The organism is Streptomyces sp. NPDC051578 (assembly GCF_044454045.1).
In the GTDB taxonomy this organism is placed as follows: domain Bacteria; phylum Actinomycetota; class Actinomycetes; order Streptomycetales; family Streptomycetaceae; genus Streptomyces.
In genome coordinates this window covers 514,625-742,818 of the sequence record NZ_JBITDH010000001.1, presented here as the reverse complement: position 1 = coordinate 742,818, position 228,194 = coordinate 514,625, and the positions used below count along the sequence as shown (strand labels likewise).

The following is a 228,194-nucleotide window of genomic DNA, read 5'->3' as shown; positions in this document are numbered from 1 at the left end:
AAGTCCTCCTGCGCCTGGCCAGGACCGGCCAGGTCTACGTCCCCGGCTTCTACGACGTCGACTACCTGCCGGACGGCCGCATCGCACGCGTCGCCCCGAACCGGTCGGGCGTCCCGTACCGGGTCTCCAAGCACACGGTCATGGACCTCGACGAGTGGCCGTACCCCAAGCAGCCGCTGGTCCCGCTCGCCGAGACCGTCCACGAGCGGATGTCCGTCGAGATCTTCCGCGGCTGCACCCGCGGCTGCCGTTTCTGCCAGGCCGGCATGATCACGCGCCCCGTGCGGGAGCGAAGCATCACCGGCATCGGCGAGATGGTCGAGAAGGGTCTCAAGGCCACCGGCTTCGAGGAGGTCGGCCTCCTGTCGCTGTCCTCCGCGGACCACACCGAGATCGCGGACATCGCCAAGGGCCTGGCCGACCGCTACTCGGACGACAAGGTGGGCCTGTCCCTCCCGTCGACCCGCGTGGACGCGTTCAACGTGGACCTGGCCAACGAGCTCACCCGCAACGGCCGCCGCTCCGGCCTGACCTTCGCCCCCGAGGGCGGCTCCGAGCGGATGCGCAAGGTCATCAACAAGATGGTCTCGGAAGAGGACCTCATCCGCACCGTCGCCACCGCGTACGGCAACGGCTGGCGCCAGGTGAAGCTGTACTTCATGTGCGGCCTGCCGACGGAGACCGACGAGGACGTCCTGCAGATCGGCGACATGGCGGTCAACGTCATCGCCAAGGGACGCGAGGTCTCCGGCCAGAACGACATCCGCTGCACCGTGTCGATCGGCGGGTTCGTGCCGAAGCCGCACACCCCCTTCCAGTGGGCCCCGCAGTTGTCGGCGGAGGAGACGGACGCCCGCCTGGCGAAGCTGCGCGACAAGATCCGCGGCGACAAGAAGTACGGCCGCTCCATCGGCTTCCGCTACCACGACGGCAAGCCCGGCATCGTGGAAGGCCTCCTCTCGCGCGGTGACCGCCGCATCGGCGACGTGATCCGCGCGGTCTACGAGTCCGGCGGCCGCTTCGACGGCTGGCGCGAGCACTTCTCCTACGACCGCTGGATGCAGGCGGCGGAGAAGACCCTGCCCGCCTACGGCGTGGACGTGGCCTGGTACACCACCCGCGAGCGCACCTACGAAGAGGTCCTCCCCTGGGACCACCTCGACTCGGGCCTCGACAAGGACTGGCTCTGGGAGGACTGGCAGGACGCCCTCGACGAGACCGAGGTCGACGACTGCCGCTGGACCCCGTGCTTCGACTGCGGCGTGTGTCCGCAGATGGACACCCAGATCCAGATCGGCCCGACGGGCAAGAAGCTGCTGCCGCTGTCGGTCGTGAAGTGATCTGAGCCCGCGCTCCGTGACGTGCCCCCTGCCGGGATCCGGCGGGGGGCACGGTCGTTCGAGGGGTGGGGAATGAGCCTCCCGCGGCAGCGGGCTCCGGAGCGACTCCGGCGAGGGGCGGCCCCGGTGCAACGGGTGGCCGGTTCCGTGCGTCCCCGACGGTATGGAACGAGAAGTGCGGCAGGGGGGCGGGTGCCTGGTGGTGCCCGTGAAGATCGTGGCGGTGCTCGTCGTACTGCCCGTACGGGTGGTGTGGGAGCTGCTGGCGGGCGCCGCGCGGGCCCTGGACCGGTACCTGCTGGGGCCCCTGTACACCTACGTGCTCGGGCCCGTGCTGCGCGGGCTCGGACGGGTGGTCTCCTTCCTGCTCGAACTGGTCTTCGTCTGGCCCTGGACGGCGCTGTGGCGGTACCTGCTCGGACCGCTCGTGCGCGCGCTGTACGCGTACCTGATCGCGCCGCTGGCATCGGCGCTGTACCGGTACCTGCTGCGGCCCCTGGGGCTCGCCGCCTGGTGGGCGGCCGACCTGCTCTGGCGGTACGTGCTCGTGCCCGTCTCCCGGTGGGCGTACCGGTACGTGCTGCGGCCGGTCGGAATGGTGCTCGCCTGGGCGTGGGGCGTGGCGGGTCGCATGCTGCGCCGGGCGGGGTGGGTGCTCATCGGGTGGCCGCTCTCGCAGGTGTACCGGTACGTGCTGACGCCGGTGGGGCACGTCGTGCGAGCGGTGTGGCGCACCGCCCGCGACGCGGTGCGCGAGGCCGGGGCCGAGGTGCGGCGGATGCTGTTCGGTACTCCGGCCGGGGAACGGGCGAGGTCACGGGCGCGTACTCTGAGTAGTACGACAGCTGCCGCCGACGCGGCGACCGCCGCCGAGTTCTCCCCGCCCCGATGAGCGGGGGTGAGCCGCGGCGGGTCGACGGACCTCAGGGCGACGCGCGAGCCGCGGAGCCCCGCACAAGGAGAAGAACCACTGGGCAAGCGACAGCCCGAAGGCCCGCCCCCCGCACCGGTGGTGCAGCGCATCCGACTGCGCTACACCAAGCGCGGACGCCTCCGGTTCACCAGCCACCGGGATTTCCAGCGCGCCTTCGAGCGGGCCCTGCGCCGCTCCGAGGTGCCCATGGCGTACTCGGCGGGCTTCACCCCCCACCCCCGGGTCTCGTACGCGAACGCCGCGCCCACCGGCACCGGCAGTGAGGCCGAGTACCTGGAGATCGCCCTCGCCGAGCCCCGCGACCCCGCGATGCTCCGCGAGCTGCTCGACGAGTCGATGCCGGTCGGGCTCGACATCGTCGACGCCGTCGAGGCCCGGACCTCCGGGCTGGCCGAACGGCTCACGGCCTCCGTGTGGGAGCTGCGCCTCGACGGCGTCGCCCTCGCGGACGCCGAGCGGGCCGTGACCGCCTTCCTCGACGCCGAGACCGTCGAGGTCCAGCGCCGCACCAAGAACGGCATGCGGACCTTCGACACCCGAAGTGCGGTGGTCAGCCTCGAAGCGCATCCCGCTCCGGGTGATAGGCCACTGGACAATGCCTGTGCGATACTGCGGCTGGTTGTTCGGCATCTGACACCTGCCGTGCGACCCGACGACGTCCTGTCCGGTCTCCACGCTGTGGCCGACCTGGCGCCGCCGGTCCCCGCAGCGGTGACCAGGCTGGCGCAGGGGCTCTTCGACGAGGAGTCCGGCACGGTGACCGACCCGCTCGCGCCCGACCGCGAGGCTGTCACGGCCGCCCCACCCACGGCCGCCGTAGCAGCCGACGCGAAGGCGCCGGAAGGTCCCGCCGCGTAAGGAACGTCATCGTCGCGCCGCCCTGGCACCCGGGAGCCAACCGGGTCGGGCAGCGCACAGACCTGAAGACTTCCGCCAGGCCGTACCGACAACGCGTACGGAACCGGCGGCCACGAACTGAGCTCCCGTGTGGCGAACGCGCCCCGGAGGCCGGCTCCGCGCCCAGCGCGTGGAGCCGTGCCGGACCGGATGTCAGCCGCGGCGCCCGGGAGCGTGACGGGAGAACCGCCCGCATGCTCGACAACGAAACCGAGAACACCAATCCCACCGCCGCCGGCAACGCCGACAGCGGGACCCCGAGTGACAGCCTGCCGCCGCGCAGGCGCCGCCGTGCCGCGTCCAGGCCCGCCGGGCCGCCCGGTGGCGCTGCCGCCGAGACCGCTCCGGCCACCGCCGCCGCGCCCGTCGCGGCTCCCGCCGAGGAGGCCGCTCCGGTCGCGGCCCCGGCCCGTGCCCGCCGCCGCGCGACCCGCGCCGTGGCCGCTCCGGCCGCCGACACCGTGGCCGAGGTGGTGGTCGAGGCTCCGGCCGCGGCCCCCGCTCCCGCGGCCGAGGAAGCGGTGCCCGCCGTGGAGGAGCCCGCTGCTGCGGCCCCGCGTGCCCGTCGTCGTGCGACCCGCGCCGTGACCGCCCCGGAGGCCCCGGCGGCCGAGGAAGCCGTGCCCGCCGTGGAGGAGCCGGTCGCCGCCAAGGCCACCGTCACCGTCGCCGACGCCGTCGACTCCCCGAAGCGCGGCGGCCGCCGCCGCGCTACCCGTTCCGCCTCCCCGGCCGCCTCCGCGCAGGCCGCACCGGCCGCCCCCGCCGCCGAGCCCGAGGCGCCCGCCGCCCCGGCCCCGGCGTCCCGTGGCGCCCGCCGCGCCGCGCGCCCCGCCGTGGCCGTGTTCCAGGCCCCGGTGTTCGCCGAGCCGATGTTCCAGACCCCGGAGACCGCAGCCATGGCCGCCGCGGCCGCTGCCGCCGCCTCCCGGGCCGAGGAAGCCGAAGAGGAGGAGGAGCCCGAGGCCGAGGTCGAAGCCGCCGCTGCTCCCGCCCCGCAGCCGGCCGGCCGTCGCCGCCGCCGTGGCCGTGGCGCCGTCGAGGCCGCCCCGGCCGCCGAGTCGGCGCCCGTCTCGCTGGCCGACGTAGAACTGCACGAGGCCGAGGACGCCGAGGCGGAGGCCGAGGCCGCCGACCTCGACGACGAGGACACCGACGGCGAGCGTCCGTCGCGTCGCCGCCGTCGCGGTGGCCGCCGCCGTCGCCGCGGTGAGGCCGCCGACCTGGACGAGTCCGCCGAGGACGAGGCCGGCACCGAGGCCGCCGAGCACGAGGCGGAAGAGGACGAGGACTCCGCCGAGGGCGAGGAGGAGGAGGGCGGCGCCCTGGGTTCCAGTTCCAGCCGTCGCCGTCGTCGCCGCCGCCGTCGCAGCGGTGACAGCGGCACGGACGTCGAGGCGGCCGAGGAGGACGGGGTCCGTACCGTCGTCAAGGTCCGCGAGCCGCGTCCGGCCCGCGAGAAGGCCGAGCCGTCCGACGAGGTGCAGTCCATCAAGGGCTCGACCCGTCTGGAGGCGAAGAAGCAGCGCCGTCGCGAGGGCCGCGAACAGGGCCGCCGCCGCGTCCCGATCATCACCGAGGCCGAGTTCCTGGCGCGCCGTGAGGCCGTCGAGCGCGTGATGGTCGTCCGCCAGTCGGGCGAGCGCACCCAGATCGGCGTCCTCGAGGACAACGTGCTCGTCGAGCACTACGTCAACAAGGAGGAAGCCACCTCGTACGTCGGCAACGTCTACCTGGGCAAGGTCCAGAACGTGCTGCCGTCGATGGAGGCCGCCTTCATCGACATCGGCAAGGGCCGCAACGCCGTCCTGTACGCCGGTGAGGTCAACTTCGAGGCGCTGGGCATGGCCAACGGCCCGCGCCGCATCGAGTCCGCCCTCAAGTCGGGCCAGTCGGTCCTGGTGCAGGTCACCAAGGACCCGATCGGTCACAAGGGCGCCCGCCTGACCAGCCAGGTCTCGCTGCCCGGCCGGTACCTTGTCTACGTGCCCGAGGGCTCGATGACCGGCATCAGCCGCAAGCTGCCCGACACCGAGCGCGCCCGCCTCAAGACCATCCTCAAGAAGATCGTCCCCGAGGACGCGGGCGTCATCGTGCGCACCGCCGCCGAGGGTGCGAGCGAGGACGAGCTGCGCCGTGACGTCGAGCGTCTGCAGGCCCAGTGGGAGGACATCCAGAAGAAGTCGAAGCAGATCACGACGTCTTCGCCGAGCCTGCTGTACGGCGAACCGGACATGACCGTCCGCGTCGTGCGCGACATCTTCAACGAGGACTTCTCGAAGGTCATCGTCAGCGGTGACCAGGCGTGGGAGACCATCCACGGCTACGTGTCCCACGTGGCGCCGGACCTCGCGGACCGGCTGTCGCGCTGGACCTCCGAGGTGGACGTCTTCGCGACGTACCGGATCGACGAGCAGCTCGCCAAGGCGCTCGACCGCAAGGTGTGGCTGCCCTCGGGCGGCTCCCTCGTGATCGACAAGACCGAGGCGATGATCGTCATCGACGTCAACACCGGCAAGTTCACCGGTCAGGGCGGCAACCTGGAGGAGACCGTCACCAGGAACAACCTGGAGGCGGCCGAGGAGATCGTGCGCCAGCTGCGGCTGCGCGACCTGGGCGGCATCGTCGTCATCGACTTCATCGACATGGTGCTGGAGTCGAACCGGGACCTGGTGCTGCGCCGCATGCTGGAGTGCCTGGGCCGTGACCGGACCAAGCACCAGGTGGCCGAGGTCACCTCGCTGGGTCTGGTGCAGATGACCCGCAAGCGGGTGGGCCAGGGTCTGCTGGAGTCCTTCTCCGAGACCTGTGTCCACTGCAACGGCCGCGGTGTGATCGTGCACATGGACGTCCCGACCTCGGCGGGCGGCGGCGGCAACGGCAAGCGCGCCAAGCGTCGTGGTGGCCGCGGTCACGAGCACGACCACGAGGTCGAGGCCGTCGGCACGGAGCTGACGATCGACGCCGACGAGTACGAGGCCGAGACGGAGGCGGAGGTCGCGGCCGAGGTCGCGGCTCCGCGCGCGCTGCCCGAGCCGGAGTTCGTCGCGGGCGAGGAGCTGTACAGCAGCCCGGCCGAGGCGGAGGCCGCCGCGGGCATCAGCGGCCGGCGCAACCGTCGCCGTGCCACCCGCAAGGCGACCGCTCCGGCGGGCGCCCCGCGCGGTGCGGCCGCCGTTCCGGCGCAGGCTCCGGCCGAGGTGGCCGCCCCGGTGACCCCGGTCATCGAGGACGAGCCGGCGCTGGAGCCGGCCGACACCGTCCTGGAGCCGGCCGCCGAGGTCGTCGCGGAGGCCGTGGAGGCCTCCGAGACGGTCGTGGCCGCGCCGGTGGAGGAGGCTCCGAAGGGCCGCACGCGTCGCCGTGCGACCCGCAAGGCCACCGCTCCGGCGGGTGCCCCGGCGGCTTCGGCCGAGCCGGAGGTCGTGGTCGAGGCCGTGGCCGAGCCCGAGCCCGCCCCCGTGGCGGAGCCGGTCGTCGAGCCCGGGTCCGCGCCGGCGCCGGTCGTCGCGCAGGCCCCGGCGGAGCCCGCGGCCGAGGCCGCTCCGGCCCGTCCGCGTCGCCGTGCGACCCGCAAGGCCACCGCCCCGGCCGGTTCCCCGGCGGGCGCGGCCGAGGCGGCCGTCCTGGTCGTGGAGACGCCGTCGGCGGAGCCGCAGGCCCCGGCCGAGGCGCCGGTGGAGGCGGAGCCGGCCGAGGAAGCCGCTCCGGTCGCCAAGAAGGCCGTCCGCAAGACGGCCGCCAAGAAGGCGACCACCACCGCGGCGAAGAAGGCCCCGGCGAAGAAGGCTCCGGCCAAGAAGGCGGCGGCCACCAAGACCGCCACCGCGAAGAAGACGGCCGCCAAGAAGGCCACCACGGCCACCACGGCGGCCAAGAAGGCCCCGGCCAAGCGGGCGACGAAGAAGACCGCGGCTGCCGAGCAGCAGACGCCGCCGTCGGTCTCGGCCCCCGCCGAAGCCTGATCGCCGTAAGCCCGGGGTCCCGCCGCTCGGCGGGGCCCGAGGCCTTGCGGGGCCGGTTTGACCCCCCGGAACCTGCCCCGTAACCTAGACCGTCGGCATGTCCTAGACGATTTGACGTCTAGTGCGCGTCGCGCTCCTGAGCACCTTCCTCCGGCCGGGCACCGCCCGCTGGAGAGGCCGCTCGTCCATTCCGGATCACCGTGGGCCCCGGCCCATGTGAGCGGCTGGCTTCAGGAGCATCCGTCCCGAGTGAGAGAGAGATCCGCGTGTACGCCATCGTGCGCAGCGGTGGTCGCCAGCACAAGGTTGCTGTTGGTGACATCGTTGAGGTTGACAAGATTTCCACTGCCAAGGTTGGCGACACGGTCGAGCTCTCGACCCTGCTCGTTGTCGACGGCGACGCCGTGACCAGCGACCCGTGGGTGCTGGCCGGGATCAAGGTCCAGGCCGAGATCGTGGACCACCACAAGGGCGCCAAGATCGACATCCTGCGCTACAAGAACAAGACCGGCTACCGCCGTCGCCAGGGTCACCGTCAGCAGTACACGGCGATCAAGGTCACCGGTATCCCCACGGCTGCGAAGTAAGAGGGACTGAGACATGGCACACAAGAAGGGCGCATCGTCCACCCGGAACGGGCGCGACTCCAATGCCCAGCGGCTCGGCGTGAAGCGCTTCGGCGGTCAGGTCGTTTCCGCCGGCGAGATCCTCGTCCGCCAGCGCGGCACCCACTTCCACCCGGGTTCGGGTGTGGGCCGTGGTGGCGACGACACGCTGTTCGCGCTGCAGGCCGGTTCGGTCGAGTTCGGCACGCACCGTGGCCGCAAGGTCGTCAACATCGTTCCGGCTGCCTGATCCAGCTCCTGCTGATCAGCGGTACGTAACTTCCCGAGGGCGGATCTCAGCTCTTCCCGGCGCGAGCCGGGAAGAGAGGTCCGCCCTCGGCGCGTTGGTCATATAGACCACGTTTAATGGGCAGTGGTAGCAATACGGACTGCCCGGGACATTTCCCGTATGTATCTGGAGGAACACCCATGACCACCTTCGTGGACCGCGTCGAGCTGCACGTCGCCGCGGGTAACGGGGGCCACGGCTGCGCCTCCGTTCACCGGGAGAAGTTCAAGCCGCTCGGCGGCCCCGACGGCGGCAACGGCGGCCGTGGCGGAGACGTCATCCTCGTGGTCGAGCAGGCGGTCACGACCCTGCTCGACTACCACCACAGCCCCCACCGCAAGGCCACCAACGGCAAGCCCGGCGAGGGCGGCAACCGCTCCGGCAAGGACGGCCAGGACCTGGTCCTGCCCGTGCCGGACGGCACCGTCGTCCTCGACAAGCAGGGCAACGTCCTCGCCGACCTCGTCGGCCAGGGCACCACGTACGTCGCCGCCGAGGGCGGCCGCGGCGGTCTCGGCAACGCCGCGCTGGCCTCCGCGCGCCGCAAGGCGCCCGGCTTCGCGCTCCTCGGCGTCCCCGGCACCACCGGCGACATCGTCCTGGAGCTCAAGACCGTCGCCGACGTGGCCCTCGTCGGCTTCCCGAGCGCCGGCAAGTCCTCGCTGATCTCGGTGCTCTCCGCCGCCAAGCCGAAGATCGCGGACTACCCCTTCACCACCCTCGTCCCGAACCTGGGCGTGGTCACGGCCGGCTCGACCGTCTACACCATCGCCGACGTCCCGGGTCTGATCCCCGGCGCCAGCCAGGGCAAGGGTCTGGGCCTGGAGTTCCTGCGCCACGTCGAGCGCTGCTCGGTGCTGGTGCACGTACTGGACACCGCCACCCTGGAGTCCGACCGCGACCCGGTGGCCGACCTCGACGTCATCGAGGAAGAGCTCAAGATCTACGGCGGCGGCCTGGAGAAGCGCCCGCGGCTCGTCGTCCTCAACAAGGTCGACATCCCCGACGGCCAGGACCTCGCGGACATGGTCCGCCCCGACCTGGAAGCCCGCGGCTACAAGGTCTTCGAGGTCTCCGCCGTCGCCCGTACGGGTCTCAAGGAGCTCTCCTACTTCCTCGCCGAGGTCGTGGCGAAGGCGCGCGCCCGCAAGCCGAAGGAGGAGGCGACCCGTATCGTCATCCGCCCGAAGGCCGTGGACGACTCCGGCTTCACCGTCAGCTACGACGAGGCCGAGGACGTCTACAACGTGCGCGGCGAGAAGCCCGAACGCTGGGTCCGCCAGACCGACTTCAACAACGACGAGGCCGTCGGCTACCTCGCCGACCGCCTCAACCGCCTCGGTGTCGAGGACGCCCTCAAGAAGGCCGGCGCCCGCGCCGGTGACGGCGTGGCCATCGGCTCCGACGAGAACGCCGTCGTCTTCGACTGGGAGCCGACGATGATGGCCGGCGCCGAGATGCTGGGCCGCCGTGGCGAGGACCACCGCATGGAGGCCCCGCGCCCGGCCACGCAGCGCCGCAAGGAGCGTGACGCCAAGCGCGGCGACTCCGCGCAGCAGGAGTACGACGAATTCCGTCCCTTCTGACCTGCCGGTGACCGGTCCTGTTGAAGTGGCCTTTACCCGGGTCGCCTAGGATCCACTGGGTGACCAGCACCAATGCCGCCACCGTTTCCGTCGTGGTGATCGCGTACAACGACGCCGGGCTCGTGGGCGAGGCCGTTACCTCGGCTCTCGCCCAGGGCCCGGTGGTCGCCGAGGTCGTCGCGGTGAACGACGCCTCCTCCGACGACACCGCCAGGGTGCTGGACGAGCTGGCCGCCCTGCACCCCCGGGTGAGGGTCCTGCACCGCACCGAGAACAGCGGCGGCTGCGGGACGCCGCGCAACGACGGGATCGCGGCCGCGACCGCCCCGTACCTCCTGTTCCTCGACAGCGACGACGTCCTGCCGCCGGGCGCGGCCGACGCCCTCGTCAGCGCCGCGCGGGAACACAAGACGCCCGTGACCGTGGGCGCGTGTGTGCGGCGCGAGCTGCCGCAGCACCACGACGTGCCGTGGGTGCCGGACCTGTACACCCCCGGCGATGTGATCGAGCGGCCCGCACAGCGGACCGAGCTGGTCCGCGACACCCTGTGCGTCAACAAGCTCTACGAGCGCGCCTTCCTGGACGAGCACGCCATCCGGTTCCCCGACGGCCGCTTCCGCTACGAGGACTTCGTCTTCACCGCCCGCGTGCTGGCCGCGGAGCCGCGCGTCGCGGTGATCGGCGACCTCGTCTACGTCTGGCACGTGCGCCGCGGCGCCGCGCAGGTGTCGATCTCCCTCGACCGCAAGGACGTCGGCAACTGGGCTTCGCGGATCGAGGCCCACCGCACCGCCTCCCGGATCCTCGCCGAATCCTCACCGGAGCTGGGCCGCGCCTGCCAGGTCAAGTTCCTGGAGTACGACCTGCGCATGTACCTGCGCGAGATCGGCCCGGACCCCGAGTACCGGGCCGCCTGGTGGACCATGACGCGGGAGTACCTGGCCGGCTTCGCCGACGCCGACATCGAGGCCGCCGGGGCGCACGCCCGCTGGATCGTACGGGTGCTGCGCGCCACCGCGACCCCGCCCGCAGACCTGGCCCGGCTCGCCCGCTTCGCCGCCGAACCCCCGCGCCTGGAGCCCCCGTACGCGACCTCCGCCGACGGGATGCCGGTGTGGAGCGAGGAACTGCCCGTCGAACTGGACCGCCTGGCGGACCTGCCGACCGGGGCGCTGCCCGTCACCGTCGACGCCCGGGCGGCCGGCGCCTCGGGGCTCCGCCTGCGGGTGCACGACCTGTACGGGCGCCTCGCCGCCGCCGGGCCGCGCACCGCCCGGCCGGTGTTCCTGCCGCGCTCGGGCGGGGAACCCGTGCGGGGGGCCGCGGTGGAGCTGCGCCCGGCCGAGGACGGCGACGGCTGGGTCTGCGACGTACCGTTCCGCCTCACCCCGCTGGCGGACGCCGGGCGGCGCCAGGGACAGCGCGGGATGCAGGCCTGGGGCGTGCAGATCGGCGTGGAATGTGCCGACGGGAGCTCCCTGAGCACCTCCCCGCGCCCCCTCGACGGCCTCCTTCGCCGACGCGCGCTGCCCAGCAGCCGGTACGGTGTTCTGCTGGCGCAGCCGTACCGCACGGCCGGCGGCTCGCTGGCGGTCCGGCTCGCGCCGGGCGCGGCGGGTGCGCTGAGCTTCGTACGCAACCGGCTCGGCAGGGCCACGGCCAGGGCGAAGGCCAAGGCCGGGCCGACGCCGGGCTGACCGGCGCGGCCGGCACGGGCGCAGGACGCGGTCCGCTCGGGCAGGGCCGGCACGGCAAGACCACAGGACAGACAGGACTCGGGAGACTAGGCATGACATTTCTGATCACCGGTGGCGCCGGATACATCGGCGCGCACGTCGTCCGCGCGATGCTGCTCGCGGGAGAGAAGGTCGTCGTCATCGACGACCTCTCCACGGGCGACGAAAGCCGTGTGCCGGAGGGCGTGCCGCTGGTGATCGGCTCGGTCCTGGACCGGCTGACGCTCGACGAGACCATCGCGCAGCACAAGATCACCGGCGTGGTGCACCTCGCGGGCAAGAAGCAGGTCGGCGAGTCCGTCGAGAAGCCGCTGTACTACTACAACGAGAACGTGCAGGGCCTGACGGTCCTGCTCCAGGCCGTGGCCGCCGCGGGGATCCGCAACTTCCTCTTCTCCTCCTCCGCCTCCGTCTACGGCATGCCGGACGTCGACCTGGTCACCGAGGACACCCCCTGCCTGCCGCTGAGCCCGTACGGCGAGACCAAGCTGGCCGGCGAATGGCTGGTCCGCGCCGCCGGGAAGGCCCATGGCATCTCCACGGCCTGCCTGCGCTACTTCAACGTGGCGGGCGCCGCGACGCCCGAGCTCGCCGACACCGGCGTCTTCAACCTCGTGCCGATGGTCTTCGAGCGCTACAGCGCCGGTGAGGGCGCGCGGATCTTCGGCGACGACTACCCGACCCCGGACGGCACCTGCATCCGCGACTACATCCACGTCGAGGACCTGGCGGACGCCCACGTAGTAGCCGCCCGCAAGCTCGCCGAGTGGGGCGCGCAGGGCCAGTACCAGGACCTCACCGTCAACATCGGCCGCGGCGAAGGCGTCTCCGTCCGCGAGATGGTCGAGCTGATGAACGCCCACACCGGGCACGACCTCGCCCCCGTGGTCACCCCGCGCCGCCCCGGAGACCCGGCGAAGGTCGTGGCCTCGGCCGACAAGATCGCCGCCGAGCTGGGCTGGAAGGCCAAGCACGACGTCCGCGAGATGATCACCTCCGCCTGGGCCGGCTGGGAGGCCAACCGCGAGGGCGCCCTCGACCACGCCGGCCGCTAGGACCCGCCCGCGTACAACGAAGCCGCCCGCCCCGGATCCGGGGCGGGCGGCTTCGTTGTACGCGGGTGAGGGGTCAGCGCTCCAGGAAGGAGAACAGCGCCTCCCAGCGGTCGGTGATCTCGGCACTGGAGTACCGGCGGACGTCGTGGAACGCGGTGTCGCCCAGCCGGTCGCGCAGGGCGCCGTCACTCATCAGCACGTCCAGGTGCCCGGCCAGCTCCATCGTGTTGCCGAGCCTGGCGAGCAGCCCGTCCTCACCGTGCCGCACGATCTCCCGCACGCCCGGCGCGCAGTCGAACGCGATGACCGGCAGGCCCGTGGCCATCGCCTCCAGCAGCGTGATGGGGAACCCCTCGGCCCGCGAGGCCTGCGCGAAGACCGAAGCCCCGCGCAGCGCGCCCAGCACGTCGTCGGTGCTGCCCATCCACCGCACGGACTCCTCGATGCCGAGTTCGGCGGCGTGCGCCCGCAGCTTCGGCTCCTCCACGCCCGCCCCGTAGATCCGCAGGACCCAGTCGGGGTGGCGCGGCGCGGCGTCCGCCCAGGCGTCGAGCAGCAGGTCCACGCCCTTCTCGAACGCGAGGCGGCCGACGCTCGCGACGACCTTCTCCGTGCGCGGCGCGGGGGAGTCCGGCATGAACGGCAGCGGGTTCGGCATGCTGTCCACGTTCTGCACGCCCGCCCGGATCCAGAGGTCCGCGTCCTCGGGCGTCAGCACGAGCAGCCGGTCGACGTCCTTGAAGAAGCGGCGCACCCGGTCGCCCCGCGAGGACTTCTGGCTCGCCTCGAAGGACTCGTGGCTCATCCCGATGACGGTGAGCCCCTTGGTGTCGGCGAGCGCCACCCACTCCATCGCCCACACCTGCGTGACGATGACCACGGCGCCCGGGCGGGCGGCGCGGAACAGGGAGTTCAGCGTCTCGGCCTTCGCCCGCATCCCCGCGCGGCGCGCGGCCTGGCGACGCCGCTCGGGGGCGTTGAGCCGGCCCTTGAGGCCGGTCAGCCGGCGCGCGGACGGGGGACGGGTCGCGTACAGCGTCGTCGTCTCGTACGGGAGGTCCGGCGGGAACTTCTGCCGCAGCTCCTCCTCGATCGGCGCGATGCCGATGACGTGCACCCGGTGGCCGCGGTCGGTGAACAGCCGGGCCATCTGGTGCGACCAGGTGGTCACACCGCCGAGCTCGTCCACGCTGTTGGAGACGAGGAAGATGTCACGGCCGTCCGGCGCGGGCGCCTCGGACGGTCCGGCGGCGGTCTGCTGGCTCACTTGCCGCTCCTGGTGAAGAACTTCTCGATGATCCGGCGGGCGGCGTCCCCGCGGTCGTACTCGCCGAACTCGGTGAGGAAGCGCTGGCGCGCCTCCGCGTACTTGGCGTCGGCCTCGTCGAAGGCGGAGACGGCCTGCATCAGCTCGTCGGCGGTGGCGACGACCGGCCCGGGAGCCTTCTCCTTGAGGTCGAAGTAGGTGCCGCGGATGTCCGTCGAGTACGCCTCGTAGTCGTAGGCGAAGAACAGCATCGGCCGGTCCAGCACCGCGTAGTCGAACATCACCGACGAATAGTCGGTGATCAGGCCGTCGGCGAGCGCCAGCAGCGGGGTGATGTCGTGGTGCCGGGAGACGTCGATCACCCGGCCCGCGACCGACGGCGGCAGCGAGACGCTGTTGAGGTAGTGCGTCCGAACCAGCAGGACGAAACGCTCGCCCAGCCGGTCCGCGAACTCCTCCACGTCGAAGGGGAAGGTGAAGTTCTCCACCGAGCCGTCGACGCCCGCCCGGAAGGTCGGCGCGTACAGCAGCACCCGCTTGTCCGGGTCGATGCCCAGCTCGGCGGCGAGCGGCCCGCGCACCCGCTCCCCGCTCTGCACCTCGGCGCGGTGCGCCTCAACCAGGGCGTCGTTGCGCGGGTAACCGGTGCGTTCCAGCACCTCGTCGCGCAGCCGGAAGCCCTTGGCGAGGGTCCGGGCGTCGTGCTCGGAGCGGATCAGGAAGTGGTCGAATCGGTCCACGGCCGCCTGGAAGCGGTCCTGTCCGGCCTTCCCCTGGGCCTTGGTGCGGGGCTCGTGGAAGCCCATCCGCTTGAGCGCGGAGCCGTGCCAGGTCTGGATGTACGTGGTGCCCGAGCGCTTGGTCAGCGCCAGCGGGAAGCCCTGGTTGTCGACCCAGAACTCGGCCTGCGCCAGCGCCCGCAGGTACGGCCAGCTCCAGCGGCGGACCAAGGTGGCCTCCTTGGGGAAGCCGGTCGGTTTGGCGCCCGCGTACGACCAGATCGCCTCGAACGGCACGCCCTGGCGCACCATCTCCTCGTAGATCGCCTTCGGGCTGTCGCTGTACTGCTTGCCCATGTGGCTCTCGAAGACGACGGTGCCCTTCTTGAGCGGCAGCTTCGAGAAGACCTCGTGGTAGACCTTCACCTTCTGCTCGCCCGAGCCGATGTTGCGGCGGGCCCGCAGCGCCTTGCGCAGGCCGCGCTTGACCACGCCCGCGGCCTTGCCGTGCATGGCGCTGTCGATCAGCGTCCGGGTGCGCTGCGCGGCGGCGCCCTCGGCGGTCAGGACGTAGGAGAGGTTGCCCTTCTTGGTCACCTCCGGCTCGAAGCGGTCGGAGACCAGCCGGGTCAGCCGGGGCCGCACGCGCAGCCGGGCCGCCGACTCCAGGTCGACCCCGCCGACCGAGACGCGGGTGGTCATCCGGTCGCCGCCGGCCGTCAGCCTGAGCCGGACGTCCCAGACGGCGTCGATGATGCCGAGCGGGCGGACGGTGCCCGCGACATCGGCGGTCGCGGTCCACTCGATCGTGTCACCGGCGTGGCGCACGGTTGTCGCCGGGAAGCTGAACGAGCGCACCCCGATCTGGCGCCGCGCGCGGAATTCGAGCGTGGCCTTGAGCTCCTGCCCCTCCGCGATGCGGCCGAGCGGGTTGACGACGCTGCCGGACAGCGTGACCGTGCCGCGCCCGTCGTCCTCGTAGGAGGTGAGGCGGTTGCCCAGGGACAGCGAGGAGAGCGGGGTCGTGTGGAAGCCCTGCTCGGTGACGTCCAGTATCCGGCGGCCCTCGGCGTCGTCGAGGTGCCGGGCACACCAGTAGACGCGGCCGTCGCGCTCGGCCAGCGGGGACGTGAGGCGGCCCTTGTTGGTCATCGCGTCGGCGGCCGGGAGCAGGTTGTCCCAGTCCTCCTTGCCGAGCAGGTAGGCGCAGATGGCCTGGAGGTGGTTGACGCTGTCGTACGCGGCCGGGTCGATGCCGGCCAGGTAGCCGTTGGCCAGGCGGGCGAACTCCTGGCGGTACGCGTCGCCCAGGAGGGGCAGGTCACGCAGGTGCAGCACCAGGTCGTGCTTGAGGAACTTGGCGTCCTTGGCGGTCTTGATGTCGGTGTGGCCCTTGGCGGCCAGCAGCTCGTCGACGCGGCGGTGGATCTCCATCCGGTGGACGAAGTTCGCGATCTCGTGGCGCCGGTTGCTGATCGACTTCGCCGCCGCCTTCTCCACCACGTTCCAGAAGTAGACGTGGTTGGGGATCAGCGTGATGCGGCGCGCGGCGACGTACGCCTGCGCGGAGAACAGCAGGTCCTCGTAGTGGATGCCGACCGGGAACTCCAGGCCCTGTTCCAGCAGGAACGCGCGCCGGTAGCACTTGTTCGTGGAGAGGGTGTCGTAGACCAGCAGGTCCGGGTACTCGGTGATCGACTCCAGCGTGCGGGTGCGCGAGTAGATCCAGGGGTACCACTCGGTGGTCTTGCCCCACCGGTTGTCCAGGTGCACGCGGACGCACATGCCCGAGACCAGGTCGGAGTCGGTCCGCTCGGCTGCGGCCACCATGTTGCGGCAGGCGTTGCGTTCCAGTACGTCGTCGCTGTCCAGGAACATGACGTAGGTGCCGGTGGCCTGCCGGACGCCGTGGTTGCGGGGCGCGCCGCAGCCGCCGCTGTTCTCCGGCAGGCGGAAGGCGCGGACCCTGCCCGGGTGCGCGGCCTCCAGTTCCTGGGCGACCGCGTAGGACCGGTCCTTGCTGCAGTCGTCCACGATCACGACTTCGACCCCGTGAAGGGTCTGGTCCAAAACCGACTGGACGGCTGTCGACAGACGCTCTGCGTCGTTATAGACGATGACGACCACGGAGACGTCAGGCACGTGCACCTCGATCCCTTTGTTCCATTCCGCCCCCGGACTCCGTCCGGGGGGACCCCCCGCCCGTCAAAGCTACCGTGTGTCACGCCCGACTCCGGCAGGCCGCCCCAGCCGTGCATACTTCTGAGGAAGAGGTGTGTGGCGGGTCCGGTCGCCGACAATCACCCGTTCGGACCCAGCAGGAAGTGTTCATGACCAAGCTGTCGGTAGTTGTCCCTTGCTACAACGAAGAAGCCGTCATCGACAGCTTCGACGCCGAGATCCGCAGGGTCCTGGACGCACTCCCCGTCACCTACGAGGTCTGTTACGTCGACGACGGCAGCCGCGACGGCACCCTGGAGAAGCTCCGCAAGATCGCCGCGGAGCACGGGGAGCAGACGCGCTACGTCTCGTTCAGCCGGAACTTCGGCAAGGAGGCCGGCATGCTCGCCGGCCTGCGCGAGGCCACCGGTGACGCTGTGGTGATCATGGACGCCGATCTCCAGCACCCGCCCGAGCTGATCGCCACCATGCTCGACTACCACCGGGCGGGGCACGACCAGATCATCGCCCGGCGCACCCGCGAGGGGGACAAGAAGGTCCGCTCCGCGCTCAGCCGGCTCTACTACCGCGGCGTCAACCGCTGGGTCGACGTCGAGCTCACCGACGGTGTCGGCGACTTCCGGCTGCTCTCCCGCCAGGCCGTGGACGCGCTGCTGTCGCTGCCGGAGTACAACCGCTTCTCCAAGGGGCTCTTCTCCTGGATCGGCTTCGACACCGTCCACTTCGACTACCGCAACGCCCAACGCGAGGCCGGCGAGACGAAGTGGAAGTTCGGCTCGCTGCTGAACTACGCCATGGACGGCCTGATCTCCTTCAACAACCGGCCGCTGCGGATCGGGATCTGGCTCGGCGTGTCGCTCGTGGGCCTCACCGGGCTCTACGCGCTGTGGATCACGGTGATGGCGATGACCCACGGGGTCGACTCACCCGGCTACGTCACCCTGGTCGCGCTCATCACCGGCCTCGGCGGCGTACAGATGATCATGCTGGGGCTGATCGGCGAGTACATCGGCCGCATCTACTACGAGACCAAGCGCAGGCCCCACTTCCTGGTCAAGGAGGCGCACGGCGCGGGGCGGGCGCGGACCGAGCGCGGGGGCGCCGCCTCCGAGGCCGTGATCGTCGAGCGCAGTCGCGGATGACGGCCGACGAAACCCCGGGCACCGGCGGCCCCGGCCCCGGCCCGGACCGCAGCACGCGCCGCGAGCAGCTCGGCCAGGTCCTGCGCTTCGGCCTCGTGGGCGGGGTGAACACCGGCACCTTCTTCGGCATCTACCTGCTCCTGCACCCGTGGATGCCGTACTTCGCCGCCTACACCCTGGCCTTCCTGCTCTCGATGGTCGGCTCGTTCTTCATGAACACCTACTTCACCTACCGGACCCGGCCGACCTGGAAGAAGTTCGCGCTCTTCCCGCTCACCAACGTCACCAACTACGTGATCCAGTCGGCCGGGCTCTACGCCCTCGTCACCTGGGCCGGGATGGACACCCGGATCGCGCCGCTGGTCGCGGCCGTCGTGGCGATCCCGTTCACCTTCCTGCTCTCCCGCAAGATCCTCGTCCCCGGCGCGGTCCGCGCGGCCGGGCAGCAGCCCGCGCGGAGCCGGTCCACGCTCTGAAACCGCCGCGCGGCCCGGTCCGGCCACCCCGTAGATTGAGGATGCAAGGATCAGGTGGGCAAGGGGCAAGGGGAAGACGTGTCAGCGGCTAGGCAGAGCGTCGTGGACGCGCGCAGGATCGTGGTCAAGGTCGGCTCCTCCTCGCTGACCACCGCGGCGGGCGGCCTCGACGCCGACCGGGTGGACGCGCTGGTCGACGTACTGGCCAAGGCCCGCAGCGGCGGCGAGAAGGAGATAGTGCTCGTCTCCTCCGGTGCCATCGCCGCCGGACTCTCCCCCCTCGGGCTGCGCCGCCGCCCCAAGGACCTGGCCCGCCAGCAGGCCGCCGCGAGCGTCGGTCAGGGCCTGCTCGTCGCCCGGTACACCGCCTCCTTCGCCCGCTATGGCATCCGCGTCGGCCAAGTACTGCTCACCAGCGACGACACCAGCCGGCGGGCGCACTACCGCAACGCCTACCGGACCCTGGACCAGCTCCTGGTGATGGGGGCGCTGCCCGTCGTCAACGAGAACGACACCGTGGCCACGGACGAGATCCGCTTCGGCGACAACGACCGGCTGGCGGCCCTCGTCGCCCACCTCGTCCGTGCCGACCTGCTGGTCCTGCTGTCCGACGTCGACGGCCTCTACGACGGGGACCCGTCCCTGCCCGGCACCACCCGCGTCGAGGAAGTGCGCGGCCCCGAGGACATCGCCCACGTCTCGATCGGCAGCGCCGGCAAGGCGGGCGTCGGCACCGGCGGCATGGTCACCAAGGTCGAGGCCGCCCGGATCGCGGCGGCGGCCGGGATCCCGGTCGTCCTGACCTCCGCCAGCCAGGCGGCGGACGCCCTCGCCGGGCGCGGCACGGGCACCCTCTTCCACGCGACGGGCCGCCGCTCGGCGGACCGGCTGCTGTGGCTCCAGCACGCCTCGACCCCGCAGGGGCACCTCGTACTCGACGACGGGGCGGTGCGCGCGGTCACCGAGCGCGGCAGCTCCCTGCTGCCCGCCGGAATCGCGGCGGTGGAAGGGGAGTTCGTCGCGGGGGACCCCGTGGAGCTGCGTTCCGCGGACGGCCGGGCGGTGGCGAGGGGCCTGGTCAACTTCGACGCCAAGGAACTCCCGAGGCTGCTGGGACGATCCACCCGCGAGCTCGCGCGAGAGCTCGGACCCGCGTACGAGCGGGAGGTCGTCCACCGGGACGATCTGGTGCTGCTGGAGGGCTGAGGTTCGGTAAAACCGCCGCACGGCTGGCCAAGGACTGGTCAACTGTGAGAGGCAGACGGACCCGCGGGGTGTGGCGCAGCAGACAGGAGGCGGCTGGTGAGACGAGCGCTGACCAGCGTCGGCACCGGGGACGGTGACGGCGGCGGAGGCGGGGACCAGGGCGACACCTCCCGTCTCTGGCACGTGACCCTGAGCGTCTCCGGCAAGCCGGCCCCGCTGTGCGAGGTGCGGCGCGGGCTGGAACAGCTCGCTCATGATCACCCGTTTCTGCTGACCAGCCGGTATGCGGATGACCACGCGGAGATCCGGTACTGGGAGGAGGCGCGCGACCTCCACGACGCGGCGGCCGTCGCCCTGCGGCTGTGGGGCGAGCACCGCTCGTCGGCGCGGCTGCCCCCGTGGGAGATCGTCGGCCTGGAGGTCATCGACCGCTCGACCTACCACCAGCGCGTCGCGGAGGGCTACGGCCCACCCCCGGCCCACCCGGTCGGCGTCCACCCTTACTAGCCGCGCCGCCGTTCGCGTCCGCCGGGGCCTTTCCAGCCCCGCGGGCGTTCGTGTCCGGCGGGGCAGTTCCAGCTCGCCGGCGTTTGAGGCGCGGGTCGGGCGGAGCCCGGGTAACGGCCGGGCGGTTCCAGCCTCGCCGGCGTGTGAGGCGCGGGTCCGGGCGGAGTCCGGGAAACGGTGAAAGGGCGGGGCGGGGAGAAGGCCCGCGCAGCGGCCCCGGCCGCCGGAACGGGGCCGGGGGCCCAGGCCGCCCCCAAGGGCCGCGCTCAGCCCCCGGCTACGGCCCCCGCCCGGCCGGCGTTGCCGCGCGCTACAGAGAGGGCGGCGGCGCCCCGCGGCGGGCGCGTCTCGGGGGGTGGAATCCCGGCGGGCGCCGATCGGCCGGGGATTACCCTGGGCCGCATGACCTCGTACGACGCCCTCAGCCCCGTCACCGCCACCGCGCAGGCCGCCAAGGCTGCCGCCGCAGTCATCGCCCCGCTCCCGCGGTCCGCCAAGGACGCCGCCCTCCTGGCCATCGCGGACGCGCTGGAGGCCCGTACGGCCGAGATCGTCGAGGCCAACGCAGTCGACACCGCCAAGGCCGCCGCGGCCGGCACCAGCGAGACCGTCGTCGACCGCCTCACCCTCACCCCCGAGCGCGTCCGCGCCATCGCCTCCGACGTGCGCGACGTCGCCGCCCTCCCCGACCCCGTCGGCGAGGTCGTCCGCGGCTCGACCCTCCCCAACGGCATCGACCTGCGCCAGATCCGCGTCCCGCTCGGCGTCGTCGGCATCATCTACGAGGCCCGCCCCAACGTCACCGTCGACGCCGCCGCCCTCTGCCTCAAGTCCGGCAACGCCGTTCTCCTGCGCGGCAGTTCCTCCGCCTACGCCTCGAACTCCGCCCTCGTGGGGATCCTTTGCGACGCCATCGTCTCCGCCGGCCTGCCCGCGGACGCGATCCAGCTCGTGCCCGGCGAGTCCCGCGACTCCGTCCGCGAGCTGATGCGCGCCCGCGGCCTCGTCGACGTCCTCATCCCGCGCGGCGGCGCCTCCCTCATCAAGACCGTGGTCGAGGAGTCCACCGTCCCGGTCATCGAGACCGGTACCGGCAACTGCCACGTCTACGTCGACGCCCAGGCCGACCTCGCCATGGCGGTGGACATCCTCGTCAACTCCAAGGCCCAGCGGCCCTCCGTCTGCAACTCCGCCGAGACGCTCCTGGTCCACCGGGACATCGCCGCCGCCTTCCTGCCCCTGGCCTTGGACGCCCTCGCGGACGCCGGCGTCACCGTCCACGGGGACGGCGAGGTGCTCTCGTACGCCGAAGGCACCAAGGTGACCGCGCTGCCCGCCACCGACGAGGACTGGGCCGCCGAGTACTTGTCGTACGACATCGCGGCCGCCGTCGTGGACTCCCTCGACGAGGCCGTCACCCACATCCGCCGCTGGACCTCCGGGCACACCGAGGCGATCGTCACCACCTCCCAGGCCGCCGCCCGCCGCTTCACCCAGCTGGTCGACTCGACCACGGTCGCCGTGAACGCCTCCACCCGGTTCACCGACGGTGGTCAGTTCGGCTTCGGTGCGGAGATCGGCATCTCCACCCAGAAGCTGCACGCCCGCGGCCCGATGGGCCTTCCCGAGCTGACCTCCACCAAGTACATCGTCACCGGCGACGGTCACGTCCGGTAGCCGACCGGGCCACGCGGTGTGGCCGGATTTCCGCTCACACCCTGCCCAAAGCAGCCCCCCAGGTCTACGCTGGTCCCGTGCCGGACGACGTGGGGGGCAAGCCGTTCCCGGACGACGGTGAGCCCGACGACGACCGCGGAGGCGCGGATCAGGACTTCGCCTCCGTGGTGTTCGACGAGGCCTTCGTCCGGGACGCCGAGATTCACGAACCGAGCGCGGCCGAGCGCCAGCGAGCCGCCGACCGGGCCCGCGCCGAGGCCGCGGAGGCCGCGCGCGTGGCCGGCGGCCGCACCGGCGATGACGACTACGAGGGTTACGACGGGTACGGGTACGGCCCTCCCGGCGCCTACGGCCTCGATGAGCCCGGCTGGGAGTACGGCGGCTACGGCCACGGTTACCCGGACGGCCCCTACGGCGTCTACGGAGGCCGCCTGCGGCCCTACCGCGGACGCTCGCCCTGGCTCCGTCCGGTCGCCTGGATGCTCGCCGTCGTCATGGGACTCGGCATGGTCGCCCTGGCATTCAGCGCGGTGTACCGGAGCGCCGAAGCCGACTCGGACCCCGCCCCGGCCCCGGCCAGTACCCCGCTGCGCGAAGTCACCGGCGCGGGTGCGTTTACGTACCCCGTCGGCCGCCAACCCTGAAAGTACGACCCCTTGAGCACGACCCCACTCGCGTGACCGGAGCCGGGGGCTTCTCTACAGCGGGGACAGCGGGGAGAAGCGATGGCCGTTCCAGGAGATCCACCCAACGGCACCCCCGACGGCATCGGCGGGGGCGATGACGACTTCCGGGCGGACGAGTACCGCTCCGTCGTGTTCGACGAGGACTTCGTGCGCGCCGCCCGGCTCCAGGAGTACTCCGCCGAGGAACGCATGGGCGAGCACGCCCGGGCCGTACGCAGTCGCTCCCTCTGGTCGGCCGGCGGCCCCGGGCACCGCACCGGCACCCCCGGCAGGGGCGCCCGGCAGGGCATGCTGCTCGTCCTGCTCATCGCCACGGCCTTCGCGGCCGCCGTGTACATGGGTCTGCGCAACCCGTACGTCCCCACGCCGCAGGGCGACGCCCAGCCGCTCGGCAGCGTCGTCGTCCCGCTCGCGCCGAGCGCCCCCGTGCCCGGCGGACGCCCCGCCGACCTGTACGCGAACAGCCCGGCGGCGCAGTACGCCGTCGGGGCGGCCGGGATCAGCCTGCCCGCCGTGCGGCGCACCCCGCATTTCAGCGACAGCCAGATCGTCGCGGCGCTGTCCATCGCGAAGGACTACCTGGTGCAGTCCTCGCTGGACCCGGACGTCCTGGCCGGCACCGCCTCCCGGTCCGTACGGGTCCTGCTCGACCCGGCCCAGCAGTCCCAGTTCGACCAGAGCATGACCTCGCCCTCCGGGGACGGCCGGCACGCCGCCACCGGGTGGCTGGTCCGCTTCGACCCCGCCACCGCCGCCCTCGCCGATTCACGCGTGCGGGTGAACGGCACCCTCGGCTTCGAGGAGGTCGCCCCCGACGCGCTGGAGGTGACCAGCGACCACACCTTCGTCTACGCGGTCCGTCCCGCCACCGGTTCCCCGGCCGCCGCTGACGGGGCGTCGCTCTTCACCGTCCGGCGCGAGCTGCGGCTGCGCTTCGACCGGGCGGACCTCACGGCCCGGCGCGCGGAGCTGGTCTCGGCGTACGTGATGGCCGGGCCGGAGGACTGTGCCACCGACCCGGCGGGCGGCTTCCGCCCGCTGCTCGCGGGAGCCGAGCCCACCACCGTCGGCCCGCCGGCCAGCGACCCGTACGCCAGCGGCCACCCGAGGCGCACGGCGGGGCTGTGCGGCGTAATGGCGACGCCCCCACCCCCGGACGCCTCGGGCGCGACTGCGCCGTAAGGCGGACCCCAGGCGACAGCCAGGCCCGGCCGCCGCGGCTACTGCTCCGTAGCCCCGCCCCTGCCGTCCCCGTCGCCCTGCGCACCCTTCTGGTCCCGGCCGGCACCGCCCGCCGCCGTACCGCCGCCCGCGCCGGAACCCGAGCCGGTGAACACGTCGCGGAGCTTGCCGCCGAGGTCGCCCGCACCGCCGGCTATGTCGCCGACCAGCTTCATCAGCGGATCCTTGCTGCTGCGCACGGAGTCCGCGTAGTGCGAGGCGGACTCCCGGAAGGAGTCGCCCACCGAGGTGTCCTTGTCCTCGTCCCGCCGCGGGTAGTGGCCGTCCATGATCCGCTGGTAGTCCCGGCTCTGCGACCACTTCTTGAGCTCCGCCGCCCGCACCGTCGTGAAGGGATGTGTACGCGGCAGCACGTTGAGGATCTTCAGCACGGAGTCGCGCAGGTCGCCGCTCTCCTCGTACTCCTCGGCCTGCGCCAGGAAGGCGTCCACGTTCATCTCGTGCAGGTGGTGGCCGCCGGCCAGCTTCATCAGCCCGCGCATGGAGGCGTGCACGTCCTGCCCCGCCAGCAGCCCGGCCCGGTCTGCCGACAGCTCCGACTTGCGGAACCACTCCCGCAGCGCGGTGACGATCGCCATGATCGCCACATTGCCCAGCGGGATCCAGGCCACCTTGAGCGCCAGGTTCGTCAGGAACAGCAGGACCGTGCGGTACACGGCGTGCCCGGACAGCGCGTGGCCCACCTCGTGGCCGACGACCGCCCGCATCTCCTCCTCGTCGAGCAGCTCGACCAGGCCCGTCGTCACCACGATGATCGGCTCGTCCAGCCCGATGCACATCGCGTTCGGCTTCGGGTCCTGCTGCACGTACATCTGCGGGACCTGCTCCAGGTCCAGGACGTAGCAGGCGTCGAGCAGCATCCCGTGCAGGTGGGGGAACTGCGTCTCGCCCACCCGGACCGAATCCGACAGGAACAGCAGCCGCAGGCTCCGCTCCGGCAGCAGCCCGCTGAGGGCCTTGAACACCGTGTCGAACCCGCTGAGCTTGCGCAGCGCGACCAGCGCCGAGCGGTCCGCCGGATGCTCGTACGCCCGCGACGAGATGCCGGGGAACCTCCTGCGGTTCCGGGCCGGTACCTTCTCGGATCCGGTGTTCGTCATGACGTCCTCCCCCTGGATAGACCTGCTGTGCTCGCGTCCATCCTCTCCAACGCCTGAGTCGGCGTGAGGGTGCCCGGGGCCCCCGCATACGATGTGAGGGAAGTCTCCGCTCCCTCCCGACTCGATAGGTACCTGCCTGATGAGCCTCTCCACCACCACCCACAACCTGGTCGTTCTCGCCTCGGAGGGTGCCGAGCAGCACGGCGGCAACCACGACAGCCTGAGCCCCTACCTGACCGGTGGCGGCGCCTTCTTCGTGCTGCTGCTCCTGCTGTGGGTGACCACGCGCCTCAACCGCGACCGCTAGACCCGTTGTCCGAGCGCACCGCCCGGCCGCCCGAGCCCCCGTGCGCACGCTCGGACGCGGGTCCGGGACGCGCCGCCGGGCCAGTAGGCTCTGCGCTCATGGGAGAGCAGGGAACGCCTACCGGCCCGGTCAAGCGCCGCCTCGGCGTGATGGGCGGGACATTCGATCCGATCCACCACGGACACCTGGTGGCCGCCAGCGAGGTGGCCGCCCTCTTCCACCTCGACGAGGTGGTGTTCGTACCGACCGGCCAGCCGTGGCAGAAGTCGCACAGCGTCGTGTCCCCGGCCGAGGACCGCTACCTCATGACGGTCATCGCGACGGCCTCGAACCCGCAGTTCTCGGTGAGCCGTATCGACATCGACCGCGGCGGGCCGACGTACACCATCGACACGCTGCGGGACCTGAGCGCCCTCAACCAGGACTCGGACCTGTTCTTCATCACCGGTGCCGATGCCCTCGCCCAGATCCTGACCTGGCGCAACGCCGAGGAGCTGTTCTCCCTCGCGCACTTCATCGGAGTGACCCGGCCGGGCCACGTGCTGACCGACGACGGGCTGCCCGAGGGCGGTGTCTCCCTCGTCGAGGTGCCCGCGCTGGCGATCTCGTCCACCGACTGCCGGGCGCGCGTCGCGCAGGGCGACCCCGTCTGGTATCTGGTGCCGGACGGTGTCGTGCGCTACATCGACAAGCGTGAGCTGTACCGGGGAGTCTGAGCTTCCGGTTCAGCAGGAGAGGGGCCCGCGGTGAACGACCGACAGGATCCGTACGACCCGTACGCCGCCCAGGAGCAGCAGCTCATCGGCTACGACCCGTACGGTCGGCCGGTGTACGGGCCTGCGCCCGCCCAGGCCCCCGCTCCCGCGTACGAACAGCCGTACGGCTACGACCATCAGGGCTACGCACCCCAGCCCTACCCGCAGCAGCCGTCCGCCGCCCAGGACCACGCCGCCCAGGGCGGGACGTACGGCCAGGAGCAGTACGCCCCCGGCTACGGGTACGACACGCAGCAGGCCCAGCAGTGGATCCCCCAGCAGCAGGCCCCGCAGGGTCCGGCGCCCCAGCAGCAGGTGCCCGCGCAGCAGGCCGCACGGCAGCCGGCCCCGGACCCGCGGCCGGCCCCCCAGGTCCCCGAACCGCGACGGGCCGCCCCCGAGGCCGAGACCGGGGCCGAGACCGGGGTCGGCCGGGACTACCGCACCGAGATGTTCGCCTTCATCGACCAGCCGGACGAGGAGTCCGAGGACGTCATCGACTGGCTCGCCTTCACCGAGAGCCGCACCGAGCGCCGCGAAGAGGCACGCCGCCGCGGCCGCAACCGGATCGTCGCGCTGATCGCCGTCCTCGCCCTGTTCGTCGTCGGCGGCGCCGGCTACCTCTGGTACGCCGGCGAGCTCCCCTTCCTCGACGGGCCCGGCGGTCAGAAGAAGTCCGCGGCCGCCACCGGGGCCCAGAAGCGCGACATGATCGTCGTCCACGTGCTCAACACGAAGAAGGGCGGCTCCTCCACGCTGCTGCTCGTCGACAACGTGACCACGAAGCAGGGCGCCACCGTCCTGCTGCCGAACACCCTGAACGTCCCCAAGGAGGACGGGACCGCCCAGCCCCTGTCCAAGGCGGTCGAGGACGGCGGGATCGGCACCCGCGAGTCACTCGACTCCGTCCTCGGCACCCGCATCGGCGGCACCTGGCGCCTGGACACCCCCTTCCTTGAGAGGCTCGTCGAGCTGGTCGGCGGCATCGAGGTCGACACCGACACCGCCGTCCCGGCCGACGAGCAGGCCAAGACCCCGGCCGTGTCCCAGGGCGCCAAGCAGAGCCTGACGGGTGCGATGGCCGTCGCCTACGCCACCCACCGCGCCCAGGGCGAGCCGGAGACCAAGCAGTTGGAGCGGCTCGGCAAGGTGCTGTACGCCGTGCTGCGCAAGATCCCCGCCGACCCGAAGGCGGCGGCGGTGACCGTCGAGAGCATGGGCCAGATCCTGGACCCGGCGCTGAACGCGCAGAACCTGGGCGCCCTGCTGTCGCGGATCGGGGAGCACGCCAAGGTGGGCGCGTACCGCACCGTGGTGCTCCCCGTGAAGCCGGACGGCGGCCTCGGCGACGACGCCGGCAAGAAGGCGGTCGACGAGATCCTCGGCGGCTCCGCCGCGGCGGTCCCCGGCGCAGCTCCCCGGATCGGTCTCAAGGACGCCACCGGGGACGAGAAGGCGCAGCTCGCGGCGAAGGCGGCACTGCTGAACGGCGGCTACACGCTCGTCGAGGGCGGCAAGGCCGACAAGAGCGCGGCGCTCTCGCAGATCACCTACCAGGACGAGGCGCAGCGGGCCAAGGCGATCGAGGTGGCCAAGACGCTGGGGCTGCCGGAGACGGCGGTCAAGAAGGCCGACAGCGCGGTGAACGCGGACGTCGTGGTGGTGCTGGGCAAGGACTACAAGGCGTCCTGAGCCGCTGCGGGCCGGTCCCGCCCGGCCCCTGAGCTGTGATTTCGCCCGCGCGGAACGTTCCGCGCGGGCGGTGTCGGCGGTACATGAGACCCTTGAGAGGATCTGCCCGCCAACCCGAAAGCATGGCCAGTGACCGCCACGGACCGCTCCATCGAGCTCATCACCGCCGCCGCCCAGGCCGCGGCCGACCGGCTCGCGCACGACATCATCGCGTACGACGTCAGCGACGTGCTGTCGATCACCGACGCCTTCCTCCTCGCCTCCGCGCCCAACGACCGCCAGGTCAAGTCGATCGTGGACGAGATCGAAGAGCGCCTGCTCAAGGAACTCGGCGCCAAGCCGGTGCGCCGCGAGGGCGACCGCGACGCCCGCTGGATCCTGCTCGACTACGTCGACATCGTCGTGCACGTCCAGCACAGCGAGGAGCGGGTCTTCTACGCGCTGGAGCGCCTGTGGAAGGACTGCCCCGAGATCGAGCTCCCCGAGGACGCCAAGCTCACCATCGGCAAGGCCGAGGAGCACGCGAAGCTGCGCGAGGCGCAGGGCGACGACGAACTGGACGGTGATCTGTTCTGAGCACGACCGACACGGGCACGACCGGTACGGCCGCCTCGACCGCACCGGCCGCCGCTTCGGACGGCAACGGCGGTCGCACCGGCCGGAAGATCGTCCTTTGGCGGCACGGACAGACCTCATGGAACCTGGAGCGCCGCTTCCAGGGCTCCACGGACATAGAGCTGACCGAGACCGGTGTGGCGCAGGCGCGCCGCGCCGCCCGGCTGCTCGCGTCGATGAAGCCGGACGCCATCGTCGCCTCCGACCTGCGGCGCGCCGCCGACACGGCCGCCGAGCTGGCCACCGTCACCGGCCTCGCGGTGGAGCACGACGAGGCGCTGCGCGAGACGTACGCGGGGGAGTGGCAGGGGCTCACGCACGAGGAGATCCTCCACAAGTACGGCGAGCAGTACGCGGCGTGGAAGCGCGGCGAGCCCGTACGGCGCGGTGGCGGCGAGCTGGAGACCGAGGTGGCCGACCGGGCCGCGCCGGTGGTGCTGCGCCACGCCGACCTGCTGCCCGAGGGCGGCACGCTGGTGGTGGTCAGCCACGGCGGGACGATCCGTACGACCATCGGCCGTCTGCTGGGGCTGGACCCGTCCTCCTGGGAGAGCCTCGGCGGGCTCACCAACTGCTGCTGGTCCGTCCTCGGCGAGGGCGCGCGCGGCTGGCGCCTCATGGAGCACAACGCCGGCACGCTGCCGGAGCCGGTGCTCGGCGACGACGACTGAGCAGGTCGGTGCGGGCCGCGGCGCACGTCGGCGCGGGCGCACCGGGCACGTCGGTGCGGGCCCACGGCCGGATTTCACTTTCCGGCTGGTCACAGGCTAGAGTTCTTCTTGTTCGCAGCGCGGAACGCCGGAAACGGGGGAGCGCGGCGCAGAGCGGGGCTATAGCTCAGTTGGTAGAGCGCCTGCATGGCATGCAGGAGGTCAGGAGTTCAATTCTCCTTAGCTCCACAATCGGTATCCCGTCCCCAACAGGGGGCGGGATACTTGCGTTTGTTCCTTTTGTGCTTGCTGACCCGGCCCGTACCGGCATGGCAGAATCGGACGGCCGGAGGGGACACGACGGCCCGACGCGGGAGGGAGTCGCTGACGGATGGGTGCACACCGGCGGCGGTGCGACTGGTGCAACAACGGCACGCCGATCGTGCGGGACATGGAGCCGGTCAACCCCGACTACCAGTACTGGTGCGAGGAATGCGCGCGGGCGCTGATCATAAAAGGCGACCCCATCGAGACGTACCGCGAGCTGGAGGGCGAGCCGATCTACGGCCGGCTGCTCGACGAGCACTGCACGCTCAAGCGGTTCTACCAGTTCGCGAAGGCGTGAGGAAACGGACGTAGCGGTACATTTCGGCCACGGCTCCGGTGGGGCGGAAACCGATTTTTGGACCAGGGCCATGACCGTGTAATGTTTGGGACGTCGCCAAGGGGAACCGGCAAGGGAAACCGAAACGGCAAGCGGTACCAAGCAGTACGAGGGGCTATAGCTCAGTTGGTAGAGCGCCTGCATGGCATGCAGGAGGTCAGGAGTTCAATTCTCCTTAGCTCCACAGTGAAGAAGCGGGCCACCCGGATCGGGTGGCCCGCTTCTCGTTGTGCGGAACGCCCGAGCGGGTGTCGGGGCCGCTGCGGTACCCTGACGCCATGCGTGCCGTACGCCTTCTGCTTACCGAGCCGCGCTGATCAGTACCGACCCTTCCAGACGGTCGGCATCGGCGCGGCGTCCCCTCCTGTGCGAGGGGTTTTTTCGTTTGGGCAGGCAGAGACGGCAGAGACGATCGATGGAGCTTCAGAAATCATGAGCGAGACGAACACCCCGGCCCCCGAGGCGGCCGAGGCGCACCGCTACACGGCTGCCATGGCCGCCGACATCGAGGCACGCTGGCAGGACGTATGGGACGCGGAGGGCACCTACGAGGCCCCGAACCCCACCGGTGACCTGGCCGGGACCGACTCCGCCGAGACGGCGGCGCTCGTCGCGCGGCCCAGCAAGTTCATCATGGACATGTTCCCGTACCCCTCGGGTGCGGGCCTGCACGTCGGCCACCCGCTCGGGTACATCGCCACGGACGTCTTCGCCCGCCACCAGCGGATGACCGGCCACAACGTCCTGCACACCCTGGGCTTCGACGCCTTCGGCCTGCCGGCCGAGCAGTACGCCGTGCAGACCGGCACGCACCCGCGCGTGTCCACCGAGGCCAACATCGAGAACATGAAGGTCCAGCTGCGTCGGCTGGGGCTCGGTCACGACAAGCGCCGCTCGTTCGCGACGATCGACCCGGACTACTACAAGTGGACGCAGTGGATCTTCCTGCAGATCTACAACTCCTGGTACGACGCCGACGCGAAGAAGGGCCGCCCGATCGCCGAGCTGGTCGCCGCCTTCGAGGACGGCTCCCGCGAGGTCCCCGGCGGCCGTGCCTGGGCGGAGCTGGACGCGGGCGAGCGGGCCGGCGTGCTGAACGAGTACCGGCTGGCCTACGCCTCGGACGCGCCCGTGAACTGGTGCCCGGGGCTGGGCACCGTACTCGCCAACGAGGAGGTCACCGCCGACGGCCGTTCCGAGCGCGGCAACTTCCCCGTCTTCAAGGCCAAGCTCAGCCAGTGGAACATGCGGATCACGGCCTACGCCGACCGCCTGCTGGACGACCTGGACGCGCTGGACTGGCCCGAGGCCATCAAGCTCCAGCAGCGCAACTGGATCGGCCGCAGCGAAGGCGCCCGCGTGGACTTCCCCGTCGGCGCCGACGCGATCACCGTCTTCACCACCCGCCCCGACACCCTCTTCGGCGCCACCTACATGGTGCTGGCGCCCGAGCACGAGCTGGTCGAGAAGATCGTCCCGGCCGCGTGGCCCGAGGGCACCCACCAGGTGTGGACCGGCGGCGCCGCGACCCCGCGCGAGGCCGTGGACGCGTACCGCAAGCAGGCCGCGGCCAAGTCGGACGTCGAGCGGCAGGCCGAGGCCAAGGACAAGACCGGCGTCTTCACCGGCGCGTACGCCACCAACCCGGTCAGCGGCGCCCAGGTCCCCGTCTTCATCGCCGACTACGTCCTGATGGGCTACGGCACCGGCGCGATCATGGCCGTCCCGGCGCACGACAGCCGTGACTTCGCGTTCGCCCGCGCCTTCGAACTGCCGATGCGCTGCGTCGTGGAGCCCTCCGACGACCGCGACGCCGACCCGGCCGAGTGGGACGACGCGTTCTCCTCCTACGACGGCACGATCGTCAACTCCACCGGCGAGGGCATCTCGCTGGACGGCCTGGGCGTCGTCGACGCGAAGGCCCGCATCACCGACTGGCTGGCCGAGCGCGGCATCGGCGAAGGCACCGTCAACTTCCGCCTGCGCGACTGGCTGTTCAGCCGCCAGCGCTACTGGGGCGAGCCCTTCCCGATCGTCTACGACGAGGACGGCGTCGCGCACCCGCTGCCCGAGTCGATGCTGCCGCTGGAGCTGCCGGAGGTCGAGGACTACTCGCCGCGCACCTTCGAGCCCGACGACGCCGCGTCGAAGCCCGAGACCCCCCTCTCGCGCAACGAGGAATGGGTCTACGTAGAGCTGGACCTGGGCCGCGGCGAGGGCGTCAAGCGCTACCGCCGCGAGACCAACACCATGCCGAACTGGGCCGGCTCCTGCTGGTACGAGCTGCGCTACCTCGACCCGCACAACGAATCGGCGCTGGTCGACCCGGCGATCGAGCAGTACTGGATGGGCCCGCGCGAAGGCGCCCCGCACGGCGGCGTCGACCTGTACGTGGGCGGCGCCGAGCACGCGGTGCTGCACCTGCTGTACGCGCGCTTCTGGTCCAAGGTGCTGTTCGACCTGGGTCACGTCTCGTCCGCCGAGCCGTTCCACAAGCTGTTCAACCAGGGCATGATCCAGGCCTACGCGTACACCGACGCGCGCGGCGTGTACGTGCCCGCGGCCGAGGTCGAGGAGCGTGACGGCGGCTACTTCTACCAGGGCGAGCCGGTCAAGCGCGAGCACGGCAAGATGGGCAAGTCCCTCAAGAACGCCGTCACGCCGGACGAGATCTGCGAGGAGTACGGCGCCGACACGCTGCGCCTGTACGAGATGGCGATGGGTCCGCTGGACGTGTCGCGTCCGTGGGACACGCGGGCCGTGGTCGGCCAGTACCGGCTGCTCCAGCGCCTGTGGCGCAACATCGTGGACGAGGAGACGGGCGCGGTGACGGTCGTCGACGCCGAGCCCGCCGAGGACACGCTGCGCGCGCTGCACAAGGCCATCGACGGGGCCGGCGCGGACCTGGCGGGGCTGCGCTTCAACACCGCCATCGCGAAGATCACCGAGCTGAACAACTTCCTGACGAAGGCCGGCCGGCCGCTGGAGCGCTCGGTCGCCGAGCGGCTGGTGCTGCTGGTCGCGCCGCTGGCGCCGCACATCGCGGAGGAGCTGTGGCACCGGCTGGGCCACAGCGACTCGGTGGTCCACCAGGACTTCCCCGTCGCGGACCCGGCGTACGTGGTGGACGAGAGCGTGACGTGCGTCGTCCAGGTCAAGGGCAAGGTCAAGGCCCGCCTGGAGGTTCCGCCCACGGTCTCCGAGGGCGACCTGGAGCAGCTGGCGCTGGCCGACGAGGCGGTCGTGGCGGCGCTGGGCGGGGCGGAGATCCGCAAGGTGATCGTGCGCGCGCCGAAGCTGGTGAACATCGTCATCTGAGGGTCGTGACCCGGGTGTAGGGGTCTTCCCGTACGGGCAGGTTGGGGGTTCGAATGGAACCCCCGGCCTGCCCGTTGCGTTTACGGTGGAAGGGACGGAATAGGCAGGGGAAGGGAGCCTCATGGAGGCGGGCGCGTTGGTCATCTTTGCCCTGGTGGTGCTGTTCGCGGTCCTGGGGCTGGGGGTGTGGGCCACCGTGAAGGCGGTCGGCGCGGCGAAGCGCGGCGTGGACCGGACGATCACGCAGGCCCGGCGGACGGTGGAGGACACGACCCTCAGGGCAAGGAGCCTCGGTCAGGTGGGTGTCACCGCGGGGCTGGCGCAGCTGAGGCTCGACCTGCGGACTTCGATGCGGGCGACGCAGCAGGCGCTGTACCAGGGCGTACAGACGGACGCCTCGCTGAGGGAGTCGATCGGCCTCTTCGAGCGGCTGAGCGAACACGGGCACGACCTGGACGCCGAGCTCAAGCGGCTGGAGCAGGAGCCGGACCGCAAGCGGATCGCCGCGAGCCTGCCCGACCTGCGGGAGCGCACGCGCAAGATCACGGAGTCGGCGGACTCCCTGCGGTGGGCGGCGCGGGAACGCGCGCGGCGCTTCGCGGAGGACGACCTCTCGGTGCTGTCGGCGCAGATCGAGGTGGAGTCGGGCGCGCTGAGCGACTGGTCGCGGCAGTCGGTGGACGACCTGGCGGCGGGCGCCGCGCCCTGGGGCGCGGCGACCGGGCCGGAGGGCCGTTCCGACGGCCTCCAGGAGCCGGGGCCGGCCGCCCTGAACCGGGCCTCCCGGCCTCAGCGCCAGCCCTGGGAGAAGGCGCCGAGAAAGACGCCGAGGCCGGAGACGACGGCCTGAGGGTGGCTGGGGGCGGCTGGGGGGCGGGGGCGGAATGACGGGCGGTCGGTGGGCCGGTGCCGCGCGTCGTGACGCTGCTCGGGCGCGAGGTTTGTCGGCCGGGCAGGGCCGGGCAGGGCCGGGATGGGGGCTGGGTCGGGGCGGGGGCTGGGCCGGGAGCGGCAGTGCGGCGCGCCGGGCGCCGCGCGCCGGACGCCGGTTGACGTCTGTGTAGTCCGCCCGGGACGGGTCCGACGCGGGTGCAGTGCGGCAGGGCGGTGGCGCCGGGTATCGCGCGCCCGAGGCGTGGGGCGAAGTGTGTGAAGTCCGCCCGGGACGGGCCGGCGGCTGCGTGCGAAAGGGCTCGGTGAGGGGCTCGTGCTGCCGGAGGGGGGTCGCTGGCGGTAACCTCCCGCTCATGTCCCGCCATGTCGCGATCGTCACCGATTCCACGGCCTACCTGCCCCAACCGGCGATGGCGCGGCATCGGATCACCGCCGTCCCCCTGACCGTGGTGCTCGGCGACGAGGCGCTCGAAGAAGGCACCGAGATCTCGGCCCGCAGCCTCGCCCTCGCCCTCCAGAAGCGCCGCTCGGTCACCACCTCCCGCCCGAGCCCGGAGGACTTCGCCCGGGCCTACCGGGCCGCCGCCGACGCCGGCGCGACCGGCATCGTCAGCCTCCACCTCTCCGCCGAGTTCTCCGGCACCTGGGACGCCGCCGTGGTCGCCGCGAAGACCGCCCCGGTCCCGGTCCGGGTCGTGGACACCGGCATGGTGGCCATGGCCCTCGGCTTCTGCGCGCTCGCCGCCGCCGAGGTGGTGGAGACCGGCGGTTCGGTGGACGAGGCCGTGGCCGCCGCGGAGAAGCGGGCCGCCGACATGTCGGCGTACTTCTACGTCGACACCCTCGACTACCTCCGACGCGGGGGCCGGATCGGGGCCGCGCAGGCCCTCCTCGGCTCGGCGCTCGCCGTCAAGCCGCTGCTCACGCTCGACGGCGGGCGGATCGAGATGCTGGAGAAGGTGCGCACGGCGTCCAAGGCCATCGCCCGCCTCGAAGAACTTGCCGTCGAACGCGCCGGCTCGGGCAGTGTCGACATCGCGGTGCACCACCTCGCGGCCCCGGAGCGGGCCGAGAACCTCGCCCAACGGCTCCGGGAGCGGGTGCCCGGGCTGGTCGAGCTGCACGTCAGCGAGGTCGGCGCGGTCATCGGCGCGCACACCGGGCCGGGTCTGCTGGCGGCCGTCGTCTCGCCGCGCTGACGGTTGCCGGGGTTCGCCCGGCCCGGTCGGTCGGGGCGGCGTCCGGCGGCCCGGAATGGCCCTGAGGGTCACCGGAACGGGTGACCGGGTTATCCACAACGGCCCGGTCATCCACCGGAATTGAAGCCTCCGAACGAGGATCGGGAGAGGTCCCTAACGTCGAGGCATGACTCCACGAACGCACACCTCGTCCCCCTCCCGAGCCGGCGACACCAGTGGCCCCGGTCGTCCCCGCCGGTCCGACGGACGCTTCCGCGACCGCCGACGGCAGCCGTACCCCGATCCCGCGACCGTGCGGCGCCGGGCCGAAGCCATCCTGACGGCGCCGCCGCCCGACCCCGTGCCGGACGCCGTTCCTGACCCCGTGCCCCAGCGCGTTCCCGACCCTGTGCCCGAGCCCGTTCCTGACCGTGTGCCCGACCCCGTTCCTGACCGTGTGCCCGACCCCGTTCCTGACCCCGTGCCCGAGGGCCGGGGCCGCGTGCCCGCCGCCGTGCCCGACCCTGTGCCCGAGGTCCGGGGCCGCGTGCCCGGCGTCGTGGCCGGCCCCGAGGCGGTGGCCGGGGCGGTAGCGGCCCCGATGGAGGGGCGGGGCGCGCGGTGGCTCGCGGTGCGGGAGCGGCTGCCGGTGTGGGTCCAGGCGCGGTGCGGGGTGGAGCCGCGGACGGTGGCGGCGCTCGCGGTGGTGCTGGTCGCGGGGGTGGGTTTCGCCGCCCAGCAGTACTGGTCGGCGCGGCCGGGGCCGGTGACCGCCCCGGCGGTGGTCGCCCCTGCTTCGGTACCCGCCCCGGCCCCGGGGCCGCCGGCCACGGCCCCCACGGGAGGCAACCGGGTCGTGGTGGACGTCAGCGGCAAGGTCCGGGAGCCGGGGGTGCGGACACTGCCCGCCGGTGCGCGGGTGGAGGACGCCCTGGCCGCCGCCGGGGGAGTGCGGCCGGGCACCGACACGACCGGGCTGAACCGGGCCCGGGTGCTGGTGGACGGCGAACAGGTGGTGGTGGGCGCACCCGCGCAGCCCCCGGCGGGGGGCGGCGGCGGTCCGGGGCCCGGGTCCGGCGGCGGCCCGCTGAGCCTCGGCAGCGCCACCGTCGCGCAGCTCGACGGGTTGCCCGGGGTGGGCCCGGTGCTCGCGCAGCACATCGTCGACTTCCGGACGGCGCGGGGCGGGTTCCGTTCCGTGGAGGAACTCCGGCAGGTCAACGGCATCGGCGAACGCCGGTTCTCCGACCTGCGCAAGCTGGTGCGGCCATGAACCGCCCCGAGGGGCCCGGGGCGATGGACCTGCGGCTCGCCGGACCGGCGCTGGCCGCGTGGGCGGCGGCCGCCGTCTGCCTCGACGTGCCAGCCGCCTGGACCGGCGCCGGGGTGGTCCTGGCGGTGGCCGCGGCGGGGCTGTTGCTGCTGGTCGGCCGCCGCAGACCCGGTCCGCTGTGGGGGGTGGCCGCGGCTGCTGCCGCCGGGTTGCTCTGCGCGGGCGCCGGCGCGGGGGTGGCCGGGCTCCAGCGGGCCGAGGCGCGGGCCGGTCCCGTTCTCGCACTGGCCGGGGAGCACGCCCGGGTCTTGGCGGAGGTCGCCGTCGGTTCCGACCCCCGCAGCGTCGGACGCGGGAGCGGGCCGCCGATGGTGACGCTGGAGGCGGTGGTGACCCGGGTGACCGGCCCCGACGGGGCGCGGACCGCGGTCCGGACTCCGGTGCGGGTGCTGGCCGGGCACCCGGCCTGGGCGGGGCTGCAGCCTTCGACACGGGTCGAGGTGGTGGGGCGGCTGTCCCCGGGCCGGGGCGGGGAGCGGGCGGTGGCGTTGCTCCGCCCGGCCGGGAACGCGCCGCCGCGGGTGATCCGTGGCCCGGACGGGGTGCAGCGCCTCGCCGGAACCCTGCGGGCCGGGCTGCGGGAGGCGACGCGGGGGCTGCCGGCCGACGCCCGGGCGCTGCTGCCGGGCCTGGTCGTCGGCGACGTGTCCCGGGTGCCGCCCGATCTGCACGACGCGTTCCGTGCCACCGACTTGCTGCACCTGCTGGCCGTGTCCGGCTCCAACCTCACCGTGGTGCTGTTCCTGCTCATCGGACCTCCGGCGGCCGCGCAGCACGCCGAGCGACGCGGCCTGGCCCCGCGCCTGGGGCTTTCGCTGCGGGCGACTGCTCTGTGCGGGGCGGCGCTGACGCTGGCCTTCGTGGTGGTGTGCCGGCCCGAACCGAGTGTGCTGCGGGCCGCCGCCTGCGGGGCGATCACCCTGCTGGCCCTGGCCACCGGTCGGCGCAGGTCCCTGGTCCCCGCCCTGGCCGCGGCCGTTCTGCTGCTGGTGCTGTACGACCCGTGGCTGGCCCGCAGTACCGGGTTCCTGCTGTCCGTGCTGGCAACCGGGGCGCTGCTCATGCTGGCGCCGCGGTGGGGCGAGGCCCTGCGACGACGGGGCGTGCGGCCGGGGCTCGCCGATGCGCTGGGGGCCGCCGCGGCCGCCCAGGTGGTGTGCGCCCCGGTGGTCGCGGTGCTCTCCGCCCGGGTCAGCCTGGTGGCGGTGCCGTGCAACCTGCTGGCCGAACTGGCGGCGGGTCCCGCCACGGTGCTCGGCTTCGCGACGCTCGCCGTGGCTCCGCTGTGCATGCCGGCGGCGGAGCTCCTCGCCTGGTGCGCGGGGGTGCCGGCCGGGTGGATCGCCGGGGTGGCGCGCGCCGGGGCGGGACTGCCCGGGGCGGAGCTGGCGTGGCCCGACGGGTGGGCGGGCGGTGCGCTGTTGGCCGCCGCCACGGTCGGCGTAGCCGGCCTGTGCGCCCGATGGGGGCGCAGGTGGTGGTTCTGCTCCGCCTTGGCCGTGGCGCTGCTCGCCGCCGTACTCAGGCCGCCACTGCTCGTTCGTACATTCAAAGGATGGCCGCCGCCCGGCTGGAGTTACGTCCAGTGCGCGGTGGGGCAGGGGGACGCGGCCGTGCTCGCCGTGGGACCGGGCACGGCGGTGGTCGTGGACGCGGGGCCCGAGGCCGGGCCGGTGGACGCGTGTCTGCGGAGCCTGGGGGTGCGCAGGATCCCGTTGCTCGTGCTGACGCACTTCCACGCCGATCACGTGGGCGGGCTCGCCGGGGTGCTGCGGGGCCGGACCGTGGGCGCGATCCAGACGACGACACTGGAGGAGCCGTCGGGCCAGGCCGAGTTCGTCCGGCGCACGGCCGCCGGCGCCGGGGTGCCCGTCATGCCCGCCGTCTCCGGCGAGCGGCGCCGGACCGGGCCGCTGGAGTGGCGGGTGCTGTGGCCGCCGCCCGCGGGCCTGCCGACGCAGGGACCGAACGACGCGAGCGTCGCCCTGCTGGTGCGAACGTCCGGACTGACCCTGCTCCTCCTCGGTGACCTCGAACCACTCGCCCAGCAAGCCCTGTTGAGGGATCACCCGGAACTGGGGCCCGTGGACGTGCTGAAAGTCGCCCACCACGGCTCCGTGCACCAGGACCCCACGCTCCAGGCCCGGGTCCGACCACGGATCGCGCTCGTCCCGGTCGGCGCCGGAAACCGGTACGGACATCCCGCACCCGCTACGCTCGCCAGGCTGCGGGCGATGGGCACGGTCGTCCTGCGCACCGACACCGACGGCAGCGTGGCCGTCGCGGGAAGCGGCCCCGGGCTACGGGCGTTTCCGGCCGGGCGGCGGCGCGAACGGCGCGGGCATACCGGGCTCGACCCCTCTGTTTGCCCACAACCCGACAGCATGATCGAATGCGTTTTCGCCAACACGGTCAAAGTCCACACTGCACGGGGGTGCATCAACCATGTTCGGACGCCGACGGGGGACGGAGGCGGGCGGCAGCGCCGCCTCCCATACGGCAGCGACACTGACGCTGCCGCCAACGGCCCGGTTGCTCAGTTGCCGGGTGCTCGACACGGTCCACCAGCCGGTGCGCCAGGCGAAGTTCGAAGTCACCGATCCGATAGGCCGCAGGGTCGTCAGCGGGGAGACCGACCCGTACGGCGGCTTCAACGCGGCCGTACCGGAGGGGGAGTACCGGCTCTCCGTCACCGCCGAGGGCTACGCACCCTTCCACGGGGCGACGCTGGTCGGGGACCCGGCGCAGCACGGCACCGCGGAGATAGTCCTCGACGCGGTGGAGCCGCCGCGGCTGCCGGCGCCCGGACACTGGGAACTCGACCCGACGCACTCCTCGATCGGCTTCACCGCACGGCACATCGGCTTCGCCCGGATCCACGGACGGTTCACCACCTTCGCCGGCGCGGTACGGATTGCCGAGCGCATGGAGGACTCCTCCATGCGTGTGATCATCGACGCGGGGAGCATCGACACCGGGCTGCGGATGCGGGACGACCACCTGCGCTCCGCCGACTTCCTGGACGCGGCGCGCCATCCCACGGTCGAGTTCTACAGCGAGCGCTTCATCCACCGCAGTGGCAGCCGCTGGGCCGTCGCGGGTGCCCTCACCCTCCACGGCGTCAGCCGCTCCGTGACCCTGGACACCCAGTACCTGGGCAACGGCACCGGCCTCCAGGGCGAGCCCCGGGCCGCTTGCCGTGCGACTGCCGCACTGAACCGCGAGGACTTCGCGCTCAACTGGCAGTCGGTGCTGGCGCACGGGGTCGCGGCGATCGGTGCGAGCGTGGAGGTCGAGCTGGACGTCCAGATCGTCCACAAGGCCTGAGGGGGCAGGGGCGGGGCTCAGGGAGCCTCCAACCACCCGTCGTAGGTGGCGGCGAGGTCGTCCAGCGAAGCGGAATCGAGCTTCTCCTGCGGGTCCTCGATGACGACCAGCCACTGGGCGTCCTCCGCGTCGTCCTCGCCGGCGAGGGCGTCGCGGACCAATTGGGGCTCCTCGGGCAGGCCGAAGCGGTCGACGACCTCGGTCGCCACCTCCTCGGCGGCGTCGCGGTCGGGCAGGACCAGTACATGTCGCACGTTCACCCGGCCATTCTCCGGGACGGGGTCGTGGCCGGGGATCGGGGGAGGGGGACTGTCGGTGGGGCGTGGGATGCTGGAGGCGATGGCCACCAGGAAGAACCCCAACGACGATCCGCTCGCCCCGCTCACCCTCGCGGTGGGGCAGGAGGACCTGCTGCTCGACCGCGCCGTACGGGAAGTGGTGACGGCGGCGCGGGCCGCCGATGCCGACACCGACGTACGGGACCTCGCCTCCGAGCAGCTCCAGCCCGGCACGCTGGCCGAGCTGACCAGCCCCTCGCTCTTCTCGGAGCGCAAGGTCCTGATCGTGCGCAACGCGCAGGACCTATCCGCCGATTCGGTGAAGGAGGTCAAGGCGTACCTCGCGGCGCCGTACGAGGAGATCATCCTCGTCCTCCTGCACGCGGGCGGCGTCAAGGGCAAGGGCCTGCTGGACGCGGCGCGCAAGGCCGGCGCCCGGGAGGTCGCCTGCCCGAAGATGACGAAGGCCGCGGACCGGCTGTCGTTCGTGCGGGGGGAGTTCCGGACGCTGGGTCGTTCGGCCACCCCCGAGGCCTGCCAGAGCCTGGTCGACGCGATCGGCAGCGACCTGCGGGAGCTGGCGAGCGCGGCGGCGCAGCTGTGCGCGGATGTCGAGGGCACCATCGACGAGGCCGTGGTCGGGCGCTACTACACGGGCCGGGCGGAAGCCTCCAGCTTCACCGTCGCGGACCGGGCGGTCGAGGGGCGGGCGGCGGAGGCCCTCGAAGCGCTGCGCTGGTCGCTGTCCACCGGTGTGGCCCCGGTGCTGATCACGAGTGCCCTGGCCCAGGCCGTCCGGGCCATCGGGAAACTGGCCTCCGCCCCGCGCGGGGCCCGTCCGGGCGACCTCGCGCGGGATCTGGGGATGCCGCCGTGGAAGATCGACCGGGTCCGGCAGCAGATGCGGGGCTGGTCGGCGGACGGCGTCTCGGAGGCGTTGCGTGCGGTGGCGCTGGCCGACGCGGGGGTGAAGGGCGGCGGCGACGACCCGGAGTACGCCCTGGAGAAGGCGGTGGTAGCGGTCGCCCGCGCAGCCCGCCCCCACCACCGCTAGGTCCCCTTCCGGATCCCGCCGGTCGGCGCGGGCCATCGCCGGTGGGCCGCCCGGAGGCGGTGCCGGGGCCGACTCCGTCGCGGGAGCCGCCTCCCAGGTGCCGGTGGCCGGTGTGGCCGTCTCCGCCGCGTGGGGTCAGGCTCGGCGGTCGGCCGGCCCGCTTCGGTGCGCGGTACGTCGGGCGTCGGCGGTCGGGCCTGGCCGACGAGCCGGCAGCGGCAGCGCACCCGACCGCCCTGACCGGCCACCGCTCGGCCGGGTGGGCGTGCCGTCCCCGTTGTCGCCGTCGATGTGCCGGTGCGAGGGGCGTGGCGGCCTCGGTCCCGCCACCGACCGGGTTCCTTCGTCGGCTCGTCCCCGCCCCTGCGAGGGGCTCTTCCGGCTCGCCTCCTGCCGCCGGGTCCGTCGCCTCGGCCCCGCCGTCGATACGGCCCGTACGTCGGCCCCGCCGCTGAGTGGGGCTCGTATGCCGGCCCCGCCGCTTACGGCGCCCCGAAGACGGCTCCGCCGTCGGTGTGGCTGGGGCATCGGCCCCGCCGCTTGCCCGGCCTCGTAGGCCGGCCCCGCCGCTGGGGGGCTCGTACGTCGGTCCGCCGGGCCGGGCTCGCACCTCGACTCCGCCGTCGGTATGGCCGGTACGTCGGCCCGGCCGCTGCTGGGGCTCGTAGGCCGGCTCGCCGTCGGTGTGGCCCGCACGTCGGCCCGGCCGCTTACAGGGGCTCGTATGCCGGCTCCGCCGTAGATGCGGCCCGGGCGTCGGTCCCGCCGGGACCGGGCTCGGACCTCGGCTCCGCGTAGATGTGGCCGGTACGTCGGCTTCGCCAAGACCGGGCTCGTAGGCCGGCCCCGCCGCTGACCGGCTCGGGCGTCGGTCCCGCCGCTGAGCGGGGCTCGTAGGCCGGCCCCGCCGTCGGGGGCTCGTACGTCGGACCCGCCGGGCCGGGCTCGGACCTCGGCTCCGCCGGAGATGCGGCCCGGACGTCCGCCCCGCCGGGCCGGGCTCGGACCTCGGCTCCGCCGGAGATGCGGCCCGGACGTCCGCCCCGCCGGACCGGGCTCGTAGGTCGGCCCCGCCGCTGACCGGGCCGGTACCCGGGCCCCGCCGCTGACCGGCTCGGGCGTCGGGCCCGTGCGCGGGGGCAACGCGAAGGCCCCGGCCGGCCCTGGGGAAGGGTGGCGGTCGGGGCCTTCGGTACTTCTGGGTGCGCCGCACCCGCGTGGCGAACGCTTCGCGTGCGGCGCGGTTGCCGGTCAGGAGCGGGAGAGAGGGCCCGCTGGGTCCCTACCCGGCGATCACATCAGGAGCTCAGCCCTGGAGGGTGGCAACCTTGGTGGCCAGCGCCGACTTCTTGTTGGCGGCGGCGTTCTTGTGGATGACACCCTTCGAGACAGCCTTGTCGAGCGCACGCGCGGCGGCGCGGGAAGCCACGGTGGCCTTCTCGACGTCACCGGCGGCCACGGCCTCACGGGCCTTGCGGATCGCGGTCTTGAGCGAAGACTTGACGGCCTTGTTGCGCAGGCGCGCCTTCTCGTTCGTCTTGTTCCGCTTGATCTGGGACTTGATGTTCGCCACGAAAGAGCCTTTTCAGGTTCAGAGTTTGATCTTCGGATTGTGTCCCGGACGGTGAGAGGCCATACGAGACACAGCTGCCCAGGCTACCAGGCACGCTCCGAACGGCCCAAACCGAGCGCACTGCGCCGTCCATGGGACCATGGGACTCTGCATCTACGAGATATACGACCCGAGAATCAGGACACTGCGTGCCCGCGATCCCCAGCCACGTGCCCGAGCCGAGCCGTACCGACCCGGCGCTGATCCGCAATTTCTGCATCATCGCGCACATCGACCACGGCAAGTCGACCCTCGCCGACCGGATGCTCCAGCTGACCGGCGTCGTCGACCAGCGGCAGATGCGCGCCCAGTACCTCGACCGCATGGACATCGAGCGTGAGCGCGGCATCACGATCAAGTCGCAGGCGGTCCGTCTGCCCTGGGCGCCCACCGAGGGCCCGGGCAAGGGTGACACGCACATCCTGAACATGATCGACACCCCCGGTCACGTCGACTTCACGTACGAGGTCTCGCGCTCCCTCGCGGCGTGCGAGGGCACGATCCTGCTCGTCGACGCCGCCCAGGGAATCGAGGCGCAGACCCTCGCCAACCTGTACCTGGCGATGGAGAACGACCTCGCGATCGTCCCGGTCCTCAACAAGATCGACCTGCCGGCCGCCCAGCCGGAGAAGTTCGCCGAGGAGCTCGCGAACCTGGTCGGCTGCCAGCCCGAGGACGTGCTGCGCGTCTCGGCGAAGACCGGCCTGGGCGTGGACGCGCTGCTGGACAAGGTCGTCGCCACCGTCCCGGCGCCGGTCGGCGTCAAGGATGCGCCCGCCCGCGCGATGATCTTCGACTCGGTCTACGACTCGTACCGCGGCGTGGTGACCTACGTCCGCGTCGTCGACGGCCAGCTCAACAAGCGCGAGCGCATCCGGATGATGTCCACCGGCGCCACGCACGAGCTGCTGGAGATCGGCGTCTCCTCCCCGGAGATGACCCCGGCCGACGGCATCGGCGTCGGCGAGGTGGGCTACATCATCACCGGCGTGAAGGACGTCCGCCAGTCCAAGGTCGGTGACACGATCACCAGCCTGCACAACGGCGCGACCGAGGCCCTCGGCGGTTACAAGGACCCGAAGCCGATGGTCTTCTCGGGCCTGTACCCGCTCGACGGTTCGGACTACCCGGACCTGCGCGAGGCCCTGGACAAGCTCCAGCTCAACGACGCAGCGCTCGTGTACGAGCCGGAGACCTCGGCGGCGCTCGGCTTCGGCTTCCGCGTCGGCTTCCTCGGGCTGCTGCACCTGGACGTGGTCCGCGAGCGCCTGGAGCGCGAGTTCGGCCTCGACCTGATCGCCACCGCGCCGAACGTGGTCTACCGCGTCGTCATGGAGGACGGCAAGGAAGTCACCGTCACCAACCCGAGCGAGTTCCCCGAGGGCAAGATCTCGGACGTGTTCGAGCCGGTCGTGCGGGCCACGATCCTCGCCCCGAGCGAGTTCATCGGCGCGATCATGGAGCTCTGCCAGACCCGTCGCGGCACGCTGCTCGGCATGGACTACCTCTCCGAGGACCGGGTCGAGATCCGCTACACGCTCCCTCTCGCGGAGATCGTGTTCGACTTCTTCGACCAGTTGAAGTCCAAGACGCGCGGTTACGCCTCCCTCGACTACGAGCCCACCGGCGAGCAGTCCTCCAGCCTGGTCAAGGTCGACATCCTGCTGCACGGCGACAAGGTCGACGCCTTCTCCGCCGTCTGCCACAAGGACGCCGCCTACGCCTACGGCGTGCGGCTCGTCGCCAAGCTGCGCGAGCTCATCCCGCGCCAGGCCTTCGAGGTGCCGATCCAGGCGGCCGTCGGCTCGCGCGTCATCGCCCGCGAGACCATCCGCGCCATCCGCAAGGACGTCCTCGCGAAGTGCTACGGCGGTGACATCTCCCGTAAGCGGAAGCTGCTGGAGAAGCAGAAGGAAGGCAAGAAGCGGATGAAGATGGTCGGCTCCGTGGAGGTCCCGCAGGAGGCCTTCATCGCCGTCCTCTCCAGCGACGAGTCCGGCGGCAAGAAGAAGTAGCCGACGGACGACCCCCGTCGTGACAAACGGGCCCACATGTGGACGCATGTGGGCCCGTTTCGTTATGAACCGGCCGCTCGCCGCCCCTTACGCGCGGGCCGGGCGGCCTTTAGTCTGATCACTGCTCGATGGTTACTCGCCAGTCACAAACTCGCCAACAGCACGTGCGCAGGTCCCCACCCCGCCAGCCCCAAGCGCCCCACGCCCACGCTGCCGCGTGGACCGGTCCGGAGGATGTCGTGAGCGACACACAGACCTTGATCGAGAACCGCCCGCCCACCGTGGCGGCCCTCTTCCTTGAGCGTGTCGCCGCCACGCCGGACGGGGAGGCCTACCGCTACCCGGTCCCCTCGGCGAACGGCGGGCCCGACGACTGGAAGTCGCTCAGCTGGGGCCAGGCCGCCGACCGGGTGTTCGCCATCGCCGCCGGCCTCCTCGACCTCGGCCTTGGCGCCGAGGACCGGGTGGCGCTCGCCTCCAACACGCGGGTCGAGTGGATCCTCGCCGACCTCGGCGTGATGTGCGCCGGCGCCGCGACCACCACCATCTACCCCAGCACCAACGCGGAGGAGTCGGCGTTCATCCTCGCCGACTCCGAGAGCCGGGTCCTGATCGCCGAGGACGCGAAGCAGCTGGCCAAAGCCCGCGCGCACCGCGCCGACCTGCCCGGCCTCGCCCACGTCGTCGTCCTGGACGCCGGGGACGCGCTGGAAGCGGAAGGGGACCCCGACGGCTGGGTGCTCTCCCTCGACGCCCTGGAGGCGCGCGGCAAGGAGTACCTCGCCAAGCACCCCGAGGCGGTCAAGGAGCGGATCGCGTCCATCGGCGCGGACCAGCTCGCCACGCTGATCTACACCTCCGGCACCACCGGCCGCCCCAAGGGCGTGCGCCTGCCGCACGACAACTGGTCGTACATGGCCAAGGCGACCGTGGCCACCGGCATGATCCACGCGGACGACGTCCAGTACCTGTGGCTGCCGCTGGCCCACGTCTTCGGCAAGGTGCTCACCTCCGGCCAGATCGAGGTCGGGCACGTCACCGCGGTCGACGGCCGCATCGACAAGATCATCGAGAACCTGCCGGTGGTGCAGCCGACCTACATGGCGGCGGTCCCGCGCATCTTCGAGAAGGTCTACAACGGCGCCGCCGGCAAGGCCCGGGCCGCGGGCGGGGCCAAGTACAAGATCTTCAAGTGGGCCGCCGGGGTGGCGCGCGAGTACGCGAAGACCCGCCAGGACAACTACCGGCGCACCGGCAGCATGAAGGTCCCCGCCGGACTCGCCGCCAAGCACAAGATCGCCGACGCGCTCGTCTACTCCAAGCTGCGCGAGGCGTTCGGCGGCAAGCTGCGCGCCGCCGTCTCCGGCTCCGCCGCGCTCGCGCCCGAGATCGGCTACTTCTTCGCGGGCGCCGGCATCCACATCCTGGAGGGCTACGGGCTCACCGAGTCCAGCGCCGCCTCCTTCGTCAACCCCGGCGAGGCCTACCGCACCGGCACCGTCGGCAAGCCGCTCCCCGGCACCGAGGTCCGCATCGCCGACGACGGCGAGATCCTGCTGCGCAGCCCCGGCATCATGCAGGGCTACCACCGGCTGCCCGACAAGACCGCCGAGGTGCTGGAAGCGGACGGCTGGCTGCACACGGGCGACATCGGCGAACTCTCGCCCGACGGCTACCTGCGCATCACCGACCGCAAGAAGGACCTGATCAAGACGTCGGGCGGCAAGTACGTGGCCCCGGCTGAGGTCGAGGGCCAGTTCAAGGCGATCTGCCCGTACGTCTCCAGCATCGTCGTGCACGGCGCGGACCGGAACTTCTGCTCGGCGCTGATCGCGCTCGACGGCCCGGCGATCCTGACCTGGGCGGCGGAGCACGGCCTGGAGGGCAAGACGTACGCCGAGGTCGCGGCCGCGCCCGAGACCAACCGGCTGATCGAGACGTACGTACAGACCCTCAACGAGGGTCTCCAGCGCTGGCAGACGATCAAGCAGTTCCGGCTGCTGCCGCGCGACCTGGACGTCGAGCACGGCGACCTCACGCCCAGCCTGAAGCTGAAGCGGCCGGTCGTCGAGCGCGAGTTCAAGCACCTCATCGACGAGATGTACGCCGGGGCCAACGAGGCGTAAACGACCTTGGGGCAGTGCGGGACAATGGGCACATGCCTTCCGCACTGCCCGACGGTGAACCCATGCCCGAAGACGGCTCGCTGCCGTCGCACGCCCTGGCGGGTGCCGGCGACCGGCCGCTCGGGTTCTACCTGCACGTCCCGTACTGCGCCACGCGCTGCGGCTACTGCGACTTCAACACCTACACGGCGACCGAGCTGCGGGGTACCGGAGGCGTGCTCGCCTCCCGGGAGAACTACGCCGACACCCTGATCGACGAGGTCCGCCTGGCCCGCAAGGTGCTCGGGGACGACCCCAGGGCCGTGCGGACCGTGTTCGTGGGCGGCGGCACGCCGACCCTGCTGCCGGCCGCCGACCTCGTACGGATGCTCGCGGCGATCCGGGACGAGTTCGGTCTGGCACCCGACGCGGAGATCACCACGGAGGCCAACCCGGAGTCCGTGGACCCGGAGTACCTCGCGGAGCTGCGGGCGGGCGGGTTCAACCGGATCTCCTTCGGCATGCAGAGCGCGAAGCAGCACGTCCTCAAGGTGCTGGACCGTACGCACACCCCGGGGCGGCCTGAGGCGTGCGTCGCCGAGGCGCGGGCGGCGGGCTTCGAGCACGTGAACCTGGACCTGATCTACGGCACGCCCGGGGAGACGGACGAGGACTGGCGGGCGTCGCTGTCCGCGGCGCTCGGGGCGGGCCCCGACCACATCAGCGCCTACGCGCTGATCGTGGAGGAAGGCACGCAGCTGGCTCGCCGGATCCGGCGCGGCGAGGTCCCGATGACGGACGACGACGTGCACGCCGACCGGTACCTGATCGCCGACGCGGTGATGGCGGAGGCGGGGTACCACTGGTACGAGGTGTCCAACTGGGCCACCTCGGAGGCCGGGCGGTGCCTGCACAACGAGCTGTACTGGCGCGGCGCGGACTGGTGGGGCGCGGGGCCGGGCGCGCACTCGCACGTGGGCGGGGTGCGGTGGTGGAACGTGAAGCACCCGGGCGCGTACGCGGCCGCCCTGGCGCAGGGGCGGTCGCCCGGGGCGGGGCGGGAGCTGCTGTCGCCGCAGGACCGGCGGGTGGAGCGGATCCTGCTGGAGCTGAGGCTGGTGGACGGCGTGCCGTTGTCGCTGCTCGCGGAGGCGGGGTGGGAGGCGTCCCGGCGGGCCCTGGCGGACGGGCTGCTGGAGCCGGGGCCGTACGAGGCCGGGCGGGCCGTGCTGACGCTGCGCGGGCGGCTCCTGGCCGACGCGGTGGTCCGGGACCTGGTCGACTGACGCGGGGCGGCTGACGCTGGGCGGCGGGGTGCGGGGTCGCCCGGCGGGCTTGCCGGGTGCGGCGCCCTCGCGCTGCGCGGCCCCGGCTGCGCCGGGCTTTCCGGGACTCCGCCCCGGACCCCGCGCTTCAAACGCCGGCGGGGCTGGTTGTGCCCGGCCCGCGCCTCGCGTCGGCGGGGCTGGTTGTGCCCGGCCCGCGCCTCGCGTCGGCGGGGCTGGTTGTGCCCGGCCTGCGCCTCACGTCGGCGGGGCTGGATTGCCCGGCCTGCGCCTCACGTCGGCGGGGCTGGATTGCCCGGCCTGCGCCTCGCGTCGGCGGGGCTGGGTTTGCCCGGCCCGCGCATCAAGCGCCGGCCGGGGCCGTGACGTGGTCGATGAGGTGTTCCACCGCGCCCAGGAGGGTGGGGTCGAGGTCCTTGTAGGACGTGACGCGGGACAGGATGTGCTGCCAGGCCGCGCCCGTGTTCGGGGGCCAGCCGAGCGCGCGGCAGATGCCCGTCTTCCAGTCCTGGCCCGGCGGGATCACCGGCCAGGCCGGGATGCCCAGGGCCGACGGCTTCACCGCCTGCCAGACGTCCACGTACGGGTGGCCCACCACCAGCACGTGCGGGGACGTCACCGACGCCGCGATGCGGGACTCCTTCGTACCCGGCACCAGGTGGTCGACCAGCACGCCCAGGCGGGCGTCCGGCGCCGGGGCGAAGTCCGCCACGATGGCGGGGAGGTCGTCGATGCCCTCCAGGTACTCCACGACCACCCCCTCGATCCGCAGGTCGTCGCCCCAGACCCGCTCCACCAGCTCCGCGTCGTGGCGGCCCTCGACGTAGATCCGCCCCGCCCGCGCCACCCGGGCCCGCGCCCCGGGGACGGCCACCGAGCCCGACGCCGTCCGCGTGGGCACCGCCGCCGCGCGGGCCGGGCGGGTCAGGGTGACCACCGCGCCGTCCAGGAGGAACCCGCGCGGCTCCAGCGGGAACGCGCGGCGCTTGCCGAAGCGGTCCTCCAGGGTCACCGTGCCCGCCTCGCAGCCCACCACCGCGCCGCAGAAGTCGGTGCCCGCCACCTCCACCACCAGGCCGGGGTCGGCCGCCACCTGGGGCACGGCCTTGGCGCGTTTCCACTGCGGGGTCAGATCGGGGGAGTACTCACGCATCCGGCCGACGGTACGCAAGAGCCCGCGCTCACGCGTCCGACACGCCGAACCGGCCCGCCAGTGTGGCGCGTTGCCCACGCACGAAGCCCGCGTCCACCACCGCTCCGTGACCCGGCACGTACAGCGCGTCGTCCCCGCCGAGCGAGAGCAGCCGGTCCAGCGCCGCAGGCCACCGCGCCGGCACCGCGTCCGGGCCCGCCTGGGGTTCGCCCGACTCCTCCACGAGGTCGCCGCAGAAGACGACCTCGCGCTCGCCGGGCACGAAGACCGCCAGGTCGTGCCGGGTGTGCCCCGGCCCGACGTTCGCCAGCAGCACCTGCACCCCGCCCAGCTCCAGCGTCCATTCGCCCGACACCAGGTGCCGGGGCAGCGGTAGCGCCCGTGCCGCTTCGGCGGCCTCCACCGGCTCCAGTCCCTGCCGGACCGCGTCCTGCCGCAGCTCGTCGCGGTCCAGCGCGAGGTGCGTGTCCAGGCCGACCGCGCCGTAGAACTCCGCCTCCGGGAAGGCGGAGCCGCCGAGGACGTGGTCGAAATGTCCGTGCGTGAATGCGATATGGGTCACGTGGCGACCGGTCAGCCGCTCCGCCTCCGCCCGCAGCGCCGTGCCTTCGCGGACGCAGGAGCCGGGGTCGACCAGAAGCACCGACTCATCGCCCACCACCAGCCCCACCGTGCAGTCCCACACCGGCAGTCGGCGCCTTCCGGACCGCCCGGTCAGCCGTTCCCAGCCCGCCTCTTCCCAACGTACGTCCATGCGGGGACGCTACCCTGGCGGGCCGCCCTTGCCCGCGGCGTACTACCCGGCCGTACACTGGCCGGGGGATGTCTGGCACTCGGAAGCGCAGAGTGCCAGCGGCCCGTCCCGGGCCGGCCGAAAAACGACCGCAGCGACGACCCACCGCACTGGAGGTGTGCACGAGTGCTCAGCGAACGCAGGCTCGAAGTATTGCGCGCCATCGTCCAGGACTACGTGGGGACGGAGGAGCCGGTCGGCTCCAAGGCGCTCACCGAGCGCCACCGGCTCGGCGTCTCCCCGGCGACGGTACGCAACGACATGGCCCTGCTGGAGGAAGAGGGCTACATCGCCCAGCCCCACACCAGCGCCGGCCGCATCCCCACCGACAAGGGCTACCGGCTCTTCGTCGACAAGCTGGCGGGGGTCAAACCGCTGTCGACGCCCGAGCGCCGGGCCATCCAGAACTTCCTCGACGGCGCCGTCGACCTCGACGACGTCGTGGGGCGCACCGTACGGCTGCTCGCGCAGCTCACCCGGCAGGTCGCCGTCGTCCAGTACCCGAGCCTGACCCGCTCCACCGTCCGGCACGTGGAGCTGCTCTCCCTGGCGCCCGCGCGCCTGATGCTCGTACTGATCACCGACACCGGGCGGGTCGAGCAGCGGCTCGTCGACTGCCAGACCCCGTTCGCGGAGACCTCGCTCGCCGACTTGCGGGCGCGCCTGAACAGCCGGGTCGTCGGCCGTCGGTTCACCGACGTACCGCCGCTCGTGCAAGACCTCCCGGAGTCCTTCGAGGCCGAGGACCGGGCGACGGTCAAGGCCGTCCTCGCGACCTTGAGGGAGACGCTGGTGGAGGAGGCGGAGGAACGGCTGATGATCGGCGGTACCGCCAACCTCACGCGCTTCGGACATGACTTCCCCCTGACGATCAGGCCGGTGCTGGAAGCGCTGGAGGAGCAGGTCGTGCTCCTCAAGCTGCTGGGCGAGGCCAGTGAGTCGGGGGTCGCCGTGAAGATCGGGCATGAGAATGCCTACGAGGGACTGAACTCCACGTCCGTCGTCTCGGTCGGTTACGGTTCGGGCGGCGAAACAGTCGCCAAACTCGGCGTGGTCGGACCGACCCGCATGGACTACCCCGGAACGATGGGAGCGGTACGCGCAGTGGCACGTTACGTCGGACAGATCCTGGCGGAGTCGTAAGTGGCCACGGACTACTACGCCGTTCTCGGCGTGCGCCGCGACGCATCGCAGGACGAGATCAAGAAGGCTTTCCGTCGCCTGGCGCGTGAACTCCACCCGGATGTGAATCCGGACCCGAAGACGCAGGAGCGCTTCAAGGAGATCAACGCGGCCTACGAGGTCCTCTCGGACCCGCAGAAGAAGCAGGTCTACGACCTCGGCGGCGACCCGCTGTCCTCCTCGGGCGGTGGCGGCGGCGCGGGCGGCTTCGGGGCGGGCGGCTTCGGCAACTTCTCCGACATCATGGACGCCTTCTTCGGCCAGGCCTCGCAGCGCGGACCGCGCTCGCGCACGCGCCGCGGCCAGGACGCCATGATCCGCCTGGACCTGGAGCTGGACGAGGCGGCCTTCGGGACGACCAAGGAGATCCAGGTCGACACGGCCGTCGTCTGCACCACCTGCTCCGGTGAGGGCGCCGCCCCCGGCACCTCCGCGCAGACGTGTGACATGTGCCGCGGCCGCGGCGAGGTCTCGCAGGTCACCCGGTCCTTCCTGGGCCAGGTCATGACCTCGCGGCCCTGCCCGCAGTGCCAGGGCTTCGGCACCGTCGTCCCGACCCCGTGCCCCGAGTGCGCGGGCGACGGCCGGGTGCGCTCCCGCCGCAGCCTCACCGTCAAGATCCCGGCCGGTGTCGAGAACGGCACCCGGATCCAGCTGGCCGGGGAGGGTGAGGTCGGCCCCGGCGGCGGCCCCGCCGGCGACCTGTACGTGGAGATCCACGAGCTGGCGCACCCGACCTTCCAGCGGCGCGGGGACGACCTGCACTGCACGGTCACCATCCCCATGACGGCGGCGGCCCTGGGCACCAAGTGCCCGCTGGAGACGCTGGACGGGCTGGAGGAGATCGACATCCGGCCCGGCACCGGATCCGGTCAGGCCATCCCGCTGCACGGCCGCGGCGTCACGCACCTGCGCGGCGGCGGCCGGGGCGACCTGATCGTCCACGTCGAGGTCACCACCCCGGGCAAGCTGGACGCCCAGCAGGAGGAGCTGCTGCGCCAGCTGGCGAAGCTGCGTGGCGAGGAGCGGCCGATGGGCCAGTTCGCGCCGGGCCAGCAGGGTCTGTTCAGCCGCCTCAAGGACGCGTTCAACGGCCGCTGACCGGCCCGCCGCACCGCGTACGAGCCCGGCCCGGGGAACACCCCGGCCGGGCTCGCGGCCTTCCCGGGCCCGCGCCGGGAAGCGGACTATGCCAGGCGAATGCGGTGATTCGGCCCGGTGCGCCGGACGTGGCACGATGCAGGGCATGTCCACCGCGCCGAACGGTCTCTCCCCCTACCCGATCGTGCAGGCCCCCATGGCGGGCGGTGCCTCCTGTCCGCCGCTCGCCGCCGCCGTGTGCGAGGCGGGCGGGCTCGGTTTCCTGGCCGGCGGCTACAAGACCGCCGACGGGATGTACCAGGAGATCAAGCGGCTGCGCGCGCTCACCCGGCGCCCCTTCGGCGTCAACCTGCTCATGCCGCAGACCGGCTACGTCGACCCGGCGGCCGTCGAGACGTACCGGGGGCAGCTGGCCGGCGAGGCGACCTGGTACGAGGTGTCCCTGGCGGCGGACGACATCGTCGGCAGCTGCGACGACGGCTACGACGCCAAACTCGCCATCCTGCTCGAAGACCCCGTCCCGGTGGTGTCCTTCACCTTCGGCTGCCCCCCGGCCGCGGTCCTCACCCGGCTGCGGGAGGCGGGGACGTACACCGTCGTCACCGTGACCGGCGTCGAGGAGGCCCGCACCGCCGAGGCCGCGGGCGCCGACGCGGTCTGCGTCCAGGGCGTCGAAGCGGGCGGCCACCAGGGCACCCACCGTGACGACCCGGAGGTCGACGGCACGGCGGGCGTAGGCCTGCTGGTCCTCGTCGCGGCGGTACGGGAAGCGGTGGCCCTGCCGATCGTCGCGGCGGGCGGGGTGATGCGCGGCGCGCAGATCGCGGCGCTGCTCGCGGCGGGCGCCGCGGCCGTCCAGCTCGGCACGGCCTTCCTGCCCTGCCCGGAGTCCGGCGCCGACCCCCTGCACAAGAGGGCGCTGACCAACCCGCTGTTCCCGCACACGGAACTCACCCGGGCCTTCTCCGGCAGGCCCGCCCGGGGTCTGGTCAACCGCTTCATGCGCGAGCACGGCCCGTACGCCCCGGCGGCCTACCCGCAGGTCCACCACCTGACCTCGGGACTGCGCAAGGCGGCGGCCGCCGCCGGGGATCCGCAGGGCATGGCGCTGTGGGCGGGGCAGGGCCACCGGCTGGCGCGGCCGCTGCCGGCGGGGGAACTGGTGGAGGTGCTGGCGGCGGAACTCGTCGAGGCACAGAGTGCGTTGAAGGTCATGCAGATGAGGAGAGCGTCATGACGGCCCCGGTGTTCGTGGTCGACAAGGTCCCCGCGGGGCCGGAGTTCGTGCTGGACGGCCCGGAGGGCCGTCACGCGGTCTCCGTGAAAAGGCTGAACCCCGGTGAGGACGTGGTCCTCACCGACGGGCGCGGCCACTGGTCGGAGGGCGTCGTCAAGGCCACCGAGGGCAAGGACCGCCTCGTCGTCATGGACCTGGAGTCCGTCCAGGAGGAGCCCGAACCGGCCGTCCGGATCACCGTCGTGCAGGCCCTGCCCAAGGGCGACCGCGGCGAGCTCGCCGTCGAGACCATGACGGAGACCGGCGTGGACGCCATCGTCCCCTGGCAGGCCTCGCGCTGCATCACCCAGTGGCGCGGCGAACGGGGCGCCAAATCCCTGGCCAAGTGGCGCGCCACCGCCCGGGAGGCGGGCAAGCAGTCCCGCCGGGTGCGGTTCCCGGAGGTCGCGGAAGCCCTGTCCACGAAGCAGGTGGCGGCGCTGCTCGCCGAAGCCGACCTGGCCGTGGTCCTGCACGAGGACCGCGACACCCCTTCGGGCGCGCTGGCCACGGCCGAGCTGCCCACCGAGGGCTCCATCGTCCTGGTGGTCGGCCCCGAGGGCGGGGTCTCGCCGGAGGAACTCGCCGCCTTCGCGGCGGCCGGGGCCCACCCGTACCGCCTGGGCGCCTCGGTGCTGCGCACCTCCACCGCCGGTACGGCCGCGACGGCGGTCCTGCTGGCCCGCACGGGCCGCTGGTCCTGAGGCCGCCCGCCCGGAGGCGGTCGAGCAGGTCATGAGCCGGGGGATCACGACGCCGGTTACGATGCCCCGACCGATCAACGTCACGAGAGGCGCAGCAATGGCCGGGGAACCGCAGGCGGACTGCCTGTTCTGCAAGATCGTGGAGGGGAAGATCCCGGCGACGATCGTCCGCGAGTCCGAGACGACCGTCGCCTTCCGGGACATAAACCCGCAGGCGCCCACGCACGTCCTCGTGATCCCCAAGGCGCACTACCCCGACGCCGCCTCGCTCGCCGCCGCCGAGCCGGAGACCGCCGCCGACGTGCTCCGTGAGGCCGGGCAGATCGCCGCCGACGAGAAGGTCGCCGACCACGGCTACCGGATCGTGTTCAACACCGGCGCCGGGGCGGGCCAGACCGTCTGGCACGCCCACGCGCACGTCCTCGGCGGCCGCGGCCTCCAGTGGCCCCCCGGATAACCGGTGTCCGTACGCGAGTTCGTGGTCCTGGGGACCGCCAGCCAGGTCCCCACCCGGGCCCGTAACCACAACGGCTACCTGCTGCGCTGGGACGGCGAGGGCATCCTCTTCGACCCGGGCGAGGGCACCCAGCGCCAGATGCTGCGCGCCGGGGTCGCCGCGCACGACATCAACCGGATCTGCGTCACCCACTTTCACGGTGACCACAGCCTCGGTCTCGCCGGGGTGATCCAGCGGATCAACCTCGACCAGGTCCCGCACCCCGTCACCGCGCACTACCCGGCCTCCGGGCAGAAGTTCTTCGACCGGCTCCGCTACGCCACCGCCTACCGGGAGACCGTGGCGCTGCGCGAGGAGCCGGTGGCGGGGGACGGGACGCTGGCGCAGGGGCCCCCGTACACGCTGGAGGCCCGGCGGCTCTCGCACCCGGTGGAGTCGTTCGGCTACCGGATCACCGAGCCCGACGGGCGCCGGATGGTGCCGCAGCTGCTGGCGCGGCACGGGATCAAGGGGCCGGACGTGGGCCGGCTCCAGCGCGAGGGGAGCCTGGGCGGCGTCACGCTGGACGAGGTCAGCGAGCACCGGCGGGGACAGCGTTTCGCCTTCGTGATGGACACCCGGCTGTGCGCGGGCGTGGACGCGCTCGCCGAGGACTGCGACATGCTGGTGATCGAGTCGACGTTCCTGGACGAGGACGTGGCGCTGGCCACCGACCACGGCCACCTCACCGCCGGACAGGCGGCCCGGGTGGCCAGGGACGCGGGGGTCCGGCACCTGGTGCTGACGCACTTCTCGCAGCGCTACTCCGACCCCGCCGAGTTCGAGCGGCAGGCGCGCGCGGCCGGGTTCGAGGGCGAGCTGACGATCGCCGCGGACCTCGTACGGGTCGCCCTGCCCAGGCGCGCCTAGGGCCTGTCGAGCCCGCTCGGCTACGGCCGGATCCGAGCGCTCATGTGGTGACGTACGTCACACTGGGTTCTGGTTCGTCCGCGCTCGGGCACCGACGACGACTGTCCGCCGCAGGCCCGGGCGCGAGCCGTCCACATCGCGGCCGCACACGCACGGAAGGGGAGCGCATCGTGACCAATCGGGAAAGCCGTACCAGCCCCGAAGCGAGACTGGACCCGCTCGGCCCGGTGCGCGATCCCCAAGAACCGGGCTGCGACGTCTTCCTCACCGGCACGGTCTTCCTCGACATCATCTTCACCGGCCTGGACTCGGCCCCCGTCCGCGGCACGGAGTCCTGGGCCCGCGGCATGGGCTCCAGTCCCGGCGGGGTCGCCAACATGGCCGCGGCACTGGCCCGGCTCGGCCTGCGCACCTCGCTCGCCGCGGCCTTCGGCGACGACCACTACGGCGAGTACTGCTGGGACGCGCTGGAGCAGGGCGAGGGCATCGACCTGTCGATGTCCCGCAGGATCCCCGGCTGGCACAGCCCCGTCACCGTCTCCATGGCGTACGAGGGCGAGCGCACGATGGTCTCCCACGGCCACGAGGCCCCCCTCCCGACGGGACCCGGCCGCTTCCCCCAGTGCCCGCCGCGCACCCGGGCCGCCGTGGCCTCGCTGGGCCCGGGCGGCGGCGAGGAGTGGATCGCCCAGGCCGCCCAGCAGGGTTCGCGGGTCTTCGCGGACGTGGGGTGGGACGAGAGCGGCCGCTGGGACCTCGGGGCCCTGGCGGACCTGGAGCACTGCGAGGCCTTCCTGCCGAACGCGGGCGAAGCCATGCGCTACACCCGGACCGAATGCCCCCGCGCGGCGGCCCGGGCCCTGGCGGAGAAGGTGCCGGTGGCGGTGGTGACCATGGGTGCGGACGGCTCCTGCGCGGTGGACGGCCGCACGGGGGAGACGGCGGAGGTCCCCGGGATCATGGTGGACGCCCTGGACCCCACCGGAGCCGGCGACGTGTTCGTGGCCGGCTTCGTGACGGGCACCCTGGCGGGCTGGCCGCTGGCGGACCGGCTGGCCTTCGCCGGGCTCACGGCCGCCCTGTCGGTGCAGGAGTTCGGCGGCTCCCTGTCGGCCCCGGGCTGGCCGGAGGTCTCCCACTGGTGGCGCGCGGCCCCGGCGGACCTGCGGGAGCGGTACGCCTTCCTGGACGCCCTGGTCCCCCCGGGCGCGCCGCCGGGCCCCCGCCGCCGCGCCGTCCCCACCATCGGCTTCCGGCCCACCGTGTAGCCGCCGGCCGGGGAGACGCTCGTACGGCCCGGAAAAGCCCTCGGGGATGGCGCCGGGGAGTCGTACCCTTGGTAGTCCGGAGGTCGACGATCGGCGCGACCCCTCAGTGGGAGGTATGCGCAGGCCACAGTGCCGGCCCATGACTCAGACACCGACAGCCCGTACCCCAGCGCCGGGGCAGGCGCGAGCCCACTTCACCGTACCGGCCACGCACCCGATGGTGACCGTGCTGGGCTCTGGTGACGCCTTGCTGCGCGTCATCGAGAACGCCTTCCCGAAGGCCGACATCCATGTTCGGGGCAATCAGGTCAGCGCGATCGGCGACGCGGTGGAAGTCGCCCTGATCCAGCGCCTGTTCGACGAGATGATGCTGGTGCTCCGCACCGGGCAGTCGATGACGGAGGACGCAGTGGAACGCTCGATCGCCATGCTCAAGGCGAACGGCAAGGGCAACGGCGGCGAGAGCGGCCACGACGAGACCCCCGCGGAGGTGCTCACCCAGAACATCCTCTCCAGCCGCGGCCGGACCATCCGTCCCAAGACGCTCAACCAGAAGCGCTACGTCGACGCCATCGACAAGAACACCATCGTCTTCGGCATCGGCCCCGCCGGTACCGGCAAGACCTACCTCGCCATGGCCAAGGCGGTCCAGGCCCTGCAGTCCAAGCAGGTCAGCCGGATCATCCTGACCCGCCCCGCCGTCGAAGCGGGCGAGCGCCTCGGCTTCCTGCCGGGCACCCTGTTCGACAAGATCGACCCGTACCTGCGCCCGCTGTACGACGCCCTGCACGACATGCTCGACCCGGACTCGATCCCCCGCCTGATGGCGGCGGGCACCATCGAGGTCGCGCCGCTGGCGTACATGCGCGGCCGCACCCTCAACGACGCCTTCGTCGTGCTGGACGAGGCGCAGAACACGACCGCCGAGCAGATGAAGATGTTCCTGACCCGCCTCGGCTTCGATTCGAAGATCGTGGTCACCGGGGACATCACGCAGATCGACCTGCCGGGCGGCGCCAAGAGCGGCCTGCGCCAGGTGCAGGAGATCCTGGACGGGGTGCCGGACATCCACTTCTCGCGGCTCACCTCCGAGGATGTCGTCCGGCACAAGCTGGTCGGCCGTATCGTCGACGCGTACGAGAAGTACGACGACAGCCAGGACTCCCCGCAGTCCCGGAACGGCTACCAGCGGAAGTAGAACTCAGCGCACCATGTCGATCGACGTCAACAACGAGTCCGGGATCGAGGTCGACGAGCAGGCGGTCCTCGACATCGCCCGCTACGCGCTCACCCGGATGCGGATCCACCCGTTGTCCGAGCTGTCCGTCATCGTCGTCGACGAGGAGGCGATGGAGCAGCTCCACATCCAGTGGATGGACCTGCCCGGTCCCACTGACGTCATGTCCTTCCCGATGGACGAGCTGCGCCCCCCGGCGAAGGACGACGAGGAGCCCCCGCAGGGGCTCCTCGGCGACATCGTGCTCTGCCCCGAGGTGGCGAAGCGGCAGGGCGAGGAAGCCCCGACGCAGCACTCCATGGACGAGGAGCTCCAGCTCCTGACCGTCCACGGGGTGCTGCACCTGCTCGGGTACGACCACGAGGAGCCGGACGAGAAGGCCGAGATGTTCGGCCTCCAGGCGGCCATCGTCGACGGCTGGCGCGGTGAGCGCGGCCTGACCGGCCCGTCCCCCGCCCCCACCGTCTCGTGACCGGCGCCCCGCAGCTGATCAGCGGCGCGGTGCTGCTGGTCGTCGTGGCGTGGTTCGCGGCCTGCGCGGAGTCCGGGATCGCCCGCGTCTCCAGCTTCCGCGCCGAGCAGGCCGTACGGGAGGGCCGGCGCGGCAGCGCCAAGCTGGCGCAGGTCACCGGGGACCCCACCCGCTACGTGAACGTGGCGCTGCTGGTCCGCGTCACCTGCGAGATGGCGGCGGGCGTCCTCGTCACCTACGTGTGCCTGAACGAGTTCGGCGAGAACTGGACCGCGCTGCTCGTGGCCATCGCCGTGATGGTGCTGGTGTCGTACGTGGCGGTCGGGGTGTCCCCGCGCACCATCGGCCGCCAGCACCCGCTGAACACGGCGACCGCGGCCGCGTACGTACTCGTCCCGCTCGCACGGGTCATGGGCCCGGTCCCGCAGCTGCTGATCCTCCTCGGCAACGCGCTCACCCCCGGCAAGGGCTTCCGCAAAGGGCCGTTCGCCTCCGAGGCGGAGCTGCGGGCGATGGTGGACCTGGCGGAGAAGGAGTCGCTGATCGAGGACGACGAGCGCCGGATGGTGCACCAGGTCTTCGAACTCGGCGACACCCTCGTGCGCGAGGTGATGGTGCCCCGTACCGACCTGGTGTGCATCGAGCGGTACAAGACCGTCCGCCAGGCGACGACGCTCGCGCTGCGCTCCGGCTTCTCGCGCATCCCCGTGACCGGGGAGAACGAGGACGACATCGTCGGGATCGTCTACTTGAAGGACCTCGTCCGCAAGACGCACATCAGCCGGGAGGCGGAGTCCGACCTCGTCTCGACGGCGATACGGCCGGCCGTCTTCGTGCCCGACACCAAGAACGCGGGTGACCTGCTCCGCGAGATGCAGTCCGTGCGCAACCACGTGGCCGTCGTCATCGACGAGTACGGCGGCACGGCGGGCATCGTGACGATCGAGGACATCCTGGAGGAGATCGTCGGCGAGATCACGGACGAGTACGACCGCGAGCTGCCGCCGGTCGAGGAGCTGGGCGACGACCGCTACCGGGTCACCGCGCGCCTGGACATCACCGACCTCGGGGAACTGTTCAAGGTCGAGGCCTTCGACGACGAGGACGTCGAGACGGTCGGTGGACTGCTCGCCAAGGCGCTGGGCCGGGTCCCGATCGCGGGTGCGTCCGCGGTGGTGGAGCTGCCCGACGGGCGGCCGCTGCGGCTGACGGCCGAATCCCCGGCCGGACGCCGGAACAAGATCGTGACGGTGCTGGTGGAGCCGGTGCTGGAGGAGTCCGACGAGGACGGGGAGGTGGCGCCGTGACGCCGGCCGAGCTGCGCGCGTTCTGCCTGGGCTTCAACGCGGCGGTGGAGGAGTTCCCGTTCACGCCCGAGACGTCGGTGTTCAAGGTGCTGGGGAAGGTGTTCGCGCTGACGGCGCTGGACGCCGAGCCGTTGAAGGTCAACCTCAAGTGCGAGCCGGAAGCGGCGCTGCGGCTGCGGGCGGAGCACGAGGCGATCGTACCGGGCTGGCACATGAACAAGCGGCACTGGAACACGGTGACGGTCGGCGGGCTGCCGGACGAGCTGGTGCGGGAGCTGGTGGAGGACTCGTACGACCTCGTCGTCGCCGGGCTGCCGAGGGCGGAGCGGCTGCGGCTGGACCGGCCCTGAGGGTGGGTGCGGGCGGCCGGGCGGGGCGCGGTCCCTATGCTTTCGACCATGAGCGAGAACACCGGGATCGACCCCGAGGACAGCAAGATCATCACGCTGGCGCGCAGCGCCCGGGCCCGTAACGGGGTGCCGGAGGGAGCGGCGGTGCGTGACGAGACGGGCCGCACGTACGTGGCCGGGACGGTGGAGCTGGACTCCCTCAAGCTCAGCGCCCTCCAGACGGCGGTCGCGATGGCGGTGGCGAGCGGGGCCCGGTCCCTGGAGGCGGCCGCCGTGGTGAGCGCGGCCGACGCCCCGGCCGACGCCGACCGCGCGGCGGTCCGGGACCTCGGCGGCCCGGGCACCCCGGTGCTCCTGGCCGCCCCGGACGGCACCCTCAAGTCCACCACCCCGGCGGGCTGACGCCTCCCGCCGTCCGGGCGGATCGGGCGGACCGGCAGCTCCGGGTGCACCGTCCCGGCGGGCCGGGCCCTGCCCCGGCCTCTGCCGTGCGGTGCGGGCCGGGCGGCCCGGCAGCTCCAAGCGCACGAACCCCGCGGGCCGGCGCTGCCCGGCGGCCCGGGCCGCAGGGACGGGGCGCCGGAGCAGCCGCCGGGGAAACCCCTGGCCCAGGGGCGGGACCGGAGCGTGAGCCACCGAGGGCCGCATCGGCGCGGTCGCGATGGCGCCGATGCGGCAGGCCGCTCGGGATGGAGGCGGGGGCGACCTCGACGGCCCGCAGGGTGGCGCCAGTGACCGGCCGCTGCACGGTCCCGCTGGTGCCGGCTGGTGCCAGGACGGGCGGCCCCGCCGACGCACGGGGCGGGCGGTGGAGCGCGGCGGCGCAGATGGCGACGTCGTCAAGGCCCGCGTCGCCCCGGCCGCCCGGGTGGCGGCCGGGGCGAGCCGGCGTCCGGCAGGCCGGCGCGGGTCTAACGGGTGCCGGGGCCCTGGGGGCCTGCGTAGGGGACCCGTCGGCGTCCGGGCCGTGCGCGGCAGCCCCGTCAGGCCGCGGCCGCGGACGCGGCCGGGGCCGGGGCACCGGACCGGCGGCGGATGACCATCGCCATCAGGGCGGCCATCGCACACAGGGCGCCCGCCGCGTACCAGACGGGGTCGTACGAGCCGAAGGCGTCGCGTGCAAGGCCGGACAAGAAGGCCACCAGGGCCGCGCCGACCTGGTGCGAGGCCAGCACCCAGCCGAAGACGATGGCGCTGTCCTCCCCGTACTGCTCCCGGCACAGCGCGATGGTGGGCGGCACGGTCGCGACCCAGTCCAGGCCGTAGAAGACGATGAAGAACACCATCGGCGGGTGCACGGACGGCGCCAGCAGCATCGGCAGGAACAGGAGCGAGACCCCGCGCAGGGCGTAGTACACGGCCAGCAGCCGGCGCGGCTCGAAGCGGTCCGTGAACCAGCCGGAGGCGATGGTGCCGACCACGTCGAACACGCCGACCACCGCGAGCAGCCCGGCCGCCGCCGTCACCGGCATGCCGTGGTCATGGGCCGCGGGCACGAAGTGGGTGCGGACCAGCCCGTTCGTCGTGGCGCCGCAGATCGCGAAGGTGCCGGCCAGGAGCCAGAACGGTCCCGTCCGGACCGCCTTGAACAGCACCGACACCGCTCGTCCCGCCGCGCCCCTGACCGGCTCGGGCTTGGCCGCGAACGTGCCTCCGTACGGCGCGAGCCCCACATCGGCGGGGTGGTCGCGCAGCAGCAGCCACACGAACGGCACGACGACCACCGCGGCCAGTGAGACGGTCACCGCGGCCGGCCGCCATCCGTGCTGTTCCACGAGCCAGGACAGCAGCGGAAGGAAGAGCAGCTGCCCGGAGGCCCCGGCCGCCGTCAGGATCCCGGTGACGAGCCCCCGGCGGGCGGTGAACCAGCGGTTGGTCACGGTCGCGGCGAACGCCATGGCCATCGAGCCGCTGCCCAGGCCGACCAGCACGCCCCACAGCAGGACCAGTTGCCAGGCGGCGGTCATCCAGACCGTGGCGAGCGCCCCGCCGGATATGACGAGCAGGGCCAGCGCCACGACCCGGCGGATGCCGAAACGGTCCATCAGCGCGGCGGCGAACGGTGCGGTCAGCCCGTACAGGGCGAGGTTGACGGAGACGGCGAAGCCGATGGTGCCGCGCGACCAGTGGAACTCCTCGTGCAGCGGCTCGATGAGCAGCCCGGGCAGCGACGCGAACGCGGCGGAACCGACGATCGTCACGAAGGCGACGGCCGCCGCGAACCAGGCGCGGTGGATGCGTCCGGGCCGGCGGGGGGCGGGAAGGGGGCCGGCGGTGGGGGCGGGTACGGGTGCTGTCTGGGTCACGAGGACAGCTTCCGGCCACGGGGAACTCCACGACAGTGGCCTGAACGACATGCTTCGCTACGATCGGGCCATGGAGCCCCGTACGCACCGCGTCGTCGTCCTCGCCCTCGCCGGACTGCTGCCCTTCGAGCTCGGCATCCCGCACCGGATCTTCGGCCGCGCCAAGGGTCCGGCCGGCCGCCCGCTGTACGAGATCCTCACCTGCGGCCTGTCCGAGGGACCGGTCCCCACCGACGCCGACTTCGCGATCGACGTCGAGCACGGACCGGAGCTGCTCGCCACGGCCGACACGGTCGTGGTGCCGGCTTCGTACGAGCTCGGGCCGGTGTACGAGCACGGCAGGCTGACGGACGAACTCGCCGCCGCCCTGACCCACATCAGGCCCGGCACCCGGCTCGTCTCCATCTGCACGGGCGGCTACGTGCTGGCCGCCGCCGGGTACCTCGACGGCCGCCGCGCCACGACGCACTGGGCCTCCGCCACGCACTTCCAGGGGCTGTTCCCCCGGGTGCTCGTCGACCCGGACGTGCTCTACACCGACGAGGGTGACGTCCTCACCTCCGCCGGGGTCGCCGCCGGCATCGACCTGTGCCTGCACATCGTGCGCCGCGACCACGGCGCCGCCGTCGCCAACGAGGTGGCCCGGCGGACGGTGGTGCCGCCCCACCGGGACGGCGGGCAGGCCCAGTTCACGGAGCGCCCGGTGCCCGAGCCGCAGTTGGCCAGCACCACCTCCGCGCGAGCCTGGGTGCTGGAGCGGCTGCACGAGCCGATCCGGTTGAGCGACCTGGCCCGGCAGGCGGCCGTGTCGGTACGGACGTTCACCCGCCGGTTCCGCGAGGAGGCCGGGGTGAGCCCCGGCGAATGGATCGTCGCGCAACGGGTCGAGCGGGCCCGCAGGTTGTTGGAGCGGACGGAGCTGCCGATGGAACAGGTGGCGCGGGAGACGGGGTTCGGGACGGCGCAGTCGCTGCGCAAGCACGTACGGGCGGCGCTGGGGGTCAGCCCGACGGCGTACCGCAGGACGTTCCGGGCGGGCACGGACTCCGGATCGCCGCCACCCTCTGACGGTCCATCAGCCGGTGGGGCATCCGCACATTGACTTCTCCCGCCTCCCGCCCCTGAACGGCCCCGGGCGCGCGCCCGTATCGGAGCGCCTACCGCCACCCCGCTGCCGACGGCGAACCTGCGCACCCTGGCGCGGGGCTCCGCCGACGGGAAACCCAGCGCGGCGGTCGAAGTCACGGGTGCGGGCTTCGCCCCGGGCGCGGCCGGCACCGTGGCGGGCCGCGCCAGGGCCGCCGACCGGGTGGCCACCACGGCCGACGGGCGGGCACGGTCCGGGCGGAGCTGCCCGTCCGGGAAAGGGCAACGACGAGCGTGTGGCGTACGAGGGCACCGGGTGGTCGGCGCAGCGGGGCTCGGGCGTCGCGGCGTACACGGTCATCGCCGTCGTCGCCGTTCCGCCCGGAGCGCAGAAGGTGACGGCGGTGGTGGAGCCGGGCCTGCTGGCTATGACGCAGGCCGGAGATTCCGTGACCCTGGGCGGCGTCCCGTACGGCGACGGGGGCGCGGCTCCCGGCCGGATCGGCACCGTCACCGTCAAGGACGCCCGGGGCGGCCCCGCGGGATGGTCCCTGGTCGGCGGGGTCACCGACTTCACGGGGCCGGGCGGCGTACGCATCCCGGGGGCGTCCCTGTCGTGGACGCTGGCCTGCGCGGCGGCTCCGGGTAGCCCCAGCCGGTGCACGCCCGGCAGCCCCGGGGTGGTGGGCGCGGAGGGCGCCGTCCTCGCCTCGGCCCCCGACGCGGCGGTGGTGGGCGGCACGTTGACCGTCGACGCGGGCGTGGAGCTGCGGGTACCGCCGTACACCCCGCCCGGGGCGTACACGGCGGTGCTGACGCTGACCCTGTCGTGACCGGCGCCGCCGCGCGGTGGGTGCCGGACGCCCCAGCCCTGCTCGGCGCGCTGCTGCCGGGCGCCGCCGGGACGGCCCGGGGCGCCGGCAACGGGGAGTGGTCCGATGCCCGCCGACCACGCCGTCGGGCAGCGCCCGTACCGCTACCTCGCCGCCGCCCCCGGAGCGGCCGTCCGGGACGGCGTCACCGTCACCCACCGCACCGACCGGCCACGCACCTTCCGCCTCTACGCCGCCGACGCCCACAGCACCGCCCGCGACGGCGGCTTCGCAGTGCGCCGCCCCGACGAGCCGCGCCGCGCCACCGGCGCCTGGACCGGACCGGACCGGGTGACCGTCCCGGCCACGGGCTCGGCCGACGTCGCCCTGACCGTCACCGTCACCGTCACCGTCCCCGGCCGGGCCGAGGCCGGGGACCACCCCGGTGCCGTCGTCGCCCTGGACGACGAGCCCGCCCCCGGCATCGGGGTGCGGCGGGCCGTCGCCGTCCGCTCTACCCCCGGGCCCCCGGACCCACCGCCCCCGCGCTCGCCGTCCGGGACGTCCGGCTCCGCGCCGACGGCAACGGGACGCAGATCACGTACACCCTGCGCAACCTCGGCAACGTCACCCTCAGGCCCCGAGCCGTCCTCACCGCCACCGGCACGGCCGGCCGGACCCTGGCGGCCCGCCGACGGAGCTGTGCCCGGCCAGGAGGTGCGCCCGAGCGGCCGGTGGGCCGATCCGCCCGCCCTGGAGTGGGCCAGGCGGAGCGAGCGCCGAAGGCACCGCCGACGACGCGCGGCACCCCCGGCTCGCGACCGCTCCGGCCGCCGCTCCGGCCCTCGCGGCCGTGGCCTGGTCGGCGCTGGGAGCGGCATCGGGGAGAATGGCCCGTATGAGCGATCGTTCCCCCGAGCCCACCGCCCCGCACCGCGCGGGCTTCGCCTGCTTCGTCGGCCGCCCCAACGCGGGGAAGTCGACCCTGACCAACGCGCTCGTGGGCACCAAGGTCGCGATCACCTCGAACCGGCCGCAGACCACCCGCCACACCGTTCGCGGCATCGTGCACCGCCCCGACGCCCAGCTGGTGCTGGTGGACACCCCCGGCCTGCACAAGCCGCGCACCCTGCTCGGCGAGCGCCTCAACGACGTCGTACGGACCACCTGGGCCGAGGTCGACGTCATCGGCTTCTGCCTGCCGGCCGACCAGAAGCTGGGCCCCGGCGACAAGTTCATCGCGAAGGAACTCGCGGGGATCAAGAAGACCCCCAAGATCGCCATCGTGACCAAGACCGACCTGGTCGAGTCCAAGCAGCTGGCCGAGCAGCTCCTGGCGATCCACCAGCTCGGCGCCGAGCTCGGCTTCGAATGGGCCGAGATCGTCCCCGTGTCGGCGGTCGGCGGAAGCCAGGTCCAGCTGCTGGCGGACCTCATCGCGCCGCTGCTGCCGGAGAGCCCGCCGCTGTACCCCGAGGGCGACCTCACCGACGAACCCGAGATGGTGATGGTCGCGGAACTCATCCGCGAGGCCGCGCTGGAGGGCGTGCGCGACGAGCTCCCGCACTCGATCGCGGTGGTCGTGGAGGAGATGATCCCCCGGGAGAACCGTCCGGCGGACCGCCCGCTGCTCGACATCCACGCGAACGTCTACATCGAGCGGCCCAGCCAGAAGGGCATCATCATCGGCCCGAAGGGCTCCCGCCTCAAGGAGGTCGGGATGAAGTCGCGCAAGCACATCGAGGCGCTGCTCGGCACGCCGGTCTTCCTCGACCTTCACGTGAAGGTGGCGAAGGACTGGCAGCGGGACCCCAAGCAGCTGCGCAAGCTGGGCTTCTGATCTTCGACGGACCGCGTCCGTCGGCCGGCCGGCGGGAGACCCGCCGGCCGCAGCACGTCCATGCGCCGGGCGGGCGACCCGCCGGCCGCAGCACGTCGATCCGCGCAGCCGCTGCGGGTCTGCGCGCCTACGGCAGTCGCCGGACCTTCACCGCGTTGTCGATCCGTGCTCCGGGGCGGCCGTCGGGGCGGGTCTGGACGCGTTCGTGTTCCTCCGCGAGCAGCACCTCCCACCGGCCCTCCGGCAGCTCCAGCGAGGTCACCACCTCGTCCGGGGTCGGGAAGTGCACGCCGTGGTCGGGGTGCTCGTGCCAGGCCGGCCAGCCCGCGTGGCCGGCGATCAGCAGGACGCCGCCCGGGGCGACGGCCGCGGCGGCCCTGCGCAGGATCCGCTCGCGCGGGAAGTCCCCGTAGGAGTGCAGGAAGCAGGCGCAGACGAGGTCGAACTCTCCGTCCGGGAACGACACGGCGAAGTCGTGGCGCTGCCAGTCGACCCGGTCGCCGACGCCGGCCTCCTTCGCGTGGGCCCGCGCCCGCTCCAGGGCGACGCCGGAGATGTCGGTCGCGGTGACCCGCCAGCCCTGCCGGGCCAGCCACACCGCGTCGGCGCCCTCGCCGCAGCCGAGGTCCAGGGCGCGGCCGGGGGTGAGCCCCTCGGTCTCCCGGACCAGGACGGCGTTGGCGTTGCCGCTCCACACGCGGTCGCTCTCGCGGTAGCGGGAGTCCCAGTACTCCTCGCCGCCCTCGGCGACGGGGTGAGCGGTGTCTCCGGCGGGTGCGGGTGCGGGGCGGTCCGCGGGTGCCGGGTGTTCGGCGTGCGCGGGGCGCTCGGCGGGTGCGGAGTGTGCGGCGGGTGCGGAGTGCTCGGCTTCTGCGGGCATCGGCGTCTTCCTTCCGGTGGTACGCGGATACGTGCGATCGCGCTACGCCGATGGTCCGCCCGGCCGCCGAGGCCGGGCAAACATCCTTGCCGTTCCGGCAAAAGCCCCGCCCCCGCTCAGCTGCCGTCGGCCGCCGGGGGTTCCGCGATCAGGGCCGTCGCCACCCGGCGGAAGCCGGCCCGCCCGTAGATCCGGGCCACGTCCTCGTCGCCCGCCGACAGGAACACCGTCCGGATGCCCCGCGCGAGCGCCTCCGTGACCAGCGCCGCCGTCACCGCGAGGGCCAGCCCCTGGCGGCGGGCCGCCGGGAGGGTGCCGACGCCGACGATCTCGGCCACCTCGCCGACCGGGTTGTACTGGCCCGAGCACAGCACCACCCCGTCCCGTTCGGCTGCTGCCATCACGGTGCGGCCCGACGCGATCATCGCCGCGATCGAGGCCCGGCGTACCTCCACCGCCGGATCCGCGGTCGCCGCGGCGAGTTCCGCCGGACCGGCCTCGCCGACCGCCGTCCCCCGTGCCGCGAAGGCGAGCATCGGCACCGTCAGGGCCGCCGCCAGCCGGGGGTCGTCCGCGTCGAGCACCTCGGCCGCCCCCGGCTGCGGCGGGAGCGGTTCGGCCGTGTCCAGCACCATGAGGGGGTGGGCGTGGACGTGGAGCCCCGCGGCCTCCACCGACGCGCGCAGGGAGGGGCTGTTTTCGGCCACCCATTCGAAGGCCTCGGGCACCTTGAGCTCCCGCTGTCGGGCCAGGACCCGCTCGACGTCCGCGACCGAGACCTCGGCGCCGCCGAGCGTGGGCCGCGCGTAGTACGCCCAGCCGTCGCCCTCCTGGACGAAGAGGGTCAGGGGCCCGAAGTCCTCCGCCCGGGCGCCGCCCGCGCGCGGCACCGCGTCGTAGTACTGCTCCAGCGAAGTCAAGATCGTTTGAGTGGTCATCGGGCCATCCAAACAAAGCCGCGGGTGCCGGTCATCCGATTTCCGGACCGGCGCCGCTACGCGCCCTCCTTGAGCACCCGCATGATCAGGCTCCGCTGGGCCTCCGAGAGGTACGGCTCCGCGCAGGACACGGTCCGCCCGTCCACCGTGATCCGGTACGAGAACCTGTCCCGCACACGGTCCGGCCCGTGCCCCGGCGGACCGGGCCGCAGCGCCAGCAGCGCCAGGGCCTGCCACTCGTTCTCGTCCGGCCGGCCCGAGGTGTCCACCTCGGCCCGGCGCTCGATGCCCGCGAAGCCGCCCGTCCGTACCACCAGAATCCGCATGTCGGGCCTCTTACCCCAAGCCGACCGCCGACCACGCCTTCTGCATCGCCTGGTGTTCCGCGCCGCCCTCGCCGTACCGGGCGACCGCCGCCGCCGTGGAGAGCCGGGCGAAGCCGGCGAAGTCGGCGTCCGGGGCCAGTTCGCCGCCGGTCAGCGTGTCGTACCAGATCCGTCCGGCCCGCTCCCAGGCCTTGCCGCCCAGCTCGCTCGCCACGATGTAGAACGCGTGGTTGGGAATGCCGGAGTTGATGTGCACGCCGCCGTTGTCGCTGTGCGTGGTGACGTAGCCGTCCATCGTCGCGGGCTGCGGGTCCTTGCCGAGCTCGTCGTCGTCGTACGCGGTCCCCGGTGCCTTCATCGAGCGCAGCGCCACCCCGGTGACGGCCGGTCCGAGCAGGCCGGCGCCGATCAGCCAGTCCGCCTGGTCGGCCGTCTGCCCCAGCGAGTACTGCTTGATCAGGGAGCCGAACACGTCCGACATCGACTCGTTCAGCGCGCCCGACTGGCCCCGGTATTCGAGGTTGGCCGTGTACTGGGTGACGCCGTGGGTCAGCTCGTGCCCGATCACGTCCACCGACACCGTGAAGTCGAGGAAGAGGTCGCCGTCCCCGTCGCCGAAGACCATCTGGCGGCCGTCCCAGAAGGCGTTGTCGTAGTCCTCGCCGTAGTGGACGCTCGCGTCCAGCGGCAGGCCGGCGTCGTCGATCGAGTGGCGCCCGAAACCCTTGAGGAAGAGTTCGTACGTGGCTCCCAGCCCCGCGTACGCGCGGTTGACGCTCGCGTCGCCGGTCGCCTCCTCGCCCTCGCCGCGCACCTTCGTGCCCGGCAGCCGGGTGCGGTGCCCGGCGTCGTACACCGTCCGCTCCGGCTCGTCGGACACGGGCGCGGCGGGGGCCGGGGCGATGCCCCGGACGGTGGTGATCCGGCGGCGGGTGCGCAGGGCGGCGTCGTGTTCGAGGGTCCGCTGGGCGGTGTCGGCGCGGCGGAGGTGCCCGGAGCGGGCGATCCGGTCGAGGAGGTGGGGAGGCACGACCGTGCAGAAGGCCGGGTGTGAGGGGCGAAGAGTGGCATCCATGTGCGCAATGTGGCAGTGCGTGACGGGGCTGTCACTAATCGCGACCATGATTCATTCGGTTGTCTGAAAGCCGTCGCACCGCGTTGACGGATCGACCGGACATTCCGTGACTGTGCCGGTGTAGAGGGAGTCTTAACTCACAAAGGGGTACAAAACGGACCGAGAGGTCTTGCATACTGAAACAGGTCCTCGCGTTACGGCGCGGCTCGGCTAGGCTCGGCCCATCATGCGTTTCGGGCTGCTTCTCCTTAGCTGCCGCGGCGAGGGTCTGTAGTCGTAGGCCGGCCCCCTCCCCGCGGAGTTTGGTGTTGCGGATTTACGACCGCCGTCGGCCGTCCCAGCGAACTACACGCGGACACGCGAGGAGCCCCACGCCATGAGTCAGCACACTTTCGCAGGTCGCCCCACGCCCATCACGAACGCGACCCATACGCAGAAGCCCTCCGGGATGCCGGTCCACAAGTACGGCTTCTACGAGCAGGTGGACATCCCGGACCGCACCTGGCCGGACGCCCGCATCAAAAAGGCCCCCCGCTGGCTGTCCACCGACCTGCGCGACGGCAACCAGTCGCTGATCGACCCGATGACCCCCGCCCGCAAGCGCGAGATGTTCGACCTGCTGGTGCGCATGGGCTACAAGGAGATCGAGGTCGGCTTCCCCTCCTCCGGTGAGACGGACTTCGCCTTCGTCCGCTCCATCATCGAAGAGGGCGCGATCCCGGACGACGTCACCATCTCCGTACTGACGCAGGCCCGCGAGGACCTGATCGAGCGGACCGTCGAGTCGCTGGTCGGCGCCAAGCGCGCCACCGTGCACCTGTACAACGCGACCGCCCCGACCTTCCGGCGGGTCGTCTTCCGCGGCTCCAAGGAGCAGATCAAGCAGATCGCCGTCGACGGCACCCGCCTGGTCATGGAGTACGCGGAGAAGCTGCTGGGCCCGGAGACCACCTTCGGCTACCAGTACAGCCCGGAGATCTTCACCGACACCGAACTGGACTTCGCCCTGGAGGTCTGCGAGGCCGTCTGCGACGTCTGGCAGCCGGCCGAGGGCCGCGAGATCATCCTGAACCTGCCCGCCACCGTGGAGCGTTCGACGCCCTCCACCCACGCGGACCGCTTCGAGTGGATGGCCCGCCACCTGACCCGCCGCGAGCACATCTGCATCTCCGTACACCCCCACAACGACCGCGGCACCGCCGTGGCGGCCGCCGAGCTGGCCCTGATGGCCGGCGCCGACCGCATCGAGGGCTGCCTGTTCGGGCAGGGCGAGCGCACCGGCAACGTCGACCTGATCACCCTGGGGATGAACCTGTTCTCCCAGGGCATCGACCCGCAGATCGACTTCTCGCAGATCGACGAGATCCGCCGCACCAGCGAGTACTGCAACCAGATGGAGGTCCACCCGCGCCACCCCTACGCGGGCGACCTGGTCTACACCGCCTTCTCCGGCTCCCACCAGGACGCCATCAAGAAGGGCTTCGACGCCATGGAGGCCGACGCGGCCGCCGCCGGCAAGACCGTGGACGAGATCGAGTGGGCCGTGCCGTACCTGCCCATCGACCCGAAGGACGTCGGCCGCTCGTACGAGGCCGTCATCCGCGTCAACTCGCAGTCGGGCAAGGGCGGCATCGCCTACGTCCTCAAGAACGACCACAAGCTGGACCTGCCGCGCCGCATGCAGATCGAGTTCTCGCGGATCATCCAGGCCAAGACCGACGCCGAGGGCGGAGAGGTCACGCCGAAGGCGATCTGGTCGGTCTTCCAGGACGAGTACCTGCCCAACCCCGAGAACCCGTGGGGCCGCATCCAGCTGCGCTCCGGCTCGACGGCGACCGACAAGGACGGCATCGACACGCTGACCGTCGAGGCGGTGGTCGACGGCGTCGAGACCGTCCTGACCGGCACCGGCAACGGTCCCATCTCGGCCTTCTTCGACGCGCTGGCTGGCATCGGCGTCGACGCCCGCCTGCTGGACTACACCGAGCACACGATGAGCGAGGGCGCCTCCGCCGTGGCCGCCTCGTACATCGAGTGCGCGATCGACGGCCGCGTCCTGTGGGGCATCGGCATCGACGCCAACACCACCCGCGCCTCCCTGAAGGCGGTCATCTCCGCCGTCAACCGCGCGGGCCGCTGATCCCACCCGGTCCCACCGGCTCCGCCGGCGAACCCCGCACCTCCCCACGGAGGCGCGGGGTTCCGCTTTTCCCGGGCGCCGCGGCACCTCGCGGCAGGGGCGCAGACCGGCCAACTCCGGTTCCGGGGCCAGGTTGTCTTGTCACACGCCTGACACACACTCACGGATGTGGCTAACATCACGCCCACCCGGCGATGGTGCCGTGGGGTCCGCATACGGAGGTGCGACGTGCTGCCAGTTCGGGGTGGGGACGGCCGGAAACTGACCGTATGGGGCATCCGTACCACCTGGAGCACCGTGGCCGACGGGGAGTTCTTCTGCCCCGGCTGCGGCGGTGACCGCAACTACCGCAGGCGCACCGGCCGCCGCCGCTTCGCCGTCCTCGGCGTGCCGCTGCTGCCGCGCGGATCCGCCGGGCCGGTGGTCGAGTGCCAGGCCTGCAAGGAGCGCTTCGGCACCGACGTGCTGGACCACCTGACCACCACCCGCTTCTCGGCGATGCTGCGCGACGCCGTGCACACCGTGACGCTGGCCGTCCTCGCCGCCGGCGGGACCACATCGCGCAGCGCCCTGGAGGCGGCCGTGGCGGCCGTACGGGGCGCCGGGTTCCAGGACTGCACCCAGGAGCAGCTGGAGTCCGTGGTGGACGCCCTGGCGACCGACGAGGGGCGGCTCGGGCTGTACGACGGACCGGAGTGCTGCGGGGCCGCGCTGTCGATAGAACTCCACGAGGCGCTGGAACCCCTCGCGCCGCACCTGGCCGGACCGGGGCGGGCCTCGCTCCTGCTCCAGGGCGCCCGGATCGCCCTCGCGGACGGGCCGTACATCCCGGCCGAGCGCGAGGTGCTGGCGACCGTGGGCGCGGCGCTGCGGATGGGCGCCGACGAGGTCTCCCGGCTGCTGTCGGCGGTCCGCGCCCCGTAGCGGCCGCCGCACGGCGGGTCCCTGCGCGACGGCTTCGCCGCACGACGGCCCCGCGCGGGTCCCTGCGCGACGGCTTCGCCGCACGACGGCCCCGCGCGGGTCCCCGCGCAGGGGACAATGGGCCCATGAGTCTGTTCCGCGACGACGGCATCGTGCTGCGCACCCAGAAGCTGGGTGAGGCGGACCGCATCATCACGCTCCTCACCCGGGGTCACGGCCGGGTACGGGCCGTCGCGCGCGGGGTACGGCGTACGAAGTCCAAGTTCGGCGCCCGGCTGGAGCCCTTCTCCCACGCCGACGTGCAGTTCTTCGCGCGCGGCAGCGAGCTGGTCGGCCGCAGCCTGCCGCTGTGCACCCAGACCGAGATCATCGCCCCGTACGGCAACGGCATCGTCACCGACTACGCCCGCTACACCGCCGGCACCGCGATGCTGGAGACCGCCGAACGCTTCACCGAGAACGAGGGCGAACCGGCCGTCCAGCAGTACCTGCTGCTCGTCGGCGCCCTGCGCACGCTCTCGCGCGGCGAACACGAGCCGCACCTCATCCTGGACGCCTTCCTGCTGCGCTCGCTGGCCGTCAACGGCTACGCGCCGAGCTTCGAGGACTGCGCGAAGTGCGGCATCCACGGCCCCAACCGGCACTTCTCCGTCGCTGCGGGCGGGGTCATATGCGGGGACTGCCGGGTGCCGGGCAGCGTCGTACCCTCGTCGGAGGCCATCGCCCTGCTCAGCGCGCTGCTGACGGGCGACTGGGGTCACGCGGACGCCTGCGAGGCGCGTCACGTGCGGGAGGGCAGCGGGCTGGTCTCGGCCTATTTGCACTGGCATCTGGAGCGCGGGCTACGCTCCCTGCGATACGTCGAGAAATAGGAGCTGGACACATGGCACGACGCGGGATTCTGGGACGCTCTCGCCGGGAGTACAAGGTTCCCGAGCCGCACCCGTCCGGTGAGCGCCCGCCGAAGATCCCCGGCGAGCTCGTCCCGAACCACGTCGCGGTCGTCATGGACGGCAACGGCCGCTGGGCCAAGGAGCGCGGGCTGCCGCGCACCGAGGGCCACAAGGTGGGCGAGGGCGTCGTGCTCGACGTGCTCAAGGGCTGCCTGGAGATGGGCGTCAAGAACCTGTCCCTGTACGCCTTCTCGACGGAGAACTGGAAGCGCTCGCCCGACGAAGTCCGCTTCCTGATGAACTTCAACCGGGACGTCATCCGGCGCCGCCGGGACGAGATGAACGAACTGGGCATCCGCATCCGCTGGGTCGGGCGGATGCCGAAGATGTGGAAGTCGGTCGTCCAGGAGCTCCAGATCGCACAGGAGCAGACCGTCGACAACGACGCGATGACCCTGTACTTCTGCGTCAACTACGGCGGGCGCGCCGAGATCGCGGACGCGGCGCAGGCGATCGCCCGGGACGTGGCCGCGGGCAAGCTGGACCCCTCCAAGGTCAACGAGAAGACCTTCGCGAAGTACATCTACTACCCGGACATGCCGGACGTGGACCTGTTCCTGCGCCCGAGCGGCGAGCAGCGCACCTCCAACTACCTGATCTGGCAGAGCGCGTACGCCGAGATGGTCTTCCAGGACGTGCTGTGGCCGGACTTCGACCGCCGCGACCTGTGGCGGGCCTGCCTGGAGTACGCCCAGCGCGACCGCCGCTTCGGCGGCGCGGTCCCCAACCAGCCGGAGCCGGGCGCGTCCCGCTGACCCCGTCCGCGTCTTGCGGGCGGGGGAACGGTCCCCGCCCGCAAGACGCGCGTCAGGAAGCGGCGGCCGCGCAGTCCGCGCAGGTGCCGAAGATCTCCACCGTGTGGGCGACGTTCACGTAGCCGTGCTCGGCCGCGATCGCCTCCGCCCACTTCTCCACCGCCGGGCCCTCGACCTCGACGGCCTTGCCGCACTTGCGGCACACGAGGTGGTGGTGGTGTTCGCCGGTGGAGCAGCGCCGGTAGACGGATTCGCCGTCGCTGGTGCGCAGCACGTCCACCTCGCCGGCGTCGGCGAGGGACTGGAGGGTGCGGTAGACCGTGGTCAGGCCCACGGAGTCGCCGCGGTGCTTGAGCATGTCGTGCAGCTCCTGGGCACTGCGGAACTCGTCCACCTCGTCGAGCGCCGCGGCCACGGCGGCGCGCTGCCGGGTGGATCGTCCTCGTACTGGCGCGGTCTCGCCAGGCGCAGTCGCCACCGGTTCCTCCTCGTATCGGCCTCGCCCCATTGTGCCAGGCTGCCGACCGGCTAGACCTTCACGTCGTCGCGCGTGCAGACCTCTTCGGCCACCCGGGCCGCCCTGGCCCGGCGCCGCGCCAGCGGGGTGGACAGGGCCGTCATGGCCATGAAGACGCCGATGGCGAGCAGCACGATCGTGGCCCCCGAGGGCACGTCGATGTAGAACGTCGCCGCCGTCCCGGTCAGGGACACGGTCAGGCTGATCGCGATGGCCACGCCCAGCGTGGCGGCGAAACCGCGCGTCAGGCGCTGCGCGGCGGCGACCGGGATCACCATCATGGCGCTGACCAGCAGCAGGCCCACGATGCGCATGGCGACGGTGACGGTGATCGCGGCGGTGACCGCGATCAGCAGGTTCAGGGCGCGCACCGGCAGGCCGGTGACCCGGGCGAACTCCTCGTCCTGGCAGACGGCGAAGAGCTGCCGCCGCAGGCCGATGGTCACCGCGATGACGAACGCCGCCAGGATCACGACGGCGGTCACGTCCTGGGTGGAGACGGTGGTGATCGAGCCGAACATGGCGCTGAGCAGGTTGGCCGTGGAGCCGCCCGGAGCCATGTTGATGATCATGACGCCGCCTGCGAGGCCGCCGTAGAAGAGCATCGCGAGTGCGACGTCGCCGCTCGTCTTGCCGCGGGAGCGGATCATCTCCATCGCGACCGCGCCGAGTACGGCGACGAGCGTCGCCGTCCACACCGGGCTCGTGTGGAGCAGGAAGCCCAGGGCGACGCCGGTCATGGCGACGTGGCCGAGGCCGTCCCCCATGACGGCCTGGCGGCGCTGGACGAGGTACGTGCCGATCGCGGGGGCGGTGATGCCGACGAGGGCGGCGGCGATCAGGGCACGCACCATGAAGGGGTAGTGGAGGAGGTCCATCAGCTCAGCAGTCCCGTCCGCAGGGGCTCGGCGTCGTGCGCCGCGTGGGGGTGTACGTGGTCGTGGCCGGGCAGGGCGTGCTGGCCGACGGCCTGCGGGGGCGGACCGTCGTGCACGACGCAGCCGTCGCGCAGGACCACGGCCCGGTCGATCAGCGGCTCCAGGGGGCCCAGCTCGTGCAGCACGAGCAGGACGGTCGTACCGGCCACCACCTGGCGCCGTACGGCCTTGGCCAGGACCTCCTGGTTGGCCAGGTCGACCCCGGCCATGGGCTCGTCCATGATCAGGAGTTCGGGTTCGACGGCGAGTGCCCGGGCGATGAGCACGCGCTGGTGCTGCCCGCCGGAGAGGGCGTTGACGGAGGCGTCGGCGTGCGTGCTCATGTCGACGAGGTCCAGCGCGCGCTCCACGGCGGTCCGGTCGGCCTTGCGCAGGAGGCCGAAGCGGGAGCGGGCCAGCCGGCCGGAGGAGACGACCTCCCGGACGGTGGCGGGGACGCCGCTGGCGGCGGTGGTGCGCTGGGGGACGTAGCCGATCCGCGACCACTGCCGGAAGCGCTTGAAGTCGGTGCCGAAGAGGGACAGCGTGCCGTCGCTCAGCGGGACCTGGCCGACCACGGCGCGGACGGCGGTGGACTTGCCCGAGCCGTTGGCGCCGAGGAGCGCGACGACCTCGCCGCGGCGGACGGTGAGGTCGATCCCGCGCAGCACCGGGCGCGAGCCGAGCGAGGCGGTGGCCCCGCGCAGGGATATGACGGGCTGCTCGGCCGCCGATGCGGCCGTACCGGACTCCATGGGCATGGCTCGCGCCTCCGTTGCTGCGGGTGTCATCACTTGGCGCCGAGCGCCTTCTGCAGGTTCTTGAGGTTGGACCGCATGACCTCGAAGTAGTCGGCGCCCTGGGACGTGTCGGTGATCCCCTCAAGGGGGTCGAGGACGTCGGTCCTGAGGCCCGTGTCGGCGGCGAGGGTCTTGGCCGTCTTGTCGCTGGCCAGCCTCTCGAAGAACACCGTGGACACATTGTCCTTCTTCGCGATGGCCTGGAGGTCCTTCATCCGGGCCGGGCTGGGCTCGGACTCGGGGTCCACGCCGGAGATGCCCTCCTGGTCCAGGCCGTAGCGCTCGGCGAGGTAGCCGAAGGCGGCGTGGGTGGTGATGAAGGTCCTGGAGGCGGTGGCGCCCAGGCCGTTCTTGTACTCGGCGTCCAGGGCGGTCAGCCTGGTCAGCAGTTCGTCGGTGTTCTTCTTGTAGTCGGCCGCGTGGGCGGGGTCGGCCTTCTCCAGGACTGCGCCGACGCCCTTGGCGATCTCCGCGTACTTGTTCGGGTCGAGCCAGACGTGGGGGTCGGCGCCGGCCTCGCCGTGCTCGTGACCTTCCTCTTCGCCCTCGGCCGCGTGGTCCTGGTGGCCGGAGGTGGCGTGCTTCTCCAGCTTGGTGAGGGCGGCGGCATCGACGGTGTTCTTCACGCCGGCCTGTTCCACCGCCTTGTCGACGGCGGGCTGGAGGGTCTTGAGGTAGAGCACCACGTCGGATTCGCCGAGCCGGGCGGTCTGCTTCGGGGTGATCTCCAGGTCGTGCGGTTCGACGCCCGGCTTGGTCAGGGTGGTGACCTGCACGTGGTCCTTGCCGATCTGTTCGGCGAGGTACTGCAGCGGGTAGAACGACGCCATCACGCCGAGTCTGCCGTCCTTGCCGCCCCCCGCGGCACTGTCGCCGGAGCAGGCGGTGAGGGCCGTCGCGGCGAGGGCCACGGCTCCGGCGAGGGCGGCCGTCGGTATGAGGCGTCGTACGTTCATGACATCCATTTTCATCAAAGATGGAAACGGTTGTCAAAAACCCTGGTGGGGCGGCCCTGGCACGGCCGTTGAAGGGGGTCCCGATTTGATAGCGGGGGTGCGGGCGCCGGTAACCTAAAGGCTTCGCCGTTCGTCCTCGTAATGAAGAGAGCACCGTGGCCGCCGACAAGATCGAAACCATCGTCAGCCTGAGCAAGCGCCGTGGCTTCGTTTTCCCGTGCAGTGAGATCTACGGCGGCTCCAGGGCTGCCTGGGACTACGGTCCGCTCGGCGTCGAGCTCAAGGAAAACATCAAGCGCCAGTGGTGGAAGGCCATGGTCACCGGCCGCGAGGACATCGTCGGCCTCGACTCCTCCGTCATCCTGGCCCCCGAGGTGTGGCAGGCCTCCGGCCACGTCGCCACCTTCTCCGACCCGCTCACCGAGTGCACCTCCTGCCACAAGCGGCACCGTGCGGACCACCTGGAAGAGGCGTACGAGGCCAAGCACGGCCGTCCTCCGGCCAACGGTCTCGCCGACATCAACTGCCCCAACTGTGGTGTGAAGGGCCAGTTCACCGAGCCGAAGCAGTTCTCCGGCATGCTGGAGACCCACCTCGGCCCGACCCAGGACACCGGCTCCAAGGCGTACCTGCGCCCCGAGACCGCCCAGGGCATCTTCACCAACTTCGCCCAGGTCCAGACCACCTCGCGCAAGAAGCCCCCCTTCGGCATCGCGCAGATGGGCAAGTCCTTCCGCAACGAGATCACCCCCGGCAACTTCATCTTCCGCACCCGCGAGTTCGAGCAGATGGAGATGGAGTTCTTCGTCAAGCCGGGCGAGGACGAGCAGTGGCAGGAGTACTGGATGCAGGAGCGGTGGAACTGGTACCGCGACCTCGGCATCCGCGAGGAGAACATCCGCTGGTACGAGCACCCGAAGGAGAAGCTGTCCCACTACTCGAAGCGCACCGCCGACATCGAGTACCGCTTCAACTTCGGTGGCAACGAGTTCTCCGAGCTCGAAGGCGTGGCCAACCGCACGGACTTCGACCTCAAGGCCCACTCCGCCGCGTCCGGCCAGGACCTCTCCTACTTCGACCAGGAGGCCGGTGAGCGCTACACCCCGTACGTCATCGAGCCGGCGGCCGGTGTCAACCGCGCCATGCTCGCCTTCATGCTCGACGCGTACAACGAGGACGAGGCCCCCAACGCCAAGGGCGTCATGGAGAAGCGCACCGTCATGCGCCTCGACCCGCGCCTGGCTCCGATCAAGGTCGCCGTCCTGCCGCTGTCCCGCAACCCGCAGCTGTCGCCGAAGGCCAAGGGCCTCGCCGCCGACCTGCGCAAGAACTGGAACATCGAGTTCGACGACGCGGGCGCCATCGGCCGCCGCTACCGCCGCCAGGACGAGATCGGCACGCCGTTCTGCGTGACCGTCGACTTCGACACCCTGGACGACAACGCGGTGACCGTGCGCGAGCGCGACACCATGAAGCAGGAGCGCGTCTCCCTGGACCAGATCCAGAGCTACCTCGGCAGCCGCCTCCTCGGCTGCTAGTTCCCGCCTGAAAGACCGGTGGCCCGGCGCGCGGATCGCGCACCGGGCCACCGGTCTTTTGTCTGCCGCTGCCGTCAGGCGGCCGCTGCCCGGGCGGCGGCGGCCGCCTCCGCGGCGCGGCGTTCGCCCTCCGCCTGCGAACGCTTGCCGTAGCGCGCGGTCCACAGGGCCAGCAGGCCGAGCACCGTGTAGATCATGATCGGGCTGATGGTCACCATCGTGTCGGTGTCCAGGACGTACGTCAGGGCGACCCGCACCGCGGCCTCGGCCAGGTACCCCACACCCCAGACGGTGGTCATGACGGTCAAGGTCCGGCGGAAGCCCTCGTACTGCCACAGGCCGTTCCACCAGGCGGTGCTCTCGGGAGTGCCGTCAGTGGCGAACTTGCGGCCGAAGTAGAACATCAGCGGGCGCGGGGCGAGCAGGGTCGCCAGGCACAGCAGCCCGAACAGCCCGGTGACGCACGAGTCCTTGATCAGTAGCGCGCGGGCCGAGTGCGCGCCGACCAGCGAGACGACAGCCGTGATGACGATGAACACCAGCGTGACGATGGCGAACTCGTCGAGCTTGCGCCGCCAGGCCACGCTGATCGCGCTGTCGAGTACCGGCCAGGCGCTGCTGATCAACAGCGCGCCGAACTCGCTCCAGCCGTGGTCGTGAAGCTGGTTGTACGTGATGATCGGTGCGACCACGTTGAGACCGATGGTCAGGATCCAGCCGACCGCGGCAGCCCTGCCCGACCGGGCGGGTGGCGCCGGGCGGCTGACCTGTGGCTGCGTAGTGGACATGCTTCCCCCTGAGAAATACCTGATGATGTGTTCGGGGGGAACCTAGGCCAGGCGTGCGGCCCGCGACAGGGCCCCCCGGCCAAATGATCACCAAGTCCGTGCGGAATGAGCCAGTCCGGCGCAGGGGGCGCGGGTGGGCGGCTACGCCCCGGCGTCCGGGGGCCGGGCGGGCCGGGTGGTACGGGGGCGAGTCAGGGGCGTGGCCAGGGGCTGGTCAGGCCCGCAGGCCGCGGATGACCAGCGAGGTGACCGCCTCGAACTCCGCGATGATCGTGGGCGAGAGCCAGTCGGCCGCGTACTGCGGATCATGGAAGCGTCCGGTGGCGTCGAACACCGCGCGGGCGGCGGCCGGTACGTCCTCCGCGGCCAGCGTCCCGTCCGCCACACCCTCTGCGATGATCCGGGTCAACTGTCCGATCAGCTCGCTGAGATGGTGATCCACCACCCCGCTGCTCTCGGCCAGCAGCACCGTGTACGTGGCGAACAGCTCCGGGTCGTCGCCCGCCTTGTGCCGCTTGGCTTCGAAGAGTGCCTCCAGCCAGGCCTCCAACTTGGAGGGCGCCGAGGCGGTGGGCGCCGAGGCGATCTCCTCCAGCTGTACGACGCTCTTGGCGAGCCAGCGGTCGGTAACGGCTTCGCGCAGCGCCGCCTTCGAGGGGAAGTGCCGGTACACGCTGCCGTGGCTGACGCCCAGCGCGCGCGCCACGTCCACCACGGTCGCCTTGGTCGGGCCGAAGCGGCGCAGCACTTCCTCGGTGGTTTCGAGGATGCGCTCGGGGGTCAGGGGTTCGGCAGCAGCGGAGGGCATGAGTACGACCGTACCGCCAGGTCAGCGCTCGCTGTCCAGATGGGCCATCTGCTCCGCCGGGTAACGCTCGCCGGCCACGGCCCCCGCGGGTATCGCCGCCTCGATGGCGGCCACATCGGCAGGGGTCAGCTCCACGTCCAGGGCACCCAGTGCTTCCTCCAGCCGGTCCCGGCGCCGGGCGCCCACCAGCGGCACGATGTCGACCTGGTGCTCCCTGCCCTGCGCGAGCACCCAGGCTATGGCGGTCTGGGCGACACTCACGCCCTGCTCCTGCGCCACCTTGCGGAGCGCCTCCACCAGATCGAGGTTCCGGTCGAGGTTCTCGCCCTGGAAGCGGGGGCTCATGCCGCGGAAGTCACCCGGGGCCAGCTGCCGGTCACGGCTGAAATGGCCGCTGATCAGGCCTCGGGACAGCACCCCGTACGCGGTGATGCCTATGCCGAGCTCGTGAGCGGTCGGCAGGATCTCGGCCTCGATGCCGCGCGACAGCAGCGAGTACTCGATCTGGAGATCCGCGATCGGGGCGACCGCGGCGGCCCGGCGCAGGGTGTCCGCGCCGACCTCCGAAAGGCCGATGTGCCGCACGTGCCCGGCCTGGACCGCCTCGGCGATGGCGCCGACCGTCTCCTCGATCGGCACCGCCGGGTCCAGGCGGGCGATCCGGTAGATGTCGATGTGCTCCCGCCCGAGGCGCTGGAGCGAGTAGGCGAGGAAGTTCTTCACGGCCTCGGGCCGGCCGTCGACCCCGGTGAAGCCGCCCTCGACCGTCCGCAGGGCGCCGAACTTCACGCTGGTCAGTGCCCGCTCTCGCAGCGCGGCGGGCGCGCTGCGCAGGGCCTCGTTGATCAGCAGCTCGTTGTGGCCCATGCCGTAGAAGTCGCCGGTGTCGAGCAGGGCGTCCACGCCGTCGGGGACGGCGTCGAGGTAGGCGTGGATGGTGGCGATCGACTCGGCGCGATCGCTCTCGCCGTACAGCGCGGACATGCCCATGCAGCCGAGGCCGATCGGGAAGACGGCAGGGCCGGTGGTGCCGAGGGTCGTCGTGGTGGTGGTCGTCGGTGTGGTCTCGTTCGTCGTCATGGAACGAGAATGGCATGACGAGTGACAGATTTCAATATCTGTCACTCGTCAGTGTTGCGGGGCGGGCGCCGGAGTCGTCCGGCTGCCAGGGTCTGCGCGACCGGCGGCGGGCCGCTGCCGGGGCTCCGCCGACCGGCGGGCGGGCGCGCTGGTCAGCCCCCCCTCGGGCGGGAGGGCGAAAGGACCGGCCGACGGGGACCCCAGGCTGACGCCGGGGGAGGTGTCCGGGCTCGTGCTGTCGGGTGCCGCTGGTGGGCTTCGCCTGTACCGGGTGCCGGGCGGTACGGGGCTTGGGGTTGTCGGCAACGTGGCGCCCGGCGCAGGGGCCGGCCCCGGCGAGCGGGACGGGGCCGCGTCGCACCGCTCGGCGGGGCTGGGGACTCGGGCCGTCGCCGTAGTGACGGTGACGGTCGATGGTGGCGGCCCCGGCGGGGCAGTTCGCGTCGCGCGCTCAACGCGCGCCCAGGGCTGTCGGGCCGGGATCGGGGCGGTGACGGGGCCGGTCCGCGTCGCACCGCTGGGATCAGACGGGCTGTGGGGGCCCGGGCCGTGGTAGGGGGTGGCGGGGACGGTGGCGCCACCCGATCGCGCCGCTCAGCGGCGTGTGAGCACCGGGGCCGACACGGTCCCCGGGGCGACGGGACGTTCCGGAACGCTCAGCGGCGCGGTTCGGGCCGTCGCAGTGGTGCGGAGGAGAGCCCCTTGCAGGCGGCCGAGGCGAGCGCGATCCGGCCCGGTACGTGATCACCGGCCGGGGTCGGGGCCGGAGCCGGGGTCGCGGCCGCCGTGGTGCCGGCGGTGCTACTTGCGCGACAGGACGGCCTCGTTCAGGGCGTCGGCCGTGCGGGTGGCCGTTTGCCGGGCCCAGTGGCCCGTCGTGGCGAGGCCCGTCGCCAGGACCAGGACCCCGCACACCGTGATGATCCACCAGGCCGGCCGCGCCGCGGCGACGAAGCCGACGCCCTGCGCCAGGCCGGCCGCCAGCACCGCGCCGATCACCGCCACCCCCAGCGTCCCCCCGGTCTGCCGGCTGGTCGACGCCACCGCTGCCGCCACCCCCGCCTGGGCGCGCGGCATCCCGGACACCGCCGTATTGGTGATCGGCGCGTTGACCATGCCGAAGCCGAGCCCGAACAGCACGTACCCGGCGAACATCAGCGGGTCCGACCCCTCCGCCGCGAACGCCGCGAACAGCAGCCCGCTCAGCCCCATCGCCACCCCCGCGATCACCAGCGGCAACCGCGGCCCCACCGCGCCGACCAGCCGCCCCGACAGCGGCGCGCACAGGAAGGCCGGAGCCGCCATCGGCAGCATGTACAGCCCGGCGTGCAGCGCGTCCAGACCCCGTACCTCCTGGAGGTAGAGGGTGTTCAGGAACAGGAACCCCGACAGCGAGGCGAAGGCGCTCACCGCGATCACCGTCGCCCCGCTGAACGGCGCGCTGCGGAAGAACCGCGGGTCGATCAGCGGCTCCGGCCGCCGAGGCTCGTACGTCAGCAGCCCCGCCAGGGCCGCCACCGCGAGCGCCGCGCAGCCGAGCACGGCCGGCGAACTCCAGCCGGCCGACGGCGCCTCGATGATCCCGTACGTCACCGACCCGAGCAGCGCCACGACCAGCAGCTGTCCCACCGGGTCCGGGCGGCGCGGGTGGTCGGCCCGAGACTCGGGGACGTAGCGCAGGGTCAGGGCGAGGGCGGCCAGCCCGACGGGGAGGTTGAGCCAGAAGATGGACCGCCAGCCGACGGAGTCCACCAGCAGGCCGCCGACCAGCGGACCGGCGGCCATCGAGATGCCGACGACCCCGCCCCAGACGCCGATGGCGCGGGCGCGCTCCTTGGGGTCCGTGAACGTGTTGGTGATGATCGACATGGCCACCGGGTTGAGCATCGAGCCACCCACCGCCTGGATCATCCGGAACGCGATCAGCCACTCCAGGCTCGGTGCCAGCGAACACAGCACGGAGCCCGCCGTGAAGACGACGAGGCCGGTGCTGAACACCTTCCGGCGTCCGATCCGGTCTCCCGTGGACCCCGCCAGCATCAGGAGCGAGGCCAGGACCAGCGTGTAGGCGTCGATCGTCCACTGCATGCCGGCCACCGAGGCGTGCAACTCCCGACGCATGGAGGGGAGGGCGACGTTCAGAACGGTGGTGTCCAGGCTCACGATCAGCAGGCTCATGCAGCAGATCGCCAGCACGAGGCTGCGTCGCCTGGGGCTCAGGGTTCGCATGACTCCGATAGTACGCCTAACTAATGAACTGCGGGACGGTGCCAGGCTGGGCGACAATGGGGGGATGACCACGCTCCCCCCGCCCCTCGCGATCGGCCCGCACACCGTGCAGCCCCCGGTGGTGCTCGCACCCATGGCCGGTATCACCAACGCCCCGTTCCGCACCCTGTGCCGCGAGTTCAGCGGCGGCAAGGGGCTGTTCGTCAGCGAGATGATCACGACGCGCGCCCTGGTCGAGCGCAACGAGAAGACCATGCAGCTGATCCACTTCGACGAGACCGAGAAGCCCCGCTCGATCCAGCTGTACGGAGTCGACCCCACGACGGTCGGCAAGGCGGTCCGCATGATCGTCGAAGAGGACCGCGCCGACCACATCGACCTCAACTTCGGCTGCCCGGTCCCCAAGGTCACCCGCAAGGGCGGCGGCTCCGCCCTGCCCTACAAGAGGAACCTGCTGCGCGCGATCCTGCGCGAGGCCGTGGCCGGCGCCGGCGACCTGCCCGTCACGATGAAGATGCGCAAGGGCATCAACGACGAGCACCTCACCTACCTCGACGCCGGCCGGATCGCCGTCGAGGAGGGCGCCACCGCCATCGCCCTGCACGGGCGCACCACCGCCCAGCACTACGGCGGCACCGCCGACTGGGACGCCATCGCGCGCCTCAAGGAGCACGTGCCGGAGATCCCGGTGCTCGGCAACGGCGACATCTGGTGCGCCGAGGACGCGCTGCGCATGGTCCGCGAGACCGGCTGTGACGGAGTGGTCGTGGGGCGCGGCTGCCTGGGGCGGCCGTGGCTGTTCAATGACCTGGTCGCGGCCTTCGAGGGGCGTCCCGAGGACTTCCACAAGCCGACGCTGCGCGAGGTGGCGGCCACCATGCACCGGCACGCCCAGCTGCTGGGGGAGTGGATCGGCGACGAGGCGCGCGGGGTGATCGACTTCCGTAAGCACGTGGCCTGGTACCTCAAGGGATTCTCCGTGGGATCCGAGATGCGCCAGAAGCTGGCGGTGACCTCTTCCCTCGCCGAACTGGACGCTCATCTGAGCGAGCTGGACCTGGACCAGCCCTGGCCGGACAGCGCGGACGGCCCGCGCGGCCGGACGTCCGGAAACAACCGGGTTGTCCTGCCCGAGGGCTGGTTGAAGGATCCGTACGACTGCGCCGGCATCAGCGAGGACGCTGAGCTGGACACCTCCGGAGGCTGACAGCAGCCGACAAATCGCCCTCGGTGTAGCGTGATATACGCCACGCATGGGAGAGGTTTCGCTCAGATGAGCAGTTAAGTCACGGGTAAGACTTTCAAAGGGTGGCACTGGGTGCCATCCTTTGTTCGTTCAAGACTTGAACGCAAATGTATCGATGATCGCTCATCCGAGCGGGAACAGGCCTCAGGAGCCCCTTCACCCTTCGGGATGTGAACGCTCATCGCCCGTCGGCATTACTTATCGGTTACTTTCGATTGGCTGGCACACGGGTGGTTACAGCCTCATGACGCCTAAGTGGACATACCCAGACGCCTTCGATCTGGGTATGTTCCTGGCCGTCAGGGCAGCCACCCGAGTCCTCGAGGAGTCGAGACCCGTGTCGGAAAACAAAGATCAGAAGTTCGTCTACGACTTCACCGAGGGAAACCGCGACCTCAAGGACCTTCTCGGCGGCAAGGGAGCCAACCTCGCCGAGATGACCAACCTTGGTCTCCCGGTGCCTCCCGGCTTCACCATCACCACCGAGGCCTGCAAGGTCTACCTCGAAAGCGGCGAGGCCCCGGCCGCGCTGCGCGACGAGGTCAGCGCCCACCTGGCGGCCCTCGAAGAGAAGATGGGCAAGAAGCTCGGCCAGTCGGACGACCCGCTGCTGGTCTCCGTTCGCTCCGGCGCCAAGTTCTCGATGCCCGGCATGATGGACACCGTCCTCAACATCGGCCTCTCCGACGAGTCCGTGGCCGGCCTCGCCGCCCAGGCCGGCGACGAGCGGTTCGCGTGGGACTCCTACCGCCGCCTGATCCAGATGTTCGGCAAGACCGTCCTCGGCGTGGACGGCGAGCTCTTCGAGGACGCCCTCGACGAGGCCAAGGCCGCCAAGAAGGTCACCGTCGACACCGACCTCGACGCCGCCGACCTCAAGAAGCTGGTCAAGGCCTTCAAGAAGATCGTCGCGAAGGAGGCCGGCCGCGAGTTCCCGCAGGACGCCCGCGACCAGATGGACCTCGCCGTCGAGGCGGTCTTCAACTCCTGGAACACCGACCGCGCCAAGCTCTACCGCCGCCAGGAGCGCATCCCCGGCGACCTGGGCACCGCCGTCAACATCTGCTCCATGGTCTTCGGCAACCTCGGCCCGGACTCCGGCACGGGCGTCGCCTTCACCCGTGACCCCGCCACCGGCCACCAGGGCGTCTACGGCGACTACCTGCAGAACGCCCAGGGCGAGGACGTCGTCGCGGGCATCCGCAACACCGTCCCGCTGGCGGACCTGGAGACCATCGACAAGGCCTCCTACGACCAGCTCATGACGATCATGGAGACGCTGGAGACCCACTACAAGGACCTCTGCGACATCGAGTTCACGATCGAGCGCGGTCAGCTGTGGATGCTCCAGACCCGTGTCGGCAAGCGCACCGCCGGCGCCGCCTTCCGCATCGCCACCCAGCTCGTCGACCAGGGCCTGATCGACGAGGCCGAGGCCCTCCAGCGCGTCAACGGCGCCCAGCTGGCGCAGCTGATGTTCCCGCGCTTCGACGAGTCCGCCAAGACCACCATGCTCGGCCGCGGCATCGCCGCCTCCCCGGGCGCGGCGGTCGGCAAGGCCGTCTTCGACTCGTACACGGCCGTCAAGTGGTCCCGTTCCGGCGAGAAGGTCATCCTGATCCGCCGCGAGACCAACCCGGACGACCTGGACGGCATGATCGCCGCTGAGGGCATCCTGACCTCCCGCGGCGGCAAGACCTCGCACGCCGCCGTCGTCGCCCGCGGCATGGGCAAGACCTGCGTCTGCGGCGCCGAGGACCTCGAAGTCGACACCAAGCGCCGCCGCATGACGGTCGGCGGGACGGTCGTCGAAGAGGGCGACGTCGTCTCCATCGACGGCTCCACCGGCAAGGTCTACCTCGGCGAGGTACCCGTCGTACCGTCCCCCGTGGTCGAGTACTTCGAGGGCCGCATGCACGCCGGGGCCGACGACGCCGACGAGCTGGTCGCCGCCGTGCACCGGATCATGGCGTACGCGGACCGCGTCCGCCGGCTGCGGGTGCGCGCCAACGCCGACAACGCCGAGGACGCCTCGCGCGCCCGCCGTTTCGGCGCCCAGGGCATCGGCCTGTGCCGCACCGAGCACATGTTCCTCGGTGAGCGCCGCGAGATGGTCGAGCGCCTGATCCTGGCCGACACCGACGACGAGCGCGAATCGGCACTCAGTGCCCTCCTCCCGCTGCAGAAGAAGGACTTCGTCGAGCTGTTCGAGGCGATGGACGGGCTGCCCGTCACCGTCCGCCTGCTCGACCCGCCGCTGCACGAGTTCCTGCCCGACATCACCGAGCTGTCGGTGCGCGTCGCCCTCGCCGAGTCCCGCAAGGACGCCAACGAGAACGACCTGCGCCTGCTCCAGGCCGTGCACAAGCTGCACGAGCAGAACCCGATGCTGGGTCTGCGCGGCGTCCGCCTCGGCCTGGTCATCCCCGGTCTGTTCGCCATGCAGGTCCGGGCGATCGCCGAGGCCGCGGCCGAGCGCAAGAACGCCAAGGGCGACCCGCGCGCCGAGATCATGATCCCGCTCGTGGGCACCGTCCAGGAGCTGGAGATCGTCCGCGACGAGGCCGACCTGGTCATCGCCGAGGTCGAGGCCGCCACCGGCACCAGCCTCAAGCTGACCATCGGCACGATGATCGAGCTGCCGCGCGCCGCGCTGACCGCCGGCCAGATCGCCGAGGCCGCGCAGTTCTTCTCCTTCGGTACGAACGACCTGACCCAGACGGTGTGGGGCTTCTCCCGCGACGACGTCGAGGCCAGCTTCTTCACCGCGTACCTGGAGAAGGGCATCTTCGGTGTCTCGCCCTTCGAGACCATCGACAAGGACGGTGTCGGCTCGCTGGTCCGCAGCGCGGTCGAGGCCGGCCGGGCCACCCGTCCCGACCTCAAGCTCGGCGTCTGCGGCGAGCACGGCGGCGACCCCGAGTCGGTGCACTTCTTCCACGAGGTCGGTCTCGACTACGTCTCCTGCTCGCCGTTCCGGATTCCGGTGGCGCGTCTGGAGGCCGGCCGCGCGGCCGCCGAGTCGAAGGGCTCCGACAGCCGCTGAGCCCCCCCGTGCCGGGTTCCGGCGCGGCTCGGCCGGGCACGAACCCGGCCGGGCGGCACCGGTTCCTGAGGCTGCGCCCTGCTTCCGGTTTCCCTGACCCCCGGAAGCGGGCGCAGCCTGCTTTGCGTTTAAGGCCCGTATTCAACCAAGTCGCCTTTACGGCACCAGGCGGTGGACGGATCCCCACCCGTCCACCGCCTGCCGCCTATCGCCAGGCACGTCGGCGCTTCCCGGTGCGACCGACCGCCAGGCCCCGCAAAGCCCCCCACGGCCTTCACGGAGCGTTTCGGTCGCACTGGAGTGTGCCTGGCGGAGTACAGGATTTCGGTTGTCACGCTCCTGCCGAAAGGGGTTTCAACTGTGGCTGAAAGGGCGTGGTGACCACGTGTGACGGCGTGCATACTCATGGGGCGGGGGGATTGCGGTTGCACAGGTGGGGGTTCGGTGCTTCGTATCCATTTCACGGGAGTGGACCTCGCACGCGTACGGATGGCAGGACGTCCCGATGCGTTGTGGGAAACGATTCTCAGCTTTCACCGTTTAAGGGACCGGCGTGATGCCCGGTTGTTCGGTGAATGGCGTACGGAAACCCGGAGCCGGTTGAATAGTGAAACAAGACTGCTGGGTGCGCTGATACCGGGGCGCGGCTATTTCCCCGATTTCCTGACACCCGTGGAGGGGCAGTACGGGTGGGACGTCGGCCTCGACGCGCTGCGCGGCCTGCGCCCCGAGCGGATACGGCGCGAGCTGTCGCTGATGGGCGCGGGAGCGCGTATGGGCGCGGCCTTCGGCATGCCGCCGGGCGCGAGCGGCGCGGGCGACACCCTCGTCCCGCGCCGGCTGCGGGAGTTCATAGACGACGCGCCCAAGCACATGCCGAGGCTGCTGGGCGAGCTGCGCGCGTACCACCGCGTGGCCGTGGAGCCCTACTGGACCCACATACAGGCCCAGATCGAGGCTGAGCGGGCGGCCCGGGGCCGCGCGCTGCTGGACGGCGGCGCGGACGAGCTGCTCGCGTCGCTGCCGCCGATGCTGCGCTGGCGGGCGCCGGTCCTGGAGTGCGACTACCCCGTGGACCGGGACGTGCGGCTGCGGGGGCGCGGGCTGCTGCTCCAGCCGTCCTTCTTCTGCCGCCGCACGGCCGTCACCCTGCACGACCCGGAGCTCCCGCCGGTCCTGGTCTACCCGGCGGCGGCGCAGCTCGCCTCGGCCCCCGCCCAGGGGGAGGCCGCCCGCCCGGCGGAGGAGCAGCGCCAGCGGACCCTGGGCAAGCTCGTGGGGCACACCCGCTCGGTGGTGCTGCGGGCCATCGGCGACGGAGCCACCACCAGCGAACTGGCCCGCCGGGCGGGGGTGTCGCTCGCCTCCGCGAGCCAGCACGCCTGCGTGATGCGGGAGGCGGGCCTGGTGACGACCCTGCGCCGGGGCAACGCCGTGCTGCACACGGTGACCCCGCTGGGGGCGGCGCTGCTCAAGGGCGGTGCGGTGGCGTCCTGACGGCGGTGGCGGCCCGCACCGTAGGAGGACGGGCGCCCGGGGGAAGGGCCGGAAAATCCTTTCCCCCGGGCGATGAGTTTTCCGGGGCCGCCCGGTCTACCCCTTCGAACGCACCACGGCGAGAGAAAACGCACCCCCGCGAGAGAAGAGGGACCGAGATGTCCGCCACCATGATCTTCGTCAACCTGCCCGTCAAGGACCTGGAGGCGAGCAAGGCCTTCTGGGGCAAGCTCGGCTACTCCTTCAACGCCCAGTTCAGCGACGAGAACGGCGCCTCCCTGGTCATCAGCGACACCATCTACGCGATGCTGCTGACCGAGGCCCGGTTCAAGGACTTCACCCACAAGGCCATCGCGGACACCTCCACCACCACCGAGGCCCTGCTGTGCCTGAGCGCCGAGAGCCGCCAGGCGGTGGACGCGCTGGTCGACGCGGCCGTCGGCGCGGGCGGCACCGAGCCCCGCGCCGCACAGGACCACGGCTTCATGTACGGGCGGGCCTTCGAGGACCTCGACGGCCACACCTGGGAGATCATGTGGATGGACCCGGCGGCGATCCAGGCCCAGTAGTCCCCCCCCCGGCGGCCCTATACGGGCGAGGGCACGGCGGTCCGCACCGGATAGGTCCGCACCGGATAGGTCCGGACCGCCACCTCCTCGTCGTCCAGGCAGCGCCCCGACTCCAGGTCGAACCGCTGCTTGAGCAGCGGCGAGGCCACGAAGGGGCGTCCCGTCACCGCACCCACCAGCCCCCGGGCGAGCACCTGCGCGCCGGTGAAGGGGTCCCGGTTGCCGATGGCGTACGGGCGTCCCCCGCGGTCCAGGAACACCGCGGCCTGGCTCCCGTCGGGCAACAGGGCCGCGACCCCGCGCCCCGGGGTCAGCTCCGACAGTTCGCACACCGTCACCCAGCCGCCGTTCACTTCCAGCTCGATGGTCACCGGTCGCCTCCCACGGGCTCAAGGGTCAGTACGGTCAGGTCGGGCTTGACCTGGTCGCGTTCCGGCACGAACCGCACACTGGGGTCCGGGGCGCCGGGGGCGTTGACGAAGGACACGAACCGGCGCAGCCGCTCGGGGTCCCGGAGGGTCTCGGCCCACTCGTCCCGGTAGTGGGCGACGTGGTCGGCCATCAGCGACTCCAGCTCGGCGCACAGGCCGAGCGAGTCGTGCACGATCACGTCCCGCAGGTGGTCCAGCCCGCCCTCCAGCCGCTCCAGCCAGGTCGAGGTCCGCTCCAGCCGGTCGGCGGTGCGGATGTAGAACATGAGGAACCGGTCGATGAGACGGACCAGTTCGGCGTCCGAGAGGTCCTGGGCCAGCAGATCGGCGTGACGCGGGCTGGCCCCGCCGTTGCCGCCGACGTAGAGGTTCCAGCCGTTCGCCGTGGCGATGACGCCGAAGTCCTTGCTCTGCGCCTCCGCGCACTCGCGGGTGCAGCCGGACACCGCCGACTTCACCTTGTGCGGGGCGCGCAGGCCCCGGTAGCGCAGCTCCAGGTCGATGGCCATGCGCACGCTGTCCTGCACCCCGTAGCGGCACCAGGTCTGGCCCACGCAGGACTTCACCGTGCGCAGTGCCTTCCCGTAGGCGTGCCCGGACTCGAAACCGGCGTCCACCAGCCGCGCCCAGATCCGCGGGAGCTGGTCGACCGCGGCCCCGAACAGGTCGATCCGCTGCCCACCGGTGATCTTCGTGTAGAGGCCGAAGTCGCGGGCCACCTCGCCGATCACGATGAGCTTGTCGGGGGTGATCTCCCCGCCCGGGATACGGGGGACGACCGAGTACGAGCCGTTGCGCTGCATGTTCGCCAGGAAGTGGTCGTTGGTGTCCTGGAGGGCCGCCTGCTCCCCGTCCAGGACGTATCCGCTCGCGCCGAGCGTCGCGGCGAGCGAGGCGATGATCGAGGCGACGGCGGGCTTGCAGACCTCGCAGCCCTCGCCGCCGCGGGCCTCCTCGCGGCCGTGGCCGTCGAGGATCTCCCGGTAGGAGGTCAGGCGGCGGGTGCGGACGATCTCGTACAGCTCGGCGCGGGTGTACGGGAAGCAGCCGCACAGCCCCTTGTCGGCGGCGGCGGGCAGCAGCTGCCCGATCACCTTGAGGCAGCCGCCGCAGCCGGTGCCGGCCTTGGTGCACTTCTTGACCTCGGGCAGGGAGGTGAAGGCGGTGATCTCCTTCTTGGTGACGTTGTGGCAGGAGCAGATCACCGCCGTGTCGGGCAGCGCGGACGGGCCGAGCTGCGCGGCCGGCCCGATGCCGGCCGGCAGCACCAGCTGCTCGGGCAGGACCGGCGGAACGCTGCCGGTGAGCGGGCGCAGCAGCCCGTAGGCGTCGGCGTCACCGACGAGGACCCCGCCGAGCAGTACGCCGTCGGGAGAGACGACCAGCTTCTTGTAGACGCCGGAGCGGGAGTCGGAGTAGACGACGTCGAGGCAGTCGGGGGTGGCTCCGTGGGCGTCGCCGAAGGAGGCCACGTCCACACCGAGCAGCTTGAGCTTGGTGGACAGGTCGGCCCCGGTGAACTCCCGCTCACGGCCGAGCAGGTCGTCGGCGGCCGTCTCGGCCATGTCGTAGCCGGGGGCGACCAGGCCGTAGACGCGGCCGTCGACGGCCATCGCGCATTCGCCGATGGCGTACACGGCGGGGTCGGAGGTGCGGCAGCGGGCGTCGACGGCGATCCCGCCGCGCTCGCCGACCGCGAGACCGGCGTCGCGGGCCAGCTGGTCCCGGGGGCGGACGCCGGCGGAGAAGACGACCAGGTCGGCCGGGACGGTCGAGCCGTCGGAAAGGCGCATCCCGCTCACCGAGCCGTCCTCGCCGGTGAGGACCTCCTGGGTGCCGACGCCGGTGTGGACGCTCAGGCCCATGGCCTCGATGGTCCGCAGCAGTGCGGCGCCGCCCCCGTCGTCGACCTGCACGGGCATCAGGCGCGGGGCGAACTCCACGACCCTGGTGGCCAGCCCCAGGCCTTGCAGGGCGCCCGCGGCCTCCAGTCCGAGGAGTCCGCCGCCGACGACGGCCCCGCTGCTGCGGCCCTTCCCGTACGCCTCGATGGCGAGGAGGTCCTCGATGGTGCGGTACACGAAGCAGCCGGGGGCGTCCTTGCCGGGCACGGGCGGCACGAAGGGGTAGCTGCCGGTCGCCAGGACGAGGACGTCGTACGGGAAGACCCGCCCGGAGCGGGAGGTGACGGTGCGGGCGTCGCGGTCGATGCTCTCGGCGGGGTCGCCGAGGTGCAGGTCTATCCCGTGCCGGGCCATGAACCCGTCGGGGGTGAGCGACAGGTCCTCGGGGGTGCTGCCGGAGAAGTAGGAGGTCAGGTGGACCCGGTCGTAGGCCGGCCGGGGCTCCTCGCACAGGACGGTGACCCGGTGCGTGGCGGTGACCCCGCGCTCGGCGAGCGCCTCCAGGTAGCGCTGGCCGACCATGCCGTGGCCGACGAGCACGAGGGCGGGGGCGGGTGCGGGGGTGGGCGGGACTGCGGCCATGATCAGGAGCCTCCGTCGTCGGTGAGCAGGTGCGAGAAGTCGGTCAGCGCTTCCCCGTCCTCCCAGGAGCGGGCGAGGGCGCCCACGGTGGACAGTTCGCCGAGGAGGACCCCGCCGACCAGGCGGTCGCCGCGTACGACGACCTGCCGGTAGGTCCGGCGGGTGGCGTCGGCGAGGCGGATGACGTCGTCGCCGGGCAGCGGGGTCGGCTCCCCGAAGGCGGCGAGGTCCAGGGGCGCACCGCCGCCGGGGGAGCCGCCGTCACCGTTGCCGGCGCCGTCGCCGGGGGTGAGGGTGAGCCGGGTCAGCGCGCGGGTGCCGGTATAGGTGCCGAGGGGACCGCCGGTGTCGGTCAGGGCGGCCGCCAGGGCGTCCGCCTGCTCCAACGCCGCCCCGGCCAGTCCGTAGACCCGGCCGTCGTGCTCGGCGCAGTCGCCGATGGCGTGGATGCGGGGGTCGCTGGTGCGCAGCCGGTCGTCCACGACGATGCCGCCCCGCACCTCCAGACCGGCGGCCCGCGCCAGTCCGGTGCGCGGGCGCACCCCGCAGGCGAGCACCACGAGTTCGGCGTCGAGCCGGTAGCCGTCGGCGAGTTCGACGCCGGTGACCCGGGTTCCGGCACCGGGGCGGGGGGCCGCGGCCTTCGTCAGGCCGCGCACCCGGCACTCGGTGTGGATCTCGATGCCGAGGGCCGTGAGGTGGGCTCCCAGCAGCGCCGAGGCGGCCGCGTCCAGCTGTCGTTCCATCAATCGCTCGGCCTGCTGCGCGAGCACTATCTGGGCGCCCCGGGCGGCGAGGGCGCGGGCCGCCGAGACACCGAGGAGACCGCCGCCGATCACCACGGCGCGCAGGCCGGGGCGTACGGCCGCCGAGAGGGCCAGGCAGTCATCCATGGTGCGGAACGCGTGCACCCCCTCGGGGAGTTCCCGGCCGTCCGGCTCGAACAGGCCGCGCAGCGGCGGGAGGACCGGGTTGGAGCCGGTGGCCAGGACGAGGGTGTCGTACCCGAGCACCGCCCCGTCGTCGCAGTGCACCGCCCGCTCGGCGCGGTCGACGCGGACCGCGCGCACGCCCCGGCGCAGCGCCGGACCGGGTTCCGGGAGCGCGATCACCTCGGGGGCGTACCGGCCGGCGAGGATCTCGGCCAGCAGCACGCGGTTGTACGGGGCGTGCGGCTCCTCGCCGAGCACCGTGACGGCCGCGGCACCCCCGGCGGTCAGCCGCGCCGCGCAGCGCAGGCCCGCCAGGCCGCCGCCGATCACCACCACACGCTGATCCGAAGTCATGGAACGAGCGTGCGGGGCCGCTGTTTCCCCGCCGCATCGCCGCTGTTACCCGGACGGAACGCGCACCTCAGCACGGAGCGGGCAGGCCCGTGAGGCTTTCGAACCTCAACCTTTGCGCAAGTTTCCGGGCATCCGTGGCCATCGCAGCCAACCGCTCCATAGGGTCGGAGGCGTGCCTGACATATCAATCACGATGATCATCGTGCTGTGCGTGGCCGCAGCGGCGGCCGGCTGGATCGACGCGGTGGTCGGGGGCGGCGGACTGCTGCTCCTGCCCGCCCTGCTGCTCGGTCTGCCCCACACGCCGCCCGCCGCCGTCCTCGGCACCAACAAGGCGGTGGCCATCGTCGGCACCACCGGAGCGGCCGTGACGTACGTCCGCAAGGCGCCGGTGGACGTGAAGCTCGCCGTCCGTATCGGCCTCGCCGCGCTCGCCGGTTCGATGGGCGGCGCCGCGCTGGCCGGAGGGATCAGCAAGGACGCCATGCGCCCGCTGATCATGGCGGTGCTGGTCGTCGTGGCCGTGGTGGTGATCTTCAAGCCCGGGTTCGGCGCGGCCGCGTCCACCGCGCCCGTCAGCCGCCGGCGCGTGCTGCTCGCCATCGGTCTGGCCGGGCTCGGCATCGGCTTCTACGACGGACTCATCGGGCCCGGCACCGGCACCTTCCTGGTCCTCGCCCTCACCGCGCTGCTCCACCTCGACCTGGTGACCGCCTCCGCCACCGCCAAGATCGTCAACTGCTGCACGAACGCCGGGGCGCTCGCGATGTTCGCGTACCAGGGGATGGTGCTGTGGCAACTGGCCGCGCTGATGGCGGCCTTCAACCTGGCCGGGGGCATGATCGGGGCCCGTATGGCGCTCACCAAGGGCACCGCGTTCGTCCGGACGGTGCTGCTGACCGTGGTCGGGGCGCTGGTGGTCAAACTCGGCATCGAGCAGTGGGGCTGAGGCGTACCCGCCCCGCCGGGCCCGGGCCCGGCAAGACCGCCCGGACGGGGGTCTAGTACGTGCCCGTCAGGTGGGCGAAGACGACGACGTTGCCCTCGTACCCGGTGCGGGGTGAGAACGCGCCCCCGCAGGTGATCACCCGGAGCTCGGCGCGCGGCGAGGGCCCGTACACCCGGGAGTCCGGAAAGGCCTTGGCGTCGTACACCTCGACGGCGTGGACGGTGAACACGGCCGTACGTCCGTCCGCGCGCGCCACCTCGATCGTGGCCCCGCGGCGCAGCGCGCCCAGGTGGTAGAAGACGGCCGGGCCGGCGGCGTTGTCGACGTGGCCCGCGATGAGGGCGGTGCCGGTGGCGCCGGGTGTGGTGCCCTCGCGGTACCAGCCCGCGAGGTCGCGCCGGGCGGGCGGCGGGACTTCGAGGCTGCCGTCGGCCTGCAGTCCCAGCCCGGTGAGCGGGGCGTCGACGCGGATCGACGGGATCCGGATCCGGGTGGGCGGGGAGCCGGTCAGCGGGGCGATGCTCCCGGCGTACGAGGCCTGACCGCTGAGCGCGCTCAGCGCCTCGGCGGGGGAGGGCAGCGGAGGCCCGACGCTCTCCCCCGAGCCGCTGCCGACGAGCCAGATGCCCACGCAGGCGGCGAGGGCCAGGAGCCCGCCGCGGCCGGCGACGCCGGAGGTGCCCACCATGCCTGCCCCCTCGTGCTCGCTTCCCGTGCGTATGGCTGGCCGTCGCCCGGCCCCGCGAACGGGGGGACCTCGCGGGGCGGGCGACGGGGGACGGTACCGCTCGGACCGCGGCCACGGCCGCGGGGGTCCGTCAGCTCCGCGTGCCGCTCGCCCGGCGACGCAGGAGCCAGGTACCGCCGACGGCGACCGCGGTCAGCACGACCGCTCCCGCCGTGATCTTGGCGGGGTCGGTGGTGGTGGTCGTGCCACCACCGACCCCGGTCCGTACGTGGCCTTGCGGGCCACGGTCGGTGACGACCAGGTCGCCGGTGGCGAACTTGCCGTTCGCGCAGGTCGCGCCGATGTCGTAGGTGCCGGGGCGGAGGTCGCGGGCGACCTGGAACTGCCCCGTGACCACCTCCTTGCGGGTGCCCGGCAGCAGCTTGAAGCGGCCCCCGCCGACGGTGGTGGCATCACCCTCGGCGTGGCCGGAGGGGCCACAGGCGCTGGTGTTCACCGTCACGGTCACGCCCGGGGAGGCGGACTTCGGCCATACCTCCAGCGGGGCGAAGTCGCCCGGCGCGAAGCCGGGCATGCCGAGTTCCGCGGCGGCGACCGCGCCCGCGACCGGGCCGGCGAAGGCGACGGCGGTCAGCGCGGTGGCGGTCAGCACGTGTGCGGTGCGGCGGCGCATGGGGGCTCCTGGGAACGCGGGGTCGTGTTCCCGAGATAACCCGGCCGACCCGCCCCCCGCCTCCTGATGCGGCGTCAGGTCCGCCCTGCGGGCCGGTGTTCCCGCAGCTCACACGGGCCCGCTTGAGCCGTCCGGGGGACCCTGCCCGTCCGGGTGACACGAACGCCGGGCCGCTGCCGCCGGCTCTGCCGGGGTCGGGGCCGGGGCCGTGCCGATCCGGGCCGACCCGCGCCGTGCCCGCTCCGGCCGGGCGTGGCCCGTTCCGCGCGCGGCGTGGCCCGTACGCAGGGCCGCAGGAGGTACCGCGCGGGCGCGACACACACCGGCTGGGCGTGGCCCGTACCGGCTGGGCGTGGCCCGGCGCGGGCGTGGCCCGTACCGACTGGTGGCTGGGCGTGGCCCGCACCTCGTGGGTGTGGCCCGTACCTCGTGGGTGTGGCCCGTACCGGCCCGGTGTGGCGCGTACGCGGGGGCGCGCGGGTACCCCGCCGGCGGGGCCCGTACCGGCCGGGCGCGGCACATACAGCGCGGGCGTTGCCCCACCGACGGGTCGGTCCGTGCCCATCCAGTCGGCCCGTGCCTGCACCGGCCGGGTGCGGCACGCCCGGCCTGGCGCTGGCCGGCGGGCGTGCCCCCTACCGACCGGGCTCGGCTCGTACAGAGGGGTGCGGCACATGCTGCGCGGGCGTTGCCCTGACCGACGGTTCAGCCTGTGCCCGTCCAGGTCGGCCCGGGCCTGCCCCACACGGGCGGCGCCCCGTTCCGCACGGGCGTGGCAGCTACCGCACGGGGCATGCCCCGTACCCGCCTGGCGCGGTACGTACTGCGCGGGCGTTGTCCCACCGGCGGGTCGGCCCTTGCCGGTCCAGGTCTGCCCTTGCCTGCCCCGCACGGGCGGGCCCCGTACCGGCCGGGCTTGGCCCGTACCGCACGGGCGCGGCCCGTACCGGCCGGGTGCCGCGCGCCCGGCGCGGTGCGGGACGCGGGGGCGGAACGTGGCGCGGGCTTACGCCGGGCGGCGGGGGGTGCGTACGGTTGAGGCCCCGCGCGGGCGGAGCGACCGGCGCCGTCGCGGCAGAGTTCTGGGAGGGCCTCGTGACACCGCTCGACCGGCCGGTAACCGCCGCGGCCGCACTGCCGTTCTTCGTGTACGGGACCCTGCGGCCCGGCGAGGTCAACCACGACCTGTTCCTGCGGGGCCGTACGGCGGCCGAGGAACCGGCCCTGCTGCCGGACGCCGCGCTGTACGAGGGCCCGGGGTACCCGTACGCCGTCGCGCGTCCCGGCCCCGGGATACACGGCGAGCTGATCACCCCCGCGCCCGAGGCCTACGCCGAGCTGCTGGTCGCGCTCGACATGCTGGAGGAGTACCGCGGGCCGGGCCGCCCGGGCAACGTCTACGACCGGGTCGCGCGCGAGGCCCTGCGCCCCGACGGCACCCCGGTCCTGGCCTGGGTGTACCTGGCCGCCGCACCGCTGGCCCGCTCGCTCGCCCGCTCCGGGACCGAGATCCCGGGCGGGGACTGGCTCGTCCCGGGCCGGGCGGGGTGACGGCCGGCGGTCACAGCCCTTCGGCCCCGCGGTTGCGCAGCCGCTGCCCGTACTGCTGGAGGACCCACAGCTCCTCCTGGACCGCCGCCAGCTGCTCCGGCGGAGCCTGCGCCCCCAGGCGCGAGAGCGTGCCCTGGATCTCGTGCACCCGGCGGTCCACGGCGCGCAGCCGCACCTGCACCAGCTGGACCCCGGCGTAGACCTCGTCCACCGTCTTCGCGTGGATGGCTTCGACCGCGAGTTCCGTGACCAGCGCGCGCACGGTGTCGTTGGGCGCGGCCTCACGGACCCGCGCCAGGTAGTCCTCCGTGCCCAGGGAGGCGCCGCCGGCGTCCTGGATGGCCTGGCGGACCGCCGCGTAGGGCGGGGCGGTGAACTCGTCGAGCCCGTAGGCGTCGAAGGCGGGGGAGACCAGGGCAGGTCTCTGCAGGGCCAGCTTGAGCAGCTCGCGTTCCGTGCGGTGCGCGGGGCTGCGCAGGTTCAGCGCCGGGCCGCCCGCCGCCGGGGCGGGGGCCGGGGAGGCCTCGTAGGCCCGGCCGCGGCCACCGTGCTGCGGCTGGCCCCCCCGCTCGCGCGCCCAGCGGGCGAGCTGCGCGACCCGCTTGACCACGAACTGTTCGTCGCGGATGCCCAGCATCCCCGCCAGCTGGACCGCCGACTCGTGCTGGATCGCGATGTTCTTGATGTGGGCGACGACGGGGGCCGCCTCGTCCAGCGCGGCCGCCCGGCCCGCCGGGTTCTCCAGGTTGTGCCGGGACACGATGTGCCGCAGTGCGAACTCGAACAGCGGGGTCCGCGACTCCACCAGCCCCGACACGGCGGCGTCGCCCTGCGCGAGCCGCAGGTCGCAGGGGTCCATCCCGCCCGGGGTGATCGCGATCGAGGTCTCGGCGGCGAACTTCTGGTCGTCCTCGAAGGCGCGCAGCGCGGCCTTCTGGCCCGCCGCGTCCCCGTCGAAGGTGAAGATCACCTCGGCCGTGGCGTTGTCCATCAACAGCCGGCGCAGGATCTTGATGTGGTCCCCGCCGAAGGCCGTGCCACAGGTCGCGATCGCGGTGGTGACCCCGGCCAGGTGGCAGGCCATCACATCGGTGTAGCCCTCCACCACGACGGCCCGCGAGGTCTTGGCGATCTCCTTCTTGGCCAGGTCGATGCCGTACAGCACCTGGGACTTCTTGTAGATCGCCGTCTCGGGGGTGTTCAGGTACTTGGGGCCGTTGTCGTCGTCGCGCAGTTTGCGCGCGCCGAAGCCGACGACCTCGCCGCTGATGTCCCGGATCGGCCACATCAGCCGCCCCCGGAACCGGTCGATCGGCTTCCCGCTGCGGCTGTCCTGGGCCAGGCCGGAGGTGATCAGCTCCTTGTCGCTGAACCCCTTGCCGCGCAGGAAACGGGTCAGGTGGTCCCAGCCGGCCGGGCTGTATCCCACGCTGAAGTGCGCGGCCGCGGCCTGGTCGAAGCCCCGCTCCGCCAGGAACTTCCGGCCGATCTCCGCCTCGGCGCCGCCCAGCTGGTCCACGTAGAACTGCGCGGCGGCCTTGTGCGCCTCGACCAGCCGGATCCGCTCGCCGCGGCCGCTGGTACCGGCGGTGTAGCCGCCCTCCTCGTACCGCAGGGTGATGCCCGCCTGGCCGGCGAGGCGCTCGACCGCCTCCGAGAAGGAGAGGTGGTCGATCTTCATGACGAAGTCGAGGGTGTCCCCGCCCGCCTGGCAGCCGAAGCAGTGGTACAGCCCCTTGCTCGGACTGACCTGGAAGGACGGGGACTTCTCGTCATGGAAGGGGCACAGGCCCTTGAGGTTTCCGCCGCCGGCGTTGCGCAGCTGGAGATAGTCGGAGACCACGGCGTCGATCGGGACCGCGTCCCGTACCGCCTTCACGTCGTCGTCGTTGATCCGTCCTGCCACGCATGAAGTCTACGGCCGGGCGCCGACAAACCCGTCAGGCCCCCTCCGCCGCCACCAGGGAAGTCAGCGGAACCGACGGGTCCGCCAGCTTCTCCCGGTCCACCGGCGCATGGGAGCGGATCAGGGCCTGGATGTGCCCGGTGACGTCCCACACGTTGACGTTCATCCCGGCGAGGACCCGGCCCTGCGACAGCCAGAACGCGATGAACTCCCGCTTGCCCACGTCGCCGCGGATCAGCACCTGGTCGTAGCCGCCCACCGGCGCGTACCCCGAGTACTCCAGGCCCACGTCGTACTGGTCCGAGAAGAAGTAGGGAACCCTGTCGTACGAGACCTCCTGGCCCAGCATCGCCCGCGCGGCCGCCGGACCGCCGTTGAGCGCGTTCGCCCAGTGTTCGACGCGCAGCCGGGTCCCGAGCACCGGGTGGTGGGCGGCCGCCACGTCCCCGACGGCGAAGACGTCCGGATCGGACGTGCGCAGCGACGCGTCGACCGCGATCCCCCCGCCGTGCTCCCGGTCCACCAGCGCCAGCCCGGAGCTCTCGGCGAGCGCCGTACGGGGCGCCGCGCCGATCGCGGCGAGCACCGCGTGCGCCGGGTGCTCCTCGCCGTCGTCGGTCCGGGCGGCCAGCACCATCCCGTCCTGCCCGACGATCTCGGTCAGCCGCGCGCCGAAGTGGAAGCGGACGCCGTGCTCGGCGTGCAGGTCCCCGAAGAGCCGGCCGATCTCCGGGCCGAGCACCGCGTGCAGCGGTGTGGCCAGCGGCTCGACCACCGTCACCTCGGCGCCGTACCCGCGGGCCGCCGCCGCGACCTCCAGGCCGATCCAGCCGGCGCCCGCGATCAGCAGGTGGCCGTTGTCCCGGCCCAGCCCGACCAGGACCTGCTTGAGCCGCTCGGCGTGCGCGAGGCGCCGCAGGTGGTGCACCCCCACCAGACCGGTGCCCGGGACGTCGAGGCGGCGCGGCTCGGCCCCGGTGGCCAGCAGCAGCTTGTCGTAGTGCAGCGCCGTGCCGTCACCGAGGACGACCTTCTTCGCGGACCGGTCCAGCTGGACGGCGGGCTGACCCAGGTGCAGCTCGATGTCGGCGCCCGCGTACCAGGACGGCGCGTGCACGAAGACGCTGTCGCGCTCCTCCTTGCCCGTCAGGTACCCCTTGGACAGGAAAGGGCGTTCGTAGGGATGCTCGCGCTCGTCCCCGATCAGGATCACCCTGCCCGTGAACCCCTCGGACCTCAGGGTCTCGGCCGCTTTGGCCCCGGCGAGACCCGCGCCGACGATGACGAACGTCCGGTGTGCGTCGACCACCTGATGCCTCCTCATAACCTCTGCGCCACATGCGGCCACATGCGAGCGTCCCGCACCGAGCCTGCCCCGTGAAGGGGGAGTGGCCCGATCAGCTCACCCTTCGGCGCGTCGTGGGCGCCTGGTGAGACGGGCGTGCAACGAGCGGGCCGAGGCGTCGGTGAGGGCGGCGATCTGGTCGATGACCGCGCGTTTCCTCGCCTTGTCGTCGGGTGCTTCCTCGAAGATCGCCCGGAACTGGGGGTCGAGGCCCTCGGGTGCGCGGGCGCTGAGCGCCTCGGCGAGTTCGGCCAGGACGATGCGCTGGTCCGCGCGCAGCCGCTCCTGTTCGTCGCGCTGCATCACGTACAGGTCCGCGACCGCCTTGAGGACGGCGCACTCGTTGCGCGCCTCCCGGGGCAGGACCAGCTCGGCCGCGTACCGGGTGAGGCGCCCCGACCCGTAGGCCTCCCGCGTCGCCGCCTCGGCGGCCAGGCAGAAACGGCCGATCAGCTGGCTGGTGGCGTCCTTGAGCCGGGCCTGGGCGACGGCCGAGCCGTCGTAGCCGTGCGGCCACCACTCCTGCTCCATCAGCCGGTCCAGGGCCTCGCGCAGCTCCTCCGGCGCGGTGTCGGCGGGCACGTACCGGCCGATCGCGACCCGCCAGATCGCATCGCGCTCCGGTTCGGCGAAGAGCATGTTCGGGTCGAGGTGCCCGGCGTGCAGACCGTCCTCGAAGTCGTGGACGGAGTACGCCACGTCGTCCGCCCAGTCCATGACCTGCGCCTCGAAGCACTTGCGGTCGGCGGGAGCGCCCCGGCGCAGCCAGGCGAAGACCGGCAGGTCGTCCTCGTACGCGCCGAACTTCACCGAGTCGGGGTCGGTGGGGTGCCCACCGCGCGGCCACGGGTACTTGGTGGCCGCGTCCAGCGCGGCCCGCGTCAGGTTGAGGCCGACGCTGACGAGTCCACCCGTCGCCGGATCGGGCACGAAACGCTTCGGCTCCAGCCGGGTCAGCAGGCGCAGCGACTGCGCGTTGCCCTCGAAGCCGCCGCAGTCCTTGGCGAACTCGTTGAGGGCTTCCTCGCCGTTGTGCCCGAAGGGTGGGTGGCCCATGTCGTGGGAGAGGCAGGCGGCCTCCACCAGATCGGGATCGCAGCCGAGGGCCGCTCCCAGCTCGCGGCCCACCTGGGCGCATTCCAGGGAGTGGGTCAGGCGGGTGCGGGGGCTCGCGTCCCAGTCGTAGGAGCGGGTGCCGGGGGTGACGACCTGCGTCTTGCCGGCGAGGCGGCGCAGCGCGGCGGAGTGCAGTACGCGGGCGCGGTCCCGCTGGAAGGCGGTGCGGCCGGGCCGTTTGTCGGGCTCGGCGGCCCAGCGCTCGGTGTCGGCAGGCTCGTAGGGGTCGGTGCGGGTCGTGCTCTGCATGCCTTCCATGCTCAGACGTTAACCGGAAGAGCCGACAATGCGGGTGATCCGGGGTGCCCCGGAGCCGGGCGCTCCGCTACGCGGTGGCCAGTTCCAGCGGTGTGCGGCGCCGGGCGAGGGCCTGGTCGTAGCGCAGCAGGACGAGACGGGCGAGGGCCGGGTGGTCGCCGAGCGGTGCGGCGGCCGGTCCGGTCGCGGCGGCGGCGCTCTGGGCGGCGAAGCGGCCGGGGGCGGTGAAGTACGAGGCCACGGCGATCCGGTGGTGGCCGCGGGCGGCGAGGGCCCGCAGGGCGTCGGGCACGGCCGGGCTCGCGGCGGAGGCGTAGGCCGCTACGACGGGCACCCCGCCGAGGCGCTCGGACAGCAGTGCGGCGGTGCGGCGGGTGTCCTCGGCGGCGTCCCGGTCGCGGGAACCGGCGGCCGCCAGCACCACCGCCGTCCCGGGCGCCCAGGCGGCCTCCAGGAGCCGCTCGTACAGGGCCTCGGCCAGCAGCGGGTGCGGGCCGAGGGGGGCGGCGACCCGGGTGCGCAAGTGCGCGGCGCGGGCGGCCGCCGTGGGGAGGTCCCGCTTGACGTGGTGCCCGCGGCTCAGCAGCAGCGGCACGAGGACGGTGTCCCCGGCGACGGCGTCGAGGGTCTCGCCGAGCAGGGGCCGGTTCAGCTCGATGTGCCCGAGGCGGACGTCGAGACGGGGGCGGAGCTCGCGGACCCGCTCCAGCAGGGCCCGGACGCTGCGGAGGGCGCGCGGGTCACGGCTGCCGTGGGCGACGGCGACGAGGGTGGGCTGCATGCGGGGACTCCGTTGGTCCGGGCCCCCGGCGGACGCACGGTGTCCAGCTGCGCCCCGAGCTGGAGGGTGATCCGGGTCAGCAGCTCGGCGGCGGTGGCGGGGGGGAAGCGGGAAGGGAGGGGATTCGGGAGGGTGCGCGGGCTCCGTCATGAACCGATCCTGCGGGGCGCAGGTTGCCGCCGCGTTGCGCCCCCGTGACGGGTCTTTTCCGGCTGCTCACAGCGGGCGCGGCGGGGCGCGGCCCGCAGGCGGGTGAAACCGCACCGGCCCGGACCGCGTCCTGACCGGCGAGACCGGGCGACGACCAGGGCAACCGGTGAAAGCCGAACCAGCCGAGACCAGGGGGGACTTCATGGGCGGAGCGCGCCTGAGCAGGATCGCGGGCGGGGTACGGGGGCTGCTGCCGCGCACGGTGCGGGCCAGGCGGCGCGCCGTCCGGGCCGTGATGATGCTGTGCGTGCTGGCGCTGCTGCCCTCGGCGTGGACGCACGCGGTGGCCGCCGACCGGCTCGGCAGCACGGCCCGGGCGCCCGCCGCCCCGGTGGCCGTGGTGTTCGGCGCGGGCCTGCTGGGCTCGCGGCCCACCCCGTACCTGGCCGACCGGCTCGACGCGGCCGCCGAGCTGTACCGCGCCGGGAAGGTCAAGGTCGTCCTGGTGACCGGGGACAACAGCCGCACCGGGTACTCGGAGCCGGACGTGATGCGCGCCTACCTGACCCGCCACGGGGTCCCGGACGACCGGATCGTCAGCGACTTCGCCGGGTTCGACACCTGGGACTCCTGCGTGCGGGCCCGGCGGATCTTCGGCGTGGACCGCGCGGTGCTGATCAGCCAGGGCTTCCACATCCGGCGGGCCGTGGCCCTGTGCCAGGCGGCCGGGGTGGACTCGTACGGGGTCGGCGTGGCGGACGTGCACGACGCGACCTGGTACTACGGCGGCGCCCGCGAGGTCTTCGCCGCCGGGAAGGCGGCGCTGGACGCGGTGTTCAAGCCGCGCCCGACGTTCCTGGGGCCGAAGGAGGACGGGGTGTCGCGGGCGCTGGCCCTCTGACAGACTGGCACGGATTGTTAGACCTAGGGGGGCACCGTGGGCACCGCGCCGGACCTGAGCGGCAAGGCCGTCGTCATCACCGGAGGCGCCCGGGGGCTGGGCGCGGCCGCCGCGCGGGCCGTCGTGGACGGCGGCGGCCGGGTGCTGGTCACCGACGTGCTGGAGGCGGAGGGCGCCGCGACGGCGGCCGGACTGGGGCCCGCGGCCCGCTTCCTGCGGCACGACGTGACGAGCGAGGACGACTGGGCGGCGGCGCTGGAGTACGCTGCCGCCGAGTTCGGCCGCCTCGACGGCCTCGTCAACAACGCGGGCATAGCCACGGGGCAGTTCCTGGAGCACGAGAGCGTCGAACACTTCCGCCGGGTCGTCGAGATCAACCTGGTCGGCACCTTCATCGGCATCAAGGCGGCCATCCCGCTGCTGCGCGCCGCCGGCGGCGGCTCCGTCGTCAACATCTCCTCCGCCGCGGGCCTGACCGGACTGGCGCTGACCGCCGGGTACGGCGCCTCCAAGTGGGGCGTGCGCGGCCTGTCGAAGATCGGCGCGGTCGAGCTCGCCGAGGCCCGGATCCGCGTCAACTCCGTCCACCCGGGCATGACGCTCACCCCGATGACCGCCCCGGTCGGCATCCGGGCCGGCGAGGGCAACTACCCCGGCACCCCGCTCGGCCGCGTCGGCGCCCCCGAGGAGATCGCCGCGGCCGTCGCCTTCCTCCTGTCCGACTCCTCCGCTTACATCACGGGCGCCGAACTCGCGGTCGACGGCGGGTGGACGGCGGGCCTGACGGTGAAGCACCTGACCGGCCACTGACCGTCCCGGACCCCGCCCACGGACCCCGCCCACGGACCGGGGCCACTGGCCGGGCCGGGGGCGGGCGCCTCACCGGGGGACGGGAGGCGCGCTGAGGGGGAGAACCCCCGGCCGTAACGCGAGGGGGCGGTCCGCGTAACACCGGCGGCGCACGGTGGCCGTATGCACACCGATGACACCGCCGGACCCGTCACCGCCACGCACTGCCCCTACTGCGCCCTGCAGTGCGGCATGAACCTGCGCGCCGGGGCGGACGGCGGCGTCGAGGTGGAGGAGCGGCCCGACTTCCCCGTCAACCGGGGCGCCCTGTGCGGCAAGGGACGTACCGCCCCGGCCGTGCTCTCCTCGCGGGTGCGCCTGACGCAGCCGCTGGTGCGCGGCCGTACCGGACGGCTGGAGCCGGCCACCTGGGAGCGGGCCCTGGACGCCGTCGCCGAGGGCCTCTCCCGCACGGGGCGCTCGTACGGGCCGGACGCCGTCGGCGTCTTCGGCGGCGGCGGGCTGACCAACGAGAAGGCCTACGCGCTCGGCAAGTTCGCCCGCGTCGCCCTGCGCACCTCCCAGATCGACTACAACGGCCGGTTCTGCATGTCCTCCGCGGCCGCCGCCCACCAGCGGGCCTTCGGCCTCGACCGCGGCCTGCCCTTCCCGCTGGAGGACGTCCCCCGCACCGGCTGCGTGATCCTCGTCGGCTCCAACCTGGCCGAGACCATGCCTCCGGCCCTGCGCTTCCTGCGGGAACTCAAGGACAACGGCGGCACGTTGATCGTGGTGGACCCGCGCCGCACCCGCACCGCCGAACAAGCCGACCTGCATCTCGCCCCCCGCCCCGGGACGGACCTCGCCCTCGCCCTGGGCCTGCTCCACCTCGTCGTCGCCGAAGGGCGCACCGACGAGGCGTTCATCGCCGAGCGCACCAGCGGCTGGCCCGAGGCGCGGGCCGCCGCGATGGCGCACTGGCCGGAGCTGGTGGAGCGGATCACCGGGGTCCCCGTGCCCCGACTGCGCGAGGCGGTGGGGATGTTCTGCGCCCCCGAATCCGCCATGGTGCTGACCGCCCGCGGCCCGGAGCAGCAGTCCAAGGGCACCGACACCGTCGGCGCGTGGATCAACCTCTGCCTGGCCACGGGCCGCGCCGGGCGCCCGCTGTCCGGTTACGGCTGCCTCACCGGCCAGGGCAACGGCCAGGGCGGCCGCGAGCACGGCCAGAAGGCCGACCAGCTCCCCGGGTACCGCAAGCTGACCGACCCGGCGGCGCGGGCCCACGTCGCCGCCGTCTGGGGCGTCGACCCCGACGGCCTGCCCGGTCCCGGCCGCAGCGCCTACGAACTCCTCGACGCCCTCGGCACCGAGGTGAAGGCGCTCCTGCTGATGGGCTCCAATCCGGTGGTCTCCGCGCCCCGTGCCGCCCACATCGAGGGCCGGATCCGCTCCCTGGACTTCCTCGCCGTGGCCGACGTCGTCCTCTCCGAGACCGCCGAACTGGCCGACGTGGTGCTCCCCGTCACCCAGTGGGCGGAGGAGGACGGCACCACCACCAGCCTGGAAGGCCGCGTCCTGCTGCGCCGCCGGGCCCTGACCCCGCCGCCGGGCGTCCGCACCGACCTGGAGGTCCTGCACCACCTCGCCGCCCGGCTCGGCGTGGAGAAGGGCTTCCCCACCGCCCCCGAGGAGGTGTTCGAGGAGCTCCGGCGCGCCTCGGAAGGCGGCCCCGCCGACTACTCCGGGATCTCCTACGCCCGCCTCCAAGCCGAACAGGGCGTCTTCTGGCCCTGCCCGCCGGGCTCGCCCGGAACGCCCCGCCTCTTCCTGGACCGCTTCGCCACCGACGACGGCCGGGCCCGCTTCGTGCCCGTCGCGCACCGGGACGCGGCCGAGGTCCCCGACGCGCAGTACCCGCTGCTGCTCACCACCGGGCGGGTCGTGGCCCAGTACCAGTCCGGGGCCCAGACCCGACGGGTCGCGGAGCTCAACGCGGCCGCCCCCGGCCCGTTCGTGGAACTCCACCCCCGCCTCGCCGCCCGGCTGGGCGTGACCGAGGGGGCTCCGCTGGCGGTCGTCTCGCGGCGCGGTCGCGCGGTCGCCCCGGCCCGTATCACCGACACGATCCGGGCGGACACGGTGTTCATGCCGTTCCACTGGCCGGGGGAGGGACGCGCGAACACCCTCACCAACCCGGCCCTGGACCCGGTCTCGCGCATGCCGGAGTTCAAGACCTGCGCGGTGCGCGTCGAACCCGCCTGAGCCGTGGGCCCGCTCGGACATGCGTCCGGGCGGCTTCGGGCATCCCGGCGAGGGGTAACCATCCGGTCACGCACCGGACTCAGAAAGTGCTCGCACGCCCCTCGTGGCTGCGATGTGTCGTACCCCACACTGAAATCCGGTGCCCCCGTCCTCGGAGCCCTGGAGGTCGCCCCCGTGCAGACCCAGACCCTGACCGTGAACGTGAGCCACCCCGCCCAGGCCGACGAAACCGCCGACGCGGAGGCCGAAGTCGTGGACGCCGAGCCCGAGGAACCGGAGGTCCTCGACCTGACCGGGGAGGTGCCCGAGCAGCGCGGGCACGACGGCGACCATGAAGGCGGGACGGGTGGTACGGGCCGGGCGGGCGGGACGGGCGGCGCGGGCCCCTCCGCGGACCTGTTCCGGCAGTACCTGCGCGAGATAGGCAGGATCCCGCTGCTGACCGCGGTCGAGGAGGTCGAACTCGCCCGGCGCGTCGAAGCGGGACTGTTCGCCGAGGAGAAACTCGCCGCCGCCACCGGCCTCGACCTCCAGCTCACCCTGGACCTGGACAAGCTCGTCGTCATGGGCCGCATGGCCAAACGCCGCCTCATCGAGTCGAACCTGCGGCTCGTCGTCTCCGTGGCCAAGCGGTACGTGGGCCGCGGGCTCACCATGCTCGACCTCGTCCAGGAGGGGAACCTCGGGCTGATCCGGGCCGTTGAGAAGTTCGACTACGCCCGCGGCTACAAGTTCTCCACCTACGCCACCTGGTGGATCAGGCAGGCGATGTCCCGGGCCCTCGCCGACCAGGCCCGGACCATCCGCGTGCCCGTGCACGTCGTGGAGCTGATCAACCGCGTCGTGCGCGTACAGCGCCGCATGCTCCAGGAGCGCGGGTACGAGCCCACGGCCGAAGAGGTCGCCGCCCACCTGGAACTGACCCCCGAACGGGTACTTGAGGTGCTCCGCCTCGCGCAGGAGCCGGTCTCCCTGCACGCGCCCGTCGGCGAGGAGGACGACGTCGCCCTCGGCGACCTCATCGAGGACGGGGACGCGGCCTCCCCCGTGGAGTCCGCCGCGTTCTTCCTGCTGCGCGAGCACCTCGAAGCCGTGCTGTCGACCCTCGGCGAACGCGAACGCAAGGTCGTCCAGCTCCGCTACGGCCTCGCCGACGGCCGCCCGCGCACCCTGGAGGAGATCGGGCGGATCTTCGGCGTGACGCGCGAGCGGATCCGCCAGATCGAGTCCAAGACGCTCAACAAACTGCGCGACCACGCCTTCGCCGACCAACTGCGCGGCTACCTCGACTGAGCGCGCCCCCTGCGGATGCGCTGAGCACGAAAAGGGGTGCCCCCCTCCGAGGGCACCCCTTTCGACGGCGAGGTCCGGCTAGTCGACCTCGGCCACCGCCTGCGCGAACTGCGCCGCGTACAGCCGGGCGTAGGCGCCGTCCGACTCCAGCAGTTCCTCGTGGGTGCCCTGCTCCACGATCGAGCCGTTCTCCATCACCAGGATCACGTCCGCGTCGCGGATGGTGGAGAGCCGGTGCGCGATCACGAAGGACGTACGGCCGTGTGCGAGGCGCGCCATCGCCTTCTGGATCAGCACCTCGGTACGGGTGTCCACCGAGCTCGTCGCCTCGTCGAGCACCAGGATCACCGGGTCCGACAGGAACGCCCGCGCGATCGTTATGAGCTGCTTCTCGCCCGCGCTGACGCCCGCGCCCTCGTCGTCCAGCACCGTGTCGTAGCCGTCCGGCAGGGTGCGGATGAACCGGTCCGCGTGCGCGGCCCGCGCCGCTTCCTCGATCTCCTCGCGCGTGACCTCGCGCGAAGCCCCGTAGGCGATGTTCTCCGCGATGGTGCCGCCGAACAGCCAGGTGTCCTGGAGCACCATGCCGATGCCCGCGCGCAGTTCCTCGCGGGTCATCTTCGCGACGTCCACAGCGTCCAGGGCGATCCGGCCGCCGGTGACCTCGTAGAAGCGCATCAGCAGGTTGACGAGCGTGGTCTTGCCGGCGCCCGTCGGGCCGACGATCGCGACCGTCTGCCCCGGCTCGACGCTCAGCGAGAGGTTCTCGATGAGCGGCTTGTCCGGCTCGTAGCGGAACGCCACCTTGTCGAGGGTGACATGGCCCCGCAGCCGCTCCGGCCGCTCGGGGACCTCCGCGTCCGGCTCCTGCTCCCGCGCGTCCAGCAGCTCGTAGACCCGCTCCGCCGAGGCGACGCCGGACTGCACCAGGTTCGCCATCGAGGCGACCTGCGTCAGCGGCATCGAGAACTGGCGCGAGTACTGGATGAAGGCCTGCACGTCACCGATCGACAGGGAACCCGAGGCCACCCGCAGACCACCGACCACCGCCACCAGCACGTAGTTGATGTTCGAGATGAAGAACATCACCGGCTGCATGATCCCGCTGACCAGCTGCGCCTTGAACGAAGCCCGGTACAGCGCCTCGTTCTGCTCGGCGAAGACGGCCGCGGACTCCTTCTGCCGGCCGAACACCTTGACCAGCGTGTGGCCCGAGTACATCTCCTCCACGTGCGCGTTGAGCGCGCCCGTGGACTTCCACTGCGCCACGAACTGCGGCTGGGACTTCTTGCCGATCTTCGCCGCGACGAACACCGACACGGGGATCGTCACCAGCGCGACCAGCGCCAGCAGCGGCGAGATCCAGAACATCATCGCCAGCACGCCGACGATCGTCAGCAGCGAGTTGAGCAGCTGCCCCATCGTCTGCTGGAGCGTCTGACCGATGTTGTCGATGTCGTTCGTGGCGCGGCTGAGGACCTCACCGCGCTTCTGCTGGTCGAAGTACGACAGCGGCAGCCGCGACAGCTTCCCCTGGAGTTCCTCGCGCAGCCGGTACACGGTGCCGTTCATGATGTGGTTCGACAGCCGCGTCGCGACCAGCATCAGCAGTCCGGCGAGGGTGAAGACCACCAGCGCCCAGATCGCGACGGTCCCCACCGCGGAGAAGTCGATGCCCTGGCCGGGGGTGAAGTCGGTGCCGGACAGCATGTCGGCCATGCCGCCCTGCCCCCTGGCGCGCAGGCCGTCCAGCGCCTGGGCCTTGGTGATCCCGGCGGGCATCTGCCGCCCGACGATCCCCGCGAACACCAGGTCGGTGGCGTTGCCGAGGATCTTCGGCCCGACCACCGAGCAGGCGACGCTGCCGACGACGGCCGCGACCATGCCCCAGATCCTGGCCCGGTCCTGCGCGAGCTGGCCCAGCAGCCGCTTGCCCGATCCCTTGAAGTCCATGGACCGCTGGACCGGCCCCATCATCATCCGTCCTCCGGGCCCGCTCATGCGGCCTCCGCCTCCGTCAGCTGGGAGAGCACGATCTCCCGGTAGGTCTCATTGCCGGCCATCAGTTCCTGATGGCGCCCCTCGCCCACCACCTGGCCCTCGTCCAGGACGATGATCCGGTCGGCGTCACGGATCGTGGACACCCGCTGGGCCACGATGACGACGGTCGCGTTCCGCGTCTCCATGGCCAGCGCGGCGCGCAGCGCCGCGTCCGTCGCGTAGTCCAGGGCCGAGAAGGAGTCGTCGAACAGGTAGATCTCCGGACGCTGCACCAGCGTGCGGGCGATCGCCAGACGCTGGCGCTGCCCGCCGGAGACGTTGGTGCCGCCCTGGGTGATGGGCGCGTCCAGGCCGCCTTCGAGCTCGGAGACGAACCCGCGGGCCTGGGCCACCTCCAGGGCGTGCCACAGTTCTTCGTCCGTCGCCTCGGGACGCCCGTAGCGCAGGTTGGAGGCCACGGTCCCGGAGAACAGGTACGGCTTCTGCGGGACCATGCCGACCGTCTTGGCCAGCAGCTCAGGGTCGAGCCGGCGTACGTCCTCACCGTCGACCAGCACCTCGCCGCCGGTCGCGTCGAACAGCCGCGGCACCAGACCGAGCAGCGTGGACTTGCCGCTGCCCGTGGAGCCGATGACGGCGGTCGTCTCGCCCGGGCGGGCCAGCAGGTCCACCCCGCGCAGCACCGGCGCCTCGGCTCCCGGGTAGCGGAAGTCGGCGCCGCGCAGCTCCAGCTGACCGTGGCGCAGGAGCGTGCGCACCGGCTCGGTCGGCGGGACGACGCTGGAGTCGGTGTCCAGGACCTCCTGGATGCGCTCGGCGCACACCTCGGCGCGCGGCACCATCATGAACATGAAGGTGGCCATCATCACGGACATGACGATCTGCATCAGGTAGGCGAGGAACGCCGTCAGCTGGCCGATCTCCATGCCGTTGCTGTCCACGCGCATCGCGCCGAACCAGATGACGGCGACGCTGGAGATGTTCACGACGACGATGACGACCGGGAACATCAGCGCGAGCAGCCTGCCGGAGGCCAGCGACACCCCGGTCAGCTCCGAGTTCGCCTCCCGGAAGCGCTCCTTCTCGTAGGAGTCGCGGACGAAGGCGCGGATCACGCGGTTGCCGGTGATCTGCTCGCGCAGCACCCGGTTCACGATGTCCAGCCGCGTCTGCATCGTGCGGAACAGCGGGCGCGTCTTGAAGACGATCGTCCCGACGGAGAGGCCGAGGACGGGGACCACGGCGAGCAGCACCCCGGACAGCTTCACGTCCAGCGACAGCGCCATGGCGATACCGCCGATGCACATGATCGGCGCCGACACCATCAGCGTGAAGGTCATCAGGACCAGCATCTGGACCTGCTGCACGTCGTTCGTCGTACGGGTGATCAGCGACGGGGCGCCGAACTGGCCGAGCTCCCTGGCGGAGAAGCTCTGCACCCGGTCGAAGACGGCGGCACGGACGTCCCTCCCGACCGCGGCCGCGGTGCGGGCGCCGAAGTAGACGGCGCCGATGTTGCAGGTGAGCTGGACGAGCGAGACGCCCAGCATCAGGGCGCCGAAGCGCAGGATGTAACCCGTGTCACCGCTGACGACACCGTTGTCGATGATGTCCGCGTTGAGCGTGGGCAGGTAGAGGCTCGCACTGGTCTGCAGCAGTTGCAGCAGCACCAGGAGGGCGATGGGTTTCCTGTACGGACGCAGGTGAGTCCGCAGAAGTCGTATGAGCACGCGCAGGCTCCGGTCGGCATGATCGAGGGGGGTTCACCCCATCTTCGGCCAACCGGATGCCGGAACCCCAACGGTTTTCGCAAAGCCCGGTCAAAAGGAGTACCTCTCCCGACGGGGGTCCTACGCCGTCCCGCCCTGGAACGCCCCGGGGTGGATCTGCTCGCGCGTCGCCACGTACTGCTGGCGCACCGCCTGCCACGCCGGGAACTCCTCGCCCGGCTCGAACGTCTGGGCGGCCGGGGCCGGCCACACCGGCGGGGTGTGCGGGGCGAGCGTGCCCTGTGCCACACCGAGCGCCCACGCCGCCTGGCGCGCTGCGCCCAGCGCGGCGTAGTCGGCGGGAGCCGGGACCACCACCTGCGTGCCGAACAGCCCGGGCGCCGCGGCCTGTACGGCGGGCAGCCCGGCCGCCGCCCCCAGCAGGAACACCCGGCGGATCTCCACCCCCCGGTGCCGCAGCACGTCCAGGGCGTCGACCAGCCCGCACAGCATGCCCTCGAACGCGGCCCGCGCCAGGTGCTCGGGCTTCATCGAGTCCCGGCGCAGACCGGACAGGGTGCCCGCGGTGAGCGGCAGGTTCGGGGTCCGCTCCCCTTCCAGGTACGGCAGGAGTACGAGGCCGTGCGCGCCCGGCGTCGACTTCAGCGCGAGCGCGCTCAGCCCCTCCAGGTCGGTGCCCAGCAGCTCGGCGGTGCCGCGCAGGGCCCGTACGGCGTTGGAGGTGTTCACCACCGGCAGGTGCATGCCGCTGGCGTCGGCGAGCGAGGTGATCAGGCCGCCCGGATCGGAGACCGCGTGAGGGTGTACGGCCATCACCGACCCCGAGGCGCCCAGCGAGACCACCGCGTCGCCGGGGACCAGCCCCAGCCCGAGCGCGGCGGCCATGGTCTCCCCCGTGCCGGCCGAGATCAGCAGCCCCTCGGGGGTCGTCCCGGCGGCGTCGGCCGGGCCGAGCACCTCGGGCAGCAGCGCCTGGTGCCCGAGCGCCAGCTCGACCAGGTCGGGGCGGTAGGAGCCGGTGGCCGGGGACCAGTAGCCGGTCCCGGACGCGCCGCCCCGGTCGGTGGTGCGCCGCGCGGGCCGGCCGAGCAACTGCCAGACCAGCCAGTCGTGCGGGGACATCAGCACGGCCACCCGCCGGGCCGCCTCGGGCTCGGTCCGGGCCAGCCAGGCGAGCTTCGCCAGCGGCTGCGCCGAGTGCGGGACGGAACCGACGGCCTCCGCCCAGGCCTGCCGGCCGCCGAGCGCCTCGATCAGGTCGGCCGCCGCGACCTGGCCCCGCTTGTCGTTGCCGACGAGGGCCGGCCGGACCAGGCCGCCCTGCGCGTCGAGGGGGAGCAGGCCGTGCTGCTGCGCGGAGACGCCGATGGCCTGGACCCCTTCGAGGAGCCCGTTGCCGGCGGCCTCGCCGAGCGAGAGCAGCCACGCCTGCGGGTCGGTCTCGTGCTTGTTCGCCCCGGCGGCCTCGCCGGTCGGCTGCGGATGGGGCGCGTAGCCCTGGCGCAGCACGGCCCCCGTATCGGTGTCGCAGACGACGATGCGAGTGAAGGCGGAAGAGCTGTCCAGCCCGGCGACTATCCCCATGCGGAGAATTCTGCCGCACCGCGCGGCGGTCGTGACCGCCGAGTAGGGGCGTAAACGCCGCGGGCCCCGGAAAGTTCCGGAGCCCGCCGCTTCCCGGTCACCGTCAGGTGTTGCTCGTACCCCACTCGTCCTCGCCGCCGGAGCCGCCCCGGCCGCGCAGCGAGCGCACCCGTCCGGCGAGGGATTCCGGCAGCTTGTCGCCGACCTTGTCGCCCACGGCGGCGAAGGCCTTGCCGGCGTAGGCGCGCCCGGCCTGACCGGCGGTCTCGGCGGCGTTGCGCACCGCCGGGGTCTGCGCGACCTCCCGCGCGGACTTCTTCAGCTGCTCGTACCGCTCGCGCCCGGCCCGGGTCCCGAGCACGTACCCGACGGCCAGTCCGATCACGAACGTGACCTTGTACCGCATGCTTGCCACCCTTCGTCGTGTGGTGCCCGGCCCACTGCCGATACCGATTGGCGGAGCACCCCCCTGCTTGCGCTAATCTATGACTCGCAACGGGCGCTCGCCCTTCGGCAAGGCCGGAGGTGGGCTGTTCGGCGCACCGCAGCAATCCCCTGTAGCTCAATTGGCAGAGCAGCCGGCTGTTAACCGGCAGGTTACTGGTTCGAGTCCAGTCGGGGGAGCGCGATCCCCTGTAGCTCAATTGGCAGAGCAGCCGGCTGTTAACCGGCAGGTTACTGGTTCGAGTCCAGTCGGGGGAGCACGGAAGACGAGGGCCCCGGGCGGGTCCTCTTCTTTTTTGCCCCGAGCCGGAACCGGGCAGCGCTCGGCACGGTCTTCTAGGGCATGCGAAGCCGATCATGCGAGGCAGCAGATCGTATGAGCGGCTATGCTGCGGCAGACGGCGCGCACACATGTACGCGCCACGCCGTAGAGGGGCGGTAGCTCAGCCGGTTAGAGCAGCGGACTCATAATCCGTCGGCCGTGGGTTCGAGTCCCACCCGCCCCACCACAGCACTGGTCGGAAGAAACGTTTCGGCCGGCCGTATGGTGCCCCGCCCGGGGCTTCCCGGGGCGGGGCACCTTCGCGTGTACGCGTATGAGGGGCGCGGACGAAGAACGGGGGCCACCGCGGAGATGCCCCCGCCTCCTTCGGGCTGGGGCGTGCGGACACGGGCCTGGGAGTCGTTCATGACAGGCGGGATCTTGCTCAGGCCGGCGGTGCGGATGTTCTCGGAGACGCGCTTGTGCAGCCCAGCATCGTGACCGTCACCGCCTAAGCGGGGGTGATCACATCTCCTCGCCATCCACTTCGTCGGGTGGCGGGATATTGCCCACGAACGTCTGAAGAAGGCGTCCGCCGCCGTGGCGGGCTCACCCTGCTGGTTGGTGGTCGCGGTCGCCCACGCGGTCCCTGAGTCCGGAAGGCACTCGGGTGATCACCATTCCCACGTCATCTACCGCATTTCCGTGGGCAACGGGCTCACCAGGGCATCGCGCCGATCGCCACGCCCGCTTGCCGCTCCCACTTCCTGCGGTCGGCGACGCGGCACTCGACGGTGCCGTTGACCGATTGGCGGCCGCGCCCCGTGCCCGGCCGGAGTGGAGGACGCTGAGGCACTCGCCTCCGTTCCCCTTGGTGCACTTTCGACCCCGCGCTTCGCCCTGCCGCTGAGGCTTACATGCGGTCGCCGCGGGCCCCCGTGACCTGTCCTGCCTCGACTGCCCGGGTATCCGTCGGCCCTTTGTCGGGTTTCGGTGGGTATTTTCATGTCCGCGTCATGGTTGCGGTCCTCGTGGGTGGTGGATCATGAGTGAGAACCTGTGCGGCGGGACCGGTTCGCCGAATAGTGTGTGACGTTGCATGAGGGTGCCACGTCGGTGCGCGCTCTTCGGGTGCCCGCGTCGTTGGCCGAGCACGGCCGAGGAGGCGGAGGGGTCCTGAAGGCCTCACCGGCCACAACGAACGAGACCGGGGGCGGTCGAGGCTATGACCGATGAGTTCGATGACAACTACGAGACGTTCGTGGCCCTTCTCGATCGTTTTCCTCCTGTCGAGGCAGTGAAGCGGTTGGAGGCATTCGGCATCAGCCAGGACGTCATGCAGCGGATCCGCGAGCGGCACGAGGTCGACACCGTCCGGATCAAGGAGCTTGAGGAGCCGCAGTCCGTGGTCCTCGGCAACCGGGACACCTGGTACACAGGGCCGCAACCGGGGGACAAGTACTGGCCGGCGATCGTCGAGCTGCTCCGGAAGGACGGTTGGCCGCAGGAGCCCGCGATCCGGAGCCTTGACGACTCCTCCACGCGGATCACCTCCCTCCTCAATCACCCCAAGGAACGGGCCTTCGCCACGAAGGGCTTGGTCGTCGGCTACGTCCAGTCGGGCAAGACGACCAGCTTCACCTCCGTCATGGCCAAAGCGGCGGATCGCGGCTACAAGTTGTTCATCGTCCTCGCCGGCATCCACAACGGTCTCCGACGGCAGACCCAGGCGAGGCTCGTCCAACAGCTGGTGGAACCAAACCCCTCACGGTGGTCCCAACTGACCGGTCTCGACAAGGACTTCACCCCACTGCAGAACCCGGCCGCCTACTTCGGCAGCAGCAACAAAACCCATGTCCTGTGCGTGGTCAAGAAGAACGCCACGGTGCTGCGCAAGCTGTCCCGATGGCTGGAGAGCGCATCGGACTACCTGAAGGACTGCCCGGCGCTGATCATTGATGACGAGGCCGACCAGGCGACGGTGGCGACGAAGTCGATCAATCCGCTCATCCTGTCCATCATGGCCTCTCTGCCGAAGTCCGCATACGTGGGTTACACGGCCTCTCCGTTCGCGAACCTGTTGATCGACCCGAGCAGCCAGGACCTCTATCCGGAGCACTTCGTCGTCAACCTCCCGAAGCCCAAGGGGCACTTCGGCACAGAGGTGTTGTTCGGCCGCTACGCGCTCGACGGTGAGGACCCGAACGAGGTCGACGACGGCCACGACATGATCAGGTCCGTTCCGGATGATGACGTTCCATGCGTGCGTCCCATGACGCGGGACGAGGTTGAAGGCTTCGAGCCGGTGATCACCGATACGCTGCGACGCGCCGTCGAGTACTTCTGGCTGGTCGGGGCAGCTCGGCGGGTGCGCGGAACGGGCAACCCCCACAACACGATGCTCATCCACACCAGCGTAAACACCTCGGTGCACGACAGTTTCAAGGAACCTCTGCTGCACTTGCGCAGGCGCGTGGCCCAGTCCCTGACTGACCCCGCGCGCGTCGAAGCACTGCGACGACTGTGGGAGGAGGAGACCGCGCGTGTCCCGGCCGAGGAGTTCGGTGAGAAGCCCGTGCCGTTCGACGAGCTCCTCCAGGTATTGCCGGCAGTCCTGGACGACTGCAGGGTCATCATGGACAACTCCAGCAGCGAAGACCGCCTCGACTACGAAAACGGTCCTGTCATCGCCATCGCGGTCGGTGGCAATACCCTCTCGCGTGGTCTGACGCTCGAAGGTCTCTCTGTCAGCTACTTCGTCCGAGCCGTCTCGGCGTACGACACCCTGCTGCAGATGGGCCGCTGGTTCGGCTTCCGTAACGGCTATGCCGATCTGCCCAGGATCTGGATGACGGACGAACTCGCCGAGTGGTTCCGTCATCTCGCCACGGTGGAGACCGAGATGCGTCGCGACATCGACGTCTACTTGACCGAGAGCGAGGACCCTCTCACCTTCGCCGTGCGGCTGCGGACACACCCGTCCCTGAGGGTGACCGCAGCCGCGAAAATGCGCGACGCTGTCACAGCGGCCTCTTCCTACAGCGGCCGGCGCGTACAGACCCACTACTTCCAGACCGACGCGGCGTGGCTGCGCCGGAATGCCGAGGCCGCACACAGGCTGATCGAGACGTCGGTGGCCACCTCCGTGCGGGTCGATCAATGCCCCGAGGAGGGTCGGTACGTCTTCCGTGACGTGCCCCACGAGGCGGTCGTCGACTTCTTGCAGGCCTACAAGTTCCACGAGGACTCCCCGGAGAACGACGCGGACCTGATCATCGGCTACATCCGCAAGCGGGTCTCGAACGCCGGCTCCCTGGGACGCTGGAACATCGCCGTCATCGGCAACCCCGCCGGGGATAAGGACTACATGTTCGGGCCCGATGTGACCGTCGGCCGCATCACGCGTGCCCGCCTCAAGAGCAAGGGCGCGAAGGCCGGTACGGCGGACATCAAGACCCTTATGAGCCGCCGCGACGCGGCCGTCGACCTGACCGGGGAGACGTCACGGCTCAACGAGGCGGGCATCAAGGAACTACGCAAGGTTCAGGCGCCGGACACCGGTCTTTTGGTGCTGTACCCGATCGACAAGGACTCCAAGCCGCTCCCCTCCAAGGAGGGATCACGTGAGCCGTTGGGGGCCGAAGAACACGTGATCGGCGTCGGACTCGTGTTCCCAGAGTCGGTGGGCAAGGACAGCACGGTGGAGAAGTACATTTCTGCCAAGCTCCCCGTGGGTCTGCTGGAAGAGGAGGACGTGTTCAGTCTCCTCGAGGGCGAGGACACGTGAGCGAGGAGAACTTCCGTCGGATCATGGCTCAGAGCTGGGACGGGCTGGAGGCCGAGGAACCCACCGGTGACGGGCGTCTGCGTGTTGCCCGGCTTCCGGTCGACGTCCTCCATGGGCCGCTTGCGGTCGGGGTCGACTACGAGGGTCGACGCCACATCCTGATACCGATCCCGTCCGACAGGCGGCTGCGTGCCGGTCTCGACGGTCCCGGTCTGCGCCTGCGCAAGCGGCCGCTGGAGGACGAGGAGACGTACCAGTACTACGCCGACCTCTCCTGCCTGCGCGATGACCTGGACGATCTGTTCACCGAGCTGTGCGTCGACATCATGAGCGCCGCGGAGGACCTGCCCGAGAACCCGGTCAAAGCGCTGTACCGGGTGTTGGACCGGTGGCGGTCCCTCTTTCGTACGCAGGGGACGCTGCTGGGACCAGAGCAACTCGCGGGCTTGTTCGGCGAGCTCACCGTGTTGCACCGGTTGCTGGAGCTGGACCCGAGCGCACACCGCCTGTGGTCGGGGCCCAGCGGCCACCGCCATGATTTCTCCGGCGCGACCGATGCCGTCGAGGTGAAGACGAGCACGGCCGATGAGGGCAGGCGAGCCCGGGTACACGGCCTTGACCAGCTCGAAGCACCCACGGGCGGGGCACTGTCACTCGTATGGCTGGGGCTGCGGCGCGACGCCGGCCTCATCGGGGAGAGCATCCCCGGGCTCGTCGATCGACTGCTGCGTCTGTGCGACGACGAGAGCGCCCTTCTCGACTCGCTGGCCCGCGTCGGATATCGCGTGACGGACGCCGAGAAGTATCACGACGTCCGGTTTGTGGTTCGCGAGGAACGGTGGTACCGGGTGGGCCCGGGGTTCCCGGCACTAACCGCACAGGCGCTCACAGCGGCAGGCGTCCCAGTGTCCGTTCTGGACGTTGCCTATACGGTCGACCTGTCGGGCGCGGTCCCCCTTCCCATGGAGCCGTCCGAGGCCTCCCGGACCATCGAGTGCCTGTTGCAGGGAGCCGCGTGATCCAGCCGTCCTGGTATTCACAGCCTTACCCGCCGGAGGGCGCAAGCGCCGCCGAAGGCATCCGCAATCAGCTCGGCCGCCCCGAGCTGGACCTCCTCACCATCCTGGTGCGCGAGTCGGCACAGAACAGTTGGGACGCCCGCCCGCTCGATTCTTCCGCGCCGGTCGACTATGGGATCGACCTGTGGACGGTCGGCCCCGGACACGCTGAGGCCTGGCGTCGCATGCTCATCAACGGGGCGCCGGGTGGAGCGGAGTGTTTCCCCCTGCGGAACACCCTCAAGCAGGGGTCGATCCGTGTGCTCGCCGTGTCCGACCGGGGCACACGGGGTCTGGGCGGGCCCACCCGAGCCGACGCGGCGGTGGGGCCCGACCGCGACTTCGTCAACTTCATCCGCAATATCGGTGAGCCCCGCGACACACCTTTGGGCGGAGGGACGTACGGCTTCGGCAAGGGCATCTTCTTCCTCCTGTCCCGTCCGGGTACCGTCCTGGTGCACTCGCGGTGCCGGACCGCGCAGGGCGTCGAGACGAGGCTTATCGGCTGCACGCTGTACAAGAGCTACACGGAGGTCGAGCCCGGGGGGAGCCGGCGCTACACGGGGCGACACTGGTGGGGCGACACGTCCGGTGACGTGGTGGAGCCGCTTGTCGGGTCTGAGGCCGAGGCCGTCGCGCACCGTCTGGGACTCAAGCCGTTTGGTCCGGACGAGACCGGTACGACGATCGTCGTCGTCGACCCGGACCTCGATGAACTCGCGCCGACGGCGGCCATCTCGTACCTGGCCGACTCGCTCGCCTGGCACCTGTGGCCCAAGATGATCTCTGTCGGCGGTGAGCCGCCGGCCATGCGTTTCTCCGTGTCCTGCGACGGCGTTCCGCATCCGGTGCCGGACCCTCGGCAGACGCGCCCGCTCAACCTGTTCGTCGCCGCCTACGAGAACATGGTGGGACCCGGCGGCAGCCGGTTGGAGTGCAAGAGTCCCAAGCGATACCTGGGACGCCTCGGGCTGGTCAAGCGGGTCGTGCCGCCTTTGGAGCCGACGCGCGCCTCTCGACTGATGGACGTCGAGGACCTTGTCCACCACGTGTGTCTCATGCGTCCCGCCGAACTCGTCGTCACCTATCGCCGCGGGCCGAAGCCGCCGAGCGAGAACCAGGGGTACGCGGGCGTCTTCCGCGCCGACGTGAGCATGGACGAGGTCTACGCGAAGGCCGAGCCTCCCACGCACGACGCGTGGCATCCTCAGTCGCTCTCGTACCCGGAGAGCACCTTCGTGAAGACGACGTTCACCCGCATCGACGAGGCACTCGAGGGTCTCCTCAGCCTCCACGGGATTGTCCGGTCGGGTGCCAGCAGCGTCCCCCTCGGAGCGGCAAGCAGCCACTTCTCCGGGCTGGTAGGAGGCGCCTGGGGCGTCGGCGGAGCGACCGACTACGGGAAGCCCGGCAGCACGATCGTCCCGAATCCGCGGCGCCGCAAGCCGGAGGTGGATCCCTCTCCGTCCCCGGAGGGCCGTTCGTACTCGACTGCGGTCGGCGACGACCCGCAGCCAGGCGCACCCGCGGGCGGGGATAGGAGGACGCCTCCGCGCCGCCGGCCACGGGTGGAGTACGTCGGCGAGCCCTACTACGAGGATCGCGGTGCCGACTCGCTGCTCGTCCAGGAGTTCCGCCTGCCGATTCCCGGGCATCAACGGGTCGAGATCGATCTGGCCGTCGTGCTCCCCGGGGCAGGCGTTCGTGAGACCGATCCCCCGATGGGCGCGAGCATGCCGACGCTGATCGGTTGGCAGGACCCCGAAGAGCAGTTCCACGAGCCGGAGGACTGTGTGATCGAGGGCGGCAACGGTGTCTGGCGAGCCCTCGTGAAGCCCGCGGCCGACACGATGACCGAAATCGGCGTCCGTGTCGAGGCGGTGACGGGCCCGTGAGCAGGCGCGTTCTGCCGTACCGCATTCCGCCCGAGGACGTCGTGAAGGCCGAGGGTTGGCGTCTAGTGGCCGAGGACGGCGAGTTGCCGCTTCCCGACGCAATTCCCGTCTGGGACTACGGCATGGACCTGCACGTGGTCAGGGTCGTGCAGGTCGATCTGGATCGTGCCCGTTCCGGGTCGGGTCTTCCCGCCGACGCGCCGCTCATGCTGTCCGCGGTGTGGACCGCCACCGGGTCCAGGCTCAGCGGGCCTGCGCGCCAGGTGCGGCTGACGGAAGCCGGAGTGGTTTCCGTCCCGTTCGAGGTCCGTCTCCGCGGCGCGGACCTGGGCGGCGTGGTCCGGCTCGACACGGCCCTCCTCCTGGCCGACCGGCTCGACTCTGCACGACCGGCCGCGCCGCGTCGTGCAGGGTCGGTACTGTGGAGCGACCGTGCGTCGGTACGACTCCAGGGTGATGCTCCGCAGTACCCCATGGCGGTGATCGATTTCGCTCACACGTCGTTTCCCGAGGGCGCTGCGTGGCACCTGCAGATCACCGGTGGCCTCGAGAGCGCCACCATGGGGTCGTTGCTGCTGCTCGTCAACGAGAGCAATACGGTGACGACCACCGCTTTTCGGAACGCGGCCCGGCCCCGGCCGGTCGATCGCGTGGTGCTCTCCGCCGTGTACGCGGACGTGGCACGCGTGATGATCGAGCACGGGCTCAACAGCGACGACTTCGCTGATGAGGCGGACTTCCCCGAGGGGTCGCTCGGCTCGACCCTGTTGGGTCTCTTCGACAGGCTCTTCCCGGAGCAATCGATCACGGATGTCCGATTGCGTCGACTTCAGGCGCCCGCGCTGTTCGCCTCGGATCTCCAGGCAGCGGTCAGAATCTTCGAGGTTGCGTGATGAGTTATCTCTACCCTCGACTCCTCTCCGCCCAGGCCAAGCCCCTCTTCGCAGAGTATGGGCGGCTGGCGGTCCCGGAGCTGACCGGCCGCGCGGCCGATGCTCACCACTCGGCGGTCTACGTGGCCACCGGCGGAGACCGGGTATCGCCCGCGCGACTGCGTGAACTGCGCGATCTCGTCGTGCGTCTGGCGGAGCAGGCTGGATTCCCGGGTGAGAGCGACCGGATCCGCAGGGCGCAGTTCGACCTGCAGCTGGCCATCCTCCTGCACAAGGAGATGGACATGGTGCCGGCCGAGGCGGCCGCCCCCGACGTATGGGCCTTCCTCGCCCTGGTGCTGTTGCCCGATGTCGCCTTCTGGCGCTATCCGAAGCCGCCGGGGGACCGCGTCCTCGGCACCGATCTGACCCGGCACGTGTTGGGGCGACTGTGGTGGAGGGCGCAACTCGTCCATTCCCCGGACCGCTCCGAGCCGTACGACGCCCTCGACATCCTCGGGGAGGCGGCGTTCGACCAGATTTACGCACGTCGGGCGGCGCTGGGTGGTAGCGCTCATCTCGTGCGGGCGATCCTGCGGGTCTGGAGTGAGCTCGACTTCACGGGCGTCACCGAGCGCGACAAGCTGCGCGACTTTCTCAAAAGGTTGCTCCGGCTGGCGCCGTTCGTTCTCTTCGACGGGGTGGAGGAGGACGCCCTGGACGAAGAGCTGCGCAGGGTGGCCATGGAATCCGTCGAGGCACAGCGTGGTGTCGCCGGAGTGCGAGCGCAGCCTGCGGCGGATGAGGGCAGTCGTGTCGTGCCAGCAGCCTCGTCCGAACCCGGAGCGCCCTCGATCCCCTCCATTCCTCAACAGGACCGCCGGGTCCCGGTCCAGGCCACCCCTCGCCGTTTCACGTCGGTGGAAATCTGCGCGGGCGCGGGCGCCCAGGCTCTCGGCCTCGAGCGTGCGGGATTTGATCCGGTCGTCCTGATCGACAGGAAGGCCGATGCGTGCTTCACGATCGACCTCAACCGGCCCGCCTGGGACGTCATCTGCATGGATCTGGCTCACTTTCGGCCTGACGACCGGCCGGAGATCGTCGGCGTTGATCTCGTGAGTGGTGGGCTGCCACGGGTGAAGTCCTCCGCCACGGTCGGCCGCGCCGAGGACAATGAGGAACGGAACGTCCTGAAGGTCGCTGTGGATCTGGCGCTCCGGATACGGCCGAAGGCCGTCCTGTTGGAGAACCTGCCGGAACTGGTGGAGGGCGAGAATTTTGCCGACGAGCGCAGATGGATCGAGACCGAGCTGCGGAGCATGGGATATCAGCCCAGGTGGCGCGTCCTGAACGCCTCGGACTTCGGGGTTCCGCAGAACCGAAGCAGTGGCTTCCTCGTGGCCCTGCGCCACGAGTACTCCGCCGGCTTCGTCTGGCCCGAGCCGGACCACGCGGTTCCTCCGACGGTCGGAGATGTCCTCGGCCCGTCCATGGCTCGCGGTGGGTGGCCGGGGGCAGCGCAATGGATCAAGGAAGCAGACCGGGTCGCGCCGGCTCTCGTCGGCGGGTCGGAGCGACGGGGCGGCGCCGACCTCGGGCCGACGGGAAGCAAGAAGGCATGGGCCGCCCTTCGGGTCAACGGGACCAGCCTCGGAGACAGTGCCCCCGACGCCGCATTCCCCGAGGACGGCTCGCCGCGACTGACCCTGGACCAGGCCGCACTCATCCAGGCCTTCCCGGAGGACTGGCGCTTCTCCGGCGGCAAGACGTCCCGCTACCGGCAGATCGGCCATGCCATGCCCCCGCCGCTCGCGGCCGCCGTCGGGCGGGCCATCGCAGCGGCTCTCCACGACTAGGATCACCCCTATGCGCGAACCCCGTCCCTACAACTCCGACCCGATCACCGTTGTGGATCTCTTCTCCGGCTGTGGCGGCTTCACTCAGGGGTTCCACGAATTCCGGCCCGCCGGGGCGACCGACGGGGGGCCGGTCTTCCACAGCCTCGCGGCCGTCGAGCACAACAGGGCCGCTGCGGCGACGTACGCGGCGAACTTTGGCAGCGGCCGGACCGACACAAGTCTGCCGCAGGCACGGGTGCACGTCGGCCCGATCGAGGAGTGGGAGCCTACGGCGGCCGAGTTCGACGCGGACGTGGTGGTCGGTGGTCCGCCCTGCCAGGGATTCTCCGCCCTGAACAGGGGGAAGAAGGGCGCGGAACGTAATCGCCTCTGGGAAGAATACGTGCGGGTCGTCCGTACGATCCGTCCCAAGGTCTTCGTGATCGAGAACGTCGTGGACTTCGTGAAGTCCGATGAGTTCCTCAACCTGCTGGGGGAAGTCGGGGAGGGCGGTCAGCTGGAGGACTACGTGCTGGTCGATCCGCCCGGACACCGGATCGGCGAAAAGGCTGAGGCGAGGAACAAGCGTTACGTTCTGAACTCGGCGGATCACGGTGCTGTCCAGGCACGTAAGCGCGCCATCGTCATCGGGGTCCGACGGGATGCCGTTCAGGACCGACGCATGTCCTATCCTGTCGCGACGCACAGGCAGCCGCCGAAGAGCGCCAAGGGTAGCGGTGTGCAAGCTTTCGACGGCCTCGATGACACCGTCGACCATTGGCGCCCTGTCGGCAGCGTCTTTGCCGAATCGAAGAAGCTCCCCATCCGGGGGACCGAGCTCCCGACCAGAGAGAAGCGCATCGCCGAGATCGGATCCGAGATCGCGGGTACCTTCAGGACGACCGAGCTGCATATCGGCCGCAATCCCAAGCCCCTTTCGATAGCCCGATACAAGGCCATTCCGCCTGGCGGCAACCGGAAGGACCTGCGGGGAAAGTGGTTCACGGTCGAGGAGAGTGGGGATGTCCGGGTGTTCGACGTACCGAATCCGCCCGGTGTGACCACACCTGTCGAATACCTTTCGACGGAGAGCTGGGACAGGCACACCAATGGAACCGGCGACGTCATGGGTCGACTTCGAACGAGTGCTCCGTCCGTGACCATTCGGACGGAATTCTTCAAGCCCGAGAAGGGGCGCTACCTCCACCCCACGGAGCTGCGTCCGATCACGCACTACGAGGCGGCGCGCATCCAGGGATTCCCAAGGACGTTCCGCTGGTGCGGGAGTAAGAACGAGATCGCCACCCAGATCGGGAACGCCGTGCCCATCCCACTCGGAACGGCCATCGCCTCGGCGATCCACACCTTTCTCCGGGGATAGGCCACACGTTCCGGGTGGCCCTTGCGGCCGCAGGCGAGGGTCAGCCTGCGGCCGTACGGGAGCGATCTAGAAGTCCTCCGTTTCGTCCGCCGCCTGGCGCAGCACGTCCAGGAGGTCCCGGTGGTGGGCGTAGGCGCGGCGTTGACGGTGGGCGCCCGAGCCGTCGCGGAGCAGGCGGGCCATCGTCTTGGCCGCGTGGTCGAGGTCCCCGTACGCGGCGAGTTCGGGGGCGACGAGGTCGAGCAGGGCCTCCGCCAGGTCGGCCGCCGGGAGTTCGACGCCCGTGTACGGGTCGAGGCCGAAGCCCTCCAGGCCGTCGTGGGCCGCCCGCCAGCGGGCCAGGCGCAGCACCTCGTCGCGCACGGGCGGATCGGGGCGCTGTTCGGCGATCTCGTGCAGGGCGGTGGCGACCAGGGCGCGGCCCAGTTCCGCCTGGAGGACGGCCGAGTCGATGTCCGAGGACATGTCGGGCGCCCGGATCTCCAACGTCGGCCAGTTCCCGGACGGGCGGAGGTCCCAGTAGACCATCTTGGTGTCCAGCGCGGCCCCCGAGCGCAGCAGGGTCTGCACCGAACGCCGGAAGTGGGCCGTGGACGGGAAGTGCGGGGGCAGTCCCGCGGAGGGCCAGCCGGACCAGGCCATCGCCCGCCAGCTGGAGTGGCCGGTGTCACGGCCGCCCCAGAACGGCGAGTTGGCGGCCAGCGCGATCAGCGTCGGCAGCCACGGTCTCACCCGGTTCGACACGGCCACCGCCGTGTCCACGTCGAGCGTGCCGATGTGGATGTGGCGCCCGCAGCTGACCAGCGTCTCGGTCAGCGAGCCGAAGCGCCGGTGCTGCTCGCGCTGGCGCGGCTCGTCGTCGGTCAGGTGCAGCGGCCCCTGTACGGCCACGATCGGCGAGGGCGCCGCCACCAGCCGGCAGCCGTGCGCGCGGGCGGCGGCGGCGAGGGTGCGCCGCAGGGCCGCGAGCTCCTCGCGGAGGGTCACCGCCGAGTCGGCGACCGGGGTGGAGAGCTCCACCTGGTAGCGGGTGCCCTCCGCGTGCAGCTGGTGGGCGTGCCCGCCGGCGGTGGCGAGGATGAGCGGGGCGGCCGGGACCACTCGGAAGGTGCGGGCGTCGACGAGGAGGAACTCCTCCTCGACCCCGACCGTGAGGGGGGCGGTGCCACCGTTCAAGGCGCGCAGTCCGACTTCCGCCTCACTGGTGCTCGTGGTGCTGTTGCCAGGTTCGATCACTACGCCTCCCTGGACATACGAGTCTTTTCATCATGAGCCGAGCCGGAGGGGTGGCGGCTACGCCGATTCGGTCAAATGTCCGGTGGCCGTGGCGGGTTAGCGGCAAGGACGGACGAGGGCCGGGGTGCGCGGGGCCCCGGGGGCCGCTGTTGCGGGCGTGTGGCCAGGTGTCCCGGTCCGGCGGTCCTCGACCGGGCGGCGGTTATCATCCGCTGTGACTGCTACGACGACCCCGACCCGGCCCCGGCGGCGCATATTCGCCGACCTGACTCCCCTGCGCACCTCCCCGCACTACCGGAGGCTGTGGGTGGGCAGCACCGTCTCCTGGGTCGGCCAGGCGATGACCACCCTCGCGATCTCGCTCCAGGTCTACGAGATCACCGGGTCCAGCTTCTCCGTCGGGCTCGTCGGACTCTTCTCCCTCGTCCCGCTCCTCGCCTTCGGCCTCTACGGCGGCGCGATCGCCGACACCGTGGACCGGCGCAAGCTCGGCCTCCACAGCTCCCTCGGCCTCACCGTGCTGTCGACCGGTCTGGCCGTCGCCGCGCTGCTCGACTACCACCGGGTCTGGCTGCTGTACACGGTCGTCGCGCTCCAGGCGGTCTGCGGCGCGCTCAACGGACCGGCCCGCTCCGCCATGATCCCCCGGCTGCTGCCGGCCGAGCAGCTGCCCGCTGCCAACGCGCTGAACTCCGTCACCATGACCTCCGGGATGATGGCCGGGCCGATGCTGGGCGGTCTCGCCGTCGGGTGGTGGGGCTACCAGGCCGCCTATCTGATCGACGCCGTCACCTTCGTCGCCGCGCTCTACGCGATGTGGCGGCTGCCGTCGATGGCGCCCGAGCGGGGCGAGGGCAAGCGGGGCCGCGCCTCGGTGATGGACGGCCTGCGGTTCCTCGGGACGCGGCCCAACATCCGGATGACCTTCTTCTCCGACATGGCCGCCATGGTGCTGGCCCAGCCGAAGGCGCTGTTCCCGGCGATCGCCGTGCTCTGGTACGGCGGCGACGCCAAGACCGTCGGCCTGCTGGTCGCCGCGCCCGCCGTCGGGGCGCTCCTCGGCGGGCTGTTCTCCGGCTGGCAGGGGCGGATCCGGCGGCACGGGCTGGCGATCCTGCTGTCCGTCGCCGCGTGGGGGCTGGCGATCGCCGTCTTCGGACTGACCCGGAACCTGTGGCTCGGGCTGCTCTTCCTCGCGCTCGCCGGATGCGCCGACACCATCTCCATGGTGTTCCGCTCGACGATGATGCAGGCCGCGACCCCCGACGAGATGCGGGGCCGGCTCCAGGGCGTCTTCATCGTGGTCGTGGCGGGCGGGCCCAGGCTCGGGGACTTCCTCGCCGGGACCGCCGCCGACCTCAGCTCCCCGGCCGTAGCGATCACCGGCGGGGGCCTGGGGTGCGTACTGGTGGTGGGCCTGCTGGCGGCCCGCTGGCGCGGGTTCGCCCGCTACGACGCGCGCTCGCCGCAGGCCTGATCCCGGGCGGTACGCGCGCTCGCCGCAGGCCCGGTCCCGGGCGGTACGCCAGGTTCGGCGCGTTCAGGCGAGCCAGAGCGCGCTGCGGCGGTGGCGGGCGGGCCGGATCTCCGCCTTTCCGGCACCGGACGGATCGAGCGGCCGGCCCCGGCCTCGGTCGGTGAGCCGCAGCAGCAGGTGGACGTCCGCCCGCAGCCGCTGCCGGGCGCGGCGTTCCTCGATCGCCGCCCAGGCGGACACGGAACCGTCGCGCAGGCGGCGCGGGAGGCGCCGGATGACGGCGTGGCTGCGCGTCGCCTGCGGCCGGGGACGACGGCGGCCGCGGACCGCCTCGGCGTGGCAGCGTGCGCTGTAGCGGAGGTCGTGGACGAGCACGTCGAGCACCGCCGCCATGTGGTCGGTGCGGCGGCGGGAGCGGATGTGGTGGGCGGTGCGGGACAAGGACGGCTCCTGGGAAGGGCGCCGCCGGGGGATCCGGCGGGCACTACCGGAAGCCGTACGGGCCCGCCCCCCGGGAGTCGTCGCTCACGCGCCCGCCCCGGGGGCGACGACGCCCCGGGCGACGCCGAGGGCGACCAGGTCGTGGGGGCGGATGCGGAGCTGGTCCGCCGTGGCGGGGGCCTGTTCGGCGGGGCGCTTGAGGATGGCCGCCGCCAGTTCGGGGGCGATGACCGAGAAGTAGCTGTCCGGGGTGACCCAGGTGTTCCCCGGCGCGGCCAGCGCGAGGGCGCCGCCCGAGCCGCCCTCGCCGATCAGGAGCGTGGTCACGGGGACGGTGGCCGCCGCCACCGCCGCGAAGGCGTCCGCGATGGCGGCCCCCGCCCCGGCCCGCTCGGCGGCGGCGTCGTTGGCCGCGCCCGGGGTGTCGACCAGGGTGAGCACCGGGATGCCGAGCCGGTCCGCGAGGCGGATCACGCGCGCCGCCGTACGGTAGCCCGCCGGGAGGGTGGCGGTGCCGCACTGGGCCACGTACGCCACCGCCCCGCCGTCCCGCAGCCCGAACCCGCACAGCATCCCGGGATCGGTGCCGCCCGCCCGGTCACCGTGCAGCGGCAGCCGGAGCCCGAAGTACGCGTCCAGGTACGCCCCGGCGCGCGGGCGGTCCGGGTGTCGGGCCTGCCGGACGGCGTCCCACCCGGTCGCGGGCGGCGCCACGTCGGCCAGCGCGGCCGGGGGTGCGACCGGTTCGGCCGAGCGCGGCGCGGCCAGCAGGCGGAGCCAGTCCGTCACGGTCCGGGCGAGCTCCGGGACGGGCACGACGGCGTCGACGTGCCCGGCGGCGTACTGCCCCTCGGCGGTGTAGGCCGCGGGGTCCGCGTCCGGCGGCCGCACCCGGGACCCGGCGAAGCCGACCTGCGCCCCCGGGACGGCGAGCACGACATCGGCGCCCGCCCCGAGGGTGGCCCAGCCACCGCCGGTGGTGGGGTCGCGCAGGACGGCGATCTGCGGGAGCCCGGCGGCCCTGGTCTGGGCGGACTGGGCGGCCACCCGCTGGAGCTGGGTCAGCGCGAGCATCCCCTCCTGCATCCGGGACCCGCCGGTCGCGATGAGGGAGACCAGGGGGAGCCGGTGCTCGCGCGCGTACCGGTAGGCGGCTTCCAGACGGTCCCCGGTGCCCCGGCCCAGCGAACCCCCGAGGAAGCCGAACTCGAAGGAGATCAGGATGGCTTCGTGACCGCCGATCCGGGCGGAGCCGGCCACGACGGACTCCCGCTCTCCGGTGGTGGCGGCCGCCCTGGCGCGGGACCCGTCGTAGCCGGCCCAGCCCAGGGGGCCGTCGGGGGCCGACTCCCGCTCCGGGACTTCGAGTTCGGCGAAGCTGCCGGGGTCGGCGAGGCAGGCGATGGCCGCGCGGGCCGACAGGCGGGTCGTGGTCACGGGGCCACCTTAGGGCGTGCCCGCGCGGCGGTGGCCCCGGGTGTGGGGCGGTTCACGGGAGCGGTCCGCGGTCGCGTTCCAGCGCTTTCCACGGGAGCGGGCACGGCGCCGGTCCGCGGCGCCGGTTCAGCGCTTTCCGCGGCGCCGGTCCGCGGCGCCGGTTCATGGGGCACGGGAGCGGTCCACGGCGGCGGCGGTTCAGGGAAGCGGGAACGCGATCGTGAGGGCGTACGCGGCGACCAGGCCGTAGCCGAGGCGGAACGTCCGGACGCGGACGGCGTCGGAGATCCGGGAGGCGGCCAAGGAGCCGACGACGACGAGCAGTTGCTGCCACAGGAGGGAGGCGAGACCCACACCGGTGAGGAACGCCGCCCCCGCCGCTCCGCTGCGCAGGCTCGCGCCCTGGGCGGTGGTGAGGGCGGCGAAGTAGAGGGCGGTGGTGGGGTTCACGGCGGTCAGGCCGACGTACCGCGCGAACGCGGCGCCCGCCCGGCCGCCGGAGCCCCCCGGGACCGGGGCGGTCACGGGCGGCGCCGGCGCGCCCGGCACCGGCTCACGGGTGGCGCGCAGGCCCCGGGCGGCGATCGCCAGCAGCACGGCCGCGGCCGCCAGGCGGACCCAGGCTTCGACCGGCCCTACGTGCGCTGCCACCCACGGGCCGAACACGGTGGCCACCGCCGCGTAACCGAGGTCCACGACGGCGATGCCCGCGGCCGCGGCCGCCGCCGCACGGCGGCTGCGCATCGCCTCCTGGAGCAGCAGCACGCTCATCGCGCCCATCGGCATCGCCACGCCCAGGCCTGCCACCGCGCCCGAAACGGCGGGCGCCACCAGCGCGCCCGCCGCACTCGGTGCGATCAGATCGCTCAGTTCACTCACGCTCAGGTCACTCATGGGACAGACGCTCTGCCGCACGGCCCCCGCAACGGCAGCGCATTACGGGCGCCACTGCGATAATCGCGGGATGGACCGCCTCGACAGGGAAATCCTCACAGTCCTGCGGGAGGATGCGCGGATCTCCTACCGCGACCTCGGCGTGCGCGTCGGGCTCAGCGCCAACGCCACGGCCGACCGGGTCCGCCGGATGCGGCGGGACGGGGTGATCCTCGGCTTCACCGTCGTGGTCGACCCGGCCGCCGACACGCGCGGCGGGCTCGTCGTGTTCATCGACCTCACCCTGCGCCAGGACGTCACCAACGAGGAGTTCGAACAGCGCGTCCTGCGACTGCCCGGAATCACCGAGGTCGTCCACGTCACGGGCGCCTACGACTACCTCGTACGGGCCCGCGCCGCCGACTCCGCCGCGCTCGACGCGCTGTTGCGCCGCCTCAAACGGGACGCCGGGGTGGCCCAGTCCAGTACCAGGATCGCCCTGCGGGCCGCCGGCAGTCCCGCCCGGGCGGCCTCACAGCGGTGACTCCCAGGTGAGCGTCGTGCCCCGGGCGCCCGCCTGCGTGCGGCCGTCGTCGGAGACCGTCAGGCGGACCCGGCCCGGGACGGCGTCCACCTCCACCTCGATCGAGGTGACGTCCGCCCGGCGGTGGGCCGCGGCCAGGGCGCCCCGCAGCGCGGAGAGCAGCTCGGCCGCCACCGCGTCCGGGAGCAGGGCGTCGACGGCCCCCGCGAAGTGCACCGACGGCTGGAAGCCCAGCAGCACGGCCGCGCCGCCCGTCTCGCGCAGCACCCGGCCCCGAAAGGTGGTGGGGGCGTCCGTCGGGGGCTGCTGGAGCGCGAAGATCGCGGTGCGGACCTCCTGGATGGTGGAGTCCAGTTCGTCCACGGCCCGCGCGAGTTCGGTGCCGACCGTGTCCCCGGTGGGGGCGGACGCCGAGCGCTTCTTCGTGCTCTCCAGCATCATCTCCGTCGCGAACAGCCGCTGGACCACCAGGTCGTGCAGGTCGCGCGCGATCCGGTCGCGGTCCTCGTAGACGGCCAGCTGCTCGCGGTCGTGCTGGGCGTCCGCCAGTACGAGGGCCAGCGCGGCCTGGGAGGCGAACTGCGAGGCAAGCAGCCGGTCCACGGCGTCGTACGGGCGCCCGCCGCGCGCCCGCGGCAGGGCGAGGGTGCCGATCAGCCGGCCGCCGCTCTGGAGCGGGAGCATCATGCTCGGGCCGAACCGTTCCCGCACGTGGGTGGTCATCCGGGGGTCGGTCGCCGAATCCTCTATGAAGACGGCCTCCCCGCCGAGGAGTTGGTCCAGGACCGGCGAACCGGGGGCGATGGTGGTGCCGACGAGGTCCCCGGGGTCGCCGTGCGTCGAGGCGGCGACGATCTCCATGCCGCCCTCGGGGGTGGGCTGGAGCACCACCCCCGCCATCGCGTCCGCGAGCAGCCGTGCCCGGTCCGCCACGCACATCAACGCGTCGGCGGCCGGGCGGCCCGCCAGCAGGGTGGTGGTCACCGCGGCGGCGCCCTCGATCCAGCGCTCCCGGCGGCGCGCGGTCTCGTAGAGGCGGGCGTTGCCGATCGCTATCCCGGCCTGGGAGGCCAGGACGCGCAGCAGGGACAGGTCCTCGTCGGTGAAGCGGCCGCCGCCGAGCTTCTCCGTGAGGTAGAGGTTCCCGAAGACCTCCGTGTGCACCCGGATGGGTACGCCGAGGAACCCGCGCATCGGGGGGTGCCCGGGCGGGAAGCCGACCGAACGGGGATCCAGGGTGAGGTCGTCGAGCAGCAGCGGGCGGGGATCGCTGATGAGCGCGCCGAGCACGCCGGTGCGGCCGTCGGGCAGCCGGGGGATCGCGGCCCGCTGGCCGGCCGTCAGGCCTGAGGTGAACAGCTCGGTCAGCAGGCCGCGCTCGGGGTCGACGACCCCGAGCGCGGCGTAGCGTGCCGCGCACAGGTCGGCGGCCGAGTCCACGAGGTGCTGGAGGGTGCTGCGCAGCTCCAGCTGCGATCCGACGGCGAGCACCGCCTCCAGCAGCACGGGCAGGCTCTCCGGGACCTCCGCGCCGGAGTCCTGGCCGGACCGGCGTTCCGGGTCGTCGGGTGCGCGGGGTGTCATTCGGTCAAGGGGTTGAGGACCATCGGGGCGATCTTTCCTTCCAGCATCGCGCCCAGACCCATCACCGCGCACACGTCGGGGCGTTCCGCGATGGCTACGGGCATCCCCGTCGCGTCGCGCAGCATCTGGTCCAGGCCCGGCAGCAGGGCGCTGCCGCCGACCATCATGATGCCCCGGTCCGTCAGGTCGGCCACCAGGTCCGGCGGGCAGTCCCGCAGCACCTTGCCGATGCCGTCGAGCACGGCCGTCAGCGGGGTGTGGATCGCGTCGCGCACCGCCGCGGTGTCCACTTGCACGGAGCGGGCCAGCCCCGTGGCCACGTCCCGGCCGTGGATGAGGGTGGAGGCCGGGCCCTCGGCGGTGATTCCGTTGCCGTGCAGCGCCAGCTGGAGCGGCCGGACGGCCTGGCTGGGGAGCATCAGCTCGTGAGCGTGCCTCAGGTGCTGCACCACGGCGTGGTCGATGGCCTCTCCGCCGACGGGGATCCGCTCGGCGGTGACGATGGAGCCCAGGGACAGCACCGCCACCTGGGTGGCCGCCGCCCCGCACACCATGATCATGGTCGCGGTCGGCTGCTCCACGGGCAGGCCGCAGCCGACGGCCGCCGCGATCAGGGTGTCGACCAGTTCGACACGCCGGGCGCCGAGGCCGACCAGCGTCTCGACCGCCGCCCGCTGCGCGAGCGGGTCGGCGTCGTGCGGGGTGCAGGCGGCGGCCCGCAGCCGGGGCTTGCGCCGCAGGGCGCGGCGCAGCTTCTCGCCGAGCAGGTGACGCAGCATCCGCTGCGCCATCTCGATGTCGACGACGGTGCCGCCGGAGACGGGGCGCACCACTCGGATGTAGTCGGGCGTACGGCCCGTCATCCGTTCGGCGAAGGTGCCGACGGCGATGAGTGCCCCCGTACGGGTGTTCACCGCGGCGACGCTGGGCTCGTCGACGACCAGGCCGGCGCCCTTCACGTAGACGCGGGTCCTGGCCGCTCCCAGGTCGACAGCGACGTGGCAGCGGCGCAACTGCTCAAGACTGACGGTCACGGCAGATCCCTCCGAGAGCGCTGACGCAAGATGACCGGCGGCTGCCGGTCGGACATCTCATATCTTCTCGGGTCATTGGGGTCATGCGCCTGTTGGGATGCTCCGGCCGGGGTGGGTCGCATGTGCCGGGCGGTGCTGCACAGGGGTGGTCTTCTGTACCGACAGGCGCCACGATGCGCGCACCGTCCGCGCTACCGGCGCGTAACAAGGTAAAGGGGACCCGATGCTGACGCCCCGCCAGGGACTGCCGGCCCTCCTGACGCTCTGCCTGACCCTCTGCGCCGCCTTCCTCGCGCCCTCACCGGCCCGGGCGGCACCCCGGACGGCCGTCCGCAATCCGGTGGTCTTCGTGCACGGTTACAACGCCGACCCGGGAGTGTGGGGGTCGCTGCGCGAGGACCTGCGCGCCGACGGGTACGCCGACGCGGAGCTCTTCTCCTGGGGCTATGGCACCCACCGGTCGGTGAACGAGGTCCTCGCCGGGCAGCTCGGCGCCTACGTCGACCAGGTCCGCCGGCAGACCGGAGCGGCCAGGGTGGACATCGTCGGGCACTCCTTCGGCTCGCTCGTCAGCCGCTGGTACGTGAAGTACGGCGGAGGTACGGCGGCCGTCGCCCACTGGGTCTCGCTCGCCGGCCCGAACCACGGCACCTCCACCGCCTGGGCCTGCGCCCTGTGGGACCAGGCCTGCCGGGACATGACGCCGGGGTCGTACGTGGTGAGGAACCTGGCGGCCGGGGACGAGACGCCGGGGGCGGTCGCGTACGCGACCTTCTGGTCGGACTGCGACGAGGTGGTCAACCCGGACGACAGCGTCCCGCTGGCCGGGGCCACCAATGTCGCGGTGGGCTGCCTGAAGCACAACGACCTGCTCGGCGACGACGCCACCTCGGCCGGGGTACGGGCCTTCCTCGCGTCCTGAACCACGCGCGCTCCGGAGTCGCGCACTGCCCGGCGGGACCTCGCGCCCTGCACGGCGGAACCCCAGGCCCTGCCCGGCGGGACTCGCGCCGTCCCCGGCGGGACCTCAGGCCGTCCCCGGGCGGACCTCCTGGAGGAGGCCGTACGTGAACTCCGCCACCAGCGGCTCCCCCGACGCGGTGAAGGCCAGCCGCCACCGCGTCGGGGCCGTGCCCTCCATCGGGCGGACCGGAGCGAAGGCCCGCGCCACCTCGTCCACCGTCGCCGACCAGGGCAACAGGTCCCGCGCCGTCTCCAGTACGGGCCCCCGCGCGCCCGGGGCCCGCACCAGCCACTCGTTCCACACCGCCCCGCCGGGACCGGCCAGCACCTCGAAACGCAGGTCGGGCCAGAGCGGCACCGGCCACAGCAGCGCCTCGCACTCCAGGTCGCCGATCCGCCGGTGCGCGGTGGACTCCGGCGGTCCGAGCACCGAGCGGTAGCGGGCCAGGGCCCCGCGCGCCCGGGGCGAGCGGACCATGGCCTGCCAGCGCTTGTTCGCCTGACGCTGCTCGGCGGGCGAGGCGCCCAGGCGCAGCCGCGCCTGCTCGGCGAGGCCGGGCTGGAAGTCCGCCATCCTTCGCAGCAGGACCAGTTGGAAGGCGGCCGGGCCGAAGGCCCCCGGGGCGGCGGCCGGGTGCGGGTCCGGCGGGGTCGCGGTCATGGAACACACGATTCCACACAGGATCCTTACGTTCCCGGGATCCCGCTGTTGCCACCCACGGCGTAGCCTGCGGGCCCTATGAATTACTGCCCCGCCTGCCAGAGGTACCTCAACGGCGCGCTCGCGTGCGCCGGGTGCGGGACCCCGGCCGAGTACCTCATACCCGCCCCGCCGGTCTCCGGCGCGGCGCCAGGCCATGAGCAGCACGGCCGTGCGCAGCCGGGGTTCGCGCCGGTGGGGGACCACCACCACACGCAGGAAGCCGGCCACGCCCCGCCGGGACACGGGGGCGGCGGCGAGCCCGGGTACGGGCAGCACGGGGGGTACGGCGACGCCGGGTACGCCGACGCCGGGGATGCCGGGTACGGAGACTCCGGGTACGGCGGGTACGGCGACTCCGGGTACGGCGGGAATGCCGATCCCGGGTACGGCGGCGATGCCGGCTCCGGGTACGGCGGGAATGCCGATCCCGGGTACGGCGGCGATGCCGGCTCCGGGCCCGGCGGGCCCGCCTACCCGGCCTATCCCGCCTACCCGGGGCACCAGGACGCCGCCGAGCCCGCCGACCTCGACGCCGGGTCGCTCGTGGTGCTGTCCGGGCCGGTGGACGGCCGGGCCCGGACGCGCGGCCGGGGCGCGGCCCGCGGTGGCCGCCGGACCCTGATCAGCGTCGGGCTCGGGCTGCTGCTGGCCACCGGCGGTTCGGTGGCCCTGGCCCGGATGGCGAGCGACGACGAGGGGGGCGGGCGGGCCAGCAAGGTGGAGCTGACCGACGAGGTCGGCCCCGAGACGCCGGAGCCGGCACCGGACGCGCCGCGTGGCGGGGCCCACTCCGGCGCGACGGGCACCGGCAAGGGCGCCGGGGGTGCGAAGGCCACCGCGAGCGCCACGAAGTCGGCCGGGCCGAGCGGGTCCCCGAGCGGGTCCGCGCAGCCGGGCGCCGGGGCGAGCGCCTCCGCCTCCGGGGGGCCGGGGCCGACGCCCAGCGGCTCCGCGCCCGGGCCATCCGTACAGCCGACCAGGCCGGGGCAGCCCGCGCCCAGCACCTCCGGCACGGCGCAGCCGCCCCCGCCCGCCCCGGTGCCCACCCCCACCCCCACGCCCACCCAGACGAAGAAGCCCAAGGGCGACTGCTGGTTCCTCTTCTGCTTCTGAGGGCGGGGGGCTCAGCCCAGCATCCGCCTGAGCAGGTCCCGCAGCATGCCCCGCTCGGCGTCGGACAGCCCCGCCAGCGGTTCGCGGGCGAAGTCGAGCGACTCGCGCAGCCGGTCCGCGGTCAGCAGCCCCTCCTCGGTGGGGGCGGCCAGCTTCACCCGGCGGTCCGCCGGGTCCGGCCGGCGCTCGACCAGGCCGCGGGACTCCAGCCGGTCCACGATGCCGGTGATGTTCGAGGGCTCGCACTTGAGCTTCTGCGCGATCCGGCGCATGGGCATCGGTTCCAGGGACAGCAGGTTCAGCACGCGGGCCTGGGCGCCGGTGAGCTGGTGGCCGGCGGCCGCGTGCTCGTACTCCTGGTGGTAGCGGGCCACGACGTCGCCGATGAGTTCGACGACCTCAAGGGTCAGTGGGTCTGTGCGACGACTGGGCATGGATCCAGAGTACCCATTTACTTGACAACATGAAATATCCAGGAGCATGGTTGTTTCAGGTAGTGAAGCATTTTGCCGCCGGGTTCCGTTTTCCCTCATGCATCAGGAGCACCCCATGTCCCAGATCCCCGCCGTGAGCCGCGAGTGGCACCTCGTCCGCCGCCCGCAGGGCTGGCCCGTCGCAGAAGACTTCGCCCTGCGCGAGGTACCGGTGAACGCCGAGCCCGCCCCGGGCCGGATCCTGGTGCGCAACCTCCACATGTCCGTCGACCCCTACATGCGCGGCCGGATGAACGACGTGAAGTCCTACGTCCCGCCGTTCCAGCTGGACAAGCCGATGGACGGCGGCGCGGTCGGCGAGGTCGTCGCCTCCGCCGCCGAGGGCATCGCGGTCGGCGACCACGTGCTGCACGGCCTCGGCTGGCGCGAGTACGCCGAGCTGGACGCCAAGCACGCCACCAAGGTCGACGCCTCCCTCGCCCCGCTCTCGGCCTACCTGGGCGTGCTCGGCATGCCGGGCCTGACCGCCTACGCCGGTCTCTTCGAGGTCGCCTCCTTCAAGGAGGGCGACGCCGTGTTCGTCTCCGGCGCCGCGGGTGCGGTCGGCAGCCTCGTCGGCCAGTTCGCCAAGATCAAGGGCGCGTCCCGGGTGATCGGCTCGGCCGGCTCGGACGAGAAGGTGACGCTCCTCACGGAGAAGTACGGCTTCGACGCCGCCTTCAACTACAAGAACGCCCCGGTGGCCGAGCAGCTCAAGGACGCCGCGCCCGAGGGGATCGACGTCTACTTCGACAACGTCGGCGGCGACCACCTGGAAGCCGCGATCTCCTCCCTCAAGGTGCACGGCCGCGCCACCCTGTGTGGTGCGATCGCCCAGTACAACGACACCGAGCCGGCGCCCGGCCCGCGCAACCTCGTGCAGGTCATCGGCAAGCGGCTGCGCCTCCAGGGCGTCCTCGTCGGCGACCACGCCGGGATCCAGCAGCAGTTCGTCCAGGACGTGGCCGGCTGGCTGCGCTCGGGCGAGCTGCGCTATGACGAGACGGTCCACGAGGGCGTGGAGAACGCCGCCGAAGCCTTCCTCGGGATGCTGCGCGGCGAGAACACCGGAAAGATGATCGTTTCCTTCACCCGTTAGGCTCACTCCACACCGTCGTGATCGTGGGCGCGAGTCACGGCGATTCATATGGAGGATCCACTTTCATGTCCATCACGCAGTCCGACGTCGCGTACACCGCCGTGGCCACCGCCGAGAACGGCCGTGACGGTCGCGTCGCCACCCACGACGGCAAGCTCGACGTCGTCGTGAACCCGCCGAAGGAGCTCGGCGGCAGCGGCGAGGGCACCAACCCGGAGCAGCTGTTCGCCGCCGGCTACAGCGCCTGCTTCCAGGGCGCCCTCGCGGTCGTCGCCAGGAACGAGAACGCCGACGTCTCCGGCTCCACCGTCACCGCCGAGGTGGGCATCGGCAAGAACGACGACGGTTTCGGCCTGATCGTCAAGATCTCCGCCGTGATCCCGAACGTGGACGCCGCCACCGCCAAGGACCTCGTCGAGAAGGCCCACCAGGTCTGCCCGTACTCCAAGGCGACCCGCGGCAACATCACGGTCGAGCTGGCCGTCTGACCGACGGGCTGTCCGGCCGTCCGGTTGTCTCGCCGTTCGGCCGTCCGGTCCGCACCACGGTGCCGAAGCGAAGGCCGCACTCCCCCGGGGGTGCGGCCTTCGCCCGTAAACTGGGCCGCATGGGTGATCTTGTGGGGGGCTTCCGGTACCTGCTCGCCGGACAGCGGTGGGTCTTCGCCAACGGCCGCTGGCTGGGCTTCGGTCTGCTGCCGGGGCTGGTCTCGCTGGTGCTGTACGCCGGCGCGCTGGTCGGGCTCGGGTTCGGCGCCGACGACCTGACGGCCTGGGCCACCCCCTTCGCCGACGACTGGTCCTCCCCGTGGCTCGGGCTGTTCCGCGGCTTCCTGACGGCCCTGGTGTTCGCCCTCGGGCTCTTCCTGGCCGTGATCACCTTCACCGCCGTGACCCTGCTGATCGGCCAGCCGTTCTACGAGTCCCTCTCCGAGCAGGTCGATCGGACCGAGGGCGGCGAGGTGCCGGAGTCCGGGCGGGGGCTGTGGCAGGACCTGTGGATCTCCGGCCGGGACAGCGTGCGGCTGCTGTTGCGGGTGGCGCTCTACGGGGTCCTGCTATTCGCTCTCGGGTTCGTGCCGGTGGTCGGGCAGACCGTGGTCCCGGCGATCGGGTTCTGCGTGTCCGGCTACTTCCTCACCCAGGAGCTGACCTCCGTCGCCCTCCAGCGGCGCCGGGTGGACCTGGGCGGCCAGTTGGCGCTGCTGCGGGGGAGGCGGGCGCTGGCGCTCGGGTTCGGGGTGCCGCTGGTGCTGGCGTTCCTGGTGCCGCTGGTGGCGGTGTTCCTGATGCCGGGCGCGGTGGCGGGGGCGACGCTGATGGCCCGGCACCTGGCGGGCGCCGACGCCGGGTCGGAGGACGCCGAGTCCGAGGACTCCGGGGACTCCGGGGACTCCGGGGCGGAGGACGCCGGCGCCGCTCCCGCAGGGCGGTTCGGCCCGCCGCCGTCCTGGTAGGGGCGGGCGCGCTACGGCAGCTCAGACCTCGATCACGGCGGTCACCACGGACGGCGTACGGTCGTCCGCCTCGGCCACGAGGCTGCCGTCCGGCGCCCACACGGCGGCGCCGCCGCAGCCGGTCCACGGGCCCGCCGGCCCGACGTGGTTGGCCAGTGCCACGTACAGGCCGTGTGCCCCGGCGATGCCCGGGTGGATGGTGGTCCGCTCCCGGACGCCGTCGCCCGTCCCGTACAGCGAACTCGCCAGGTGCACCCGGCAGCCGTCCGCCGCGGCCCGGGCGGCCAGGTCCGGGAAGTGGTTGTCGTAGCAGACGCCGAGGCTGAAGCGGATCCCGCCGAGGGTGAAGCGGCCGTCGGTGGTCCCCGGTGCGAAGACGCCCCGCTCGTGGCGGTAGAGGTGCTGCTTCGCGTACGTCGTCACGTGCGCGCCGTCCGCGTCGTGGACCAGGGTGGCGAGGGCGGGCAGCGGCCCCGCGGTGCGCAGGGCGACGTTCACGGCGGTGGCGATCCCGGCGGAGCGCAGGGGGTCCAGCCGGGGGTCGTCGGCGTCCGCCAGCCACAGGCCCGGGTCGGCGGCCAGGGCGTCCAGTTCGTAGCCGGTCAGGGTGAGTTCGGGGAACACCACGAGCCCGGCGCCCTGCTCCCGCGCGGCGGCGGCCAGTTCGGCGGCCGCGGCGACGTTGGCCGTGACGTCGGCGGGTACACAGGTCAACTGGGCTGCGGCGATCTTCACGCCCCCAGCATGCCAGCCCCCGCCGAGGCCCCCGACCTGCGAAGCGGCCCCCCGGCGGCCTCCGCCCCCCGGTGCGTACGGTTCCCGCCCGGGGGCGGGGCGGATCCGTGCGTGCCCGGCCCGGTGGACCCCCCCCGCTTGCCGCGGCGCGGGGCGGGCGGCTGCCGCCCGGGCCCGGCGCCCGGGCCGGGGGCTAAGGGGTCGGCTGGGGGCCCCGGAGCAGGGTGACGAAGGAGCGGAACGCGGCGGGCATGTCCACCGACTGCGGGGCGAGGAGCCACTGGTACTGGAGGCCGTCCATCACCGCCGTCAGCAGCGGGGCCGCCTCCTCGGGGGTGAGACCGGAGGGCAGGCGGTCGCCGAACTCCGCGCGCAGCACCGCGGCCATCTCGGCGCGGACCTGCGCGTAGCGGTCGGTGAAGAACTCCCGGGCCGGGTGGCCGTCCGTGACGCTCTCGCCCAGCAGCGCCGAAAACGTCTGCACGATGCCGGGGCGCATCGCGTTGTAGTCGACGAGGGAGGCCAGCAGGTCGAGCCGCCAGGTGTCCGCCGAGGCGCGCGAGCCGCCGCCGGTGTCCCAGCGGTCGCGCTCCTCCAGCACCGCGACCAGCAATGCCTCCTTGGTGGGGAAGTAGTGCAGCAGCCCCTGCTGGGTCAGGCCGACACGCTCGGCGACCGCGCCCAGGGACGCGCCCCGGTAGCCGCGCTCGGCGATCACCTCGACCGCGGCGCGCACGATCTCGCCGCGCCGCTCCTCGCTCCTCGTCCTGGCCATCGCCCCGGCACCCCTTCCCGTCCGCACCCTGCCCCCGCCAGCAGGACCGTACGGCATGTAGATATCACAAGAACATAACAGCACCTACCGCTCTACAGGGAACGGGTCCACCATGGGCGCACCGCACCGCACCGCACCGCACCGCACCGCACCGCACCCACCGACGAGGAGGCACGGCCGTGACCGATGCCGATCAGGCCCGCGAAGACGCCGTAGAGGCCGCGCTCGACAAGCTGGATCTCGATACCAAGACCCGTCTCCTGGCCGGCCAGGACATGTGGTCGCTGCCCGCCGTCCCCGAGATCGGGCTGGCCTCCCTGGTCATGTCCGACGGCCCCATCGGCGTGCGCGGCGTGCGCTGGACCGCCGACGACCCGTCCATCGCCCTGCCCTCGCCGACCGCGCTCGCCGCCTCCTGGGACCCCGCGCTCGCCCGCCGGGCCGGCCGGCTCCTCGCCCAGGAAGCGCGCCGCAAGGGCGTCCACGTACTCCTCGCCCCCACGGTCAATCTGCACCGGTCCCCGCTGGGCGGGCGGCACTTCGAGTGCTACTCCGAGGACCCGTACCTCACCGGCGCCATCGGCACCGGCTACGTCAGCGGCGTACAGGACGGCGGAGTCGCCACCACCGTCAAGCACTTCGTCGGCAACGACGCGGAGACCGACCGCTTCACCGTCGACAACGTCATCGCGCAGCGCACCCTGCGCGAGCTGTACCTCGCGCCCTTCGAGGCCATCGTCAAGAACGCCCGCCCCTGGGGCATCATGACCGCGTACAACCAGGTCAACGGCACGTCGATGACCGAGAACCGGCACCTCGTCAACGACGTGCTGCGCGCCGAGTGGGGATTCGACGGGTACAACGTCTCGGACTGGATGGCCGCCCGCTCCACCGCCGGCGCCCTGCTCGGCGGTCTCGACGTGGCCATGCCCGGCCCCCGCACCGTCTACGGCAGCGCCCTCGCCGAAGCCGTCCGCGCCGGCGAGGTCCCCCGGGAGGCGGTGGACGGCGCCGTGCGCAACGTCCTGCGCCTCGCCGCCCGCGTCGGCGCCCTGGACGGCGCGCCCGCCGCCGTCGCCGAGCCCCCGGCGGCGATCGACGGCGAGGCGCTGGCCCGGGAGATCGCGGCCCGGGGCTTCGTGCTCGTCCGCAACGAGCCCCTGTCCGGCGGGCGGCGCGCCCTGCCGCTCGACACCTCGCCCGGCCGCACGGTGGCCCTGATCGGCGCCGCCGCCCGCGACGCCCGCGTCCTCGGCGGCGGCTCCGCGACGGTCTTCCCCGAGCGGGTCGTCTCCCCGCTCGACGGTCTGGGGGCCGCGCTCCCCGCCGGGTCGCTGACGTTCGGCGTCGGCGCCGACCCCAGTGAGGAACTCGTCCCCGCCGACCAGGGCTTCGAGCTCCGCGCGATCTGCCGCGACGCCTCCGGCGCCGTCCTCGGCGAAGGCAGCCTGCCGTCCGGCCAGGTCCAGTGGATCGGCGAGGACCTGCCCGCCGGCGTCACGTACGAGACGATGGCCAGCATCGAGGTCACCGGCACGTTCGTGCCGCGCGAGAGCGGTGAGCACGCCTTCGGCACCCGGGGGCTCGGCGTCTTCTCCCTCGCCGTGGACGGGCGCACGCTCTGGGAGGGCGTCCAGCGGATGAGCGAGGAGGCCGACCCGTTCGAGGCCTTCTTCGGTGCCCCCAGCGAACGCGCCCGAACCACCTTGACCGAGGGGCGGCCCGTCGGGGTGTCCCTGACCTTCCAGGTCCCCGACGTGAGCGCCCTGCCGCTCAAGGCGATCATGTTCTCGCTGCTCCACCTGGGGCCCCGGCGGGACGCGGACGAGCTGATCGCGGAGGCCGTGGAAGCCGCCCGGGCCGCCGACACCGCCGTGGTCGTCGTCGCCACCACCGAGCGCGTCGAGTCCGAGGGCTTCGACCGCAAGGACCTGAGGCTGCCCGGCCGCCAGGACGACCTGGTGCGGGCCGTCGCCGCCGTGAACCCGAACACCGTGGTCGTCGTCAACGCCGGATCCCCCGTGGAGCTGCCCTGGCGCGAGGACGTGGCCGCCGTGCTGCTGACCTGGTTCCCCGGCCAGGAGGGCGGCGCCGCGCTGGCCGACGTGCTGCTCGGGGCGACCGAACCGGGCGGCCGGCTGCCCACCACCTGGCCCGCCGCGCTCGCCGACGCGCCCGTCACCGAGGTCGTCCCCGCCGAGGGGCGGCTGGAGTACCGCGAGGGGCTCCTCATCGGGCACCGGGCGTACGAGGCGCAGGGGGTGGTGCCCGCCTACCCGTTCGGCCACGGCCTCGGCTACACCGAATGGGTGTACGAGGCGCTGGAGGTCACCGGTTCGGTGGCACGGGTACGGCTCACCAACACGGGCGCCCGGCCGGGCCGGGAGGTCGTCCAGGTCTACCTGGCGCCGCTCGCCGACGACGCGGAGCGCCCGGCGAGCTGGCTGGCGGGCTTCGCCCCGGTGGCGGCGGGCCCCGGCGAGAGCGTCGAGGCGGAGATCACCCTGCCGGACCGGGCCTTCGAGGTCTGGGACGAGACGGCCGGCTCCTGGCGCCGGATCGGCGGCGGCTACGAGGTCCGGGCGAGCCACGCGCACGGCGACACGCGGTTGACGGCCACCCTGTACGTGTAATGGCCGGAAATCACCCATGAACCGGACCGGTGGGGGCCCCTGACAGCCCCCACCGGTCCTCCCGGCGCGTCCTGGACGGGGCTCAGCGCGGCGGCTCGGGCGCCGTCACCTGCCGGTGCGCGAGTTCCGCGAGCCGCGCCTGACCGGCCTTGCCCGGGTGGAACCAGTCCCAGCGGCTCAACTGCTCGGTCCCGAAGGGGTACTGGAACACGGCCCCGCCGTCGTAGCGGCACAGCGGGTCCTTCGAGCAGACGCTGCGCAGCACCTCGTTGTACTCGACCACGCGCGCCCGGACCCGTTCCCGCCGGGCCGTCGCCTCCTGGGTGGACGACAGCGGCTCGGCCAGCATCGACTGGCAGATGCCGAGCTTCCAGACCTGCCGCACCATCGGGGCGTCCTTGCCCTGCTCCCACAGCCGCTGCAGGTCCGGTACGGAGGACACGTACACCTGGGTCGAGGGGGAGGCGGCCCGCAGGCCCGCGAGGGCCTTCTCGAAGCCGGCCTTGAAGGCGGCGACCGAGGTCATCGAGGAAGTCGTGGGCCGGCAGGCGTCGTTCGAGCCGACCATCACCGTGACCAGGTCGGGCTTGTGCCCGGCCGCCGAGGTCAGCTGGCCCGCCAGGTCCGCCATCCGGGACCCGGTCACCGCGTAGTTCCAGCTGTTCGCGGGCGCGTCGGCCTGCCCGAGCAGCCGGGTGGCGAGGGAGTCGACCTCGGGGTCGTCCCCGGTCGCCCAGGAGACCTCCGGGCAGTCCGCCAGTACCGAACACGCGTCGAACCCACGGGTGATGGAGTCACCCACGGCGGCGATGGACTTCGGGGCGGTGTTCCAGCGCGGTCCGGCCTGCGCGCCCCGGCCGCCCTCGCTGCCCGGCCCGTCGCCGTCGCAGGCCGTCGCACCCCCTGCCAGCAGGGCGGCCGTCGCGACCGCCGCCGCGAGGGTCCGGCGGGTGCGTCGGCGCGGAGCGGTGGTGCCCATCGGGGTGGTCCCTCCCTCGTCGCCCCCGTCGTCCGGGGGCGTCCTGCTGAGTGAATGCTCGGTGTCCGCGGGGTTCTGAGCGACCGTACGTCACACCAGGACCCCTGGCGCACGGTAGCTTTTTCCCGTGGCGTTTCGGCCGCAGGTCCCGCGACGCAATGTCAGATCATTTCCGTTACATTACATCTCGTCACATACTGTCCGTTTTCTGGAGTTTATTCCCGACCTCGTCCCACACTGGAGGTCCCGGTGACGACACGTGGAGTTCTGTACGTGCATTCCGCGCCGCGCGCGCTCTGCCCGCACGTGGAATGGGCTGTTGCGGGCGTTCTCGGGGTGCGGGTGAACCTCGACTGGATCAGGCAGCCCGCCTCCCCCGGCACCTGGAGATCCGAGTTCTCCTGGCAGGCCGAGGCGGGCACCGCCTCGAAACTCGCCTCCGCGCTGCGCGGCTGGCACATGCTCCGCTTCGAAGTGACGGCCGAGCCCTGCCCGACGGCCGAGGGGGAGCGCTACAGCTCGACCCCCGAGCTCGGCATCTTCCACGCCGTCACCGGCCTGCACGGCGACATCCTGATCCCCGAGGACCGGCTGCGCGCCGCCCTCGCCCGCGCCGCGCGCGGCGAGAGCCATCTGGAGACGGAGATCTCCACGCTGCTCGGCAAGCCCTGGGACGACGAGCTGGAGCCCTTCCGCCACGCGGGCGAGGGCGCCCCGGTCCGCTGGCTCCACCAGGTGGTCTGAGCCGCTCCCCGGTATGCGCAAGGCCCCGCCCGGCAGTGCCGGGCGGGGCCTTCGACGTCTCGAACGGGCCGTCAGACCGTGCGGAACGCCAGCGTCACGTTGTGGCCACCGAAACCGAACGAGTTGTTGATCGCCGAGATCGGACCGTCGACGGGCAGCTTGCGCGGCTCACCGCGGACGATGTCCGCGTCGATGTCGTCGTCCAGCTCGTCGACGTTGATCGTCGGCGGGGCGATCCGGTGGTAGAGGGCCAGCACGGTCGCGACGGTCTCGATACCGCCGGCGCCGCCCAGCAGGTGACCGGTCATCGACTTGGTCGCGGAGATCGCGATGTGGTCGAGGTCGTCGCCCAGTACCTTGCGCAGGGCCTTCAGCTCGGCCGTGTCACCCTGCGGGGTGGACGTGGCGTGCGCGTTCAGGTGCACCAGTTCGGACGGGTCCAGCTCCGTGTTGTCGAGCAGGTTCTGCACGGCGGCCGCGACCCCGCGGCCCGTCGGCTCCGGCTGCGCGATGTGGTGGCTGTCCGCGGACAGGCCCTGGCCCAGCACCTCGCAGTAGACCCGGGCGCCGCGCGCGGCGGCGTGCTCGGCGGACTCCAGCACCACGACACCGGCGCCCTCGCCGAGGACGAAGCCGTCGCGGGCCTTGTCGTACGGACGCGAGGCCTGCTCGGGGTTCTCGTTGTTCTTGGACATCGCCATCATGTTGGCGAACGCGGCGATCGGCAGCGGGTGGATCGCCGCCTCGGTGCCACCGGCGACGACCACGTCGGCGCGGCCGGTGCGGATCATCTCGACGGCGTAGCCGATGGCCTCGGCACCCGACGCACACGCGCTGACCGGGGTGTGCACACCGGCGCGGGCGTTGACCTCAAGGCCCACGTTGGCCGACGGGCCGTTCGGCATGAGCATGGGGACGGTGTGCGGGGAGACCCGGCGCACGCCCTTTTCCTTCAGCACGTCGTACTGGTCGAGCAGGGTGGTGACGCCGCCGATACCGGAGGCGATCACGGTGCCCAGGCGCTCGGGGACGACGGACGCGTCCTCCCCGGCCGGGGCGGTGTAGCCCGCGTCGGCCCAGGCCTCGCGGGCCGCGATCAGCGCGAACTGCGCCGAACGGTCGAGCTTGCGGGCCAGCGGCTTGGGCAGGACTTCGCCCGGGTCCACGGCGGCCTGCGCGGCGATGCGGACCGGGAGTTCGGCGAAACGGTCGCCCTCCAGGGGCTTGACGCCGGAACGGCCGGCAAGCAGACCTTCCCAGGTCGAAGCGCTGTCGCCACCCAGCGGAGTGGTTGCGCCGATACCGGTGACGACCACGGTGCGATTGGTCGGGCTCACAGGAATTCTTTCTCCACGTCTCAGGGGGTGCTGAATTGTCACGGCGCCACCGCGGGGTGGCGACAAACGCTCGGCAGGCTCTTAGGCCTGGTTCTTCAGGATGTACTCGGCGGCGTCGCCGACCGTCTTGAGGTTCTTGACGTCCTCGTCCGGGATCTTGACGTCGAAGCGCTCTTCGGCGGCGACGACGACCTCGACCATGGACAGGGAGTCGACATCCAGGTCGTCGGTGAAGGACTTGTCGACCTGGACGTCCTCGGTCGGGATACCGGCGATCTCGTTGACGATCTCGGCGAGACCCTCGACGATCTCTTCCTGGGTGGCGGCCATGAGGCGCTCCTTCTCTAGCTAATTGAATGATCAGGGAGGGAAAAACGATCCCGGCCCTAGGGGAGGGTAACGACCGTCGCGGCGTAGACGAGCCCCGCCCCGAAGCCGATGACGAGCGCGGTGTCGCCGCTCTTCGCCGCTCCGGTCGCCAGGAGCCGCTCCATAGCGAGCGGAATCGAGGCGGCCGACGTATTGCCGGTGGTTTCCACGTCACGGGCGACCGTGACGTGGTCCGGCAGCTTGAGAGTCTTCACCATCGAGTCGATGATCCGCATATTGGCCTGGTGCGGAATGAAGACGTCCAGGTCATCCGCGGTGATCCCGGCCGCGTCGAGCGCCTGCTGGGCCACCTTGGCCATCTCGAAGACGGCCCAGCGGAAGACCGCCTGGCCCTCCTGGGTGATGGCCGGGAACTTCTCGCCGCCGCCCTTGCCGAGGTACTCGTCCCACGGCACGGTCTGCTTGATCGTCTCGGACTTGTCGCCCTCCGAACCCCACACCGTGGGGCCGATGGCCGGCTCGTCCGAAGGGCCGACGACCACGGCGCCGGCGCCGTCACCGAACAGGAAGGCCGTCGCCCGGTCCTCCAGGTCGGTCAGGTCCGACAGCCGCTCGACCCCGATGACGAGGACGTACTGCGCCGACCCCTCGACCACCATGCCCTTGGCCAGCGTCAGGCCGTAACCGAACCCGGCGCAGCCCGCGGAGATGTCGAACGCGGCCGGCTTGACCGCCCCGACCAGGTGCGCGATCTCCGTCGCGACGGCCGGCGTCTGCTTGAAGTGCGAGACCGTGGAGACGATCACGGCGCCGATCTGCTCGGGCGAGACACCGGCGTCGGCCAGCGCCTTGCCCGAGGCCTCCACCGACATCGCGGCGACGGTCTCCTCGGGCGAGGCCCAGTGCCGGGTCGCGATGCCCGAGCGCGAGCGGATCCACTCGTCGGACGAGTCGATCGTCTCCAGGATGACCTCGTTGGGCACCACCCGGGTCGGGCGGTAACCGCCGACACCGAGGATGCGGGCGTACGGGGAGCCCTTGGCAGGCTTGATCTTCGACATGCTGAGGGGGCTCCTTCTCTCAGGCCGCGTGCTCGGCGAGGAGCTCCGCGGCCTTCTGGAGATCGTCCGGGGTCTTGAGGGCGACGCTCGGAACGCCCTTGAGCGCGCGCTTGGCCAGACCCGTCAGGGTCCCGCCGGGGCACAGCTCGATGATCCCGGTGACGCCCAGCTCGGCGAACGTCTCCATGCACAGGTCCCAGCGGACCGGATGGGCGACCTGGCCGACCAGGCGGGCGACGACATCGGCGCCCGAGGTGACGACCCCGCCGTCCTTGTTCGACACGTACGTCAGCGCCGGGTCCGCCGGGGCGAGGGCCTTGGCGGCCTCCTCCAGGGTGGCGACCGCCGGGGCCATGTGATGCGTGTGGAAGGCGCCCGCGACCTTGAGGGCGACGACCTTCATGGAGCCTTCGGGCTTCTCGGCCTCCAGAGCGGCGATCTGCTCCAGGGTGCCGGCCGCCACGATCTGGCCCGCGCCGTTGATGTTGGCCGGGGCGAGCCCCAGCTTCTCCAGATGCGCCACGACCACGTCGCGGTCACCGCCCAGCACCGCGGCCATGCCCGTCGGGGTGACGGCCGCGGCCTCGGCCATGGCCAGGCCCCGGGTCCGTACGAACGACAGCGCGTCGGCCTCGCTCAGCACACCGGCGTACGCGGCGGCGGTGATCTCACCGACGCTGTGACCGGCGACGGCGCCGAAAGCGGAGGGGGAACCCAGCGCCGAAGCGGACAGCAGACCCGCCGCGACCAGCAGCGGCTGGGCCACGGCCGTGTCGCGGATCTCGTCCGCGTCGGCCTTCGTGCCGTAGTGGGCGAGGTCGAGCCCGAGGGCGTCGGACCACCCCGCGACGCGCTCGGCGGCGCCGGGGAGTTCGAGCCAGGGAGTCAGGAAGCCGGGCGTCTGAGCGCCTTGGCCTGGAGCGACGAGTACGAGCACCCTCACACTCTCTCTTGTATCCGGCCCGCCCCGCCCGTGGGGACAGGGACGAAGAACCGTCGGGGTAATTGTTGATGTCCGACAAAAGTCTAGGACTGGGGATCGCCGTCGGCCAGACGCCCCAGGATCAGGGCGATCCGGAGCGTGAACGCGGAGCGGACATCGGAGGGTGACCAGCCGGTGACGTCGGTCACACGTCGGAGCCGGTAGCGCACCGTGTTGGGGTGCACGAACAGCATCCGCGCCGCCCCCTCCAGGCTGCTCGCCTGCTCCAGGTAGACACTCAGCGTCTCCAGCAGCGCCGAGCCCGCCTCCTCCAGCGGTCTGTAGATCTCCTCCACCAGCTGCTCGCGCGCCGAGGGATCCGCCGCGATCGCGCGCTCGGGAAGCAGATCGTCCGCCAGCACCGGACGCGGCGCGTCCTGCCAGGCCGTGCACGCCTTGAGCCCGGCCGCCGCGGCCTGCGCGGACTTCGTCGCGTTCAGCAGGTCCGGGACCACCGGACCGGCCACCACCGGACCGGCCGCGAACGGGCCGATCAGCGACTTCGCCACCTGCAACGGGTTGTCGCTGCCGCCCGCGACGACCACGAGCCGGTCGCCCAGCACCCCGGTCAGCACCTGGAGCTTGTGGTGGCGGGCCGCACGCCGGATCGCCTCGACCGTCAGCTCGCTGTCCCCGTCCGGGGCGGTACCCAGGACGACGCACACGTGCTCCGGCGAATTCCAGCCCAGCGCCGCCGCCCGCGACAGCGCGCCCTCGTCCGCCTCGCCCGACAGCACCGCGTTGACGACCAGGGACTCCAGGCGGGCGTCCCACGCGCCGCGCGCCTCGGCCGCCTGGGCGTACACCTGGGCGGTCGCGAAGGCGATCTCCCGCGCGTACACGAGCAGCGCCTCGCGCAGGACGGACTCGTCGCCCGGGGCCGCCACCTCGTCGATCGCGGTCTCCATGACCTCGATCGTCGTACGGACCATCTCCACCGTCTGGCGCAGGGTGATCGCCCGGGTCAGCTCGCGCGGGGCCGTCCCGAACACGTCCGTGGAGATCGCCTGGGGGGTCTCCGGGTGCCGGAACCACTCCGTGAACGCGGCGATACCGGCCTGGGCGACCAGGCCGATCCACGACCGGTTCTCCGGCGGCATCGCCCGGTACCACGGCAGGGTCTCGTCCATGCGCGCGATCGCGTTCGCGGCGAGCCGGCCGGCGGACTTCTCCAGCCGGCGCAGCGTCGCCGAATGCGGGTGGGCGGGATGCGCGGCGTGCGCGGGACGCGCCGGGCCGGTCTCGGGGGAATGCTCACGTTCGGGTTGGGGCACGGGACAAGACTGCCTTATCGGTGACCGGGCGCGGAGCCGGGTCACCGGGCACCCGCCCCGCCGGGCCGCCGCACCCGCCCCGGAAGGACGCGCACCGGGGTCTACGGTGGCCACCATGATTGACGTACGCCGCGCCGCAGACCGGTACGAGGGCGGGGACCCGGCCGCCGGGATCACCACTCGGCACGCCTTCTCCTTCGGGTCCTTCTACGACCCGGACAACATCCGCTTCGGGCCCCTGCTGGCCTGCAACGAGGAGAGCCTCCAGCCCGGCTCCGGCTTCGACGAGCACCCCCACAGCCAGACCGAGATCGTCACCTGGGTGGTGGAGGGCGAGCTCACGCACAAGGACAGCACCACCGGCCACACCGGCACGGTCGGCCCCGGCGACGTGCAGCACTTCGGCGCCGGTTCGGGCGCACGGCACATCGAGCGCAACGACGGCCCCGTCCCGCTGCGCTTCGTCCAGACCTGGCTCGCCCCGCTCACGGCGGGCGGCGAGCCCTCGTACCGGCTCGTCCGGGGCCTCGCGGACGGCGAAGCCTGCGAGATCCCCGCCGCCGGCGCCGTCCTGCGCGTGCGGCGGCCCGGCGCGGGCGAGCGGATCACCGTACCGGCGGCGCCCCGGGTCTACCTGCACGTCGTACGGGGCGACCTGCGCCTGGACGGCGAGGAACTCGGCCCCGGCGACTCGGCGCGCATCACCGGCGAGCCGGAGCTGCGGATCGTCGCCGGCTCCCCGGGCGAGCTGCTGATCTGGGAACTGCCCTGAGCCGTCCCTGCCCTCAGCGCCCGCGCAGTTCCGCGAGGACCGCGTCGGTGAACGGGGTCCAGGCCTCCACGGCCCACGGGCCGAAGGCGCGGTCGGTCAGCGCCACGCACGCGGCGCGGGCGTCCGGGTCCACCCACAGGAAGGTGCCGGACTGCCCGAAGTGCCCGAAGGTGCGCGGCGAGGAGGTGCTGCCCGTCCAGTGCGGGGACTTGCCGTCGCGGATCTCCACGCCCAGCCCCCAGTCGTTGGGGGACTGGTGCCCGTAGCCCGGCAGGACGCCCTTGAGGCCCGGGTGCACGACCGAGGTGGCCTCGGCGACGGTCCGGACGTCCAGCAGCCGCGGCGCCTGGAGCTCCGCGGCGAACCGCACCAGGTCGGAGACGGTCGAGACGCCGTCCTTGGCGGGGGAACCGTCCAGGGAGCTCGACGCCATGCCCAGCGGCTCGAATACGGCCTGGTGCAGGTACTCGGCGAAGGGGATCCCGGTGGCCTTGGCGATGTGGTCGCCGAGCACCTCGAAACCCGCGTTGGAGTACAGCCGGCGCTGTCCGGGCCGGCCCATCACCCGGTGCTCGTCGAAGGCGAGACCGCTGGTGTGGGCGAGCAGGTGACGGACCGTCGAACCCTCCGGTCCGGCCGGCTCGTCCAGTTCGACCGCGCCTTCCTCGTACGCGACGAGGGCGGCGTAGGCGGTGAGCGGCTTGGTGACCGAGGCCAGGGGGAAACGGTGGTCCACGGGTCCGTGGGAGCCGGCGACGCTCCCGTCGGCGCGCACGACGGCCGCCGCGGCCGTCGGCACCGGCCAGCTCTCGATGGTCCGCAGGGTCTGCAAGGTCTCCGGGCTCTCCATGTGCCCGAGCCTACTTGCTTGGAGTGCACTCCAAGGTTTTAGCGTGGTCGCCATGAGCCTGACGCAGACGCGGTACACGATCAGCGAAGTCGAGGCCCTGACCGGTCTGACCCAGCACACCTTGCGCTGGTACGAACGGATCGGCCTGATGCCGCACGTGGACCGCTCCCATTCGGGGCAGCGGCGGTTCAGCGACAAGGACCTCGACTGGCTGGCCTTCGTGGGCAAGCTGCGCACCACCGGGATGTCGGTGGCGGACATGGTGCGGTACGCGGAGCTCGTCCGGGAGGGGGAGCACACCGTCGAACAGCGGCGGGAGCTGCTGGAGCGGACGCGCCGCGAGGTACGGGCGCGGATCTCGGAGCTGACGGACGCGCTCGCCGTACTGGATTACAAGATCGAACACTACGCGGGGAAGGCTGTACGTCGATGACGCAGAGCACGACGAGGATCACGCAGGTCGAACTCGGCAAGGGCGGCCCCCTGGTCGGTGTCCAGGGCCTCGGCTGCATGGGCATGAGCGAGTTCTACGGGGACACCGACGAGGCGGCGGCCCGCCAGACCCTGGACGCGGCGCTGGCCGCCGGGGTCACCCTCTTCGACACCGCGGACGTGTACGGGCGCGGGGCGAACGAGGAGTTCCTCGCGCCGTTCGTGGCCGCGCACCGGGACGAGATCACCCTCGCGACGAAGTTCGCCATAGAGCGCACCGACGACCCGCACTACCGCGGGGTCCGCAACGACCCCGCCTACGTCCGGCAGGCCGTCGAGGGCAGCCTGCGGCGGCTCGGCACCGACGTGATCGACCTGTACTACATGCACCGGCGCGACCCGGCCGTGCCGTTCGCCGAGTCGGTGGGAGCGATGGCCGAACTCGTGCGGGAGGGCAAGGTGCGCCACCTCGGGCTGAGCGAGGTCACCGGCGCCGAGCTGCGCGAGGCGCACGCGGTGCACCCGATCGCGGCGCTCCAGTCGGAGTGGTCGCTGTTCAGCCGGGACGTGGAGCGCAGCGCGGTGGGCACGGCGGCGGAGCTGGGGGTGGCGTTCGTGCCGTACTCCCCGCTGGGACGCGGCTTCCTGACGGGCGCGTTCGCGGACGCGGCGGCGGAGCTGTCCGAGGGGGACTTCCGCCGGTTCCAGCCGCGGTTCTCGGGCGACAACGCGAAGGCGAACGCGGAACTGCTGGCCCCGGTGCGTCAGATCGCGGCCGCGCACGGGGCGACGCCGGCGCAGATCGCGCTGGCGTGGGTGCAGCAGCGGGCGCAGGTGCACGGGCTGACGGTGGTGCCGATCCCGGGGACCCGCAAGCCCGGGCGCCTCGCGGAGAACGCGGCGGCGACGCGGATCACCCTGACGCAGGCGGAGCTCGCCCTGCTGGAGCCGATCGCCGCGCAGGTCAGCGGCGAGCGCTACCCGGACATGTCCTCCACCTCGGCGGCGCGCGAGGAGTAGTCCCCTCCGGGCCCGGGCGTTCCGGCCTCGCCGGGGCGCGGGGTTCGGTGCGGGCGGAGCCGGGGCGCGGGGTTCGGGGCGGGCGGAGCCGGGGCCCGGGGTTCGGGGCGGGCGGAGCCGGGGCGCGGGGTTCGGGGTTCGGTGCGGGCGGAGCCGGGGCGCGGGGGTCGGGGCGGGCGGAGCCCGGGAGTCCGGCGCTGCCGGGGCCGCCCGCTTCTGCGGGGCGGCGCCGCCGGCGGCTCAGCCCAGCCGGTCCCGCAGGGCCGAGTACTCGGCGTCCGTGAGCAGCCCCGCACCGTGCAGCTCGCGCAGGTGGTGCAGGCGGTCCCCGCCGGAACCCTTCGGCGTGGCCGTCGCCACCGTCAACCGCCGCCCCCGCACCGCCGCCAGGACGGCCGCCGCGAACGGCAGTGATTCGTGCACCGCCCCGTACCCCACCCCGAACACGGCCGCCGCCAGGTCGTGGTCGGGCCGGGTGTCACCGCCGGCGGCGTCCCGCAGCCGCAGCCGCAGATGCCCCTCCGGTCCCTCCGGCGAGTGCCACGCCACCCCGGTCACCGCGGCCAGCGGATACCGCTGGTCGCCCGCCTTCCACTTCGTGCTGCTCGCCCCGGTGCGCGACCAGTGGAAGGTGACGGCCGTCCCGTCGAAGCCGACGCGCGCGTCGTACGCCTTGAGGGGCGCCGTGACCTCGGGGACGCCGACCAGGAAGCGTTCCGCCGCCGTCGCCGGCCCGAGCCGGCCCCGGACCTCGTCCGCCAGTGCGGCCGCCCGCGCGCCCGCCTCGGCCGGCAGCACCAGGCGGTACGGGTCGCAGTTCTCCTTGAGCTGCCCGGCGGCCGCCTCCATCAGGGGATCCGCCCCGGCCCGCGGCACGGCGCGCAGCACCAGCGTGTCCCGTTTGCCCCCGGTCAGGGTCACCTCGGACAGCGCCTCCAGCGGGATCCGGCGCTCCCGGAGGGCGTGCCAGAGCCGTGGCGTCCGCAGCCCCCGCGCGAAACGAATGATCACCGAGTCGGAGTCGAACTCCCAGACAGCATGGTTTCCGGCCAGTACGTCCCCCATACGGCTCATGGTAAAGGGACGTGCCCCCGCTCGTCCCCTTCACCGCAGAGACGGTTCTTCGGCCCTCGCAGGTCCCCTGAGAGCCCGTCAGTCCCCGGAAACCCCATGTCGGCAGGCGTCGTCCCCGGTCACGCACACAACGGAACGGAAGGCGCCGGTTCCGATCTTCGCGAAGTTGTCCAGCGAAGCGGTCCCTGGCTCGAAATAGCCGGTGTGGTTGCGGGCCCCCGCCGAGGACAGCAGGCGCGCGCCGAAGTCCGGCGACACCGGGTCCGCCCCGTGACCCAGGCCGCCCAGTTCCAGGTGCGGCACATCGGCGATCCAGTCGCCGGAGTCCCGCATCGCCCACACCCGGGCCGGCGTGTGCAGCTCGGCGGCGTTCGACACGCGCATCCCGGGGCTGCCCGCCACCACCACGTCGGTCACCCGCGGCGGCAGCTCGTGGGCCGCGACCCCGCAGACCACCGACCCGTAGCTGTGGCAGAACAACGCGACGCTGGACTGCCCCGGCAGGGCGGTGGTCAGCGCCCGCAGCCGTACGGAGCCCTCGACCGCGAGCTTGCCCGTGGCGGCGTCCATGCCGACCCCGGTCGGCGCCGTGTAACCGGCCCAGGCGATGACCGCGGTCCTGCTGTCCGGGGCGCTCGCGCGTTCGGCCTCGTAGAGGGAGTGCGCCATGCCGGCGGGCGCGGTCAGGCTGCGCTGCGTGCGCTCGAAGGTGAGCAGGTCGGTGTCGACGCCGGGCACGACCACCGAGACCCGGCGGGCCCGGTCGAGGTCGCCGAAGACCTCCGCGACGAGCCCGTCGCCGGTGGGATCGAACAGCAGGATCTGGCGTCCCGGCTCGGCGAGCGATTCCAGGCGGTGGGCGCGCCGCAGCGCGGTGGCGCGGTCGGCCGGGGTCAGGGCGACGTCCCGGCTGCGCACCTCCTCCACGCGCCGGGCCTGGTCCAGGGAGCGGAGGTTGGCCCGGTACCGCGTGGTGGCCGGCACCCCGTCGAGGTTGCCGACGACGAGCGGGTAGCCGTCCGCGAGGCGGGCCCGCTGGGCTCCGTCGAGCCCGGCGAAGAAGCGCGAGACCGCGGCCGCGGGGGCGTCGGCGGCGGGCAGGGCCCGGCCGTCGATACGGGCGAGCGCCCAGGCGGAGAGGGCGGCGGCCCGCGGTGAGATGCCCGCCTCGGGCCGGTGCACGGAGGTCCAGCCGGTGATCACCAGCATGACGAGGACGACCGCGAGCGCGAGCAGGGTGCGCAGAGCGGCGGGGGGCGCTGTGGCGCCGGCGGTGTGGTGGACGGAGCCGGGCAGTTTCACTACAACCAGCCTAGGAGACCGCTGGAGGACCTGGCACGCCGGGTGACGGGTCTCACCGCCGACCGTGTCACAGGCAGTCACCCCGTCACGGCCGGCCGCGGCCCGGCCGGCCGCGGCGGACCGGGTAAGGCTCCGTCGCCCCTGCCGGCCACGGCCGGGACGGGCATCGCCGCCCGCGCAGGCCTGCCCTCAGCGCCAGTCCGCGGCCAGCGCCGGGCCGATCTGGTCGAGGTAGGCCTCGGTCATCCGCCGGATCGCCGCCACGCTGGTGTCCTGGCCCTGCCCCCACAGCCGTCCGGTGACCCGCATGACGCCGGAGAAGGCGGCCACCGCCACCCGCGGCCGCGGATCGGCGTCCACGTCCAGGCCCTCGCGGTCGGCGACGAGCCGGGCGATGCGCTCCTCCAGCTCGGTGGAGCGCCGCAGGTGCACGGCGAGCAGCGCCGGGGTCGACTCGATGAGCTGGTAGCCGCGCATGTAGAGGTCCACAGGCACCACGTCGGAGATCGCCTCGTCGACGGTGTCCCAGGCGACGAGCACCGCGTTGCGCATCGCCGTCAGTGGCCCCTCGGAGGCCGGCCGCGCCCGCAGCGCCGCCACGAAGTGCGACTCGACCAGGTCCTGTACGGCGAAGGCGACCTCTTCCTTGTTGGCGAAGTAGCGGAAGAAGGTGCGCTGGGAGACCTGCACGACGTCGGTGATCTCGTCGACCGTCGTCTGGTCGTAGCCCTGCGAAAGGAACAGCAGGAGGGCCGCGCGCAGCAGCGCGTCCCTGGTGCGCCGCTTCTTGCGTTCGCGCAGTCCGCCCGCCGGGACGGCCGGCGCGGGCCGGTGTTCGGTCATCACCGCGGGGTCCCCTTCCCGTGCTGCTGCCGGTCCGTGGAGCGGGCCGTGCCGATGGTCTGTTCTGACGCTGAGTGAGCGGTCAGGGTACCTGTGACCCAGCTGACAGCGACTGCCCCGTTAAGCCGTTTGTGAAGTGTCAGTCGCTGTCACTAGCCTGTTCGCATGACTAGTCAGATCACCGCCGACGGCCGGGTGACCCTGGACAAATCCGGCCCGGCGCCGTCGCGTTCAGGACTGCGCGGCCATCCATGGCTCACCCTCTTCGCCGTTGCCATCGGCGTCATGATGGTGACCCTGGACGGCACGATCGTCGCGGTCGCCAACCCCGCCATCCAGAAGGACCTCGGCGCCACCCTCGCCGAGGTGCAGTGGATCACCAACGGCTACCTCCTGGCCCTGGCCGTCTCCCTCATCACCGCGGGCAAGCTCGGTGACCGCTTCGGCCACCGGCAGACCTTCCTCATAGGCATCGCGGGCTTCGCGCTGTCCTCGGCCGTCATCGGCCTGTCCGACGGCGTCGAGCTCGTCATCGCGTTCCGTGTCGCCCAGGGCCTCTTCGGCGCGCTGCTGATGCCGGCCGCGCTGGGCCTGCTGCGCGCCACCTTCCCCGCCGAGAAGCTGAACATGGCCATCGGCATCTGGGGCATGGTGATCGGCGCCTCGACCGCAGCCGGTCCCATCGTCGGCGGCCTGCTCGTCGAGCACGTCAGCTGGCAGTCCGTCTTCTTCATCAACGTGCCGGTCGGGATCGTCGCGCTCGGCTTCGGCCTGTTCATCCTGCTCGACCACCGGGCCGAGAACGCGCCGCGCGCCTTCGACCTGCTGGGCGTCGTGCTGCTGTCCGGCGCGATGTTCTCCCTGATCTGGGCCCTGATCAAGGCCGCCGAGTGGGGCTGGGGAGACGCCAAGACCCTGGTGTTCCTCGGCGCCTCCGTCGTCTGCTTCGTGCTCTTCGCCCTCTGGGAGACCCGGGTCGCCGAACCGCTCATCCCGCTCGGGATGTTCCGTTCGCTGCCGCTGTCCGCGGGCACCGTACTGATGGTGCTGATGGCCTTCGCGTTCATGGGCGGCCTGTTCTTCGTCACCTTCTACCTGCAGAACGTCCACGGCATGAGGCCGGTCGACAGCGGTCTGCACCTGCTGCCGCTCACCGGCATGATGATCATCGGTTCGCCGCTGGCGGGCGCCGCGATCACCAAGATCGGGCCGCGGATCCCGCTCGTCGCCGGCATGGTCGCCACCGCGGTGGCCTGTTTCGGGATGGCCCGGCTGACCCCGGGCACCGGCACCCTCGTCATGTCGCTCTGGTTCGCCCTCCTCGGCCTCGGCCTCGCTCCCGTCATGGTCGGCGCCACCGAGGTCATCGTCGGCAACGCCCCGCTGGAGCTGTCCGGGGTGGCCGGCGGGCTACAGCAGGCGGCCATGCAGGTCGGCGGCAGCCTCGGCACCGCCGTGCTCGGCGCCGTCATGGCGGGCACCGTCCGTGACTCGTTCGGGGACAACTGGCAGCGCGCGCAGCTGCCGCCGCTCGGCCCCGAGCAGCTCGACCTCGCCGAGAAGGGCGTGCAGGTCGGCATCGCGCCCGTCCCGCCGGGCGCCCCGTCCCAGGTCGCGCAGGCGATCACCGCCGTCGCCCACGACACGTTCGTCTCGGGCATGAGTACGGCCTTCACGGTCGCGGGCGTGGTCGCGGTGCTCGCCGCGGTCGTGGCCGGCTTCACCAAGCGCGGCGAGAACGCCGCCGCGGGAGCGGGCGCGGCCCACGTCTGAGCCGCCCGCCCGCGCGCCGCGCAGGCGTCAACCCCGTGGCCGCGACAGCCCCGCCGGACGGTTCCGGCGGGGCTGTCGCCTATCAGGGTGGACCCGCCCGCGGCCCCTTCCGTACGCACGTCACCGCAGGTCAGCGTGGGGTCGTCGGAGCTTCGGAAACGGTCCGGGGCCCGACTCGTCCACTAAGGAGCCGACCCGTCATGCGTACGAGTACCCCCCTGCAGCCCAGCACGTTCCTGGCCGCCGTCGCCCTCGCCGCGGCCGCCCTCGTCCCCGGCACCGCCGGCCCCGCACACGCCGCGGGGCCACCGACGCTCGGAGCCTGCGCCACCGGGCAGCTGTGCCTGTGGGCGAAGCCGGACTTCAAGGGAACCCGGCACACCTACGAGCTCAGCACCCTCGACATCAACAGCTGCACCGCGCTGCCCGCCGGGACCAGCGCCCAGGCCCTCACCAACCGGACCGGCCGCCCGGTGACCACGTACCAGTCGGCCGAGTGCCAGGAGACGGGAGAGTTCCAGACCTACCCGGGCGACGGCGTCTGGCTGCCGCAGTCGCCCTACCAGGTGAGGGCGTTCAAGGTCTGGGAGCGCTGACGGGCGCGCCGGGGAACAGGTCCCCGTCTGCCGCCCCGTCCGCCGCCCCGGCGCGGTCCTCCCGCGCCGGGGCGCCGCCCGGCCCCGGCGCCGGCCCGGCCGCGCCGCCGAGGCGGGCGACTTCGGCGCGCAGCGCCCGTACCTCCCGCGCCAGTTCGGCGATCGCGGCGGTCTGCGCCCGCTCCACCTGGTCGTCGCGTTCGAAGCGGGAGATGAACCAGGCGGCGATGTTGGCGGTGACCACACCCAGCAGCGCGATCCCCGACAGCATCAGCCCGACCGCCAGCAGCCGCCCCAGCCCGGTGGTGGGGGAGTGGTCCCCGTACCCGACCGTCGTCATGGTGGTCACCGACCACCACAGCGCGTCCCCGAGGCTCTTGATGTTGCCGCCGGGCGCGTCCCGCTCCACGCTGAGCACCGCCAGCGAGCCGAACATCAAGAGCCCCACCACCGCGCCCGCCACGTACGTGGTCAGCCGGATCTGAGGCGCCATCCGGGCCCGCCGGCCCACCAGCAGCAGCGTCGACACCAGCCGCAGCAGCCGCAGCGGCTGGATCATCGGCACCAGCACCGCCGCCAGGTCCAGCCAGTGGCCCCGCACGAACGCCTTGCGCGAGGGCGACAGGCCCAGCCGGACCAGGTAGTCGGCGGCGAAGGCGCCCCACACCACCCACTCGGCGTGCGTGCACGCCCGGTGCACCGCGGGGCTGGCGTCCGGAGCCACGATCGGCACGGCATACGCGACGGCGAACGCCACGGCGAGCACGAGCAGCGGGGTCTGGCTCCGCCGCTCCCACCGGGCCTGGCGGGAGGGTTCCTTCATGCCCGCATAGTAAAGAACGAGTAAGGGGCGCTGGGACAACTGTCCCAACGCCCCCTCGCAAGAGTGACCCTTACGCGTCGCCGCCCGCCGCGCCCGGATCGGCCGCCGCGACGTCCAGCAGCTGGTAGCGGTCGATCGCCTGCTTGAGCACCGAACGGTCGATCCTGCCCGCCTTGGCGAGCTCGGTCAGCACGGCCAGCACCACCGACTGCGCGTCGATGTGGAAGAACCGGCGGGCCGCGCCGCGGGTGTCCGCGAAGCCGAACCCGTCGGCGCCCAGCGAGGTGTAGGGGCCGGGGACCCAGCGCGAGATCTGGTCCGGCACCGACCGCATCCAGTCCGAGACCGCCACGAACGGCCCCTCGGAACCCGAGAGCTTGCGCGTCACGTACGGGACGCGCTGCTCCTCCTCCGGGTGGAGCAGGTTGTGCTCCTCCACCTCCACGGCCTCGCGGCGCAGCTCGTTCCAGGAGGTCGCCGACCAGACGTCCGCCTTCACGTTCCACTCCGCGGCCAGGATCCGCTGCGCCTCCAGCGCCCACGGCACGGCCACGCCGGAGGCCATGATCTGCGCGCCGACGCTGCCCTCGGTGCCCGCGGACACCCGGTGGATGCCCTTGAGGATGCCGTCGACATCGACGTCCGCCGGCTCGGCCGGGTGCTGGATCGGCTCGTTGTAGACGGTCAGGTAGTAGAAGACGTCCTCGGAGTCGGCGCCGTACATGCGCCGCAGACCGTCCTTGACGATGTGCGCGATCTCGTACCCGTACGCCGGGTCGTAGGCCACGCAGCCCGGGTTGGTCGATGCCAGCAGCTGGGAGTGACCGTCGGCGTGCTGGAGGCCCTCACCCGTGAGGGTGGTCCGTCCGGCCGTCGCGCCGAGGACGAAACCGCGCGCCAGCTGGTCGGCCATCTGCCAGAACTGGTCACCGGTGCGCTGGAAACCGAACATCGAGTAGAAGACGTAGACCGGGATCAGCGGCTCGCCGTGCGTCGCGTACGCCGAACCCGCCGCGATCAGCGAGGCCGTGCAGCCCGCCTCGGAGATGCCGTCGTGCAGCATCTGGCCGGTCGGCGACTCCTTGTACGCGAGCAGCAGCTCGCGGTCGACCGCCTCGTACTGCTGCCCCAGCGGGTTGTAGATCTTGGCGCTCGGGAAGAAGGCGTCCATGCCGAAGGTGCGGTACTCGTCGGGCGCGATCAGCACGAACCGCTTGCCGATCTCCTTGTCCCGCATCAGGTCCTTCAAGATGCGCACGAACGCCATCGTCGTCGCGATCGACTGATGGCCCGAGCCCTTCTTGGCCGCCGCGTACGCCGAGTCGTCGGGCAGCTGGAGCGGCTTCGCGCGCACCACGCGCGTCGGCACGTAGCCGCCGTGGGCGCTGCGCTGGTCGTGCATGTACTGGATCTCGGGCGAGTTCCGGCCCGGGTGGTAGTACGGCGGGGCGCCGCTCTCCAGCTGGGCGTCCGTGATCGGGATGTGCAGGCGGTCGCGGAAGCGCTTGAGGTCGTCGACCGTCAGCTTCTTCATCTGGTGCGTCGCGTTGCGGCCCTCGAAGTTCGGGCCCAGCGTCCAGCCCTTGACCGTCTGCGCCAGGATCACCGTCGGCTGGCCCTTGTGGGCCTTGGCCGCCGCGTACGCCGCGTACACCTTCTTGTGGTCGTGGCCGCCGCGCCCGAGGTGCTGGATCTGCTGGTCGGACATGTTCTCGACCATCGCCCGCAGCCGCTGGTCACCGCCGAAGAAGTGCTCGCGGATGTACGCGCCGGACTCGGTGGCGTACGTCTGGAACTGCCCGTCGGGGGTGGAGTTCATCTTGTTGACCAGGATGCCGTCGCGGTCCTGGGCCAGCAGCGGGTCCCAGGAGCGGTCCCAGATCAGCTTGATGACGTTCCAGCCGGCACCCCGGAAGATCGACTCCAGTTCCTGGATGATCTTGCCGTTTCCGCGGACCGGGCCGTCGAGGCGCTGGAGGTTGCAGTTGACGACGAACGTCAGGTTGTCCAGGCCCTCGCGCGCCGCGATGGACAGCTGGCCCAGCGACTCCGGTTCGTCCATCTCGCCGTCGCCGAGGTACGCCCAAACGTGGGACTTGGAGGTGTCCGCGATCCCGCGCGCCTCCATGTACCGGTTCATCCGCGCCTGGTAGATCGCACCCAGCGGGCCGAGGCCCATCGAGACGGTCGGGAACTCCCAGAAGTCCGGCATCAGCCGCGGGTGCGGGTAGCTGGACAGCCCGTACGGGGCCTTCGACTTCTCCTGCCGGAACGCGTCGAGCTGCTGCTCGGAGAGCCGGTCCAGGAGGTAGGCGCGGGCGTAGATACCGGGGGAGGCGTGTCCCTGGAAGAAGATCTGGTCGCCGCCGTCGCCCTCGTCCTTGCCGCGGAAGAAGTGGTTGAAGCCCACGTCGTAGAGGGAGGCCGAGGAGGCGAAGGTCGCGATGTGACCGCCCACCCCGATCCCGGGGCGCTGCGCGCGCGAGACCATGACGGCCGCGTTCCAGCGGGTGGCGTTCAGGACCTTGCGCTCGATCTCCTCGTTGCCGGGGAAGAAGGGCTCGTCCTTGGTGGCGATCGTGTTGACGTAGTCCGTGCTGCGCATCTCGGGCACGGCCACGCGCTTCTCGCGGGCCCGCTCGATCAGGCGCAGCATGAGGTAACGGGCACGTTCACGGCCGCGCTCGTCAACCGCCGCGTCAAGGGAGTCGAGCCACTCCTGCGTCTCTTCCGGATCGAAGTCCGGGACCTGGCTCGGCAGGCCGCCAATAATGATCGGATTGCGATCGGATGCGGAAGCCACGCTGTTCCTTCGCTGTCGGGGGAGTCGTGCCTTGGGGTCGCCGCCTCCCATGGTCTTACGCTCGGCCGAAATCTTCACCTCTACCACTGGGTAACCCCTGGAAAGCCTGGGCACCGCCGGTGGAGCGGATGGAAGGAACGTCCGAGCGGGTCCGGCCGGACCGCCACCTTACGCCCATGTCGATCAACCCCTTCGTAAGGCCGTTCGTCCCTCAAACAGGTGGGAAGTCCCGAGCGATGCCGAATGAGGCGGAATGATGTGGGATGAATCACCACAGGCCCGTACGGGCAGGCTCAAAGTTGCGGCGAGACGGCCGCAATCGTCACCGTTTCGACGGTCTCGGCGGCCGGGTACTTGCGCGATCCGCCGCGCCCGTGTGGACTACGCCCAATGCTGCGCGTACGCGCGCCGCCGAAAGACATTCACCGAACATGAGCAGGAGGCACCCCGTGAGCGCGACCGCGGACCACGCGGAGAGCCTGGCCGCCCGGCTGGGTTTCCAGTCCGAACAGGTGGTCCAGGAGATCGGCTACGACGACGACGTCGATCAGGAATTCCGTGACGCCGTCGAGAAGCTCGTCAGCGAGCTCGCCGACGAGGACTACGACGACGTCGCCGACGCGGTGCTGTTGTGGTTCCGCGACGAGGACGGCGATCTGACGGACGCCCTGGTCGATGCGACCGAGCTGGTCGAGGACGGCGCACTGATCCTGCTGCTGACCCCCAAGACGGGCCGTGACGGCTACGTCGAGGCCAGCGACATCAGCGAGGCCGCCGAGACGGCCGGCCTCTCGCTTGCCAAGGGCCTGCCCGTCGGCAAGGAGTGGACCTCCACCAAGCTGGTGACGCCGAAGGCCGCCAAGGCCAAGCGCTGAGCCGCGCCCCCGCAGCCGAGCGGGACGCACCCCGCCGACCGGAATCACCCCGGTCGGCGGGGTGCGCGCTTTCCCCGGGCGCACGCCCGTTCCCCTCCGGGAGGCGGTACCCCATAGGCTGGCCGCACCCGAACAGCCCAACGCAGGAATGCAGGAACGAAGGGATGCGACAGATGGCGATCGAGGTCGGCAGCAAGGCCCCGGACTTCGAGCTCAAGGACAACCACGGCGCCACCGTGCGGCTCTCCGACTTCCGGGGGGAGAAGGCCGTCGTGCTGCTCTTCTACCCGTTCGCCTTCACCGGCGTCTGCACCGGCGAGCTGTGCGAGCTGCGCGACCAGCTCCCCCGCTTCCAGAACGACGACGTCCAGCTCCTCGCGGTCTCCAACGACTCGGTGCCCACCCTCCGGGTCTTCGGCGAGCAGGAGAACCTGGAGTACCCGCTGCTCTCCGACTTCTGGCCGCACGGCGAGACCTCCCGCGCCTACGGCGTCTTCGACGAGGACAAGGGCTGCGCGGTCCGCGGCACCTTCATCATCGACAAGGACGGCGTCGTGCGCTGGACCGTCGTCAACGGGCTGCCCGACGCGCGCGACCTGAACGAGTACATCAAGGCCCTCGACAGCCTCTGAACGGGTACGCCGCCCGATCCGCGGGAATTCCGTCAATGGGCGGGAACCCGTCACTAGGATCGGGACGTTGATCCGAGAGCAACCGCACGAAGGGGCGCAGCCCCACACCGAAACCCAATGGAGGACCCGTGGGAGTCAGCCTCAGCAAGGGCGGCAACGTCTCGCTGACCAAGGCCGCGCCTAACCTGACGGCGGTCATCGTCGGTCTGGGCTGGGACGCTCGCACCACCACCGGTGTCGACTTCGACCTCGACGCCAGCGCGATCCTGACCAACGACCAGGGCAAGGTCGCCAACGACTCGAACTTCGTGTTCTTCAACAACCTGAAGAGCCCGGACGGCTCGGTCGAGCACACCGGCGACAACACCACCGGTGAGGGCGAGGGCGACGACGAGGCCATCAAGGTCAACCTGTCCGGCGTCCCGGCCGATGTCGCCAAGATCGTCTTCCCGGTCTCGATCTACGAGGCCGAGACCCGTCAGCAGAGCTTCGGCCAGGTGCGCAACGCCTACATCCGCGTCGTGAACCAGGCCGACAACAGCGAGCTCGCCCGCTACGACCTCTCCGAGGACGCCTCGACGGAGACCGCCATGGTCTTCGGCGAGCTCTACCGCAACGGCGCGGAGTGGAAGTTCCGCGCGATCGGGCAGGGCTACGCCTCGGGCCTGCGCGGCATCGCCCAGGACTTCGGCGTCAACGTCTGAGTCCTGGCCTCAGCCAGCCGGCTGTGACCCCACAGCCGCTTCCTGTCCGGCGCCGTGCACTGTGTGTACGGCGCCGGACCGGCTTTACCGGCACCACCGGAACCACCGGTTCTACCGGCGGCACGGCAGCACCACCGCCGCACCGGCACCACCGGCGGCACCACCATCGCAGCACCGGGGCATCACCGCGGCAGCACCGCACCACCTGCACCACCGCACCACCATCACCACGTCGTCCGGGGAGGACCACAACATGGGCGTCACACTCGCCAAGGGGGGCAACGTCTCCCTGTCCAAGGCCGCACCGAACCTGACCCGGGTCCTGGTCGGTCTCGGATGGGACGCGCGCTCGACCACGGGCGCCGACTTCGACCTCGACGCCAGCGCGCTGCTGTGCCGCGACGGCCGGGTGCTCGGAGATTCGTACTTCGTCTTCTACAACAACCTCAAGAGCCCCGAGGGCTCCGTCGAACACACGGGGGACAACCTCACCGGCGAGGGTGAGGGCGACGACGAGTCGATCATCATCGACCTCACCAAGGTGCCGGTGGAGGTCGACAAGATCGTCTTCCCCGTCTCCATCCATGAGGCGGAGGCCCGCCGGCAGAGCTTCGGCCAGGTCAGCAATGCTTTCATCCGCGTGGTGAACCAGGCCGACGGCCAGGAACTGGCCCGTTACGACCTCACCGAGGACGCCTCCAGCGAAACCGCGATGATCTTCGGCGAGGTCTACCGGTACGGCGGCGAATGGAAGTTCAGGGCGGTGGGACAGGGGTACGCGTCGGGGCTGAGGGGCATCGCTCTAGACTTCGGGGTCAACGTTTCGTAAAGCCGTACAAGACGATGGGGTGCCAGTGGTTCTCAAAACCTTCGGCTGGTCGTTCGCAGTCACTGCGCTCGGTCTGGCCGCAGCGGTGTTCTACGGGGGGTGGACCGCTTTTGGGATCGTGGCGATCCTGTCGATCCTCGAAATCTCGCTGTCCTTCGACAATGCGGTGGTCAACGCCGGCATCTTGAAGAAGATGAATGCCTTCTGGCAGAAGATCTTCCTCACGGTCGGCGTCCTGATCGCGGTCTTCGGTATGCGGCTGGTGTTCCCCGTCGTCATCGTCGCGATCACCGCGAGCATGGGCCCGATCGAAGCCGTCAATCTGGCCTTGACCGACAAGGACCGCTACCAGCAGCTGGTCACCGACGCCCACCCGGCGATCGCGGCCTTCGGCGGAATGTTCCTGTTGATGATCTTCCTCGACTTCATCTTCGAGGACCGTGACATCAAGTGGCTCGCCTGGCTGGAGCGTCCGCTGGCCAAGCTCGGCAAGATCGACATGCTGTCGGCGTGCATCGCGCTGATCGTCCTGGTCATCACCTCGGCGACCTTCGCCACCCAGGCCCACCAGCACGGCGGCGCGCACGTCGACAAGGCGCAGACGGTTCTGGTGGCCGGCATCGCCGGTCTGATCACCTACATGATCGTCGGCGGTCTCTCCGGCTACTTCGAGAACAAGCTCGAAGAGGACGAAGAAGCCGAGCACGAGGCCGAGGAAGCGGCGAAGAAGAGCGGCAGCCCCGTGCCCGCCGTCGTCATGGCCGGCAAGGCCGCCTTCTTCATGTTCCTCTACCTCGAAGTCCTCGACGCCTCCTTCTCCTTCGACGGGGTCATCGGCGCCTTCGCCATCACCAACGACATCGTGCTCATGGCCCTCGGCCTCGGCATCGGTGCCATGTACGTCCGGTCGCTGACGGTCTACCTGGTCCGCCAGGGCACCCTCGACGACTACGTGTACCTGGAGCACGGCGCGCACTACGCCATCGGCGCGCTCGCCGTCATCCTGCTCGTCACCATCCAGTACGAGATCAACGAGGTCATCACCGGCCTCGTCGGGGTCGTGCTGATCGCCTGGTCCTTCTGGTCCTCCGTGCGCCGCAACAAGCGCCTGGCGGAACTGGAAGGAGTGCCCGTCGAGGCATGAGCCCGGCGGGAATGCGGAACGCTCCAAGTGCGGGGCGGCCTGGGGGTCCACGGACCCCCGGACCGCCCCGTTTCCGTACGTCAGCGGTGTTCAGGGGGGTTGGGGACATGGGATTCTTCGGCAGCGTCTTCGAAAGCGGCTTCTTCGACGGCATCAGGGGCGCCCGCGCCATGCAGTTCGACTCGGGCAGCGCCTCGTCCAACGCGATCGAGCTGACCAAGCGGCATCCGACGGTGTCGCTCACCAAACAGGGAGCCGTCCACGGCAACCTGCGCGTCAACCTCTCCTGGCGGATGCGCAGCTCCGACATCGGCGGCCGCTCCGGCCAGAGCGGCCGGCTCCTGCGGCACCCGTTCAAGCTCTTCAAACCCGACATGGTGCAGGCGCACACCCAGGGCATGGTCAACGTCGACCTTGACATCGGCTGCCTGTACGAGCTGACCGACGGCACGCGGGGAGTCGTCCAGCCCCTGGGGAACCTCCACGGCGACATCAACAACCCGCCGTACGTGAAACTCAGCGGCGACGACCGCTTCGGCGCGCCCTCGGGCGAGACGATCTTCGTCAACCTCGACCACGCCGACGAGATCAAGCGGCTGCTGGTCTTCGTCTACATCTACGACCAGACCCCGGCCTTCGACCGCACCCACGCGCTGGTCACCCTGTACCCCAGCACCGGTCCGCGGATCGAGATCCAGCTGGAGGAGCGCCACCCGCAGGCCCGGTCCTGCGCCGTGGTCTCGCTGGAGACCGTCAAGGGCGAGCTGACCGTGCGACGCGAGGTGAAGTTCGTCTACGGGTTCCAGGCCGAGCTCGACCGGCTGTACGGGTGGGGGCTCCAGTGGGGGCGGGGCTACAAGAGCACCAAGGCCTGACCGGCCGGTCAGGCCTTGGCGGGCGGGGTGCGGGCGCTGCGCGGGCCGCCGGTCAGGTTCCGGCCGGCGCGGGGCGCGGGTCAGGCTCCGGCCCGCGCGGGGCGCGGATCAGCGGCGGATGAACTGGGGGCCCTGCGCCGGCAGCCGGAAGGCGGAGTCGCCGCCCGGCCCGGGAACCGGTGACACCGGCTGCGGGTAGCCGTAGGCGGGCTCGACGGCCGGCGGGGCCTGCGTCGGGGGCGCGGGCACCGGGGGCGCCGCCGGCATCGGGGGCGTGTTCGGGGTCGGCGCCGCCATCGCCGCCGTCTGTTCGTCGGTGGGGCCGGGGGCGGCGCTCGCCGCCTGGTCGGGGGCGTTCTCGTCGACGGAGATCCCGTGGTCCGTGGCCAGCCCCACCAGGCCGTCCGAGTACCCCTCGCCCAGGGCGCGGAACTTCCACCCCTCGGCCCGGCGGTAGAGCTCGCCGCAGATCAGCGCCGTCTCGGCGCCCGTCTCCGGGTGCACGTCGAAGTACGCCAGCGGTTCGGAGCCGCCGGTGGAGGTGGCGTCGTACAGAAGGATGCGCAGGTCACGGACCCGCTGGAACGGCACGTCCTCGGCGGAGGCCACCACAAGGACGCGGTCCACCGCGGGGGGCACCGCCCGCAGGTCCGCCTGGACGGCGTCGGTGATCGCCTCCCCGACCTGTTTTTTGCCCAGGCGCCACACCGCCCCCGAGGGGTGCCGGGGCTGGTTGTAGAAGACGAAGTCCTCGTCGGAGCGCACGCGCCCGTCCGCCCCCACCAAGAGCGCGGACGCGTCCACATCCGGTACCTCGGCCCCGGTGGTCCAGCGCAGCACCGCCCGGACCGCCACGGCGGCCACCGGGATGTTCGAGCCCTTCTGCATCGCGTGCGTCATGCCGGTCATCCTGCCCTCCCGGCCATGACCTGGACAATGCGGCCCCCCGTAGTCACTCGCCCGTAGCCACTTGTACGGAACGCGAGACCTGGGCATGGTGCAAGAGGGTTACCTGAACTTCATGTGCTTGCGGAACTCTCGACTCTCATTCGTACGTACTATTACCGGCCACGCCAGTTGGGCCGCCAAGGCAGTACGGGGGAAGCGCATGCGTCACTTCGGGCACATTTCGCCCAGCGTCCGCAAGGACCTCTTCCACCAGGAGCCGGCCGAATTCACCGCCGCCTCGCCCGCCCGTACGCTCGCCGCCGGCCTCGGCGCCACCCTCTACAGCCCGGCGATCCGCCCCCGCCTCGCCGGCGACATCCGCAAGCAGGCGGCCCGCGGAGTGGTCTCCATGGTGCTCTGCCTGGAGGATTCCATCAGCGACGGCGAGGTGACGGCCGGCGAGGACAACCTGGTCCGCCAGTTCGCCGCACTCGATGAAGACCCCGCGGAGCTGCCGCTGCTGTTCATCCGGGTGCGCACCCCCGAGCAGATACCCGACCTCGTACGCCGCCTCGGCGGCGCCGGACGTCACTTGGCCGGATTCGTACTGCCGAAGTTCACGGAGAGTCGCGGAACCGCGTTCCTCGACGCCGTCGTGCAGGCGGAACAGACCTCCGCCGCCGCCCCCCTGTACGCAATGCCCGTCCTGGAGACCCCCGACCTGCTCCACCTCGAAACCCGGGTCGACGCCCTCGCCGGGATCTCCCGGACGGTCAACCGCTACCGCGAGCGCGTCCTGGCCCTGCGCCTCGGCGTGACCGACTTCTGCTCCCTCTACGGACTGCGCCGCACCCCCGACATGACCGCCTACGACGTGAAGATCGTCGCGGGTGTCATCGCCGACGTCGTGAACGTCCTCAGCCGCGCCGACGGCACCGGCTTCACCGTCACCGGCCCCGTCTGGGAGTACTTCCGCAGCCAGCAGCGCCTCTTCAAGCCGCAGCTGCGCCGCAGCCCCTTCCTGGCGGAGGGCGTCGAGGAGCTGCGCACCGCACTCATCGAGCACGACCTCGACGGGCTGCTGCGCGAGATCGAACTCGACCGGGCCAACGGACTGCTCGGCAAGACCTGCATCCACCCCGCCCACGTCACGCCCGTCCACGCGCTGTCGGTGGTCTCCCACGAGGAGTTCAGCGACGCCCAGGACATCCTGCGCCCCGAGTGCGGCGGCGGCGGGGTCATGCGCTCCGCCTACACGAACAAGATGAACGAGGTGAAGCCCCACCGGGCCTGGGCCGAGCGCACCATGCTGCGCGCGGAGGTCTTCGGTGTGGCAAGGGAGGAGGTCGGCTTCGTCGACCTGCTCACGGCCGGGCTCCAGGTATGAGACGGCGGTCGGACACGGAGTTTTCGGCGCTCCCGGATCGTTTCCGGTTGTGGGGGCTTTCCACGGAGAGGGGCAAGACGATCGAAGAGGTGTGGTCGGGAACCTGGGTCGCGGACCGGCTGGGCGTGCGCCTGGAACAGGGCGCGGCGCCGGAGCGGGCCGTGACGGGGCGGGCGGCGGTGCGCGGGCGGGCCGTGCCCGGGGAGGCGGCGCCGGGGCCGGCCATGCCCGGGGAGCCCCCGCTGACGGAGCTCCTGGGGCTCGCCCTGCGCCGCAACCCCAAGCGCGCCCACCTGCTGGTCTCCCGGATCCTCGGCAAGCACGTCCCGCAGTCCCCCGCGGTCGTGCACGCCGCCGGGTACGGGCTCGGCGAACGCGTCCGGGACATGCTGGGCGGGGAAGCCGCCGACGCCGTCGTCCTCGGGTACGCGGAGACCGCCACCGGCCTCGGCCACAGCGTCGCCGACGGCCTGGGTGACGCCCCCTACCTGCACTCCACCCGCCGCGCCGTGCCCGGTGTCGAGCCCGCGGGCGGCTTCGAGGAGGCCCACTCGCACGCCACCTCGCACCTGCTGCTGCCCGAGGACCCGGAGCTGCTGACCGGCAGCGGGCCCCTGGTCCTGGTCGACGACGAGTTCTCCACCGGCAACACCGTCCTGAACACCATCAGCGACCTGCACGCCCGCCACCCCCGGCCGCGTTACGTCGTGGTCGCCCTGGTCGACATGCGCTCCCCGGCCGACCGCGAACGCCTCGACGCCTTCGCCGCCGGGCTCGGGGCCCGGATAGACCTCGTCGCCCTGGCCGGCGGGACGGTCCGGCTCCCCGAGGACGTACTGGCCGAGGGGCAGGCGCTGGTCGAGGAGTACGAGTCGCGGGTCGCCCCGGCCGAGACCGGCCCCGCGGCCCCCGTCCGGCGCGTCCGCCTGGACTGGCCCGCCGGGCTGCCCGACGGCGGCCGGCACGGTTTCACCCCCGCGCACCGGGCCCGGCTGGAGGCGGCGCTGCCCGCGCTGGCCGCCCGGATCGAGGCCGAACTCGACGCCGGACCCGACGCCGGACCCGCACGCGGCGCCGGCCCCGATGCCGGTCCGGGGGCCGGGCCCGGAGCCGGGCCGACCGGGCCCCGGCGGGTCCTGGTCCTGGGCAACGAAGAGCTGATGTACGTGCCGCTGCGGCTCGCCGCGGCCCTGGAGGAGTCCGGGGCGCCCGCGGGACGCGAGGTCCGCTTCTCCACCACCACCCGCTCGCCGGTGCTCGCCGTGGACGACCCCGGCTACGCCATCCGGACGCGGCTGACCTTCCCCGCGCACGACGACCCCGCCGACGGGCCGGGGGAGCGGTACGCGTACAACGTCGCGGGCGCCGGCTTCGACGCCGTCGTCGCCGTGGTCGACTCCCACGGCGATACCGACGCGCTGCACGCACCCGACGGGCTCCTCGCCCGGCTCGCCCCGCACACCGGTCAGGTGCTGCTGGTGGTGGTGCCGTCGTACGTGCCGGGGAGATCGCCGCAGCCCGCCGCGGCCGTCCTGGCCGCCCCCTCCGACCGGCAGGAGCCGATCATGACCGAGCCCCTGCGCGGGCCCGCCTTCTCCTCCTACGCGGCCGAGGACGTCGGCTGGCTGCTCCAGGACTTCTCGGCCGTGGAGCTGGAGGCCCCGACCGAGGAACGCGAGGAGGCCATCCAGGCAGGCGGCGCGCACTACGCCGAGTCGCTGCCCGTGGAGTACCAGCCGTCCCCCGAGTACCAGCGGCTGTACCAGAGCGCGCTGACCGCCTCCGCGGCCCGAATAGCCCGCGCCGTGGGCACCGTCACCGAAACGGTGCTCGCCGAACGGTCACCGTCGCCCGTGCTCGTCTCCCTCGCCCGCGCGGGCACCCCCGTCGGCGTGCTGATGCGGCGCTGGGCGCAGGCCCGGCACGGCCTGGACCTGCCGCACTACGCCGTCTCCATCGTGCGCGGGCGGGGCATCGACGCCAACGCGCTGCGCTGGCTGGCCGCCCACCACGACCCCGCCGACGTCGTCTTCGTCGACGGCTGGACGGGCAAGGGCGCCATCACCCGGGAGCTGCGGGACGCCCTGGCGGAGTTCGACGGCTTCGACCCCGAGATCGTCGTCCTCGCCGACCCCGGCTCGTGCGTGGCGACGTACGGCACCCGCGAGGACTTCCTCATCCCCTCCGCCTGCCTCAACTCCACCGTCTCCGGACTCGTCTCGCGTACGGTGCTCAGGTCCGACCTGGTCGGGCCCGCCGACTTCCACGGCGCGAAGTACTACCGCGAGCTCGCCGGCGCCGACGTGTCGGTCGCGTTCGTGGACGCCGTCGCCGCCCGCTTCGACGAGGTGGCCGACGCCGTCGACGCGGAGGTCAAGGAACTGCTCGCGGCCGACCGGGCCCCCACCTGGGAGGGCTGGGCGGCGGTCGAGCGGATCAGCGAGGAGTACGGGATCCACGACGTGAACCTGGTCAAGCCCGGAGTCGGCGAGACGACGCGCGTCCTGCTGCGCAGGGTGCCGTGGAAGATCCTCGCCAAGCGCGGCGCCGGCGCCGACCTGGACCACGTACGCCTGCTCGCCGCACAGCGCGGGGTGCCGGTCGAAGAGGTCGACGCGCTCCCCTACACCTGCGTGGGACTCATCCACCCCCGCTTCACACGCGGCGCCACCGGCGCCGACGGAAAGGCCGTGGCCTCCCAGTGACCGTCCTCGTAGCCAGTGACCTCGACCGCACGCTCATCTACTCGGCTGCGGCCCTGGGCCTGACCATGCCCGATCCCGAGGCGCCCAGACTGCTGTGCGTGGAGGTCCACGAGAGCAAGCCGCTGTCGTACATGACCGAGACGGCGGCGGCCCTGCTGGCGGAGCTGACCGCCGACCCGGGCGTCGTCTGGGTCCCGACCACGACCCGCACGCGCAAGCAGTACCAGCGCATCCGCTTCCCCGGACGCCCGGCGAAGTACGCGATCTGCGCCAACGGCGGGCAGCTGCTCGTGGACGGCGTACCGGACCGGGACTGGCGGCGCCGGGTCGCGGCGCGCCTGGCCGAGGAGTGCGCCCCCCTCACCGAGGTGTACGAACACCTGCTGGCGACCGCGGACCCGGCGTGGCTGCGCAAGGCGCGGGTCGCGGAAGACCTGTTCGCGTACCTGGTGGTGGAGCGGGCGCTGGTCCCCGACGAGTGGCTCAAGGCGCTGGTGTCCTGGGCGGAACCGCGCGGCTGGACGGTGTCCCTGCAAGGCCGCAAGATCTACGCCGTTCCGGGCCCGCTGACCAAGAGCGCGGCCATGCGGGAGCTGGCCCGCCGTACGGGGGCCACCACGACCCTGGCCGCCGGCGACTCGCTGCTGGACGCCGATCTGCTGCTGGCGGCGGACCGGGGATGGCGGCCGGGCCACGGCGAACTGGCGGACGCGGGCTGGACCGCAGGGTCGGTCACGGCGCTGACGCAGGCCGGCGTCCTGGCGGGTGAGGAGATCGTGGGCGCGTTCCGGCGAGCGGTCGGCGAACTCGGCACACTGGGCGCATGACCAAGGGCAACAGCACCAAGATCACCGACGAGCTCTACCAGTACGTGCTCGACCACAACCCGCCGCTGGACGCCGTCCAGCAGGGCCTCGTGACGACCACGTACGAGAAGTTCCCCGAATCGGCGGGCATGCAGTCGGCGCACGAGCAGGGTCCGCTGCTGGCCTTCCTGGTCCGGCTGACGGGCGCCCGCCGCATCGTGGAGATCGGCACCTTCACCGGTTTCTCCACCCTGTCCATGGCGCAGGCCCTGCCCGCGGACGGCGTGCTGATCGCCTGCGACATCTCCGAGGAGTGGACGGCGTACGGCAGGCGGGCCTGGGAGGAGGCGGGCGTCGCGGACCGCATCGACCTGCGGATCGCCCCGGCGCTCGACACGCTGCGCGCCATGCCCGGGGAGCCGCACATCGACATGGCCTACGTGGACGCCGACAAGGAGAACCAGATCGCGTACTGGGAGGAGCTCGTGCCGCGCATGCGGCCGGGCGGGCTGATCGTCAGCGACAACACCCTCTTCCACGGGCGGGTCCTGGACGAGGGGGCGACGGGCGCGGCGGGGGCCATGCGCGCCTTCAACGACCACGTGCTGGCCGACGAGCGCATGGAGTCGGTGCTCCTCGCCATCTCGGACGGCCTGACCTTGTCGCGCAAGCGGTAGGGCCTGTCGCGCGAGTGGTCGCGCCTGCCGAGCGAGCGGTTGCGCCTGCCGAGCGAGCGGTCGCGTCCGGTCGCGTGAGCGGTCGCGTCCGGTCGCGGCGGCGCTGACGCCCGGTCCTCAGCCGCAGCCGCCCCCACCGCAGCAGCCGCCGCCCATGGCCGGGGCCGGGGCGGAAGCCGGCCCGCTGCGGGCCGAGCCGCCGACGGCGACCGCGGAGAGCAGCTTGACGGTGTCGGGGTGACCGGCGGGGCAGTCGGCGGGCGCCGAGGACTCGGCCATCGGACGGCTCACCTCGAAGGTGTCGTCACAGGTGCGGCAGCGGTATTCGTAGCGAGGCATGGGCACAGGCTAGCGGCACCGGCCCCGCGACCGTACTGCTCGCGCAGCCGTACTGCTCGCGCAGCCGTACTGCTCGCGCGGGCGGGCGCGTGCGCGTTACGGGTGGGGCGTGCGCGTTACGGATCGGGCGTGTGCGCAGGGCGGGCCGCGCCATACCGGTGGGGCGGCGCCTACGGGTGGGGCGGCATGCGCCGGGTTCCGAGCGCCCGCCTGGCCGCGGCGCGGTCCTCCCGGGCGGCCTGCTCGGGGTGGCGGGCACGCCAGTACGGGTTGTCGTGCGACAGACCGGCGCCGACCCGCCCGTACATGCCGAACCACATCAGCATCACGCCGACGACGAAGCTGAACAGCACGTTCGGGATGTGGAACGCCAGGAAGTTCAGCCCGGTGTCCAGCAGCGCGAGGTTCACGAACCCGCTCGCGATGAACAGCAGACCCAGCGCGATGTTCAGGGTCGAGGCGAAGTTCCCGCCGACCACCATCCCGTAGAACAGCAGCGCCCCGATGCAGATCGACAGGACGCTCAGCGCCCCGTTCGTGTTCAGCGCCAGCACGGTGTCCCCACCGGTGTCGAAGAACCCGATCCGGTGCACCAGCCCCAGGACGCCGAACACGACCAGCAGCAGCCCGGTCAAGCCCGCGCCCACCCGGTACACCTTGCTGAGCTTGTGATCGACCGGCAGGTGCTCGTCGAGCCGGGCACCGACCGGCCGCCGCATGTGCGGAGCCGCGTGAGTGACCATGGCGGCCTCCTCTGCTGAGGTCCCTCCCAGCATCCGCCGCGGGCGGGGCCCGGACAAGTTCGGCCGTCAGGGCCTGCTCGGAGGTCGGCTTTCAGGCGTGTCCGCGCTCGGCCCGGATCTCGTTCACCACCCGGTTGACGGACGCCCGGACGCCCTCCATCTCCTGGAGGAACTGCCAGTAGTCGGGGTGGCGCCCCTCCAGCCCCGACAGCGCCCGCTCCACCCGCGCCACCGACTCGTCCAGCGGCCGGGCGTGGCGCGGATCGGGCACGGTACGGCCCTCCATCGCCAGCCGCTGCGCGTCGCGGATCGCGAAGCGGGTCCGGCGGACCTCGTCCTGGGGGTCCCGCGCCACGGCCTCCAGCCGCGTCAGCCGGTCCTGCGCAGCCGACACCGCCTCGTCGGTCGCGTCCAGGCAGCTGCGGACCTCCTCGATCAGCGACCCCACCTCGCTCCACCGCTGGCCGTCCCGGGCCCGGCCGGCCTCCGCCAGCTTCTCCTCCGCCCGCGCGACCTCCCGTACCGCCTGCTCGGGGACGTGCTGGAGGTCCTGCCAGCAGGCCGCGCTGAACCGCCGGCGCAGCTCGCTCAGCACCGGATCCACCCGGTCCGCCCGGTTGCGCAGCGCCTGCGCGCGGGTCCGCAGGCTCACCAGCCGCCGGTCGACCTCCGCCGCCCGCTCCGGCAGCCTGGCCGCCTCGGCCCGTATCGCCTCCGCGTCGCGCAGGATCCGGTCGGCGCGCTGCACGGTCTCCTGCACCCCGTGCCGGGCCGCGCCCTGGTTCAGCTTGGTCAGCTCCGGTCCCAGCGCGGCGAGGCGCGCCGCCAGGTCGTCGGCCCGCATCCCCTTCGCACGGACCTCGTCCAGCGCGTTGCTCGCCGCCAGCAGCGCCGCCTTCGCCCGCTCCCGGGCCGGCGCGACGCGGGCCAGCTGCGTCTCGGCCTTGTCCAGCAGCGGCTGCAAACCCTGCGCGAACCGGTCCAGCTCCGCCTTGACCCGTACGAGCTCGTCCCGCGCCCGCGTCAACTGCTCCCGCGCCCGCGCGGCGACGGAACCCTCCAGCTCGGGCCGGTCCAGGTCGTGCGCGTCGACGGCCTCGATGTACACCTGGCTGACCTGGTCGATGCGCTGCCCGAGCGCGACGAACCCCTGCGCCGCCTGCCGCGCGGCGGGCGACCCGTCCGCCGCGGCGATGGTCTCCATCGAGATCCGCAGGTCCCGCTGCGCCGTATCCAGCTCGTAGAACGCGGCCGCGGCGGCGTCCTTCGCCGCCTGCGCGTCCGCCCGCCGGCCCTCGTCCCGCCCACCGAACCACCGCCGGGATGCCGTTGTCACAATCCCTCTCCCGTGCCGCGTCCGCCATGCCCCGCTCCATTCTCCCCTACCCCAACGCGTTTGCGCCGGGGGTGCACCCGCCATGTAGGCTGTCCACTCATCCACGGGTGCGTAGCTCAGGGGTAGAGCGCTGCTCTTACAAAGCAGATGTCGGCGGTTCGAAACCGTCCGCGCCCACCAGCACGGGAACCCCCAACCGATCACGGTTGGGGGTTTTTGCATCCCCGGTCGGCAGTGACCGGTGGCGGCTCGGCCGCAGAGCGAGTCGGCGGGGCGTCAGTTGCGGGTGCTCCTACCGCCGTTAGGCGGCGCGGGGGTCGGCCGGCGGGAGCAGGGGCTCGTGGTGGTGCCAGATGAGGTAGCGATCCTCGCTTCGCAGCTCCGCCGAGCCCCACTCGGCCCGCATGACGCCCTGCTGCATCGAGCAGGCGTACGCCACGATGATCAGCCGTAGCTCCGGCGGGAGGAGTGCCAGGTCCGGATGCACGTGGTGTTCGTCCAGCTCCTCCAGGCCCAGGTCGAGGGTCTGCTGCATCGGTTCTGGGCCGTGACGCCGGATGAGGTCGGCGCGGAAGCCGGCGGCTTTGCGAAGGCGGGCCGCGGTCACGGGGACGTCCTTCTTCGCGTACCGGATCGGGTAGATGACGTTGCCGCCGATGACCATCACCGTCCGGCCCTGGAGGCGCCGGGCCACCGCCCCTTCCAGCGGAGCCAGACGTGCGGCGAGGGTCTCGTACTGCGCGGCGTGCAGGCCGTGGCCGTAGGCCTCCAGGGTCTGTGTGTGGACCCCTTCGTGCCCGTGACGTGCCCGGTCGTGCGCTTCCAGGAGGCCGGCCGCGATCTTCTCGGCCAGCTGGTCGGCCAGAGTGCCGAAGGTGTCCTTGGCCCACGGTGTCACCGAAACCACTGTGCGTCGCCCTCCCCCTGCGTCGTCGGCGCGCTGAGCTTCATCTGCACCACGGTGTGGGTGTTCGGCGAGACGTACAAGAGGGCATGGATGCACAGGCCGCGCACGGCCCGCACGGGGACGTGGCCGTCGCGCTGTCGCCAGCCGCGACCGGGCGGGCCGTCCGGCTTCCTGTGCGGTGATCGATGCGGGTCGCAATCGGCGGGCCCGCCGAGCGGGGTTTCCGCAGGGGAAAGGTCACGGTTCGGACATAGCGCCACGCGCGTACCCTCGCCCCCCTACGGTGGCCGGATTCGCACTCGTCCCGTGGGGGTCCCATGTCCCAGCAGTTTCCGCCGCCCGGCCCGCCCCAGCCCGGATACGGCTACCCGCCCCCGCCCGCGCCGAAGAAGTCCAACGCCGGCAAGATCGTCGGGTTCTCGTGCCTGGGGGTCGTCGGCGTAGTCGTCCTGCTCGGCGTGGTCGGCGCCCTGATCACCGGCGGCGACGGCAAGAAGAGCCCCGCGCCACCGGCCGCCGCCGCGGCGTCCCAGCCCGCCAAGACCCCGCAGGACCCAGCAGTCCAGCCCTCCAAGGCGCCGGAGAAGAAGCAGCCGGTCACCGTCACCGCCCAGAAGGCGGCCTTCAAGGCCAGCGTCCTCGCGCAGGGCGACGGCTACACCAGCGTGTCCGTCACCGTCACCAACAACTCGGCGAAGCCGATCAACGTCAACCCCCTCTACTTCACCATCACGGACACCAACGGCACCAAGCACGCCTCTCAGCTCGCGGCGGACGAGAACCAGATCGACACCGTCGAACTGGCGCCGGGCGAGAACATCACCGGGGCCGTCACCGGAAAGGGCTCGTTCACCGCGAAGACGGTGACCTACACGGACGGCCTCATCGGCGAGGCCGTCCGCGCCGACGTCTCCTAGCCGGCCCACGCGCAGCCACGACGCCTCCGTGCCCCCGTCGGCACGGAGGCGTCGTGACGTCGCGAGGAAGGCGTGACGGCGGTCTTGGCGGCGGGGGTGGGGCGTGCGATGGTCGGGGAATGGGGGAGTGGGTGGCGCTGGTGGCCGCGCTCGTGGGCGGGGCCGGGTACCTCGTGCTGGAGCGGCGGGCCGGGCAGGGGTTCGAGCGCAGGCGGGAAGCCGAGCGGGAGCGGTTGCTCGCGCTGCTCCCGGAGCCCGGGGCGCAGGCGGGCGATCCGCGAGGCGATCCGAAGTACGCGGACGTCGGCGGGATTCCGGTCAGGACCGCCGCCCGGGGGGACGACTTCACCCCGCTGCTCGTCGAGTACTACGCCTACGGGCTCACCCAGGCGCGCAGCAGCTTCGTGACCAGCCAGCGCTTCGCCGGGGCCGGGGCGGTGATCCTGCTCGGCGGGGTGGCGCTGGCGGTGTGGAAGGCCGAGAGCAGCGGGGACCTGTACCTCGGGATCGTCACCAGCTCCGTCGGACTGGTCGTCACCGTCATCGGGCAGCTCTTCCACCGCAGGGCCGACGTCGCCCTGAGGTACATGGCCGGGCAGACGGCCTCGCTGCGGGACGACCGGCGGTCGGCGGAGTCGATGGCGCAGGCGGTCCGGCTGATGGACGAGGTCGCCGATCCGGAGCTACGGGGACGCCTCCAAGCCGCCCTGATCATGAAACTGTCGGGGGCCGAGCTGCCGGAACAGGGCCGAGCCGCGGGGTAGCGGAGCCATAGTGGAGGTATGTGCCGTTCCATTAAGACCCTGCGCCCGCCCGCCATCCCCGAGAAGGCCACCGAGGAGGAGATCCGCGCGGCCGCCCTCCAGTACGTGCGGAAGGTGTCCGGGTTCCGGGCGCCCGCCGCACACAACCGGGAAGTCTTCGACGCCGCCGTGGACGCCATCGCCGAAGCGACGGCAGCGCTCCTCGACGGGGTGCACGTACGGGGTAGGGAGCCGGTCGCGCAGGCCCGGTGACCGGGGCCGTCAGACGTGCGTTTCCCTGCGCCGGCGCAGCACCCACAAGCCGGCGCCCAGCGCACTGGCGACGAGCGCGCCGCCGATGGCGACCGGAGTCGTACCCACCGTGTCCACGCTGCCGCCCAGCCCGCCGCGGGCGGCGCCGAGGCTGACGGTCAACGTCACCGTGACGCGTTCACCGCCGGTGCCGCCGCACTGGAAGGTGACGGGGTAGGAGCCGGTCGCGGCGCTGCCGAACACGATGGCGCTGCCGGACAACCGGGTGGCCTGCGCGTTTCCGGGCGAGAGCTGGACGTCCCCGAACGCGGATGAGGACGCCCTGGCGGTCCGGGCGCTGCAGCCGGTGACGCTGAGGCTGACTCGGCTGCCGGGGGCGACGACGCCCGGCGACACGGACGCGGAGGCGTTGGCGTGGGCCACGGTGGCCGGTGTCACCGCGGTGACGGCGAGCGTCGCGGCAGCGGCCCCCACCAGGCGGTACCGCTTGCGGGTAGCGGGCATGGGAACTCCTCGGGCTGCTCGACACGGCGCGGCCAGGACACGGAAGTGACGCGGCATCGGTCGCGCTCCGTGCTCAGGACGCTAGAAGCCCGGCCCCGACCCGGCGATCGCAGCCGGGTGAACGGGTGACCCACTGCCCCGGCCGGCCTACAACCGGCCCGTCCGGACGCTGCGGGACCCGAGCCCGACCGGCCGGAGTACGACAGGCCCGAGTACGTCCGGCCGGAGTACGACAGGCCCGAGTACGTCCGGGCACGTCCACCCTGAGCCCGTCCGCCCCGGGCCCGACCGGCCCGAGGTCCGGCGCCGTCCCGGCCGGACGGCCTACGCGGCCGGCGCCGCCGTCGGGATCGGGCGGCGCAGCAGGAACACCGCGAGGGAGCCCGCCGCGAACAGGGCCACGACGGACACCGCCGTACCCAGCCAGGCCGCGCCCAGCCACTGCGTCCCGAAGTAGCCGAGTGCCACGCTGTAACCGGCCCACGCCATGCCCGCCAGCACCGACCACGGGAGGAACTCCCGCACCTCGCGTTGCGTCTTGCCCGCACCGAGGGACACCACCGAACGGCCCGCAGGGGCGAAGCGGGCGATCACCACCAGCGCGCCGCCCCCACGCGCCAGAGCCACTCCCAGCCGCTCATGGGCCCGGGTCAGCCGGCGCGACCGGGCGATGACCCGGTCCAGGCGGGCACCACCGCGCCGGGCCAGCCGGAACGCGGCCATGTCACCCAGCACCGAAGCCGTCGTCGCGATCACCAGCAGCGCCATGATGTCCGGCACCCGCGCGGGCACGGGCGCCGACGAACCGGCAGCCCCGGCCGCTGCCGCCGCGGCCGCCGAAGTGATCACCAGTACACCGCTCGGCAACACCGGCAGGAACACGTCGAGCACGACCGACACCGCCACCACGGCATAGATCCAGGGGCTCGTAGTCAGCGAACCCAGAGTCTCAAGCAAAGCGGGACTCCCCAGTCCGAAGCGCCGCGTCGTCGCGGGGAGCGGCAGGGGCGGCTTGACAGCCATACAGCGTACGCCCGGCGCCGCAGCCCCCGAGCCCCGGGGCCGCCGGTCCGTCAGCCTCCCTGCACGCTCAGCCGCTCACGGCCCCGGCTACAGCAGCCCGCACCCGGGCCGCGCCCGCCCCGCACCCGGGCCGGACCGCGCCGTGCCCGCCTTCACCCGGCCCGGCCCGGCCCGGACCGACGCCGGCCGCCCCGCGCAGCCCGGCCGCACGCGTTACTCCGGTTCGGTGAGCCGCCGGTCCAGCACCGTCACCAGCCGGGCCCCCGAGCCGCCCGAACGCGCCTGGTCCAGCCACAACCTGGCCGTCCGCCCCGCCAACACCAGCGTCATCAGCTGGTTGCCGAACCAGGGTCCGCCCGTACGCCGCCAACTCAGCGGCGGCCGGCCCGTGCGGCCGTGCCGGGAGAAGCCGCGCCCCAGCCACCGCCCCATCCGCGACCAGCCCAGCCGGAAGCCGAGTTTCACCGCGAAGTGGATCGAGTTGTGCACCGGCGAGCAGGTCAGCTGGAACACCCGCGCCGTGCTGGGTATTCGGGGCTCGGCAACATACGCGTGATGCACGTCCCCGGACAGGACCATGACGGTCGCCGGAGCCCGCGGGCCCGTCCCCACCTCTTCGATCAGATCACTCAGCGCCCCGAACGAGCCCGGGAACGCCGCCCAATGCTCCAGATCGGCGCGCCGGCGCAGATCCTCCCCGATCCGCGCCCACCGCGGCCCGCGCTCCCCCCGGCACAGCGCCGCATTCCACACCTCCGCGTCATGTATCAGCGGCGGCATCAGCCACGGCAGCGAGGACCCGATCAGCAGATGGTCGTAACCGCCGTGTCCGGCCAGGGCGTTGTCCCGGAGCCACTGGTGTTCTGCCGGATCCAGCATCGCCCGGCCGTCCTCGGCCAGGACCCGCGCCGCCCGGGTGTCCACCATCAGCAGCCGCGAGCGGCCGAAGTCCCGCCGATAGCTCCACCGCACCGAACCGGGATCGGCGTTCGCCCCGGCCGCGAAGGCGCGCAGCGCGTCCGTACCGTCCGGGCCGGCCCGTACCGCCCCGTACAGCTCGTCCGCCGCGAGCTCCGCGGGCGAGAGATTGCCGAGGTGCTGGTACACCCAGTACGACATCAGCCCGCTGAGCACCCGTTCCTGCCACCAGGGCGTCGCCCGCATCCCCGCCAGCCAGGCCTCGCTGGTGTTCCAGTCGTCCACGACATCGTGGTCGTCGAATATCTGCAGGCTGGGCACGGTCGACAGCAGCCAGCGGATCTCCGGGTCCAGCCAGGACTCGTAGTAGAGCCGGGTGTACTCCTCGAAGTCCGCGACCTGGGCGCCCGGAGGCTCCCGCAAGTCCCGGCGGGCCGCCAGCCACCGCCGGGTCTCCCGCGACAGCTGGTCGGCGTACACCTGGTCGCCCAGGAGGAGAAGCACATCCGGCCGGACCGCCTCCGGCTCGGCGGCCAGCCGCGCCGCGAGGGTGTCCAGCGCGTCGGGGCCGTGCGGCCCGCGCCGGCCGGCGGGCGGCGCCGCCTGCCGGCACGACCCGAACGTCACCCGCAGCTCCGGCGCGGGCCGGCCGGGGCCGGCGACGGCGGGCGTGGTGATGGTGCTCGGCGGGAAAGTGCTGCCGGACAGCGGCCACACGCGGGCGCCGTCGAGCAGCACCTCGTACGCCGTGGCCGTACCGGGGGTCAGGCCCGTTACCGGGACCAACGCGTAGTGGTGGCCGGCTATCTGGAAGGTGCGCACGCTCCCGGCGGCGCCGTCCGCACACCGCACCTCGGCGGTGCACGGGCGGTCCGCCTCGACCCATACCGTGGCGGAGCCGCCGTCGACCCAGTCGACGTAGCGCAGCAGCGGCCCCAGACGCAGTCCGGCCATCCAACTCCCCCTCCTTCACATCCCCTTCGATCACGGTACGGGGTGGAGGGGAGCCTGGCCTCCCCCTGGCGGGGGAGAATGATCGCCGTCCGTTTCGCGTGCTGGGCAGACCGGGGACGGAGCGGTGCCGCAGGCGGGCGTCAGCAGCCGTTGAGCACGTTGACCAGGGCCGTCTTCTCGGCGGAGTTCATGCTGAGACCCCAGTACTGCTTCACGTCCACCCACATCCGGGCGTACGTACAGCGGTAGGCGGTCCGGGGCGGCAGCCACGTGCCGGGGTCCTGGTCGCCCTTGGACTGGTTGACGTTGTCGGTGACCGCGATCAGCTGCGGCCGGGTGAGGTCGTTCGCGAACTGCTGGCGCTTGGCGGTGGTCCAGGAGGCGGCGCCCGAGCGCCAGGCCTCGGCGAGCGGCACCACGTGGTCGATGTCGACGTCCGAGGCGGCGGTCCAGGTGGCGCCGTCGTACTCCGAATACCAGCTTCCGCTGACGGCCGTACAGGAGGAGTTGACGCTCACGCCCGAGCCGTCGCGCTTGAGGACGGTCTCGCGGGTGTCGCAGGAGCCGGAGACCGTGATCCAGTGCGGGAAGAGGGTGCGGCTGTAGCCGGACAGGGAACCTTCCGCCACCGGGGTCACCGTGGCCAGGTACGAACGGGCCGCCGCGGCGCTGATCGGGGCGGGCGGGGAGGCCTGGGCCGCGGGTGCGCCGACAAGGGAGGTCAGGGCGGCGAGCGCGGCGGCCGGGGTGAGGATGCCGATCCGGCCGGCTCGACGCGCGTAGACGGAGGGTATGAGCGCCATGGGGGCTCCTTGATGCGTGGGGGTGGTGGGCGTGCGACCCCGGCGGGTCGCGGCCATGGTGGCGGCGCCAGATGTCCGACGGGTGGGCGCCAGGTGACAGGGTGCCGACATGGGCACGTCACATCAAGGAGTTCAACGGGCTTGAATGGTGCGGCAGTTGAGGTGGAGGGGGAAGTGACCGGGCGAGCTGGGGCCAACGTCACATTCCGGACGCCCCTGCCGGCGGCGGTCATCGCGTACCCTGGACGGGCGAAGGGGAGTAGCTCTACGCCGGACCGTCGACATACTGCTGGGTCACACCAGCCGGCGCCCGGAGGCAGGACGCGTCAGCGGACTGCCAGCGAGACCTTCGGCCGCAGTGTCCTGGAGCCGCGCATACCGCGTGGCAACGTACCGGGACGCCGCCGAGCCGAAGCGACCCCCTGATCTCCCAGGTCTCTCGGTACCGACGGCGTCCTGCCCGACCGATTGAGGTTCAGCTCCGTGTTCAGCTTCACCGTCATGGCGATCGCCTTCGGCGTCGTCTTCCTCGCCGAACTCCCCGACAAGACGGCCCTGGCCGGACTGATGCTCGGCACCCGGTACCGCGCGTCCTACGTCTTCGTGGGCGTCGCCGCCGCCTTCGCCCTGCACGTCGGGCTCGCCATCGCGGCGGGAAGCGTGCTCACGCTGCTTCCGCACCGGCTGGTACAGGCCGTCGTGGGCGTGCTCTTCCTCGCGGGGGCGGCCGTGCTGCTGCTCAGGAAGAGCGATGACGAGGAGGAGGTCAAGCCGCCCGCCGACCAGTCCTTCTGGAAGGTGTCGGGGGCGGGTTTCATGCTGATCCTGGTCGCGGAGTTCGGTGACCTGACCCAGATCATGACGGCCAACCTCGCCGCCCGGTACGACAACCCCGTCTCGGTCGGCGTCGGCGCGGTGCTGGCCCTGTGGGCGGTCGCCGGCATCGGCATCCTGGGCGGGCGCACGCTGATGAAGTACGTGCCGCTGCGGCTGATCACCAAGGTCGCGGCCGCGGTGATGGCGGCGCTGGCCGGGTTCTCGCTGTACGAGGCGATCGCGGGCTGAGGTCCGCGGGCTGAGAGGTCCGCGGGCTGAGGGGTCCGTGGGCCGAGGTCCGTGGGCCGAGGTCCGTCCCTGCGGGGGTGCGGGCCGGGCGCGGGGTGCGGGTCGCCGGGCGCTGCGCGTGCTGCGCGGGTGCCTCGGGCGGCGGCCCGCGGCCCCGCCCCGGGTAAAAGCGGGGAGTGCCCCGCTGCCCGGGCCGGGTAGTAGGGGGAGCGCCTCCGCAGCCCCGCCCCGGGCGGGCATCCGGGTCGCGCCAGGGCCTCAACGCCGGACGCGCGGAACGCGCGGTCGGGGGGCTCACAGCGGGGCCGGACCGGTCCGGTGCCTTGCGGGGGCCCTGGAGGCATGCGCCGGGGCGCGGTAAGAGCCGCCTTCGCCTGCCCGACATCGGCCCCGGCGACTGCTCGTCTGCCGACCGGTCCGGCTGGGGCGGTGGCGTCCTGCCGGGCTCTGCTGCCGCCCGCGCGTGGATACGTAGCGGGGTAGGGGTCACCGGCCCACCGGGTGCAGCTCCGGGCGTAGGCCGGGTCGCATCCTCGACCGGCCGGGTCGATCAGGCGGTGGTGAGGGTAAGGGTGAGGGTGCCGTTCGGGGTGGCGGCGACACGCACCGACGTCAGGTCGGGGACGTGGACGGTCGGGGCATGGGCGGCGGCGCGGGGGCCGATGCCGACCACGCGCATGCCGGCCGCCCGACCAGCGGCGATACCGGCTGCCGAATCCTCGAACACGATGCAGTCGGCCGGGTCCACGCCCAGCTCGGCGGCGCCCTTGAGGAACCCCTCGGGGTCGGGCTTGCTGGCGCCGACCGACTCGGCGGTCACCCGGATGCGCGGCATCGGCAGTGCGGCCGCCGCCATCCGGGTCCGGGCCAGAGCGGCGTCGGCGGAGGTGACCAGGGCGTGCGGCAGGTCGGCGATCGCCGCCATGAACTCCGGGGCGCCGGCGATCGGCACCACGCCGTCGGTGTCGGCCGTCTCGCGGGCGAGCATCTCGGCGTTCTCGGCGTGGTTGAGCTCCATCGGCCGTCCGGGCAGCAGGATCGCCATCGTGGCGTAGCCCTGGCGGCCGTGCACGACCTTGAGCGCCTCCTGCGGGTCGAGCCCGTGGGCCACTGCCCAGTCCCGCCAGCACCGTTCGACCACCGCGTCGGAGTTGACGAGCGTGCCGTCCATGTCCAAGAGCACGGCCTTGGCGGAGAGGACGACGGTGGTACTGGCGACGTTGCTGATGGTGCTGGCCGACATCGGCGGGGCTCCAGACAGGGGACAAAAGAGAACAAGTGGTTCCGTCCACCGGTCAGGGAATGAGGACGGAACCACTTTGTTCCTGCACTATACAAAATCTGGCGCCGTTCGCGCCACCGCCTGTCAGTCCGGGGATGCATGATCGGCGCGACGGTCCTCGACGCACGAGGGGAAGGCGCCATGCCGATCACGAATGAGCAGGTCACGGAGTACGGCTTTCTGCGGCAGCTGTACGCCGACTCGTACTTTCCGGATCACGTCCTCGACAAGGGCAGCGCGATCCTCGTGCGCCTGTGTGAGCGGGTGGAAGCGGAGCGGCCGGCGGACCTGGCGGCGCTGTACGCGCTCACCCACGCGGCGACGGACGCGTTCAATCTGCTGGAAGCCGACTTCGAGGCGGCCGGGAGCGGGATCGAGACCGTCGCGCGGGAAGCCATCGCCGAGGACTTCGCCTTCGTGGCCGCGGCCTACGGGTTCACGGGCGCGGACGTCGAGGAACTCATCGCCACGCGGGAGTGGTGAACCGGGAGTGGTGAACCGGGAGTGGTGAGCCGGGCCGCCCAGCTCGACGCCGCCGGGCCACACGGCTGGTCCGTCCCGTCCGGATCGTGCCTGGCCCGGCGCCGCCCGGCACCGCACCTCGCCGCGTCGGCGGGGCACCAAGTAAGTCCAGTACGCAGGCGCCCCACCGCCGCACCGATGCTCGGCACCGGACGACGCGCGCCCGGGCCGGTCAAGACGGAAGAGACGACCTAGCCCTCCAGGGCCTTGCGGGTCGCGGGGCCGTAGACGCCCCAGGGGTCCGCGGTGATGTTGTTGTACCACTGGAACTCCGACACCGCGTCCTCCGTGGACTTCCCGAACCTGCCGTCGAACCGGCCGCGGTACAGGCCCTGCCCGGACAGCAACTGCTGCAGCTTCTTCACCTCCGGGCCCGAGTCGCCGTAGCGCAGGGTCGGCCCCTGCGCGGCGGCCGGAGGCGGTGGCGGGGCGGCGGAGGTACGGCTCGGGGTGGGGGAAGGGGTGCGGGACGGCGGCGCCGATGAGCGGGACGCGCTCGGTGAGGCGGAGGGCGACGGCGAACGGGACGCGCTCGACGACGGCGAAGCCGAGGCGGACGCCGAAGCCGACGGGCCGGCCGAAGCGCTGGACGAGCCCTGCGACGGAACACCCGGGGTCATGCCCACCACCGGCGCGGACGGCTTCGCGTCGAGCAGCGCCGTACCCCCCGACCCCGAACCGCCAAACACCCCGAGGGCCGCAGCCACACCGCCGACGGCGACGAGGGCGGCGGCGCCGGCCAGCAGCAGGGGGAGCGGGAGCTTGCGCCGCTTCTCGGGCCCCCCGCCCCCGCCCCCACCCTCCCCTCCCGCTGTGACGTTCGTGGTTCCCGGTACCCGGGGGACCGCACGGAGCGGGACCGTGTGGTCGGGCCAGGGCTGCGGCGGTACGGGGGTCCCGTACGCCGGGCTGTCCTGGCGGGGGGCTACGGGGGTCCCGTACGCCGGGGTGTCCTGGCGGGGGGCTACGGGGGTCCCGTACGCCGGGGTGTCCTGGTGGGGCGCTGCGGGGGTCCCGTGTGCCGGGCTGTCCTGGCGCGGCGGGACCGTGGGCAGCAGCTCCGTCGCGTCGGCGTCTGCGTCGGCGTCGGCGGGCACACCGGGCCGGGCCACCGCGCCCAGGACCGGCTGCGGGGACGGTCCGGTGTCACCCGCCTGGCCGGTTTCGGACAGATTGACGTACGGACGTATGCGCAGGGGGTCGAAACCCGCCGCCGCAGCACACCCGCAGCCGGCGCCCGGGGCGTCGCATTCTGGACAGCGCTCAGCGCTCACTGGAAAACCCTCCCTGGGCCGATGCCAGCGATTATGCAGACCCGCCGGGCCGCACCCAACCTCCCGACAGGCCATAACCGGACACACCGCTCAGGATGGAGATGTTGTCCTGCCCGAGGCCCAGACATCTACGGAGGAGCCGATGGCACAGGAAGTGACCACATCGGCGGTGGACCCCGGTCCGCGCTCGGAGCACACCTCCCGGGAGGCGCTCGTCGCCATCGGTGCGCTGCTGCTCGGACTGCTCATAGCGGCACTCGACCAGACCATCGTCTCCACCGCGCTGCCCACGATCGTCAGCGACCTCGGCGGAATGGAGCACCTGTCCTGGGTCGTCACCGCCTACATCCTGGCCTCCACGGCCGCGACACCGCTGTGGGGCAAGCTCGGTGACCAGTACGGACGCAAGAAGCTGTTCCAGGCCGCCATCGTCATCTTCCTCATCGGTTCCGCACTGTGCGGGCTGGCACAGAACATGCCGCAGCTCATCGGCTACCGCGCCTTGCAGGGTCTGGGCGGCGGCGGACTGATCGTGCTGTCCATGGCGATCGTCGGCGACCTCGTCCCGCCCCGCGAACGCGGCAAGTACCAGGGCCTCTTCGGGGCCGTCTTCGGCGCCACCAGCGTCCTCGGCCCGTTGCTGGGCGGCCTGTTCGTGGACCACCTGTCCTGGCGCTGGGTCTTCTACATCAACCTCCCCATCGGTCTCGTCGCACTCCTCGTCATCGCGACCGCCCTCCACATCCCGGGGCGCGCCTCGAAGCACACCATCGACTACCTCGGCACCTTCCTCATCGCCTCCGTCGCCACCTGCCTCGTGCTCGTCGCCTCCCTGGGCGGCACCACCTGGCCCTGGGGGTCGGCGCAGGTCATCAGCCTCGTCGTGCTGGCCGCCGTACTGCTGGTCGCCTTCATCGCCGTCGAACGGCGGGCCGCGGAACCCGTCCTGCCGCTGAGCCTGTTCAAGATCCGCACCTTCACCCTCTGCTCCCTGATCAGCTTCGTCATCGGGTTCGCGATGTTCGGCGCGATGGTCTACCTGCCCACCTTCCTCCAGGTCGTCCGGGGCGTCTCACCGACGATGTCCGGTGTCCACATGCTGCCGATGGTGCTCGGCCTGCTGATCTCCTCCACCGGCTCCGGTCAGATCGTCAGCCGGACCGGCCGCTGGAAGGTCTTCCCGATCGCAGGCACCGCCGTCACCGCCGTCGGGCTGCTGCTCCTGCACCAGTTGCACCGCACCAGTTCCGATCTGGTCATGAGCGCCTACTTCTTCGTCTTCGGCGCGGGTCTCGGCCTGGTCATGCAGGTGCTGGTGCTCGTGGTGCAGAACGCGGTCCGGTACGAGGACCTGGGCGTCGCGACCTCGGGAGCCACCTTCTTCCGTTCCATCGGCGCCTCCTTCGGCGTCGCCATCTTCGGCACGATCTTCAACAACCGTCTCGGCGACAAGCTGTCCGCCACCCTCGCCGGGGTGCCGCTGCCCCCCGGGGTGAGCGTCAACGGCCTGGAGGCCGACCCGCGGGCGGTCGCGATGCTGCCGCCCGCCCTTCGGCCGCCCGTGCTCGACGCCTACGCCTCCTCCATCACCGACGTGTTCCTCTACGCCGTGCCACTGGTCCTCGTCGCCTTCGTCGTCGCCTGGTTCCTCAAGGAGGACAAGCTGCGCGGCTCGGTCACCGCACCCGACGCGAGCGAGACCCTGGCCACCAACCCCGTCCAGCGTTCCTCCCGGGACGAGGTGGCCCGGGCCCTGTCGGTGCTCGGGAGCCGCGAGGGCCGCCGCCACGTCTACGAGAAGATCACCGAGAAGGCCGGCTTCGACCTGCTGCCCGCCGCCAGCTGGATGCTGCTGCGGATCAACAAGTACGGATCGGTGGAGCCGGCGGTGCTGGCGGAACGCACCACCGTGCCGATCAAGACCATCACGGAGGCCGCCCGCCAGGTCGAGGAGCGCGGGCTCGCCGTACGCGACGGGCTGCCGCTGATCCTCACCGACCGGGGCCGCGAGGTCGCGGCCCGGCTGTCCCAGGCCAGGCAGGAGTCCCTCGCCCAGCTGCTGGGTGACTGGTGGGGTCCTGAGCGGCCGACCGACCTGGCCGACCTGCTCAAGGAGCTCAACGAGGAGCTCTGCGGATCCGACTCCGAGGAGCCCTACGACACCTTCTCGCGCCGCGACCACTCCAGCCACTGACCCACGGGGCCGCCGGGGAGCCGTCAGCCGCGCCGCAGTCCGGCCCGGGCCCCGGCGTCGGTCACGCCCGGCCGGGGGCCCGCACCGCGGATATCGGCTTCTCGAACCAGTGCTCCGCATACGGGCCCGCGTTGTAGGCGGGTATCTCCACATACCCCTGCCGCGCGTACAGGCGCCGGGCCTCCACGAGGTCGGACCGCGTGTCCAGGCGGATCCGCTCGGCACCCATGTCCCGGCCCGCGTCCTCAAGAGCCCTGAGCAGGGCCGCCCCGCCTCCGGTGCCGCGGGCGCGCGGGTCGACGTACACCCTCGTGAGCTCGGCGGTGGTCGGGTCGAGGAGGCGTATGCCGCCGCAGGACATCGGCCGGCCGTCGTACCGGCCGACCACGAACCGGCCCGTCGGCGGGGCGAGCCCGTCGGCCGGGTCGTCACGCAGGCCCTCGTCGATCTCGGCCTCGGTGACGGACCTGCGCCAGTACCGGCCGGCGACTTCGGCGTAGTACGCGCGGCGCAGGGCGGTGGCGTCGGCGGTGGTGAACGGTTCGGGGGCGACCTGCCAGCCGGCCGTGGCGGTGATCTGCTCGCCGGCCTGTGCGTCGGTTCGTCCCGTGCTCTGCTGCGTGCTCTGTTCCATGGTCATGGCGTCATTCTGGGGCGGTCGGCGGGCGGCTGCGCTGGAATATCCACAGGGGCGGCCTGATGATGTGAAAAGGGGTAAAACGCTTCGACCGGAATGCCTGCCAGAGTTCGATCAGAGGATGTGGGCGCCATGTCCGAACACCCCGACGCCGCCTTGGTCCGCCGTGGCTACGAGGCCTTCAACAGCGGCGACTTGGAGACGCTCGGCTCCCTCCTGACCGCCGACGTCATCCACCACGTACCCGGCGACAACCAGCTCTCCGGGCACCACAAGGGCCGCCAGGCCGTCCTGGACCTCTACCGCGCCTTCGGCGAGGAGACCGGCGGCACCATGCGGGTCGAGCTGCTGTCGGTGCTCGTGGACGGCCGCGGCCACGCCATGGCCTTCCACAACACCCGGGCCGACCGCGCCGACCGCGGGATCGAGATCCACCAGGGACTCTTCTTCACCATCGTCGGCGGCAAGATCAGCGACATCGACCAGTGCACCCAGGACATCGACGAGGAGAACACCTTCTGGGGCTGACCGGCCGACCCCACCGCCCCCAGCCGACCCGACCCCACCGCCCCGAACCCGGGCGGCCGCCACCCGGCACCCGCCCCGAACCCGGGCGGCCGCCACCCGGCAGCCGCCCCGAACCCGGCGGCCGCCACCCGGCGGCCGCCGACCCCCATCAGCCCTGGGGCTTGGGCGCCGCCTGCTGCACGACCTCGAACGACCACACCGACGAGCCCGACGCCGCCGGCTTCGGCCGCTCACCGCCACCCGCACCCCCGCCACCCTGGTGCGCCGCCTTCATCGGACCCTCCATCCACGCCTGGAAGTCCTCCTCCGAACGCCACCGCGTGTACACGAGGTACTGGTCCGTGCCCTCCACCGGACGCAGCAGCTCGAACCACTCGAACCCGTCCGAACCCTCCACGGCCCCCGCCCGCGAGGCGAAACGCTGCTCCAGCACCTCCCGCTGCTCGGCGGGGACGGTCAGCGCGTTGATCTTCACGATGCTCATGCCCGCCATCCTAGGGATCCCGCGCGGGATATCGTCGTCCCCAGGTAATCAAGTGGTGCATGAAGCGCGGCAGCCAGGCGAAGTCAGGGTTGCGGTCAACAGGGCGGGAGGCCGGCGAGGCGTGGCTAACGCGGCGGAGCACAGGGGTGGACCCGGACATGCCGGGGTCATAGGCGATGGCGGAAGGCTCGGGGCGGCGCGCCTCCTGCTCTGGGCGCTGGCGGCGGTGCTCGCCGTCAGACAGGCCGCCGTCGTACTGCGCGTCCCACCGGGACAGTGGCTCAGCGCCTTCCACCTCCCCGGCAGCCTGCCCGGCTCGCTCTACGACAGCGGTTCCGGCCAGTTCACCGGCACACCCTTCGCCGGGCTGGTCCTCAAGCCGTTCGTCGGGTTCGCCGCGCCCTCCCTGGAGGTGGCGTGGACCTGCGTCACGCTCCTGTTCGTCGCCGCGATCGGGCTGGTGGCCGCCCGGGCGCTGCCGGACCCGGTGCCGCGCCGTACCGCGCTGCTGGCCGCGCCCGTGCTGGTCGCGCTGATGATGGTGTCGCTGCCCGTCCGCGAGGCCGCCTCGCCCGGGCAGACCGCCGTACTGCCGGTCCTGCTGGTGCTGCTCGCCGTCTTCCGGGTGCCCGCCGAGCGGCCGGCCGGGTTCCTCGTCGGCCTCGCCGCCGCGCTGCAGCCCGGGCTGCTGCTCTTCGCGCCGCTGCTGTGGCTGACCGGGCGCCGTGCAGGAGCCAGGGCCGCCGCCGTGACCTTCGCCGGCGCCACCGCGCTGTCCTGGGCGTCGCTGCCGCGCGACTCGTGGACGTACTGGGTGCAGAACGTCGCGGGCACCGGCCTCGGCGGAGCCCCCGACAGCCTCGCCAACCAGTCCCTGCACGGCGCCCTGCTGCGGCTCGGCCTGAGCGGCCCCGGCGAGATCGTCCTCTACGTCCTCCTCGCCGCCGCGGTCGTCTGGACCGGCCTGCGCCGCGCGGCCCGCTACGCCCGCGACGGGCAGCTGCTGCTCGCCGCCGCGATCACCGGCTGCGTGGCCGTGGCCGTTTCCCCGGCGGGCTGGCGCCACCAGCTGCTGTGGGTCCTGCTCGCGGTCGCCGGGAAGGTCGGCAAGCGCGCCGCGGACCGCACCGTGTGGCCGGTGGCCGTGGTTCTGGCCATGACCCTGTCAGCGGACGTGCTGCTGCCGAACCTGGCCGCGCTGGCCCCCGTACGCGACAACGTGCTGCTCCTGACCGCGCTGGCCGCGGCCTGCGCCGTACCGTTCCTGCCCCGGTCGTCCCCCTACTGGCGCGAGCCCGTGCCCACCGCCTACGGGCGGCCCGCCGCCGCCCGCTGGTCACGCGTGCCGCTGATGCCCTTCTGGCGCCGTGTGCTGTCGCGCCCCAACTTGTTGCTGGAGTTGCTGCTGATACGGGTGGGGTACTCGCTCTACTCCCACATCCGGGCCGCCGCACCCACCAGCCGCAGCCTCGCCGAGAGCAACGGTAGGCTCATCCACGGCATGGAGAAGGCGCTCGGCATCGACATCGAGCACGCGGTGAACCACGCGGTGGTCGACGCGCCCCCGGTGAAGGCCTTCTTCAACTTCTACTACACCTCCTTCCACTTCGTGGTCCCGCTGACCATCCTGGCCGTCCTGTACTGGCGCCGCCCCGGCGACTACCGCTGGGCGCGGGCCTCGCTGGGCCTGGCCACCGTCCTCGCGCTCGTCGGCTTCTGGCTGTTCCCGCTCGCACCGCCGCGCCTGATGCCCGACCTCGGGTTCGTCGACACGGTGCACGGGGTGCAGGACCTCGCCCACCCCCAGTACGGGGCCATGACCGCCATCTCCAACCAGTACGCGGCGATGCCCTCACTGCACTTCGGCTGGTCGCTGTGGTGCGGGATCGTCATCATCGTGCTGGCGCCCAGGACCTGGCAGAAGCTGCTGGGGGCGCTGCACCCGCTGATCACGGTGTGCGCGATCGTCGCCACCGCCAACCACTGGGTGCTCGACGCGGTCGGCGGCGCCCTCGTCGTCACCGCCGGGTTCGCACTGGTCTACGTCCTCTCCGGGCCGCGCGGCGCACTCGCGCCGGCCGACGTCGGCCTCACCATGCCGCGCCCGCGCACGCCGGAGCGGGTGGGCAGCGCGAACCCGTCGGGGGAACGCACCCGCGCCTGACCCGCACGCGGGGCACGCGGGGCGCGGGCACGGTCCTCCGCGCGCCTACGGCGGTCCTACGCCCGCCCACACGCCCTCCACGCAGGCCGAAGGGGCGGCGGAGCGCGGCATCGAGCCCGCTCCGGCGCCCCTTCGGTGGATCGCCGCGTCCGTCCAGAATGGGGCCGCGGCACCGCGCCCGCCACCCGGGACGCCCTCGACGTCCTACGGCTTCCCGTCCGCGGGCAGCTGCGCCACCACGAGCGCGATCGCGGCCTCGGCGGTGTCGGTCTCGCCGACGACCTGCTCCGCGCGCGGGCCGCGCACCCGGAACCGGCCGTCGGGCAGCGGTTCGGCCGCTGGCACGTCGACGTTGAACGGCGGGCTCGTACGGGAGCTGAACCACAGGGTCCACTGCTTGGTGAACGGGTACAGCCGGCGCAGCCGCGGTTCGGCGGAGGCCGCCGCCAGCAGCGCCAGAACGCCCTGGCTCAGCGTCTTGGACTCGGCCCGGTCCCGTACCAGCCGCCACGTCAAGGGCATGCGCTGCCAGCGGGCTTCCACCGCGTCGGTGGCCCCGCGTTCCTCCTGAAGGTTCATCCGCGAAGTGTGCTGCCCCGACGCCGCCAGGACAACGGTTTCGCAGGTCACGAACCGATAGACCAGCGGACGGCAGGGGCCGGGGACGTGGGCGGGAGCGGCCGCTGCCGCCCTGGATCACGGGTCAGCCGCGACCGTGGCTGACCCGGAGCTCCTTGATCCCGTTGAGCCAGGCCGCGCGCAGCCGCCGCGGGCCGTCCCCGGCGAGGCGCAGGTCGGGCAGGGAATCGGCGAGAGCGTTGAAGATCAGGTCGATCTCCATCACGGCCAGGGACTTGCCGAGGCAGAAGTGCGGCCCGCCGCCGCCGAACCCGAGGTGGGGGTTGGGGTCGCGGGTGATGTCGAAGACGTCCGGGTCCTCGAACACCTCGGGGTCGTGGTTGGCGGAGGAGTAGAACAGCCCCACCCGGTCGCCCGCCTTGATCTTCTGGCCGCCCAGCTCGGTGTCCTGGGTGGCGGTGCGCTGGAAGGACACCACCGGCGTGGCCCAGCGCACGATCTCCTCCGCCGTCGTCGACGGGCGCCTCTCCTTGTACAGCTCCCACTGCTCGGGGTGGGTGAGGAAGGCGTGCATGCCGTGGCTGATGGCGTTTCGGGTGGTCTCGTTGCCCGCGACCGCCAGCAGCAGCACGAAGAAGCCGAACTCGTCGGAGCCCAGGTTGCCCTGGCCCTCGGCGGCCACCAACTGCGTCACGATGTCGTTGGCCGGGCACTCCTTGCGCGCGGCGGACAGGTTCATGGCATAACCGATGAGCTCCATCGCCGCGTTGGCGCCGACCTCCTCGGTGATCGCGTACTCCGGGTCGTCGTAGGCGATCATCTTGTTCGACCAGTCGAAGATGCGCGAGCGGTCCTCCTGCGGCACGCCGATCAGCTCGGCGATGGCCTGGAGGGGGAGTTCGCAGGCGACCTGGGTGACGAAGTCGAAGCTGCCGTCGGCGGAGGCCGGCAGCGCCTCCTCGACGATCTTCCGCGCCCGGTCGCGCAGCGCCTGCTCCAGGCCGCGGATCGCCCGGGGGGTGAAACCGCGCTGGACGATCTGGCGCACGCGCGTGTGTTCCGGCGGGTCCATGTTCAGCATGATGAGGCGCTGGGCATCAATGGCATCACGCCGGATGTGCTCGTTGAAGCGGATGATCGCCGTGTTGAGGGTCGAGGAGAACAGCTCCGGGTGCGTGGAGACGTACTTGACGTCCGCGTGCCGGGTGACGGCCCAGTACCCCTCGTCGTCGAAGCCGGTCACGCCCCGCCGCTGGGCGCACCACCACACGGGCGCCGTCCGCCGCAGCTGCGCGAACTCCGGGAAGGGGACGCGGGCGTGGAGGAGGTCGGGGTCGGTGGCGTCGAAGCCTTCGGGCAGCGCGGGACACGACATCGGGCGACTCCAAGGTCTGACAACCCATCAGAAGATGGCTCGAAGGTAGTAACGAGTTCTAGAAGTGACAAGGGCCGCGGCACCGGCTGTTGAGTGTGGAATCCGTGTAAGCCGCGTGCAAGACCCTTGCGTGCCGGGCCTCCGGTTCATAAGACTGCGCAGAGAAGTAGAACGCGTACTAGTTCAGGCGGGGCGCCGGGACGGCCCGCCGCGCCGGCACCGTGCAGGAGAGGACGAGCTCATGGCCGCGGAACCCGTCATCGTCGAAGCCGTACGCACCCCCATCGGAAAGCGCGGCGGCTCGCTCGCCAACCTCCACCCCGCCTACCTGCTCGGCGAGACGTACCGCGAACTGCTCTCCCGGACCGCGATCCAGCCCGACTGCGTCGAACAGATCGTCGGCGGCACCGTCACCCACGCCGGCGAGCAGTCGATGAACCCGGCCCGCAACGCCTGGCTGGCCATGGGCCTGCCCTACGAGACCGCCGCCACCACCGTCGACTGCCAGTGCGGCAGCTCACAGCAGGCCAACCACATGGTCGCCAACATGATCTCCGGCGGGGTCATGGACATCGGCATCGCCTGCGGCGTCGAGGCCATGAGCCGCGTCCCGCTCGGCTCGGGCTCCAAGCACGGCCCCGGCAAGCCCTTCCCGGACGAGTGGAACGTCGACCTCCCCAACCAGTTCGAGGCCGCCGAGCGGATCGCCCGCCGCCGGGGGCTGACCCGCGAGGACGTCGACCGGCTCGGCCTGCTGTCCCAGGAGCGGGCCGCGGCCGCCTGGGCCGAGGAACGCTTCAAGCGCGAGACCTTCGCCGTGCAGGTGCCGACCACCGAGGCGGAGCAGGCGGCCGGTCAAGGCATGTGGCGGCTGGTCGACCGGGACGAGGGGCTGCGGGACACCTCCATGGAGGTGCTGGCCCGGCTCAAGCCGGTCATGCCGACCGCCGTGCACACCGCCGGGAACTCCTCGCAGATCTCCGACGGCGCCGCGGCCGTGATGTGGGCCTCACGCAAGATGGCCCGCGCCCTCAAGCTCAAGCCGCGGGCCAGGATCCTCGCCCAGACGCTGGTCGGCGCCGACCCGCACTACCACCTGGACGGGCCGATCGACGCGACGCGGGCCGTCCTCGGCAAGGCAGGGATGTCCCTCAAGGACATCGACCTCGTCGAGATCAACGAGGCGTTCGCCTCGGTCGTCCTCAGCTGGGCGCAGGTCTTCGACCAGGACCTGGAGAAGGTCAACGTCAACGGGGGCGGCATCGCGATCGGCCACCCCGTCGGCGCCACCGGCGCCCGGCTGATCACCACCGCGCTGCACGAGCTGGAACGGCGGGACAAGGAGTTCGCGCTGATCACGATGTGCGCGGGCGGCGCGCTGGCGACCGGGACGATCATCCAGCGGCTGTGAGGGCGGTCGCCGAGGGGCGCACCGCCACCGGACCCATTGGGATGGGGAAAGCCGAAGGCCCCGGTGGCCGGCCTGGGGAGGCCGGCCACCGGGGCCTTCGCACGCACCGCTCAGGTGCGTCGTGCTGCGTCTGCTGCCACTGGTGGCTTAGTACCAGTGGTGCGACTGCCAGAAGTTCCAGGCGCCCACGGGGCTGCCGTAGCGGGAGTTCATGTAGTCCAGGCCCCACTTGATCTGGGTGGCCGGGTTCGTCTTCCAGTCGGCGCCCGCGGAAGCCATCTTCGAGGCCGGCAGGGCCTGGACCAGGCCGTACGCGCCGGAAGAGGCGTTCGTGGCGGTGTGGTTCCAGCCACTCTCACGGGAAACGATCTGGTTGAAGGCCGCGAACTGCGCCGGGTCCTTGATCATCTGGCGCGCGATGGCCTTGGCGTCCATCGGGGCCGCCTGGGCGGGAACCGTGGCGAGCATGGAGCCGGCGACGCCCAGGGCGAGGACGGAGCCCGCGAGGGCCTTCTTGGAGGCGGCGATGCGGCGGATGACGGCGTTGGACACGGAGGAAACCTTCCGAAGGGGACAAGGGCGGTCGCTGCATGCCGGAGGCATGCGTGAGCCACTCACGCAAAGGAGAGGGGTTCGTCGGGCGGGGGGAGATGACCCCTGCCGCCGTGGCGACATCACCAGTTAGCCAGGTCTGGGCGGCCCTGGCAACGACCCCTGTTACTAGGCACTTTCATAGCGGGTGGCCTCGGGCCCCGGTGGGCGACCGGAGGGGTCCGTGCAGGTCAGGGGAGGTTTTGCAGGGGTGGGAAGGGGGCCTGGAGGGCTACTAAAGAGCGCCGTATGTGACGTGGGTCCTGTGGGCCGCCTCACCCTGGAAGGGCCCGAATCTCACGCTGCGTGACGGGACGTGCAACGAAATAGGGTGTGGTCGCGGCCACTTTCAACGCATATCGAAGCAAATCGGGACATCGAACGCCGCTTTCCGCGTCGCCCGGCGGAGCGCCTTCAGCAGGGTCGTGCCGAGCGCGAGGGTCAGTACGACGGTCAGGGCGGCCCGGCCGAGATCCCAGCCGATGGAGGTGGCGAGGCAGTACGCGAGGAAGCGGGCCAGGTTCGCGGGCACCGGATCGCCCGGGTGGAAGGAGATGCCCTGGCCCATGCCCTGGAGCAGCACCCAGCCCTGCAGGTTCATGACCGTGCCGTACGCGAACGACGCGACGAACCCGTACGCGGCGAGCATCCACAGCTCGGCCCGCCCCCGGATCCGCGCGGGCCCCGGCAGCAGCCCGGCGCCCAGCGCGAACCAGCCCAGCGCCAGCATCTGGAACGGCATCCACGGCCCCACACCGCCCGTGAGCAGGGCGGACGCGAACATCGTCACGGAACCGAGGACGAAACCGAAACCGGGCCCCAGGACGCGGCCACTGAGCACCATCAGGAAGAACATGGGCTCCAGGCCGGCCGTACCGGCGCCCAGCGGCCGCAGGGCCGCGCCGACCGCGGCCAGCACGCCCAGCATGGCGACGGCCTTGGAGTCCATCCCCTGGTCGGCGATGGTGGCGACGACCACCGCCACGAGCAGCGGCAGCAGCGCCGCGAAGAGCCAGGGGGCGTCCTGGGAGTGGGAGAGGCCGGAGCGGCCGTCGGCGAGCAGGGGCCAGCCGAAGGCGGCGATGCCGATGAGGGTGACGAGGGTCAGCGCGGCGGCGGCGCGCGGGCCGAGCGGGAGGGGGCGGGGGTGGGGGCGGGCGGTCATGAGGGGCGGCCCTCCGGGTCCGGGTCCGGGGAGGCCGGCGCCGCGGGCTCCGGCTGCGGGGACAGGGCCGCGGCGACTTGGGACACCGTGAGCCAGTGGCCCGGCGCCAGGACCTTGGCCACCTGCGGGGCGAAGGCGGGGGACGAGACGACCACATCGGCGGTCGGGCCGTCCGCGACGACCTCCCCGCCCGCCAGGATCACCACGCGGTGGGCCAGCTCGGCGGCCAGCTCCACGTCATGGGTGGCCAGGATGATGGCGCGGCCGTCGGCGGCCAGGGCGCGCAGGATCCCGACCAGGCGGGCCTTGGCGGCGTAATCGAGGCCGCGGGTGGGCTCGTCGAGCAGCAGCAGGGCCGGTTCGCCGGTCAGGACCAGGGCGAGGGCCAGGACCAGGCGCTGCCCCTCGGACAGGTCCCGGGGGTGGGTGTCGTCGGGGACGCCGGGGAGGAGGGAGGTGACGAGGGCGCGGCAGGTGCCGGGGGCGGCGCCCGCGTCCGAGTCGGCGGCGGCGCACTCGGCGGCGACGGTGTCGGCGTACAGCAGGTCGCGGGGGTCCTGCGGGACGAGCGCGACGCGGCGGATCATCTGCGGGGGCGGCGTGCGGTGGGGGGTGAGGCCGCCGACGAGCACCTCGCCGGTGGTGGGGGCGAGGGTGCCGGCCAGGGTGGCGAGGAGGGTGGACTTGCCCGCGCCGTTGCGGCCCATGAGGGCGATGGTCTCGCCGGGGGAGACGGTGAGGGTGATGTCGTGGAGGACCTCGGCGCGGGCGCGGCGGAGGGTGAGGCGGGTGACACGGGCCGGTGGCTCCGCGGGGTCCCTGGCCGGGTTCGTGGCGGGGTTCGTGGCGGGGGCCGGTGTGCGGCGCAGGCGGGCCCAGAGGGTGCGCGGCGCCGCCCGGCGGCCGGTCCCGGCTGCGCCGGGCCGTGCGGGGCTCCGCCCCGCGCCCCGCGCCTCGAACGCCGGCGGGGCTGGATGTGGCGGGGCTGGATGTGGCAGGGCTGGATTCGCCGGGGCCGGGGGTGCCGAAGCGGTCGGCGGGGCCGGGTTCGGCGGGGCTGGATGTGGCGGGGCCGGGTTCGGCGGGGCCGGGGCCGGTGGGGCCGGGGCCGGTGGGGCCGGGGGTGCCGAAGCGGTCGGCGGGGCTGGGTTCGGCGGGGCTGGATGTGGCGGGGCCGGGTTCGGCGGGGCCGGGGCCGGTGGGGCCGGGGGTGCCGAAGCGGTCGGCGGGGCCGGGTTCGGCGGGGCTGGATGTGGCAGGGCTGGATTCGGCGGGGCCGGGGGTGCCGAAGCCGTCGGCGGGGTTGTAATCGGCCCGGGGGGTGTCAGGCGGGGGAGGAGGGAAGGGGAGAGGCGGCGGGCGTCGCGGACGGAGAGGGGGAGGGGGGACCAGCCGGCCAGGCGGCCGAGGGAGACGACCGGGGGGTGGACCGGCGAGACCGCCATGATCTCGGCCGGGCTGCCCAGGACCGGGGCGGCGCCCGCGGCGGCGAGCAGCAGCACGCGGTCGGCGTACTGCACCACCCGCTCCAGGCGGTGCTCCGCCATCAGCACCGTCGTGCCGAGGTCGTGCACCAGCCGCTGGAGCACCGCCAGCACCTCCTCCGCCGCCGCCGGGTCCAGCGCGGACGTCGGTTCGTCCAGCACCAGCACGCGCGGGTGCGGGGTCAGCACCGACCCGATCGCGACCCGCTGCCGCTGACCGCCCGACAGGGTGGCCAGCGGCCGGTCCCGCAGCTCGTTCAGGCCCAGCAGGTCCAGCGTCTCCTCCACCCGGCGCCGCATCACCGCAGGCGGCAGCCCCAGGGACTCCATCCCGTAGGCCAGCTCGTCCTCCACCACGTCCGTCACGAAGTGGGCCGACGGGTCCTGCCCGACCGTGCCCACCACGTCCGCGAGTTCCCGCGGCCGGTGCGTGCGCGTGTCCCGGCCCGCGACGGTGACCCGCCCCCGCAGCCGGCCGCCCGTGAAGTGCGGGACCAGCCCGGAGACGGCCCCCAGCAGTGTCGACTTGCCGACTCCCGACGGGCCGACCAGCAACGTCAGCTCGCCCTCCGGCACGGTGAAGTCCGCGTCGCGGAGCACGGGGGCGCGGGCGCCCTCGTAGGTCACCGAGACCTGCTCGAACCGGATCACAGCGATGACGCCTCCTTCGGCGGTACGGGTGCCACGAGGGCGGGGAGCAGGCCGATGAGGATCGCCGCCGCGGGCCACAGCGGCAGCGCCGGCGCGACCAGCGGCACCACCCCCGGGCGCAGGCCCTGCGGATCCGTCGCCGCGGCGTAGGCGAGCAGCGCCGCCACGGCCGCGCCCGACCCGGCGACCAGCCAGGCCCGGCCGCCCCACCGGTCGGGCCGGTACCGGGTGCGGACGCTGCGCCGGCCGCCCAGCCGCAGCCCCGCCAGGGCCAGGGCGAGGCCCAGGAAGAGGACGGGCAGGCCGAACACGGCACCCTGCGCCGCGAGCAGCCCGTACGTTCCGGCGCACATCCCGAGGAGCCCGCCGAGGGTGAGCGCGTTGGTGGTGCGGCGCACGGCGGGCGGGACCTGCGCGGTACGGCCGTACCCGCGCGCGTCCATGGAGGCGGCCACCGCCACCGAGCGCTCCAGGGCGCCCTCCAGTACCGGCAGGCCGATCTGCAGGACGGCCTTCACCCCGCCCGTGGGGCGCCCGCGCAGCCGCCGGGCGGTGCGCAGGCGCGCCACGTCGGCCACCATGTTCGGCGCGAAGGTCATCGCGACGACCACGGCCACGCCCGCCTCGTACAGGGCGGCGGGCAGCGACTTGAGGAGCCGGGCCGGGTTCGCGAGCGCGTTCGCGGCGCCGACGCACACCAGGAGGGTGGCGAGCTTCGCGCCGTCGTAGAAGGCGAACACCAGTTGTTCGGCGCTGACGCGGCCGCCGAGGCGGATGCCCTGCGCCCATGCGGGCAGGGCGACTTCGGGAAGGGTCACCAGGGTGTGCGCGCCGGGAACGGGCGAGCCGAGGAGGGTGGAGAAGGCGAGGCGCAGGCCGATGACGAAGAGACCGAGCCGCAGGAACGCGCCGTAGGAACGCGCCCACGGCGCGGCGGTGCGGCGGGCGGCGACGACGTAACCGGCGACGGCGACGATCAGCCCGAGCAGGAGCGGGTTGGTGGTGCGCGAGGCGGCGGTGGCGAGCCCGAGCGCCCACACCCACCAGGCCCCCGCGTGCAGGGCGTTGCCGCGCCGCGCCTCGGGAGCCCCGCGCGAGCCCCTTTTTTCGTACGTCGGCACGCGCGCCCCCTCACCGGCCCCGCCGGGACCGTCCCCGGCCGGGGCCCGGTGGCCTGCTGCGGCTCCGTGCGTGGTGTCCGTGCGCGGGCCCCGCGCAAGCGGCGTCATCGGGAGCGGCGGCGCGACTGCCAGACGGCGGCCGCCGCGAGGGCGGCTACCGCCGCGACACCCGCGAGCAGGCCCGCGGAAGGACCGCCGTCACCGCCGGGGGCGGCCTTCGGCTCCTTGACCGCGCCCTCGGCGAGCGGCTCCCCGCAGCCCTGTTCGGGGTAGCCGGAGATCGCGCACAGCAGCGCCGCGCTGTTGTAGCGCAGCGGCTTCGCCACCGAAGCGAGCGCCTCGGCGGTCGTGGCGTCCGGGGCCACCTGCGCGCAGGCGGTGCGGGGTCCGGCCTGCGGCGGCGTCTCGCCCGAGGGCGAGTCCTGAGGGAGCCCGAAGTCGATGACCAGGGCCACCCGCTTCTTGCCGTCCACCGCCGGGGTGCCCGCGCAGACGGCCGCGAAGTCGGCGTCGACCCGCGGCCGGGACGCCTGGTCGCCGGCGTCCTTGCTCACCGCGAAGCGGAAACCCTCGACGGTGCCGTCCGCGGGGCGGGCCGCCGTCCCCTGGGTGGCGTACGCCCAGGGGCCCTTCGCGCCGCCGTCCCAGAACGACCAGTAGCGGTAGCTCGACGCCAGCGCCGGTGACGCCGCGAGCAGGGTGAGGAGGACGCCGAGGGCGACGGCGAAAGCGGGCAGCCTGCGCATCAGACCTGGTTCTTCTTCCGGCGGCCGCTCAGCAGGAAGCCGATGCCGACGCCGGCCGCGGCGCCCGCGCCGATGATCCAGCCGAGGTTGCCGGAGCCGTCCTCGTCCTTGTCCTTGTCCTTGGCCGGCATGGCGCCCGTCGCCGGCGTCTGCGGGGCCGGACCCGTCGCGTTCAGCGCCGCGACCAGGTCGGTACCGCCGAAGGCCCGCGGGTCGGTGCCGGTCGCGTGCGCGGTGAGGACCAGGGTGCCCAGGGCCGCCGGGTTCCCCTTGGCCCACTGCGCCGAGTTGGCCTTGAGCCACTCCAGTGCGCCCGCCGCCGACTGCTTGTGGCCGGCCGCCGCCAGGGCGATGACGGCGTCGGCGGTGTTGCCGGTGTCGGGGGTGGGCTGGTCGGCGCCCGGGGTGGCGGCCGTCAGGTGGCCGTCCTTCTTGAGGGCTTCGGCCAGGTACCCGGCCGCGCCCTGGGCGGCGGCCGCCGGGTCGGGTGCGCCCGCCGGGCAGGCCGGGGCGGTCGCGGGAGAGTCCGCGGCGGCCGGGGCGACGACCGCGCCCTGACCGAGACCGGCCAGGGTCGCGGCGGCCGTCGCGTCGGCGTTGGCGGGGAGCTTGCCGTCGGCCGGCTGGTACCCGAAGGCACCCCGGTCGGAGGCCGGTTCGGCGTCGCAGCCCAGCCGGAAGGCGAGCAGGCCGTCGTACGCGGACTTCCCCGCCTTCGACGTGACGTCGGCCGGCTTCTCGCCCGCCACGGCCAGCGCGCTGATGACGACGGAGGTGGAGCTCGCCTCGCTCGGCGAGCCCGGGACGTACGCCCAGCCGCCGTCCTCGTTCTGGACGGACTTGAGCCAGTCCACACCCTTCTTGACCTGCGCGTCGTGGCCGCCGAGAGCCTTGAGGGCCTGCACGGCGACCGCGGTGGCGTTCGTGTCGAGCGGCGTCGCCGGGTCGCACGCCTTCGTCGCGTCCGCGCGGAAGGAGGCGAAGCCGCCGTCGGCGCACTGCTGGCCGCTGAGCCAGGCGACGGCCTGCGGGGCGGGCCGCAGGCCGACCGTGTGCTGGGCGAGCAGGGCGAACGACTGGCGCCAGACACCGTCGTAGGTGGGGTCGGCCTGGCCGAACAGGCCGGAGGGGATCACCGGCGCCGGGGAGGGGGAGGGAGCGGCGAGGGCGGCGGGGGCTGCGCCCAGGCAGAGCACGGCGGAGGCGGCGAGCGCGGCTGCGCTGCGACGGACGTTCATGGCGGGGCGGGTGCCTCTCGTGCTGGGGGAGCGGGGGCAGGCACACGCGGGTACCGGGCTCCGGCTCCGTATTCCTCGACGGTGCCGGCCGCCGGGGGCCCCGGCGGCACGAGCCGCGCACTCCCGGCGGGGCATCCCGGCTCCCCGCCCCGGGCAGTGCCGGGATGCGGGTCACGGTTGCGGGTCAGCGCCGGATTCGCACCGGCTTGCCCCCGTACGGAAGTGTGGACGACGGCCTTACTGTACCGGCCCGGGCCGGGCCTCCCGGGGGCCGCCTGCCCGGGGCGCAGCTCGGGAGCACCCCTTACCCGGCGCGGGGGCACGGGGCGTCACACCGCCGGGTTCCGCGTCACGCCGCCCTGTCGTTGCGTCAGACCGCCGGGTTCCGCGTCACACCGCCCGGTACGTCACCGGGTCCGTGCCCGGCACCGCTTCCGCGCGGCCCTGCTTCACCAGCCGCCGCAGGTGCGCTTCCGCTTCGGAGACCGCGATGTTCCGCGAGCCGTACGGGATCTGCTCCCAGGGCCGGTTCCACTCCATCCGCTCGGCCAGCCCCCACGGGGTCAGCGGTTCGGCGAGCAGCTCCCAGAGCCCGGCCAGCCGCTCCTCGTGGTGCGCCAGCAGCTCCCGCACCCGGCCCGGGGCGTCGGTGAAGGGGTGCTGGTGGGCGGGGAGCACCTCCGCGGGGCGCAGGCGGCCCACGCGTTCGAGGGAGTCGAGGTAGTCCCCGAGCGGATCGGTGACCCGCTCGTCCTCCGGATCCTCGTAGAGCCCGATGTGCGGGGAGATCCCGGGCAGGAGGTGGTCCCCGGAGAAGAGGCGGCCGTTGCCGGGGAGGTTCGCCGGATGGGCCTCCTCCAGGTGGAGGCAGACGTGGCCCGGGGTGTGTCCGGGGGTCCAGATCGCACGCAGCGCCCGCCCGGCGAGGGGCAGCAGCTCGCCGGGGACGATCTCCCGGTCGGGCACGGCGGCCCGCAGCCCGGGCAGGGTCCGCATCCGGCCGCTCGCCCGGGCCGCCCGCAGCGGGGCGATGTGCTCCTCGGGGGCGCCGGCGGTGGCCAGCTTCCCGCTCATGTAGTCGAACCAGACGCCGGGTTCGGAGGACCGGGTGCGTACGACGACCTCGGTGTCGGCGGCGTGCATCGCGATCCACGCGCCCGACGCCTCACGGACCCGCCCCGACAGGCCGTGGTGGTCGGGGTGGTGGTGGGTGATGACCACGCCGTGGAGGCCGGCGACGGGGATGCCGAGCGCGGCGAGCCCGGCCACGAGGGTGTCCCAGGACTCGGGGTCGTCCCAGCCGGTGTCGATCAGTACGGGCCCGCGGTCGGTGTCGAGGACATGGACGAGCGTGTGCCCGAGCGGGTTGTCGGGGATGGGGACCTTGATGCTCCACACGCCTCCGCCGTGGTCGGTGACCTGGGGTGGGGCGAGGGGTGTCATACGGACTCCAAGGAAACGAGAACGCGTTGCACTGGTCGCCCCAGTCCACCATCCGGGGACGGCTTCTGACTAGCCGTCGGATTCCGTCCCGGCTGTTGCGTTCGCGCCGTGGACTCCTGGAACTAGAACTGGTATCAGTTCTGGGACGCCCAGCCCGCTGGTAGCCGCAGGAGGCCTTGCCATGACCGAGCTCGTGGAACACGGACAGCTGTTCATCGGCGGGCAGTGGACGGATCCGCTGGGCGACGCCACCATCTCCGTCGTCTCACCCCATACCGAGCAGGTCATCGGCAGCGTCCCGCACGCCGGCGAGGCGGACGTGGACCGCGCGGTCGCAGCCGCGCGCAAGGCCTTCGACGAAGGGCCCTGGCCCCGGATGACCCTGGAGGAGCGCACAGCCGTCGTCTCCCGGATCAAGGACGCCATCGCCGTCCGGCACGAGGAGATCGCGCGCTCGATCAGCTCCCAGAACGGGTCCCCGTACTCATGGAGCGTCCTCGCCCAGGCGCTGGGCCCGATGATGGTCTACGACGCCGCGATCACCGTCGCGCGCGACTACCCGTACGAGGAGCACCGCCAGGGCGCGCTCGGGCCGATCCTGGTGCGCCGCGAGCCGGTGGGGGTCGTCGCCGCCGTCATCCCGTGGAACGTCCCGCAGTTCGTGGCCGCGGCCAAGCTCGCGCCCGCGCTGCTCACCGGCTCGACGGTGATCCTCAAGCCCTCGCCGGAGTCCCCGCTCGACTCCTACATCCTGGCCGACATCGCAGGGGAGGCCGGCCTGCCGGAGGGCGTGCTGTCGATCCTGCCCGCCGACCGGGAGGCCAGCGAGTACCTGGTCGGCCACCCCGGCGTCGACAAGGTCGCCTTCACCGGGTCGGTGGCCGCCGGCAGGCGCGTCATGGAGGTCGCCGCGCGCAACCTGACCCGGGTCACCCTCGAACTCGGCGGCAAGTCCGCCGCCGTGATCCTGCCCGACGCCGACCTGGAGTCGGCCGTCGCCGGGATCGTCCCGGCCGCCTGGATGAACAACGGGCAGGCCTGCGTGGCCCAGACCCGGATCCTCGCACCGCGCAGCCGCTACGGGGAAGTGGCCGAGGCCCTCGCCGCCGCCGCGGGAGCGCTGGTCGTCGGAGACCCGCTGGACCCGGCGACGCAGCTCGGACCGCTGGTGGCGAAGCGGCAGCAGCAGCGCTCGCTGGACTACATCCGCATCGGCCAGGAGGAAGGCGCCAAGATCCTCACCGGCGGCGGCCGCCCGGCGGGCCTGGAGCGGGGCTGGTACGTCGAACCCACCCTCTTCGGGGACGTCGACAACTCGATGCGGATCGCCCAGGAGGAGATCTTCGGGCCGGTGGTGTGCCTGATCCCCTACGGGGACGAGGCCGAGGCGGTACGGATCGCCAACGACTCGGAGTTCGGACTCAGCGGCAGCGTCTGGACCGGCGACGTGGAACACGGCCTGGACTTCGCCCGCACCGTCCGCACCGGCACCTTCAACGTGAACACCTTCAGCCTGGACGTGCTGGGGCCCTTCGGCGGCTACAAGAACAGCGGCGTGGGGCGGGAGTTCGGGCCCGAGGGGCTGAGCGAGTACCTGGAGCAGAAGATGATCCACCTTCCGGCGGGGTACCAGGCCCCGGGGACCGGTGCGTGATGGGCGACCGCTGGCAGGTGGAGGTCGACCGCGGGGTGTGCATCGGCTCGGGCATGTGCGTGAACCACGCCCCGGCGGGCTTCGCCCTGGACTCGGCACGCCAGTCCCACCCCCGCGAGCCGGAAACCGACGCGAACGAGCCGCTCCTGACGGCGGCCGAGGGCTGCCCGGTGGAGGCCATCACGATCACGCTGCTGGCGACGGGCGAGGCGGTGTTCCCGCCGGAGGAGTAGGGGGGGGCGGGGGCGGGGTGCCGGCGGGGTGCCGCTTGGTCCGCTGGGCGGGGTTCGTGGGCGGCGTGCCGGGGGACCGCGCGCCGCCCACCGGCAGCCCGCCCCTACGGCGCGTTCAAGCCCTTTCCGGCGCCGTCAGGTCGATCAGGCGGCAGACCGTTTCGATGTCGATCTTGACCTGGGCGATCGAGGCGCGGCCCGAGAGCCAGGTGATCAGCGCCGAGTGCCAGGTGTGCTCGATCACCCTGACCGCCGAGAGCTGTTCCGCCGTCGGCGCGGACTCCAGGCCCATCGCGTCCAGGATGATCGCCGTCGTCAGCCGCGAGACCGTGTCGACCTCCGGGCTCACGCTGCGGTCGGCGAACGTCAGCGCCCGGACCATCGCGTCCGCCAGGTGCGGCTCCCGCTGCAGGGCCCGGAACGCGCGCATGAGGGTCTCCGCGACGCGGGCCGCCGGGTCCTGTGCCGCCGGGGGTCGTTTGCGCAGCGTCGTGTGCATGTGCTGGAGCTGGTCCTGCATGGTGGCGACCAGCAGGTGGACCTTGGAGGGGAAGTACCGGTACAGGGTGCCCAGCGCCACGCCCGCCGCCTCCGCGACCTCGCGCATCTGGACCGCGTCGAACCCGCCCCGGCCGGCCAGCTGCGCGCTGGCGTGCAGGATCCGTCGTCGGCGCGCCTCCTGGCGCTCCGTCAAGGGCGGGGACGCCGGTGTGGTCACGGCCTTCGCTTCCACTGTCATCTGTCCTGTTCCAAGGCGTTCCGTGTCGTTGGCGGGGCTGCTCGCGCCGGGTGCGCCCGTCAGCATGTCAGCCGCCGGAGCCGTGGCGTGAATCACCTGCTCCGCCTCTTACGGTGTGGTTTCCGGCCGGTAGATTCAATGCTCTTCGACGGATCAAGTCTGAAACTTGTTCTACATTATGCGAGCGGTTACGCTCCGGCGAAAGTGCAGGGAGAAGGGGGCCGAGAGTGACCGCAGAGGCCATGGTGACGAGCCCTTTCGCGGCTTCCGTCGCCGACGGCGACCGCCCGTTGCGCATCGCACTCCTCACCTACAAGGGGAACCCGTTCTGCGGTGGCCAGGGCGTCTACGTCCGGCACCTTTCGCGCGAGCTCGTACGGCTGGGCCATTCGGTGGAAGTGATCGGCGCGCAGCCCTACCCGGTGCTCGACACCGGCGCCACCCTCACCGAGCTGCCGAGCCTGGACCTCTACCGCAGCCCCGACCCGTTCCGCACCCCGGGGCGCGACGAGTACCGGGACTGGATCGACGCACTTGAGGTCGCCACGATGTGGACCGGCGGCTTCCCCGAGCCCCTGACGTTCTCCCTGCGGGCCCGCCGCCATCTCGCCGCGCGCGTCGGGGACTTCGACGTCATCCACGACAACCAGACCCTCGGCTACGGCCTGTTGGGCGAGCTGGGCGCTCCCCTGGTCACCACGATCCACCACCCCATCACCGTCGACCGGAAGCTGGACCTGGCCGCCGCCAAGGACCGCAAGAAGCGCCTCTCCGTCCGCCGCTGGTACGCCTTCACCCGCATGCAGGGCCGCGTGGCCCGCCGCCTGCCGTCGGTGCTGACCGTCTCCGGCTCCTCCCGGCAGGAGATCGCCGAACACCTCGGCGTGCGCGACGAACGCATCCACGTCGTCCACATCGGCGCCGACACCGACCTGTGGTCGCCCGACGCCTCGGTGGCGGAGGTGCCCGGGCGGATCGTGACGACCTCCAGCGCCGACGTGCCGCTCAAGGGGCTCGTCCACCTCGTCGAGGCCCTCGCCAAACTGCGCACCGAACGCCCCGACGCCCACCTGGTCGTCGTCGGCAAACGCGCCGAGAAGGGGCCGGTCGCCCGCGCGATCGAGACGTACGGGCTCCAGGACGCCGTGCGCTTCGTCAAGGGCATCACCGACGCCGAGCTCGTGGACCTGGTGCGCAGCGCGCAGGTCGCCTGCGTGCCGTCCCTCTACGAGGGCTTCTCGCTGCCGGCCGCCGAGGCCATGGCCACCGGTACGCCGCTGGTCGCCACCACCGGCGGGGCGATCCCCGAGGTCGCCGGCCCCGACGGGGAGACCTGTCTGGCCGTGCCCCCCGGCGACGCGGGCGCCCTGGCCGCCGCGCTGGGCCGGCTGCTGGGTGACGACGGGCTGCGCGCCCGTCTCGGCGCCGCCGGTCGCGAGAGAGTCCTGGCCCGGTTCACCTGGGCGAAGGCCGCCGAGGGCACCGTGGTCCACTACCGGGCCGCCATCGAGCAGGCCCGTACCCGCCGCGCGCGCTGACACCGTTTCGAACCACCACCCCCGTACACCCCCGCGACCCGCGAAGGCAGGACCCCGTGCTGACCGTCGATTTCTCCCGGTTCCCGCTCGCCGCAGGCGACCGCGTGCTCGACCTGGGCTGCGGCGCAGGCCGGCACGCCTTCGAGTGCTACCGGCGCGGCGCCCAGGTGGTCGCCGTGGACCGCAACGGCGAGGAGATCCGCGAAGTCGCCAAGTGGTTCGCCGCCATGAAGGAGGCCGGTGAGGCGCCCGCGGGCGCGACCGCGACCGCCATGGAGGGCGACGCGCTGGCCCTGCCCTTCCCCGACGAGTCCTTCGACGTCGTCATCATCTCCGAGGTGATGGAGCACATCCCCGACGACAAGGGCGTCCTCGCCGAGATGGTGCGCGTGCTCAAGCCCGGCGGCCGCATCGCGGTCACGGTGCCGCGCTACGGCCCCGAGAAGATCTGCTGGGCGCTCTCCGACGCCTACCACGAGGTCGAAGGCGGCCACATCCGCATCTACAAGGCGGACGAGCTGCTCGGGAAGATGGAGGCCGCGGGCCTCAAGCCGTACGGCACGCACCACGCGCACGGCCTGCACTCCCCGTACTGGTGGCTCAAGTGCGCGTTCGGCGTCGACAACGACAAGGCGCTGCCGGTGAAGGCGTACCACAAGCTCCTGGTCTGGGACATCATGAAGAAGCCGCTGGCGACGCGGCTCGCCGAGCAGGCCCTCAACCCGGTCATCGGCAAGAGCTTCGTGGCGTACGCCACCAAGCCGCACCTCCCCCTCGGCGCGGCGCAGTGAGCACTCCCGGGCGCACCGAACACCTCGTGCTGGACGGCGTGCTGACCGCCGAGCAGGCGGCGGGCACGGTGGCGGGGATCCTCGCGGCGCAGCGCGCCGACGGGGCGATCCCGTGGTTCCGCGGCCACCACCTGGACCCGTGGGACCACACCGAGGCCGCGATGGCGCTGGACGCGGCGGGGGAGCACCAGGCCGCGGAGCGGGCGTACGAGTGGCTGGCGCGGCACCAGAACGAGGACGGCTCCTGGTACGCGGCCTACGCCGACCGGCCGGACGGGGTGGACACCGCCGAACCGCAGGACGCGAGCCGGGAGACCAACTTCGTCGCGTACATAGCGGTCGGGGTCTGGCACCACTACCTCGCCACGGGCGACGACCCGTTCCTGGACCGCATGTGGCCGGCGGTGTACGCGGCCGTGGAGTTCGTACTGGCGCTGCAGCAGCCGGGCGGCGAGATCGGCTGGAAGCGGGAGGCGGACGGCACGCCCGTCGGCGACGCGCTGCTGACCGGGTCCTCCTCCATCCACCACGCGCTGCGGTGCGCGCTGGCGATCGCCGACCACCGCGGGGACCCGCAGCCGGACTGGGAGCTGGCGGCGGGCGCGCTGGGGCACGCGATACGGCGGCACCCGGAGCGGTTCCTGGACAAGTCGCAGTACTCGATGGACTGGTACTACCCGGTGCTGGGCGGCGCCGTCACCGGCGCCGAGGCGAGGGCGCGCATCGAGGAGCGGTGGGACGAGTTCGTGGTCCCGGGGCTGGGCGTGCGGTGCGTGCTGCCGAACCCGTGGGTGACGGGCGGGGAGTCCTGCGAGCTGGCGCTCGCGCTGTGGGCGATCGGGGAGTCGGACCGGGCGCTGGAGGTCCTGCGTTCGATCGGGCACCTGCGCGCCGAGAACGGCATGTACTGGACCGGCTACGTGTTCCAGGACCAGGCGGTCTGGCCGGTCGAGCAGACGACCTGGACGGCGGGCTCGCTGCTGCTGGCCGTGGCCGCGCTCGGCGGGGACGAGGCGACGGGCGAGGTCTTCGGCGGCCTCTCGCTGCCCGCCGGTCTCGAACCGGACTGCTGCGGCCGCGAACAGGACCAGACCCCGGCCGGGTAAGGACCGTACTGCGGCTCCGCCCCTGAGCGCCGGGATTCCTATACTTCGGTGCATGCAGTCCATGACGATCAGGCGTGCCCTCGCCCGGGACGCGGAGCGCCTCACGGCATTGGTCCAGGAGTCCGGGGCCTACTCGGGTGCGTACGCCTCGATCATCTCCGGCTACCGGGTCACGGCCGACTACATCGCCCGGCACGAGGTCTTCGTGGCCGTGGGCCCGGACGGGCGGGTGCTCGGCTTCTACGCCCTCGTCCTGGACCCGCCGGAGCTGGACCTGGCGTTCGTGGCGGACGACGCCCAGGGCGCGGGCGTCGGACGGCTCCTGGTGCGGCACATGACGGGACGTGCCGGGGACGCCGGTCTGCCCGGCGTGAAGGTGGTGGCGCATCCCCCGGCGGAGGAGTTCTACCGGCGCCTGGGGGCGCGGCGGGTGGGCGTGGTGGCGCCGACGCCGCCGAGGATCGGCTGGGAGCGCCCGCAGCTGTGGTTCGACACGGGCGCCGGAACGCCGGCGGCCGCCCCTTCGGACGTGGCGGCGGCCGGGGAGGTGCCTCGGGGTCAGCGGCGGTAGAGCCAGCCCGAGACGAGGTGACCGATGAAGAGGTAGACCACCGCCGCCAGGCCGTACCCGACCACCACCTGGACCCACTCGCGGTCGAAGGTGAACAGGTCGTACGACCAGCCGGCGAGCCAGGTCGCGGCGTCGTGGACGAAGTCGACCAACGCGTTCCCCCGGTTGGCGTCCAGCAGGTAGAGCAGGATCCACAGGCCGATCACGAAAGCCAGCACGTCGGCCAGGACGGCGACGGCCCGGCCCAGGCCGCTACCACGGGCAGGTGCTCTGGTGTATGTCCGCATGTCCCGCGTCTTGCCGCCGCAGGGCGGAACAAACCCCGAACGGGTCCCCCAAGTAGCGGAGTCACGCGGCCCGGGCGAGGCTGCGGAGGACACCTCAGTCCCCCGGAGGCAACCGTGTCCCACCCCGTCACTTCCGTCCGAATCCGCCGCGCCCTGACGGCGGCCCTGCTGTCCTGCGCGCTCCTGGCCGGTGCGACCGCCTGTGGCTCCGGCGGTGGCTCCGGAACGGTCACCACGAGCCAGAACGACGACGTCTCGGTCGCCGTGGCCGCCTTCGCCGAAGCCGAGGGGGCGGCCGCCGAGGCCGATGCCCGGGCCGCCGCCGCGGAGCCGACGCCGAGCACCTCCGCCGAGCGGCAGAAGTTCGCCAAGACCCGCTTCGTCGCCAACGCCGGTCTCGCGGCCGGGGCGACCTACCAGTGGATCATCAAGCCGTACAAGGCGGGCACGTTCAAGAAGGGCGCCAAGGGCCGCACGTTCGCGCTCGTCAAGGCAGGCCTGGCCGGCGCCTTCGCCTACAACCGGCTCAAGGCGGCCGTCAACAACGCGAAGGGCGACCCGCTGCTGTCGAAGGCGGTGGCCCCCCTCACCTCGGGCATCGAATCCCTCAAGGGCCTCGGTTCCAAGCTCCGCAAGGGCGACGCGAACGACGCCGACGTCACCAACTTCCAGAACGTGATCGGCGGCGTCAAGGACGCGGGCCAGAGCGCCGGTGCCCCCGTCAAGGACCAGGTCCCGAGCCTGTCCCAGCTGCGCGGCTAGGCAGGCGGGCCGGGGAACAGCCCCGGCCCGCCCCGGCGTCGCACTGTCACACCCCCCTCGTACAGTCGCAAGGGTGAACCGAGACGACGCCCAACACCCGACGGACGCAGCGGAACTGCTCCGGGACGTACACGCCCGGCTGCTCCCCGTGGACGCGTTCACCGCCGAGCTCGCCGGGGCCATGCGCTACGCGCGCGTGGTCGCCGACGGGCTCGTCCTCGCGTACGCCGTGGACGGCCCCACCAGCGTGCGGATCCTCACCGACCACGACGTGGCGCGCGTCGGGCTCCAGGAGCTGCGGCGGGCCGGGTACGCCAACCTGATGCGCGTACCCGTCGAGTACGCGCACGTGCCCGGACGGGACGGGGCGCGGCTGCACTCCGTGTACGGCGACTCCCATTTCGTCGCCGCCAAGGCGCTGGTCCTGTCCGAAGTGGCCCGGCAGGTCACCGGTGAGCCGCTCCCGGAGGCCGGCGCCCTCGTGGTCGTGCCCGGCCGGCACAACCTGGTGTACCACCCGATCGGCGACGGATCGGTGGTCGATGCGCTCAACACCCTCGCCGACTACGCGTGGGGCGCCCACGCCGACGGGCCGGGCGGGCTGTCGCCGCGGGTCTACTGGTGGCACGAGGGCGGACTCACCTCGCTCACCGTCATCGACGAGGACACCCGCACCGTCTCCCTCCAGCCGCCGCCGCGCCTGCTGGGCCTGATGAAGGGCCTGGTCCGGCTGGACCGCGCCGGGCGGCTCGCCACCACCGCCACGGCCGACGCCCCCGACGTCGATCGGCTCACGCAGAGCACCGCCGAGTCGGTGGGCCGTCTCGCCGAGGACCCGGCAGGGCTCGGCGACGCCTTCGGCTCCGCCCTCGCGCTCGCCCACGCCCACTGCGCCGACGACCCCGACGCGGCGTGCCTCGACACGTGGGAGGCCTGGGCCACCGCCGTACAGCTCGGCTCCGCGCTGTTCGCCGGAGCCCAGCCGCAGGAGTGCCGGCTCGGCGAGGACCTCGTCAGGCAGCTGCCCGAGACGCCCGCGGAGCCGCCCGCGGACGTCCGCGCCTGGCTCGACGCCCTGTACCTCGCGCTCGTGTGCCGCCAGCACGAGCGGATCGGCCGGCTGTGCCAGGTGCCGATGGCGAGGCTGCGCGAGGACGACTCGGTGGACGAGTACGTCCTGCACTGGGCGGACACCCTGCGGACGTACTTCTCCCGGGGGGCCATGGACGACGTCGTGGAGAAGCTCCTCACCACGATGAAGACGTCCATGCCCGAAGCCCTGACGCACGCGCCCAAGGACTTCGTCAACCGGGTCGACTACCAGCCGGTCGCCCTCTTCCACCGCCTCGTCACGGACGACCCGGAGGCCTTCGCCGAGGCGCTGGCCGAGGCCCTCGCGGAACACCGCGGCTACTGGGGCGGGTCGGGGGCGCCGCGCGCCCGGCTGGCGCTGGGACCGCTGGCGATGGCGTGCCTCGCGCACGACCGGGGGTTCCCGGTCGACCCGAAGCAGCCGTACCTGCCCGCCTACCTGCTGGGCCGGGAACGGATAGAAACCATCCCCGACGCCGGCGTCCCCGCCTAGCCGGGCCGTGCTCGACCGGGGAGCCGGTCGTGGGGGCCCGGTTCGGGTGGGAGGTCCTGGGGCGGGGCGCTCGTAGGATGAGCGGATGTTCGGATTCCTGTTTCTGGCCGTCGTCGCCGCCGTGACCGGGTGGCTGGTGCGGCGCGTGCAGCGTCGGCGGGCGGCGGACGGTGTGCCCGCCGGCCTCCCCTGCATGGCACGCCACCCGGCCGGCCGGGGGCGCTGGCGGTCCGGCCGGCTGTACGTCGACCAGGGCGCGGCCCGCTGGCTCCCGCGCCGGGGGCCGGCCGTCGGCCTGGCCGGCGCCCGCGCCACCGGCGTCCGGCCGCCCTCGGTGCGGGAGGGCCTGTCCATCAACCCCGCCTCCCGGATCGTCACCTGTACCCCGGCGGCCGGCCCGGTCATCGAGATCGCCGTGATGCCGCTGGACCTTCGGGAGCTGCTGGCAGTGGTGCCGCAGGCGGAGGCGGAGGCGGAGGCGGAGGCCGGCACCGGGGCGGCCTAGGTGTTGAGTTCCGCGAGGACGCGCAGGGTGTGGGGGTCGGGTGCGGTGAGGAGGAGGTCGGTGACCGGGCCCTTGCGCCAGAGGTCGAGGCGTTCCGCGATCCGCCCGCGCGGGCCGATCAGGGAGATCTCGTCCGCAAACGCGTCGGGGACGGCGAGCACCGCCTCCTCCTTGCGGCCGGCGAGGAACAGGTCCTGGATGCGGCGGGCCTCCTCCTCGTAGCCCATCCGGGCCATCAGGTCGGCGTGGAAGTTGCGGGCCGCGTGGCCCATGCCGCCGATGTAGAAGCCGAGCATCGCCTTCACCGGCAGCAGCCCCTCCGCGACGTCGTCGCAGACCTTGGCGCGGGCCATCGGCGCGATCACGAAGTTCTCGGGGAGCGCGGTCAGCGAGGCCTGGTAGACGTCGGTGCGGGTCGGCGACCAGTACAGGGGGAGCCAGCCGTCCGCGATCCGGGTCGTCTGGGCGATGTTCTTCGGGCCCTCCGCGCCGAGCAGGACGGGCAGGTCCGCGCGCAGGGGGTGGGTGATGGGCTTGAGGGCCTTGCCGAGGCCCGTGCCGCCCGGCCCGCGGTAGGGGTGGCTGTGGAAGCGGCCGTCGAGGGCGACGGGCGCCTCGCGGCGCAGCACCTGGCGGATGACGTCCACGTACTCCCGGGTCGCGGTGAGCGGGCTCGCGGGGAACGGGCGCCCGTACCAGCCCTCCACCACCTGCGGCCCCGACAGGCCGAGCCCCAGCATCATCCGGCCGCCAGAGAGGTGGTCCAGGGTCAGGGCGTGCATGGCGGTGGCGGTGGGGCTGCGGGCGGCCATCTGGGCGATGGCGGTACCGAGCCGGATGCGGGAGGTGTGCGCGGCGATCCAGGTCAGCGGGGTGAAGGCGTCCGACCCCCAGGCCTCGGCCGTCCACACCGAGTCGTACCCGAGCCGCTCGGCCTCCCTCGCGAGGGCGAGGTGGTCGGGGCCGGGGCCGCGGCCCCAGTAGCCGAGTGCGAGTCCCAGGCGCATGTGCGGCCCCCCGTGAGTCCCCGGTGAGTCCCGGACGGGCCTCATCTGACGATGCGTCAGGAGACTGTAGAGCAATGGCCCCCCGCCCGGAAGGGCGGAGGGCCGTCGCGGGCGTCGTGGAGGCTATCCGCGCTGGATGCCCGAGGTGTCGTTCAGGACGCCGCGGCGGCCGTCCTGGGTCTGGGCGATCAGGGTGGCCTCGCCGCGCTGCTCGACGGCCAGGTACCAGGTGCCGGGCGCGAGTTCCGCGATCGGGGTGGGCGAGCCGTCCTCCGGGAAGAGCGGCCGGGCCACCGGGACGGCGAACCAGAACGGGGAGAAGTCCGCCGCCGGGCCGGGGGCCGGGTGCTGGGCCGCGTCCTGCGGGCCGGGGGCGGGCGCCGGCGTCCCGCCGTACGGCGGGACGGGCTGCGGGGTGGAGCCGTACGGCTGCTGCTGGGCGCCCGGGTACCCGTACCCGGCGCCGGGCTGGCCGCCGAAGGGCGGGACCGCGGCCGGACGGGGCTCGGGTACGAGCTGACCGGCCAGCGCGGGGATCTGCGGCCCGGCGACGGCCACACCGGCCAGCGCGAGGGCGGCGAGGAAGGACAGGATGCAGCCGGCGCCGAGGTCGGCCCTGGCCGGGCAGACGATCAGCGACCACAGGGCGTTCCAGGCGGCTGCGACGGCGAGCACCGTACCCCAGGCGGCCAGCGGCAGACCGAGCACCTTGCGGGACTCCGGCTGGAAGCGGGCGGAGATCAGCAGCCCCGCCGCGACGAAACCGAGCAGGAAGATGGCGGGCAGGGCGAGGCCGCTGTAGTCGGTGTTCCACACGCTCGGCATGTCGGCGCCGGTGACGGAGTAGAAATCGAGGAACGAGGCGATGAACAGCAGCACCGCTGCTCCGATCACCACGCCGTCGCCTCGAGTGAGGGAGCGGATGTTCACGTCTTAGGTGTCCTTCTCGGTCTCGGTCGTCTCGTGGTGCCGCGGTCGCAGATCAGAGCTGGAGCGGGGCGGGCGGCACCATGGTACGGAGGTTTCCCGTGGCCGAGAGGGCCGGGGCGGCGGGTGGCCCCGGATGGGGACTACCCGCCCAGGAAGCCGACGATACCGTCCGCGATGCCCTGCGCCGCTTTCTGGCGCCACTGCGGATTCGTCAACTGCGCCGCGTCCTTGCTGTCACGCATGTTGCCGCATTCGATGAACACCTTGGGCCGGGTTGAGAGGTTCAGTCCGCCCAGATCGTCGCGGATCACCAATCCTGTGCCGCCGCCGAGGTAGTTGGCGGGGCTCGACCCCGTCGTGCGGGCGAAGTTGCTCGCGATGCGTTCCCCGAGCCGCCGCGAGGGTTCCACGATCTTCGCGGTGTCCGCCTTCCCGCCCTTGACCTCGGCGGGGAGGATCACGTGGTAGCCGCGGCTGCCCTCGGAGACGCCGTCCGCGTGGACGGAGACGACGGCGTCCGCCTTCGCCTCGTTGCCGATGCGGGCCCGCTCGTCGATGCAGGGGCCCCAGGCGCGGTCCGTCTCGTGCGTGAACACCACCTTGAGGCCCTTGGCCTCCAGAAGAGTGCGCAGCCGGCGGGACACGTCCATGGTGAAGTCGGCTTCCATGTAGCCCGAGTTGGTCGTGGTGCCGGTGGTGTCGCACTCCTTGCGGTTGGTGCCGATGTCGACCTCGCGGTCGATCTCGGCGGTGTGGTCGAAGTTGCCGGTGTTGTGCCCCGGGTCGACGACCACGATCCGGCCGGCGAGCGGGCTCCCGGCGGGCGGCTGCGCCGAGGAGGCCGTGCCGGAGCGGCCGGCGGCGGTGGGAGTGGCCCCGGCGGCGGTGTTCGGCTTGCCGTCCAGACCGGTGGCGTGGGAGGCGGGCAGCGGCGCGGCGGCCGGGGGCGGCTGCCGGTCGTGCCCGGACCCGGTCAGCGCCTGGGTCAGCACCCAGGCCGCGAGGGCGGCCGGGACGAGGGACGCGGCCGCGATGGTGAGGGCGGAGCGGCGCATGAACCAGCGCCGGTCCGGACTGATCGAAGAGGCGGACTCTGGGGGCGGGGGACTGTCGTCGTAGCGCACGTCGCGATGCTAGACCGGCCCTGCCCGGGGGGACCGGAGCTGGGCCATCCGAGGGCGTGGTCCGTTTATATGCCTGAGGTCGTGTATATGCCTGAGGGCGCGTCACGCCCGGGGCGGGGTGAGCAGGCGACGGAGCCAGCGGGTGCGGGCGTCGCGGGCGTCCCGGGTGAGGGCCGCTCGCGGTGCCAAGGAGTCGAAGCCGTGGCAGGCGCCGGGCCAGACGTGCAGTTCGGCCTGGCCTCCGGCCTGCCAGATCGCGTTCGCGTACGCCACGCCCTCGTCCCGGAAGATCTCCGCCGACCCGACCTCGACATAAGCCGGGGGGAGTCCGGAAAGGTCCGTGGCGCGGGCCGGGGCCGCGTAGGGCGGCAGGTCCGAGGCGCCGTAGCGGTCGCCCAGCGCCGCCCTCCATGCCGTCTCGTTGGAGCCGGGGTCCCACACGCCGTGGCCGGCGGCCGGCTGACGTCCGGAGAAGGAGCCGCCGCGGTCGTCGAGCATCGGGGACAGCAGCAGCTGCCCGAGCGGCGCCGGACCGGCACCGCCCCGGTCACGGACCAGCAGGGCGAGGGCGGCCGCGAGCCCGGCGCCGGCGCTCTTGCCGCCGATGACGATGCGGTCCGCGTCGATGCCCAGTCCGTCGGCGTGCCCGGCCGCCCAGACGAGCCCGGCGTGGCAGTCCTCCAGCGGTCCCGGGTATGGCGTCCGGGGCGCCAGTCGGTACTCGACCGAGATGACGGCCAGTTCCAGGGGGAGGACCCACTCGCGCAGGATCCGCGGCAGCACGGACCAGGCGTTGCCCATGACCAGGCCGCCACCGTGCATGTAGTACAGCAGGGGCAGCGGCCGCCCGGCGAGCCCGGCCGGCCGCGCGCTGACGAGCGTGACCTCCGGGCCGTCCGGCGGTCCCGGCACCCGCAGTTCCGCCACGTCGAAACGCCCCCGGGCGGCCAGCTCCTCGACCGTCGGCCTGGGCCGCCGCACGGCATCGCGCCGCTGCCGGTCCTCAAGGTTCGCCGGAGTGAGCGGCTCCACCGCCCGCGGCCCCATCGCCGCCATAACGGCGCCCAGTTCGGGGTCGAGGGGCGGCACGGCTCGCGGCGCCGGCCCGCGGCGGCGCTCACCGGTGGCCGGTGGGACGCTCTCGGCCGCAACGCTCTCCCCTGGACCCATGCGGCACAGCCCATCACACCGCCGGGCGCCCACCCGGGCCGGGCGGGGCGGCGCCCGCAACCTCAGGAACGGTGGACGGAGTCCAGGGCGGCGAGGTCGTCACCGGTCCAGACGCAGGGCGCCGGCCGCCACGTTGGCGTCGAGGTGGAGGGGGTCGCCGGTCGGGAATGGCCAGGACGCGCGCCCCGCCGGCCGCGCCGGCCGTGCGCCCCGGCCCGGACCGGTTGATCAGTTCGTTGGCCGGGCGCAGCGGTGAGAAGCAGAACCGATGCCGATCCGCCTGATCTCGGTGCCGCCGCCGAGCATCCAGGTGCCGGCCGCAGCCGCGGCCGGGACGACGCCCTGCGGGGCCGGAGTGGTGTTCGTGTCCTTGCCCGTGTCCGGGGTCATGTCGGGGTGATCGCCACCGTGCGGGCTGCCGGGCCATGGGGCAAGGGATGTGTGAATCCTCGGCGCGGCTGCCGTCAGACGCCTTCGCCGGTGCGCCGGAGCACGCGCAGCGAGTCCGTCACCGAGACCTCCTCGAAGGCGCCGGAGGCCAGTGCGCGCAGGTAGATCCGGTACGGGGCCTGCCCGCCGTCGGCCGGGTCCGGGAACACGTCGTGGATCACCAGGGTGCCGCCCACGGCCAGGTGCGGGGCCCATCCCTCGTAGTCGCCGTTCGCGTGCTCGTCGGTGTGCCCGCCGTCGATGAAGACGAAGCCCAGCGGGCCGCCCCAGGCAGCCGCCACCTGCGGGGACCGGCCGACGACCGCGATCACGTGCTCCTCCAGACCGGCCCGGTGCAGGGTGCGGCGGAAGGTCGGAAGCGTGTCCATCAGCCCGATCTCGGGGTCCACCACCGTCGGGTCGTGGTACTCCCAGCCCGGCTGCTGCTCCTCGCTGCCCCGGTGGTGGTCGACGGTCAGCACGGCCACGCCCGCCTCGCGGGCGGCGTCGGCCAGCAGGAGGGTGGAGCGGCCGCAGTACGTACCGACCTCCAGCAGCGGCAGACCGAGCGCGGCCGCCTCGGCCGCGGCGGCGTACAGGGCGAGCCCCTCGCCCACGGGCATGAACCCCTTGGCGGCCTCGAAGGCGGCGAGGGTCTCCGGCTTGGGGCTGGCCATGGTGGTTCCTCCTGCTGAGCGGGGTGCGCGTGGGCGGCCCATGGTGCCCTACCGCCCGGTAGGGCACCACGTCCGGGGGGCCCCGGCCTGGCGGCCCGGTGCACACAGGGTGAGGCCCAGGTGGTGGATGCGGGGCAATTTCCCCTCTTCGGAGTGGAGTTGAGGGCTTCCGGCCACACGGGGTGCCACGGCGTGGCTACGCTCGGCGACAGACCGAACCGGACGCCGCGCGGCGGCTGCTTGGAGGTGACCGCTCCGTGGTCCACAACCGCGAACTCGATCCCAGCGCCTCTCCGCTGGACTACTACGGCGCCGAACTGCGCCGCTACCGCGAGGCCGCCGGAATGAAACAGGCCCAGCTCGGCAGCTGCGTCTTCTGCACCGGATCGCTGATCGGCATGATCGAAAAGGCCCGCAGGGTGCCGACCCGGGACTTCTCCGAGCGGGTGGACGCGGCGCTCGACACGGGCGGCTTCTTCTCCCGGCTGGTGGGGCTGGTGCTGCGGAGCCAGCTGCCGACGTGGTTCCAGGCGTATGCGGAGATGGAGGCACGGGCCCGGTGCATCTCCACCTTCCAGGCGCAGCTCGTCTACGGGCTGTTGCAGACCCCCGCGTACGCGCGGGCGGTGCTGGGGGCGCGGGGCGACGGCGACCTCGACGGCAAGGTGGCCGCGCGGCTGGACCGGCAGCGGATCCTGGACCGCGAGGAACCGCCGCTGATGTGGGTGGTGATGAGCGAGGCCGTTCTGCACCAGCAGATCGGCAGCCGGGACGTCATGCGGGAGCAGCTGGCCCACTTGCTGGTGCTCCAGGAGCGCGACTGGGTAAAGACGCAGATCCTGCCGTTCGAGGCGGGAGCTCATGCGGGTCTGCCGGGCTCGTTCACCCTCCTGCGGCTCGACGACGGGCACGACCTCGTCTACACCGAGGACTTCGTCCAGGGCCATATGACGGCCAATCCGCAAGCACTCAGGGAGGGTTCGCTCCGTTACGATCTTTTGCAGGCCGCCGCCCTCTCCGTGGAGGACTCGGCGGCACGGATCGCCCGCGTAATGGAGGAGCGTTATGGACACCATCCAGCACATGACGGGCACGTCGTGGCGTAAGTCCTCGTACAGCTCCGACACCGGCGGTGAGTGTGTCGAGTGCGCCCCCCTCGGCGGCGCCGCGTGGCGTAAGTCCTCGTACAGCGGCACCACCGGCGGCCAGTGCGTCGAGGTCGCCGCCCAGCCCTGCGTCGTCGCCGTCCGGGACTCCAAGCACCCGGACGGGCCCGCCTTCACCGTGAGCCCCGACGCCTTCACGGAGTTCGTGCGCGGTCTCTGAAACGGGTTCCGGGCCCGGTTCCGGCGTGAGGACGACCCCTCGCGCCGGAGCCGGGCCTTCGTCGTGTCCGGCGGGGGACCGCGAGTTCGGCCGGAACGGGTGACGATCTGACCTTCCGTCAGAATGGAACGTGTTCTAGCCTGCCGCGCATGGGCATCGGAATCACGCAAGAGCAACGGGAGTTGGCCGACGCCGTGCGCGGCCGGCTCGCGCGGGCCGTGCCGCCCGAAGAAGTGCGCAAGCTGCTCGACGCCCCGCCGCAGAGCGGGGTGCGGCCCGCGTACTGGGACGACCTGGCCGACTCCGGGCTGCTGTTCCCGCACCTGGAGGGCGGGACCCTGCTCGACCTCGCCGTCGTCGTGGAGGAGGCCGCCCGGACGGCGCTGCCCGGGGCGTACCTGCCGAGCGCGCTGGCCTCCGTACTCCTGGCGCGGGCCGGGGCGCCGCCGCTCGGCGGGCGGGTGGGGGCCGTGGCGCTCGGGCCCGGGACCATGACCGCCGCCGCCCTCGAAGGGGGCGGCTACCTGCTGGAGGGGCTCGCGCCGCCCGTGCTCGGCGCCGGGGAGGCGGAGATCCTGCTGCTCGCCGCCGAGGCCGAGCCGGGGACGCTCTGGTTCGCCATCGACGCCGGCGCCCTGGACGTGCGGACCCACGACAGCGCCGACCCGACCCGGCCCACCGCCGAGGTGCGGGCGCGCGGGGTCGCCGTACCGGCCGGGCGGCTGCTGGGGCTGGACTCCGCGCTGGTGCGGGACACGGCCTGCGCGCTGTTCGCGGCCGACGCCTGCGGGACCGCCGCCTGGGCGGTGCACACCGCCGCCGAGTACGCGAAGGTGCGCGAGCAGTTCGGCCGGCCCATCGGGCGGTTCCAGGGCGTCAAGCACCTGTGCGCCGACATGCTGGTACGGCTGGAACAGGCGCGGGCGCTGGCCTGGGACGCCGCGCAGGTGCTGGACGAACCGGACGGGGTGCGCTCGTTGGTGACCGCCCTCGCGGCCGCGACCGCCCTGGACACCGCCTACTCCTGCGCCAAGGACTGCATCCAGGTGCTCGGCGGGATCGGCTTCACCTGGGAGCACGACGCGCACGTCTTCCTGCGCCGGGCGATCGTGGCCCGCCAGCTGCTCGGCCCCGGCGACGCGCACCGCGTGCGGGCCGTGGGGCACGCGGCGGCCGGCGCGCGGCGGGAGCTGCGCCTTGAACTCCCCGCGGAGGCGGACACGTACCGCGCCAAGGCCCGCGGCGTGATCCGGGGGGCGAGGGGCCTCGATCCGGCCGCCGCCCGCAAGGTCCTGGCGCCGACCGGCTACGCGGCCCCGTACCTGCCGCCGCCCTACGGGCTGGGCGCCGGGCCCGTCGAACAGCTGGTGGTGCAGCAGGAGCTGGCGGCGGCCGGGGTCAGGCTCGCCGACCTCGGGATCGCCACCTGGGTCGTGCCCTCGCTGCTCGCCTACGGGACCCCGCGGCAGCAGGAGACGTACCTGATGCCGACCCTGCGCGGGGACGTCACCTGGTGCCAGCTCTTCTCGGAGCCCGGCGCGGGCTCCGACCTGGCCTCGCTGCGGACCAAGGCGGAGCCGGCGCAGGGGGGCGGCTGGATCGTCAACGGACAGAAGGTGTGGACGAGTTCCGCGCACAGCGCCGACTTCGGGATCCTCCTCGCCCGCACCGACCCGCAGGCGCCCAAGCACAAGGGACTCGGCTACTTCGTGGTCGACATGCGCACGCCCGGCATCGGCATCCGGCCGCTGAAGGAGATCACCGGGGAGGCCTTGTTCAACGAGGTCTACTTCGACGACGTCGCGCTGCCCGCCGACGCGCTTATCGGGGCGGCCGACGAGGGCTGGAAGGTGGCCCGCAACACCCTCGGCAACGAGCGCGTGCACATGGCCGACCAGATGACCTTCGACACGGGGCTCGAAGCGCTGATCACGGCCTGCGCCGCCGGACCGGACGACACGTACCGGGCGCGGGCCGGCGCGCTGGCCGCCGAGGCGCACGCGTTGGCCTGCATCGGCCTGCGGACCACGCTGCGGCAGGTGTCGGGGCTGGAGCCGGGCGCGGGTGCCTCCGTACGCAAACTCGTCCAGACCCCGCACCAGCAGCGGCTAACCGAACTGGCGCTGGAACTGCTGGGGCCCGCGGGCGCGGTGCGGGAGGGCGCGGGGGAGCGGGCGGTGCACGGGATGCTCATGTCGCGCTGCCTGACCATCGCCGGGGGCACCACCCAGGTCCAGCTGAACGTCGTCGCCGAGCGGATCCTCGGCCTTCCCAGGGACTGAATGAGGAGTGGCAGTGGCAGGGACGAAGTCGTACATCGTGGGCGTCGGCATGACGAGGTTCGAGAAGCCGGAGTCGCGGGACTGGCAGTACTGGGACATGGCGAAGGAGGCGGGGGGCGCGGCGCTGGCGGACGCGGGGATCGGGTACGAGCTGGTGGAGCAGGTGCCGGTGGGGTACTGCTTCCAGGCGTCGACGGCCGGGCAGTGCGCGGTGTACGAGCTGGGGCTGAGCGGCGTGCCGGTCTACAACGTGAACAACAACTGCGCCACCGGTTCGACGGCGTTGATGATGGCGCGGCAGTTCGTGGAGGGCGGGCTGAACGACTGCGTGCTGGCGCTGGGCTTCGAGAAGATGAAGAAGGGCGCGCTGGGCGGCGGCGCGGACGGCGGTGACTTCAAGGTCTCACCGGTCGCCCGGCACTACGGGATCATGGCGGCCGGGCACGGCTTCGAGATGTCGCCGCCGACCGCGCAGATCTTCGGGAACGCGGCGCGCGAGCACATGGAGCGGTACGGGACGACGGCCGCGCAGCTGGCGGCGGTGGCGGCGAAGAACCACCGGCATTCGGCGAACAACCCGAACGCGCAGTTCCGGGACGTGTACGAGGTCGAGGAGATCCTCGCGGCGAAGACCATCCACGATCCGCTGACGAAGCTGCAGTGCTCGCCGACCTCGGACGGGGCCGCGGCGGCGGTGGTGGTGTCGGAGCGGTTCATGGTCGCGCACGGGCTGCACGACAAGGCGGTGGAGATCGTGGCGCAGGCGATGACGACGGACACGGAGGCGTCGTTCGCGTCGGGCTCGTGCATCGACGTGGTCGGCAAACCGATGTCGGCTGCGGCGGGGCGGGCGGTGTTCGAGGCGTCGGGGCTGGGCGTGGAGGACGTGGACGTGATCGAGCTGCACGACTGCTTTTCCATCAACGAGTTGCTGACGTACGAGGCGCTCGGGATGTGCGGGGAGGGCGGGGCCGGGGAGCTGGTGGAGAGCGGGGCCACGACGTACGGGGGGCGGTGGGTGGTCAACCCGTCCGGGGGCCTGATCTCCAAGGGGCACCCGCTGGGGGCGACGGGGCTGGCGCAGGCGGCGGAACTGGTGTGGCAGCTGCGGGGGGAGGCGGGCGGTCGGCAGGTGCCCGGGGCGGGGGTGGGGCTCGCGCACAACATCGGGCTGGGCGGGGCGGCGGTGGTGACGCTGCTTAGGCGGTAGCGGCGGTGGCGGCGGTAGCGGCGGTGGTCGTAGCGGAAGCCGCCCCTCTTGTTTGTCACGGTCCCGGTACAAGGGTTTCTTGAATATGTTCAAAACCCCGTGTGCCGTGCCTACCCTGTCGACCGCCGTCCTCACCTTCCGGTGATTCTGGGCGGCCGACAGGGGAGGAACCTGATGTCCGACAACGCCGACCAGGCCAAACGCGAGGCGGACGCGCCCGGGCCGTCGCCGGCCGCCGGGCCGCCCCCGGCCGCGCCCGGGATGCCCGGGCACGATCCCGTGGCGTGGCACGGCTGGCTGATGCACCAGCACGAGCTGCGGCGGCAGCAGGCCCACGCCGATGCGGTGGCGAAGGCGGCCGCCTCGATCGGCGGGCGCGTCCGCACCGCCCAGGCCGCGCCGATCCGTACCGCCACGCTGGTGGCCGTGCTCGCCGCGGGGCTGGCCACCGCCGTCTTCCTCGGGGACGGCATGGGCCCCGGCCTGCTGCTCGCGGCGCTGCCGGCCATGGTGGCCGCCTACGTCTCGGCCCGCGCGGCCGGCCGCACCGCCCGGCCCTGGACCGTGCTGTGGGCCCTCGGCTGCGTGGCGCTGCTCGCCGTCCCGGCTCTGCGCGACTCCGCCTGGCCCTCGACGCTGGCCGTCCTGGCCGCCGTCATGCTGGCCGCGCTGGCCCTGCACGGGAGCCGGCGGTGGCCCGGCGTACTGCTGAGCCCGCTCGGCTTTCTGAGCACCGCCGTCTCCGGGGTCGTCTGGGCCTGGGCGGGGGTGCGGGCGCGGGCCGGCGGGTCCGGGCGTGAGCGCTGGCTGCCCGTCGCCAAGGCGAGCGTGGTGGCGGTCGGGCTGCTGCTGGTGTTCGGGGCGCTGTTCGCCTCCGCCGACGCGGCGTTCGCCGACCTGCTGGGGGACCTGGCTCCCGACGTCTCCGTGGGGGAGGGGCCCTTGCGGATCCTGCTCTTCCTGTTCGGCGCGGTCCTCGCGCTGGCCGGTGCCCGGACGGCCGCGGCCCCGCACCGCTGGGACCGCATCGAGGTGGCGCCGGGGAAGGCGCGGTCGCGGGTGGAGTGGGGGCTGCCGCTGATCGTGCTGAACCTGCTGTTCGCGGGGTTCATCGCCGTGCAGTTGGCGGTGCTGTTCGGCGGGTACGACAAGGTGCTGGAGAGCACCGGGCTCACCTACGCCGAGTACGCGCGCCAGGGGTTCTGGCAGCTGCTGTGGGCCACGGTGTTCGTGCTCGGCGTCATCGCGCTGGCCCTGCGGTGGGCGCCGCGGGGGACGGCCGGCGACCGGCGCTTCGTACGGGTGGTGCTGGGGGTGCTGTGCCTGCTGACGCTGGTGGTGGTCGCCTCCGCCGTGCGGCGGATGGACCTGTACGTGGACGCGTACGGGCTGACCAGGCTGCGGCTGTCGGTGGTCACGGTGGAGCTGTGGCTCGGGCTGGTGATCGTGCTGCTGATGGCGGCCGGGGTGGCGGGCGGTCGCTGGCTGGCCCGGGCGGTGGTCGGGAGCGCGGCGGTGACGGTGCTGGCGTTCGGGCTGGTGTCCCCGGACGGGGTGATCGCGCAGAGCAACGTGACGCGGTACCGGGAGGAGGGCAAGATCGACCTGGCCTACGCCCGTGACCTCTCGGCGGATGCGGCGCCGGCGTTGGACCGGTTGCCGGAGCCGCAGCGGTCGTGCGCGTTGATCGGGATCCGGGACGAGTTGCGGGACGGCGGGCGGGGTGGGGCGCGGTGGTACGCGACGAGCCTCGGGGAGTACCGGGCGCGGGAGATCCTGCGGGAGCGGCCGGTGACGGTGTCGCTGAGCGAATGCCGCTCGCTGGTCGCGCCCACCCCCGCCCGCTAACCCCGCGGGGCCCGCACCGGGGCCCGGCCGACGTCGGCCCCGCCAGTCCGCCCCCGGGGTCCGGCCAGCGTCGGCCCGCAAGGGCCGCACCCGGGCCCGGCAACTCCCGCCCCGCGGGAGTCCGCAGCGCGGGTCCGGCCAATTCAGCCTCGCCGGGGCTCCGGCCGCACCGGGGTCCGGCCAGCGTCGGCCCGCAAGGGCCGCACCCGGGCCCGGCAACTCCCGCCCCGCGGGAGTCCGCAGCGCGGGTCCGGCCAATTCAGCC

199 protein-coding genes, 6 tRNA genes, 1 pseudogene and 1 riboswitch (1 of these 207 cut by a window edge) are annotated in these 228,194 nt (G+C 72.5%); of the genes and pseudogenes, 121 read left to right on the top strand and 85 right to left on the bottom strand.

Annotated features, from left to right (window positions below; translation table 11 throughout):
• From ACIA6C_RS03360 to galE, 9 genes are all read left to right on the top strand, one after another.
• On the top strand, window positions 1-1,340 hold the 3' portion of the coding sequence (locus ACIA6C_RS03360; protein ID WP_361136934.1) for a TIGR03960 family B12-binding radical SAM protein. The gene continues 586 nt to the left of window position 1, outside the view; only the last 1,340 of its 1,926 coding nucleotides appear in the window; its start codon lies beyond the left edge, outside the window; its stop codon occupies window positions 1,338-1,340.
• Between the two features lie 208 nt (window positions 1,341-1,548).
• Complete coding sequence (locus ACIA6C_RS03355) at window positions 1,549-2,232, top strand: hypothetical protein (protein ID WP_399272576.1); 684 nt, start codon at window positions 1,549-1,551, stop codon at window positions 2,230-2,232.
• 120 nt (window positions 2,233-2,352) lie between these two features.
• Complete coding sequence (locus ACIA6C_RS03350; RefSeq protein WP_361137020.1) at window positions 2,353-3,132, top strand: TIGR03936 family radical SAM-associated protein; 780 nt, start codon at window positions 2,353-2,355, stop codon at window positions 3,130-3,132.
• A 233-nt stretch (window positions 3,133-3,365) separates the two neighbouring features.
• On the top strand, window positions 3,366-7,136 hold the full coding sequence (locus ACIA6C_RS03345) for an Rne/Rng family ribonuclease (RefSeq protein ID WP_399272575.1): 3,771 nt from the start codon (window positions 3,366-3,368) through the stop codon (window positions 7,134-7,136).
• Window positions 7,137-7,402: 266 nt separating this feature from the next.
• Window positions 7,403-7,723 (top strand): 50S ribosomal protein L21, encoded by a 321-nt coding sequence (gene rplU / locus ACIA6C_RS03340; protein ID WP_030159347.1) that lies wholly within the window; start codon window positions 7,403-7,405, stop codon window positions 7,721-7,723.
• A gap of 13 nt (window positions 7,724-7,736) precedes the next feature.
• On the top strand, window positions 7,737-7,991 hold the full coding sequence (gene rpmA, locus ACIA6C_RS03335; RefSeq protein WP_030013081.1) for a 50S ribosomal protein L27: 255 nt from the start codon (window positions 7,737-7,739) through the stop codon (window positions 7,989-7,991).
• A gap of 179 nt (window positions 7,992-8,170) precedes the next feature.
• The gene (gene obgE / locus ACIA6C_RS03330) at window positions 8,171-9,616 is read left to right on the top strand and encodes a GTPase ObgE (protein ID WP_399272572.1); all 1,446 of its coding nucleotides are present in this window, start codon (window positions 8,171-8,173) and stop codon (window positions 9,614-9,616) included.
• Window positions 9,617-9,675: 59 nt separating this feature from the next.
• Window positions 9,676-11,313: a glycosyltransferase family 2 protein gene (locus ACIA6C_RS03325; RefSeq protein ID WP_399272570.1), complete on the top strand. Its 1,638-nt coding sequence runs from the start codon at window positions 9,676-9,678 to the stop codon at window positions 11,311-11,313.
• 92 nt (window positions 11,314-11,405) lie between these two features.
• Window positions 11,406-12,407 (top strand): UDP-glucose 4-epimerase GalE, encoded by a 1,002-nt coding sequence (gene galE / locus ACIA6C_RS03320; RefSeq protein ID WP_361136943.1) that lies wholly within the window; start codon window positions 11,406-11,408, stop codon window positions 12,405-12,407.
• 73 nt (window positions 12,408-12,480) lie between these two features.
• Here galE and ACIA6C_RS03315 read toward each other — a convergent pair whose 3' ends face one another.
• The gene (locus ACIA6C_RS03315) at window positions 12,481-13,674 is read right to left on the bottom strand and encodes a glycosyltransferase (RefSeq protein WP_399272568.1); all 1,194 of its coding nucleotides are present in this window, start codon (window positions 13,672-13,674) and stop codon (window positions 12,481-12,483) included.
• A complete protein-coding gene (locus ACIA6C_RS03310; protein WP_399272566.1) occupies window positions 13,671-16,541 on the bottom strand; it encodes a CDP-glycerol glycerophosphotransferase family protein in 2,871 nt (956 codons plus the stop codon). Before ACIA6C_RS03310 ends, ACIA6C_RS03315 begins: the two co-directional genes overlap by 4 nt.
• A 182-nt stretch (window positions 16,542-16,723) precedes the next feature.
• Here ACIA6C_RS03310 and ACIA6C_RS03305 point away from each other — a divergent pair, with 182 nt between their 5' ends.
• From ACIA6C_RS03305 to ACIA6C_RS03275, 7 genes are all read left to right on the top strand, one after another.
• Complete coding sequence (locus tag ACIA6C_RS03305) at window positions 16,724-17,716, top strand: glycosyltransferase family 2 protein (RefSeq protein WP_399272564.1); 993 nt, start codon at window positions 16,724-16,726, stop codon at window positions 17,714-17,716.
• Window positions 17,713-18,192, top strand: a complete 480-nt coding sequence (locus tag ACIA6C_RS03300; protein WP_399272562.1) for a GtrA family protein — start codon at window positions 17,713-17,715, stop codon at window positions 18,190-18,192. The genes ACIA6C_RS03305 and ACIA6C_RS03300 overlap by 4 nt, the downstream gene beginning before the upstream one ends.
• Before the next feature lie 78 nt (window positions 18,193-18,270).
• Complete coding sequence (gene proB, locus ACIA6C_RS03295) at window positions 18,271-19,398, top strand: glutamate 5-kinase (protein ID WP_329195157.1); 1,128 nt, start codon at window positions 18,271-18,273, stop codon at window positions 19,396-19,398.
• Window positions 19,399-19,506: 108 nt separating this feature from the next.
• On the top strand, window positions 19,507-19,905 hold the full coding sequence (locus ACIA6C_RS03290) for a hypothetical protein (RefSeq protein ID WP_329202172.1): 399 nt from the start codon (window positions 19,507-19,509) through the stop codon (window positions 19,903-19,905).
• A gap of 402 nt (window positions 19,906-20,307) precedes the next feature.
• A complete protein-coding gene (locus ACIA6C_RS03285) occupies window positions 20,308-21,582 on the top strand; it encodes a glutamate-5-semialdehyde dehydrogenase (protein WP_399272559.1) in 1,275 nt (424 codons plus the stop codon).
• 77 nt (window positions 21,583-21,659) lie between these two features.
• Window positions 21,660-22,226, top strand: coding sequence for a hypothetical protein (locus tag ACIA6C_RS03280; RefSeq protein WP_399272557.1), 567 nt, complete (start codon window positions 21,660-21,662; stop codon window positions 22,224-22,226).
• 81 nt (window positions 22,227-22,307) lie between these two features.
• A complete protein-coding gene (locus ACIA6C_RS03275) occupies window positions 22,308-23,450 on the top strand; it encodes a hypothetical protein (protein ID WP_399272555.1) in 1,143 nt (380 codons plus the stop codon).
• A gap of 38 nt (window positions 23,451-23,488) precedes the next feature.
• Here ACIA6C_RS03275 and ACIA6C_RS03270 read toward each other — a convergent pair whose 3' ends face one another.
• Window positions 23,489-24,610 (bottom strand): M48 family metallopeptidase, encoded by a 1,122-nt coding sequence (locus tag ACIA6C_RS03270; RefSeq protein ID WP_399272554.1) that lies wholly within the window; start codon window positions 24,608-24,610, stop codon window positions 23,489-23,491.
• 139 nt (window positions 24,611-24,749) lie between these two features.
• Here ACIA6C_RS03270 and ACIA6C_RS03265 point away from each other — a divergent pair, with 139 nt between their 5' ends.
• The 14 genes and pseudogenes from ACIA6C_RS03265 to ACIA6C_RS03200 all read left to right on the top strand — a co-directional run bounded on the left by ACIA6C_RS03265 (window position 24,750) and on the right by ACIA6C_RS03200 (window position 39,343).
• Entirely contained in the window at window positions 24,750-24,917 is a 168-nt protein-coding gene (locus ACIA6C_RS03265) for a hypothetical protein (protein ID WP_361136959.1), read from the top strand.
• Window positions 24,918-25,015: 98 nt separating this feature from the next.
• On the top strand, window positions 25,016-25,633 hold the full coding sequence (nadD, locus tag ACIA6C_RS03260; RefSeq protein WP_366082360.1) for a nicotinate-nucleotide adenylyltransferase: 618 nt from the start codon (window positions 25,016-25,018) through the stop codon (window positions 25,631-25,633).
• A gap of 30 nt (window positions 25,634-25,663) precedes the next feature.
• Complete coding sequence (locus ACIA6C_RS03255) at window positions 25,664-27,364, top strand: LCP family protein (protein ID WP_399272551.1); 1,701 nt, start codon at window positions 25,664-25,666, stop codon at window positions 27,362-27,364.
• A gap of 129 nt (window positions 27,365-27,493) precedes the next feature.
• Window positions 27,494-27,940 (top strand): ribosome silencing factor, encoded by a 447-nt coding sequence (rsfS, locus tag ACIA6C_RS03250; protein WP_136215683.1) that lies wholly within the window; start codon window positions 27,494-27,496, stop codon window positions 27,938-27,940.
• Between the two features lie 89 nt (window positions 27,941-28,029).
• A complete protein-coding gene (locus ACIA6C_RS03245; RefSeq protein ID WP_361137024.1) occupies window positions 28,030-28,650 on the top strand; it encodes a histidine phosphatase family protein in 621 nt (206 codons plus the stop codon).
• A gap of 155 nt (window positions 28,651-28,805) precedes the next feature.
• Window positions 28,806-28,878, top strand: a tRNA-Ala gene (locus ACIA6C_RS03240).
• A gap of 142 nt (window positions 28,879-29,020) precedes the next feature.
• A complete protein-coding gene (locus ACIA6C_RS03235) occupies window positions 29,021-29,254 on the top strand; it encodes a hypothetical protein (protein WP_136215681.1) in 234 nt (77 codons plus the stop codon).
• A 150-nt stretch (window positions 29,255-29,404) separates the two neighbouring features.
• A tRNA-Ala gene (locus ACIA6C_RS03230) sits at window positions 29,405-29,477 on the top strand.
• A 248-nt stretch (window positions 29,478-29,725) separates the two neighbouring features.
• Window positions 29,726-32,611, top strand: coding sequence for a leucine--tRNA ligase (gene leuS / locus ACIA6C_RS03225; protein ID WP_399272548.1), 2,886 nt, complete (start codon window positions 29,726-29,728; stop codon window positions 32,609-32,611).
• 121 nt (window positions 32,612-32,732) lie between these two features.
• On the top strand, window positions 32,733-33,461 hold the full coding sequence (locus ACIA6C_RS03220) for a hypothetical protein (protein WP_399272546.1): 729 nt from the start codon (window positions 32,733-32,735) through the stop codon (window positions 33,459-33,461).
• Between the two features lie 397 nt (window positions 33,462-33,858).
• Window positions 33,859-34,704 (top strand): DegV family protein, encoded by an 846-nt coding sequence (locus tag ACIA6C_RS03215; protein ID WP_399272544.1) that lies wholly within the window; start codon window positions 33,859-33,861, stop codon window positions 34,702-34,704.
• A 460-nt stretch (window positions 34,705-35,164) separates the two neighbouring features.
• The gene (locus ACIA6C_RS03210; RefSeq protein WP_399272542.1) at window positions 35,165-35,956 is read left to right on the top strand and encodes a helix-hairpin-helix domain-containing protein; all 792 of its coding nucleotides are present in this window, start codon (window positions 35,165-35,167) and stop codon (window positions 35,954-35,956) included.
• A pseudogene (locus ACIA6C_RS03205) lies at window positions 35,953-38,325 on the top strand (ComEC/Rec2 family competence protein); the annotation flags it as partial. The gene ACIA6C_RS03210 and the pseudogene ACIA6C_RS03205, both read left to right, overlap by 4 nt.
• Before the next feature lie 136 nt (window positions 38,326-38,461).
• Entirely contained in the window at window positions 38,462-39,343 is an 882-nt protein-coding gene (locus ACIA6C_RS03200; RefSeq protein ID WP_399272540.1) for a YceI family protein, read from the top strand.
• Between the two features lie 17 nt (window positions 39,344-39,360).
• Here ACIA6C_RS03200 and ACIA6C_RS03195 read toward each other — a convergent pair whose 3' ends face one another.
• Window positions 39,361-39,603, bottom strand: a complete 243-nt coding sequence (locus ACIA6C_RS03195; RefSeq protein WP_399272538.1) for a hypothetical protein — start codon at window positions 39,601-39,603, stop codon at window positions 39,361-39,363.
• A 79-nt stretch (window positions 39,604-39,682) separates the two neighbouring features.
• Between ACIA6C_RS03195 and holA the strand changes: the two genes are divergently transcribed.
• Window positions 39,683-40,675 carry a DNA polymerase III subunit delta gene (gene holA, locus ACIA6C_RS03190; RefSeq protein ID WP_361136978.1) on the top strand — a complete coding sequence of 331 codons (993 nt, stop codon included), beginning with the start codon at window positions 39,683-39,685 and terminating at the stop codon, window positions 40,673-40,675.
• 1,306 nt (window positions 40,676-41,981) lie between these two features.
• On the opposite strand, the gene rpsT is transcribed toward holA, so the two are convergent.
• Window positions 41,982-42,248, bottom strand: a complete 267-nt coding sequence (gene rpsT, locus ACIA6C_RS03185; RefSeq protein WP_030159297.1) for a 30S ribosomal protein S20 — start codon at window positions 42,246-42,248, stop codon at window positions 41,982-41,984.
• A gap of 188 nt (window positions 42,249-42,436) precedes the next feature.
• Here rpsT and lepA point away from each other — a divergent pair, with 188 nt between their 5' ends.
• The 3 genes from lepA to hemW all read left to right on the top strand — a co-directional run bounded on the left by lepA (window position 42,437) and on the right by hemW (window position 47,693).
• The gene (gene lepA, locus ACIA6C_RS03180; RefSeq protein WP_361136981.1) at window positions 42,437-44,302 is read left to right on the top strand and encodes a translation elongation factor 4; all 1,866 of its coding nucleotides are present in this window, start codon (window positions 42,437-42,439) and stop codon (window positions 44,300-44,302) included.
• A 239-nt stretch (window positions 44,303-44,541) separates the two neighbouring features.
• Window positions 44,542-46,428, top strand: a complete 1,887-nt coding sequence (locus ACIA6C_RS03175; RefSeq protein WP_399272535.1) for an AMP-dependent synthetase/ligase — start codon at window positions 44,542-44,544, stop codon at window positions 46,426-46,428.
• A 32-nt stretch (window positions 46,429-46,460) separates the two neighbouring features.
• The gene (gene hemW / locus ACIA6C_RS03170) at window positions 46,461-47,693 is read left to right on the top strand and encodes a radical SAM family heme chaperone HemW (protein ID WP_399272533.1); all 1,233 of its coding nucleotides are present in this window, start codon (window positions 46,461-46,463) and stop codon (window positions 47,691-47,693) included.
• Between the two features lie 343 nt (window positions 47,694-48,036).
• Here hemW and ACIA6C_RS03165 read toward each other — a convergent pair whose 3' ends face one another.
• Entirely contained in the window at window positions 48,037-48,846 is an 810-nt protein-coding gene (locus ACIA6C_RS03165; protein ID WP_399272531.1) for a DUF3097 domain-containing protein, read from the bottom strand.
• A gap of 28 nt (window positions 48,847-48,874) precedes the next feature.
• Window positions 48,875-49,600: an MBL fold metallo-hydrolase gene (locus ACIA6C_RS03160; protein ID WP_399272529.1), complete on the bottom strand. Its 726-nt coding sequence runs from the start codon at window positions 49,598-49,600 to the stop codon at window positions 48,875-48,877.
• 165 nt (window positions 49,601-49,765) lie between these two features.
• On the opposite strand from ACIA6C_RS03160, the gene hrcA reads away from it, so the two are divergent.
• From hrcA to ACIA6C_RS03100, 12 genes are all read left to right on the top strand, one after another.
• Window positions 49,766-50,782 (top strand): heat-inducible transcriptional repressor HrcA, encoded by a 1,017-nt coding sequence (gene hrcA, locus ACIA6C_RS03155; RefSeq protein WP_366080825.1) that lies wholly within the window; start codon window positions 49,766-49,768, stop codon window positions 50,780-50,782.
• Complete coding sequence (gene dnaJ, locus ACIA6C_RS03150) at window positions 50,783-51,922, top strand: molecular chaperone DnaJ (protein ID WP_361136990.1); 1,140 nt, start codon at window positions 50,783-50,785, stop codon at window positions 51,920-51,922.
• 145 nt (window positions 51,923-52,067) lie between these two features.
• Window positions 52,068-53,159 (top strand): nitronate monooxygenase, encoded by a 1,092-nt coding sequence (locus tag ACIA6C_RS03145; RefSeq protein WP_399272526.1) that lies wholly within the window; start codon window positions 52,068-52,070, stop codon window positions 53,157-53,159.
• Window positions 53,156-53,902: a 16S rRNA (uracil(1498)-N(3))-methyltransferase gene (locus ACIA6C_RS03140; protein ID WP_399272524.1), complete on the top strand. Its 747-nt coding sequence runs from the start codon at window positions 53,156-53,158 to the stop codon at window positions 53,900-53,902. The genes ACIA6C_RS03145 and ACIA6C_RS03140 overlap by 4 nt, the downstream gene beginning before the upstream one ends.
• Before the next feature lie 97 nt (window positions 53,903-53,999).
• On the top strand, window positions 54,000-54,359 hold the full coding sequence (locus ACIA6C_RS03135) for a histidine triad nucleotide-binding protein (RefSeq protein ID WP_366080822.1): 360 nt from the start codon (window positions 54,000-54,002) through the stop codon (window positions 54,357-54,359).
• Window positions 54,360-54,362: 3 nt separating this feature from the next.
• The gene (locus ACIA6C_RS03130; RefSeq protein WP_399272522.1) at window positions 54,363-55,268 is read left to right on the top strand and encodes a ribonuclease Z; all 906 of its coding nucleotides are present in this window, start codon (window positions 54,363-54,365) and stop codon (window positions 55,266-55,268) included.
• 170 nt (window positions 55,269-55,438) lie between these two features.
• Window positions 55,439-56,536, top strand: a complete 1,098-nt coding sequence (locus tag ACIA6C_RS03125; RefSeq protein ID WP_399272520.1) for a carbohydrate kinase family protein — start codon at window positions 55,439-55,441, stop codon at window positions 56,534-56,536.
• A 139-nt stretch (window positions 56,537-56,675) separates the two neighbouring features.
• Window positions 56,676-57,734, top strand: a complete 1,059-nt coding sequence (locus ACIA6C_RS03120) for a PhoH family protein (protein ID WP_366080819.1) — start codon at window positions 56,676-56,678, stop codon at window positions 57,732-57,734.
• Window positions 57,735-57,747: 13 nt separating this feature from the next.
• On the top strand, window positions 57,748-58,245 hold the full coding sequence (gene ybeY, locus ACIA6C_RS03115; protein WP_329195108.1) for an rRNA maturation RNase YbeY: 498 nt from the start codon (window positions 57,748-57,750) through the stop codon (window positions 58,243-58,245).
• Window positions 58,242-59,552: a hemolysin family protein gene (locus ACIA6C_RS03110; RefSeq protein ID WP_361136624.1), complete on the top strand. Its 1,311-nt coding sequence runs from the start codon at window positions 58,242-58,244 to the stop codon at window positions 59,550-59,552. The genes ybeY and ACIA6C_RS03110 overlap by 4 nt, the downstream gene beginning before the upstream one ends.
• Window positions 59,549-59,902, top strand: coding sequence for an MmcQ/YjbR family DNA-binding protein (locus tag ACIA6C_RS03105; protein ID WP_361136622.1), 354 nt, complete (start codon window positions 59,549-59,551; stop codon window positions 59,900-59,902). The genes ACIA6C_RS03110 and ACIA6C_RS03105 overlap by 4 nt, the downstream gene beginning before the upstream one ends.
• Before the next feature lie 36 nt (window positions 59,903-59,938).
• On the top strand, window positions 59,939-60,304 hold the full coding sequence (locus ACIA6C_RS03100; protein WP_399272517.1) for a cytidine deaminase: 366 nt from the start codon (window positions 59,939-59,941) through the stop codon (window positions 60,302-60,304).
• Window positions 60,305-60,885: 581 nt separating this feature from the next.
• Here ACIA6C_RS03100 and ACIA6C_RS03095 read toward each other — a convergent pair.
• Window positions 60,886-62,208 carry an MFS transporter gene (locus tag ACIA6C_RS03095; protein WP_399272515.1) on the bottom strand — a complete coding sequence of 441 codons (1,323 nt, stop codon included), beginning with the start codon at window positions 62,206-62,208 and terminating at the stop codon, window positions 60,886-60,888.
• A gap of 70 nt (window positions 62,209-62,278) precedes the next feature.
• Between ACIA6C_RS03095 and ACIA6C_RS03090 the strand changes: the two genes are divergently transcribed.
• From ACIA6C_RS03090 to era, 3 genes are all read left to right on the top strand, one after another.
• Window positions 62,279-63,310: a GlxA family transcriptional regulator gene (locus ACIA6C_RS03090; RefSeq protein ID WP_399272512.1), complete on the top strand. Its 1,032-nt coding sequence runs from the start codon at window positions 62,279-62,281 to the stop codon at window positions 63,308-63,310.
• Window positions 63,311-63,590: 280 nt separating this feature from the next.
• Complete coding sequence (locus tag ACIA6C_RS03085) at window positions 63,591-64,127, top strand: hypothetical protein (protein ID WP_399272510.1); 537 nt, start codon at window positions 63,591-63,593, stop codon at window positions 64,125-64,127.
• An 868-nt stretch (window positions 64,128-64,995) separates the two neighbouring features.
• The gene (era, locus tag ACIA6C_RS03080; protein WP_389660104.1) at window positions 64,996-65,946 is read left to right on the top strand and encodes a GTPase Era; all 951 of its coding nucleotides are present in this window, start codon (window positions 64,996-64,998) and stop codon (window positions 65,944-65,946) included.
• A 127-nt stretch (window positions 65,947-66,073) separates the two neighbouring features.
• Here the strand turns inward: era and ACIA6C_RS03075 are convergent, their stop codons facing one another.
• The 4 genes from ACIA6C_RS03075 to ACIA6C_RS03060 form a co-directional block, all read right to left on the bottom strand.
• Complete coding sequence (locus ACIA6C_RS03075; protein WP_399272508.1) at window positions 66,074-66,826, bottom strand: class I SAM-dependent methyltransferase; 753 nt, start codon at window positions 66,824-66,826, stop codon at window positions 66,074-66,076.
• Window positions 66,827-66,942: 116 nt separating this feature from the next.
• The gene (locus ACIA6C_RS03070) at window positions 66,943-67,764 is read right to left on the bottom strand and encodes a GNAT family N-acetyltransferase (RefSeq protein WP_399272506.1); all 822 of its coding nucleotides are present in this window, start codon (window positions 67,762-67,764) and stop codon (window positions 66,943-66,945) included.
• 56 nt (window positions 67,765-67,820) lie between these two features.
• Window positions 67,821-68,090, bottom strand: a complete 270-nt coding sequence (locus ACIA6C_RS03065) for a protealysin inhibitor emfourin (protein ID WP_399272504.1) — start codon at window positions 68,088-68,090, stop codon at window positions 67,821-67,823.
• 10 nt (window positions 68,091-68,100) lie between these two features.
• Window positions 68,101-69,165, bottom strand: a complete 1,065-nt coding sequence (locus ACIA6C_RS03060) for a M4 family metallopeptidase (protein ID WP_399272502.1) — start codon at window positions 69,163-69,165, stop codon at window positions 68,101-68,103.
• 376 nt (window positions 69,166-69,541) lie between these two features.
• Between ACIA6C_RS03060 and leuA the strand changes: the two genes are divergently transcribed.
• The 4 genes from leuA to ACIA6C_RS03040 all read left to right on the top strand — a co-directional run bounded on the left by leuA (window position 69,542) and on the right by ACIA6C_RS03040 (window position 73,937).
• A complete protein-coding gene (leuA, locus tag ACIA6C_RS03055) occupies window positions 69,542-71,305 on the top strand; it encodes a 2-isopropylmalate synthase (protein ID WP_399272500.1) in 1,764 nt (587 codons plus the stop codon).
• 228 nt (window positions 71,306-71,533) lie between these two features.
• Window positions 71,534-72,229, top strand: a complete 696-nt coding sequence (locus ACIA6C_RS03050) for a TerB family tellurite resistance protein (protein ID WP_361136606.1) — start codon at window positions 71,534-71,536, stop codon at window positions 72,227-72,229.
• A 125-nt stretch (window positions 72,230-72,354) separates the two neighbouring features.
• Complete coding sequence (recO, locus tag ACIA6C_RS03045) at window positions 72,355-73,101, top strand: DNA repair protein RecO (RefSeq protein ID WP_190182408.1); 747 nt, start codon at window positions 72,355-72,357, stop codon at window positions 73,099-73,101.
• An 11-nt stretch (window positions 73,102-73,112) separates the two neighbouring features.
• Window positions 73,113-73,937 (top strand): isoprenyl transferase, encoded by an 825-nt coding sequence (locus ACIA6C_RS03040; RefSeq protein ID WP_361136604.1) that lies wholly within the window; start codon window positions 73,113-73,115, stop codon window positions 73,935-73,937.
• A 52-nt stretch (window positions 73,938-73,989) separates the two neighbouring features.
• On the opposite strand, the gene ACIA6C_RS03035 is transcribed toward ACIA6C_RS03040, so the two are convergent.
• Genes ACIA6C_RS03035 through ACIA6C_RS03020 form a run of 4 tightly spaced genes read right to left on the bottom strand, consistent with a single transcriptional unit; the run spans window position 73,990 to window position 77,127 of the window.
• Window positions 73,990-74,415, bottom strand: coding sequence for a transcriptional repressor (locus ACIA6C_RS03035; RefSeq protein WP_361136602.1), 426 nt, complete (start codon window positions 74,413-74,415; stop codon window positions 73,990-73,992).
• Window positions 74,416-74,465: 50 nt separating this feature from the next.
• On the bottom strand, window positions 74,466-75,332 hold the full coding sequence (locus ACIA6C_RS03030) for a metal ABC transporter permease (RefSeq protein WP_399272497.1): 867 nt from the start codon (window positions 75,330-75,332) through the stop codon (window positions 74,466-74,468).
• A complete protein-coding gene (locus tag ACIA6C_RS03025) occupies window positions 75,332-76,126 on the bottom strand; it encodes a metal ABC transporter ATP-binding protein (RefSeq protein WP_399274448.1) in 795 nt (264 codons plus the stop codon). Before ACIA6C_RS03025 ends, ACIA6C_RS03030 begins: the two co-directional genes overlap by 1 nt.
• Window positions 76,127-76,161: 35 nt before the next feature.
• Window positions 76,162-77,127, bottom strand: coding sequence for a metal ABC transporter substrate-binding protein (locus ACIA6C_RS03020; RefSeq protein ID WP_399272495.1), 966 nt, complete (start codon window positions 77,125-77,127; stop codon window positions 76,162-76,164).
• 155 nt (window positions 77,128-77,282) lie between these two features.
• Between ACIA6C_RS03020 and ACIA6C_RS03015 the strand changes: the two genes are divergently transcribed.
• Window positions 77,283-78,665: a glycine--tRNA ligase gene (locus tag ACIA6C_RS03015; protein WP_361136596.1), complete on the top strand. Its 1,383-nt coding sequence runs from the start codon at window positions 77,283-77,285 to the stop codon at window positions 78,663-78,665.
• 74 nt (window positions 78,666-78,739) lie between these two features.
• On the opposite strand, the gene ACIA6C_RS03010 is transcribed toward ACIA6C_RS03015, so the two are convergent.
• The 4 genes from ACIA6C_RS03010 to ACIA6C_RS02995 form a co-directional block, all read right to left on the bottom strand.
• Window positions 78,740-79,453, bottom strand: a complete 714-nt coding sequence (locus tag ACIA6C_RS03010; protein ID WP_399272493.1) for a VC0807 family protein — start codon at window positions 79,451-79,453, stop codon at window positions 78,740-78,742.
• Between the two features lie 214 nt (window positions 79,454-79,667).
• Window positions 79,668-80,261 carry a TetR family transcriptional regulator gene (locus ACIA6C_RS03005; protein WP_361136592.1) on the bottom strand — a complete coding sequence of 198 codons (594 nt, stop codon included), beginning with the start codon at window positions 80,259-80,261 and terminating at the stop codon, window positions 79,668-79,670.
• Between the two features lie 21 nt (window positions 80,262-80,282).
• Window positions 80,283-81,341 (bottom strand): aldo/keto reductase, encoded by a 1,059-nt coding sequence (locus ACIA6C_RS03000; RefSeq protein WP_399272491.1) that lies wholly within the window; start codon window positions 81,339-81,341, stop codon window positions 80,283-80,285.
• 801 nt (window positions 81,342-82,142) lie between these two features.
• Window positions 82,143-83,570: an MFS transporter gene (locus ACIA6C_RS02995; protein ID WP_361136588.1), complete on the bottom strand. Its 1,428-nt coding sequence runs from the start codon at window positions 83,568-83,570 to the stop codon at window positions 82,143-82,145.
• A gap of 64 nt (window positions 83,571-83,634) precedes the next feature.
• Here ACIA6C_RS02995 and dusB point away from each other — a divergent pair, with 64 nt between their 5' ends.
• From dusB to ACIA6C_RS02975, 4 genes are all read left to right on the top strand, one after another.
• Window positions 83,635-84,777, top strand: coding sequence for a tRNA dihydrouridine synthase DusB (gene dusB, locus ACIA6C_RS02990; RefSeq protein ID WP_399272489.1), 1,143 nt, complete (start codon window positions 83,635-83,637; stop codon window positions 84,775-84,777).
• A gap of 376 nt (window positions 84,778-85,153) precedes the next feature.
• Window positions 85,154-87,862: a pyruvate, phosphate dikinase gene (ppdK, locus tag ACIA6C_RS02985; RefSeq protein WP_366082606.1), complete on the top strand. Its 2,709-nt coding sequence runs from the start codon at window positions 85,154-85,156 to the stop codon at window positions 87,860-87,862.
• A 444-nt stretch (window positions 87,863-88,306) separates the two neighbouring features.
• Window positions 88,307-89,359, top strand: coding sequence for an ArsR/SmtB family transcription factor (locus ACIA6C_RS02980; RefSeq protein WP_399272486.1), 1,053 nt, complete (start codon window positions 88,307-88,309; stop codon window positions 89,357-89,359).
• Between the two features lie 158 nt (window positions 89,360-89,517).
• A complete protein-coding gene (locus tag ACIA6C_RS02975; RefSeq protein ID WP_366082604.1) occupies window positions 89,518-89,928 on the top strand; it encodes a VOC family protein in 411 nt (136 codons plus the stop codon).
• 17 nt (window positions 89,929-89,945) lie between these two features.
• On the opposite strand, the gene nirD is transcribed toward ACIA6C_RS02975, so the two are convergent.
• Genes nirD through ACIA6C_RS02960 form a run of 3 tightly spaced genes read right to left on the bottom strand, consistent with a single transcriptional unit; the run spans window position 89,946 to window position 94,131 of the window.
• Window positions 89,946-90,299, bottom strand: a complete 354-nt coding sequence (nirD, locus tag ACIA6C_RS02970) for a nitrite reductase small subunit NirD (protein WP_399272484.1) — start codon at window positions 90,297-90,299, stop codon at window positions 89,946-89,948.
• On the bottom strand, window positions 90,296-92,845 hold the full coding sequence (gene nirB, locus ACIA6C_RS02965; protein WP_399272482.1) for a nitrite reductase large subunit NirB: 2,550 nt from the start codon (window positions 92,843-92,845) through the stop codon (window positions 90,296-90,298). Before nirB ends, nirD begins: the two co-directional genes overlap by 4 nt.
• Window positions 92,846-92,847: 2 nt before the next feature.
• The gene (locus ACIA6C_RS02960) at window positions 92,848-94,131 is read right to left on the bottom strand and encodes an NAD(P)/FAD-dependent oxidoreductase (protein ID WP_399272480.1); all 1,284 of its coding nucleotides are present in this window, start codon (window positions 94,129-94,131) and stop codon (window positions 92,848-92,850) included.
• 172 nt (window positions 94,132-94,303) lie between these two features.
• On the opposite strand from ACIA6C_RS02960, the gene ACIA6C_RS02955 reads away from it, so the two are divergent.
• Window positions 94,304-95,080, top strand: coding sequence for a TSUP family transporter (locus ACIA6C_RS02955; protein WP_361136575.1), 777 nt, complete (start codon window positions 94,304-94,306; stop codon window positions 95,078-95,080).
• A gap of 52 nt (window positions 95,081-95,132) precedes the next feature.
• Here the strand turns inward: ACIA6C_RS02955 and ACIA6C_RS02950 are convergent, their stop codons facing one another.
• The gene (locus ACIA6C_RS02950; protein WP_399272477.1) at window positions 95,133-95,768 is read right to left on the bottom strand and encodes a class F sortase; all 636 of its coding nucleotides are present in this window, start codon (window positions 95,766-95,768) and stop codon (window positions 95,133-95,135) included.
• Window positions 95,769-95,898: 130 nt separating this feature from the next.
• Window positions 95,899-96,441, bottom strand: coding sequence for a hypothetical protein (locus tag ACIA6C_RS02945; protein ID WP_361136571.1), 543 nt, complete (start codon window positions 96,439-96,441; stop codon window positions 95,899-95,901).
• Window positions 96,442-97,536: 1,095 nt separating this feature from the next.
• Here ACIA6C_RS02945 and ACIA6C_RS02940 point away from each other — a divergent pair.
• Window positions 97,537-97,992, top strand: coding sequence for a gamma-glutamylcyclotransferase family protein (locus ACIA6C_RS02940; RefSeq protein ID WP_399272475.1), 456 nt, complete (start codon window positions 97,537-97,539; stop codon window positions 97,990-97,992).
• Window positions 97,993-98,002: 10 nt separating this feature from the next.
• Here the strand turns inward: ACIA6C_RS02940 and dnaG are convergent, their stop codons facing one another.
• The 4 genes from dnaG to ACIA6C_RS02920 all read right to left on the bottom strand — a co-directional run bounded on the left by dnaG (window position 98,003) and on the right by ACIA6C_RS02920 (window position 103,398).
• Window positions 98,003-99,898, bottom strand: coding sequence for a DNA primase (gene dnaG, locus ACIA6C_RS02935; RefSeq protein ID WP_399272473.1), 1,896 nt, complete (start codon window positions 99,896-99,898; stop codon window positions 98,003-98,005).
• A 34-nt stretch (window positions 99,899-99,932) separates the two neighbouring features.
• Window positions 99,933-101,207: an NAD(P)/FAD-dependent oxidoreductase gene (locus tag ACIA6C_RS02930; protein WP_399272471.1), complete on the bottom strand. Its 1,275-nt coding sequence runs from the start codon at window positions 101,205-101,207 to the stop codon at window positions 99,933-99,935.
• A 93-nt stretch (window positions 101,208-101,300) separates the two neighbouring features.
• On the bottom strand, window positions 101,301-102,608 hold the full coding sequence (locus ACIA6C_RS02925) for a deoxyguanosinetriphosphate triphosphohydrolase (protein WP_399272469.1): 1,308 nt from the start codon (window positions 102,606-102,608) through the stop codon (window positions 101,301-101,303).
• A 76-nt stretch (window positions 102,609-102,684) separates the two neighbouring features.
• Window positions 102,685-103,398, bottom strand: a complete 714-nt coding sequence (locus ACIA6C_RS02920; RefSeq protein WP_399272467.1) for a sirohydrochlorin chelatase — start codon at window positions 103,396-103,398, stop codon at window positions 102,685-102,687.
• A gap of 352 nt (window positions 103,399-103,750) precedes the next feature.
• Here ACIA6C_RS02920 and ACIA6C_RS02915 point away from each other — a divergent pair, with 352 nt between their 5' ends.
• From ACIA6C_RS02915 to ACIA6C_RS02900, 4 genes are all read left to right on the top strand, one after another.
• Window positions 103,751-104,449, top strand: coding sequence for a vancomycin high temperature exclusion protein (locus tag ACIA6C_RS02915; protein WP_399272465.1), 699 nt, complete (start codon window positions 103,751-103,753; stop codon window positions 104,447-104,449).
• Window positions 104,450-104,485: 36 nt separating this feature from the next.
• Complete coding sequence (locus ACIA6C_RS02910) at window positions 104,486-105,259, top strand: glucose 1-dehydrogenase (protein WP_399272463.1); 774 nt, start codon at window positions 104,486-104,488, stop codon at window positions 105,257-105,259.
• A gap of 162 nt (window positions 105,260-105,421) precedes the next feature.
• Window positions 105,422-107,503: a molybdopterin oxidoreductase family protein gene (locus tag ACIA6C_RS02905; RefSeq protein WP_399272461.1), complete on the top strand. Its 2,082-nt coding sequence runs from the start codon at window positions 105,422-105,424 to the stop codon at window positions 107,501-107,503.
• Between the two features lie 174 nt (window positions 107,504-107,677).
• Window positions 107,678-108,796 carry an RNA polymerase sigma factor gene (locus ACIA6C_RS02900; protein ID WP_399274446.1) on the top strand — a complete coding sequence of 373 codons (1,119 nt, stop codon included), beginning with the start codon at window positions 107,678-107,680 and terminating at the stop codon, window positions 108,794-108,796.
• A gap of 78 nt (window positions 108,797-108,874) precedes the next feature.
• Here ACIA6C_RS02900 and ACIA6C_RS02895 read toward each other — a convergent pair whose 3' ends face one another.
• The 4 genes from ACIA6C_RS02895 to ACIA6C_RS02880 form a co-directional block, all read right to left on the bottom strand.
• Window positions 108,875-110,797: an ABC transporter ATP-binding protein gene (locus ACIA6C_RS02895; protein ID WP_399272459.1), complete on the bottom strand. Its 1,923-nt coding sequence runs from the start codon at window positions 110,795-110,797 to the stop codon at window positions 108,875-108,877.
• The gene (locus ACIA6C_RS02890) at window positions 110,794-112,527 is read right to left on the bottom strand and encodes an ABC transporter ATP-binding protein (RefSeq protein WP_399272457.1); all 1,734 of its coding nucleotides are present in this window, start codon (window positions 112,525-112,527) and stop codon (window positions 110,794-110,796) included. The genes ACIA6C_RS02895 and ACIA6C_RS02890 overlap by 4 nt, the downstream gene beginning before the upstream one ends.
• 120 nt (window positions 112,528-112,647) lie before the next feature.
• Window positions 112,648-114,111 (bottom strand): FGGY family carbohydrate kinase, encoded by a 1,464-nt coding sequence (locus tag ACIA6C_RS02885; protein WP_399272455.1) that lies wholly within the window; start codon window positions 114,109-114,111, stop codon window positions 112,648-112,650.
• 103 nt (window positions 114,112-114,214) lie between these two features.
• On the bottom strand, window positions 114,215-114,517 hold the full coding sequence (locus ACIA6C_RS02880) for a YtxH domain-containing protein (RefSeq protein ID WP_366081640.1): 303 nt from the start codon (window positions 114,515-114,517) through the stop codon (window positions 114,215-114,217).
• Window positions 114,518-114,662: 145 nt separating this feature from the next.
• Here ACIA6C_RS02880 and ACIA6C_RS02875 point away from each other — a divergent pair.
• From ACIA6C_RS02875 to ACIA6C_RS02835, 9 genes are all read left to right on the top strand, one after another.
• Window positions 114,663-114,735 (top strand) — tRNA-Asn (locus ACIA6C_RS02875).
• A gap of 5 nt (window positions 114,736-114,740) precedes the next feature.
• A tRNA-Asn gene (locus tag ACIA6C_RS02870) sits at window positions 114,741-114,813 on the top strand.
• Window positions 114,814-114,987: 174 nt separating this feature from the next.
• Window positions 114,988-115,064, top strand: a tRNA-Ile gene (locus ACIA6C_RS02865).
• Window positions 115,065-116,042: 978 nt separating this feature from the next.
• Entirely contained in the window at window positions 116,043-118,604 is a 2,562-nt protein-coding gene (locus ACIA6C_RS02860; RefSeq protein WP_399272453.1) for a Z1 domain-containing protein, read from the top strand.
• On the top strand, window positions 118,601-119,623 hold the full coding sequence (locus ACIA6C_RS02855) for a PD-(D/E)XK motif protein (protein ID WP_399272451.1): 1,023 nt from the start codon (window positions 118,601-118,603) through the stop codon (window positions 119,621-119,623). The genes ACIA6C_RS02860 and ACIA6C_RS02855 overlap by 4 nt, the downstream gene beginning before the upstream one ends.
• Window positions 119,620-121,557, top strand: coding sequence for a hypothetical protein (locus tag ACIA6C_RS02850; RefSeq protein ID WP_399272449.1), 1,938 nt, complete (start codon window positions 119,620-119,622; stop codon window positions 121,555-121,557). The genes ACIA6C_RS02855 and ACIA6C_RS02850 overlap by 4 nt, the downstream gene beginning before the upstream one ends.
• Window positions 121,554-122,450: a hypothetical protein gene (locus ACIA6C_RS02845; protein WP_399272447.1), complete on the top strand. Its 897-nt coding sequence runs from the start codon at window positions 121,554-121,556 to the stop codon at window positions 122,448-122,450. The genes ACIA6C_RS02850 and ACIA6C_RS02845 overlap by 4 nt, the downstream gene beginning before the upstream one ends.
• Window positions 122,450-124,285, top strand: coding sequence for a DUF6339 family protein (locus ACIA6C_RS02840; RefSeq protein WP_399272444.1), 1,836 nt, complete (start codon window positions 122,450-122,452; stop codon window positions 124,283-124,285). Before ACIA6C_RS02845 ends, ACIA6C_RS02840 begins: the two co-directional genes overlap by 1 nt.
• A gap of 10 nt (window positions 124,286-124,295) precedes the next feature.
• On the top strand, window positions 124,296-125,648 hold the full coding sequence (locus tag ACIA6C_RS02835) for a DNA cytosine methyltransferase (RefSeq protein WP_399272442.1): 1,353 nt from the start codon (window positions 124,296-124,298) through the stop codon (window positions 125,646-125,648).
• Between the two features lie 66 nt (window positions 125,649-125,714).
• Here ACIA6C_RS02835 and ACIA6C_RS02830 read toward each other — a convergent pair whose 3' ends face one another.
• On the bottom strand, window positions 125,715-126,884 hold the full coding sequence (locus ACIA6C_RS02830) for a glutamate--cysteine ligase (RefSeq protein ID WP_399272440.1): 1,170 nt from the start codon (window positions 126,882-126,884) through the stop codon (window positions 125,715-125,717).
• A 214-nt stretch (window positions 126,885-127,098) separates the two neighbouring features.
• Between ACIA6C_RS02830 and ACIA6C_RS02825 the strand changes: the two genes are divergently transcribed.
• Window positions 127,099-128,361, top strand: a complete 1,263-nt coding sequence (locus tag ACIA6C_RS02825; RefSeq protein WP_366082552.1) for an MFS transporter — start codon at window positions 127,099-127,101, stop codon at window positions 128,359-128,361.
• Between the two features lie 63 nt (window positions 128,362-128,424).
• Here the strand turns inward: ACIA6C_RS02825 and ACIA6C_RS02820 are convergent, their stop codons facing one another.
• From ACIA6C_RS02820 to ACIA6C_RS02810, 3 genes are all read right to left on the bottom strand, one after another.
• Window positions 128,425-128,802 carry a hypothetical protein gene (locus ACIA6C_RS02820; protein WP_399272438.1) on the bottom strand — a complete coding sequence of 126 codons (378 nt, stop codon included), beginning with the start codon at window positions 128,800-128,802 and terminating at the stop codon, window positions 128,425-128,427.
• An 84-nt stretch (window positions 128,803-128,886) separates the two neighbouring features.
• Window positions 128,887-130,239, bottom strand: a complete 1,353-nt coding sequence (locus ACIA6C_RS02815) for a carboxyl transferase domain-containing protein (RefSeq protein WP_399272436.1) — start codon at window positions 130,237-130,239, stop codon at window positions 128,887-128,889.
• 198 nt (window positions 130,240-130,437) lie between these two features.
• Window positions 130,438-131,133 carry a LysE family transporter gene (locus ACIA6C_RS02810; protein ID WP_399272434.1) on the bottom strand — a complete coding sequence of 232 codons (696 nt, stop codon included), beginning with the start codon at window positions 131,131-131,133 and terminating at the stop codon, window positions 130,438-130,440.
• Between the two features lie 70 nt (window positions 131,134-131,203).
• Here ACIA6C_RS02810 and ACIA6C_RS02805 point away from each other — a divergent pair, with 70 nt between their 5' ends.
• Complete coding sequence (locus ACIA6C_RS02805; protein WP_366082556.1) at window positions 131,204-131,656, top strand: Lrp/AsnC family transcriptional regulator; 453 nt, start codon at window positions 131,204-131,206, stop codon at window positions 131,654-131,656.
• On the opposite strand, the gene ACIA6C_RS02800 is transcribed toward ACIA6C_RS02805, so the two are convergent.
• Both ACIA6C_RS02800 and ACIA6C_RS02795 read right to left on the bottom strand, forming a co-directional pair.
• Window positions 131,645-133,240 carry a GAF domain-containing protein gene (locus tag ACIA6C_RS02800; protein ID WP_399272432.1) on the bottom strand — a complete coding sequence of 532 codons (1,596 nt, stop codon included), beginning with the start codon at window positions 133,238-133,240 and terminating at the stop codon, window positions 131,645-131,647. The two genes, ACIA6C_RS02805 and ACIA6C_RS02800, sit on opposite strands and share 12 nt — an antisense overlap.
• Window positions 133,237-134,274 carry a rod shape-determining protein gene (locus ACIA6C_RS02795; protein WP_329194997.1) on the bottom strand — a complete coding sequence of 346 codons (1,038 nt, stop codon included), beginning with the start codon at window positions 134,272-134,274 and terminating at the stop codon, window positions 133,237-133,239. The genes ACIA6C_RS02800 and ACIA6C_RS02795 overlap by 4 nt, the downstream gene beginning before the upstream one ends.
• 223 nt (window positions 134,275-134,497) lie before the next feature.
• Between ACIA6C_RS02795 and ACIA6C_RS02790 the strand changes: the two genes are divergently transcribed.
• A complete protein-coding gene (locus tag ACIA6C_RS02790; protein WP_399272430.1) occupies window positions 134,498-135,196 on the top strand; it encodes an esterase/lipase family protein in 699 nt (232 codons plus the stop codon).
• A 105-nt stretch (window positions 135,197-135,301) separates the two neighbouring features.
• Here ACIA6C_RS02790 and ACIA6C_RS02785 read toward each other — a convergent pair whose 3' ends face one another.
• Window positions 135,302-135,898 (bottom strand): hypothetical protein, encoded by a 597-nt coding sequence (locus tag ACIA6C_RS02785; RefSeq protein WP_399272428.1) that lies wholly within the window; start codon window positions 135,896-135,898, stop codon window positions 135,302-135,304.
• A 78-nt stretch (window positions 135,899-135,976) separates the two neighbouring features.
• On the opposite strand from ACIA6C_RS02785, the gene ACIA6C_RS02780 reads away from it, so the two are divergent.
• Window positions 135,977-137,053 (top strand): hypothetical protein, encoded by a 1,077-nt coding sequence (locus tag ACIA6C_RS02780; RefSeq protein WP_399272426.1) that lies wholly within the window; start codon window positions 135,977-135,979, stop codon window positions 137,051-137,053.
• Between the two features lie 11 nt (window positions 137,054-137,064).
• Here the strand turns inward: ACIA6C_RS02780 and ACIA6C_RS02775 are convergent, their stop codons facing one another.
• A complete protein-coding gene (locus ACIA6C_RS02775; protein ID WP_361136527.1) occupies window positions 137,065-137,487 on the bottom strand; it encodes a MarR family transcriptional regulator in 423 nt (140 codons plus the stop codon).
• 115 nt (window positions 137,488-137,602) lie between these two features.
• Here ACIA6C_RS02775 and ACIA6C_RS02770 point away from each other — a divergent pair, with 115 nt between their 5' ends.
• The 3 genes from ACIA6C_RS02770 (at window position 137,603) to ACIA6C_RS02760 (ending at window position 140,081) form a co-directional block, all read left to right on the top strand.
• Window positions 137,603-138,625, top strand: a complete 1,023-nt coding sequence (locus tag ACIA6C_RS02770) for an NADP-dependent oxidoreductase (RefSeq protein ID WP_361136525.1) — start codon at window positions 137,603-137,605, stop codon at window positions 138,623-138,625.
• Window positions 138,626-138,690: 65 nt separating this feature from the next.
• Window positions 138,691-139,113, top strand: a complete 423-nt coding sequence (locus ACIA6C_RS02765; RefSeq protein ID WP_361136523.1) for an organic hydroperoxide resistance protein — start codon at window positions 138,691-138,693, stop codon at window positions 139,111-139,113.
• Window positions 139,114-139,232: 119 nt separating this feature from the next.
• Complete coding sequence (locus ACIA6C_RS02760; RefSeq protein ID WP_399272423.1) at window positions 139,233-140,081, top strand: EI24 domain-containing protein; 849 nt, start codon at window positions 139,233-139,235, stop codon at window positions 140,079-140,081.
• Window positions 140,082-140,102: 21 nt separating this feature from the next.
• Here the strand turns inward: ACIA6C_RS02760 and ACIA6C_RS02755 are convergent, their stop codons facing one another.
• Both ACIA6C_RS02755 and ACIA6C_RS02750 read right to left on the bottom strand, forming a co-directional pair.
• Window positions 140,103-140,816 carry a carbon-nitrogen hydrolase family protein gene (locus ACIA6C_RS02755; protein ID WP_399272421.1) on the bottom strand — a complete coding sequence of 238 codons (714 nt, stop codon included), beginning with the start codon at window positions 140,814-140,816 and terminating at the stop codon, window positions 140,103-140,105.
• 193 nt (window positions 140,817-141,009) lie between these two features.
• Window positions 141,010-141,591, bottom strand: coding sequence for a TetR/AcrR family transcriptional regulator (locus tag ACIA6C_RS02750; RefSeq protein ID WP_361136517.1), 582 nt, complete (start codon window positions 141,589-141,591; stop codon window positions 141,010-141,012).
• 179 nt (window positions 141,592-141,770) lie between these two features.
• On the opposite strand from ACIA6C_RS02750, the gene ACIA6C_RS02745 reads away from it, so the two are divergent.
• The gene (locus ACIA6C_RS02745; protein ID WP_399272418.1) at window positions 141,771-144,224 is read left to right on the top strand and encodes a beta-glucosidase; all 2,454 of its coding nucleotides are present in this window, start codon (window positions 141,771-141,773) and stop codon (window positions 144,222-144,224) included.
• An 82-nt stretch (window positions 144,225-144,306) separates the two neighbouring features.
• On the opposite strand, the gene ACIA6C_RS02740 is transcribed toward ACIA6C_RS02745, so the two are convergent.
• Window positions 144,307-145,203 carry an SGNH/GDSL hydrolase family protein gene (locus ACIA6C_RS02740; RefSeq protein WP_361136513.1) on the bottom strand — a complete coding sequence of 299 codons (897 nt, stop codon included), beginning with the start codon at window positions 145,201-145,203 and terminating at the stop codon, window positions 144,307-144,309.
• Window positions 145,204-145,452: 249 nt separating this feature from the next.
• Here ACIA6C_RS02740 and ACIA6C_RS02735 point away from each other — a divergent pair, with 249 nt between their 5' ends.
• A complete protein-coding gene (locus ACIA6C_RS02735; protein ID WP_366080025.1) occupies window positions 145,453-145,947 on the top strand; it encodes a DUF3145 domain-containing protein in 495 nt (164 codons plus the stop codon).
• Window positions 145,948-146,018: 71 nt separating this feature from the next.
• Here the strand turns inward: ACIA6C_RS02735 and fabF are convergent, their stop codons facing one another.
• From fabF to ACIA6C_RS02710, 5 genes are all read right to left on the bottom strand, one after another.
• On the bottom strand, window positions 146,019-147,284 hold the full coding sequence (gene fabF / locus ACIA6C_RS02730) for a beta-ketoacyl-ACP synthase II (protein WP_399272416.1): 1,266 nt from the start codon (window positions 147,282-147,284) through the stop codon (window positions 146,019-146,021).
• Between the two features lie 81 nt (window positions 147,285-147,365).
• A complete protein-coding gene (locus ACIA6C_RS02725; protein ID WP_329194975.1) occupies window positions 147,366-147,614 on the bottom strand; it encodes an acyl carrier protein in 249 nt (82 codons plus the stop codon).
• A 56-nt stretch (window positions 147,615-147,670) separates the two neighbouring features.
• A complete protein-coding gene (locus ACIA6C_RS02720) occupies window positions 147,671-148,675 on the bottom strand; it encodes a ketoacyl-ACP synthase III (protein WP_361136506.1) in 1,005 nt (334 codons plus the stop codon).
• 19 nt (window positions 148,676-148,694) lie between these two features.
• Window positions 148,695-149,612, bottom strand: coding sequence for an ACP S-malonyltransferase (locus ACIA6C_RS02715; RefSeq protein WP_399272413.1), 918 nt, complete (start codon window positions 149,610-149,612; stop codon window positions 148,695-148,697).
• An 89-nt stretch (window positions 149,613-149,701) separates the two neighbouring features.
• Complete coding sequence (locus ACIA6C_RS02710) at window positions 149,702-150,931, bottom strand: helix-turn-helix domain-containing protein (RefSeq protein WP_361136502.1); 1,230 nt, start codon at window positions 150,929-150,931, stop codon at window positions 149,702-149,704.
• Between the two features lie 115 nt (window positions 150,932-151,046).
• Between ACIA6C_RS02710 and ACIA6C_RS02705 the strand changes: the two genes are divergently transcribed.
• A complete protein-coding gene (locus ACIA6C_RS02705; RefSeq protein ID WP_399272411.1) occupies window positions 151,047-151,703 on the top strand; it encodes a pirin family protein in 657 nt (218 codons plus the stop codon).
• 13 nt (window positions 151,704-151,716) lie between these two features.
• Here ACIA6C_RS02705 and ACIA6C_RS02700 read toward each other — a convergent pair whose 3' ends face one another.
• Entirely contained in the window at window positions 151,717-152,535 is an 819-nt protein-coding gene (locus ACIA6C_RS02700) for a serine hydrolase domain-containing protein (protein ID WP_399274444.1), read from the bottom strand.
• Window positions 152,536-152,605: 70 nt separating this feature from the next.
• Here ACIA6C_RS02700 and ACIA6C_RS02695 point away from each other — a divergent pair, with 70 nt between their 5' ends.
• The gene (locus ACIA6C_RS02695; RefSeq protein ID WP_361136498.1) at window positions 152,606-152,986 is read left to right on the top strand and encodes a MerR family transcriptional regulator; all 381 of its coding nucleotides are present in this window, start codon (window positions 152,606-152,608) and stop codon (window positions 152,984-152,986) included.
• Window positions 152,983-154,005: an aldo/keto reductase gene (locus tag ACIA6C_RS02690; protein WP_399272409.1), complete on the top strand. Its 1,023-nt coding sequence runs from the start codon at window positions 152,983-152,985 to the stop codon at window positions 154,003-154,005. Before ACIA6C_RS02695 ends, ACIA6C_RS02690 begins: the two co-directional genes overlap by 4 nt.
• A 240-nt stretch (window positions 154,006-154,245) precedes the next feature.
• Here the strand turns inward: ACIA6C_RS02690 and ACIA6C_RS02685 are convergent, their stop codons facing one another.
• The 3 genes from ACIA6C_RS02685 to ACIA6C_RS02675 all read right to left on the bottom strand — a co-directional run bounded on the left by ACIA6C_RS02685 (window position 154,246) and on the right by ACIA6C_RS02675 (window position 157,224).
• Complete coding sequence (locus tag ACIA6C_RS02685) at window positions 154,246-155,070, bottom strand: DUF4429 domain-containing protein (RefSeq protein WP_399272407.1); 825 nt, start codon at window positions 155,068-155,070, stop codon at window positions 154,246-154,248.
• Window positions 155,071-155,157: 87 nt separating this feature from the next.
• On the bottom strand, window positions 155,158-156,288 hold the full coding sequence (locus tag ACIA6C_RS02680) for an alpha/beta hydrolase (protein ID WP_399274442.1): 1,131 nt from the start codon (window positions 156,286-156,288) through the stop codon (window positions 155,158-155,160).
• A 282-nt stretch (window positions 156,289-156,570) separates the two neighbouring features.
• Window positions 156,571-157,224 carry a TetR family transcriptional regulator gene (locus tag ACIA6C_RS02675; RefSeq protein WP_366080019.1) on the bottom strand — a complete coding sequence of 218 codons (654 nt, stop codon included), beginning with the start codon at window positions 157,222-157,224 and terminating at the stop codon, window positions 156,571-156,573.
• Between the two features lie 165 nt (window positions 157,225-157,389).
• On the opposite strand from ACIA6C_RS02675, the gene ACIA6C_RS02670 reads away from it, so the two are divergent.
• Window positions 157,390-158,997 carry an MFS transporter gene (locus tag ACIA6C_RS02670; protein ID WP_399272405.1) on the top strand — a complete coding sequence of 536 codons (1,608 nt, stop codon included), beginning with the start codon at window positions 157,390-157,392 and terminating at the stop codon, window positions 158,995-158,997.
• Window positions 158,998-159,197: 200 nt separating this feature from the next.
• A complete protein-coding gene (locus ACIA6C_RS02665; protein WP_366080018.1) occupies window positions 159,198-159,593 on the top strand; it encodes a peptidase inhibitor family I36 protein in 396 nt (131 codons plus the stop codon).
• Here the strand turns inward: ACIA6C_RS02665 and ACIA6C_RS02660 are convergent.
• Complete coding sequence (locus ACIA6C_RS02660; protein ID WP_399272403.1) at window positions 159,574-160,416, bottom strand: potassium channel family protein; 843 nt, start codon at window positions 160,414-160,416, stop codon at window positions 159,574-159,576. The genes ACIA6C_RS02665 and ACIA6C_RS02660 overlap by 20 nt on opposite strands.
• A 70-nt stretch (window positions 160,417-160,486) precedes the next feature.
• Window positions 160,487-163,219 (bottom strand): pyruvate dehydrogenase (acetyl-transferring), homodimeric type, encoded by a 2,733-nt coding sequence (gene aceE / locus ACIA6C_RS02655; RefSeq protein WP_366080017.1) that lies wholly within the window; start codon window positions 163,217-163,219, stop codon window positions 160,487-160,489.
• 449 nt (window positions 163,220-163,668) lie between these two features.
• Between aceE and ACIA6C_RS02650 the strand changes: the two genes are divergently transcribed.
• From ACIA6C_RS02650 to ACIA6C_RS02625, 6 genes are all read left to right on the top strand, one after another.
• A complete protein-coding gene (locus ACIA6C_RS02650) occupies window positions 163,669-164,094 on the top strand; it encodes a DUF3052 domain-containing protein (protein WP_030009300.1) in 426 nt (141 codons plus the stop codon).
• 173 nt (window positions 164,095-164,267) lie between these two features.
• Window positions 164,268-164,726, top strand: coding sequence for a peroxiredoxin (locus ACIA6C_RS02645; protein ID WP_366080031.1), 459 nt, complete (start codon window positions 164,268-164,270; stop codon window positions 164,724-164,726).
• A gap of 128 nt (window positions 164,727-164,854) precedes the next feature.
• Entirely contained in the window at window positions 164,855-165,430 is a 576-nt protein-coding gene (locus ACIA6C_RS02640; RefSeq protein WP_190182337.1) for a TerD family protein, read from the top strand.
• A 253-nt stretch (window positions 165,431-165,683) separates the two neighbouring features.
• Window positions 165,684-166,259 carry a TerD family protein gene (locus tag ACIA6C_RS02635; RefSeq protein WP_136214178.1) on the top strand — a complete coding sequence of 192 codons (576 nt, stop codon included), beginning with the start codon at window positions 165,684-165,686 and terminating at the stop codon, window positions 166,257-166,259.
• Window positions 166,260-166,284: 25 nt separating this feature from the next.
• Window positions 166,285-167,403 (top strand): DUF475 domain-containing protein, encoded by a 1,119-nt coding sequence (locus tag ACIA6C_RS02630; RefSeq protein ID WP_366080016.1) that lies wholly within the window; start codon window positions 166,285-166,287, stop codon window positions 167,401-167,403.
• Between the two features lie 107 nt (window positions 167,404-167,510).
• On the top strand, window positions 167,511-168,278 hold the full coding sequence (locus ACIA6C_RS02625; protein ID WP_399272399.1) for a Tellurium resistance: 768 nt from the start codon (window positions 167,511-167,513) through the stop codon (window positions 168,276-168,278).
• A 108-nt stretch (window positions 168,279-168,386) separates the two neighbouring features.
• Here ACIA6C_RS02625 and ACIA6C_RS02620 read toward each other — a convergent pair whose 3' ends face one another.
• Entirely contained in the window at window positions 168,387-169,178 is a 792-nt protein-coding gene (locus tag ACIA6C_RS02620) for a TerD family protein (RefSeq protein ID WP_399274440.1), read from the bottom strand.
• Window positions 169,179-169,386: 208 nt separating this feature from the next.
• Here ACIA6C_RS02620 and ACIA6C_RS02615 point away from each other — a divergent pair, with 208 nt between their 5' ends.
• The 4 genes from ACIA6C_RS02615 (at window position 169,387) to ACIA6C_RS02600 (ending at window position 174,741) form a co-directional block, all read left to right on the top strand.
• Window positions 169,387-170,553: an HpcH/HpaI aldolase/citrate lyase family protein gene (locus ACIA6C_RS02615; protein ID WP_399272397.1), complete on the top strand. Its 1,167-nt coding sequence runs from the start codon at window positions 169,387-169,389 to the stop codon at window positions 170,551-170,553.
• A 224-nt stretch (window positions 170,554-170,777) separates the two neighbouring features.
• A complete protein-coding gene (locus ACIA6C_RS02610) occupies window positions 170,778-173,258 on the top strand; it encodes a phosphoribosyltransferase (RefSeq protein ID WP_399274438.1) in 2,481 nt (826 codons plus the stop codon).
• Window positions 173,255-174,085 carry an HAD family hydrolase gene (locus ACIA6C_RS02605; RefSeq protein WP_399272395.1) on the top strand — a complete coding sequence of 277 codons (831 nt, stop codon included), beginning with the start codon at window positions 173,255-173,257 and terminating at the stop codon, window positions 174,083-174,085. Before ACIA6C_RS02610 ends, ACIA6C_RS02605 begins: the two co-directional genes overlap by 4 nt.
• Window positions 174,082-174,741: an O-methyltransferase gene (locus ACIA6C_RS02600; RefSeq protein ID WP_399272393.1), complete on the top strand. Its 660-nt coding sequence runs from the start codon at window positions 174,082-174,084 to the stop codon at window positions 174,739-174,741. The genes ACIA6C_RS02605 and ACIA6C_RS02600 overlap by 4 nt, the downstream gene beginning before the upstream one ends.
• Before the next feature lie 117 nt (window positions 174,742-174,858).
• Here ACIA6C_RS02600 and ACIA6C_RS02595 read toward each other — a convergent pair whose 3' ends face one another.
• From ACIA6C_RS02595 to ACIA6C_RS02585, 3 genes are all read right to left on the bottom strand, one after another.
• The gene (locus ACIA6C_RS02595) at window positions 174,859-175,080 is read right to left on the bottom strand and encodes a zinc ribbon domain-containing protein (protein WP_399272391.1); all 222 of its coding nucleotides are present in this window, start codon (window positions 175,078-175,080) and stop codon (window positions 174,859-174,861) included.
• 170 nt (window positions 175,081-175,250) lie between these two features.
• Window positions 175,251-175,823, bottom strand: a complete 573-nt coding sequence (locus ACIA6C_RS02590) for a DUF4383 domain-containing protein (protein ID WP_399272389.1) — start codon at window positions 175,821-175,823, stop codon at window positions 175,251-175,253.
• A 91-nt stretch (window positions 175,824-175,914) separates the two neighbouring features.
• The gene (locus tag ACIA6C_RS02585; RefSeq protein ID WP_361136467.1) at window positions 175,915-177,159 is read right to left on the bottom strand and encodes a hypothetical protein; all 1,245 of its coding nucleotides are present in this window, start codon (window positions 177,157-177,159) and stop codon (window positions 175,915-175,917) included.
• Between the two features lie 105 nt (window positions 177,160-177,264).
• Between ACIA6C_RS02585 and ACIA6C_RS02580 the strand changes: the two genes are divergently transcribed.
• A tRNA-Val gene (locus ACIA6C_RS02580) sits at window positions 177,265-177,339 on the top strand.
• 121 nt (window positions 177,340-177,460) lie between these two features.
• Here ACIA6C_RS02580 and ACIA6C_RS02575 read toward each other — a convergent pair.
• The gene (locus tag ACIA6C_RS02575; protein WP_399272386.1) at window positions 177,461-178,066 is read right to left on the bottom strand and encodes a hypothetical protein; all 606 of its coding nucleotides are present in this window, start codon (window positions 178,064-178,066) and stop codon (window positions 177,461-177,463) included.
• 317 nt (window positions 178,067-178,383) lie between these two features.
• Here ACIA6C_RS02575 and ACIA6C_RS02570 point away from each other — a divergent pair, with 317 nt between their 5' ends.
• The 3 genes from ACIA6C_RS02570 (at window position 178,384) to ACIA6C_RS02560 (ending at window position 179,999) form a co-directional block, all read left to right on the top strand.
• Window positions 178,384-178,983 carry a DUF4352 domain-containing protein gene (locus ACIA6C_RS02570; protein ID WP_366080009.1) on the top strand — a complete coding sequence of 200 codons (600 nt, stop codon included), beginning with the start codon at window positions 178,384-178,386 and terminating at the stop codon, window positions 178,981-178,983.
• A gap of 119 nt (window positions 178,984-179,102) precedes the next feature.
• Window positions 179,103-179,747 (top strand): hypothetical protein, encoded by a 645-nt coding sequence (locus ACIA6C_RS02565; protein WP_399272384.1) that lies wholly within the window; start codon window positions 179,103-179,105, stop codon window positions 179,745-179,747.
• Window positions 179,748-179,765: 18 nt separating this feature from the next.
• Entirely contained in the window at window positions 179,766-179,999 is a 234-nt protein-coding gene (locus tag ACIA6C_RS02560) for a DUF2277 domain-containing protein (RefSeq protein WP_361310594.1), read from the top strand.
• Between the two features lie 9 nt (window positions 180,000-180,008).
• On the opposite strand, the gene ACIA6C_RS02555 is transcribed toward ACIA6C_RS02560, so the two are convergent.
• The 4 genes from ACIA6C_RS02555 to ACIA6C_RS02540 all read right to left on the bottom strand — a co-directional run bounded on the left by ACIA6C_RS02555 (window position 180,009) and on the right by ACIA6C_RS02540 (window position 184,192).
• Window positions 180,009-180,503: a hypothetical protein gene (locus ACIA6C_RS02555; protein WP_399272382.1), complete on the bottom strand. Its 495-nt coding sequence runs from the start codon at window positions 180,501-180,503 to the stop codon at window positions 180,009-180,011.
• Window positions 180,504-180,827: 324 nt separating this feature from the next.
• Window positions 180,828-181,460, bottom strand: coding sequence for a VTT domain-containing protein (locus ACIA6C_RS02550; protein ID WP_361136456.1), 633 nt, complete (start codon window positions 181,458-181,460; stop codon window positions 180,828-180,830).
• A gap of 279 nt (window positions 181,461-181,739) precedes the next feature.
• Window positions 181,740-183,398, bottom strand: a complete 1,659-nt coding sequence (locus ACIA6C_RS02545) for an alkaline phosphatase D family protein (protein WP_399272380.1) — start codon at window positions 183,396-183,398, stop codon at window positions 181,740-181,742.
• 140 nt (window positions 183,399-183,538) lie between these two features.
• On the bottom strand, window positions 183,539-184,192 hold the full coding sequence (locus tag ACIA6C_RS02540) for an HNH endonuclease family protein (protein WP_399274436.1): 654 nt from the start codon (window positions 184,190-184,192) through the stop codon (window positions 183,539-183,541).
• A 492-nt stretch (window positions 184,193-184,684) separates the two neighbouring features.
• Between ACIA6C_RS02540 and ACIA6C_RS02535 the strand changes: the two genes are divergently transcribed.
• The gene (locus tag ACIA6C_RS02535) at window positions 184,685-185,266 is read left to right on the top strand and encodes a TMEM165/GDT1 family protein (protein ID WP_361136452.1); all 582 of its coding nucleotides are present in this window, start codon (window positions 184,685-184,687) and stop codon (window positions 185,264-185,266) included.
• 550 nt (window positions 185,267-185,816) lie between these two features.
• Here the strand turns inward: ACIA6C_RS02535 and ACIA6C_RS02530 are convergent.
• Window positions 185,817-186,509 carry an HAD-IA family hydrolase gene (locus tag ACIA6C_RS02530; protein ID WP_399272378.1) on the bottom strand — a complete coding sequence of 231 codons (693 nt, stop codon included), beginning with the start codon at window positions 186,507-186,509 and terminating at the stop codon, window positions 185,817-185,819.
• Window positions 186,510-186,689: 180 nt separating this feature from the next.
• Between ACIA6C_RS02530 and ACIA6C_RS02525 the strand changes: the two genes are divergently transcribed.
• The gene (locus ACIA6C_RS02525) at window positions 186,690-187,031 is read left to right on the top strand and encodes a DUF5713 family protein (RefSeq protein WP_399272376.1); all 342 of its coding nucleotides are present in this window, start codon (window positions 186,690-186,692) and stop codon (window positions 187,029-187,031) included.
• Between the two features lie 230 nt (window positions 187,032-187,261).
• Here the strand turns inward: ACIA6C_RS02525 and ACIA6C_RS02520 are convergent, their stop codons facing one another.
• Entirely contained in the window at window positions 187,262-188,344 is a 1,083-nt protein-coding gene (locus ACIA6C_RS02520) for a peptidoglycan-binding protein (protein ID WP_399272374.1), read from the bottom strand.
• 142 nt (window positions 188,345-188,486) lie between these two features.
• Here ACIA6C_RS02520 and ACIA6C_RS02515 point away from each other — a divergent pair, with 142 nt between their 5' ends.
• On the top strand, window positions 188,487-190,538 hold the full coding sequence (locus tag ACIA6C_RS02515) for an MFS transporter (RefSeq protein ID WP_399272372.1): 2,052 nt from the start codon (window positions 188,487-188,489) through the stop codon (window positions 190,536-190,538).
• A 61-nt stretch (window positions 190,539-190,599) separates the two neighbouring features.
• Here the strand turns inward: ACIA6C_RS02515 and ACIA6C_RS02510 are convergent, their stop codons facing one another.
• On the bottom strand, window positions 190,600-191,178 hold the full coding sequence (locus ACIA6C_RS02510) for a GNAT family N-acetyltransferase (protein ID WP_399272370.1): 579 nt from the start codon (window positions 191,176-191,178) through the stop codon (window positions 190,600-190,602).
• A gap of 129 nt (window positions 191,179-191,307) precedes the next feature.
• Between ACIA6C_RS02510 and ACIA6C_RS02505 the strand changes: the two genes are divergently transcribed.
• Window positions 191,308-191,703, top strand: a complete 396-nt coding sequence (locus tag ACIA6C_RS02505) for a nuclear transport factor 2 family protein (protein WP_361136441.1) — start codon at window positions 191,308-191,310, stop codon at window positions 191,701-191,703.
• Between the two features lie 148 nt (window positions 191,704-191,851).
• Here ACIA6C_RS02505 and ACIA6C_RS02500 read toward each other — a convergent pair whose 3' ends face one another.
• Window positions 191,852-192,187, bottom strand: a complete 336-nt coding sequence (locus ACIA6C_RS02500) for an antibiotic biosynthesis monooxygenase (RefSeq protein WP_329194907.1) — start codon at window positions 192,185-192,187, stop codon at window positions 191,852-191,854.
• A 121-nt stretch (window positions 192,188-192,308) separates the two neighbouring features.
• On the opposite strand from ACIA6C_RS02500, the gene ACIA6C_RS02495 reads away from it, so the two are divergent.
• Window positions 192,309-194,351 (top strand): bifunctional glycosyltransferase 87/phosphatase PAP2 family protein, encoded by a 2,043-nt coding sequence (locus tag ACIA6C_RS02495; RefSeq protein ID WP_399272366.1) that lies wholly within the window; start codon window positions 192,309-192,311, stop codon window positions 194,349-194,351.
• Window positions 194,352-194,555: 204 nt separating this feature from the next.
• Here the strand turns inward: ACIA6C_RS02495 and ACIA6C_RS02490 are convergent, their stop codons facing one another.
• Together ACIA6C_RS02490 and ACIA6C_RS02485 are read right to left on the bottom strand one after the other, a co-directional pair.
• Window positions 194,556-194,930 (bottom strand): DUF6193 family natural product biosynthesis protein, encoded by a 375-nt coding sequence (locus ACIA6C_RS02490; RefSeq protein ID WP_361136436.1) that lies wholly within the window; start codon window positions 194,928-194,930, stop codon window positions 194,556-194,558.
• A 124-nt stretch (window positions 194,931-195,054) separates the two neighbouring features.
• A complete protein-coding gene (locus tag ACIA6C_RS02485; RefSeq protein WP_366083041.1) occupies window positions 195,055-196,305 on the bottom strand; it encodes a cytochrome P450 in 1,251 nt (416 codons plus the stop codon).
• Between the two features lie 241 nt (window positions 196,306-196,546).
• Here ACIA6C_RS02485 and ACIA6C_RS02480 point away from each other — a divergent pair, with 241 nt between their 5' ends.
• Window positions 196,547-197,716 carry a steroid 3-ketoacyl-CoA thiolase gene (locus ACIA6C_RS02480; protein ID WP_399272362.1) on the top strand — a complete coding sequence of 390 codons (1,170 nt, stop codon included), beginning with the start codon at window positions 196,547-196,549 and terminating at the stop codon, window positions 197,714-197,716.
• A gap of 147 nt (window positions 197,717-197,863) precedes the next feature.
• Here the strand turns inward: ACIA6C_RS02480 and ACIA6C_RS02475 are convergent, their stop codons facing one another.
• From ACIA6C_RS02475 to ACIA6C_RS02445, 7 genes are all read right to left on the bottom strand, one after another.
• The gene (locus ACIA6C_RS02475) at window positions 197,864-198,319 is read right to left on the bottom strand and encodes a transglycosylase SLT domain-containing protein (protein WP_361136430.1); all 456 of its coding nucleotides are present in this window, start codon (window positions 198,317-198,319) and stop codon (window positions 197,864-197,866) included.
• A gap of 337 nt (window positions 198,320-198,656) precedes the next feature.
• On the bottom strand, window positions 198,657-199,472 hold the full coding sequence (locus tag ACIA6C_RS02470; RefSeq protein WP_399272359.1) for an ECF transporter S component: 816 nt from the start codon (window positions 199,470-199,472) through the stop codon (window positions 198,657-198,659).
• Window positions 199,469-201,607, bottom strand: a complete 2,139-nt coding sequence (locus ACIA6C_RS02465) for an ABC transporter ATP-binding protein (RefSeq protein WP_399272357.1) — start codon at window positions 201,605-201,607, stop codon at window positions 199,469-199,471. Before ACIA6C_RS02465 ends, ACIA6C_RS02470 begins: the two co-directional genes overlap by 4 nt.
• On the bottom strand, window positions 201,604-202,728 hold the full coding sequence (locus ACIA6C_RS02460; RefSeq protein ID WP_399272355.1) for an energy-coupling factor transporter transmembrane protein EcfT: 1,125 nt from the start codon (window positions 202,726-202,728) through the stop codon (window positions 201,604-201,606). The genes ACIA6C_RS02465 and ACIA6C_RS02460 overlap by 4 nt, the downstream gene beginning before the upstream one ends.
• Before the next feature lie 104 nt (window positions 202,729-202,832).
• Window positions 202,833-203,474, bottom strand: a complete 642-nt coding sequence (locus ACIA6C_RS02455; RefSeq protein WP_399272353.1) for an SCO2322 family protein — start codon at window positions 203,472-203,474, stop codon at window positions 202,833-202,835.
• Window positions 203,474-204,712, bottom strand: a complete 1,239-nt coding sequence (locus ACIA6C_RS02450) for a prenyltransferase/squalene oxidase repeat-containing protein (RefSeq protein ID WP_399272351.1) — start codon at window positions 204,710-204,712, stop codon at window positions 203,474-203,476. The genes ACIA6C_RS02455 and ACIA6C_RS02450 overlap by 1 nt, the downstream gene beginning before the upstream one ends.
• A gap of 129 nt (window positions 204,713-204,841) precedes the next feature.
• A riboswitch (cobalamin riboswitch) is annotated at window positions 204,842-204,924 on the bottom strand.
• A gap of 178 nt (window positions 204,925-205,102) precedes the next feature.
• Window positions 205,103-206,155 (bottom strand): MBL fold metallo-hydrolase, encoded by a 1,053-nt coding sequence (locus ACIA6C_RS02445; protein ID WP_399272349.1) that lies wholly within the window; start codon window positions 206,153-206,155, stop codon window positions 205,103-205,105.
• A gap of 181 nt (window positions 206,156-206,336) precedes the next feature.
• Between ACIA6C_RS02445 and ACIA6C_RS02440 the strand changes: the two genes are divergently transcribed.
• Complete coding sequence (locus ACIA6C_RS02440; RefSeq protein ID WP_399272347.1) at window positions 206,337-207,809, top strand: aldehyde dehydrogenase; 1,473 nt, start codon at window positions 206,337-206,339, stop codon at window positions 207,807-207,809.
• Window positions 207,809-208,042, top strand: a complete 234-nt coding sequence (locus tag ACIA6C_RS02435) for a ferredoxin (RefSeq protein WP_399274434.1) — start codon at window positions 207,809-207,811, stop codon at window positions 208,040-208,042. Before ACIA6C_RS02440 ends, ACIA6C_RS02435 begins: the two co-directional genes overlap by 1 nt.
• 115 nt (window positions 208,043-208,157) lie before the next feature.
• On the opposite strand, the gene ACIA6C_RS02430 is transcribed toward ACIA6C_RS02435, so the two are convergent.
• Entirely contained in the window at window positions 208,158-208,781 is a 624-nt protein-coding gene (locus ACIA6C_RS02430) for a TetR family transcriptional regulator (RefSeq protein WP_361136413.1), read from the bottom strand.
• A 227-nt stretch (window positions 208,782-209,008) separates the two neighbouring features.
• Here ACIA6C_RS02430 and ACIA6C_RS02425 point away from each other — a divergent pair, with 227 nt between their 5' ends.
• Genes ACIA6C_RS02425 through ACIA6C_RS02410 form a run of 4 tightly spaced genes read left to right on the top strand, consistent with a single transcriptional unit; the run spans window position 209,009 to window position 212,787 of the window.
• Window positions 209,009-210,319 (top strand): glycosyltransferase family 4 protein, encoded by a 1,311-nt coding sequence (locus tag ACIA6C_RS02425; protein WP_399272345.1) that lies wholly within the window; start codon window positions 209,009-209,011, stop codon window positions 210,317-210,319.
• A 56-nt stretch (window positions 210,320-210,375) separates the two neighbouring features.
• Window positions 210,376-211,110, top strand: a complete 735-nt coding sequence (locus ACIA6C_RS02420) for a class I SAM-dependent methyltransferase (RefSeq protein WP_329194879.1) — start codon at window positions 210,376-210,378, stop codon at window positions 211,108-211,110.
• Window positions 211,107-212,216 (top strand): prenyltransferase/squalene oxidase repeat-containing protein, encoded by a 1,110-nt coding sequence (locus ACIA6C_RS02415; RefSeq protein WP_399272343.1) that lies wholly within the window; start codon window positions 211,107-211,109, stop codon window positions 212,214-212,216. The genes ACIA6C_RS02420 and ACIA6C_RS02415 overlap by 4 nt, the downstream gene beginning before the upstream one ends.
• Window positions 212,217-212,268: 52 nt before the next feature.
• Window positions 212,269-212,787 carry a GNAT family N-acetyltransferase gene (locus ACIA6C_RS02410; RefSeq protein ID WP_399272341.1) on the top strand — a complete coding sequence of 173 codons (519 nt, stop codon included), beginning with the start codon at window positions 212,269-212,271 and terminating at the stop codon, window positions 212,785-212,787.
• Here the strand turns inward: ACIA6C_RS02410 and ACIA6C_RS02405 are convergent.
• Entirely contained in the window at window positions 212,775-213,074 is a 300-nt protein-coding gene (locus tag ACIA6C_RS02405) for a hypothetical protein (RefSeq protein WP_190182298.1), read from the bottom strand. The genes ACIA6C_RS02410 and ACIA6C_RS02405 overlap by 13 nt on opposite strands.
• A gap of 114 nt (window positions 213,075-213,188) precedes the next feature.
• On the opposite strand from ACIA6C_RS02405, the gene ACIA6C_RS02400 reads away from it, so the two are divergent.
• From ACIA6C_RS02400 to ACIA6C_RS02390, 3 genes are all read left to right on the top strand, one after another.
• A complete protein-coding gene (locus ACIA6C_RS02400; RefSeq protein WP_399272339.1) occupies window positions 213,189-213,836 on the top strand; it encodes a hypothetical protein in 648 nt (215 codons plus the stop codon).
• A gap of 73 nt (window positions 213,837-213,909) precedes the next feature.
• On the top strand, window positions 213,910-215,421 hold the full coding sequence (locus tag ACIA6C_RS02395) for an immunity 49 family protein (protein ID WP_399272337.1): 1,512 nt from the start codon (window positions 213,910-213,912) through the stop codon (window positions 215,419-215,421).
• An 85-nt stretch (window positions 215,422-215,506) separates the two neighbouring features.
• On the top strand, window positions 215,507-215,926 hold the full coding sequence (locus ACIA6C_RS02390; RefSeq protein ID WP_399272335.1) for a hypothetical protein: 420 nt from the start codon (window positions 215,507-215,509) through the stop codon (window positions 215,924-215,926).
• Here ACIA6C_RS02390 and ACIA6C_RS02385 read toward each other — a convergent pair.
• The 6 genes from ACIA6C_RS02385 to ACIA6C_RS02360 all read right to left on the bottom strand — a co-directional run bounded on the left by ACIA6C_RS02385 (window position 215,923) and on the right by ACIA6C_RS02360 (window position 221,263).
• The gene (locus ACIA6C_RS02385; RefSeq protein WP_399272333.1) at window positions 215,923-216,933 is read right to left on the bottom strand and encodes an LLM class F420-dependent oxidoreductase; all 1,011 of its coding nucleotides are present in this window, start codon (window positions 216,931-216,933) and stop codon (window positions 215,923-215,925) included. The two genes, ACIA6C_RS02390 and ACIA6C_RS02385, sit on opposite strands and share 4 nt — an antisense overlap.
• Before the next feature lie 123 nt (window positions 216,934-217,056).
• On the bottom strand, window positions 217,057-217,863 hold the full coding sequence (locus ACIA6C_RS02380; RefSeq protein ID WP_361136395.1) for a hypothetical protein: 807 nt from the start codon (window positions 217,861-217,863) through the stop codon (window positions 217,057-217,059).
• A 140-nt stretch (window positions 217,864-218,003) separates the two neighbouring features.
• A complete protein-coding gene (locus ACIA6C_RS02375) occupies window positions 218,004-218,987 on the bottom strand; it encodes an N-acetylmuramoyl-L-alanine amidase (RefSeq protein ID WP_399272331.1) in 984 nt (327 codons plus the stop codon).
• Window positions 218,988-219,089: 102 nt separating this feature from the next.
• Window positions 219,090-220,043, bottom strand: a complete 954-nt coding sequence (locus tag ACIA6C_RS02370; RefSeq protein ID WP_399274432.1) for an alpha/beta hydrolase — start codon at window positions 220,041-220,043, stop codon at window positions 219,090-219,092.
• A 342-nt stretch (window positions 220,044-220,385) separates the two neighbouring features.
• Window positions 220,386-220,547: a hypothetical protein gene (locus tag ACIA6C_RS02365; RefSeq protein ID WP_399272329.1), complete on the bottom strand. Its 162-nt coding sequence runs from the start codon at window positions 220,545-220,547 to the stop codon at window positions 220,386-220,388.
• Window positions 220,548-220,621: 74 nt separating this feature from the next.
• Entirely contained in the window at window positions 220,622-221,263 is a 642-nt protein-coding gene (locus ACIA6C_RS02360) for a class I SAM-dependent methyltransferase (protein ID WP_361136391.1), read from the bottom strand.
• A gap of 257 nt (window positions 221,264-221,520) precedes the next feature.
• Here ACIA6C_RS02360 and ACIA6C_RS02355 point away from each other — a divergent pair, with 257 nt between their 5' ends.
• The 5 genes from ACIA6C_RS02355 to ACIA6C_RS02335 all read left to right on the top strand — a co-directional run bounded on the left by ACIA6C_RS02355 (window position 221,521) and on the right by ACIA6C_RS02335 (window position 227,929).
• Window positions 221,521-222,369 carry a Scr1 family TA system antitoxin-like transcriptional regulator gene (locus tag ACIA6C_RS02355; protein ID WP_399272327.1) on the top strand — a complete coding sequence of 283 codons (849 nt, stop codon included), beginning with the start codon at window positions 221,521-221,523 and terminating at the stop codon, window positions 222,367-222,369.
• A complete protein-coding gene (locus ACIA6C_RS02350) occupies window positions 222,347-222,589 on the top strand; it encodes a DUF397 domain-containing protein (protein WP_399272325.1) in 243 nt (80 codons plus the stop codon). The genes ACIA6C_RS02355 and ACIA6C_RS02350 overlap by 23 nt, the downstream gene beginning before the upstream one ends.
• Before the next feature lie 149 nt (window positions 222,590-222,738).
• Complete coding sequence (locus ACIA6C_RS02345; protein ID WP_399272323.1) at window positions 222,739-224,871, top strand: acyl-CoA dehydrogenase; 2,133 nt, start codon at window positions 222,739-222,741, stop codon at window positions 224,869-224,871.
• A gap of 13 nt (window positions 224,872-224,884) precedes the next feature.
• Window positions 224,885-226,081: a thiolase C-terminal domain-containing protein gene (locus tag ACIA6C_RS02340; RefSeq protein WP_399272321.1), complete on the top strand. Its 1,197-nt coding sequence runs from the start codon at window positions 224,885-224,887 to the stop codon at window positions 226,079-226,081.
• 174 nt (window positions 226,082-226,255) lie between these two features.
• Window positions 226,256-227,929 carry a DUF4153 domain-containing protein gene (locus ACIA6C_RS02335; RefSeq protein ID WP_399272320.1) on the top strand — a complete coding sequence of 558 codons (1,674 nt, stop codon included), beginning with the start codon at window positions 226,256-226,258 and terminating at the stop codon, window positions 227,927-227,929.
• The last annotated feature ends 265 nt before the right edge of the window (window positions 227,930-228,194 follow it).

Bases quoted from the DNA above. Each gene is read 5' to 3' on its own strand.
- ACIA6C_RS02770 (WP_361136525.1), top strand. From the start codon at position 137,603: ATGTCCCAGATCCCCGCCGTGAGCCGCGAGTGGCACCTCGTCCGCCGC.
- ACIA6C_RS03090 (WP_399272512.1), top strand. From the start codon at position 62,279: ATGGAGCCCCGTACGCACCGCGTCGTCGTCCTCGCCCTCGCCGGACTG.
- ACIA6C_RS02475 (WP_361136430.1), bottom strand. From the start codon at position 198,319: ATGCCTCCGGCATGCAGCGACCGCCCTTGTCCCCTTCGGAAGGTTTCC.
- ACIA6C_RS02610 (WP_399274438.1), top strand. From the start codon at position 170,778: ATGCCCGGGGAGCCCCCGCTGACGGAGCTCCTGGGGCTCGCCCTGCGC.
- ACIA6C_RS03165 (WP_399272531.1), bottom strand. From the start codon at position 48,846: ATGCGTGAGTACTCCCCCGATCTGACCCCGCAGTGGAAACGCGCCAAG.
- ACIA6C_RS02725 (WP_329194975.1), bottom strand. From the start codon at position 147,614: ATGGCCGCCACCCAGGAAGAGATCGTCGAGGGTCTCGCCGAGATCGTC.
- ACIA6C_RS02600 (WP_399272393.1), top strand. From the start codon at position 174,082: ATGACCAAGGGCAACAGCACCAAGATCACCGACGAGCTCTACCAGTAC.
- ACIA6C_RS02505 (WP_361136441.1), top strand. From the start codon at position 191,308: ATGTCCGAACACCCCGACGCCGCCTTGGTCCGCCGTGGCTACGAGGCC.
- ACIA6C_RS02455 (WP_399272353.1), bottom strand. From the start codon at position 203,474: ATGCGCAGGCTGCCCGCTTTCGCCGTCGCCCTCGGCGTCCTCCTCACC.
- ACIA6C_RS02450 (WP_399272351.1), bottom strand. From the start codon at position 204,712: ATGAACGTCCGTCGCAGCGCAGCCGCGCTCGCCGCCTCCGCCGTGCTC.
- ACIA6C_RS03270 (WP_399272554.1), bottom strand. From the start codon at position 24,610: ATGACGAACACCGGATCCGAGAAGGTACCGGCCCGGAACCGCAGGAGG.
- ACIA6C_RS03075 (WP_399272508.1), bottom strand. From the start codon at position 66,826: ATGCCCGCAGAAGCCGAGCACTCCGCACCCGCCGCACACTCCGCACCC.
- ACIA6C_RS02740 (WP_361136513.1), bottom strand. From the start codon at position 145,203: ATGGGCACCACCGCTCCGCGCCGACGCACCCGCCGGACCCTCGCGGCG.
- ACIA6C_RS02915 (WP_399272465.1), top strand. From the start codon at position 103,751: ATGGGCGGAGCGCGCCTGAGCAGGATCGCGGGCGGGGTACGGGGGCTG.
- ACIA6C_RS02860 (WP_399272453.1), top strand. From the start codon at position 116,043: ATGACCGATGAGTTCGATGACAACTACGAGACGTTCGTGGCCCTTCTC.
- ACIA6C_RS02680 (WP_399274442.1), bottom strand. From the start codon at position 156,288: ATGCTGGTGATCACCGGCTGGACCTCCGTGCACCGGCCCGAGGCGGGC.
- ACIA6C_RS02775 (WP_361136527.1), bottom strand. From the start codon at position 137,487: ATGCCCAGTCGTCGCACAGACCCACTGACCCTTGAGGTCGTCGAACTC.
- ACIA6C_RS02810 (WP_399272434.1), bottom strand. From the start codon at position 131,133: ATGAGTGACCTGAGCGTGAGTGAACTGAGCGATCTGATCGCACCGAGT.
- ACIA6C_RS03220 (WP_399272546.1), top strand. From the start codon at position 32,733: ATGGAGGCGGGCGCGTTGGTCATCTTTGCCCTGGTGGTGCTGTTCGCG.
- ACIA6C_RS02625 (WP_399272399.1), top strand. From the start codon at position 167,511: ATGGGATTCTTCGGCAGCGTCTTCGAAAGCGGCTTCTTCGACGGCATC.
- ACIA6C_RS03025 (WP_399274448.1), bottom strand. From the start codon at position 76,126: ATGGAGTCCGGTACGGCCGCATCGGCGGCCGAGCAGCCCGTCATATCC.
- ACIA6C_RS02885 (WP_399272455.1), bottom strand. From the start codon at position 114,111: ATGGGGATAGTCGCCGGGCTGGACAGCTCTTCCGCCTTCACTCGCATC.
- holA (WP_361136978.1), top strand. From the start codon at position 39,683: ATGGCCACCAGGAAGAACCCCAACGACGATCCGCTCGCCCCGCTCACC.
- ACIA6C_RS03215 (WP_399272544.1), top strand. From the start codon at position 33,859: ATGTCCCGCCATGTCGCGATCGTCACCGATTCCACGGCCTACCTGCCC.
- ACIA6C_RS02530 (WP_399272378.1), bottom strand. From the start codon at position 186,509: ATGTCGGCCAGCACCATCAGCAACGTCGCCAGTACCACCGTCGTCCTC.
- ACIA6C_RS03030 (WP_399272497.1), bottom strand. From the start codon at position 75,332: ATGGACCTCCTCCACTACCCCTTCATGGTGCGTGCCCTGATCGCCGCC.
- ACIA6C_RS03300 (WP_399272562.1), top strand. From the start codon at position 17,713: ATGACGGCCGACGAAACCCCGGGCACCGGCGGCCCCGGCCCCGGCCCG.
- era (WP_389660104.1), top strand. From the start codon at position 64,996: ATGGCCCGTATGAGCGATCGTTCCCCCGAGCCCACCGCCCCGCACCGC.
- ACIA6C_RS02920 (WP_399272467.1), bottom strand. From the start codon at position 103,398: ATGCAGCCCACCCTCGTCGCCGTCGCCCACGGCAGCCGTGACCCGCGC.
- hemW (WP_399272533.1), top strand. From the start codon at position 46,461: ATGCCTTCCGCACTGCCCGACGGTGAACCCATGCCCGAAGACGGCTCG.
- ACIA6C_RS03060 (WP_399272502.1), bottom strand. From the start codon at position 69,165: ATGGATGCCACTCTTCGCCCCTCACACCCGGCCTTCTGCACGGTCGTG.
- ACIA6C_RS03200 (WP_399272540.1), top strand. From the start codon at position 38,462: ATGTTCGGACGCCGACGGGGGACGGAGGCGGGCGGCAGCGCCGCCTCC.
- ACIA6C_RS02430 (WP_361136413.1), bottom strand. From the start codon at position 208,781: ATGACAGTGGAAGCGAAGGCCGTGACCACACCGGCGTCCCCGCCCTTG.
- ACIA6C_RS02635 (WP_136214178.1), top strand. From the start codon at position 165,684: ATGGGCGTCACACTCGCCAAGGGGGGCAACGTCTCCCTGTCCAAGGCC.
- ACIA6C_RS03120 (WP_366080819.1), top strand. From the start codon at position 56,676: ATGACTCAGACACCGACAGCCCGTACCCCAGCGCCGGGGCAGGCGCGA.
- ACIA6C_RS02590 (WP_399272389.1), bottom strand. From the start codon at position 175,823: ATGGTCACTCACGCGGCTCCGCACATGCGGCGGCCGGTCGGTGCCCGG.
- ACIA6C_RS03100 (WP_399272517.1), top strand. From the start codon at position 59,939: ATGCTTTCGACCATGAGCGAGAACACCGGGATCGACCCCGAGGACAGC.
- ACIA6C_RS03020 (WP_399272495.1), bottom strand. From the start codon at position 77,127: ATGAACGTACGACGCCTCATACCGACGGCCGCCCTCGCCGGAGCCGTG.
- ACIA6C_RS02615 (WP_399272397.1), top strand. From the start codon at position 169,387: ATGCGTCACTTCGGGCACATTTCGCCCAGCGTCCGCAAGGACCTCTTC.
- ACIA6C_RS02995 (WP_361136588.1), bottom strand. From the start codon at position 83,570: ATGCGAACCCTGAGCCCCAGGCGACGCAGCCTCGTGCTGGCGATCTGC.
- nadD (WP_366082360.1), top strand. From the start codon at position 25,016: ATGGGAGAGCAGGGAACGCCTACCGGCCCGGTCAAGCGCCGCCTCGGC.
- ACIA6C_RS02335 (WP_399272320.1), top strand. From the start codon at position 226,256: ATGTCCGACAACGCCGACCAGGCCAAACGCGAGGCGGACGCGCCCGGG.
- recO (WP_190182408.1), top strand. From the start codon at position 72,355: ATGAGTCTGTTCCGCGACGACGGCATCGTGCTGCGCACCCAGAAGCTG.
- ACIA6C_RS03345 (WP_399272575.1), top strand. From the start codon at position 3,366: ATGCTCGACAACGAAACCGAGAACACCAATCCCACCGCCGCCGGCAAC.
- ACIA6C_RS03040 (WP_361136604.1), top strand. From the start codon at position 73,113: ATGGCACGACGCGGGATTCTGGGACGCTCTCGCCGGGAGTACAAGGTT.
- ACIA6C_RS02365 (WP_399272329.1), bottom strand. From the start codon at position 220,547: ATGACCCCGGACACGGGCAAGGACACGAACACCACTCCGGCCCCGCAG.
- ACIA6C_RS02560 (WP_361310594.1), top strand. From the start codon at position 179,766: ATGTGCCGTTCCATTAAGACCCTGCGCCCGCCCGCCATCCCCGAGAAG.
- ACIA6C_RS02555 (WP_399272382.1), bottom strand. From the start codon at position 180,503: ATGCCCGCTACCCGCAAGCGGTACCGCCTGGTGGGGGCCGCTGCCGCG.
- ACIA6C_RS03000 (WP_399272491.1), bottom strand. From the start codon at position 81,341: ATGACGACGAACGAGACCACACCGACGACCACCACCACGACGACCCTC.
- ACIA6C_RS02405 (WP_190182298.1), bottom strand. From the start codon at position 213,074: ATGCGGACATACACCAGAGCACCTGCCCGTGGTAGCGGCCTGGGCCGG.
- ACIA6C_RS02595 (WP_399272391.1), bottom strand. From the start codon at position 175,080: ATGCCTCGCTACGAATACCGCTGCCGCACCTGTGACGACACCTTCGAG.
- ACIA6C_RS02515 (WP_399272372.1), top strand. From the start codon at position 188,487: ATGGCACAGGAAGTGACCACATCGGCGGTGGACCCCGGTCCGCGCTCG.
- leuA (WP_399272500.1), top strand. From the start codon at position 69,542: ATGAGTCAGCACACTTTCGCAGGTCGCCCCACGCCCATCACGAACGCG.
- ACIA6C_RS02760 (WP_399272423.1), top strand. From the start codon at position 139,233: ATGGGTGATCTTGTGGGGGGCTTCCGGTACCTGCTCGCCGGACAGCGG.
- ACIA6C_RS02345 (WP_399272323.1), top strand. From the start codon at position 222,739: ATGGGCATCGGAATCACGCAAGAGCAACGGGAGTTGGCCGACGCCGTG.
- ACIA6C_RS02490 (WP_361136436.1), bottom strand. From the start codon at position 194,930: ATGAACCTTCAGGAGGAACGCGGGGCCACCGACGCGGTGGAAGCCCGC.
- ACIA6C_RS02440 (WP_399272347.1), top strand. From the start codon at position 206,337: ATGACCGAGCTCGTGGAACACGGACAGCTGTTCATCGGCGGGCAGTGG.
- ACIA6C_RS03065 (WP_399272504.1), bottom strand. From the start codon at position 68,090: ATGCGGATTCTGGTGGTACGGACGGGCGGCTTCGCGGGCATCGAGCGC.
- ACIA6C_RS03070 (WP_399272506.1), bottom strand. From the start codon at position 67,764: ATGACCACTCAAACGATCTTGACTTCGCTGGAGCAGTACTACGACGCG.
- ACIA6C_RS02485 (WP_366083041.1), bottom strand. From the start codon at position 196,305: ATGTCGTGTCCCGCGCTGCCCGAAGGCTTCGACGCCACCGACCCCGAC.
- ACIA6C_RS02880 (WP_366081640.1), bottom strand. From the start codon at position 114,517: ATGCGGTACAAGGTCACGTTCGTGATCGGACTGGCCGTCGGGTACGTG.
- ACIA6C_RS02390 (WP_399272335.1), top strand. From the start codon at position 215,507: ATGTTCGGATTCCTGTTTCTGGCCGTCGTCGCCGCCGTGACCGGGTGG.
- ACIA6C_RS02785 (WP_399272428.1), bottom strand. From the start codon at position 135,898: ATGACCGCGACCCCGCCGGACCCGCACCCGGCCGCCGCCCCGGGGGCC.
- ACIA6C_RS02570 (WP_366080009.1), top strand. From the start codon at position 178,384: ATGTCCCAGCAGTTTCCGCCGCCCGGCCCGCCCCAGCCCGGATACGGC.
- ACIA6C_RS02840 (WP_399272444.1), top strand. From the start codon at position 122,450: ATGAGTTATCTCTACCCTCGACTCCTCTCCGCCCAGGCCAAGCCCCTC.
- ACIA6C_RS03160 (WP_399272529.1), bottom strand. From the start codon at position 49,600: ATGGACGTACGTTGGGAAGAGGCGGGCTGGGAACGGCTGACCGGGCGG.
- ACIA6C_RS02905 (WP_399272461.1), top strand. From the start codon at position 105,422: ATGCACACCGATGACACCGCCGGACCCGTCACCGCCACGCACTGCCCC.
- ACIA6C_RS03285 (WP_399272559.1), top strand. From the start codon at position 20,308: ATGACCTCGTACGACGCCCTCAGCCCCGTCACCGCCACCGCGCAGGCC.
- ACIA6C_RS03005 (WP_361136592.1), bottom strand. From the start codon at position 80,261: ATGCCCTCCGCTGCTGCCGAACCCCTGACCCCCGAGCGCATCCTCGAA.
- ACIA6C_RS02445 (WP_399272349.1), bottom strand. From the start codon at position 206,155: ATGACACCCCTCGCCCCACCCCAGGTCACCGACCACGGCGGAGGCGTG.
- nirB (WP_399272482.1), bottom strand. From the start codon at position 92,845: ATGGCCGCAGTCCCGCCCACCCCCGCACCCGCCCCCGCCCTCGTGCTC.
- ACIA6C_RS02695 (WP_361136498.1), top strand. From the start codon at position 152,606: ATGAGCCTGACGCAGACGCGGTACACGATCAGCGAAGTCGAGGCCCTG.
- ACIA6C_RS03305 (WP_399272564.1), top strand. From the start codon at position 16,724: ATGACCAAGCTGTCGGTAGTTGTCCCTTGCTACAACGAAGAAGCCGTC.
- ACIA6C_RS02705 (WP_399272411.1), top strand. From the start codon at position 151,047: ATGATTGACGTACGCCGCGCCGCAGACCGGTACGAGGGCGGGGACCCG.
- ACIA6C_RS02620 (WP_399274440.1), bottom strand. From the start codon at position 169,178: ATGACGCACGCGATGCAGAAGGGCTCGAACATCCCGGTGGCCGCCGTG.
- obgE (WP_399272572.1), top strand. From the start codon at position 8,171: ATGACCACCTTCGTGGACCGCGTCGAGCTGCACGTCGCCGCGGGTAAC.
- ACIA6C_RS02800 (WP_399272432.1), bottom strand. From the start codon at position 133,240: ATGACACCCCGCGCACCCGACGACCCGGAACGCCGGTCCGGCCAGGAC.
- ACIA6C_RS03275 (WP_399272555.1), top strand. From the start codon at position 22,308: ATGGCCGTTCCAGGAGATCCACCCAACGGCACCCCCGACGGCATCGGC.
- ACIA6C_RS02780 (WP_399272426.1), top strand. From the start codon at position 135,977: ATGAATTACTGCCCCGCCTGCCAGAGGTACCTCAACGGCGCGCTCGCG.
- ACIA6C_RS02480 (WP_399272362.1), top strand. From the start codon at position 196,547: ATGGCCGCGGAACCCGTCATCGTCGAAGCCGTACGCACCCCCATCGGA.
- ACIA6C_RS02960 (WP_399272480.1), bottom strand. From the start codon at position 94,131: ATGACTTCGGATCAGCGTGTGGTGGTGATCGGCGGCGGCCTGGCGGGC.
- ACIA6C_RS02645 (WP_366080031.1), top strand. From the start codon at position 164,268: ATGGCGATCGAGGTCGGCAGCAAGGCCCCGGACTTCGAGCTCAAGGAC.
- ACIA6C_RS02835 (WP_399272442.1), top strand. From the start codon at position 124,296: ATGCGCGAACCCCGTCCCTACAACTCCGACCCGATCACCGTTGTGGAT.
- ACIA6C_RS02360 (WP_361136391.1), bottom strand. From the start codon at position 221,263: ATGGCCAGCCCCAAGCCGGAGACCCTCGCCGCCTTCGAGGCCGCCAAG.
- ACIA6C_RS02975 (WP_366082604.1), top strand. From the start codon at position 89,518: ATGTCCGCCACCATGATCTTCGTCAACCTGCCCGTCAAGGACCTGGAG.
- ACIA6C_RS03135 (WP_366080822.1), top strand. From the start codon at position 54,000: ATGGCCGGGGAACCGCAGGCGGACTGCCTGTTCTGCAAGATCGTGGAG.
- ACIA6C_RS02945 (WP_361136571.1), bottom strand. From the start codon at position 96,441: ATGCGCCGCCGCACCGCACACGTGCTGACCGCCACCGCGCTGACCGCC.
- ACIA6C_RS02660 (WP_399272403.1), bottom strand. From the start codon at position 160,416: ATGAAGGAACCCTCCCGCCAGGCCCGGTGGGAGCGGCGGAGCCAGACC.
- ACIA6C_RS03010 (WP_399272493.1), bottom strand. From the start codon at position 79,453: ATGTCCACTACGCAGCCACAGGTCAGCCGCCCGGCGCCACCCGCCCGG.
- ACIA6C_RS02925 (WP_399272469.1), bottom strand. From the start codon at position 102,608: ATGCAGAGCACGACCCGCACCGACCCCTACGAGCCTGCCGACACCGAG.
- ACIA6C_RS02385 (WP_399272333.1), bottom strand. From the start codon at position 216,933: ATGCGCCTGGGACTCGCACTCGGCTACTGGGGCCGCGGCCCCGGCCCC.
- ACIA6C_RS02950 (WP_399272477.1), bottom strand. From the start codon at position 95,768: ATGGTGGGCACCTCCGGCGTCGCCGGCCGCGGCGGGCTCCTGGCCCTC.
- ACIA6C_RS02350 (WP_399272325.1), top strand. From the start codon at position 222,347: ATGACGGGCACGTCGTGGCGTAAGTCCTCGTACAGCTCCGACACCGGC.
- ACIA6C_RS02895 (WP_399272459.1), bottom strand. From the start codon at position 110,797: ATGAGCGGGCCCGGAGGACGGATGATGATGGGGCCGGTCCAGCGGTCC.
- ACIA6C_RS02675 (WP_366080019.1), bottom strand. From the start codon at position 157,224: ATGACCGAACACCGGCCCGCGCCGGCCGTCCCGGCGGGCGGACTGCGC.
- ACIA6C_RS03145 (WP_399272526.1), top strand. From the start codon at position 52,068: ATGTCCACCGCGCCGAACGGTCTCTCCCCCTACCCGATCGTGCAGGCC.
- ACIA6C_RS02670 (WP_399272405.1), top strand. From the start codon at position 157,390: ATGACTAGTCAGATCACCGCCGACGGCCGGGTGACCCTGGACAAATCC.
- ACIA6C_RS02510 (WP_399272370.1), bottom strand. From the start codon at position 191,178: ATGACCATGGAACAGAGCACGCAGCAGAGCACGGGACGAACCGACGCA.
- ACIA6C_RS02410 (WP_399272341.1), top strand. From the start codon at position 212,269: ATGCAGTCCATGACGATCAGGCGTGCCCTCGCCCGGGACGCGGAGCGC.
- ACIA6C_RS02545 (WP_399272380.1), bottom strand. From the start codon at position 183,398: ATGGCCGGACTGCGTCTGGGGCCGCTGCTGCGCTACGTCGACTGGGTC.
- ACIA6C_RS02435 (WP_399274434.1), top strand. From the start codon at position 207,809: ATGGGCGACCGCTGGCAGGTGGAGGTCGACCGCGGGGTGTGCATCGGC.
- leuS (WP_399272548.1), top strand. From the start codon at position 29,726: ATGAGCGAGACGAACACCCCGGCCCCCGAGGCGGCCGAGGCGCACCGC.
- ACIA6C_RS02720 (WP_361136506.1), bottom strand. From the start codon at position 148,675: ATGTCGAAGATCAAGCCTGCCAAGGGCTCCCCGTACGCCCGCATCCTC.
- ACIA6C_RS02685 (WP_399272407.1), bottom strand. From the start codon at position 155,070: ATGGGGGACGTACTGGCCGGAAACCATGCTGTCTGGGAGTTCGACTCC.
- ACIA6C_RS02370 (WP_399274432.1), bottom strand. From the start codon at position 220,043: ATGGCGGCGATGGGGCCGCGGGCGGTGGAGCCGCTCACTCCGGCGAAC.
- ACIA6C_RS03140 (WP_399272524.1), top strand. From the start codon at position 53,156: ATGACGGCCCCGGTGTTCGTGGTCGACAAGGTCCCCGCGGGGCCGGAG.
- ACIA6C_RS02525 (WP_399272376.1), top strand. From the start codon at position 186,690: ATGCCGATCACGAATGAGCAGGTCACGGAGTACGGCTTTCTGCGGCAG.
- galE (WP_361136943.1), top strand. From the start codon at position 11,406: ATGACATTTCTGATCACCGGTGGCGCCGGATACATCGGCGCGCACGTC.
- ACIA6C_RS03265 (WP_361136959.1), top strand. From the start codon at position 24,750: ATGAGCCTCTCCACCACCACCCACAACCTGGTCGTTCTCGCCTCGGAG.
- ACIA6C_RS02470 (WP_399272359.1), bottom strand. From the start codon at position 199,472: ATGACCGCCCGCCCCCACCCCCGCCCCCTCCCGCTCGGCCCGCGCGCC.
- ACIA6C_RS02690 (WP_399272409.1), top strand. From the start codon at position 152,983: ATGACGCAGAGCACGACGAGGATCACGCAGGTCGAACTCGGCAAGGGC.
- ACIA6C_RS02565 (WP_399272384.1), top strand. From the start codon at position 179,103: ATGGGGGAGTGGGTGGCGCTGGTGGCCGCGCTCGTGGGCGGGGCCGGG.
- ACIA6C_RS02790 (WP_399272430.1), top strand. From the start codon at position 134,498: ATGCTGACGCCCCGCCAGGGACTGCCGGCCCTCCTGACGCTCTGCCTG.
- ACIA6C_RS02765 (WP_361136523.1), top strand. From the start codon at position 138,691: ATGTCCATCACGCAGTCCGACGTCGCGTACACCGCCGTGGCCACCGCC.
- ACIA6C_RS03235 (WP_136215681.1), top strand. From the start codon at position 29,021: ATGGGTGCACACCGGCGGCGGTGCGACTGGTGCAACAACGGCACGCCG.
- ACIA6C_RS02665 (WP_366080018.1), top strand. From the start codon at position 159,198: ATGCGTACGAGTACCCCCCTGCAGCCCAGCACGTTCCTGGCCGCCGTC.
- rpmA (WP_030013081.1), top strand. From the start codon at position 7,737: ATGGCACACAAGAAGGGCGCATCGTCCACCCGGAACGGGCGCGACTCC.
- dusB (WP_399272489.1), top strand. From the start codon at position 83,635: ATGACCACGCTCCCCCCGCCCCTCGCGATCGGCCCGCACACCGTGCAG.
- ACIA6C_RS02805 (WP_366082556.1), top strand. From the start codon at position 131,204: ATGGACCGCCTCGACAGGGAAATCCTCACAGTCCTGCGGGAGGATGCG.
- ACIA6C_RS02500 (WP_329194907.1), bottom strand. From the start codon at position 192,187: ATGAGCATCGTGAAGATCAACGCGCTGACCGTCCCCGCCGAGCAGCGG.
- ybeY (WP_329195108.1), top strand. From the start codon at position 57,748: ATGTCGATCGACGTCAACAACGAGTCCGGGATCGAGGTCGACGAGCAG.
- ACIA6C_RS02750 (WP_361136517.1), bottom strand. From the start codon at position 141,591: ATGGCCAGGACGAGGAGCGAGGAGCGGCGCGGCGAGATCGTGCGCGCC.